Here is a 163,260-nt window from a genome sequence, read left to right on the forward strand (position 1 = left end):
ACATCAGGGGCGATGGTGCTACGGCAAAACGCCCATGCGCACCTTCCTCGACTCGCTGGAACTCGCCAAGGAGAAACTGATCCCGCATTGAGCCGCGCTTCTCGATTCAACAGCCCGACTATCTGTCAGATCGAGTCCCAGCTAATACAATTGAAATCTCCGCAACATTGGTGAGGTGGCGCAGTTCCGGACCTGGCCTCAGGCCGTCGCTAAATCTACGGACTGCTGATTCCTCAATGTCCACCTTGTCGATACCCATATTCGAAAGCGTAGACAACAGGTTCTTTCGCCTCTGCTCCGCCAGCTTGGCTGACACACCTACGCGCGCATTCTGGCGAACATAGCCCAGATACTTCCCTCCACTCGGGAGCCATAGTCTAAGTTGTGCCCGCCAATTTGCCAGACGCATGACCTCACTTGCCGATAGATCAGATCGACCATTTGAAAACACGGGCTCGTAGTCAACATACCCCAAGGTGCACCCCATTGTGGGAAGTGAAAAACAGAACGCAGTCAAAGCCAGGCTTCTTTTCACTATGACCTTCATACCGGCGTCAATCTGCAATCCTTTACCTCACAATTGGCTGGGGCCCTGGGCAACAAGGATGCGGGCAACGGGGATCGAGGGCAAGTTCCGCGATATTTGCATAGCGCCGTAATCCCGATGTCACCGTCTTTTCGGTGGTGAACTTGCCAACGACAACCTTGGCAATATCCACATTGCTTACACCGAGATTGCTCAGCGTGGCGAGAAGACTCCGACGCCGCGCTTCCGCCAAGCTACCTGGCACACCCGCACCCTCATGCTCATTGATTCTGATGTAATACCTTCCGCCGTTCGGGTACACCTCTTTTAACCGAATCTTCCACTCAGCCAGCTTGATGACCTCCTTTGCGGACAACGCTTCCATTCCCGGCTCAAATTCTGCATCGTAGCCTAGGAATGGAGGGGTACAGGCCGACACTTTGATAGAAATCAGCACAGCAACCGTGAATATCAAAACCTTCATCATGGCCTCCATACTGGACCACTATCGAGCCATTTCGGAATGTTCACAACATAACAGGCAATGTTATCTGCCATTTTTATGCAAAACTCATTCTGCTCAGCAGCCCGCTGCTGCGAGATAGATGGATAGTACCAATCATCGCCACTGTCCATCGCAGCAGGAAAATGGGAAACCTCGTGCACCAACGTAACCAATTTTGAGTCTTTAAGACGATGTATTCCGTCATACCTCATATTCTCTTCCTCCATTCGACAGAAGACATCACTAAAAAAAATTGTAAAAGTGCGATCAGGCTTACAAACGGAAGCGACAGAGGGAATCTCCCCATCCTTCGCGCGCGGCACGCACCCAGCCCTGGCGAGCGCTTCCTTTGTTTGGCGCTCATAGTTCCTGTCAGTCAGCCCACGCATGATCTCCAGCATCCGAGCCAACCCATCACGCAACGTCTCGCGCGTATCCTCCCTCGCATTGCCAAACCAGAGCCTGACCTTGTCCTGATCCGCCCGATTCCACCGGTCCAGTTCGACCAGACGGTCAGCCAGCAGCCGCACAGCCTTGTCGCGCAGCCGGTTCATCGTGGCGTAGAACTCCGCGTTGCTCATGTTCTGGCAGATCAGCGTGGGATCGTTTTCAGCCGTTTCCCTGGGCACCCCCGCCACCAGTTTGTTCGATGCCTCCACCGGCGAGGCGGCAGCGCTATCCGCCGGCAAATGCGTGTGACCGCCGTGGTTCACCTGAATGGTGAAGGTGTTCTGCGAGGCAATGACAATCGGCTTGACCGCACATTTGCAGTTGACGCGGGCGCCTTCCACCAGGATCTGCTTGTCCATCAGGCTGAATGCGGGGTAGCAGTCATTGGTGACGGTGCCGCCGCTCTTGCACACCGGGCAGGTGGCAAAATCCCCTTCGACGCCAACCCGCGCGCCGTGGTGCGTCATCTCCCCGGTGCCCATCAGCATGCCGTTGTTACTGGTGCGATCCCCGTCGCGAAGCGCACATCGCAAATTCATCATAAGAAGACCTCTCTCATAGCGTGTTCTTGCTGAAACTCGATAACCGGCCTGAAGCCGGCCGTTCAGGCAACCGCCTTGCGATCCGGCTTGCCGAAGAAGACCTCGATGGGCACGAAGTGCCATTGCGCGGCTTCGGGGTCGTAGAGGGCAACCTGGTTGATCTGCGCGCCCACGCAGACCGTTCCCGGCATGCGCTGTATGGCCAGCGCCACGGCCTGATGCCGTTGCTGTTCCGTCCAGGTTTCCAGCAGGCAATGCGCATCCGCATGCGCGAACAGCCCGGCGTGTTCGCGCAGGCGTTCGTACCTGGCAATGCCTTGCTGGTCGATCTCGAGCTCGATGGCATCGCGCCGCGCTGGGGGGATCTCTTCGGTCTGCACCATGCAAACGCTGGCGAGCGCGCCTTTGCGCCGGACCACGATGCGCCCATCGCTCGCAGCCCAGCCGCAGTGCAGGTTGATATGGAGCTTTCCGCCGCTATCCCGGATCAGCGTCCGGGGATCGAAAGCCGCCGCAGGCACGACGTGATACGGCTTGCCTGGGCTAGACACGAACGCGGCGTTCAGCAGTGCGTCAAAGGGCGAGATATGGACGGCCAGTGCCGAGCCGGCATCGGCGTTGCCCTCCTCCACGAATTCGCAAGAGGCGTTGCACCAGTCCGGCTGGCCCTCGCGTGGCGCGTAGTTGATCAGCACGAACAGCGCTGGCCGGGTGTGCAGAACGTGCCCGCATGGGCGAAAGGGCGTGTTGGGCAGCGCCATAAAAGTGCACCTCCTATAAGTTACATTCGGGGTGCCTCAATCTATACCCAACACGGTGCGATAAAAGATTAGGAAATTTCTGCTTTTGCTTGGGGATTGCGCGAAGGCAGGGGTAAAGACACTGCTGACGCAGCAATATCAGCGGTCCCGATGCTTCAACGCGAACAGCGTCATCCCCCAGAACGGCACCCACCAGATCAGGTCGCTGCACAGCACGAACAAGCCACTGCGCCATGCGAACACGCCGGTCAGCGCGCCATGCAAGAAGCCCAGCGGCCCCAGCGTCTTGCCCACCAGTCCCACCACCACCAGCGGCCAGTAGCGCAGCATGTCCTGCGCCGCGATCCAGTAGCCTAGCGCGTAGACGCCCACCATCATGCCAATGCAGCGGATCATGGCGTCAGGCGTGGCCGGCATGCCCAGCCAGTCGAAGATCTGCGACGGCCACAGGCTCAGCGCAATCGCATAGAGCAGGTTATAGACGGCTGCCAGCCGCAGTACGGCGGGCATCCACGCCGGTACGCGGGGCAGGCTGACGGACGCATGGCGCCCGATGGTTGGATTGGACTTCATGCCACATTCTCCAGGTAAGTCTCGGGTTCAGATTCAGATTCAGGTTCGCGGATGGTCAGCACGCCGTCATAGCGCAGCAGGTAGCCCAGGCGTGGCGCCCATATGCGCACGTCGCAGCGATAGCTATGCGCATCCCGTGCGCGTTCGCTGGCCAGCACGTGCAGCCAAGGCACGGTCAGGCCGAACAGGCTGACGCCGCGGCTGGCCTGCCACAACCGGCCGGTGCCATCGACACGCGTTGCCAGCACGATTGCCAGCGGCCCCATGCGTTCCGTCACCTGCCCGGCCTGCGCGAGCCGCATGCGGCTCGCCACGATGTGCCCGCCGATGCTGCGGTGCCAGCGCTCGCCGGCGGGCTCCGGCGAGATGGTCACAAGGGTCGCCGCCGCCGCCGTGGGCCGGGGCAGCGCCGACAGCCGCATCAGCGCGCGCAGCCAGCGCCGCGCGCTCCAGCGCACTCTCAGCGTGCCGCGCAGGTGCACGCCCTCGGCACGATGCACGCGCTGCAGCACCGGCGGCAGGCTGGCCAGCGCGGCACCCAGCATGGTCCCGTACAGGCTTTGCGGGCCCGCGTGCGTGCCATGCGCGGCTAACGTGTTCATCGACGTGCCCGCCCGTTGCCGAGCAGGTCCTCCAGCGCCAGTTGCAGGGTCGGGAAGCGGAAGGCATAGCCCTCCTGCTGCAGGCGCGCCGGCGCCACGCGCAGCCCGTCGAGCAGCAGCGTGGCCTGCTCGCCCAACGCCAGCCGCATCGGCCATGCGGGCGTGGGCATGAAGGCGGGCCGGCGCAGCAGCGCAGCCGCCGTGCGCACAAACCCGGCCTGGCTCGGGGTATCCGGCGCGACCAGGTTATAGGTGGCGACAGCCGCCGGGGCGGCTTGCGCGGCGTCGGCCCGGCAGAGCCAGGCGATCACACCAAGCACGTCGTGGATATGTACCCAGCTCTGCGCTTGCCGGCCGCTGCCCATCGGGCCGCCAAAGCCGAGCCACACCGGCATCAGCATGGCGGGCAGCGCGCCTTGATGGCCATAGACCACGCCGAGGCGCAGGATGGCTAGCGGGATGCCGAGCGGCGTCACGGCGCGGGCCGCGTCCTCCCACTGCTGGCACAACTGCGAGGCAAAGATGTCCTGCGGCGCGCTGGCCTCCGTACGCTGGCTCAGGTCGTCATCACCCTGGATGCCGTAGAAGCCCACCGCCGAGCCATTGATCATCAGGCGCGGCCGGTACGCTGCGGCGGCCAGCCACGCTGCCAGCGCGCGCGTGGTGCTCACGCGGCTTTCCACCAGGCTGTGTTTGCGTGCGGCGCTCCAGCGCGGGCCGAGGATGGGCGCGCCGGCAAGGTTGATCACCACATCGAAGCGCACGGCCGGATCGATCTCCGCCAGCGAGCCGACGCATGCGGCGCGGCCGTCGAACAGCTGTGAGGCCACGCGTGGGTTGCGCGCCCAGATCGTCACCCGATGGCCATCGGCCAGCAGCGAGCGCACCAGCGCCTGCCCGATAAAGCCGGTGCCGCCGGTCAGCAGGAACGACTGCGCGCGCCGGGAGGGATCGGCGCCGGTGAAATCGAACGACGGCGTAGCACCGGCGCGGGCCGCCAGCGAGCGGCTTGCGAACGCATCGCGCACGCCAGAGGCGGCCACGCCGAGCGCGAACACGCTCAGCACCCAGCTTTGCCAGCCTTGCGGATGGAAGTGCAGGCCCGATGGCAGTTCCCACCAGGCTTGCGAATGCCAGGCCAGCAGGCCAAAGATCACGCCGCCGTTGATGGCCAGCACGGTATGCGTCACCCGCTCGCTCGGCGGCAGGCTGCGGGTCTGGTCTTCCACCACGAAGTCGCGCAGCGTGAGCAGGATCTCGATGGCAACAATGGTCCATAGCGGCACCAGCCAGGTGCCGCCCCAGGCAAACCAGGCCAGGCCGCCAAACAGCACGCCGTACAGCACCGCCCGGATCGCGTGCAGGCGCAGCTCCGGCGCGGCGTTGTGCTGCTGCGGCAAGGCGCAGCGCAGTTCGTGATGCCAGACGGTATCGAAGGCACCCATCAATCCCTGCACGATCAGCAGGTTGAGGATGACGGTGTAGAGCGTGCCGCTGGTGGGGTCCATCTCAAGCATCCTTATTTACATTAATTTCTGTTTTAAGAGAAATATCTGGTCAAAAAAAGCGGCCACCGCAGCGGCCTGCTTTTCATGCCTGTGCTACTTGCCGGCTTCGCGGGCGCGCTGGTCGCCGCGCACCAGCTTCTGGATGCGCGCGCCGAGCTTCATCACCTTGACCAGGGTATCGGGCGACAGGCGCAGCATTTCGTCGCCCCAGCTGCCCAGCGTTTCCATCAGCTGCAAGGTGGCGATGATGCGCTTTTGCACTTCCTTGCTCTCCTTGGCGAACGCGGGATTGTTCACGCATTCGTGCAAGGCATCGATAGTGGGATCGAACTCGCGCTGCTTGCGCTCGCGCACCACGGTGCGGAACAGGTCCCACACATCGGTGATGGTCTCGAAGTGATCGCGCCGGTCGCCCATCATGTGCACGGTGCGGATCAGCTTCCAGTTCTGCAACTCCTTCAGGCTGTTGCTGACGTTGGAGCGTGCGACGTTGAGCGTGTCGGCGATTTCCTCGGCCGGCAGCGGATGCTCGGCAAGGAACAGCAGGGCGTGAATCTGCGCGACGGTGCGATTGACGCCCCACTTAGAGCCCATTTCGCCCCAGTGCAGGACGAAGCGTTGTGCGACTGGTTGAAGTTCCATGCCTGACAGTTTATCTGTTCGGAAATTTCCGTCAAGACAGAAACTCAACTTCCTTGCAGTCAACCTATGGCGGTCAGGTTCAGGCCGGCTGCGCCAGCGTGCTCTCGTTCTCCTTCACGTACATCGAGTTGCGCGGACGCGCGAACACGCGCCGCACCATCGGCTCGAAGAAGGACAGCGGCAGCGTGTCGTAGTCCTGCATGAAGGCCGCGCCGTCGTACTTGGCGCAGAACTCCGCGGTGCGCTCGAACAGCGCGGGCTGGTCGCGGAATTGCTCGCGCAGGTTGCGGTCCAGGCCCAGGTGATGGAAGAAGTAGTAGCCCTGGAACACGCCGTGCTTCTCCACCATCCACAGATTCTCCGGGCTGACGAAGGGCTTGAGGATGGCGGCGGCGATGTCGGGATGGTTGAAGCTGCCGAGCGTGTCGCCGATATCGTGCAGCAGCGCGCATACCACGTACTCCTCGTCGCGCCCGTCGCGGTGGGCCAGCGTGGCGGTCTGCAGGCAGTGGGTCAGGCGGTCGATGGGAAAGCCGCCGCAGTCGCCGTCGAGCAGCCGCAGGTGATCGAGCACGCGGTCGGCCAGCGCCTGCGCGAAGGGCATGAACTCGGCGGATATCGCCGCCCAGTCCTCGCGCGTGCCTTGTTCCATGTGGCTGAAGGTGGCGCGTGCGTGCGTGGTCGTTTCACTCATTGTGGGGTCTCCGTGCAGGGTGATCCTGCTTGTTTTGTTTGTGATGGACAACGATTCAACATCGATTGAAGAACGATTCTGGCACAGGTTTGGCGGCTACACTGTCAAGGACTTAACATTGCCGCCGCATGCCGCGGCGCATCAATCCGCATGCAGATCCGCCCTTACCTGGCCGCCGACGAAGCCGCCATCATCGACCTCTGGCAAGCCAGCGGCCTGACCCGGCCGTGGAACGACCCGAAGAAAGACATTGCCCGCAAGCTGACCGAGCAGCCCGAGTTGTTCCTCGTGGGCGAAGTGGAGGGCCGCCCGGTGGCATCGGCCATGATCGGCTTTGACGGCCATCGCGGCTGGGTCTACTACCTGGCGGTGCACCCGGATCACCAGCGCCGCGCCTACGGCCGCCGCCTGATGGCGCACGCCGAGCAGTTGCTGATCGAGCGAGGCTGCCCCAAGATCAACCTGCTGGTGCGCACTGGCAACAGCAAGGTCATCGACTTCTACCGCGGCCTCGGGTACGCGCAGGACGAGGCGGTCAGCCTGGGCAAGCGGCTGATTCCGGATATCTGAGCGCTGGGCGCGCAGGGAGTTTTGGCCATGTTCCGCATCCTCGGCATCGATCACCTTGTCCTGCGTACCGGCAACGTGACGGCGCTCATGCGCTTCTATGTGGACGTGCTTGGCTGCAGCGTCGAACGTGTGCAGGCGGAATTCGGCCTGATCCAGTTACGCGCGGGCGGCGGGCTGATCGACCTGGTAGCGTTGGACGGCCCGCTGGGCCGTGCCGGCGGTGCCGGGCCGGGCAGGGAAGGCCGCAACCTCGACCACTTCTGCCTGCGCCTCGATCCGTTCGATGCCGATACGATCGGCACCCACTTGCGTGCGCACGGCGTGGAACCCGGTCCCGTGGAGATGCGCTTCGGCGCCGAAGGCAAAGGCCCGTCGATCTACGTGCACGACCCGGACGGCAATATGGTGGAGCTCAAAGGGCCGCCCACGGGTAAGCAATAGCCGCTAGCCCATGTGACGCAAGGTGGGCATTCCGCCTGGATGCCCGCTACAATTCCCGCTCACCCCCTCGCCGCCCAGCGCGCCATCCGCATCCTCACGGCGGCCATCGTGCGGCGGTACATACCGCGTCCAGGCGCGCCATGACACGACAAGACGCCCCACCCGGCCCACGCGCCATCTCGCCACGCCAGCTGGTCTGGACACTTGGCATTACCGAAACGATTTCCTGGGGCACGCTGTATTTCGCCTTCACCGTGTTCATCGGGCCGATGAGCGCGACGCTGGGCTACTCCAAGCCCTTCCTCGCCGGCGGCTATTCGCTCGGGCTGCTGGTCTGGGCGATGTGCTCGTTCGCGGTGGGCCGCCTGCTAGACCGCGTGCCGGCGCGCGCCGTGATGTGCACGGGCTCCGTGCTGGCCGGCACCGGCCTGCTGCTGTGGGCGTGGAGCCCGAACCAGGCGACCTTCCTGCTGATGTGGATACCGATCGGGCTGGCCATGGCGACCACGCTGTACGAGCCCGCCTTCGTCGTGCTGCGCCAGGCCTTTGGCGATGGCTACCAGAAGTCCATCGTCACCGTGACGCTGATGGCGGGCTTTGCCAGCACCATCTTCGTGCCGCTGGCGCAATGGCTGGTGCTGCACCTGGGCTGGCGCGAGACGCTGCTGTGCTTCGCCGGGCTCAACCTCTTCGTCTGCGCGCCCTTGCACGCCCGCCTGCGCTATGCGGCGCATGCCACCTACGCGGCCGCGCCGGCGCCGGCGCCGCTGGCGGATGCCGCGCAACCGGGCATCGCCGGGATCGCACTGCGCCAGCCGGTGTTCTGGGCGGTGGTGCTGGCCTTCACCGCGCTGGCGGTGATTGCCTCGCTGCTGGGCGCCCACCTGATCCCGATGCTGACCGAAAAGGGCTTGCCGCTGGGCGAGCAACTGGTGGTGGCGGCGCTGATCGGGCCGGCGCAGGTGGTCGGCCGCCTGGTGATGATGCGTTTTCCCGTGCGCCACCCGCTGCGGCTGTCGCTGCCGGTCTATCTGGTGATGTGCCTGGGCCTGCTGTGCTTTGCGCTCGGCTATGGCAAATGGCTGATGCTGGCGGCGGTGCTGTACGGCTGCGCCAACGGCATCAATACCATGCTGCGCGCCATGGCCATGCCGGAACTGATCTCGCGCCACCATTACGCCACCCTCAACGGCCTGATGATGACGCCGGTGCTGCTGATGCAGGCCGCCGCACCCTGGCTGGGCGCATTGCTGTGGCGCGCCGCGGGCGGCTACTGGCTGATGCTGTGGGTGATGGTGGTGCTGGCGCTCACGGCGCTGGCGGCTTTCAGCTTTGCCCTGCACCGGCGCGGGCTGCTGCGCACGGCCAGCCACACGGCGGCGGCGTAGCCGGCCACGCTGGCTGGCTACGCCGCCGCCGGTCATGCGCCCGACGCACCGATGTGCGACGATGCTGGGCTCGATTACCCTGCCGCACCCGTCAGGGCACCCCCCGCGCCATCCGGCGCGACCGGCCGTGCCTGCCGCCCATATGCCCGATTCCGCTTCCCCCAACCTGACCCAGCCGCCCTCCCCCTCCTGCGCAGCACCCGCCGCCGCGCCAGTCAGCGCGCGGCGCGTGGAGCATGCCGCGCGCGCCACCATGGCGCTGTTTTTTGTCAACGGCGCCACCTTTGCCACCTGGGGCGTGCACATCCCGACCATCAAGGCGCGCTTCGGCTTGTCGGATGCAGTACTGTCGCTGGCCATGCTGGCCGTGGCCGGGGGCGCCATCGCGGCGATGGGGCCGGTGGGGCGCTGGGTGGGGCGCGTGGGCAGCGCGGCCGCTTGCCGGCGCAGCGGGCTGGTCTACGCCCTGGCTACCGTGGCCATCCTGGCCATGCCGGAGTTTGCGTTGCTGATCCTGGCGCTGATCGCCTTTGGCATGGCCAACGCGGCCTTCGACGTGGGCATGAACGCGCAGGCCGCCACGGTGGAGGCCAGCCGCGCGCGGCCCATCATGTCCGCGCTGCACGGCATGTTCAGCCTGGGCGGCATGGCGGGTGCGGCGGTTGGCGGCGTGCTGCTGGGCCTGGGCGTGCCGCCGCTGGCGCACGCCCTCGGCATGGCGGTGCTGACCGCGGCGGTCACGGCGGGCGTGGCGCCCTGGCTGCTGGACGACCATCCCGTGCCGCCACCTTCCGCGCATCACCGCGCGCATGCGGTGCGCGCGCTCTGGCTGCTGGGCCTGATGGCGTTCCTGGGCCTGGTTGGTGAGGGTGCGATGTATGACTGGTCCAGCGTCTACATGCGCGAGGTGGCGCTGGCGCCGGACGCCTGGATCAGCGCCGGCTATGCCGCTTTCTCCGGTGGCATGGCCTGCGGCCGCTTTGGCGGCGACCGCCTGCGCGCGCGCTGGCCGGACGCGCGCACGCTCGGCGCCAGCGCCTGGGTGGCGTTCGCGGGGATCCTGCTGGCACTGTTGTGGCCCGCGCCGGCGGCGACCCTGGTCGGCTTCGCGCTGATGGGCCTGGGCGCGGCGAACATGGTGCCGATCTTCTTCGTGGCGGCTTCGCGCCTGCCGGGTGTGACGCCGGCCGAAGCCATCTCGCGCGTGGCGCGCTTTGCCTATATCGGCTTGCTGATGGGGCCGGTGATGATTGGCGGCGTGGCCCATGTCACCAGCCTGCAATACGGCCTGGGGGTGGTTGCCCTCACCATGGGCTGGATCGCCATGGCGGGCGCGCGCCTGGCGCGCCCTTACCTCTTGGCCCGCAAGGGCTGATGCCCAGGCTGGCTCAGGCAGCCTCGCTCCATGCCACCGCATGGCGCGTGCCGGCCCCTTCGAACACGAAGGTGTCCATCGCCAGCACGCCATAAGTGACCTCATCGGCCACGCGTGCCACGCCGGCTGGCGCCTGCTTGGCGGGCACGCCTTCGTGCGGGCCCAGCGCAGCGCCCAGCGCCACGAAGAACGGCAGCAAATGCTCGTCGGCGGGATGGGCGCGGCGCGCATACGGCGCCTGCGCGCGATAGTCCGCGATGCGCGTGGTGTCGCCGGTGGCGAGCGCATCGTCCAGCGCCTGGATCATCCAGCCGCGGAATGCCTCCACATAGGGCTCGACGGGCGAGCCGTGCTGCTCGCGCCGGCCCCCGGCACCGAAGACTTCTTGCAGGTTGTGGGTAAAGCTGCCCGAGCCCAGCGCCAGCACGCCCTCGTCGCGCAGCGGTGCCAGCGCCCGGCCGATCTCGATCTGGGCTGCGGGGGGGAGATAGGGGTTCAAGGCCAGCTGCACCACCGGGATGTCAGCATCCGGGAAGAAATGCCGCATCGGCATCCAGGCGCCGTGGTCCAGCGGGCGCTCATCGTCCTGCAGCACTACCGCGGCGCCGGGGACTTGCGCGGCCTCGACCAGCGCCTTGACGCGAGCGGCCAGCGCCGGCGAGCCCGGGGCGTCGTAGCGCAGTTCGTACAGCGCGCGCGGAAAGCCGCCGAAGTCGTGCCAAGCCTCCTGCCGCTCGCGGGTGCCGACCACCAGGGTGCTGTAGATCCAGTGCGCCGAGACGACCAGCACGGCGCGCGGCTTGCGCGCCCTCAGCGCTTGGCCAAGGGCGTCGAAAGCGGCGCCGCTCGGGCCCGGATCAAGGGCGAGCATGGGCGAACCGTGGGAGATGTAGATGGCGGGAAGCATGATGGTGGCCTTCAAATCCTTTTGATAGCGGTGTTCAGTTTGACAAAACTGCCCAGCCCCTGCGCCGCCTATTTGCGGACACCTCCATCAAAAAACTTGAATTCACGCGGCGCCACCGCACTTTCCACCACCGCATGCGCCCCCAGCCCACCCTGCGAGCGTGGGGTGCACCACACAACGCTTTAAAGATTCGGACACGCAGCGGGCAATCGGCTTATGATTCCAGCACGGGGTCCGGCCCAGCTTTGCGCGGCGCAATGCGTCGTCCGCGCGGGCCCTGGCAAACCCCGCATGACTGGATACGACGCGCCCTGAAGCGTGTCAGGTTGGAGAACACCGTGGTCAAGCGCACAGCCCACAGGCCCTTGCTGCCCCATGCAAACTGGTGGCAGCCAGGCGTGTATGCAAGCGGACCGGCTGTGCTCCTATGGATCGCCGCCCGCCTTCCCGCCCCCTTGCTGGTCGATGTATTCAATGCGCCTGGCGCCCCGGCGCTGCTCAACCATGTGGGCGATTCCGTCTTCGTGGCCGGGTGGGTCGGCAGCGCCCTCTGGCTCTGGCTCACGCGCCAGCGCCCGGATACGCCGGAGCCGCAGCAAGAAGCCGGCCCGGGCGAGGCGCCCGACGCCCGCAGCGCGCGCCAGCATCACGCCAGCCAGCCCTGAATCCGGCCGTCGCGCGCCCTGGACGCCGGGCACGCGCATGCTTGCTTCACGTGGAACATTCCACGGGGCGCTGGCCGCACAGCCGGCCATGCGGATCTGACTCCACACGCTGCCATCCTGCTGGCCAATTAAAGAATCGCTTACTATTCTGCCTTTCAGAGTGCATGTCCGGTTTCGGGGCAGGCCTCCCGCCGATTTCTCACCGCATCAAACGCCACATGCAAGCCAACGCTGCAATACCTCAAGTCCACGAAATATCCAAAGCCCAACGACGAAAGGCCATCCTCGCCGCCACCATCGGCAACGGCCTGGAGTGGTTCGACTTCACTGTCTACAGCTTCTTTGCACTGATCATTGCCAAGCTGTTCTTCCCCACCGGCAATGACCTCACGTCTTTCCTGCTGACCGTCGCCACCTTCGGCGTGGGCTTTTTCATGCGCCCGGTCGGCGCCATTGTGCTCGGCGTCTACGCCGACCGCGTCGGCCGCAAGGCTGCGCTGACCCTGACCATCCTGATGATGGCGCTCGGCACCGCCATCATCGGCCTGGCGCCCACCTATTCGTCGATCGGCCTGTGGGCACCGGCGCTGATCGTGGTGGCCCGGCTGATCCAGGGCTTCTCGGCCGGCGGCGAGGTTGGCGGCGCCACCGCCTTCCTGATCGAGCACGCGCCCGACGAGGAGCGCGGCGCCTACGCGAGCTGGCAGCAGGCCAGCCAGGGCATTTCCTTCATGCTGGGCGCTGCCATGGGCGCGCTGGTGATCAACGGCCTGGAGCCGGAGCAGATCGATGCCTGGGGCTGGCGTATCCCGTTCCTGTTCGGCCTGCTGATCGGCCCGGTCGGGATGTATATCCGCTCGCACCTGGAAGAGCCGCCCGCCTTTGAGGCCCGCCGCGCCGAACGCGCTGCCAGCAAGGTCAAGTTCTCGCCGCTCACCCAGGTGCTGCGCGACCATCCGCGCGAAGTGCTGGCCGGCCTGGGCGTGACCATCCTGTGGACGGTCTGCACCTATGTGCTGGTGTTCTACATGCCGTCGTACGCCAAGCAGCAGCTCGGCCTGCCGCTGGGCGCCACCTTCCAGTCGACCGCACTGTGCGGCGCCATCATCCTGGTGCTGTGCCCGCTGATGGGCATGCTGTCCGACCGCGTGGGCCGCAAGCGCATGCTGGGCACCGTGGCGCTGATCATCGGCGTGCTGGCCTATCCGCTGTTCCACTGGCTCAACGTCTCGCCGACCACCCAGACCCTGCTGATGGTCCAGGTGATCCTGGGCATCCTGCTGGCGGCCTTCACCGGCCCGGCACCGGCCGTGCTGGCCGAGCAGTTCCCCACCGAGGTCCGCTCCACCGGCCTGTCGCTTGCCTACAACTTCGCCGTGACCATCTTCGGCGGCTTTGCCCCGCTGATCGTGACCTGGCTGATTGCATCGAGCGGCAGCAAGCTGGCGCCGGCCTACTACGTGATTGCCGCGGCCGCGATCAGCTTTGTCGCGCTGCTGTTCATGCACGACCGTACCGGCAAGCCCCTGCAGTAATACCGCCGGACGTCGCTTTGAAATGAAAAAGGCCAGCCGCAAGGTTGGCCTTTTTCTTTGCGCTCAGTCCGGCGGCGCCTGCGGCGCGCCGAGCACCCGCAGCAGCCGCCAGGCCATCAAGCCCAGCACGCCGACCGCCAGCAGCAGCGCACCCCACAGGATAAAGTGCCGGTTGCGCTGGGTGTCCGAAGGCACGGCCGCCGGCGGCGATGCCGTCATGCCTGCAATCCGGGCGTCGGCGATCACCGGTGCGGGCCCGGCCAGCAACTCGGCCCGCGCGACCGCCCCGGGTTCTTGCGCCGCGCCCGCCGGCTCACCCACCGCCAGCGAGAAGGGCTGCGCGCCGCGCGCGACAAAGGTCACCACGGCGGGGCGCCAGCCAAGCGCCAGCACCGGCATGCCAGCGCCAAGCCCACCGGCGCGGGCATCCACGCTCAGGCGCCACAGGCGATCCGTGTTGCGCCCGATCGCCAGCTGCGCGCTTTCCTGCTCGGTGCCCGCCGCGCCGGAAAGACGGTAGAGCTGTGCGCTGCTGACCATGCGCCAGGCTGCCTGCGCATCGGGCCGCGACCACAGCGTGGCTTGCACCACCGTGTTGGTCTGCGGCAGGCGAATGCGCACGCGCTCGGCCGGAAAGCGTCCGCCGCTGTCGAACAGGTAATCGCCCCCAGGCTGGGCCTGCGTGGCGACGATGCCGTCGCGCCATTGCAGCGCCAGCGGCGAAGGCAGGCTGGCCGCCACGGTCTCCACCTGCACGCGCGCCGGCACGGGCGGCGCGCCCTGCCACTGCAGCCGCAGGTAACGCGCCCGCAGACGCCCCAGCGCAATGCGGTCCTGGCTCAGCGTGCTGCCCTCGCGGCTTAGCCGCAGCAGCTGCGCGCCGCCCGCGGCTTGCCAGTGCTGCAGGTCGTCGCTGCTGGCAACGTCCACCCTGCCCTGGTAATCGCCATCCGGCAGGCCGATCACCACCGCGCCGGCGTCGTCGCGCAACTGGCTCAGGTCCAGCAGCCATGCCCCGGCAGTGCCGGCCGCGGGCGGGGCGGTGGCTGCGCGCAGCGCGCCGTCGGTCCCGATCACCACGCCCAGGGGCGCGGACTGCCGCGACTGCGCGGCCGGCAGCGCAAACCACGGCACATCGTGCAGCGTGCGTACCTCGGCCGCCGGCTCGGGCGGCAGATCCAGCGCGTAAGGCAGCAATTCGCCCGTGCCGTTGCGCACGCGCAGGTCAGCCAGCCCGGGGCGCGTGCTATGGGCGTAGACATCGGCGTCCAGGGTCACGGCGTAGTACGCCGCGTCGCGTTCGGTCGCCAGCGCGAACCGCTCAGCCCGCGCGGGCAGCGGCAGCAATAGCGATGACAGCAGCGATGGCAACAGCGCGGCCATCAGCATCGGTAGCGCCCGCCCGGCCGCGGTTCGGAAAGCCGCCATCACGTCGCCTCCTCTTGCTTTGGCGGCAGGGGCGAGAAGTAGCCGATCAACAGCAGCAGCACGCCCACACCGATAAACGAGATGATCCGCTCGATGCCCTTGACGAAGGACAGGTCGAACAGGAACAGCTTGACCACCGTCACCCCCAGCAGCGCGCCCCCGACAAACCACAGCGCGCGCGAGCCGCGGCGGGTGGCTGCCACCATGGCGATCAGCGCCAGCACGGTCCAGAACATTGACAGCGACGCCTGTACCAGCGTTGAGCCGGCCAGGCCCTCCAGCGTGTAGGGCACGCCGGCCCAGTGGTGCAGGGTGCGCAGGAGCACGGCGTTTAGCCACAGCAACACCGTGGCGATCGCAGCGTACCCGAGCACGCGCGGCCGCGTGGCCAGGCCCGCGGCGGCAAGCCGGTGCTGCCACAGCGCCACCGCCAGCATGGCAAGCAGCTGGGCGACATCGAGCGGGTTGAGCAGCGGCAGGTAGGAAAGCGGCGCGGCGTCGCCGTCGCTGGACACGCTGGCAATGCTCCACAGCCACAGCAACGCCACCAGCGGCAGCGTGCCATACAACAGGTAAGCACGCTGGAAACGCCCCACCGGCCAACGCAGGCGCCAGCCCCAGGCCGAGAGCAGCGCCAGCAGCCCGCCATAGCCATAGGCCCAGGCGCTCCAGCTCCAGGCGCCCTCCGGCACATAGGCACGCAGCCGCCAGTAAGCCTCGGTGGACAGCAGCACGCACACGGTCCAGAACAGCAAGGCATGCATGGGCGCCAGCAAGGCATCGCGTTCATCGTCCTGCTGCCGCCGCAGCAGCAGCCAGGCCGCGCCAAACACGATCAACCAGGCGAGCGCGCCAAAGCCGAGCAAGGGCGACGCCGACGGCACGATGCAGCTAAGCACGGCCAGGACCGCCAGCAGCGGCGCCATGCCCTGCGCCGGCACGCTGGCCAGCGGCCACGCCAGGACGCGCCGCGCCACGTGCGCCAGCCACGCGCTCAGCACCGTGAACAACGCCAGCATGTCGAGCAGCGCGCGCACCTGCCAGCCCCGCACGCCGTGCCAGTGCTGGATTTCGATCACGCCGCCGCCCAGCCACCACAGCAGCCCCCACAACGCCGCCCCCAGGCCGAACGGCGCGCATGGCGCGGACCAGGCACGCGCCTCGGGCCGCCCGTGCAGGCGCCAGCCGCTGAAGACACCGGCCATCGCCAGCAGCAGCGTGCCCACGTAGCGGCTGTTCAGCACCGGCCACGCCAGTTGCGTGGCATCGAACAAGCTGCCCGCGGCAAACGCCGCGCCGGCCGCCAGCTGCAGCAGCAGCCCGCTGGCCAGCGCAAGGCGCCGCTGCTGGCGCACCCCAACCCACACCACGGCAGCGCCTTCCACGGCCCATACGGCGCTTGTGGTGCGCCCGTCGAACGCCAGCGGCACCGCCAGCGACGCAAAGATGACCCCCAGCGCCAGCACGGCTTCAAACAGCAGCCCCAGGCGATCGCGGCGCGCCGCCAGCCAGGCCGCCAGGCCGAGATAGAACGCCGCGAGCGCCACCGCGCTCCATGCCATGGCAAAAGGAGTATTGCGCACCAGCGCGGCCTGCAGCCCCATGGCCAGCAGCGGCGTGCCGAACACCAGCGTGCCGTCCACGTAGTCCTTCAGGCTGAGCTGCCGGCGCAGCGCATAGCGCAGCGCGATGCCCGTATACATCAGGAAAAACAGGATCAGGAACGGCTCCGTGGTGGCGAGCAGCTCGGGCCGGTAGTTCAGCGCGCCCCAGGCCGTGCCGATGCCAAAGGTAAACGCGAAGCCGAGCAGGTTGAGCTGGCGCCAGGCCCGGAACCAGGCAATGGCAAAGATGCCGGCATTGAGCAGCGCGTAGTAGCTGAACAGCATCACATGGCTGCCGCCGCCCGTTGCGATCAGCACCGGGGCAAGGAAGCCGCCGGCGCTGCCGGTGAAGGCCAGCGCCGGGGCGTTCTGCAGCACCGCGAGGCCGCCGGCGAGCGCGCAGATGACCACCATCAGTGGGAACGCGGCCGCGGCCGGCAGCAGGCCGTAGAGCTTGGTGGCGGCGAAGACGGTGAGATACAGCACGCCCACGCCACCGCCCTGCAACACCAGCGCATAGGCGGCGCGCCGCTCGCGCAGGCGCCAGCCCGCCAGCAGCAGCAGCACCGCGCCAGCCGCCACGCCAGCCAGCCGGAACTCGACCGGCAGCATGGCATTGTCGGCGGCGTACTTGAGCAGGAACGCCACGCCGAAGAACAGGATCAGGATGCCCACCCGCACCACGCTGTTGCCGCCAAGCAGCCAGCCGCGCGCGGCGGATATCGCGCGCTCGACGAAATCGGGTTCGCCCGGCCCGAGCGTGGACGAAAGCGGTGGTTCAATGTGGCGCGCGCTTGCAGGTGCGGGAGCAGATGCCAGTGCCGGAGCTGGCGTGGAGATCGGCGCGGGTGCCGCCTCAACCGGGATCGGGATCGCCGCCGGGATGGACGCCACTGGCACCGCGACGCTGGCAGCCGGCTCGAAGAACGGGGATTCGCTGGCTGCCACCGTACCCGGCGCTGCGCCAAGGGCCGATGTGGCCGATGGGGTGCCCGCGCTCTCGCCGCGCAGGCTCGCCAGTTCGCGCTTGAGCGTGGACAGCTCCTGCTCGAGCCGGAGCACGCGGGCTTCGAGCGGAGCCGCCGCCGCGCCCTGCGCTTCGCCCTCACCAGGAGGCCGGGTGGGCCGGTCGCTCACCATCCAGCCAAAACCGAAGCCCAGGACCGCGCCCGTCAGCGCACCGCCAAACCCGGCCGCCACCATGCCGAGCACCAAGCCAATCACCCCGAATATCCAGCGCATCAGATGAGGTTTCGCCTAAGAAGGTTGGGGAAGGCGGCGGCCGTTGGTGCGGATACTGCGTTTGCCGGCACCCATAACCGCCTGCATCATGCGTGCCCAGTGTAACGCCAGGCCGACATTTCCAGGCGATTCCGGGCGATACGCGCCAGCTGGGCGCTTAACCGGGGAGTTATTCTTCTTCGCCCTCTTTATGGATATTGATCACATGCCGCGCCTCGAACCAGAGCGGCATGCCGGGCGCCATTTCCTCTGTGCAATAAGGCTGGTTGTCCAGCTCGCCACGGTAGAGATCGCCCTCGCGCCCGGTCACGATCACCCACATGCGTTCCACATGCTGCTCCTCGCGGTCCTGCTCGTCGGCGGTGACGATGCGAAAGATCAGCTTCACCAGCTGGCCGGCCTGCAAGGCCTGGCGCTCCGCCAGCGCCGGCACCCAGAACGTCTCGGGGTGCGCCTCGCCAATGACCTCGCCGTCGTCGAGCTGCCAGCCGTCTTCTTCGATGGTCGCCAGTCGTTTTTCCATGTCAGTCCTCTTAATCAATTCGTCCTTTACGGGCGGCATCGTAGCAAATACGCCCCGAGGCCGCGTGGGCGCGACATGCCGCGCGAGTCGCTTTAAGATGACAGATCGAAGGAGACCGCACCCATGGCAGCAGATAGCAACGTAACAAAAAAGGTGGCAACGAAGGTGCCGACGAAGGGGCCGAAGAGCGTGGCACCGAAAGCAGCGAAGAAAGCGGCGCTACCGGCAACAAACATCGTGGCGGACACGGAGCGCCAGCGTTGCAGCTGGTGCGGCACGCTGGAAGATTACTGCCACTACCACGACAACGAATGGGGCTTTCCCGTCGACGACGACCGGCGCCTGTTCGAGAAGCTATGCCTGGAAGGTTTCCAGGCCGGCCTGAGCTGGCTCACCATCCTGCGCAAGCGCGAGGCGTTTCGCCGCGCCTTCGCCAACTTCGAGATTGAAAAAGTGGCCCGCTTCGGCGAACGCGATATCCAGCGGCTGCTGGGCGACGCCGGCATCGTGCGGCACCGCGGCAAGATCGAGGCGGCGATCAACAACGCGCAGCGCGCCCTGGAACTGCTGGAGACAGAGCCGTCGCTGGCCGCGTACTTCTGGCGCTTCGAGCCCGATCCGGCCAGCCGCCCCAAGCTGCTGACGCCGGAAGTGCTGCGCACCATGGCCATCTCGCCGGAATCCACCGCGCTGTCCAAGGACCTGAAGAAACGCGGCTGGCGCTTTGTCGGCCCCACCACGATGTACGCGCTGATGCAGGCGATGGGCCTGGTCAACGATCACCGGGAAGGCTGTGCCACGCGAGAGGAGGCCTTGCTCGCAAGGCAAGCGTTCAAGGTGCCGCGAAGGTGAGGTAAACGTCGGGCAGGCGACGGCAGCACGTATACCCACTGGCGAGGAAATTCAGCCAGGTATACGTGAGGAGCGCTGCGACAAATGCAGGCAACGTATACTTCCGGCGCAATGGTTGCCTTATGTCTTTCTTTATTGTTTACGTATACCAATATAGTAGTAGTAGGTAAACGGCCCGTTTTCCCGTGGATAAGCCGGTTTTTCCCTTTCCGCTCAATGACTTGCGAATAGGATAAGCCCTAGGGAATACCCTGATCTCGCGGGATATCTACTGGACGTATACGTGGCGAGAAAAAATCGCCTCGAAGTTGTTCGTATACGCCCCACAACCCACCCCCAGCCCGGGCACAGCTTTCCTGCCTGCTTATCCCCAGGGTTTTGCCAGGTTATCCACAGCCCGGCCGGGGTAGTCGCCTCTCGCTTTCATCGATCGCATGTTGTGTCCTGCCCAACCGCGGCCAGCCTGCGTGTCTGTCGTTCTCCAACAGGTTTACCCGGAAAAGTGGCGACGCCTCCGCTATTGGCGCCGCCAGGCGGGTGGCATGGTCCATGCGGTTAAGGGTTCAGAGCGCGGCGCCGATGCTCGTTTCCTTCCACGTTGCCACCTTTCCGCCTGGAGCCATCGCTCCTTTGGAGAACCGTCATGAAGATCAACCGCCATGAACAACGAGAGAGCCGGCCCTGCTCGCGCATGCAGGCAGCGATGCGAACGCTGCGCCGAGGTGTCCTGTTGATGCGCGTGCTCGCGCTATGCGCGAACAGCATCGCCTATGCCCAGCCCCCCGCACCAGCCCAGTCATTGGTCACGCCCGAGCAGACGTTTGCGCAGGGTTACCTCGAAGCCGTCTCCACCGGCTATGACAACGGCCAGGCGCTGCTGGGATCCGAGGGCATTGCACCCGTGCGGTTGCCGCATTCGCCTAGCCCGCAGATCAGGCCGTCCCCGGCGCCGTCCGCACCGGCACCCGCGGCCGCAAATCCATCGGTGGTCCCGGTTTCGCAAAAGACGCGCCGCGAGTAACCGCAGTGAGCCGTTAGAACGACGTGCGCCCTGTGGGCGCATCAGGGAATGCCGTACCCAAAAACAAAAAACGCACTACGTCGTTAAACGTAGTGCGTTGTCTTGTACTGCGAATCCTGGTGGACCGAAGGAGGATCGAACTCCCGACCTCTGCATTGCGAACGCAGCGCTCTCCCAGCTGAGCTATCGGCCCGTGACGAACGATTGTAGCTCAGTTTTTCGCGGCTGTTCAATCACGTTGCCATGCCTGCGTTGCCGATCATGCCGCGCACCGTGGGCAGGTTCAACGGGCGGGCGGTGACCTCGCCGGAGGCGCGCAGCCACTGGGCCATCAGGTCCCAGATCGGCGGGCTGCCGCTCTGGCGGGCGTCTTCCGAGACGGGTGCCCAGCCGGCTACCTTGTAGGTCTTGGCGGCGTCGATGGGCTGGCCCTTGAGGCGCATCTCGGTGATGCGCTTTCCCATCGACGCGGTGGGGTCGATGGTGTATTGCAGGCCGCCCACGCGCACCATGTCGCCGCCTTGCTGGTAGTAGGGGTCGGGGTTGAACAGGTTGTCGGCCACGTCTTCGAGGATGGTCTTGATGGTCTCGCCGCTCATCGCGGTGACGGTGGTGTGGGGATACGTGATGGCGGTCTGGTCCATCAGGTGTTCCATGGTGATGGCCTGCCCGGGCAGCAGCGTGGTGCCCCAGCGAAAGCCCGGCGAGAAGGCGATCTCGGCGCCCTGCACGTCCATCAGGCCGTCCAGGATCAACTGGTCGAACGTGCCGTTGAAGTTGCCGCGGCGATATAGCAGGCCGCTGTTGCGCGCCAGCACTTCGCCGAGTTGCTTCTCATACGGCGCGCGCACCTTGGCGATGAGCGCGTCCATGGCGGGATCGGCTGCGAGATAGTTGGCGAAGACCGGCAGCAGGCGGTAGCGGAAGCCGCTGACCTTGCCGCCCTTGACGTCGAAGTCGAGCACGCCGAGGAACTTGCCGTTGGAGCCGGCGTTGGTGACCAGCGTGGTGCCCCCGGCGTTGCTGACTGGCACCGGCGCCGGCATGCCGTCGTGCGTGTGGCCGCCGAGGATAGCGTCGAGCCCGCGCACGCGCGAGGCGAGCTTGAGGTCCACGTCCATGCCGTTGTGCGACAGCAGCACGACCACCTGCGCGCCCTTGCCGCGCGCCTGGTCGATGACCTGCTGCAGGTTTTCTTCCTGGATGCCGAAGGTCCAGTCGGGCGTGAAGTAGCGGGGGTTGGCGATCGGCGTGTAGGGGAATGCCTGGCCGATGATGGCCACCGGCACGCCGTTCATCTCGCGGATCACGTAAGGGTCGAAGACGGGATCGCCGAAGTCGTTGGTCTTGATGTTCTGCGCGAGGAAGGCGACCTTGCCCTTGAAGTCGCGCTCGACGATCTCGGTGACGCGCTCGGCGCCGAGCGTCATCTCCCAGTGCGGGGTCATCACGTCCACCCCCAGCGCCAGCGCGGCGTCGACCATGTCTTGCCCGCGCGTCCACAGCGCGGTGGCGGAGCCCTGCCAGGTGTCGCCGCCGTCGAGCAGCAGCGCGCCGGGCCGCCCGGCCTTGAGCTGCTTGACCAGCGTGGCGAGGTGGGCGAAGCCGCCAACCTTGCCGTAGCGGCGCGCGGCTTCGGTGAAATCGAGATAGGTGAAGGCGTGGGCCTGCGCGCTGCCGGGGGCAATGCCGTAGTGGCGCAGGAAGGCCTGCCCGACGAGGTGCGGCGGCTTGCCCGCGTAGTCGCCCACGCCGAGGTTGACGTTGGGCTCGCGGAAATGCAGCGGGCGCAGCTGTGCGTGGCAATCGGTGAAATGCAGCAGGTGCACATTGCCGAAGCGTGGCACGTCATAGAGCTTGCCGGCAGCCTGCGCGGCTTGCGCGTCGGTGGCGGGAAAGGTCATGCCGCCGGCGCCGGCGATAGCCAGCACCTGCAGGAACTCGCGTCGGTTCATTGTCTCGTCCTGTGCATGTCATGCGCCGGTATCTGGCTCTTGCGATCCGGCATCTTGTGGCCGATGCGGCCGATATGGCCAATGCGGCTACTTCTGCGTTGGCGTGGCGTACCTGGCCAGCGCCGCGACTTCCTCTTCCAGCATCTCGCCGACCTCCTTCTGCACGACCTTGCCGTGGGCGTCGATCACGTACAGCTCGGGCAGGCCGCGGCGCTTGCCGAGCGCGGCGCGCAGCGCGGGCGTGTCCATCGCGGCCGGGAAGGTGTAGCCGTGTTTCGCCATGTAGGTAGTGGCGTCGCGAGGGTCCTTGTCGATGCTGACCGCCAGCACCTGCAGCCCGCCGCGCGCGCCGCCGGTGCTCTCAAAGAGCTTTTGCAGGCGCGGGTTCTGCAGTGCGCAGAAGGGGCACCACGATGCCCAGACTTCCACCACCAGCGGCCTGCCGGCCAGGTCGGCGGGCGTCGCGACCCGGCCGTCGAGCAACTGCACCGGCGGCAGGCGCACGGTGTCGCCTACCTCCAGCGCGGCGGCCGCGCCGCTCCAGGCCAGTGCGGCAAGCAGCAGCGCGCGCGCGCGCCGGAGGGAGCCTGCCATGCGGCTGGATGTCATTGCGCAGCCTTACTGGTTGACCGGCGAGGCCGGGTCAAGCAGCAGCGCCATCACGTCGCGGATCTGCTGCTCGGTGAGGATGCCCTTGTGCCCGAAGCGCGGCATGTTGGAGCAGGCCGCGAACGCGCTGGAATCCCAGATCTTGCCCCAGGTGTACTTGAGCACCGCCTCGGAGTCGCCGCGCAGCTTGCCGTACTGGTACAGCGACGGGCCGATATTGCCAAACGAGATCTCGGCCTTGGTCATCTGGTGGCAGGCGTAGCAGTTGGCGCCATTGGGGCTGCCGACTGCGTCGGAGAACTGCATGCCGCGCCCGTTCTGGGCGGTCTTCTCGCCCTCCTTCCAGTCGCCCAGCCATTGCTTGTCGGCGGGGTACTTGATCTGCTTGAACTCGGCGGCCTCGATCTTCTTGGCCACCGCGGCTGGCACCTTGGAGCGGTCGGGGTAGTCGCTGCAAGCCTTCTGCATGGCGTCGCGATCGAGCACGCCTTCGACCGTGGCGGGGCCCTTGGAGGTGAAGGAGCTTTCGATCAGCTTCTTCATGTCGGCGTCGCTGACGGCGGCGACCTTGGCGGTGACGTTCGCAGGCTTTGTGGCCTTGGCCGGCTTGGCGCGGTCCTCCGCGTGAGCCGTGCCACCCATGCAGGCCAGCATGGCGAACGTGGCCAGCATGCTCTGTGCGTATTTATGCGCTTGTTTCATCTCTGCTCTCCCTTGCCTCAGCGCTTCATGGCCGGACCGTCGTACGTGCCGCCGTTTGCGTTCCTGGCGAGGAACAGGCTCAGCGCGGTGATCACGTCGGAGCCATAGGCGGGTTCGGGAAAGCGCTGCTGGCGCAGGCAGTCGTAGAGGCGGTGCTGCATCGAGCGTACCTCGCCCTGCGAGACACGATAGGCGGGCCACGTGGTGTACGCGGCTTGCGCGCCTTGCTTGGTCAGCAGGTTGGGCAGCTCTTGCAGGCGGATGCGCTGGCCGTCCACGGCGTGGCAGGTGGCGCAGGCGAAGTCGTAGGCGCCGCCACGGTAGAAGAACATCTTCTGGCCGAGGGCGTACACGCGCTTTTCTTCGGGATGGTTCAGCTCCACGTTCATCTTGATGCCGCGCGACTCGCCGGCCACGAAGGCCACCAGGCGCTCGATGTCGGAGGGCTTGCCGGTGGAGGCGAAGGGATTCTTCAGGGCCTCTTCCTGGGTCAGGCCCTGCAGCGTCACGCGGCAGTAGGCCAGGCGTTGCTCCAGGTCCATCACGCGCCCGGTGTCCTTGAACAGGCGCGGCAACTCGGCGTAGGCACCCTTGGTCACGCCGGGGCCCTTGCCCAGGTCGCATTGATCGAGCGAGGCGTTCTTGGGGCCGGCGGGTTTTTTCCAGAGTTCTTCGCCGGCGGCTTCCCACAATTCTGCGGGGTTGCCCTCGGCGAGCATCTGCCGGTACTTGGCGATTTCCTCGGCGGTGCTGCCCTGGGCATGCACCGCCGCGGCGGCGAGCGCCACGGTGCCGGCCAGCGCCAGCGCGGCGCCGGTGTGGCGGCGTCTGATCGTTTTCATGGGGCTTCTCCTCGGGGCCTCGGAGCCTGCCGCCGTGTGGCGCCAGGCCGTGCGGGCCCATCTTATGGCTTGTCTTCCCGTTATCGGCGCCCGGTGCGGGCCGGCTCTTGCGCGGGTGCTGCTTACAACCTGTCTGCTTGCAACCTGTATTTACGGCTTGCGTATTTACGGCTTGATATAGGCATAGCCTTCATCGAACTGCAGTTTGGCCACTTCCACCACGCCAGCCTGTACCACCTTGGCTTCCATCAGCAGGCTGGACTCCGGAATCTTGCGCGCCATGAGCGTATTGCGGCAAACGCGGAACTCGACGCCGGAACTGGCCAGCGCGCCGACCGCCGCCTCGAAGGTGTTGCCGCGTGCGTCACGCGCGCCTTCGACGATGAAGTCCACGCCGTAGCCAAACGCCACCACCACGATCTTGGTATCCGGCGCGGCGTTCAGGTGGTTGCGCAGGTTAGCCATGGCGCGCACCGCCTGGTCCGTGCCTTCGGACAACTGGTAGACCACCTTGACGCGCCCGCCCTTGCCGGCAGCCGCCGGCGCCGCTTGCGCCGCCGCCTTGGCGGCCAGGCCGATCGCCGCCAGCGCCGCCGTTGCTCGAATAAATGCTCGCCGCATGATTGCTATCCTTCCGGTCGCGCCCCCGCGCGCACCATGCGCCGGCCCGGGCCCGACATTCGACCTGAACCATAGCAGAGGATGCCGCTGCCCGCTCGGCCAGGCCGGTACTGACCCGTACCCGGTTCGATCAGGAAATGGTCGCTTCGTCGGTCCGCTTGTCACCGCGGTTGTCGACCCAGGTCACCGTGACCTTGTCGCCCTTGGCGCCGCCCTTGAACTTGAAGTTCAGGAAGGGATCCTTGGATACCGCCGGGCCGAACTGGGCCTGGAATACATCCTTGCCTTTGCACTGCGCCGTCACGCTCTGGATATGCCAGGCGGGAATGATCTTGCCGGACGCGTCCTTGCGCTGGCCGGTTTCCATGTCGTGCTTCATCAGGATCTTGACGTCGACCACACCGCCACTCTCGGCGGCACGTACGCGCATCGGGTCTGCCATGTTCTTTCCTCTTTCAGGTAATGGTGGGGCGGGAAATCCGCTTGGGTGGATGGGAGCGTGGCCTCAGCCGCCGCAGCCACCCAGCGTCACCTTGATTTCCTTGGACGCCACATACCATTTGCCGCCGGCCTTGACGGCGGCGTACACCATCGAGGTCTGGCCCATCTTCACCCGCGTGGAGACGAAGGGCTCGGTGCCGGCCGGGATGATGAAATCCGCTGCCAGCGTGTTGGGATTCTTTTCCACCAGGATGGCGATCTGCTCGGTACCAGGGATGTTGCTGGTCACGGCGACCGGCACCACGGCGCCGTTCTCGGCGATGTCGGGGGCGGTAAAGACAATGGCGGTGCTCTTCTCGGTGCCGCTGCCGCCAAATGCCTTGATGACGTCGGCCACGCTCTTGCCGTCGAAGGCGGTCTTGTTCCACTCCGCCGCCTGCGCCTTGCTGATCAGGCCGGTGGCGGCCATCAGTGCGAGCACGGAGGTGACCCGCAATACGTCTCGTCGTTTTGAATGCATTGTTTCCTCTTCTCCTGCGTTTTCCGTTCCGGCTTGGTTTTCTGTTGGCCTGCCGCGCCTTTTTCGCGCCGCAGCGGGCGGTGCATTGCCGCCCTCGCACAGGGGCGCCATCGGCGCCCCTTTGGTCCCGAAGCCGTAACCGGTCCGGGCAGGGCTTGCCCTGGCTGTGCTTACTTGCCCGGGGCGCCTGCCAGCACCCACTCCACGACCGTCTTCAGGTCGGCGTCGCTCAAAGCGGCATTGGCGGGCATCGGCACCGGGCCCCAGACGCCAGCACCACCACTCTTGACCTTCTTGGTCAGCGTTGCCAGCGCGTTCTTGTCGCCCTTGTACTTGGCCGCCACGTCCTTGTAGGCCGGGCCAACCAGCTTCTTGTCGACCTGGTGGCAGCCCATGCAGGCGTTCTTGTTGGCGATTTCCTGGGCCTTGGCGGCATCGACTGCAGCGTTGGCCGAGGCGGCGCAAGCCAGCATCAGCGTTGCGATGACAAACTGCTTCATGGATATGCTCCGAACTTTGAAGAGCCGTGGGGACGGCGAAAAGCCCGCTCGCTGCCAGTGTTGCCTGTCGGCACGGCCGGCGCGGCGGCGCGCTGGCCGCGCCACGGGGCGGCCAGTCCGCTATTTTGCCTCAAGAATCCACCCCACCACGGTGCGCAGGTCGGAATCGGGAATCTGCGCCTGAGGCGGCATCGGCATGCTGCCCCAGGCGCCCTGCCCACCCGCCCGGATCTTGTGGGCGAGCGCGTCCTGCGCATCCTGCCCCTTGTACTTGCGCGCGACCTCGGCAAAGCTCGGGCCGACCAGCTTGCGATCGGTGGCGTGGCAGGCCATGCACTGGTACTGGCTGGCCAGCTTCGCACCTGCCGTCTCGCCGGGTGTGGCCGGGGTGGCCGGGATGGCAGCCGTGGGTGCGCTGGCGCCGCCGCCGGCAGCCCAGCCGCGCGTGGGCCCTACGGTGCGCTGTTGCGCCGCCAGGTCGCCGTGGGCATCGCGGGCATAGGCCGGCATGGTCGACACGATCTTGACCGTGGGCGTGCAATCCTTCATGCACGCCGTATTGCGCGTATCCGCCTGGCCCCGCCCGGGCCACAGGCCGTGCTGCAGGGTCATGCCATTGCGGTTCGGCATTTTTTGCTGCACCTCGGCGATATTGCCATCCGACAGCGTGAAGTCCGCCGGCACGATATCGCCCAGGTTGAGCAGGTAGGCCGTGACTGCGTAGACGTCGTCGGCGGACAGGCTCCGGGGCGCGTTCCACGGCATCGCACGGTGGATGTAGTCCCACAGGGTGCTGACCGTGCTGACCTTCATCAGCGTGGTGCGGTACGGCTGGTTGCCGGTCAGCGAGGCCACCCGGCCACGCTGGATATCCTCGGCGCTGGTGCCGCCGACGATGGGCGAGAACACTTCGTTGGACTCACCGAAGTCGCCATGGCACGAGGCGCATTTGCCGTCCCAGATTTTTTGTCCCTGCGACACCGTGCCGCTGCCCTTGGGCAAGCCCTGGAAGTCGGGGCGCACATCGATATCCCAGGCCTTGACCTCGGCCGGCGTGGCAGTGCGGCCGAGCGCGGCACGCGCGCTGTCAGCCGGGGCGGCGGCCATCGCCACTTGCACGCATAGCGCGGCGGCACAGGCGAATATTGCCGCGCGCCCGGCGTCAGGCAAGTTAGTCAACGTGGACATTGGAGACCTCGCCGCCATCGGCCACCCGCCAGCTCTGGATGGCGTTGTTGTGATAGATCGAGCGCGCACCCCGCACCTCGCGCAGCTGCGCCAGGCGGGGCTGCACGTAGCCGGTCTCGTCGATGGCGCGGCTCTGCAGGATGGCCGGAGAGCCGTCCCACACCCAGTCCAGGTTGAAGCGCGTCAGGCATTTGGACAGCACAGGCGTTTCCAGCCTTGCGGTGCGCCAGTTGCGCCCGCCGTCGACGGACACATCGACGCGTTTCACGCGCCCGCGCCCGGACCACGCCAGCCCGCTGACGTTGTAGAAGCCGCGCCCCACCAGCTGCTGCCCGCCGGAGGGCGTGGTGATGACGGACTTGCACTCCTGGATCGAGGTGTACTGGCGCAGCATGCCGTCGGGCATCATGTCCACGTAGTGCACGGTTTCGTCCTTGGTGTTCCACGGCTGGTCGCCGAGCTCCAGCCGGCGCAGCCATTTGACCCACGACACGCCCTGCACGCCGGGCACCACCAGCCGCAGCGGGTAGCCGTTTTCCGGGCGCAGCATCTCGCCGTTCATGCCCCAGGCGACGATGATCTCGTCGGCCAGCGCCATGGGGATGGTGCGGGTCATGCCTGAACCGTCGCCGCCCTCGGCGAGCAGGTAGTGCCCGCGCTTGAAGTCCGCGCCGGCATCGTCGAGCAGGACCTTGAGCGGCACGCCGGTGAACTCGCAGCACGACAGCATGCCGTGGGTGTATTGCACCGTGGGCACCGCCACGTTGCCCCATTCCATGCCGGTATTGGCCCCGCACTCGATGAAGTGCATGCGCGACACCGCGGGCAGGCGCATCAGGTCGTCCATGGTGTAGACGCGTGGCGCCTTCACCAGGCCGTTGATCATCAGGCGGTGGCGGGCCGGATCGATGTCCTGCCAGCCTTGATGATGCCGCTCGAAGTGCAGGCCGTTGGGCGTGATGATGCCGAAGAAGCCTTGCAGCGGGGCAAAGGATACCGAGGCCGCCGATACCCGCGTCAGGCCTGGCGACTCGCGGCGCACCAGGTTTTTCTCGAACGGTGACGGCTGGCCGTAGGGATGCGCGGCAACCGGCTGGCCGAGCGTGGTGGCCCAGGGTTGCGGGGTGAGGATGGCGTCGTCACCGGCAACGCCATCCGCTGCGCGGGCCCGGCTGGCGACGCCAGCGGCCAGCGCGGCTGCGGCGCCCAGGAAGCTCTTGCGCAGGAAGTCGCGGCGAGGGCTGTCGGACGCGCCTACGCCATGCTGCGTGATGTCCTGCTGCAGCGAGGCGCTGACGAAATGCTCCGGCGCATGCACGATGCGCCCGGGGCGGCTCTGTTCCGGCACTGCGGTCTCCTCCGGCTCGCGCGTGCGGCGCCAGAGGCACCGTCGGCGAACCTGTTGTGGGTCAGCGCCCGCGCAAGCGGACGGCTGCCGTCAAACCTTGGTGCGAGCGTTGCCGCGCTGGCGCCCGGCGCATTGCTCAGCGGCCGCGCCGGCGCGGTGCCGGGGTGGCCTGCGGCATGAAGCGATCGACCATGCTTGCTGGCAAAGCGTTGTCTTCCAGCCGGCTGGCGACCTGCACGCAGACCGTGCGGCACAGCTCGATCACGCTCTCGTCCTCGATGGCGTAGAACACGAGGTTGGCCTCCTTGCGGCGCGACAGCACGCCCGCGCGGTACATCGCGGTGAGATGGCGCGACACATTGGTCTGCGACGATCCCACCGTCTCCACCACGGTGCCCACCGGCTTCTCGCCATCGCACAGGGCATGCAGGATCTTCAGCCTGGTGGGCTCTGCCAGCAGGCTGAAATACCCCGACACTTTCTCGAACACGCGATCCATCTCATCCATGCCGTTCAATATATTCGTATATGCGTAATTGCGCATATAGTGTTTACCCCTTCGCATAGCCGAAGCCGCCGAACGGGCCATAGCCGCGCGCCATGACGAAGGCTGTCTCTCCCTCTCCCCTCAGGGGGAGAGGGTCGGGGAGAGGGGCGGCTTAGCTAGGAACCACTTGAAGCGAGGCCCGTGGTGTTTTCCAGCACGACAGCGTAACCAGCGCCCGCAAGCGGGATAGGGGAGCACGACAACGCAGATCGTGACTGCCGCGGACTGCCTTCAGCCCAGCATGTCGGCCCAGATGGCATCCGCCCACGCCTGCGCATAGGTGCCTTCCAGCGTGTTCGGCGCCGCCGACAGTCCGCCCGACCCGAGCACCGTGACCATGGTCTTCTGCGCGGCATCATAGCGATGCACGCTGGCGACATGGATGGCTTCGCGCTCCGAGGTGAAGCTGTAGCAGGTGTTGTTGTATAGCGGCTCGGGGTTGGGCGCGTGGCCGGCTAGCAGCGACACGATGGCAGCGGCTGCCACCTTGCCATGCTGGTTGGCCATATGGCCCGACTTGGGCATCAGCGGCGCAATCTGGATGGCATCGCCCAGCACGTGGATATTGGGCGCGGCCTTGGATTCGAAGGTGAGGAAATCGACCTCGCACCAGCGGCCGTTGGCGGTGGCCAGCCCGCTTGCAACGGCGATGGCCCCGGCCCGCTGCGGCGGCAGCAGGTTGAGCACGTCGGCGCGCTCGTCGTCCTGCACCTCGAACTTGAGCGTGCGGGTGACAGGGTCCACATCAACGGCGTTGTACTGCGGCCGGTACTCGACCATGCCCTTGTAGCGCGTGGCCCAGACCTGCTTGAACAGCGCTGCCTTGGAGGTGACGTCGGGATTGGCATCAAGGATCAGCACCTTGCTGCGCGGCTTGGCCCGGGTGAAATAGTCCGCGACCAGGCAGGCGCGCTCATAGGGGCCGGGCGGGCAGCGATACGGCGCCAGCGGAATGCTGATGGCGAAGCTGCCGCCGTCGCGCATGGCCTCCAGCTGGCGGCGCAGGCCCACCGTTTGCGGGCCGGCCTTCCAGGCGTGCAGGATCTGGTCGCCGCCGGGCTGGGCGAGGCCCGGGATCTCGCCAGAGAGCACGTCCACGCCGGGTGAAAGCACCAGCTTGTCGTAGGCGAGCGCACCGCCGCCTGCCAGGCGTACCTCGCGGCGCGCGGCGTCGATCGCGCTGACATGATCGCGCACGATCTTGACGCCGTGGCGCTTTGCCAGCGCATCGTAGGACAAGGTGATGTCGTCGATGCGCTTGCTGCCGGCAAGCACCAGGTTGGATAGCGGGCAGGACACAAAGCTGGCGTTGGGCTCGACCAGCGTGACCTCGATGCCCTGCGCGCTCCATTCGCGCAGGTAGCGCGCGGCAGTGGCGCCGCCATAGCCGCCGCCCACCACCACCACTTTTGCCTTGCGGGTCGCGGCCTGCGCGCCGAGCGTGCCGAACATGGCCGTGCCGGCCAGCGCGCCGAGAAACTCACGTCGTTGCATCTGGAAATCTCCTTGCCGGGTTGCAGGGTTAGCGCACGGCGGCGAACCAGCCCGCGATGGCCTCGATCTGCTGGTCGCTGTAGCCCTTGGCGATCTGCTGCATCACGGTGGCTTCGCGCTTGCCTTGCTTGAAGTCCTGCATCTGGCGGACCAGCTCGGACTGGCTGCGCCCGGCGAGTGCCGGCACCACGCTGCCCGCAGGCGCGCGGCCGGCCGGGCCGTGGCAGCCGGCGCAGGCGGCGGCCCAGTTGCGCGCCTGCAGCGCGGTGGCGTCGGGCGCCTGCGCGCGTGCGCAGGCTGGCAGGGCCAGCAGCGTCAGCGCTGTTAACGCTATTAGCGTCGGCAGGGCAGCTGGTGTGGGGGTCTGGTTCATGGTGTTCGCTCCGGGGTCGCGCCGCGAGGGCGTGCCAACCCTAGCACAGCGCAGCGCGCGCATGTGATGCGAAATCCGCAGATCGAACTGCGCCGGCTGCTGTCAGGCGCGGGCTGCGGCCGGCAGCGTCGGCGGGCGCTGCGCGAAAGGCGGGAGCCTGGCGGGCCGCCTTTCGCGCCTGGCCATTCAGGGCAGGTTACGGCCGGGCGGCAACGCCACCGGCGAGGCAACGGGCGATGCCACCGGGCTGGTGGTGGCGCCGGTAGCCGCGTCGGGCGCGGCTTGGGCAGGCGCCGACTGCGCCGGTGCGGGCGTACCCGGTGTGGCGGGCGCTGCGTCTGGCGGTGTGGTCCGCCCGGTGGCGGCAGCGTCGAGCCTGGCCGCCTCGGCTTCGGTCACATAGTCGAATGCCTTGACCACCTTGACCACGCCGCTGGCATTGCGCGCCACATCGGTGGCGCGCTCGCCCTCGGGCGGCGTGACCACGCCGAGCAGGTAGACGACGCCCTTCTCGGTGACGATCTTGATCGAGTTCGAGGGCACGCCATCGGCAGTGACCAGCATGGTCTTGACCTTGCTGGTGATAAAGGTGTCCTGGCTTTGGGTGGCAAACGACGGTGACGAGATGATCTCGAGCTCGTTGACCACCTCGCGCGCATTGGGCAGGCCCTTTACGTATTGCTCGATCTGCTGCTTGACCGTGTTGTCCTTGGCTTCGCCGGTCAGCAGCACCTTGCGGTTGAAGACCGTCACGCTCACGCGGGCCTGGCCGTTGTAGCGCGAGTTCAAGGTGTTTTCGGCTTCGAGCTGCAGGCCGCGGTCGATGGTCTGGGTAGCAGTGGGCCGGCGGTCGGTGGCCATGGTCACGCCGCTGGCCATGCCGGCAGCGATCACCGGAAAGCAGCCAGCGAGCTGCGTGGCCGCGACGGTCAGGGCCGCCATCATGGCGGCGGTGCGGGCCAGGCGTGGCAGGTGCCCGGTCAGACGGGCGGCGCGGGATTCACGCGGGTTGGGCAGAGTCGTCATGCGGTCCTTGCTGAAAGCGGTGAGGCAAAAAAACTGTGTTGGCAAAAGGCGGCAGCGCCGCGCGGCGGGCTTGGGTGGGCGCAGGCCTTACCCCTCGCCGAGCAACGCTTCGTCGATGCCGTCGCACAGGCAATGCAGGGTCAACAGGTGCACTTCCTGGATGCGCGCCGCGCGCTCGCTGGGCACGCACAGGTGGACGTCGAATTCGTCGAGCAGGCCGGCGAGCTCGCCCCCGCCCTGGCCGGTCAGCGCCACCACGCTCATGTCGCGCTGCTTGGCGGCCAGCACCGCGGCGATCACGTTGGCGGCGTTGCCGGAGGCGGACATGGCGAGCAGCACGTCGCCCGGCTGGCCGAGCGCTTCCACCTGCTTGGAGAACACCACGCTGAAATCGTAGTCATTGCCGATGGCGGTGAGGATGGAGCTGTCGGTGGTCAGCGCAATCGCCGCCAGGCCCGGGCGCTCGCGCTCGAAGCGGCCGATCAGGTCGGCTGCGAAATGCTGGGCATCGGCGGCGGAACCGCCGTTGCCGCAGGCCAGGATCTTGTTGCCGCTGGTGAGCGCGCCAACCAGGCGCTCGATCGCCGCGGCGATGTGCGGCGCCATCACTGTGGCGGCCTGGCGCTTGGTCTCCGCGCTGTCGAAGAAATGCTGCTGGATGCTATCGATATGCATGGCTCGATCGGCCTTCTTGTTTTCAAACGCTTTTCAAATACGGCATGCGCCGCAAGATACCGCGCATTATGACGCAGGCGCCTGGGCTGCCTGCCGCTTCATTGCGCCGCGCCAGCATCGAACGCATCGCGGATCCATTCGAGGCGGCCCGGCTCCAGCGCGACCACATCCAGCCGGCAGCGCGGCTCAAAGCCCTGCCCTGCCTGCGCCGCCAGGTAATGCGCCGCCGCCAGCAGGATGCGCCGCTGCTTGGCGGGCGTGACGCTGGCCGCCGCACCGCCATAAGCACGGCTGGCGCGCTGGCGCACCTCGACAAACACCAGCGTGCCGTCGGCCTCGCGCATGATCAGGTCGATCTCGCCGCCTTTGCAGCGATAATTGCGAACCACGAGCGCCAGGCCCTGCCTTTGCAGGTAGTCCAGCGCGCGCGACTCGGCCCGGGCTCCCCGCGCCTGTGTCGGCGACATCGTGGATTTGAATGATGGTTTCAACGGAAGTTCTCAAGCATGACTGACTGGATCTCCCTGGCGGCCGGCCAGTCCTACCCGTCCGGCACCCTGTATGTGGTGGCCACCCCGATCGGCAACCTGGCCGATCTCTCGCTGCGGGCGCTGCATGTGCTCGGCCTGGTCGACGCCGTGGCCTGCGAGGACACCCGCAACACCGGGCAATTGCTCACGCGCGTGGGCCTGCACCGCCCTTTGCTGGCGGTGCACGAGCACAACGAGCGCGAAGCGGCCGAGCGCATCAACGCGCGGCTGGCGGCCGGCGAGCGCATCGCCTATGTGTCCGATGCGGGTACGCCCGGCATCTCGGATCCGGGCGCGCGGCTGGTGGAAGCGGCGCGCGCCGCGGGCCACGCGGTGGTGCCACTGCCCGGCCCGAGCGCGACGGTGGCGGCGTTGTCGGTGGCGGGCGCGATGCTCGACAGCGGTGACGGCCGCTTCACCTTTGCCGGTTTCCTGCCGCCCAAGGCGCGTGCGCGCGCCGACGCCATTGCCGGGCTGGCCACGCTGGACCATGCCTGGGTGGTGTATGAGGCGCCGCACCGCATCGCCGACACGCTGGCGGCGCTGGCCGCCGCGCTGCCGGCCGGCCGGCGGCTGCTGATTGGCCGTGAACTGACCAAGCTGTTCGAGGAAATCAAGGTGCTGCCCGTGAGCGAGGCGCCGGCCTGGCTGGCCGCCGATCCGTCGCGCGCCAAGGGCGAGTTCGTGCTGGTGGTGGAAGGGGCTGCGCCCGCGGCGGCGGATGCCAGCCTGCCCGACGCCCGCGCCCAGCAGGTGCTGGGCTTGCTGCTGGCCGAGTTGCCGGCCAAGCGGGCTGCCAAGCTTACCGCCGCCATTACCGGCGCGCCAACGGATGCGCTGTACCGGCTGGCGCTGGCGCAGCGCGCCGAGGGTGGCGCAGAGGACGAAGCCACGGAGTAAGCCGGAGACAAGCGCCAGGCTGACGCCGTCGGCCTCACGGACCTGGCAGGGCTGCATGGTCCGCGCCCCGGCTCAGCGGCTCTTGCGCTTGGTGGTGGCAGGCTTGCGCGCCTTGCGGGCCGTGCGCGCCGGCTTGGCGGGATTGTCGGCCATCTCGGAAACGGTGGAGGCATCGTCGCCGCCATCGCCCGCATCGTCGTCGCCCGGCGCGATCTGTGGCCCCAGCGCCGCCACCTCGGAGCGCGACAGGCGCCGGATCTCCACCTGGGTCGAGCCGTGGTCCGTGAAGCCGAGGCGCTTGGCGGCGCCGTAGGAGACATCGAGGACGCGGTTGCTGTGATACGGCCCGCGATCGTTGATGCGGACCACCGCGACCTTGCCGTTGCGCAGGTTGCGCACCAGCACCCAGCTGTCGAGCGGCAGCGAGGGATGCGCGGCGGTCATCGCGCGCATGTCGAAGCGCTCGCCATTGGCGGTCTTGCGGCCATGGAAGCCCTTGCCATACCAGGACGCCATGCCACGCTGCTCAAAGGAGCCCAGATCGGGCCGCAAGCCTTCCAGCGAGCCCTGGCCGGCGCCCTCGCCCAGCGCATCGTTGCCGCCGCCCCAGCGGAACAGGCCCCAGCCGTTACCGTTGTCTTTCTGGGCATGATCGGTCGCCTCGCCCCTGGCGGCATCATCGGCCTTGCCATTCTTGCCGCCGTTCTTGTCGCCCTTGGCCGTCTTGCCCGGCTTGGCAGCCTTGGCATTTCCCGGGGTGGCGGCAGTGGGCATGCCCTCCTGCCCTTCATCCGCCGGCGGGATCGCACAGGCGGCCAGCGCCAGCGCGCACGTGGCGTGCAGGCACAGGCGGACGATCCGCCCGGGGCGGGAAAAATAGGGGGGTAACCAAGACATCGCGGGAGTCTAGCATCACGCAGTTACACCTATGGCCTTGATTATGTTACGAATTGTCTGTAACACGCGGCAAAAACCGTACCCGATTCGGCGGCGGTCGGGCGCAATGCCAGTCCTGGCAAGGCTTTCGCGGTGTGATGCCCGCATGGCTTCATGTCCTGGCCATGCTGCCGGGCGCAGCACGTTCCGGTGTGCCCGACGCTACAATGCGAGGACGATTCGAATCGCGGGCCGCTCCGGCGGTTGCGCCCGTTGTGGCGCATCAGGCGCCCGCGGCTTCCGCGGCTTCCGCGATATCCCGCGTTCCCCCTCCTGAATTCCGCTCCATGCAAGTCCTATTGATTCCCGTGACGCCCTTCCAGCAGAACTGCGCGCTGCTGATCGACGAGACCACCGGCCGCGCCGCGGTGACCGATCCCGGCGGCGACCTTGACCGCATCCATGCGGCGGTCAAAGAGCACGGCGTGACGCTGGAGAAGATCTTCCTCACCCACGGCCACGTGGACCATTGCGCGGGCGCCGCGTCGCTCGCGCGCGAGCTTGGGATCCCGATCGAGGGACCGCACGAGGACGAGCGCTTCTGGATCGAGCAACTGCCCGAGCAGACGCGCCGCTTCGGCTTCGGCCACGCCGAGATCTTCGAGCCGCAGCGCTGGCTGGACACGGGCGACACCGTGCAGTTCGGCAGCGAGACGCTGGAGGTCTACCACTGCCCGGGCCACACGCCCGGCCACGTGGTGTTTTTCTCGCGCGCCAACCGGCTTGCCATCGTGGGCGATGTGTTGTTCGCCGGCTCGATTGGCCGCACCGACTTTCCGCGCGGCAACCACGCCGACCTGATCCGCTCGATCCGCACCCATCTGTGGCCGCTGGGCGAGGACGTCACCTTCGTGCCCGGCCATGGGCCCGTCTCCACGTTTGGCGAGGAGCGCAAGAACAACCCGTACGTGGCGGACCACCTGATCGATGTGGCCTAGCGGCCTGGCAGGCACGTGGGCTAGTGGGCTAAACCCGCCGCCGCTCTTCTCGAACCTCATTTCCAAGGCAGGCCATGGCCAAGCGACAGGCACCTGACACCCGTCCCGAAATCTATGTCAGCACCGACGTGGAGGCCGACGGCCCCATCCCCGGGCCGCACTCCATGCTGTCGTTCGCTTCCGCCGCGATGCTGGCGGACAAGACCGTGCTGAGCACTTTCTCGGCCAACCTGGAAACGCTGCCGGGCGCGGCCGGGCACCCGGCGCAGATGCAGTGGTGGCAAACCCAGCCGGAAGCCTGGGCCGCCTGCCGGCAGGATCTGGAACAGCCCGAGCGGGCCTTGGTGCGCTACGTGGAGTGGGTGGAAAGCCTGCCCGGCAAGCCGGTCTTCGTGGCCTTTCCGGCTGGCTTCGACTTCACCTGGATGTTCTGGTACATGATGCGTTTTGCCGGCCGCTCGCCGTTTGGCTGGGCCGCGCTCGACATCAAGACGCTGGGGTTCGCCATGACCGGGCTGCCCTACCGCAAGACCGTCAAGCCGGCGCTGCCGGCCGAGTGGAAGGACCCGCTGCCGCACACCCATGTGGCGCTTGACGATGCGCTGGAGCAAGGTGCGCTGTTCTGCAACATGCTGGCCGAGCTGCGCGCGCGGGAGGCCACGCTGGCCGCCGCGCAAGCTTTGGCCGAAAGCGATGGCGCGCCACCGGCTCCCACGGCCTGAGCAGGCTTGCCTGCGGGTTGCCGCGGGCCATGCGCCGGCCTCGCATCCTGGGCCACGCCAGCTATAGTTAAGACGTATATGGCATCCGAACCCACTTCGTCTCTCAGGGCTGCCGCGGCGCCACGCCATATACGGCTTGCACGGCCTCGCGAGCCACGCCCAGGAGGTGTCGCCCATGCGTTTCCATCCCAACCTGCACTTGCGCCAGATGGCCGGCCGGTTGCACTGGCCGCACGTGACCTCATCCTCGCGCGAGTCCACCCGCCCGCACTCCCTGGAGGACGATGCCGAAGTCGCCAAGGCCACGGTCTACGTGAGCGTGGTGACGCTGGTGATCCTGCTGGTGGTCCTGGCGGCAATCGCTTTCGGCCAGGAGGCCATGCACTGGCTGGGTGTTCAATAGACGACTCGCCTGAAGCAGTTCAGCCTCCCTGACCGGGCCGGCCCCCACCTAGGTGGGGGCCGGTTTTATTTCGGGGCCAAGGTTTGCCGGCGCCGGCTCAGGCCAGCAAGGGGGCGACGTTCTCGGGCGGGCGGCCGATGGCGGCGCGGCGGTTGCGTACCACCAGCGGGCGTTGCAGCAGGATGGGGTGGTCGGCCACTGCGCCCAGCACCTCAGCATCGGTCAGGCCCGGATCGGCCAGGCCCAGCTCCTTGTAGGGCGCTTCGTTGTCGCGCACCATCTCGCGCACTGGCACGCCCAGCATGGTGTGGAGCTGCTTGAGCGTGGACAACGTGGGCGGCGTCTTCAGGTATTCCACGATCTCCACGGGCTCGCCCAGCCGGCCAGCGGCTGCCTCGACCAGCGCGAGTGTTTCGCGCGACTTCGAGCAACGGGGGTTGTGATAGATGGTAATCATGGTGGCACTCCTGGTTCGACCGATGCCCCGGCGCCGGGGCTGAAACCCGCACTATACAAGCGGCGTTGCCCGCCCGCATGCCCCCGAGAGGTGGCATACCGGCTCAGGCCGGGCTTTGCCTTTCCGGCGCCAGCCGCAGCAGGGCCGCCACGGTGGCGCGCAGCCCGGCGCGCAGCGGCTTGTCGTGGCGCAGCACCAGCGCCAGCGTGCGCGCCAGCGGCGGGGCCAGCGGGCGCACGGCGATCCGCGCGCGCGGCTGGCCCGGCGGCAGCGCCATGCCCGGCAGCACCGAATAGCCCAGCCCGGCACCCACCAGCTCCTTGATCGCCTCGACGCTGTCGAGCTCCATCACCGGGCGTGCGCTGATGCCGGCGCGCAGGAACCATTCGTCCACCAGCCGGCGCGTATTGCCGCCGGGCGAGAACAGCACCAGCGGCCGGCCGGCCAGGTCGGCGGGCGCAACGGTAGCGGGCAACGGCTCGTCGTCGGCGGGGCCGATGGCCACGAACGGGTCTTCCAGCACAGGCGTGATATCGAACATCCGGCCAGAGGCCGGCAGCGTCACGAAGGCCAGGTCCAGGGCGTTGTCTTCCACCGCCTTGAGCGCTTCGCCGGTGTTTTCCGTGCTGACCACGATCTCCAGCGCAGGCATGGCGCGGCGCAGATCGCGTAGCACCGCAGGCAACAGGTAGATGCAGGCGGTGGCGCCCGTGCCCAGCCGCACCCGGCCGACCACCCCACCGGCGTGGCGCGCCATGCTGTCGTCGGCGGCGGCCAGCGCACCGGCCACGCCGCGCGCGTGCGCCAGCAAGTCTTCGCCGGCAGGGGTGGGCAGCACGTGGCGCCCTACCCGTTCGAGCAGGCGCAGGCCATAACGCTGCTCCAGCTGGCGCACCTGCAGGCTGACGGCCGGCTGGCTCAAGCCGAGGCGCTCGGCCGCCGCCGAAAAACTGCCAAGATCGCAAACCAGCGAAAAAGCCTGCAGGAAGTCGGGATTGAGATGCCGCATGCCAAAGAATTTCTTATGCGCTGCATAAGTCAGCGAAGCTTCCTTTATAGCATCGGCGCAAGTTAAGGTAGCAGCGTGTCCTGGCCCTTGCCACCGCCGGGCAGCTTGCTGCAATACGGCTTTCATCCACGTATCACCTTTCCTCCGGCATCGACTACGCTCGAACCGGCTCACCTGCCCAGACCGCTCGCCGCGCCAGCATCATGAAAGCCCCTCTCGCCACACTCAGCGCCGCCTCTGCCACGCCGATGGCCGTGGCCAATGCCACCGCCGCCGTCCAGGCCTGCGCCAGCCCGTCGATCCGCGACGCCACCGCTGCCGACATCCCCGCCATCCAGGCCATCTACGGGCACCACGTGCGCCACGGCCGCGCGTCGTTCGAGGAAGTCGAGCCAGGTGTGGACGACATCCGCCTGCGTCACGCCGAGGTGAAGCGCCAGGGCCTGCCCTACCTGGTGGCCGAGCGCGGCGGCGAAGTGCTGGGCTACGCCTACGCCAGCGCCTACCGCACGCGCAGTGCTTACCGCTTTGCCATTGAGGATTCGGTCTATATCGACGAACGCTACCGGGGCCAGGGCCTTGGCCTGGCGCTGCTTGCCGCGCTGGTGTCGCGCTGCGAGAGCGGCCCGTGGCGGCAGATGGTGGCGGTAGTGGCCTGCACCGCCAGCGGCGAAGGCGCTGGCTCGCTGGCCTTGCACGAGCGGGTGGGCTTTCGCACCATCGGCCGGTTGCAGTCCGTCGGGTTCAAGCACGGGCAGTGGATCGATACGGTGCTGATGCAGCGGTCGCTGGGAGATGGGGACGAAACGCCGCCGGTGGAGCGCGCGGCCAGGTCGTAAGACCTGGCCGGCCCCAAGCCGGCAAGCAGCCGATCCACCTGAATTAATTCCAATGAGGAATTTTAAGTGGATCTGGCTAGGTAAATATATTCGTCATGCGCATGATATTGCGATCAAGGCTGACAAGAGGGCCCGGCGAGCGAGCGCCCCCTCTTCTAGTCCCAAAGCTGATATCAGCCCCGGGACCATGACGGATCAACCGATCAGATCCGACAGCGCCAGCGCCACCACCTTGGTGGCACGGTTCAGGTCGTTCAGGCGCAGGTTCTCGTCCGAGTTGTGGCCGCGCGCTTCCATCAGTGTGCGCGGGCCGGCGCCGTACAGCACGGTGGGGATGCCGTACTTGGTGTAGTGGCGGGCATCGGTGTAGAGCGGCACGCCTTGCACCGGGATCTCCACGCCGAACACTTCCTCGGCACGGCCCTTCAGGGCGCCGATCAGCTTTTCCACGCCCGGCAGTTCCGACAGCGGCTCGGCCAGGATGATGCGCTCGACCTTGACCTCGATGCCCGGACGGTCCTTGGCGGCCTTCTCGACCACGGCGCGCAGCTCACCCTCGGCGTCGAAGCCGATTTCCTCGGGGATCATGCGGCGGTCGACGCGGAAGGTCACCAGGTCCGGCACCACGTTGGTGTTGATGCCGCCCTTGATCAGGCCGACGTTCAGCGTGGCGGTATCGATGCCCAGCGTCTTCGACTTGCGCGTGGCCAGCTCGGCACGCAAGCCGTAGATGGCTTGCAGGATGTGGGTGGCGGCTTCGATCGCGTCCACGCCGGTGTGCGGCATGGCGGCGTGGCCTTGCTTGCCCTTGACCGTCACTTCCACGTGCAGGCAACCGTTGTGGGCCGAGGTGATGCCGTAGGAGAAGCCGGCCGAGATGGCGTAGTCCGGCTTGCTCAGGCCCTGGTCGAGCAGGAACTTGGGACCGATGTCGCCGCCGGTTTCCTCGTCGTACGTGAATTGCAGTTCCAGCGTGCCGTTGAGCTTGGCGCCTTGCTTTTCGGCTTCCATCAGCGCCAGCACGGCGTACGTGTAGGTGGCGAAGTCCGACTTGGACACCGCCACGCCACGGCCGTACATGACCGGGCCGTGCTCGCTGTCGGCGATTTCGCCGCCGTACGGGTCCTTGGTCCAGCCCAGGCCCGGAGGCACCACGTCGCCATGGGCGTTCATGGCGATGGTGGGGCCGCCCGTGCCGAAGCACTTGCGCACCAGCAGGTTGGTGGCGCTGATCATGCCAGCGGCCTTGACCAGTTCGTCCGGCACTTTGTGCGCTTCGACCTTGAAGCCCAGGCTTTCGAGCAGCACCTTGGCGCGCGCGCCGTGCGCGTCGCAATCGCCCGGCGGGTTATCCGACGGCACCTTGACCAGTTCGGCGAGGAAGGCTTCCTGCGCGGGACGCTGGGCGTCGATGTAGTTGGTGAGCGTGGTCTGCAGCGGGTTCACGTTGTCTCTTGCGGTCATGTTGATTCTCGAAAAAGTCTTTCAGGATGGCGGATGCGGGCGCTTTACTGCTGCCGCGCGGAATGCTTGTCGAAATGCTCGACGAAATCGCTGAACACGGCAGCCGCGCTGGCGGCGTCCTCCGCGGTCATGATCTCGGTGGGGTGATGGCTGATGCCACCGTTGCCACAGCGCACAAACAGCATCGCGACATCGGCAATCGCCGCGATGGCCATGGCGTCGTGGCCGGCGCCGGAAGGCAGGTGCCGCACCGGCAGCCCCTGGCGGGCGATGGCATCCGCCCATTGCTGCTGCAGCCAGGGCGCGCACGGCACGCTGACGGCCTCGTGGGTCTTGCGGATCTGCACGCGCACATTGCGCCGGGCGCACACGCGCTCGATTTCCGCCAGCACGTCATTCACGGCAGCCTGGCGCACGGCGTCTTCGCCGGCACGGATGTCGATGGAGAAGACCGCGCGGCCCGGCACCACATTGGCGGCGCCGTTAGGCACGTTGAACTGGCCGATCGTGCCGACCAGGCCCGGCAGGCCACTGCAACGGCGCTCGATAAACAGGCCGATCTCGGCGCCAGCCATGGCGGCGTCGCGGCGCATGTCCATTGGCACGGTGCCGGCATGGCCGGCCAGCCCTTCAAGTTCCACGATAAAGCGGGTAGCGCCGGAGATCGCGGTCACGACACCCAGTGACAGCCCTTCGTTGAGCAGCACCGGGCCTTGCTCGATATGGACTTCCACGAACGCCAGCACCTGCTCGCGCGCATGCGCGGCGGCGGGCAGGCCGGCGGGATCGAAACCTGCCGCGCGCATCACTTCGCGCATGGTCTTGCCCGAGTCGTCCACGTTGTCGAGCACATTGGTGTCGAAGGTGCCGGCGATGGCGCGGCTGCCCAGCAGCGTGGCCTTGAAGCGCACGCCCTCTTCCTCGGCAAAGCCGACCACCTCGATGGCGAACGGGAAGCGCTTGCCCTGGCGGTTCCACTGCGCCACACAGGCGACCGGGAGGATCACGCCGAGGTTGCCGTCATAGCGGCCGCCATCGCGCACGGTGTCGAAGTGCGAGCCGGTGAGCAGCGCCGGCGCATCGGGCGCGGTGCCCTCGTAGCGGCCGATCACGTTGCCGGCCGCGTCGCGGCGCACCGTCATGCCGGCAGCCTGCATCCACTCGGTGAGCTGCGCGGCGGCGCCGTGGTGAGCTTCGGTGAGATAGGTGCGGGTGAGCATGCCGGGCTGCTCGGTGTGGACGGCCAGGGTATCGGCCCAGGCCATGATGCGCGCCCCGGTTTCGGTAGCGGGCGTGAGGGTTGCTGCCATGCGTGTCTCCTGCTGGAAGTGCGCGAATGCGGGTGGCGCCGGATCATGCAAGCCCCGCGCCAGCGGTGCCTCGGGTGCCGGGCCGGCGCCGCCGGACCATCCCGGTGCGCCCTGACTCTCGTGCGAGAGCTCTATTTTGTGCGATTCATGGTAGCACAGTGAATTCAAAAATTGCATACAAAAATGATATGCACTATATTGGCTTCCACGTTCCGACAATTCGCTGCGGACAATCCGATCCGGACAGCGAGTTGCGTGGATTACGCTCCAACAAGCGGGCCAATCCACGAAGCGCCGCAGCCCTCACCCGGCCACGCGCCCGGCACGTCAGGCCGGCTGTCCCGCCACGCGGGCAACCGGCAATTCCTGCAGCAATGACAGGATGCGCCAGCCAACGTCTAGGACGCGTCCGCATGGAGACAACGATGCACCCAGCAGTCCAGCAACGGCCGGCTTCCGGCCGCCCGCAAGCCGCCTTTTCCCGCTTCTTCCGATCCCTGTTTGGCCAGGTCCTCGTTGCCCTGGTGCTCGGGACTGCGCTCGGGCTGTTTTTCCCTGAATTTGCCGCCAAGCTCAAGCCGCTCGGCGATGCCTTTATCAAGCTGATCAAGATGCTGATCGGCCCGATCGTGTTCTGCGTGGTGGTGGCGGGCATCTGCGGTGCCGGCGAGCTCAAGAAGGTGGGCCGGGTCGGCATCAAGGCTGTGCTCTACTTTGAGGTGGTCACCACCATCGCGCTGGCGCTGGGCATCGCGCTGGCTTACATCTTCCACCCCGGCACCGGCATGAACGTGAACCCGGCCTCGCTCGACGCCTCGGCCATGTCTGCCTATGTGGACACCGCCGAGAAGGTCAAGAGCGCGGGCATGGTGGACTTCCTGCTCAAGCTGATTCCCAGCACGGTGATGGGCGCGTTCGCCAGCGGCGACGTGCTGCAGGTGCTGCTGGTATCGATCCTGTTCGGTTGCGCGCTGTCGCTGGTGGGTGAGCGCGGCCAGCCGCTGGTGACGATCATCGACACCTTCTCGCACACGCTGTTCAAGATGATGGGCTTCATCATCAAGCTGGCGCCGCTGGGCGTGCTGGGCGCGGTGGCTTTCACCGTGGGCAAGTACGGCATCGGCTCGCTCAAGCAGCTGGGCTACCTGGTGCTGGTGTTCTACGGCGCGGTGGCCTTGTTCGTGATGGTGGTGCTGGGCACGGTGATGCGCCTGTGCGGCTTCTCCGTCTTCAAGCTGATCCGCTACCTGCGCGCCGAGCTGCTGGTGGTGCTGGGCACCGCATCGTCCGACAGCGTGCTGCCGCAGGTGATGAAGAAGCTGGAGTTCCTCGGCATCAAGAAATCGGTGGTGGGCCTGGTGATCCCCACGGGCTACTCCTTCAACCTGGATGCCTTTTCGATCTACCTGACGCTGGCCGCGGTGTTTATCGCCCAGGCTACCAATACGCCGCTGGCGCTGGGCGACCTGCTCGGCATCCTGGCGGTGGCGCTGGTCACCTCCAAGGGCGCGCACGGCATCCCCGGCTCGGCCATCGTGATCCTGGCGGCCACGCTGTCGGCGCACCCGGCCATTCCCGCCATCGGGCTGGTGCTGGTGCTGTCGGTGGACTGGTTCATCGGCATTGCCCGCGCGGTCGGCAACCTGATCGGCAACTGCGTGGCCACCGTCGTGGTCGCCGCCTGGGAAAAGGATATCGACCGGGCTCGCGCCCACGACGTGCTCAACGGCAGGATCGACGCCGGCGACTTCGAAGCGGGCTTTGCCCCGGCGCCGCACGAGGCCGCCCTGGCTACCCCCGGGGCATCCCCGCTGCCCGGCGCGGCCGCGGGGCGCTAGAATCTCGGGATTCCTCCTACCGAGACGCTGCGCAAGTGCGCGACCATGCCTGAGCATATCGACCCTGCCATGACCGCCGAAGCGATCGCCGAAGACATCGTCGCGGCGATTGTCTCGCACCGCCTGCCGCCCGGCACCAAGCTGCGCGAAGAGGCCCTGGCCAGCGTCTACCGCGTCAGCCGCACCAAGGTGCGCGCCGCGCTGCTGATGCTGTCCAAGGACAAGCTCATCCAGATCGTGCCGGACAAGGGCGCCTTCGTGGCCAAGCCCAGTGCCGAGGAGGCACGCGAAGTGTTCGCGGTGCGCCGCATCCTGGAGGCAGCCCTGGCGCGTGAATTCGTGGCGCGCGCCACCGCCGCCGACTACAAGCGCATCGACCGGCACCTCGTCGCCGAAAAGAAGGCGCTGGGCGGCAGCGATGCGCATGTGCGCACCCGCCTGCTCAGCGATTTCCACATCATGCTGGCGGACGTGGTGGGCAATGGTGTGCTGACGGGCATGCTGCAGGAGTTGTCGTTGCGCAGCGCGGTGATCACCATGCTCTACCAATCCCGCCGCGACGCCGCCTGCTCCTCGGATGAGCATCGCGACTTCATCGAGGCCGCCCGCGCCGGCGACACCGAGCGCGCGGTGACCCTGATGGTGGAGCACCTGAACCACGTCGAGGCGGCGCTGCATTTCGAGCAGGTGCCCGCCGCCCGCAGCAAGGACCTGGTGACGGCGCTGCTGGCCTGATCCCGGCAAGCTGCTGCGCGCTTGACCCAGGTCAAGGCGCGCCACGCGCCTTTGCACGATCATCGACCTCGTCATGAAGCTGCGGGGGCGCGCTTCATGACACACTGGCCCGTCCATCGCGGACGGCAGCCCGCACGCCGGCTTGGGTGCGGGCTTTTTCTTTTGCGCGCCGCGCGCGCCGTCATTGCCAGATCCGCGCGTGATCGAATCACGGCTTCGGAGTAGGATGTCGGAGGCCCAAGTCAGAGGCCGCTTAAAAGATCAATGGCAAAAGATAGAAGCCAGGAGACAGACATGACCCGTTCCAGCCGTCCGGTGGCGATGTTCGAGGCATCGCCAGCACCAGCCCGCGCCATCCTGCTCCCCGATTTGCCACCCCTGGCGGCCCCACCGTCCGTGCGCTCGCGCCGCGTGCGCGGCTGATCTTCCCGCCCGCCCCCCCGTGCCGGGCCATCCGCTTTCATCATCCAACCCATCCTGGTGAGGGAAACCCATGTCCAACGCATTCAAAGATGACGTCCTGGCCGGCAAGGTCGTGTTTATCGCCGGCGCCTCGTCCGGCATCAACCTGGGCATCGCCCGGCATTTTGCCAAGGCGGGCGCCAGGCTGGCACTGGTCAGCCGCGACCCCGAGCGCATCGCCGCGGCGGCGGCCAGCATCAACGATGCCGGCGGCAGCGCCATCGGCATGGCAGCCGATGTGCGCGACTACGGCGCGGTGGAGGCGGCGCTCGCGCGCACGCGCGACGAGCTTGGCCCGATCGATATCGTGATCTCGGGCGCGGCCGGCAATTTTGTCGCGCCGGCGCTAGGCATGTCCGCCAACGGCTTCAAGACCGTGGTGGATATCGACCTGATCGGCACCTTCAATGTCTTGCGCGCCTGCTTTGCCTTTCTCAATGCGCCGGGGGCCTCGCTGATCGCCATCACCGCGCCGCAGGCGGTCAACGCAATGATGTTCCAGGCCCACGTATGCGCCGCCAAGGCCGGCATCAACATGCTGGTGAAATGCCTGGCCATGGAATGGGGCCCGGCCGGCGTGCGTGTCAACGCCATCTCGCCGGGCCCCATCGCCGGCACCGAGGGCATGGCGCGGCTCGCGCCCACGCCGGAAATGGAGGCGCGCTTCAAGGCGCGCCTGGCGCTGCGCGACTACGGCGACAAGGACGATATCGCCAATACGGCGCTGTTCCTGTCCACCGACAACGCCCGCTATATCACCGGCACCATCGTCGACTGCGATGGCGGCAGCAAGCTGGGCGACGCGTCGGCCGACGCACTGCATCCGCCCAAGGCGCCCGGCAAGGCGGCCTGAGCCGCGCGGCGCCCCACACACTCAAGCCTTTGTGCATTTGCGCATTCGTGCATCAGAACACCTACGACAAGGAGACACCTATGACTTCACCCGTGCTCTATCACGCCGCCGAGGGCGTAGCCACCATCACCCTGAACCGCCCCGACGTGCTCAATGCGCTCAACAGCGCGCTGATGCTCGAGCTGCGCGCCGCCGTCGAGCGCGCCGCGCAGGACGAGGCCGTGCGCGCGGTGGTGCTGACCGCCAATGGCCGCGGCTTTTGCGCGGGCGCCGACCTGGCCGGGCGTGAGCCCGGGCTGCAGGATTCGGGTACGCTGCTGCGCGAGCGCTACCACCCGATCATCCTGGCGCTGCGCAATATGCCCAAGCCCGTCATCACCTCGGTCAACGGCGTAGCGGCCGGCGCTGGCATGAGCCTGGCGCTGGCCGGCGACGTGGTGCTGGCTGGCCGCTCCGCGTCGTTCCTGCAGGCGTTCTCGAAAATCGGCCTGGTGCCCGATGCGGGAAGCACCTACTTCCTGCCGCGCTACGCGGGCGAGATGCGCGCCCGCGCGCTGGCCATCCTGGCCGAGAAAATCGACGCCGAAGAGGCCCATCGCATCGGCCTGGTGTGGAAGGTGCATGAAGACGAAGCCCTGCCGGCCGAGACCGCCAAGCTGGCCGCCCACCTGGCGCAGATGCCCACCTTTGCCTACGGCCTGATCAAGGAAGCACTGAACGCCAGCCTGGAGAGCGACCTGCCGGCACAGCTCGAACGAGAAGCCACGCTGCAGTCGCGCGCCTCGAAGAGCGAGGACTTCAAGGAAGGCGTGGCGGCGTTCCTGGAAAAGCGCAAGCCTGCATTCAAGGGCCGCTGACCACCGCTGGCTACGCATTGCACCATCAATTCGAAACCAGGAGACGCGCACCATGCTAGGCCTCATGCAAGACCGTCCGTTGCTGATTTCCTCACTGATCGAGTACGCCGCGCAGTACCACCCGTTGCAGGAGATTGTGTCGCGCACGATCGATGGCGGCACGGTGCGTTCGAGCTACGCGGAGGTGCACCGCCGCGCAAAGCGGGTCGCCAGTGCGCTCGTCGGCCCCGGCGGACTTGACATTAAGCAAGGCGACCGCGTCGGCACGCTGGCGTGGAACACGCACCGCCACCTGGAGCTGTACTTTGGCGTGTCGGGCGCGGGCGTGGTGCTGCATACCGTCAATCCCCGCCTGTTCCCCGAGCAGATCGACTACATCATCAATCACGCGGAAGATCGCGTGCTCTTCTTCGACCCGTGCTTCGCGCCGCTGGTGGCGCAACTCGCGCCGCGCCTGTCCAGCGTCACGCACTACGTGGCAATGACCGACCGCGCCGGCACCGACGCGCTCGGCCTCGCCGGCAAGCTGCCCAGCCTGCTGTGCTACGAAGACCTGGTCGAGGCCGGCAGCGAGGACTATGCATGGCCGCAGTTCGACGAGCGCACCGCGTCGTCGCTTTGCTACACATCGGGCACCACCGGCAACCCTAAAGGCGTGCTGTACTCGCATCGCTCCACGGTGCTGCACAGCCTCAAGGCTTGCGCGTCCGACACCTTTGGCGTGAGCGCGGACAGCGCGATCCTGCTGGTCGTGCCGCTGTTCCACGCCAACGCCTGGGGCATGCCCTACGCATGCGCCATGACAGGCGCCAAGATGGTGCTGCCCGCCCAGCACCTGGACGGCGAAAATGTCTACCGCATGCTGCGCGACGAGCGCGTGACCTTTTCCACCGCGGTGCCCACGGTGTGGCTGATGCTGTTCCAGTACCTGGATACACATCCAGAGATCGATCCGCGCTCGCTCGGGCTGAAGCTGGCCGGCGTAGGCGGCTCCGCCGCGCCGGCGGCGATGATCGAGCGCTTCGAGCAGCAGTTCGGCGCGCGCTTCGTCCAGGGCTGGGGCATGACGGAGACCAGCCCGATCGGCGTGATCAGCACGCTCTTGCCCAAGCATCAAGCGCTGGGCACGCAGGAGCAATTGAAGATCAAGCTCAAGCAAGGCCGCGCGCTGTGGGGCGTGGACCTGCGCATCGAGGACGACCAGGGCAACGCGCTGCCGCACGACGGCCAGGCCTTTGGCCGGCTCAAGGTGCGCGGGCCATGGATCGCCTCGGCGTACTTCAAGGCAGAGCACGACGCGCTCGACGCCGACGGCTGGTTCGACACCGGCGACGTTGCCAATATCGATGCCGACGGCTATGTGCAGCTGGTGGATCGCGCCAAGGACGTCATCAAGTCCGGCGGCGAGTGGATTTCTTCCATCGACCTGGAGAATGCCACCATGGGCCATCCCGCCGTGGCCGAAGCCGCCGTCGTGGGCGTGCCACATCCCAAGTGGCAAGAGCGCCCGCTGCTGGTGGTGGTGCGCCGCGCGGGCAAGGACGTGAGCGCCGCCGAACTGCTCGCGTTTCTCGCCGCGCGCGTCGCCAAATGGTGGGTGCCCGACGACGTCGCCTTTGTCGACTCGCTGCCCCACACTGCCACGGGCAAGCTGCTCAAGGTGAAGCTGCGCGAACAATTCAAAGACTATGTCCTGCCCACGGCGCAGGACCCGATTCCAGCAAGGAGCAATGCAAGATGAGCACCAGCAGCGAACGCATCATCCTGAGCATCGAAGATGGCGTGGCCGAGGTCAGGCTCAACCGGCCCGACAAGATGAACGCGCTCGACCCCGCCATGTTCGACGCGCTGATCGAGACCGGCCAGCGTCTCGCGCACGAACCGGACTTGCGCGCCGTTGTGCTGTCGGGCGCAGGCCGCGCATTTTGCGCCGGGCTCGATATGCAGAGCATGGCCGGGCTGGGCGATGGCCAGGGCGACGCCATCGCCGAGGGCCGCCTCGCGGCGCGCAGCCACGGCATCGCCAACCGCCCGCAGTTCGCCTGCATGGTGTGGCGCGAACTGCCGGTGCCGGTGATCGCCGCTGTGCACGGCGTGGCGTTCGGCGGCGGCTTGCAGGTCGCGCTCGGCGCGGACCTGCGCTATGTCACCGCGGACACGCGCATGTCGGTGATGGAGATCAAGTGGGGGCTAGTGCCCGACATGGCCGGCATGCTGCTGATGCGCGGCCTGGTGCGCCCCGACCGCCTGCGCGAGCTGATCTACAGCGGCCGCATCGTCACTGGCGAAGAAGCCTGCGCGCTGGGCCTGGCCACCGCCGTGGTGGACGACCCGCGCGCCGCCGCGCTAGCCACCGCGCGCGACATCGCCAACCGCAGCCCGGACGCAATCCGCGCCGCCAAGCGCTTGATGCAGGTGAGCGAAGACGGCGACGGTGCCGCCATCCTGCTGGCCGAATCGGTCGAGCAGGACCGGCTGATCGGCGGCGCCAACCAGCGCGAAGCAGTGATCGCCAATATGGAAAAGCGGGCAGCGGCGTTCAAGCCGGCGTCGTAGTGTTGCGTGGTGCCGGCTGAGGTGCTTGGCGATCTGCAATTTGCGTCTTGCGTTTTGCGCGCTCAGGCGTGCCGACGCGTTCGCTGGCGCCGCATCCGGCGATAGAGCGCCATGTAGACCGTCAGGTTGAGCGCCAGCACCACGGCGCCAAGCCCCATCTGGATCTCGCGCGTGAGGCCCTCGGGATAGATCAGCGCCAGCACGTAGTGCTGCACAAAATCCCCGCCATAGGCTTGCTGCCCCGCGCGCTGGCGCAGCGCATTCTCCAGCGGCGTGAGCGGGCAGATCCATCCGCTCCACTCCACCACCACGCCCCAGGCCGCTGCCGGCAGATGCAGCCAGGCCATGCGCGGCCAGCGCAGCACCAGCAAACCGCCCAGCATGACGAAGACGATAAAGGCGAGGTGAAAAAGGACGACCGCGTCCGCGAGCCACGCCGCCATCATCGTCCTTGCCGCCCGGTCCAGTAGCCCGGCACCGCGAACGCCGCCTTCAGGTGCTCGATAAAAAAGCGGATCTTTGCCGGCACCGGACGCTGCTGCGGGTACACCGCAAGGATGTCGTAATCCGGCAGCGCGTACTCATCCAGCACCGTGATCAGCTCCCCGCTCTCCAGCTGCGGCAGGATTTCCCAGGTGGAGCGCCAGCCCAGCCCCAGGCTCTCGCCCGTCCAGCGATGCAGCAACTCGCCGTCGTTGCAATCCAGGTTGCCATTGACGCGCACCGTCACCGTCTTGCCGTCCTGCTGGAAATACCAGCCGCGCTGCTGGCCTCCCTGCAGGTTGAACGCCAGGCAGTTGTGCTGCGCCAGGTCGTCCAGTGTCTGCGGCACGCCGTAGCGTGCGAAGTAAGCCGGCGTGCCGCACACCACCCGCTTGTTGGTCGCCAGCTTGATCGCGACAAAGTTTGGATCGATGGCCCCGCCAATGCGGATGCCCACGTCGTAGCCCTCGCGCACGAGGTCCACCACGCGGTCGGTCAGGTTGAAGGAAATCTGCACCTCGGGGTTCGCCGCCAGGAACGCCGGCGCATGCGGCGCCACATGCTTGCGCCCGAACGCCGCCGGGGCCGACACGATCAGGTGGCCGGTCGCCTTGTGCTTGCCCTCGGCGATCAGCATCTCGGCCCGGTCCAGGTCCGCCAGGGCCTTCTTGCACTGCTCCATGAACGCCGCGCCTTGCTCCGTTACCACGATGCGCCGCGTTGAGCGGTGCAGCAGCTTCACGCCGATGCGCGCCTCCAGCGCATTGATGCGGCGCCCGATCATCACCGGCGTCACCCCCTGCGTCAACGCGGCCGCAGCCATGCTGCCGTGTTCGACGACGGCGATAAAGGCTTCGATCTGTTTTAGCTTGTCCATGCTGTGTGTCTCCTGGGCGTCATTGTGGCGCATTTGGATGCGGCGGGCATGTGCTGGGGGCTATGTGGGCTATGGGGGCGATTTGGGTGGGGGTATGAGGTATGAGGTATGAGGTATGAGGCGGGAGGCCCGGACTTGGGCTCCGCCATCGGGCCATTCGTGTCCGATCAGGCACTCGTGCGCTCGGACAGTGCATCACTGCACTCACTTGCCCGCACGCACCGCGGGCCGCCCGCGCGGCATTGTTTGCGCGCAGTGCCGTACCTCCTTGCTGAACTCGGCGCAGGCGTGGGTCATCAGGTCTTCCGAGCGGTAGACGAGGAACACGCGGAACTCGGGTAGCTCGTCGCTGATGGGCAGTCGAATCAATGACGAAGGATCGAGCCGCAGCGGGCCGGTGCCGTCGAAGACGAAGTCAGACCACATGCTGATCAGGTCGGTGCGCGTGGCCAGCTGCAGGCCGAGCAGGTTGGAGGCGCTCTGCACCACGCGCTTGGGCATGTCGAGGCGGTGCAGCCGCATCACGCTGGCGAGCGGGCTGCCAGGGTCGTCGAGCGGGTCGAGGACGAGCCAGTCGGCATCGAGCAGCGGCCGCAGCCGGCGTACCCGCCGCAGCGGGTGGCCAGCGCGCACGGCCAGCGACATCCCGGTGGGAAACAGCGGTTCCCACTGGAAGGTGCCGGTCCCAGGCCCACTGTTGGTGGAGATCAGGCCGAGGTCGAGCCGGCCTTCGCGCAGGCCTTCGAGGATCTGTTGCGGGCGCAGCTCGAAGCCGCGCAGGGCGACGTTGGGAAAGCGCTTGCGGAACGCGGCCATGGCGTCGGGCAGCGGGCCGCTGGAGGCCACCGCGGTGAAGCCGATGTTGAGCTGCGCGTCGGCGTGGCCGCGGATGGCTTCGATGTCTTCCAGCGCATGCCGCAGTTCCTGCTCCACCAGGCTGGCGCGCTTGACCAGCGCCACGCCATAGGCGGTCAGGCTGACGCCGCGCACGGAGCGCGACATCAGGGTGACGCCGAGTTCGCGTTCCAGTTCGGCGATGGCTTTGGACAGCGCCGGCTGCGACACATGGAGGCTGCGCGAGGCTTCGTGGATGCTGCCGTGCTGGGCCACCGCCAGCAGGATGCGTAGTTGCTGCAGCTTCATCTTGGCTTTTCCTCTTTTTATGTTCTTCCAGGCGCCCCGCAACGGTGCGCGCCGCCCCGGAGCCGTGCCCGAGCGCCGTTGGCGGCACTACTGCGCGCACCCGGTGCTGCGCCGCGAATGCCCATGGCACAAGGCTTCTCGGTACTTGTACCGATAGCGGCGCGACGGTGGTTATGACGGCGATGCCATTTGGTTATCAGGATGAAAATATATGATTTTTGGCTTGCCGTGTTTGCCTCAATACTTCATCGCCAGGGAGTCCCCACTTTCCCGCGATGGATGCCCGGCAAGCGCCGGCCTCCATGGCCCCCGCCCCCTCAACCAGTTCGTGGAGATCCGACATGAACGATGCCACCCTGCCCGCGGCGCCCTCGCTGGCCCCTTCCCAGGCCACGCCCGCAAGCCCGGCGCGCCAGAGCCAGTCCCGCCTGATCGCCGCATGCTCGATCGGCAATGCGCTGGAGATGTACGACTTCACTGTCTACAGCTTCTTCGCGCTGCTGATCGGCAAGCTGTTCTTTCCGTCCGACAGCGCATACGGCTCGCTGCTGCTGGCGGTGGCGACCTTCGGCATCGGCTTCGTGATGCGGCCGCTGGGCGGCTTTGTGATCGGCAACTACGCGGACCGCCATGGCCGCAAGGCGGCAATGACGCTGACCATCGGCCTGATGGTGATTGGCACGATGTGCCTGGCCTTCGCCCCGACCTACGCGGTCGCTGGCTTGTTCGGGCCGGTGATGATCGTGGCCGGACGCCTGCTGCAGGGCTTTTCGCTGGGCGGCGAGATTGGCGCCTCCACCGCCATGCTGATGGAGTCCGGCGGCATCAAGGGCCGCGGCTTTCGCGTCAGCTGGCAACTCGGCAGCCAGGGCATTGCGGCGACGCTGGGCGCGCTCACGGCCGCCATTCTTTATGGCGTGCTGCCGCAGGCTTCGCTGGAAAGCTGGGGCTGGCGCGTGCCCTTCGTGCTGGGCCTGCTGATTGCACCTGTGGGGCTGTATATCCGCGCTCGCCTGGACGAGACGCACACGGCCGAGGCGCACGCACCTAGCCCGCTGGGCACGCTGTTCCGCGAGCATGGCGGCACTGTGGTCAAGGGCATCCTGACCATCATCGGCGGCACGGTCGCCACCTATCTGGTGGTGTATTTCATGCCCACCTACATGATCCGCGAACTGCATCTCCCGCCATCGCTGTCGCTGCTGTCGGGCTGCGTGACGGGTGTGGTGTGCCTGGTGATGTCGCTGGTGGCCGGCACGCTGGCCGACCGCTTGCCGCACCGCAAGCCGCTGGTGCTGGGCTCGATGGCCTTTACGCTGGTGTGCCTCTATCCCGCTTTCTGGCTGATGACCCATTACCCGAGCGTGCCGCTGGTGCTGTCGCTGTCCGCGTTGCTGACCGCCAGCGTCTACCTGGGTTCCACGCCGATGCTGCTGATGATGATGGAACTCCTGCCGGCCCATGTCCGCGCCAGCGGCCTGTCGGTGATCTACGCGGTTGGCGTGACGGTGTTCGGCGGTTCCTGCCAGTTCATCGTCACCTGGATGCTGGCCAAGACCGGCAACCCGATGGCGCCCGCCTTCTACATGATGGCCTGCGGCACGGTGACCATCCTCGCGGTGCTGACGATCCGCGAAAACGCCCAAGCGCATTGAGCGCTCTCCTCCTCTACCCGGCCAGGCTGGCCAACTTGCAGCAAAGGATAAACACATGACCCGCGAACCGACCCTGACGCCCTTCCAGCTGCTGCCGCACCTGCTGCCGGCGATCCAGATCGATGCCGAGACCTTTATCGGCATCCGCCGCCAGATCCACGCCCAGCCTGAGCTCGGCTTCGAGGTTGGCGCCACCAGCAAGCTGGTGGCCACCTTGCTGGAGAGCTGGGGCTACGAGGTGCACACGGGCATCGGCAAGAGCGGCGTGGTCGGGCAGCTGAAGCTGGGCAACGGCAAGCGCCGCCTGGGCATTCGCGCCGACATGGATGCGTTGCCGGTCGTCGAGGCCACGGGCCTGCCGTATGCCAGCAAGATCCCGGGCAAGATGCACGCGTGCGGCCACGACGGCCACACCGCCATCTTGCTGGCCGCCGCCAAGGCGCTGGCGGATAGCCGCGATTTCGATGGCACGCTCAACCTGATCTTCCAGCCCGACGAGGAAAACCTCTGCGGCGCGCGCGCGATGATCGAGGATGGCCTGTTCGCGCGTTTCCCGTGCGATGCCGTGTTCGCCTTGCACAATATGCCAGGCGTGCCCGCCGGCACCTTCCGCGTGCTGCCCGGCCCGGTGAGCTTGTCGTCCGACGTGGCCGACGTGACCATCAAGGGCGTGGGCGGGCACGGCGCCATGCCGCACCGCGCGCGCGATCCGATCGCGGCGTCCGCGGCCATCGTCACCGCGCTGCAGACGGTGGTGGCGCGCAATGTGGCGCCGGACGATACGGCCGTGCTGTCGGTGGGCTTTATCCGTGGCGGCGCCACGCACAACGTGATTCCGGAATCAGTCACGCTGGGCCTGAACGTGCGCGCGGCACGCCCGGAGACGCGCGCGCTGGTGGAGCAGCGCATCCGCGAGATCGTCAGCCTGACCGCGCAAGCGCACGGCGTGGAGGCGCACATCGACTATCGCCAGCTGACGCCGCCGATGGTCAACACGCAGGCCGAAACAACGCTGGCGCAGCAGGTCTGCGCCGAACTGGTCGGCACCGACAAAGTCGTGACGCAAGCCCCCAAGGGCCTGAACGGCAGCGAGGACTTCGCGTGGATGCTCAACGAAGTGCCGGGCTGCTACCTGATCCTCGGCAACGGCGAAGGCGAATTCGGCGGCTGCATGGTGCACAACCCGGGCTACGACTTCAACGACCAGGTGCTGCCGCTGGGCGCGGCTTGCTGGGTCCGGCTGGCCCAGACCTACCTGGCGGGTTGAGGCAGCGCAGGCAGCGTGGGCGGACCCGCTGCCGCGTGGTCCGCGTGGCCCACTTGCTCTGCGGCATCCTCCTCTGGCGAGGCCGCGGCTGCATCCCCGGGCGCGCTTGCCTGGAGGACTTCGGGCGGTACCGGCGCCGGAGATGGGACCGCGGATGCGGGCGCTGCAATGGGCACTGCAACGGGTACGGCGGCGGCCATTGCCGATGCCGCCGCGGGCGGCGTTGGCGCCTTTTCCAACTGCGCGCTGATCTGTGCCGCTTCGCCAAGCACGTAGGCAAGCCGGCGCAACGGCCGGCTGACCTGCAATTGCAGGAAGACCGCCAGCGCCGCGCCCGACACGAAGACAAGGCCGTAGAGCGACAGCAGCGGCAGCAGGCTGCCGCCTTTGCGCGGCAGCTCGAACAGGCCCGTGACCAGCACCAGGGCGGCCGGGCTGACCGCGATCAGCAAACCGATCGTCTTCGCCATGCCCTCCCACATCCGTAACTGCACCTCCACCCGACGTGCCCTGGCGCGCAGCGCCTGGGCGGGGACGCGCGCCAGCGAGCGCAGCAGCGCGCTCTCCGCCTCATCGTGCCGGTCGACCTGGTCGGCCAATGCCCCAAGCGGATCGCACAGCTTGCGCGCCAGCGCCGGCAGGTGCGTGAGCAGCAGCGCCGCCAGCCCCGCCACGCTGCCGCCCAGCAGGCTATAGACCAGCCGCGCCAGCCATGGCGCCGGCGTCTGCCTGATTTGGTACCTGGTGTACAGCACGGCGCCGGTCACTAGCAGCGCAGCCACCGAACAAGCCCAGAACAGCACCAGCAGGCCCCTCTGCAGCCGCATCAGGTTCATGGCGGCCGCGGGCGAACCGGCGGTATCGGATGCGGCGGGCGGCTTGCGCTTGAGCGCGTCAAGCAGCTCGCGGGTGGGAGGGAGCCTGGTATGCATGGCGGTCAGGTTGGCAATAGGTGGTTCCTGCGCCGTGCCTTGGCACAGGTACTGGCGCAATACCCGCACATTGTCGCCATTTAGCGGGCCGCAGGGTGTGCGCCGGGACCGACGGGCGGGCTTTTCCCGCAATTTCCTACGTATCGTTGCCGTCACACAACGTAGTTCCATGACACGCGCCAGGCCGTGCCGGGTGACCGCGTTTTCTGCCTCGATCGGCCTCATTCGATATCACGGGTATCGAATCAACTGATCTCCCTTCCCTTTATCCCAACCCGCTTGCGGGAATAGCATGGACTCCAACAGTGATTCGCAGCCATCCATAGCCATTCACAAAACATCGCATCAACGATTGGAGACAGACATGCCGAAGATGAGAGCAGTTGACGCGGCCATCGCCGTGCTGGAAAAAGAAGGTATCACCACCGCGTTCGGCGTGCCCGGCGCCGCCATCAACCCGTTCTACTCGGCCATGCGCCGGGCCGGCACCATCGACCATTTCCTGGCGCGCCACGTGGAAGGCGCCTCGCACATGGCCGAAGGCTACACCCGCGCCGAAGCCGGCAATATCGGTGTGTGCATCGGTACCTCGGGCCCGGCCGGCACCGACATGATCACCGGCCTGTACTCGGCCTGGGCTGACTCCATCCCCATTCTCTGCATCACCGGCCAGGCGCCGCGCGCCCGTTTGTACAAGGAAGACTTCCAGGCCGTCGACATCGAGTCGATCGCCAAGCCGGTGACCAAGTGGGCCGTGACCGTGCGCGAGCCGGCGCTGGTGCCGCAAGTGTTCCAGCAAGCCTTCCACCTGATGCGCTCGGGCCGCCCAGGCCCGGTGCTGATCGACCTGCCGTTCGACGTGCAGGTCGCCGAGATCGAGTTCGATCCGGAAACCTATCAGCCGCTCGCCCCGTACAAGCCGGTTGCCTCGCGAGCGCAGATCGAGAAGGCCATCGCCATGCTCAACGCGGCCGAGCGCCCGCTGATCGTGTGCGGTGGCGGCGTGATCAACGCCGACGCGGCCGAGCTCCTGGTGGAATTCGCCGAGCTGGTCAACGTGCCGGTGGTCCCCACGCTGATGGGCTGGGGCGTGCTGGCCGACGACCACCCGCTGCAAGCCGGCATGGTTGGCCTGCAGACGTCACACCGCTACGGCAACGCCACGATGCTGGCATCGGACTTCGTGCTCGGCATCGGCAATCGCTGGGCCAACCGCCACACCGGTAGCGTCGAGGTCTACACCAAGGGCCGCAAGTTCGTGCACGTGGATATCGAGCCTACCCAGATCGGCCGCGTATTTGGCCCGGACCTTGGCATCGTCTCCGACGCCAAGGCTGCGCTGGAGCAGTTCGTGGAAGTGGCGCGCGAGATGAAGATGGCCGGCCGCCTGCCGTGCCGCAAGAGCTGGGTGGCGGACGTGCAAAAGCGCCGCCGCACCATGCAGCGCAAGAGCGATTTCGACAACGTGCCGGTCAAGCCGCAACGCGTGTACCGCGAGATGAACCAGTACTTCCCGCGCGATGTGCGTTACGTGTCCACCATCGGCCTGTCGCAGATCGCCGCCGCGCAGTTCCTGTCGGTCAACGAGCCGCGCCACTGGATCAACTGCGGCCAGGCCGGCCCGCTGGGCTGGACCATTCCCGCCGCGATCGGCGTGAAGGTGGCCTCGCCGGAATCGGATGTGGTGGCCATCTCGGGCGACTACGACTTCCAGTTCATGATCGAAGAACTGGCCGTGGCCGCGCAGTTCAAGGTGCCCTACATCCACCTGGTGGTGAACAACTCCTACCTCGGCCTGATCCGCCAGGCGCAGCGCAATTTCGAGATGGACTACTGCGTGCAGCTGGCCTTCGACAACGTCAACTCGCCTGAGCTCAACGGCTACGGCGTGGACCACGTGAAGGTGGTGGAAGGCCTGGGCTGCAAGGCGATCCGCGTGTTCAAGCCGGAAGACATCGCGCCGGCCTTTGCCGAAGCGCGCGACCTGATGGCCGAATTCTCGGTGCCCGTGGTGGTGGAAGTGATCCTGGAGCGCGTGACCAATATCGCGATGGGCACCGAGATCGACAACATCAACGAGTTCGAGCCGATCGAAGACATCGAGGAAGCCATCCTCAAGGAAGAAGTGGAAACGGCGTAAGCACGGCAGGCTGACAAGCGCGGGCCACGAGCCCGCGCGCAGCGCTGCATCCCCGCTGTATCCCTTGATGCGCCCCCCAATCACCGCATCCGCGCGAGCGGAATCACAAGACAAGTCATCCGGAGACATCCATGCCAAAACTTGCCGCCAACCTGACCATGCTGTTCAACGAAGTGGCTTTCCTCGACCGCTTTGAAGCCGCCGCGCGCGCGGGCTTCCGCGGCGTGGAGTTCCTCTTCCCCTACGCCTTTCACGCCGACCAGATCGCCGACCGGCTCAACCGCTTCCAGCTCGACCTGGTGCTGCACAACCTGCCGGCGGGCAAGTGGGAAGCGGGCGAGCGCGGCATTGCCTGCCACCCGGACCGCGTGAGCGAGTTCCAGGACGGCGTGGGCGAGGCGATCAAGTACGCCAAGGTGTTGGGCGTGCGCCAGCTGAACTGCCTGGTCGGCATCCAGCCGCAGAACGTCAAGCGCGAGCAGGCGCAGGAAACACTGGTGGAAAACCTGCGCTTCGCGTCGCAGGCGCTCGCCACTCAGCAGATCGACCTGCTGGTCGAGCCGATCAACACCTTCGACATCCCCGGCTTCTTCCTGTCGCGCACGCAGCAGGCGCTGGACCTGATCGCACAGGTCAACGCGCCCAACCTCTACGTGCAGTACGACATCTATCACATGCAGCGCATGGAAGGCGAAATCGCCGCCACGCTGAAGGCCAACCTGCCGAAGATCAAGCACGTGCAGCTGGCCGACAACCCGGGGCGCAATGAGCCGGGCACCGGCGAGCTGAACTACCACTTCCTGTTCAAGTGGCTGGATGAGATCGGCTACGGCGGCTGGGTCGGCTGCGAGTACAAGCCGCGCACGACCACCGTCGAAGGCCTGGGCTGGCGCGCGGAACACGGCGTGCAGTAAGCGGAACAAGCAAATCCACAAACATTCAACCATCCCATCAAGGAGACATCACATGGCAAACCAACGCAACGTCGGATTTATTGGCCTGGGCATCATGGGCGCACCGATGGCGGGCCACCTGCGCGCGGCCGGCCACACGCTGTTCGTGCATGACGTGAACCCCGCGCCGCAAGCACTGGTCGACGCCGGCGTCACGGTCTGCACCAGCGCCGAGGAAGTGGCCAAGCGCGCGGACATCATCGTGATCATGGTGCCGGACACCCCGCACGTGGAAGCCGTGCTGTTCGCCGAGAAGGGCGTGGCCGCCGCGCTCAAGGGCGCCGGCAAGGAAGCCGCGCACGGCAAGATCGTGGTCGATATGAGCTCGATCTCGCCGATCGCCACCAAGGACTTCGCCGCGCGCGTCAACAAGCTCGGCGCGGCCTACCTGGATGCACCGGTGTCCGGCGGCGAAGTGGGCGCGAAGGCCGCATCGCTGACCATCATGGTCGGTGGCCCGCAAGAATCGTTTGGCGAGGTCAAGCCGCTGTTCGACCTGTTGGGCAAGAACGTGACGCTGGTCGGCGGCAACGGCGACGGCCAGACCACCAAGGTGGCCAACCAGATCATCGTGGCGCTGAACATCCAGGCCGTGTCCGAAGCGCTGCTGTTCGCCTCCAAGGCGGGCGCCGATCCGGCGCGCGTGCGCCAGGCGCTGATGGGCGGCTTCGCGGCTTCGCGCATCCTGGAAGTGCATGGCGAGCGCATGGTCAAGCGTACCTTCGATCCGGGCTTCCGCATCGAGCTGCACCAGAAGGACCTGAACCTCGCGCTGCAAGGCGCGAAGGCGCTGGGCGTGGCACTGCCCAACACCGCCACCGCGCAAGAGCTGTTCAACACCTGCGCCGCCAATGGTTGGGCCAAGCAGGACCACTCGGCACTGTGCCGCGCCATCGAGATCATGTCCAACCATGAGATCGCCAAGGGCGGCGCCAAGTAAGCCAGCAGCGCCATCACGGCCTGCCTCGGCAGGCCAGCATCACTCCCGGCCGCTCGCGGCCGGGAACGCAGCACTTCCGGATCCCGTCATGCTCGCCACCGATTCCTACCCTACCCTGCTGGCGCCCCAGCGCCCTGCCGGACTCACCGATCCGCGCGCCCTGCTGCGCGACCTGTTCGATACCGCGGTTGCCGCCGTCAGCGCCAGCCATTGCCTGCCGCCGCAACTGCCCACGCCACCCAAGGGCCGCACGGTGGTGATCGGTGCCGGCAAGGCCGCCGCCGCCATGGCGCAAGCCGTCGAGGCGCACTGGCAAGGCGAGATTTCCGGACTGGTTGTGACGCGCTACGGACATGGCGCGCCGTGCCAGCGTATCGAGGTGGTGGAAGCCGCGCACCCGGTGCCCGACGAAGCCGGCCAGCGCGCCGCGCAGCGCATGGTGGCGCTGGTCAAGGGCCTGACCGCCGACGACCTGGTGCTGTGCCTGATCTCCGGCGGCGGCTCCGCGCTGCTGGCGGCGCCGGCCGACGGCATCACGCTTGCCGACAAGCAAGCCGTGAACCGCGCGCTGCTAAAGAGCGGCGCCAACATCGGCGAGATGAACTGCGTGCGCAAGCACCTGTCGGCGCTCAAGGGCGGCCGGCTGGCATTGCACTGTGCGCCCGCACGCGTCGAGACCCTGTTGATTTCCGATATTCCCGGTGACGATCCCACGCTGATCGCCAGCGGCCCGACCCTGCCCGACGCCACCACCTGCGCCGACGCGCTGGCGGTGATCGCCAAGTACGGCATCGAAGTGCCCGCCAATGTGCGCGCGCACCTGGAGAGCGGCGCGGGCGAAACGCCCAAGCCGGGCGATGCGCGCTTCGACGGCCATCGCAGCGTCACGCTGGCCACCGCGCAGCAATCGCTGGAAGCCGCGGCGGCGCGCTCGCGCGAGCTGGGCATTGAAGCCCACATCCTGTCCGACAGCATCGAGGGCGAATCCCGCGATGTGGCGCTGGTGCATGCCGCCATCGCACGGCAGGTTGCGCAGCATGGCCAGCCGTTCAGGAAGCCCTGCGTGATCCTGTCCGGCGGCGAGACCACGGTGACGGTGCGCGGCAGCGGCCGCGGCGGGCGCAATGCCGAATTCCTGCTGGCGCTCGCGGTCGCACTGGACGGCCTGCCGGGCGTGCATGCCATTGCCTGCGACACCGACGGCATCGATGGTTCCGAAGACAACGCCGGTGCGTTGCTCGCCCCCGATACGCTGACCGGTGCCGAGGCGCGCGGACTGTCCGCGCGCGCGCACCTCGGCAACAACGACGGCTACGGCTTCTTCGCCGGCCTGGACGACCTGATCGTCACCGGCCCGACCCGTACCAACGTGAACGACTTCCGCGCCATCCTGATTGTGTAAGCCCCGAATTTGAACAACGGCGCGCCCATCGCGGCGCGCCGCCCGAGATTGGAAGAGGAGACAAAATGAGACGCCAGCGCAAAGCCAAGATCGTTGCCACGCTCGGACCGGCCAGCACCGACATCGAGGTGATCCGTCAGTTGTTCGAAGCCGGAGCGGATGTCTTCCGCCTGAACTTCAGCCACGGCTCGCACGATGACCACAAGCGCCGCTATGACGCCGTGCGCCAGGTCGAGGCCGAGACCGGCCGCCCCATCGCCGTGCTGGCCGACCTGCAAGGCCCCAAGCTGCGCATCGGCACCTTCGCCGCGGGCAAGGTGGCGGTCAAGGCCGGCGACGCTTTCGTGCTCGACAGCGACCCCAGCCCGGGCGACGCCACCCGCGTGCACCTGCCGCATCCGGAGCTGTTCCGGGTGGCCGCGCCGGGTCAGTCGCTGCTGATCGACGACGGCAAGGTGCAGTTGAAGATCGAGGCGGTGGCCAGCGGCAGCATCGCCACGCGCGTGGTCAACCACGGCACGCTGTCCGACCGCAAGGGCGTGAACGTGCCCGACGCGGTGATCCCGATCCCCGCCCTGACCGAGAAGGACCGCAAGGACCTCGACTTCGCGCTGGCGCTGGGCGCCGACTGGATCGCGCTGTCGTTCGTGCAGCGCCCGGCCGACATCGTGGAAGCGCGCGAGATCATCGGCACCCGTGCCGGCGTGCTGTCCAAGATCGAAAAGCCCGCCGCGCTGCAGCAGCTCGAAGAAATCGTGCGCGTGTCCGATGCGGTGATGGTGGCGCGCGGCGACCTGGGCGTGGAACTGCCGCCGGAGCGTGTGCCGGGTGTGCAGAAGCGCATCTTGCGCATCTGCCGCCAGCACGGCAAACCCATCGTGATCGCCACGCAGATGCTGGAATCGATGATTGATTCGCCGGTGCCCACGCGCGCCGAGGCGTCCGATGTCGCCAGCGCCATCTATGACGGCGCCGATGCTGTGATGCTGTCGGCCGAGTCGGCAAACGGCCGCCACCCGGTGCCGGCGGTGGCCATCATGAACCGCATCATCACCGAGGTGGAGCGCGATCCGCTGTACCGCAACCTGCTGGACGCAGGGCATGAGGCGCCGCTGTCCACCCGCCAGGATGCGATCTGCGCGGCGCTGCGCGAGGTCACGCAGATCATCGGCGCGGTGGCTACCGTCACCTACACCTCGTCGGGCTCCACCGCGCTGCGCGCCGCGCGCGAGCGGCCGTGCGCGCCCATCGTCAGCATCACGCCGAACCTGGAAATCGCACGGCGGCTGGCGATTGCGTGGGGCGTGCATTCCACCGTCAGCCCGGACGTGCAAAGCGTGGACGAGATGGTGAATGCGGCAACCCGCGCGGCGCTGGCGGAGGGCTATGCCGAACCCGGCGACCAGATCACCATCGCGGCAGGCATGCCGTTTGGCCAGGGCGGCACCACCAACCTGCTGCGCGTGGCCGAAATCGGCGGCGCGGAGCCGGGCAAGGCACAAGGGCAAGCCACTGCCAGCACGGCACCGGCGGTTACCGCCTGATACACCGCACGCATGCGTTGGCGGCATTGCCGTTGCTATACTGATCGACACGCTGCGGCTACCTTTTTGCCGCGGCGATCAACCAGTAATGCGGAGCCACCATGCGTCTCGACGACGAAGCCGAAAGCCAGAATGTAGAAGACCGCCGGGGTGAAGGCTCCGGCGGTTTCGGCGGCTTTGGCGCGGGGCCCAAGACGCTCGGCATCGGCACCATCCTGGTGGCGCTGGCGGCGTCTTATTTCTTTGGCATCGACCCGTCCGTGATCATGCAGGGCGCCTCGGTGCTGCAGGGCTCGCAGCAGCAAGCGCCGCAACAGCAGCATGTGCCCAGCCATCCCCCCGCCAAGGACCAGATGACGGTCTTCGTGCGCAAGGTGCTCGGTAACACCGAGCGCACCTGGTCGCATATCTTCGAGACCGATCTCAACCGCCGCTATGCGCCGCCCACGCTGGTGATCTTCTCGGGCGCCACGCCTACCGCCTGCGGCACGGGCCAGTCGGCCATGGGGCCGTTCTATTGCCCGGGCGACCAGAAGGTCTATATCGACCTGGCCTTTTACGATGAATTGCGCCAGCGCTTCGGGGCTGGCGGCGATTTTGCCCAGGCCTACGTGATTGCCCACGAGATTGGCCATCATGTGCAGAACCTGCTCGGCGTGTCGGGCAAGGTAGACGCCGCGCGCCGCCGCATGGGCGAGGCGCAGGCCAACCAGTTGTCGGTGCGCGTGGAACTGCAGGCCGATTGCCTGGCCGGCGTATGGGCCGCCACCGCAGAGCGCATGAACCAGCAGTTGCTGGAGCCCGGCGATATCGAGGAAGGCCTCAAGGCCGCCGCCGCCATCGGCGACGACCGCCTGCAAAAGCAAGCCCAGGGCTATGTCGTGCCGGAGGCGTTCACCCACGGCACCAGCGAGCAGCGCACGCGCTGGCTGCGCCAGGGCCTGACCAGCGGCGACATCCGCAAGTGCGACACCTTCGCGGCCAAGCAACTCTGAGCCACGCCTCCGGATGACCGCGCTGCGCCGGCGCTCCGGGCAGCGCCCCCTCGCTGGTGGGGCACTTATTTGTGCTGAATTCGCCATGTAAACGTTGTTTACAAAGTGAGCGGTGTTTATAATCGCGGCCATGTCCGCCACCCGCCCAACGCAGTCCCGCCTGTCGGCCCCGCCCGTGAATGCACCCGCGAGCGCACCCGCCACGCCGGTTGCCGCACGCGCCGGCGCGCCCGTTGCGCGGGTCAGTGGTGCCGAGCTGCGGCGCGAAAGTGTGCGCGAAGCCTTTTTCAATGCTGCCCGCGCGTTGTTTGCCGAGGCGGGATTCAGCGGCGTCACGTTGCGCCGCATCGGCGAGCGCTGCGGCTATAGCGCGGCCGCCATCTACCGCCATTTCGAAGACAAGACCGCACTGCTGTTCGAGCTGTGCGCGCAGGACTGGGTACGCCTCGCGGCGGCGCTGGCCGACGCGCGTGCCGCCGCGGGCACGCCTGCCCTGGCGTTGCCGGCCGTGCTCGACGCCTATGTGGCGTGGGCCCTGGCCAACCGCCACAGCTATCACCTGATGATGATGATGGGCCTGCCGGCCGACGCCGAGCGTGCGATCGACCTGCGCTGGGGCGAGCGTTTCCCGGAAGACCCGGTGAACGCGGTGCTGTTGGCCTGCGTGCATGACCAGCAAGCTACCGCGCTGATCGATTCCATGTACGACCCCGGCGATGTCACCAACGCGCTGTGGACTGCCGTGCACGGGCTGGCCGCGCTCGAAATCACGTTCGAGCACCTGCCCCACGAGGACTGGCAGCCGCTGGCGCATCGGCAGCAGGTGCTGCTCGCGGCGCTGCTGCGCGGCTTCTCCCGACCGTCCCGCTAGAGCGACGGCCAGACACACTTCCCCCACAGCGTTTGTGCCACGCTGTCCGGCGCGTTTCACCGCTCGCATCTCGCGGTGCCCGCGCGCCGGATCCGTTCCACCGCGCCGGTGCGGCGGCTAGCTGCCGCGCCGGCGCAAAACAATCCAATGTGCCATGGCGTCCTTTTTTCTTCGCCGGCCCGCGTTCGCGTGGGTTATTGCCATCCTCACCATGGTGGCGGGCCTGATCGCCCTCACCCGCATTCCCATCGCCCAGTATCCGGCGGTGGCACCGCCCACCGTGATCGTCTACGCGGACTATGCCGGCGCGTCGGCGCGTACCGTGGAAGATGCGGTGACCGCAGTGCTGGAGCAGCAGATGCACGGCATTCCCGGGCTGCTCTACCTGGATGCCAGCAGCGAGGGCGGCGCCGCCACCATCACGCTGGGCTTCCGCCAGGGCACCGATGCGCAGCTGGCGCAGGTCAACGTGCGCAACCGCGTCATGCAAGCCGAGCCGCTGTTGCCGGAGGCGGTGCGCCGCGGCGGCATCTTCGTGGACCAGGCCGGCAGCAGCCCCTTCATGTATGTCTCGCTGGTGTCGCAGAACAGCCAGCTCGACGAAACCGCGCTCGGCGATTTTGCCGCCGCTTCGGTGCTGCCGATGCTGCGCCGCCTGCCCGGCATCGGCAAGGCGGAACCCTACGGGGCAGAATACGCACTGCGCATCTGGTTCGACCCTGACAAGCTCAACGCCTACGGCCTCACGGCAGCGGACGTCGAGCAGGCCATCAAGGCGCGCAACAGCGACGTCACCCCGGGCCAGCTCGGTGGCGCGCCGGCGGTGCCGGGCCAGCCCTACCAGGCGCTGGTGCGCCCGCCCCGGCCGCTCGCCGAGCCGGAGGCCTTCGGCCAGATCGTGGTGCGCGCCGGCGGCGATGCCTCGCTGGTACGGCTGCGCGACGTGGCGCGGGTGGAGCTGGGCGCCAGCGACTACCGCTACAGCTCGCGCCACGACGGCCAGGTGGCAGCCTCGATCGGCCTCAAGCTGGCAGACGGCGCCAACGTGCTGGCCACCTCGCGCGCGGTGCGCGCCGCGCTCGACGAAGCCGCGCGCGGCTTCCCCGCGGGCATGCGTTACGAGATCTCATCCGACAGCGCGCAGTTCGTCGAACGCTCGATCTGGCGCGTGCTGACCACGCTGGGCGAAGCCACGGCGCTGGTCTTCCTGATCCTCTACCTGTTCCTCGGCAACCTGCGCGCCACGCTGATCCCGGTGATCGTGGTGCCGGTTTCGCTGCTTGGCACGGTCGCCTGCCTGTACGCGTTCGGCCTGTCTCTCAACGTGATCACGCTGTTTGGCGTGGTGCTGGCGATCGGCATCCTGGTCGACGACGCCATCGTGGTGGTGGAGAACGTCGAGCGGATCATGCGCGAAGATGGCGTGGACGCCATGGAGGCGGCGGCCCGCTCGATGCGCGAAGTGTCCGGCGCGCTGGTGGGTGTCACGCTGGTGCTATGCGCGGTGTTCGTACCGATGGCGTTCCTGGGCAGCGCGGTGGGCGTGATCTACCGGCACTTCGCCATCACGCTGGCGATCTCCATCGCCTTCTCGCTGTTCTTCGCGCTTTCGCTCGCGCCGGCGATGTGCGCCAGCCTGCTGCGCCATGCCCCGCACCCGCAGCGCGGCCCGCTGGCCTGGTTCGAGCGCAGCTTCACGGCGCTCACCGCGCGCTATGCCGGCTGGATACTGGCGCTGCAGCGGCGCCGCCTGCGCTGGCTGGGCATCTACCTGGCGCTGGCGGTGGCCGGCGGCGTGCTGATGTGGCAGATCCCCGCCGGCTTCCTGCCGGAGGAAGACACCGGCGAACTGGTGATCGATATGGAACTGCCCGCGGGCGCCACGCAGGAGCAGACGCGCGCCACCGTGGCGGCGCTGGAGGCGTGGCTGAAAGCCGGCAAGTATCCCGTGCGCTCGACCTTCGCCGTGCTGGGCTGGAGCAATTCCGGTAACGGCGAGCAGCGTGCCAGCATGTACCTGGCGCTGCGGGACTGGTCGGAGCGCGGCGCCGACGAACGCGCGGACGCCGTGCTGGCCAGGCTCCAGGCCGGGCTGGAAGCGTGGCCTGGGCGGGGACAGGCGCAGCTGTACGCGTATAACGGCGCGGCCCTGCCCGAGCTGGGCAGCACCGGCGGGCTCGACATGCGGCTGGTGGCGCAGGCCGGCTCCGGGCGCGAAGCGCTGTTTGCCACGCGGGACAAACTGCTTGCTGCCGTCAAGGATGAGCCGTCGCTGGGCGAGGTGCGCGCCACCACCGGCCAGCCGGCGCCGGCGCTGGACCTGCACATCGACTACGAGCGCGCGCGCAGCTTTGGCGTGGAGCCGGAGGCCGTCCACCATGCGCTGTCGGCCACGCTGGGCTCGCGCTATATCGACGAAGTCGCGCGCGAAGGCCGTATCCGCCGGGTGATCCTGCAAGCGGATGCGCCTTACCGCATGGACCCGGCCAAGCTGTCCCGCGTGCATGTGCGCAATGCCAGCGGTGGCATGGTGTCGCTGGGTGCCTTCGCCGAACTGGCCTGGGGCAAGGGCGAAGCGACGCTGGAGCGGTTCAACGGGCTCACCTCGGTGCGCATCAACGCCGAAGTGGCGCCGGGCCACAGCACCGGCACAGCCATGGAACGCCTCACGGCCAGGGTGCGCGAGCTGGGCGGCGCCTACGACGTGCGCTGGACCGGACGCGCCTTCGAGCAGCAGCAAAGCGGCACGCAGGCGCCGTGGCTGTTCGCCTTGTCGATGTTGTTCATCTTCTTGTGCCTGGTGGCGCTCTATGAAAACTGGACCTTGCCGCTGGCAGTGCTGCTGATCGTGCCGGCGGGCCTCGTTGGCGCGCTGGTGGCGATCTGGCTGCGCGGCATGCCGAACGACGTCTACTTCAAGGTGGGCGGCGTGGTGATCATGGGGCTGGCGGCCAAGAACGCCATCCTGGTGGTGGAATACGCCGAGCAGTTGCGCCGCGGCGGCATGGACCTGCGGGAAGCCGCCGGCCAGGCCGCCCGCCAGCGGCTGCGCCCGGTGGTGATGACCTCGCTGGCCTTTATCCTGGGCGTGGTGCCGCTGGCAATCAGCACCGGCCCGGGTGCGGCCGCTCAGCGCGCGGTCGGCACCGGGGTGCTGGGCGGCATGCTGGGAGCCACCGTGATCGGCTCGCTGGCGGTGCCGCTGCTCTATGTCTGGATCGGGCGCAGGCGTGCCGGGCGCGAACGGGAATGACAACGCGCGTGCCGGCCAGTGGCGTTCGGGGTAGTTCGGGGTAGTTCGGGTTAGTCGGGACGGGGATCTTGCGAGGCTGCCCTAGGAAAAACGAAAGGCAGCTGATACGGGGAGCGGCGGGTAAAAATCACCCACCCGGCGGGAGAGAAAGGAGGAGGAGGTCAGCCGGGCAGGTGGGAGATAAAACGGGGAGCAACAGTGATACCGAAGCGGCCACCAGAGTGGTCGTCAGGCACCACGGGGGTCGGCTTCAGACCCGGTAGCCGTACAGCGAGCCGTCGCCGCTGCGCGAGTTGTCCAGCGAGCTGGCTGCGATCTCGCCACGGAAAGCGGCACGGGCACCATCGGTGAACGTGTCGAACTTGCCAGCCTTGGCACCGTCGGTGAACGTGTCGAACTTGCCGGCCTTGGCGCCGTCGGTGAACGTATCGAACTTGCCGGCCTTCGCGCCATCGGTGAACGTATCAAACTTGCCGGCGCGCAACGCGTCGGCGTACACGTCGAACTTGCCGACCTTGCTGTTGGCGGGCGCTGCCAGTGCCGCGGCCGACGAGGCCACCATCAGCACGGCGAGAGCGCTGCCAAGGATGCGTTTGGCATTCATTTGGGACTCCTTCAACTGATTGCGTCGTTCTTGCTTTTAATTTGCTGTACTAGCTGCCCCGGCAAATCTATGTTGCGCTGCAGGCACGGACTGAAGATTAGTGGCTTGGCGGGCAAGGAGAAATACCACTGCGACGAATGGTGCGTTGCGAGTCGTGAAACGCTGGAAAGTCGGATGAACGGCGCGGATTGGCCGCCCAATGGCGTAGCGGGAGGGCTTGCGAGGGGGCGCGGCGGGTGGCCAAAGCGATGCCTGATGGCCCGCCAGCCCAGGCCGGAGGCCGGTCCGCGCGCGAACAGCTTGCTGGCGGGCTAGCGTTTTGCGGGATGGGCGGCGCCGATGCGCGCGCGCCGGGGCGCCACGACCGGCGCCCGGAATCAGCCTTGAATCGGCCTGAAAGTACCCAAAAAGTGCCGGATAAGCTTTTGACCAGGCCTTATACGGTGTACTGGCCGTTGGCCTCAGGCTGGAAAGACAGCTCCACCACGGTAACGCTTTGCTCACGTCCGTCCGGCAGACGGTAGCTCACGGTCTGCCCGGCGCGCGCGCCCAGCAGCACACGGCCGATCGGCGAAAGTACCGACAGGCGGCCTTCCTCGAAATCGGCGGTATCGGGATAGACCAGCGTCCAGCGGCGCGGCGTGGCCTCGCCCTCCAGCGCGCACAGCAGGCTGGAGTTCATGGTGACCACATCCTTGGGAATCGCCTCGGCCGGCACGATGGCCGCGCGCTCGAGGATGCTGTCGAGCATTTCAGCCAGCGGCGCGGCGCCGGCGCGGCCCGCGATGCGCTCCAGACGGGTCACGTCGAGCTCGGTCAGGTAAAGGGTCGGTTGTTGTTTGGACGATGCCGTCATGATGAATCCTCGCTAAGTGGCGATGCGGCGACCCGGAACAGGCTGGAGCGATCCGTCGGGGATCGGCTCCTGGCGTTGCCAGGTCATGAAACAAGGTGGGCCGTTACCGGCGGTCAGTACCGGCGGGAAAACCGCGAACAGGGAGTGACTCGGCCCGGTTCAGCGTCTGCCTGCGTTGGGGGGAACGTCAGGCTGGGAACCGGGCAGGATCAAGCGGTGCGCTGATCCGGCGGCAGGCAATCGCCTGTTTAGCTTGTGCGCGCGGCGCCTGGACTGCGCGCGCGGTCGCGCCAGCCTGCCCGATAGGGGCAAGCTCGACAGCAATCGGCGACAGGCAGCAAGGCGTCATTGGGTGCGGCAGCAATTGGAATGGAAAATCGGGAAAGCGCGCCATGCGGCGAAACTGACGAGAGCAATGGCTCACTCAAAGGCGTCGTCGCGGGCTCGGCCCACCGCTTTTTCACCAGCTTGGTGCGCGGCAGGTAAAGGGATCGTAGCATAGCCGGCACCTTTCAGGCACCGGGGCGCAACCCTTACGCGTGGCTCTCCGGATGCGGATGGCACTCGCAGGCGGCGCCGGCGGCAGCTTGCTGCAGGTTCTGCAGGATACCGCATTCGCTGGCCGGATGGGGCTGGTCGCAAGTATGGCGAAGTTCCCGCAACTGCCCTTCCAGCGCCTCCAGCGCCACGCGCTGGGCGTGGATCTGCTCGATCTGGCGATCCAGCAGGCTGTTGATATCGTCGCAGGCCAGGGTCGGATCGCGCTCGAAGTCACGCAGCCGGCGCACGTCGGACAGGCTCATGCCGAGGGAGCGGCAGTGCCGCACGAAGTTCAGCTGCAGCAGATGGCCGTCGCCGTAGCGGCGATAGCCGTTGTCCTCGCGCTGGGGCGCGTCGAGCAGGCCTTCGCGCTCGTAATAGCGGATGGTTTCCACGTCGCAACTACTGTGTTTTGCAAGCTCACCGATACGCATGCCGACTCCAGGTCACTCCCGACTGCACCAAATACCCTGTAGTAATTACGGGGTTACTTGGCAGTGTAGTCCATCGCGGCAAGCCTTGCCAGCTTCGCGCTCAGCCAGGCGCCGGCCCCCGCGCCTGGTCGCGCAGCATAAGCGTGCGCGGCACGAAGGCCGCGCGCACCACCTCCACCGCCAGCTCTGGCCGGGCGGCGCCGCACATGAACACATCCACGGCGGCAAAGCCGTACTCGGGCCAGGTATGGATGCTGATATGCGACTCCTTGAGCAGCAGCACCCCGGTCACGCCCAGCCCCGGCCCGAAGTGCCGGAAGCGCGCATCGACCACGGTGGCGCCGGCGGCCTGCGCCGCCTGGTAAAGCACGCGCTCGACCAGTGCGGCATCGGCCAGCAGATCGCTCGCCACGCCTTGCAGGTCGGCAAGCAGGTGGTGGCCGAGCACGGCCGGGCAAGGCAGGGCTGGCGCGTTCATGGCCGCCGGCTCATTTGTGGCCGCCGCCGGAGGACCAGCCGCTGGAGCCGGAGGAACCGCCGCTCCAGCCACGCGAGCTCGCGTATCCGGACGAGCCGGAACCGGTGGATTCGCCGATGTTGAAGAAGGTCGTGCCGAACAGCACGATGATGCCGTAGACAAGATAAAGCAGGCGCACGCTGACTCAATCCTTTCCGGCCCAGCGCTGGACCAGCCAGATCGGCACCCAAAGCAGCAGGAAGCCGATGACGATAGTGAACCAGCCCCGATCGGTGACGAGCGCCACCGGGACATTGAGGATGGCGAGGAGGATGGCATAGACCTTGGCGCTCTTGCGGCAAAAGGCGAGGTCGGCGCTATTGCCCGCAGCCGATGCGCGCGCTGCCTGCGGCGCGCGGGCGGCCTCGGCCAGCCCCGGGCTGGACTTGAACCACTGCGCCAGCTGCGCGCGCGCCACGGTGGTGGACAAAGTCCAGACGATCTCCGTGCCGGAGGTCTCGCGCGTGAGCCGGCGCGCCGGCTTGCCGAATTCGGTCAGGCGCGTGGTGTCGCCCACCTTGACGCGCCAGTTGAAGGTGCCGGCTGCGTACAGCACCTCGCTCTCGTAGTCGTAGCCCTGCTGGAACGTCTGGCCCTGATAGCTTGCGGCCGTGCCGGAGATCATGCGCGGCCAGGTATCCAGCACCTCGACCCGGTCCCAGCCGCTGTCCTGCTCCACCAGCCACATCAGGCCACGCTGCTCGTTGAACAGCAGATACTCGACCCAGGTGGAGGCTTCTTCCTCGTCGTTGTCGGTGCACTGCATCAGGCCCAGCACCGTGTACGGTTTGCCGTCGATGTTGCCGATGTCGCCCGGCGCCAGGCTGGTCTTGAGCGCATCGAGCTCACGCTGCTTTTCCAGCACGAGCGCCGTGGAGGTGGAGCAGTCGATCTCGCTGTGGCAACTCGGGCAGACCACGAAGCTGGCCACGCCCGCGCGGTAGGCGATCGGGCCACCGCAGCCGGGACAGGCCAGCGGCATGGCCTTGCCGCGGTAGCGGTCGGCGGTGCCGGCGATCTGGTCGGCCTCGCGCAGCAGCTGGCATTTGAGCTGGTCGAGCGTGACCGCCTGGCCGGTGTAGATGGCGGGCGGATCGCCATCGGCATAGTCGAGCGTGAGGAAACGGCCTTCGTCGCGGAAGTCCGCAACCTGCGCGGTCCAGCCGGCGCCTACCGTGAACGGCAGCTCGCCCTGCCCGCCGGTGCAGCGCGCGCTGCGCACGTCGCTGGCCAGGTAACGATGCTTGTCGAAGTACAGGGGCGTGCCGGGCGTGAGCTGCTCGTAGCGCGGCAGCGCCACGCCGTTGAGCTGCGCGGCGGATTGCTCGGCCGTGACGCGCCGGGTCAGCATATACTGGCCGGACGCATCCGCCAGCCAGCCGTCGCTGCCGTCGTCGAACAGCAGGTACCACTCGTTCCACAGGCCGGAGTCGTAGCGCAGCTGGATGCGGCCGACCAGGGTGAAGCCCTGCCCGTCCCACTGGCCCGAGGTGTGGATCTGCAGCGGCGTGTAGTCCTCGAGCACGGTGGACATCTTGCCGATGTCCTTGACCGTGTCGGCGTCCTTGAGCAGCGTGCTGTGGCAAAACTCGCACACCACCATCACCGCGGCAGACGAGCGGAAGGCCGCCGGCGCGCCGCAGCTTGGACAGTTGATTTCTTGCATGCTTAAGGGATAAGGGCGCGCTCAGCCGATCAGTTTCTTGAGGATCTCAGCCTTGGCCGTGTCGAACTCAGCCTGGGAGATCAGGCTCTTGTCGAGCAGGTCCTTGAGCTTTTGCAGGCGTGCGGCGGGATCGTCGGCAGGCGCGGCCACTGCGGCCGGCGCCGCTGCCGCAGCGGGTGCGGCAGTCTGGACGCCGGCGGCGGCGCCAAGCCCGCCCGCCATCGCCTGGCCCATCACCGCGCCGGCCGCCAGGCTGGCGCCAAGGCCGGCCACGCCGCCCTCGTTCTGTGCGGCCAGCGGGATCGAGGTGGCGACCTGGTACTGCGTGAACTTCGCCATATCGCCCATCATGCCCATGGAGATACGGGTGTCGATGGCCTTTTGCAGTTCTTCCGGCAGCGACACATTGGTCACCGCGAAGTTATCCAGCGCCACGCCATAGCGCTCGAACTCCGGCGCCAGCTTGTCGCGGATGGTCTGCGACATCAGCGCCTGGTTGGCGGCCATGTCCAGGAAGGGCACCGAGGCGCCGCCCAGCGTGGCGGTCATGGTGGCGATCAACAGGTTGCGCAGCTGCTCTTCCACCTCGTCGCGGGTGTACTCGGCGCGCGTGCCGCTGATCTCGGTATAGAACCTGGCGGCGTCGGCCACCTTGTACGAGTACAGGCCGAAGGCGCGCAGCCGCACCATGCCGAAATCGGCGTCGCGGATGGTAATCGGCTGGGCGGTGCCCCACTTGCGGCCGATCTGCAGGCGCGTGCTGAAGAAGTACACATCCGACTTGAAGGGCGACTCGAACAGCTTGTCCCAGTTCTTCAGGTAGGTCAGCACCGGCAGCGTTTGCGTGGTGAGCTTGTGCATGCCGGGCCCGAACACGTCGGCGATCTTGCCTTCGTTGACGAACACCGCCATCTGCGACTCGCGCACGGTCAGGCTGCCACCGTACTGGATTTCCATATCCTCCATCGGATAGCGCCAGGCCAGTACGCCGTCCGTGTCCTCCGTCCACTGGAGGATGTCGATAAACTGCTTCTTGATGAACGATCCGATGCTCATGGCAATCCCCAGGTTCTCAGCGTTGTTCCAGCATGTTCAGGAAGTCAGGACAGGCAGGCGGCATTGATCAAGCCGACCGTCACTGAAATAGCGCCCATCAGGCCGCCCATGCCGATATTGTTCGATTCGATCGCTGCATCCATGTCGGGCAGCGCGCGCGCCAGGCCCGCGTAGGCCAGCGCCTGTACCAGCATCGCCCCCACCGACCACACCAGGAACATCAGGAAGGTGTCGTTGTGCTGGATGCTGGACGACAGCGTAAAGCAAAAACCGATCATCGCCCCCGACAGCGAAAGCGCCGCCGCGAGGTTGCCCTGGCGGATCAGCGCGAACTCGCGAAACGGCGTGATCCTGGTGTAGACTCCGACGAACACCGCCAGCAGGGCAAGGCCGGCCAGCAGGTGCAGCACGTAGGCGTAGATGGCTTGCATCTTGGTTGTTCTCCGGCTGGTTTTACGACGGTGTTCCGGGCTGCCGCAACAGTAAGCGAGCCGTGAATCGTGAAGCCATATTGGCGATATCAGCATTGTTGGCAGTTGGCGCCCAAGTATATCCGTTGTCCATTTCGGTTCATCACAACTTTTTTGCAGTTTGCCAGGCGTGCGCGCATCGCGCGGCGGCTCGCCTGAGCGTCACGCCTGCCCCTCCCGGCTTCCTTCCCGGCTTCCTCTCCGACCCCCGATTCCCTAGCCCCGATGCGCGACCGTACCCTTGTTCTTTCGGTGTTGATCGTGGCGTCCTGCGGGCTCGGCTACGAGCTGATCGCCGGCGCCCTGTCCAGCTACCTGCTGGGCGACTCCATCCTCCAGTTCTCTTCCATCATCGGCTGCTACCTGTTCGCCATGGGCGTGGGCTCCTGGCTGTCGCGCTATGTGAAGGACGAAGACGTGCTGGCGCGCTTCATCGATATCGAGATCCTGATCGGCCTGCTCGGCGGCGTCTCCGCGGCGCTCCTGTTCGTGGTGTTTGCCTGGCTGTCCGCGCCCTTTCGCACCGCGCTCTACGCCATGGTGTTCGTGCTCGGCGTGCTGGTGGGCATGGAGATCCCGCTGGTCATGCGGGTGCTCAACACGCGCCGCACCGCCTTCAGCGAGCTGGTCAGCCGCGTGCTGACGTTCGACTACCTTGGCGCGCTAGCTGTCTCGCTGGTGTTCCCGCTGGTGCTGGCGCCGCGCCTGGGGCTGTCGCGCACCGGCTTTTTGTTCGGCATGCTCAATGCGGGCGTGGCGCTCGTCACCATCCATATCTTCCGTGATGAACTCAAGCCGGTGATGTCGCGCATGCTGCGCGCCTCGCTGGTGCTGGTGCTGCTGGCGGGTGGCTTTTTGGCCTCGGGGCGGCTGACCCACTGGGCCGAGCGCGGCATGTTCGGCGATGAGATCATCCATAGTGAAAGCACGCCGTACCAGCGCCTGGTGATCACGCGCTGGAAGGACGACATGCGCCTCTATATCAACGGCAACCTGCAGTTCTCCTCGCGCGACGAGCACCGCTACCACGAGGCGCTGGTGCATCCCGTACTGCAGGCGCTGCCGTGGGCGCGCCGCGTGCTGGTGATCGGCGGCGGCGACGGGCTGGCCGTGCGCGAGATACTCAAGCACAAGAACATCGAGCACGTGACGCTGGTCGATCTCGACCCCGCCATGACCACGCTGTTCTCGCGCAGCGAGCCGCTGGTGGCGCTGAACCAGGGCTCGCTCAAGGACGCGCGCGTGCAGGTGGTCAACGCGGATGCCGCGCAATGGATGGAGCAGCACAACGAGATGTTCGACGCCATCATCGTCGACCTGCCCGACCCGTCCAACTTCGGCCTGGGCAAGCTGTACTCGGTGCCGATGTACAAGCTGATGTCGCACCACCTCGCGCAGAAGGGCTATGCCGTGGTGCAGTCCACCTCGCCGTACTTTGCGCCGCGCTCGTTCTGGGATATCGACGCCACGCTGCGCGAGGCGGGCCTGCATACCTGGCCCTACCACGCCTATGTGCCATCATTCGGCGAGTGGGGCTTCATCCTTGCGGGCAAGCGCGACGACTACACGCCGCCCACGCGCTACACCGTGCCGCTCAAGTTCCTCGACGCCGACAGCACTGCGCTGATGTTCCGCTTCCCCGCCGACATGGCGCCGCGCCAGGCGCGTGCCAACCGGCTCAACGAGCAGTCGCTGGTGCATGACTTTGAGCAGGACTGGCGCAATGTCATTCGCTGATCCACATCACCCGCAATCGGAGCTGGCATGGACCGCCGCCGCTTCCTGATCGCCGGCGCTGGCGCGGGCGGCCTGGGCTTGCTATCCGGCTGCGATCGCCTGGGCGACGATGCCAGCCGCTTCCTGGCCGGCGTCGGCCTGCGCGAGCCCATGCCCGTGGTGCTGCGCCCCGGCATGGCCGAGGGCCACGCGCTGCGCGATGCCGCCAGCTGGCCGTCGACCGTTTCCGCGCAGGATGAGATCGTGACCGACGTCGCCATCCTCGGCGGTGGCGTGGCCGGGCTCAGCGCCGCGTGGCAGCTGGCGCGCGGCGGCCTGAAGGATTTCCTGCTTGTGGATGGCCCGGAGTTCGGCGGCAACGCGGCAGCCGGAAGTTTTGGCGGCGACCTGGCCTTCCCGCGCGGCGCGCACTATCTGCCGCTGCCCTCGCCCGAATCCACGCACATCCGCGAGATGCTGGCCGACACCGGCGTGATCCAGCGCGACCCGTTCGCCGCGCGGCCCGAGTTCGACGAGCGCGCGCTGGTGCATGCGCCGGACGAGCGCCTGTTCTTCGATGGCAAGTGGCACGACGGTCTGCTGCCTGGTGACGCCGCGCCGGACGAGGAAGCGGCGCAGCACGCGCGCTTTCTCGCGCGCGTCGAGCAGCTCAAGAGCGCGCGCGGCAGCGACGGCCGCAAGGCCTTTGCCATCCCGCTGGCGCTGGCCTCGCAAGACCCGGCCTGGACCCGGCTTGACCAGCAAAGCATGCGGCAGTGGATGCTGGCCGAAGGCTTTACCGCGCCTACCCTGCACACCTATGTGGACTACTGTTGCCGCGACGACTACGGCGCGGGGCACGAGCTGATCTCGGCCTGGGCCGGCCTGTACTACTTCGCCAGCCGCGCGGGCCATGCAAGCGATGCGGCCGACGGCGCCGTGCTGACCTGGCCGGATGGATTGCACGCGCTGGTGACGCGGCTCTCGGCACGGATCGATGCGCACCGCGGCGTCAAACCTGGCGCCCAGCCCTGGCGCCGTCCCGGCATGGCGCTGCAAGTGCAGGAGCAGGGCCGTGGGGTGTCGGTGCTGTGCGCCTGGTGGCCGGATGGCGTTGGCGCCCGGCCGCCGCGCATCTACCGCATCCGCGCGCGCCGCGTGATCTGCGCCATGCCCCTGCATGTGGCCGCCCGCGTGGCGCCGCTGCGCGAGTTCGGCTTCGACCCGGCGCGCCACCTGCCGCCCACTGCGTCCTGGATGGTGTCCAGCTTCCGCCTGCAGGGCTTCCCGCCGGAAGCGCCGGGCGTGCCGCTGGCGTGGGACAACGTGGTGCACGGCGGACGCGGGCTGGGCTATGTGGTGAGTACCCATCAACTGATCCGGCAGGCAAAGCCAGCAGCCACGGTCTTTACCGCGTACTGTCCGCTGGACTTTGCGGCCAGTCCCGGCGCGGCGCCGCGCTCGCTCGCCGACACCCGCCGCTGGCTGGCCGAGGCCGGCGCCGCCGAGCTGATGGACTATGCCACCACCGATCTGCGCACGGTCTACGGGCGCGCCTTCTGGCGCCACGCGGATGCGGTGGAAATCACGGTGCGCGGGCACGCCATGGCCTCGCCGCGCACGGGCTTTCTGGGTAATGCCGGCGCCGCGGCCCTGCGCGCGGCCGATGGCCGCATCCTGTTTGCCCATGCGGACCTGTCCGGCGTGTCGGTGTTCGAGGAGGCGGCGTGGTGGGGTACGCGTGCCGCGCGGAATATCCTGGGCTGAGCGCAGCGGAGTGATGCTTTCGCCATAACATGCCGCGGCGCCGCATCCTGTAGAATTCTTTGCTCGATTTCGTGTCGAACCCCCTGACACGCGATCCCAACCCCAATTTTTGTGCGCGCAATCCGCTTCCTGCTGCTGCTCCTGATGCTTGCCGTCATGCCCTTCCAAAGCTGGGCAGGCGTGCGCACGTGCGCAGTGGGCAACACGGTGCAGGCGGATTCGTGTAGCACCTTGGCACAAGACGCCGCTGTCGCCACGGCTGACGATGCGGGCCATGCTGCCGCCATCGATGCCAGCGGAGCCCCGGGCCCCGCTGACGTTGGCAGTGCCGGCGACGCCAAGGATCCCTCGCAGCCCGGCGCCGACCTTGCCGAATCCCTGTTGCCGGCCTCGCCCCCGCGCTTTACCGCAGGGCTTGCCCGCAGCGCAGCGCCCGCGCACCACGCGGGCGTCATGCCCGACCCCGACCTCCCCCTTCAGCAGCGCCCTCCCAGCGCCTGAGTCTCCCCCGCGCCGCGTGCGCTGGCCTTGCGTGCGCTCGTAGTCAGGTTCCCGGTTTTCCTGTCGTTAGTCTCCTGCACGCGGCGCGCCTGGCTTGGGCGCTGCGCGTGCTTGCGATGCGCGCCCCTGTTTTCACCATGGCATTGATCACTTCCTCACACAAAAAATGAAACGCGTCCTGCTCTTCCTGGCGACCAACCTCGCCGTCATGCTTGTCCTCAGCTTCACCGCCAGCTTGCTCGGCGTGAACCGCTTCCTCACCGGCAACGGCCTCAACCTTGGCATGCTGCTGGCATTCGCTGCGCTGATGGGCTTCGGTGGTTCCTTCATCTCGCTGCTGATGTCCAAGACCATCGCCAAGTGGTCGACCGGCGCGCAAGTCATCACCCAGCCCAGCAACGGCACCGAAGTCTGGCTGGTGCAGACCGTGCTGAAGCTGGCCGACCGCGCCGGCCTGCCGATGCCTGAAGTCGCCATCTATGAAGGCGAAGCCAATGCGTTTGCCACCGGCGCCACCAAGAAAAGCTCGCTGGTCGCCGTTTCCACGGGCTTGCTGCAAACCATGTCGCACGACGAAGTGGAGGCCGTGCTCGCGCACGAAGTCGCCCACATCGCCAATGGCGACATGGTCACGCTCACGCTGATCCAGGGTGTGGTCAACACCTTCGTGATCTTCCTGGCGCGCGTGGTGGGCTACTTCGTGGATTCGATGCTGCGCAAGAACGATGAGGAATCGAGCGGCCCCGGCATCGGCTACATGATCACGGTGGTGGTATGCGAGATCGTGTTCGGCATCCTGGCCAGCATCATCGTGGCCACCTTCTCGCGCCATCGCGAATACCGTGCCGATGCCGGCGCGGCCAAGCTCATGGGCAGCCCCACGCCGATGGTGGCGGCGCTGCGCCGGCTGGGCGGCCTGGACTCCGAAGGCCTGCCGCAGAACATGCAGGCGATGGGCATTGCCGGTGGCAAGTCGTGGCTCTCGCTGTTCTCCAGCCACCCGCCGATCGAGCAGCGCATTGCCGCGTTGCAAGCTAAGGCCTGAGGTCCTTGCCGGGCTCCTCTGGCCTCGCGCGGAACGCTGCCCGATAGCGTTCCGGCGTGGTCTGCACATGCCGCTGGAACGCCTGCCGCATCACGTCGGCGTTGGCAAATCCAGTCGCACGGGCGATGCCATCCAGGCGTCGCCCATCTTCCTCCAGCATCCTGCGCACCGCTTCCACACGTAGCCGTTCCACGTAGCGCGCCGGCGTCTCGCCGACCTGCCGCGCGAACACGCGCGCGAAGTTGCGCGGGCTCATCGCCACGCGCTCGGCCAGCACCTGCACCGACAGGTCGCGCGCCAGGTGCTCCGCCATCCAGGCCTGCAATTCACGCAACTCCGGGCTTTGCGCGCTCTGCGCCTGCAGCAGCGTGGAGAACTGTGCCTGGCTGCCGGGACGGCGCAGGAACAGCACCAGTTCGCGCGCCACGGCCAGCGAGGCGGCATGGCCGAGATCGTCCTCCACCAAGGCCAGCGCCAGGTCCATGCCAGCGGTCACGCCGGCCGAGGTGTACAGATCGCCCGCGCGGATCCAGATCGGGTCCGGGTCCACCTGTACCAGCGGATGGCGCTGCGCCAGCCGCGCGGCGTGCCGCCAGTGCGTGGTGGCGCGATGGCGGTCCAGCAGCCCGGTGCGCGCCAGCACGAACGCGCCGGTGCAGACCGCGCCGAGGCGGCGCACGCGCGGTGCCTGCGTGCGGATCCAGTCAATCAGGCGCGCGTCGTTGGCTGCCGCGGCGTGGCCTGAGCCGCCGGCGATCAGCAAGGTGTCGATCGGCCCGGGCAGCATGTCGCCGATGCGATGATACGGCGCGTCGGCCAGCAGCCGGATCCCGCTTTCAGTGCACACCAGGCCGTCGTCGCGCACGCTGGCAACGCGGATGTCGTAGGCCGGCGAGGCCCGGCCGGGGAGCCGGTTGGCATGGCCGAAGACCGCGCTGGGCCCGGTCACGTCGAGTTCCTGCGCCGGGTCCGGCGCGACGAGCACGACGATGCGCGGCGGATCATTCGGCAAGGGATGGCTGGCAGGCATGGACGGTGACCCAGGGCGAGAGTGTGCGTGCGCGAGTGCGGTTGCCGCCGATCATACCGGCGCCGGCGCTTATCCGGCCAGCACCGCCGCGCGCGGCGTGCCGCGCTGCCAGCCTAGCGTGACCAGCAGCGCCACCGCCAGCGCCGGCAGCACGGCGAGGTTGACGGCCTGCCAGCCATAGCGGTACAGCACCTGCCCGGCCGCGAGCGTGGCCAGCGCGGTCACCGCGGCGGCGGAGAATTCGGCCAGCGCCTGGGTCCGCGCGCGCTCGGCGGGCCGGTAGCTTTCCGCCAGCAGCGTGGTGCCGCCAACAAACATGAAATTCCAGCCAATGCCAAGGCACAACAAGGCGACATAAAAGGCTGGCAACGCCGTCGAGGCCAGGGCCACGAGCGAACCCATTGCAGCGAGCGCGATGCCGCACATCAACATCGGCCCGCGCCCGAAGCGCTGCAGCAGCCAGCCGGAGAAGAAGGACGGCGCGTACATGCCCACCAGGTGCCACTCGATGATCTGCGCGCCCTGCGTGATGGTATGGCTGCATGCCACCGCGGCAATCGGCGTGGCAGTCATCACGAACATCATCACCGCGTTGCCGATGCCGTTGTTGGCAAACGCCGCCAGGAATACCGGCTGGCGCGCGATCTCGGCGAGCGGGCGCGCGGGCAACGCCGCGGCGCCGTGATCGGCCGCTGCCGCGCCTGCCTGCGCCTTTGGCTCGCGGTAGCCAAGCGCCAGCAGCAAGACCGTGGCCATCCCGAACGCCGCGACCACCGCATACGATCCGGCAAAGGGCTGCGCCACCATCAGGTCGCTGCTCCACGCGGCGATGGCGGGCCCGCACACCGCGGCCACCACGCCGCCGGTGAGCACGGTGGAAATGGCGCGCGGCTTATCCACAGGCGCGGCGGCGTCCGCCGCGGCCAGCCGGTAAAAGCGCGCGAACGCCTGGAACACGCCGACCAGCGCCGTGCCCACGCAGAACGCCACGAAGTCATGGTGCGAGATGGCCCACACCGACACCAGCCCGCCCGCGCAGCACGCTAGCCCGCCGAGCGAAAAAGCGATGCGGCGCCCCAGCCGCTCAATCAGGAAGGCGGCCGCGATGGCTGTGAGCGCCGACGCCACCGTGATCAGCGCGAACGGCAGCGTGGCCAGCGCCTTGTCGGGCGCGAGCGTGTAGCCGACCAGCCCGGTCAGGGTCAGGTCGACCGACAGCGCCGAAGTGAACAGGGCCTGGCAGATTGCCAGGACCCGGGCTTGGGACATCGCGGGACGTGCCATTGTGGCGCTCCGGTGAGGAAGAGGCGGGGATGGCACCGAGCGTACGAAAAGCGCGAGCGTGGCGGCTGACAATGATCCGCAGAATCCTGCCAACTCGCTCCTGGCCGGGCTAGTTGAACACGTCCTGGCGGTAACGTCCCTGTGCCACCATGCCCGCCAGCCAGTCGGAGGCCGCGGCCTCGCTCATGCCGCCCTGCTGCGCCGCGATCTCGATCAGCGTGCGCCGCACCGCCGGCGCCATCTGCCGGCCGTCACCGCACACATAGATCGTGGCGCCGTCCTGCAGCATCGCCCAAATGGCCTGGCGATCGCGCCATAGCAGATGCTGCACATAGCGCTGGTCCGCAGCGGCGGTAGTGGAGTAAGCCGCATGCGCCTGCACCACGCCCTCGGCCTGCCAGCGGGCCACATCATCGCGGTACAGCCAGTCGTGCCCGGGATGGCGGCAGCCGTAATAGAACTGGCTGGCGGCTACCGCCTGTCCGGCGGCCTTCTGCGCCGCGCGCTCTTCCAGGAAGCCGCGGAACGGCGCGATGCCCGTGCCTGGCCCGACCAGGATCATCGGCCGCGCCGGATCGGGATCGGGCGCGAAGGCCGGGTTGGGCGTGCGGATCGCGGCCGCCACCACCGCGCCCGGCGCGAGTCCTTGCAGCCAGGTGGATGCCACGCCACGGAACATGCCGCGTCCCGAAAGCGCGGGCGACCACACGGTGCCGACCGTGATCGTCGCCACATCCGGTGAGACCAGGGGCGACGACGCGATGGAATAGAAGCGCGGCCGCATCGGCACCGTGCAAGCCAGCAGGCCCGGCAGCGTGAGCGCGATGGCGGGGTGGCTGACCAGCACATCCACCAGCCCCAGCCGCTGCGAGGCCACGCGCGCCGCGTAGCCCTCTTGCGCGTGGTCCGAGCCGAGCCGCTCCAGCGCCGCGCGCGTGAACGGGCAACGTGTGTATTGCAGCAGCGTGCGCAGCGTCTGGCGCGACACCACATCTTGCAGCTCGATGAAATGCGTCAGCAGTTCGCGCAAGGGCAATGCCTCGTCCAGTGGCAGCCCGCGCGCGGCGCAGCCAGGCGCGGCGGACAGCGTCACCATGGCGTCGGGATCGAGATCGAGCCGCTCGCACAGGTCCCGCACGGTAGCGGGATGGTTCTGTGGATACACCGCAAGATGATCGCCGCTCGCGTAGCTTGCGCCTTCCGGCAGGCGCAGCTGAATGTCGCGCGTGGCGGTGCGCGGCGCTTCCAGCGCGAAGTCCCACAGACCCGCCGGATCGTTCACCAGTTCCGTGTTGGCCAGCACCGTGAAGGCTTGCGTCGACGGCGGCAGCGTGCTGGCACGGATGGTGGCGATATCGCGCAGCCGCACCGCGATCTGGCTGGCGCCCGCCGCATCGGGTGCCGCGCCCTGCTCCACGCGCAGCGCCTGCAGCGATTGCCACAGCGCGGCGAGCCACGACTCGGCAGCCTGGTCGAAGTCGCCATTGCCATCCGCCTCGCCGCGCGCAAGCAAAGGCGCCGCGCCAGCCGCGCTGAAGAAGTCGTGCAGCCGCTTGGGGAATGCCTGGTACGTAGCCCATTGCGAATTGCCGCAGCCTAGCAACGCAAAGCGCAGGCCTTCTGCGCGGTAGCCGCCGGCATCGCCGCTATCGAGCATCGCTTCGAAGCGTCGCGCTGAATCGGGTGCGCGCCCGTTGTAGGTCGCCGCGACGATCACGGCGAGCCCATCGGTGGGCAACGTGCCCACGGCTTCGTCCAGGTCGCGCAGCGTGGCGGCAAAGCCGGCCGCCAGCGCGCCGGCGTGAATCTGCTCGGCCAGCTCGCGCGCGGTGCCCAGGCTGGAGCCGCACAGCACGGCAAGGGGCTGGCCGTTGCCGCGCACCGCCGGGGGTTGCGACTGCACGCTGGCGGCGCCGGCCGCAGCCGAAGCGGCGATGCGCTCATGGGCACGGCGCCGCCGCGCGCGCAGCGTGAACGCATCCGGCTTCAGGGTCAGCGTTTCCTTGATGCGGAACTGGTAGTCGTGCGGATCGCTGAACTGGAAATTGCGCAGCATCAGGGCCAGCGCGAGCTTGGCTTCGGTCAGCGCGAACTGGCGGCCGATGCAGGCGCGCTCGCCATTGCCGAACGGCTTGTAGGCGTGGGGATGGATCCTGGCCTCGTTCTCGGGCAGGAAGCGGTCGATGTCGAAGGTCTCCGGATCGGCCCACACTTTCGGGTCGCGGTGCAGCGCGGTGAGCACCACCGAGATGCGCCGATCCTTGCGGATCAGGTAACGCCCGCCGATCACCGTGTCCTCGAATGGCGCCACCGCAAAGGCGGGCGCCGTGGGCCACAGGCGCAGCGTTTCCTTGAGCACGCGGTCAATCACCTGCAGCTTCGCCAGGTCGGCATAGACCGGCGGCGTGTCGCCCGGCAGCACCGCGTCCACCTCGGCATAGGCTTGCGCCAGCACGCCGGGATGGCGCAGCAGCTCATACAGCGCGAACGTGAGCAGGCCGCTGGTGGTCTCGTGCCCCGCGATCAGGAAGGTGATGACCTGGTTGCGGATGTTCACGTCGTCCAGGCGCTGGTCGGTGTCGGGGTCGCGCGCCTCCAGCATCAGGTTGAGCAGGTCGTGCGCGGGCGGCTGGCCGGCGCTATTGCCGGCCGCGGCGCGGCGCTGCCGCACCACGTCATCCACCAGCTCTCGCATGTACTGGATATCGTCAGCGAACTTGCGGTGCGCCTTGTGCATGAACTTGTCCTGCAGCGCAAAGCGCGTGAGCTTGCCCATGGCCTCCTCGAGCGCGCCGACCATGGCGTCGATAAAGGGATGGAGCTGCTCGCGCGAGAACGAATCGAAGTCATAGCCGAAGCCAGACAGCGCGATGGTGTCCAGCGTGAGCCGGGTCATGTCGTCGGCGATCGGGATGTCGGTGTCGGCGCCCTGGCGGTCCCACTTGTCGACCAACCGGTTGGCCACGCGCAGCATCACGTCGAAGTAGCCCTTCATCGCGCGCTGGCTGAAGGCGGGCATCAGGATGCGGTGAGCACGGCCCCAGTTCTCTTCCTCGGCGTGCGCGGTGAACAGGCCGTCGCCAGCCAGGTCGCGCAGGTAAGACAGCGGCGGCCCGACGATCTTGCGAAAGTGCTGCCCATCCGACAGCTCGCCCACCAGCGCGGCGTCGCTCACGAACGCCACCCGGCGCCCGGCGAAATCCAGTTCGAAAATGCCATCGAAGGCACGGCTGCGCGCCAGCAGGTGCTGCCCGACCTTGCCCGGCGTGACCTGCAACAGGTTGCCGACCAGTGGCCAGCCCGGGTCGCGCGGGATTGGTTCGAGCGAGCGTGCGGGCTGCGCCGCCGGAATGGTTGCTGCGGTTGCCGAGGTTGCGGCCGGAGCGGCGGAGGCAGGAGTGGAGGCGCGCTGCATGTTCAGGTCACCAGATGGTAGTCGGCGGGCGAAACGCCGGGGTTGGGCCAAGGGGCTCAGACGCCGCCCTGTGTCTCTTGTTTGTTTTTCTGTTTTCTGCCGGGTGCATGGCGTACATGGCGTACATGACGTACATGACGTACATGACGTACATGACGTACAAGGCTATCCCTGCAAGTCGACGTAGACAACCGTCTACTTTTGCAGCAAAGTAGACGAATGTAGACCGAGTGTCAATTCCAAACCGGATTCGCTCAAGCCGGCGTATTCAAGCCGGTGTATCCCGGCCTTAACTTTTTTGCCTGACATCATGGAAGACATTGCCGGCGGCAAACGCAAACTGATCGACGCGGCGCTGCGCCTGGCCGCAGCCAGGCGCAGCTTCGCCGGCCTCGGCCTGCGCGAGCTGGCGCGCGAAGCGGGGCTGAACCCCAACACCTTCTATCGCCACTTCCGCGACATGGAAGACCTGGCGCTGACCGCCGTGGCCGAGGTCGGCAACGAACTGCGGCCCATGCTGCGCGCGGTGCGCTGGGCGGTGGCGCAGGACAACCCGGGCGAGGTCGCCACCCGCGCCTGCGACGCCTTCTTCGCCTACGCCGATGCCCACCCCGACGCCTTCTTTGTCGGCGTGTGCGGCAGCACCGGCCCGCAGCCGGCGCTGCGCGAAGCGGTGCGCCAGGTGCTGGCGGATATCGCCGGCGAGATGGCGGAAGACATCGAGAGGCTGGCGCTCTGCCCGGGCCTGTCGCGCCCCATCGTCGACGACCTCTGCGGCTACGTGGTGTCCTACCTGTTTCACCTGTCGACGGACTATCTCGAAGATAACGCCAAGGGACGCCGCCTGCGCATCCAGCAATCCAAGCAGTTGATCAGCTGGCTGCTGCGCGGCGCAGCCGAACAGCAGCGGGCGCAGGATCAGCCGGCGCCCGTACCCGCACCTGCGCGCAAGCGCAAGCCAACGGAACGCCGGCCGCACTGAGCGCGCCGGCCGCTGCGGCTGCGGCTGCGTTTGCAATGCGGGCGGCAAGCGCCCGAACAAGCGGCTGAACGCCTGCCCTGCCGGGTCTCCTCGGTATTTTCCCTGAGCCAGCCGCGCAACGGCGGGAAAGCTGGATGAAGGCTTGCCATGCCTACGATGCAGGGGCTTCTCTCATGGCCGGGACACGCGTCCCGCCCGCGAGCAGCCGGATTCATCGACAAGACTAGCGAGCCCCGAGGAGATCAACTTGAAAGCCAAAACCAAAACCACAGCCCTCGCGCTGGCAATCGGCGCGGCCTTTGCCGGCCACGCCAACGCGCAATCGAACGTGACGCTGTATGGCCTCATCGACACCACCATCAGCACCATCAGCAACGCCGACGCCAAGGGTGACCGCCTCACCGGCTACCACCAGCCGGCGTGGTTCAGCGGCAACCGCTGGGGCCTGACCGGCGCGGAAGACATCGGCTTCGGCACCAAGGTGATCTTCAAGCTGGAGAGCGAATTCCAGAGCTACAACGGCGCGATGGACACCCCCGGCGTGCTGTTCAACCGCGACGCCTGGGTCGGCATCAACAGCGATGTCTTCGGCAAGCTGACCTTTGGCCGCCAGAATGCACTCGGGCGCGACCCGATGGCTTCGGGCCTCTATGGAGACCCCTACGGCCCGGCCGCGATCACGACTGAGGAAGGCGGCTACACCAACAACAACAACTTCAAGCAGCTGGTGTTCTACGCGGGCAGCGCCACCGGCACGCGCATGGACAACGGCGTGGTGTGGAAGAAGCTGTTCGACAACGGCCTGACCGCCGGCGCGGGTTACCAGTTCGGCGAAGTGCCGGGCGCGCCGTCGCGCAACACCACGGAGACGGTCACCCTGGGCTACAACGGCGGGAACTTCCACGTCTCGAGCTTCTTCACGCAGGCCAACGTGAATGGCCAGCGCAACCGAACCTATTCGGCTGGCGGCAACTATGTGTGGGGCATCGTGCGCGCCAGCGCGGGCTATTTCCACTACACCGCGGAGCAGGGCGCGCTGGGCCAGCGCAAGGACGACGCCTACACTGTGTCGCTCAAGATCGACCCGGCAGGCGCCTTCGACTATGAGATCGGCTACCAGATGATGAAGGCCGGCCACGCCGCCCTGAATGCCGACGGCTTCACCATCAATGCTTATGGCAACACCGCTGGCTCCACCGCGACCGACAGCGGCCGCAAGAACACGGTGTACGGCTCGATCTTCTACCACTTCTCGAAGCGCACCGAGGTCTATCTCGCGGCCGACTACATGTTCCTGCAGCACGGCTATCACGCCGCGCAATCGAACGGCTTCGCGCACCAGAGCGAATTCGCGGTGGGCATGCGCACGCGCTTCTGACCCCCGTTGCATCGGCCTGCGCCTGGCGGCGCGGGCCTGGCTCCGAACTTTCCTTGTCCCGGCCACAAGCCGGGTTTTTTTCGCCTGGCGGCATCGTTCCGTGCTTCAGGCGTGCTGCCATCTCCGACTTGTGAGAGATGGGCCGGGGTGAGAGGGAGAGACAGCCGTCGTGATGGCGTGCGGTGTTGGCCGATCCGTCGGCTTCGTTCAATGCCACTGGTCTGCTCCCCTCTCCCACTTGTGGGAGAGGGGCCGGGGGAGAGGGCGGGCGCTCGCAGGAAGTCCGGCGAACCAAGTAAAAAGGCCCACCCCGACGGGGAGTCGGCGTGGGCAAGGGAGATGGCGTCCCGGCGCGTGCGTAGCGCTATTGCGCTGTGCCGCCGCGACGTAAGGTCAGGCCAGGTTACCTGGCTTCCATTTAAGCAGGCGGTTTTCCAGCGTGGTCAGCAAGAAATCCGCGGCAAGCGCTACCACCGCCAGCACGATCATGGCGGCGAACACGCCGCTGGCATTGAAGGCGCCCTGCGCCGTGGCGATCAGCAGGCCGATGCCCTGCTTGGAGCCCAGGAACTCGCCCACCACGGCGCCGACCAGCGCGAAGCCGAAGCTGACGTGCAGGCTGGCCAGGATCCAGCTCAACGCCGACGGCACCACCACGGCGAAGGTCAGCTGCCGTTTGGAAGCGCCGAGGATCTGCGCATTGGCGATCAGGTAGCGGTCGGCTTCGCGCACGCCCTGGAAGGCATTGCCGAACACCACGAAGAACACCATCACCACCGCCAGTGCCACCTTGGAGGCCATGCCCAGGCCCAGCGCGATCACGAAGATCGAGCCCAGCACCACGCGTGGAATGGAGTTGGCAATCTGGATGTAGATGCTGAACACATCGGCCAGCAGCTTGTTGCGCCCGAGCACGATGCCGCAGATCACGCCGGCGACCGAGCCGATCAGGAAGCCCAGCCCGGTCTCTTCCAGCGTGACCGCCACCTGCTCCAGCAGCGGGCCCTGCGAGGTGCCGTTGACGAACCAGTCATAGATCTGCTCCGCAATCAGCGAGGGCATGGAGAAGAAGAACGGGTCGATCCAGTGCAGCCGCCCCGCCAGCTCCCAACCGCCCAGCGCCACCACCAGCAAGGCAATGCGCAGGGTGATGATCAGTTGGCGGCGCCGGCGCATGGCTAGCCTGGCTTCCCGTTCAAAGACGTCGAGTTCGTCGGCAAGGGCCGTGTTTGCTTCCATATTCATTGGTATTGGCATTGGCGTTGGCATTGGCATTGGCTACGGTTGGCGGCGCAGCATCAGTCGATGTGGACTTCTTCGCGCAGATCGGCCCAGATCTCGCGCGACAGTTCGACAAAGTGCTTTTCGTAGCGGATCTCCGAAGTCACGCGCGGGCGTGGCAGGTCGATCTCATAGACACGCTTGAGGGTGGCCGGACGCGCGGTCAGCACGAAGACCCTGTCAGCCATGGCGATGGCTTCTTCCAGGTCGTGCGTGACGAACACCACCGAGCCGGCGTTCTGCGACCAGAGCTGCAGCAGTTCGTCCTGCATCAGCGTGCGGGTCTGCATGTCCAGCGCGCTGAATGGCTCGTCCATCAGCAGGATCTGCGGATTGTTGATGAAGGTCTGCGCCAGCGCCACGCGCTTGCGCATGCCGCCCGACAACTGATGCGGGTAGTGGTTGCTGAACTTGGCCAGGCCGACCTTGCGCACCCATTCCTCGGCCAGGCCATAGGCCTGGTCGCGGCCGGCGCCGCGGAACAGCGGCCCGGCCGCCACGTTGTGCAGCACCGAGCGCCACGGGAAGACCGCATCGGCCTGGAACACGAAGCCGATGCGCGGATCGATGCCGGTCACGCGTTTGCCCATCAGGCGCACCTCGCCGGTGCTCGGCTTGAGCAAGCCGGTGATCAGGCTCAGTGTGGTCGATTTGCCGCATCCCGTCGGCCCGACGATGGCGACGAACTCGCCCTTGCCCACACACATGGAGAAGTCGCGCAACGCCACGGTGGCAGTGCCATCGGGGGCGATGAAGCGGCAGGAGACACGCTCGAATTCGATGGCCGGCGCATCTTGCGGCACGGTATTGGTCATGAGGTTTCCTTGCAGTGCGCGCGCGCCGGCGGCGCGAACCGGTTGTTCGCCTGGCGCCTCACTTGGCGGCGCGGTCGACGAACTCGTTGGTAAAGGTGCGGCCCAGTTCGATGTGCTTGCCCTTGACCGTCGGATCGAACGAGGCGAGCACCTTGAGCACCGTTTCGGGGCCGCCGGCGGGCATTCTGCCGTCGTCGGTGAACATGGGCAGCGAGGCGCCCAGGGCCTTGACGTAGAGCTCGCGGTTATTGCCGTAGTAGTCCTTGGGCATCTTCTGCGCGATCTCCTCAGCGCTGTGGGTCTTGATAAAGCGCATGGTCTTGACGAAGGCGCGCGCCAGCTTCTGCACCTGCTCCTTGTGTCCCTCCACCCAGGTGCGCTGCATATAGAGGCTGGAGGCCGGATAGAGCCCGCCCAGCGCCTGGGTGGTACCCTCGGCCGTGCGCATGTCGACCAGCACCTGCGCCTCACCGGTCTTGAGCAATTGCGAGATGGTGGGCTCGGTGGTCATGCCGGCATCGATGCGGCTCTGGCGGATCGCGGCCATGAAACTGTTATCGGCGCCGACCGGCAGCACCGTGTACTGGCTGGGCGCCACACCCGCCTTGAAGGCCAGGTACTGCGTCAGGAAGTTGGTCGACGAGCCCAGGCCCGTCACACCGAGCGTCTTGCCTTTCACATCGGCCATGCTCTTGATCTGGCCGGCCGCACGCGTGGCCACCATCTCCACCTCGCCCGGCACCTTGCCGAACACCACCACGGCCTCCACTTCCTTGCCCTTGCTCTGCAGATCGATGGTGTGATCGTAGAAGCCCACCACGCCCTGCACCGCGCCGGCCAGCAGTTCGTTTTCGGCGTCGACCCCGGCCGGCTGCGAGAGGATCTCGACATCGAGCCCCTCCTCCTTGAAGTAGCCCAGCTGCTCGGTCAGCCTGGCCGGCAGGTAGATGATCTTGGTCGCGCCGCCCACCATGATCGACAGCTTTGCATCGGCCGCCTGCGCCGTGTGCGCAGCTGCAAGTGCTGCAAGTGCTGCGGAGGCCACGGCAAGCGTGCCCTTCCTGTATGCATTCATCTTTGTCTCCCTTGTTTTGCTGGCGCCAGGTCTTGGTGGCCGGGGCATGATTGGGCTCTGGTTACGGCGTGCCTCCGCGCTCGCCGGGGCCACAGCGCGGGGTTCGAAGCATTCTAGGCAGCGCAAACCTTCACGCAGCTTTCGCCGCATCTCAGGGAATATCCCGATGCGGTGCTGTGTCTGCGGCGTGGCGGGCAGTGGTAAAAGGAGACCCCGGCAACAGTAGGTCCTCACCAGAGCGGTTCATGAAGGTATTGCTGATCGAAGACAACGCTTCGCTCATCCACTGGCTCGCGAGGCTGCTGAAGGAAGAGCGCTTCATGGTCGATACCGCGCTGGACGGCGAGTACGCCGATCAGTTGCTGCAGACGCAGAGCTACGACGTGGTGCTGCTAGACCTGCAGATCCCGCGCCTGGCTGGCAAGAGCGTATTGCGCCGGCTGCGCGCGCGCCGCAACAACGTGCCGGTGCTGGTGGTGACCGCAAGCGCGTCGGTCGACGAAAAAGTGGAGTGCCTGGGCCTGGGCGCCGACGACTACCTCGTCAAGCCGTTCGAAGTGCGGGAGCTGGTCGCGCGCATCAAAGCCCTGGCGCGGCGGCAGACCGGGGAGAAGCAAGCCGAACTGGCTTGCGGCGACCTCACTTACAACACCGACACGCGGCAATTCTATGTCGCGGGCGAGCTGCTTTCGCTGCGGCTGAAGGAGCACACCGCACTGGAAATCCTGATGATGCGGCTCGGCAAGACCGTGTCCAAGGCGAGCCTCATGTCGGGCGTGTATTCGCTCGACGAGGAGGCTAGCGAGGACGCCATCGAGATCTATATCCATCGCATCCGCAAGAAGCTCGAGGGCTGCCAGGCCACCATCATGACGCTGCGCGGCCTGGGCTACCTGCTGCAGCAAAAGCAATGATGCACAGCCTGCGCGTACGGTTGCTGCTATGGCTGCTGGTGCCGCTGGCGGGCTTTGTGGGCATCAGCAGCTATGCCGCCTACCTGAGTGCGGCCGATACCGCAAACCGCGTGCAAGACCGCGCGCTGCAAGCCTCGGCCGACGTCATTGCGGGCCACATCGCGTGGGCGGATGGACGTATCACGGTGCAGGTGCCACCATCGGCGCTGTCCCTGTTCGACTCGCCCTATGGCGACCACGTTTTCTACAACGTGGTCGACGATCACGGCCGGATCCTGGCAGGTAACCCGCGCTTCGAGCAGCCACCGATGGCGGGCGCCGCCAGCCCCGTGTTCTACGCTTCCCGTTTCCAGTCGCAGCCGGTGCGGGTAGTGCAAGCCACCCGCACGATGTTCGATTCCGGCGAGGCCCGCAAGGTCACCGTCACCGTGGGGCAGACACTGAATGGCAATCACGAGCTGGTTCGCAGCCTGCGCATGCCGGCGCTGCTGCGCGAAGTGGTGATGCTGGTGCTGGCCGTGGGACTGGTGATGATCGGGCTCACGGTGGAGCTGAGCCCGCTTCTGCGCGTGAAAGACGAAGTGGCGGGACGCGACCCGATGGATCTGGTACCGGTGAGCGCAATCGACCTGCCGCAGGAGTTGCGGCCCATTGTCGAGGCGATCAACCAGTGCATCCAGCGCCTGAACGAATATGTGCGCCAGCAAAAGCGCTTTATCGCCGATGCCGCGCACCAGATCCGCACGCCGCTCGCGGTGCTGGGGGCGCAGCTGGAGTTTGCCGCGCGGGTGGACGATGAAGCCAGGCTGCGCGAGATCCTCGGCTCGATGGAGACCAGCACACAGGCCATGACCAACCTGGCCAACAAGCTGCTGCTGCTGTCGCAGGCCGAAGCCGCGCGCAGCGCCGGTGCCGCGCAACAAGGCGCGGACCTGGTGCCGCTGGTGACCGCCGTGCTGGAAGACATGGTGGTGCTGGCGCAGCGCAAGGGCATAGACCTGGGCGCCGAGCTGGCGGTCGACAGTGCACGGGTGAGCGTCAACGAGTGGATGATGGCGGCCGTGGTCTCGAACCTGGTCGACAACGCGATCCGCTATACGCCGGCGCAAGGCCAGGTCACCGTGGCCGTGACGCTCGAGGCGAAAAGTGCCGTCCTCGCGGTGAGCGACAACGGCCCCGGCATTCCCGCCGAAGCGCGGCCCAAGATATTCGATCGCTTCTATCGCAACGCGCTGCCGAACCAGGAAGGCAGCGGCCTGGGGCTTGCCATCGTCAAGGAGATCGTGCTGACGGCGCAAGGCCAGGTAAGCCTGAGCCCGGGCATCGGCGGGCGCGGCGTCACGCTGACGGTGCGCCTGCCTCTGGCCACCTGAGTGCCAGCGCCGATGTCAGCTTCGATGCCAGGCGGCGGCGTGAGACAAAAGTGCCAGCGCGGGCGCGCCGCCCTCAGAGGCCGTTTCAAAATGAAGCGAAGCGGTTCTGGCTAGGCGCGCGGCCGCAGACAGTACAAGTGGTACGGCCAAGACCGCGCAACGACGCCAGCATCTTTTTGAAACGGCCTCTTAGTCCACCACCTTGCCGCGCTGCGCCTTGACCTGGCTGCGCTGGCTCTTGCCTTCGAGGCGCCGCATCTTCGAGCCGAAGGTGGGCCGCGTGGGACGGCGCGTGCGCGGCGGCGTAGCCACGCTGCGCACCAGGTCGTGCAGGCGCTGCACGGCCTCCTCCCGATTCATCTCCAGGCTGCGGTGTTGCTGCGCCTTGATCACCACCACGCCATCGCGCGTGATGCGGTGGTCATGCAGCTGCAGCAGCCGCGCCTTGTGCCCTTCTTCCAGCGACGAGGCGCGGACATCGAAACGCAGGTGGACCGCGTTGGACACCTTGTTGATGTTCTGCCCGCCCGCGCCTTGCGCGCGGATCGCGGTGATCTCGTATTCGGTGTGGAGGATGGTGATGTCGGGCTGCATGGCACGCATGATAGCAAGGGCCGATGCGGCCCGCTCCCATGCGCTAGCGAGCCGATGGCAGCTCGCCCCAGGCCACCAGGATTCGCTGGATGCTGCGCGCGTAAGCGTCGCGCTGGCCCGGCGATTCGGAGTGGTAGGCGCCAATGGCGCGCCAGGTGTTGCCATGCCTCACCATCTTTTGCTTTAGCAGCCACGCGGCGACATAGACGTTGACGCACGCGTCGGTCAGCGCGCGGCTCGGCACGCCGTGGCGTGCCAGGTCGTTGAAATGCACCGAGTTGATCTGCAACTGCCCAACGTCGATCGACCCGTTCGCATTGCGGTTCACCGCGGCGGGATCGCCCTTCGACTCGAACCACGCGATGGCACGCAGCACCGAGGGGTTGACGCCTTGGTAGGTGCCCGCCTGCTCGAAGCAATCCTGCGCGCGGGCCGCACCATGAAACAGCAGCAGAGGCAGCGAAATCGCCAGCAAGCTGCCCGCGAGCGTGCCGGCATGCCCGCGGCGCTGGCGCAGGCCGGCTGCCTTCGTATGGGCGTTAGCGGACACGATTGATGCCCTCGCTTGCCAGACGTTGGCGATGGTCTTCAGCCAGCCCGGGCGGCGGCGACTGCTGCAGGGCCAGGTCGAGCTGACGTCCGATCGTGTCCAGGTACGCACGCGAGGTGTCCGAAACCACCAGCCGCACCACCGGCGCGAGGCTCTTGCGTTCCGGCGCGGGCGGCGCTTTGGTCCGGGCCCTGGCGGTGTGGCCCACGCGCGGCGCGCTGAGCTCGTCACTGCCACTCGTGGGCGGCAACATGGCCAGGGTCGGCAGCGGTGGATAGACCTTGTCCGCCGCCGGTGCGGCTGCCGGCAAGGTAGGACGGACATCGGCGCCAGGCGCGGTGGCAAGGGCCGGCATGGCCAGCGCCAGGCAGGCGGCAAACAGGATGAGGCGGTGCATCGGCTGCGGCTCCTTGTTGCGGTGTGATTGCGGTGCTATTGCGGCGTTATTGCGATTGCGCCGTCTTGATGGTGACGCTGTACGGCTGACTCGCGCCGGCCGTCAGGTTCTCGAGGTGAACGGCGGTGGTGCGCTGTGCCGGTACGCCTTTCCAGATCGCCTGGTTGAGGTAGGGCAGGTCCTGGCCGAGCGCGGTGACCACGATGGTCGCCGGCTGCTTCTGCCGGGCCGCCAGCGCGCCGGCCTTGGCAAGCACGGCCGCGAGTTGCGCATCACGCGCGCCAAGCGCATCCGGCGGGATCACGAAGCTCGCAATCGTGCTCTGCGGCGCTGGCGCGTCCGACGTCGCAGAGGCAGGCAGTTGGGCACAGCCCGCCAGCGCCAGCAGCGCCGCCGCCCCGGCCAGCGGCATCGCCAGGCGCTTTGCCCACGCGCCCAGCAGCCGAGAGTGAGCGACGGCCCGGCGCGTCCGTTCGCGGGGCACTTTGTCTGCGATATTGCACATGGAATGGCTTCCCTAGGCGTTTGATGCGGGCCATTTACGCATTGGGCCGATCGGGCGAAAAGGCGCAATTAAGAGGAGAAATTGCTTCTGTTTGCGGATTGACAGTGCCTCCCACCGGGCAGCCGTAGCGCGCGCAAGCGCGGCTACGCGCCGGGCATGGCACTTTTTGGGAAGGCACGTGCTCGACAAGCCGCGCGGCGCAAGACCGGAATGCTCCACGCGCCATACCGCGAGCGCCGCCGGAAATCGCCGGCGGCGGTTCCGCCGCTGCCCAAATCCTGCCGAGGCGCGCGCAGCTGTATCAACGGCACAACGCGCGCAGCGCCATGATTGCGCTCAAGGACCCTGCACCGCGCCCTGGCTTGCCGGCCGCACCAGTAGCAGGCTTGCCACAGCCAGGAGCACGCAACCGACCCCGGCCACCTGGGCCACGCTGACCCGCTCGCCCAGCAACACCGCCGCCAGGACGACCGCCGACACTGGCGCAAGCGCGGTAAACAGCGCTGCCTCGCTGCCGCTCGTGCGCGCCGAACCCGCGTACCACAGCAGGAATCCGCCGACCGTCGGCACGATTGCGTAGTAGATCACCGCAGCCACCGCCTGCGTGGAAAACGCCAAAGTCCACGGCGCCTCGAACACAGCAAACAGCGCGGATGCGACCAGCCCGATGCCGCACATGAGCGCCGATAGCGCGAGTGGCGCAATCGCCTGGTCCAGCCGCCGGTTGAGCAGGATGAACAGCCCCTCGCACACTACGGCTCCCAGGACGAGCGCGTTGCCGAGCAAGGAATGCCCGCTGCCGGCGCCGGAAGGAAAGGCAACCATGACAATCCCTGCCGTGGCCAGCCCGATCGCGAGCATGAGGAAACGATGGGGACGCTCGCCAAGCAGCAGGATCGCGATCACCGCCGACACGATTGGCAGCGTACCAATGATGACGCCCGCATCCGCGGCCGAGGTCAGCCGCAGACCGGAGATCAGGAGCGTCGTATAGCCCACGCTGCCCGCCGCGGCCTGCACCACCAGCGTGATCCGGTCACGCCCGCGTGGCCTTGGCCACGACGCGCCGGTCAGCCGCAACGCGCCCAGCAAGCAAGGCAAGGCCATCGCGAACCGCAGCGCGGTGGCCGTGAACGGCGGCAGGCCGGACGCAATGACTTTGCTTGCAATCACGGTGCTGCCAACCAGCACCATCGCAAGGGTCAGATAGAAATACCCCAGATAGCTTCCCCGCTTGCCCGGCATGCGCAGCCCCCGCCATGGAAAAGCAGCAGGCTAGCCGGGCCGGCGCATCAGGTCTTGAATGAAATTGCAGATCAGCTCACCACGGCCGCATAGGCGCGCGGCGACACGCCGTACTGGCGCACGAACATCCGCGTCATGTGGCTCTGGTCGGCAAAGCCGCTGGCGGCGGCCGCATCGGCCAGGGCCTTGCCCTGCGCAATCAGCGCGCGAGCCAGATGGATGCGTCGCTGCAAGAGGTACGCGTGCGGCGTCAGCCCGGTTGCCTTGGAGAACGCGCGCAGCAGCTGGAACCGGCTCAGCCCGGCAACCTCGGCGAGTTCGGCCAGCGAGACGGCTGCGGCCGGATCATCGTCGATCCGGCTGCGCGCCCGAGCGATCGCCCCCGCCTGTGCCCCCGCCTGCGCGCCTGCGCTACGCGCAAGGCCGGGCTCCGCCACCCGCGCCAGCAGGGCGAGCAGCATCGCCTCGCGCTGCAGATCCGAGCCAGCGCCGCCGCCGGCCGTAATGCGCAGATAGAGCTGCTGGAAGCTCGCCGCCACCGCGGCATCGCTGACGACCGGGCTAGGGAATTCGCACTGCCTCGTCCTGCCTTCGCTCAGGTCCAGGCTGGCCCGCGCGATGCATGCGGGATCGAAGTAAAGCATCCGCCACGACCGCCCGGCGTCGCCGATGGGCATGCCATCGTGCACCTCGCCCGGGTTGACCATGATCATGTCGCCCGGGCCCGCCTCGACCATGCCACGCCCGCTGTGCGACCTGTGCGCGCCCTGCCAGATCATGCCGATGCCAAATTGCTCGTGGGTATGCCGCGCAAAGGTGTGGCGCGTGCTCGCTTCGACCGCCTCCACGCCAGGCATCTCGCAGCGAAGGATCCTGAACTGTCCTGAGCGCATTCCGTGCTCCCTTTTGCGCGACGATATACTCACCCTCCCGCTTTGCGCTACCCCCGGTTCTGACATGGAACACATCCTCTTCCGGTCAGCAGTCTTGGCCGATCTTCCCGCCATCGTGGCATTGCTGGCGGACGATGCGCTTGGCAGCCAGCGAGAGATTGTCAGCACGCCCGTGGACGAACGGTACGTTACCGCCTTCCACGCCATCGCCGCGGACCCGAATCAGCGTCTCGTGGTAGCCGTGGATGGCGACACGGTCATCGGCACGCTGCAACTGTCGTTCATACCCGGCATCGCCCGCGGAGGTGCATGGCGGGGGCAGATCGAAGCGGTTCGCATCGCGGCGCCGTTTCGCAGCGCAGGGTTCGGCCAGCAGATGTTCGAATGGGCGATCGCGAAATGCAGGTCCCGCGGTTGCGCCATCGTGCAACTCACCACCGACAAGGGCCGTCCGGATGCGCACCGGTTCTACGAAAGGCTTGGCTTTGTTGCCAGCCACGAAGGCTACAAGCTGATCCTATAGGCCGGCCAAAGACGGGAGGCAAGGAAACGGGGAAGCTGGGGTGATGCCACTGACAGAAGTGCCCGCGCCAAAGCTAGGTGCAATTTAGCTACAGTGGGCGTTCAAGGTAGTGGAGGGAAGTGCCGCAATCCCTTGTCAGGATTGGTGCGCCCGGCTGGGATCGAACCAGCAACCCCTGCCTTCGGAGGGCAGTACTCTATCCATTGAGCTACGGGCGCACAGGGTATGACGGGGTACAACGCGGGCAGCGCGCGAGTGCCGCTGCCGGAAAGTCGCATAGCATACCGTGTTTGGCGAAAGACGTCCACGCCGGCCTGAAAAGTGCAGCCAGATGACGTCTCTTGCAAGCCGCTTTTGCCTCCATACGGTAGGTCTTTGAGGCTATAATCGCGAGTTATTTGTGTAAAAACGGGGCTGCGCAACGTCCACTTCAGGTCCGGGGATGATGGTGCCGCGCCCTGCTGGCTGGCCCGTTTCGGGGCAGTTGGCACCGGATAATAGTCCGATGCGCGCAATTGGCCAGGGGGAATTGGCCACCGAGCAAGCGGCCACATAAGCAGCCGATCGCGAGCGGCCACAGGTTTCCTGCAAAATTGAGAGTTGAGTATGAGCGACGTCCATCACGCACAAGACGAACACGAGTCTCCCATCAAGACCCCCAAGCAGCTGATCGCTGTGGTGATTGCCGCCTTCCTGGTGCCAATCATCGTGATCATCCTGCTAGTCAACTTTGTCGGACACGGTGCCAAGGAAGGCGCGGGTTCTACCGCTACCGTGGAAGCTGTCAATGACCGCATCAAGCCGGTCGCCTCGCTCGAACTGAAGGACCCGAACGCACCGCGCGTCTACAAGACGGGCGAGCAGGTCTATAAGGAAGTCTGCGCTGCCTGCCACGCCACCGGTGCTGCCGGCGCGCCCAAGTACAGCAACGCTGGTGACTGGGCTGCGCGTATCGGCCAGGGCTTTGACGGCCTGCTGAACTCCGTGCTGCATGGCAAGGGCGCCATGCAAGCCCGCGCCGGCACCACCGCCGACGACTACTCCGATTACGAACTCGGCCGCGCCGTGGTCTACATGGCCGACGCCGGCGGCGCCAAGTTCCCGGAACCGGCTGCGCCCGCCGCCGCTCCGGCTACGGCGGCTGCCTCGGACGCCGCGGCGCCTGCCGCAGCCGCTGCTCCGGCCGCTCCCGCAGCGGCACCTGCAGCCGCCGCACCGGCTGCTGCAGCTGCAGCTGCGCCGGCTTCCGCCGAAGTGGGCAAGAAGGTCTACGAACAAGTCTGCGCCGCCTGCCACGCAGCCGGTGTTGCCGGTGCGCCGAAGTTCGGCGACAAGGCAGCCTGGGCACCGCGCCTGAAGGAAGGCATGGACGCCGTGCACGCCTTCGCCCTGAAGGGCAAGGGCGTGATGCCGCCGAAGGGTGGCTACGCCGGCCCCGACGCCGACGTGATGGCCGCAGTGGACTACATGGCCAACGCTTCGAAGTAAGCGCAAGCAGCTCTCAACAAAAAAGCCCGCGGCATGCCGCGGGCTTTTTGCTTTCCGGTGTGACTCAAACCACGCGCGAGTAGCGCGTTGGCATCGGCAATGGCGTACCTGCATCAGCGCTCCGGATGGCAGCGGGCTCGGTGCGCCGGGCATCCTCGCGCAGGAAGCCGTCGAACACCATGGCAAGGCGGCGCACCAGCAAACGCCCCAGCGGTGTCACCTCGATGCGGCCTGGCTCACAGCGCACCAGCCCGTCTTCGGCCAGCCGCGCCAGCTCCGCCAGCTCGTGCGCGAAGTGCTCGGCAAAATCGATGCGGTGGCGCGCTTCGACCGCCGCCATATCCAACACGCCATTGCACATCAGCGCGCCAATCACATCGCGCCGCAAGTGATCTTCGTCACGCATGGCGAAGCCGCGCATCACCGGCAGCACGCCGGCGTCGAGGCCACTGTAGTAGTCATCCAGCGTGCGGGCGTTCTGCACGTAACGGCCCGCCACTGCCCCGATCGACGAAACGCCGAAGCCGAGCTGGTCATGGCCGGCGTGGGTGGAATAGCCCTGGAAGTTGCGCTGCAGCCGGCCCTCGCGCTGGGCCACGGCGAGCGCGTCGTCCGGCAGCGCGAAGTGGTCCATGCCGATGTAGACATAGCCCGCGGCGGTCAACTGCTCGATCGTGCCAACCAGGATGTCGAGTTTTTCAGCGGCTGCCGGCAGTGCGCGTTCGTCGATGCGCCGCTGCGGCTTGAACACGTGCGGCAGGTGCGCGTAGCTGTACACCGAGAGCCGGTCCGGGCGCATCGCCAGCACCTGCTCCACGGTGGCGGCAAAGCGCGCCGTGGTCTGGTGCGGCAGGCCGTAGATCAGGTCCATGCTGACCGAGCGGAAACCCAGCCGGCGCGCGGCGTCGACGACAGCCTGCGTCTCGGCCAGCGATTGCACGCGGTGGATGGCGCGCTGGACCTCGGCGTCGAAATCCTGCACGCCCAGGCTGATGCGGTTGAAGCCAAGTTCCGCCAGCAGCGCCATCTGTGCGTCGCCGATGCGGCGCGGGTCGATCTCGATCGAGTGCTCGCCCTCGGGCAGCAGGTGGAAGTGCTGGTGCAGCGCGTCCATGACCCGGCGCATCTCGGCGGGATCGAGGAAGGTCGGCGTGCCGCCGCCCCAGTGCGACTGCACTACCTCTCGCCGCGTGCCGAGCTGCTGCGCCACCAGCGCCATCTCGCGCGCCAGGTAGTCCACGTAGCGCGCGCTGCGGCGGTGGTCCTTGGTGATGATCTTGTTGCAGCCGCAGTAGTAGCAGATGTTCTCGCAGAACGGCACGTGCACGTACAGCGAGAGCGGCGCGGCGGCGCTAGCAGCGCAATCGGCCAGCGCCTGCTGGTAGTCCTGCGCGCCGAAGCCGCCGTGGAAGCGGTCCGCCGTCGGGTACGAGGTGTAGCGCGGGCCGTTGATATCCATGCGGCCCGCCAGCGCGCGAAAGTCCGACAAGGCATGCCGGTCCGGCGCTGCCGCGCCCCGTCCCGCCGGCTTGCCGGTGCAGGCGGCGCCGCACTTGCCGGAGCAGGTGCGGGATTGGCTCGAGACGGCAACGGGGACGGGCATTGCGTTGGGAAACGGGGCGGGGGCAGTCGCAGCCATGGGGCGGCCTTTGTCGTGGATTCGATGACCCATCGTAGGGCGCGCCGCCCGCGCCTGCGTTGACCGGGGTCAAGCCGCGGCCCATGACATGCGGCGCGCCACGGCCGGGACATGCCAATGACATGCCCGGCGTCATGCCAGCGTCACCTGGGCCGGATAGGCTGCGCGGCGCTCTCCCCAATCATGCAATTGCTCTGCACCTGGCCTCGCGGATTCCCATGCACGCTTCTTCCCTGATCGCCAACCCCGCACGACCACCGCGCCGCCGGGTCCTGGCCGCGCTTGGCAGCGCCATGCTGGCGCCTGCCTCCTTGCTGGCGCAGGCGCCGCCGCGCCGCCCGCTGGTGATCGGCCACCTTGTGGACCGGGGCGGCGCCCAGGCCGACCTGGCGCGCGACTACCTGGCGGGGGCCAAAGTGATGTTCGATGCGGCCAACGCCGGCGCGCGCGAGCCGCGCGTGGTGCATGTGGTGCGCGAGGTCGACGCCGATCCGCGCGCGGCCACCGCGCAGGCGCTGTCGCTGGTTGACGGGGAGCGGGCTGAATTGCTGTTCGGCCCCAGCGATGCCCTGCTGCCGGTGCTGGCCGCCTCGCCCGAGCTGGCCCGGCGCGGCGTGCAGATCGTGGCGCCGTTGTCAGGCCTGTCGCTCGCGGCGGATCACGTCTGGTACACGCGGGCCGACTACCGCAGCGAGCTGGATGCGGCCATCCGGCAGTTGCGCAGCTATGGCCTCAAGCAACTGGTGCTGGCCGTGGCGCCGGACTTTGCGGCCGGCAGCCTGGCTAACGGCACGCCGTGGCGGCGCCAGGCCGAGCAGGAGCCGGGACTGCAGGCACTCACGCTGGATGCGGGCAAGGGCAGCGACGCCGGCGCAGTGGCGCAACGCATCGCCGCCGCGCGCCCGGCCGCGGTGATCGTGGCGGGCGATACGCTGGCCTATGGCAACCTCGGCCGCGCGCTGGCGGCGCGGGGCTGGTACGGCTTCCTGGTGGGCTTGTCGGCGGTCAATTCGCTGGCGGCACGCGAGATTCTTGGCGTCGGCTACACCGGCGGCATCGTGTTGACGCAGATCGCCCCCGGGCCGCAGGACCTGACCCTGCGCGTGGTCAAGGAGCACGTGGGCCGGATGAAGCAGTTCCTGGACGAGCCCGCCTCGCCGGCCACGCTGGCCGGCTATATCGGCGCGGCCTGGCTGGTGCGCACGGCGCTGGCCGCGCCGCGCGGGGCCAGCCCGGCGGACCTGCGGCGCGCGCTGCAGGCCCGCGTCGACGTGGGCGATTTCGTGCTGGATTTCACGCGCGGCTCGCGCGGCTCGCAGTATGTGCAGCTTGCGGCAATGGGTGGCGGCACGGCACGGTGAGCGGTAGCGTTGGCACCGGGCCGCCCGCGGCTCAGGCGCGCGGCAGCACGATGCGCACCCGCAGGCCGCCTTCCGCCCGGTTGACCAGGCTGAGCTCGCCGCCGTGGCGCGCGACGATATCCGCGGCGATCGACAGGCCCATGCCGACCCCGCCGGTGGCACGGTTGCGCGAGGATTCGAGCCGGTAGAACGGCTCCAGCACGCGTGCCATTTCCTCCGGCGGAATACCGGGGCCGTTGTCGCACACATCGATCACCACCCGCTCGGAGCTGTCCGCCAGTTCAATGCACGCGCTGCCGCCGTAGCGGTGCGCGTTCTCGACCAGGTTGACCACGGCCCGGCGCAGTTCGGCCGGATAGGCCAGCAGCGGCTCGGCGTCGCCTGACAAGGTGACGTCCTGGCCGACTTCCGTGGCATCGTCCACCACGGCCTGCAGCAAGGCATGCACGTCCACCCGCTGGCGCGGCGCGGCCGCGCCGTCGCGCTCGCGCAGGTAATACAGGGTGGCATCGATCAGACCGTTCATCTCCGCCAGGTCCTGGCGCAGGCGATAGCGGACCTGGTTGTCGTCGACGCCTTCGATGCGCAGGCTCATGCGGGTGAGCGGGGTGCGCAGGTCGTGGGACACGGCAGCCAGGAAGCGCGATTGCTGTGCCAGCTGGGTGCGGATGCGCTGCTGCATGTGGTTGAAGGCCTTGGCTGCGGCGCGGGCCTCGGCCGGGCCGCTGTCTTCGTCCAGCGGCGGGGCATGCACGTCCTGGGCCAGCCGGCCGGCGCTGCTGGCCAGGCGCTGGACCGGCCTGGCCAGCAATCGTGCGCCCACCCAGGACGCGGCCACAATGGCGGCGAGCTGGAACAGCTGGCCCAGGCGCGGCGGCCCAAGACCGCGGGTCCGGTGCGGGCGGCGTGGCGGCACTGGGGCCCCGGCTCCGCCTTGGCCGTTGTCCGCGCGCGCCTCGGCATCCGGCGGCGGCGGGAACTCGCCCCGCCGCCTCTCGTCCCCCGGGGGCGGCGGCGGCATCTCGTCGCCGGGGACGAAGGTGAACCCGGTATGCCCCGGGCGCGGGAACACGCTCTCGATGACCGTGACGCCGAGCAGGTGCACGGCCAGCATGATCGCGGCCATCACCAGGAACAGCCGGATGAACATGGAGTCGTGGCGGGCCACCCAGCCCGCGCGCTCAGGCTTCGACGGCACCGGTGAAGGCATAGCCCTCGCCTCGGACGGTACGGATCAGCGTCGGGTCGCGCGGATCGTCGCGCAGCTTCTGGCGCAGGCGCGAAACCAGCAGGTCGATGCTGCGATCGAAGACATCGAGATCGCGGCCGCGCGCCTGGTTGATCAGCAGCTCGCGATCCAGCACGCGGTTCGGGTGCTCGATAAACGCCAGCAGCAGCCGGAATTCCGCATTGGACAACGGCACCACGGTTTCCTCGCCATCCACCAGCTGGCGCAGCGTGGTGTTCAGGCGCCAGCTGCCGAAGCGCAGTTCATGGCCGCCCGCCGCCGCCGGGCGCTTCGCGCCGCCGCCCCGGGCACGGCGCAGCACGGTGTGGATGCGCGCCACCAGCTCGCGCATCTCGAAGGGCTTGGTGACATAGTCGTCGGCGCCCACCTCCAGCCCGACCACGCGGTCGGCCAGCTCGGTGCGCGCAGTGAGCATGATCACCGGCAGGTCGCTGCGCTCGCGGATCTCGCGGCACAGCGTCAGGCCGTTTTCGCCGCGTAAAGAGAGGTCGAGCACCACCAGGTCGTAGTCGCGCGTGGCCATGGCGGCGCGCATGGCGGCGCCGCCCTCGGCGCCGTCGGCTTCGATGCCAAAGGTGGATAGGTACTCGGCCAGCATGGAGCGGATCTGCGGATCGTCGTCGACGATCAGCAAATGAAGGGGCGAGGCGGGAGAATGGTCCATCGGGTTTCGTCGTGCTTTGCAGCGGTGCGCCGGCAGGCCGGTATTGCAGCGGATTGGTGGGGCGGATCAGGGCGGCCCCGGCAAGCCGCCGCCGCCAGGGATTCACTCTACCAGCCCGGCGCTGCGGCCTGATAGGCAGGGTGTGGCCGCTTTGTACCGGGCTTGATACAAAGCGGCCACACCCGGCGGCCCGCTTTGTACGGCATTGCTTCCGCGCGCTGACCAAGCGCTCAAGCAACAGCGGGCGGGCCTTTCTAATATGTCATGTCGTTATCCCGCCGCTTTTTTGCCTGCCAGTTCCCGACCGGCAGGCCACGGCAGCCCGGCGCCCCCGCTATGCTTGAAGCCATCGGCATCACGTCGGCAATCCCGGGCCTCTCCCCGCATGACCTCCATGGAGAATCCTTGTGACCCAGCCCCAAGCCTTGCTGCCCCGCATCCGCGCCATGCTGTCCCTTGCCGTGCTGTGCGGCGCGTGCGCCTTGACGCTGCCGGCGCACGCGCTGCAGACCAGCCCGCTGGCGATTGCCGGCCCCGGCCGGCCAGCGGCGCCCACATCGCTGCGCGAAGCGCTGGCGCTCACGCCTGCCCAGGCCGCCCTGTGGCAAGCCGCCCTGGATGCGGCGCGGGAAGCGCATGCGCTCGCGCTGGAACTGCAGGCGCGCTTTATCCGCGAAGGTGGCGGCCCCGGTCAGCCGGAGGGTCCCGGGTCGTCGCTGCGCGCCCGCGCGGAGCGGGAAGACCGCCTGCACGATGCGCTCGACAAGGATCGCCGCGCTGTGCGCGATCGCTGGATCACATTTGAAGAAAGCCTGGATGCTGGCCAGCGCGAGCGCCTGCGCGACATGCCCGAGGGCCGCTTGGCGGGTCCGCCGTGGGGCACATTCGGCCCCGGCCCCCACCCCTTCCCCGGCGCCATGGCAGGCCCGATGCCCGGCCGCGGACCAGCGCCCATGCCCTGCGCCTTTGGCGCGAACGGCCCATTGCGCGTACCCGGCGCTGCGGGGCCTCACCAGCAAGGAGCGCCAGATGCCCGGTAAGCCCCTCGACCATACAGGCCCGATAGCAGCAAACGGCGGCCGCCGCCGCTTCCTCGGCGGCGTACTGGGAGGATCGCTCGGCGCCGGGTGGATCGGGCTGGCGGGCGACGCCGCCGCGCAGCCTGCCGCCTGCCTGCTCACGCCGGCCCTGACCGAGGGCCCGTTCTATCTCGACCAGGCGCTGGTGCGCAGCGATATCCGCGATGGCCGGCCGGGCCAGTTGCTGCGGCTCAGGCTGCTCGTGGTGGACACCGACCGCGGCTGCACGCCCGTAGCCGGCGCGCTAGCCAGCATCTGGCATTGCGATGCCGGCGGCAGCTACAGCGGCTACGACCAGGGCAGCATCCTGCCGCCGCCTGCGGGCGGCCCAGGCCCGGGGCAAGAACAAGGACCGGGCCCGGACGGCGGCGGCATGCACGCCGTGCCCGCCAGCCCCACCCGCTTCCTGCGCGGCGTGCAGCCCACCGGCGCCGATGGTGCCGCGCAGTTCCTGACGATCTACCCGGGCTGGTACGCGCCGCGCGCGGTGCATATCCACTTGAAGATCCATCTCGGCAAGACCGAGGTACTGACCAGCCAGCTGTTCTTTGACGATGCGCTCAGCCGCGAGGTGCACCTCCAGCATGCCGCGTATCGCGCGCGGGGCGCTTCGCCAGTGCAAAACGCGCAGGACGGCATTGCCGGCACGCGCCCCAACCTGCTGCGGGTACGCCGCCTGCGGAACGCGGCCGGCACATTGGAAGGCGAGTTCACCCTGGGCATCGCGCGCGCCTGACGGCCACGGGATCTGGCGGATTCCCTAAAAAAACGCCCCCGGACCCAAGTGCGGAGGCGCTGAACAGGGAAGAAGTCGGGCGTGCCGCCCGGCCACGCCGCTCCGAAGGGACGGAACGGCGCGGCGCCTGGTCCATACGTCGGGCCAGGCACCGGCGATGTTAGACAGACATCGGGCGAGGGTCATGTCCCGCTTGTAGGCTAATGTATCGACTTTGTACGATTGGCAGCGGGATGGGGCACGGAACGCCCGCCGGCGCCGGTCACGCGGAGGTCTTGCCTGGCGTGCCGGGCGTTCCCAGCAAGGCCTTGAGCCCGGCCAGGCGGTCCTTGGGGCTCATGGCGGGCGTTTCGTCCTTGATCGCGGGGGCCTCTTCGAGCTTCATCTCGCCGATAAAGCGCGACGGCTCGCAAGAGTAGGTATCGCGGGCGCGCTTGCGCTTCTTGCACCAGCTCAGGTGCAGGCTGCGCTGCGCACGCGTGATGCCGACATACATCAGGCGGCGCTCCTCCTCGATCTTCTCGTCGCTCATGTCTTCGTCTTCGCGGCAGTGGGGCAGGATGCCCTCTTCCACCCCGACCAGGAATACGTGCGGGTACTCCAGCCCCTTGGAGGCGTGCAGCGTTGATAGGCGCACCGCGTCGGGATCTTCCTCGCGGCCTTCGAGCATGCTCATCAGCGCCACCGTCTGGGTCAGCTCCAGCAGGTTTTTGCCCTCGTCGCCAAAGCCATCGGCGCTGTCGAAGCCGGTGGCCTCCTCGCCCTCGCCCGTGGCCTCGGGCTTGGTGCCCTTGCGCTTGAGCCAGTCGAGGAACTCCAGCGTGTTGGTCCAGCGCGACTGGGCCTGGCGCTCGTCGAAGGTGTCGTACAGGTAGGCCTCGTAGTGAATGCCTTCCATCATGTCGTCGAGCACCTGGGTGGCGGGATCGCTGGCCGCGCGCCCGGCCAGGCGCACCATGGCCTCGCAGAACACCCGCAGCGGCTCCAGCTGGCGCGGCTGGAGCTTGCCTTCGATGCCGCCCATCATGGCCGCCTCGAACAACGACACCTTGGCCTGGCCGGCGAAAGTGCCAAGCACTTCCAGCGTGGTGTTGCCCACGCCGCGCTTGGGTGTGGTGATGGCGCGGATGAAGGCGGGATCGTCGTCCGGGTTGGCGATCAGGCGCAGGTAGGCGCAGATGTCCTTGATCTCGGCCTTGTCAAAGAAGCTCTGCCCGCCCGAGAGCACATAGGGAATGCGCTCGCGGCGCAGGATCTGCTCGAACAGCCGCGCCTGGTGGTTGCCGCGATACAGGATGGCGTAGTCGCGGAACTGCGCGCGGCGCTCGAACTTGTGGGCCGACAGGCGGAATACGACCGACTCCGCCTCGTGCTCCTCATCGTTCATCGGGTTGACGGCAATGGGGTCGCCCATGCCGTGCTCGCTCCACAGCTTCTTGTCGAACAGCTTGGGATTGTTGGAGATGACCGCGTTGGCGGCCTCCAGGATGCGCACGGTGGAGCGGTAGTTCTGCTCCAGCTTGACTACTTTCAGGTCGGGGAAATCGGTCTGCAGCAGCTTGAGGTTGTCCAGCGTGGCGCCGCGCCAGCCATAGATGGCCTGGTCGTCGTCGCCCACCGCGGTGAAGGCCGGCGCGCGCAGGTGCGAGCCGCCGGCGAGCTGCTTGAGCAGCTGGTACTGGCAGGCGTTGGTGTCCTGGTACTCGTCCACCAGGAAGTAGCGCAGCCGGTTCTGCCAGCGCAGGCGCACCTCTTCGTTGCGCGCGAACAGCTCCGCCGGCAGGCGGATCAGGTCGTCGAAGTCCACTGCCTGGTAGGCATGCAGCGTAGCCACGTAGTTGCGGTAGATCAGCGCCGCCTGGTGATCGTCGGGGTTGTCGGCCTGGGCGATGGCGGTCTCGGGATCGACCATGCCGTTCTTCCACAGCGAGATGGTGCTCTGCACGCTGCGGATCAGCTTCTTGTCGGTGGAGGCGAGCTGCTCCTGCACCATGCCAAAGCAATCGTCCGAGTCCATGATGGAAAAGCGCGGCTTCAGGCCCACATGCTCGGCCTCGGCGCGCAGGATCTGCACGCCCAGCGAGTGGAAGGTGCTCACCGTGATCTGCTTGATGGGGATGCGCTTGCCCTCGCGCGTGGTCTTGCCTTCCATCAGCTTGGCGATCCGCTCCTGCATCTCCTTGGCGGCCTTGTTGGTGAAGGTCACCGCGGCGATGTGCTTGGGCTGGAAGCCCTTGTCCTCGATCAGGTGCGCGATTTTCTGCGTGATCACCCGGGTCTTGCCCGAGCCGGCGCCGGCGAGCACCAGGCAGGGGCCGTCGAGGTAGCGAACGGCTTCGGATTGGGCAGGGTTGAGTCCGTGGGTCATGCGAGGGCTGGTGGTGGTGCTGGGTGGCGGGATGGCCGGCAAGGCGGGCGCGGGCTTTTACGCATGGCAAAGGCAGCACATGCATTGGCGCGGCCAAGGCCACGGGTGAAGCCTGCGGCACAGCAAAAGCCATCGGAGCCGCAGATGTTAACACGCCGGCCATCCGGCCCGCGGCTGCGCCCGGGCTGGCGCGCGAGCGCGTTGACAAGCCCCCGAGGCTGGCTGTAGAGTCGCGCCATCCGACCGGGAGAGCGCGCAGATCTTGCGCCGCCGAAGGGGTATCACCCGAAAACTCTCAGGCACCATGGACTGGTTGGATCGGCTTGCAACATGCACACGATGCACGCCGTACTCTGGAGAGCGGCACCCGCCACTGATCGATTCCGTCGACAGCCTTGGTGAGCGTGCCCACCGAAGGGGCGCGCAAGGTTTGGGTTTCCGGCAATTCAATTGGGATCCCGCCTTGTAATCTCTCAGGTATCGAGGACAGAGGGGTCATCCGCCGCAGCGGATCTGGCAGCGCTATGGCGCGCCGAATCCTGCGGCGGATGGCCCTTTTTCGTTTTCGAACCGAGATTTGCCTTCCCCCGAGGATTCCATGACGCTCCAGGCCACGCCCCTCAACGCTATCCACCGCGCCCTCGGCGCCCGCATGGTCGACTTCGGCGGCTGGGACATGCCGGTCAACTACGGCTCCCAGATCGAGGAACACCATGCCGTGCGCAGCGATGCCGGCATGTTCGACGTCTCCCACATGTGCGTGGTCGATCTCAATGGCGAGCATGTGCGTGCCTTCCTGCGCGGCCTGCTGGCCAACAACGTGGACAAGCTGCAAACGCCGGGCAAGGCGCTGTACTCCTGCATGCTGGATGAGAAGGGTGGTGTCATCGACGACCTGATCGTCTACTTCTTCGCCGAGGACCACTTCCGCCTGGTGGTGAACGCTGGCACCGCCAACAACGATATCGAATGGATCGCCGCACGCAACGCCGCCACCAATAGCGGCGTGCGCATCACGCCGCGCCGCCACGACAATGCGCCCGACGGCGTGGACCCGCTGGCCATCGTTGCGGTGCAGGGCCCGAATGCCCGCGCCAAGGTGTGGAGCGCCTTCCCCTCGACGCAACCCAGCGAAGCCCTGAAGCCGTTCAACGCCATCGTGGTGCAGGATCCCGCCCTTGGCGAAGTCATGGTGGCACGCACCGGCTATACCGGCGAAGACGGGTTCGAGCTGGTGGTGCCAGCCGAGAACGTGGCCGGCCTGTGGGAAAAGCTGATCGCCGAGGGCGTGCGCCCGGCGGGCCTGGGCGCGCGCGACACGCTGCGCCTGGAGGCCGGCATGAACTTGTACGGCCAGGACATGGATATCCACACCTCGCCGCTCAACGCCGGCCTGGCCTGGACCGTGGACCTGCAAAGCGAACGCGACTTCACCGGCAAGGCGGCCCTGGTCGCCGGCGGCAAGACCCAGCAGTTCGTCGGGCTGATCCTGCGCCCGGCCAACGGAAAAGCGGGCGGCGTGCTGCGCGCCCACCAGAAGGTCATCACCCCTGCTGGCGAAGGTGAGATCACCAGTGGCACCTTCAGCCCATCGTTGTCCCAATCCATCGCTTTTGCCCGCCTGCCGCTCGACGTTGCGCTCGGCGCCGAGGTGCAGGTCGAGATCCGCGACCGCAAACTCGCCGCGACTGTGGTTAAACTGCCGTTTGTGCGCAATGGCAAGGCACTCGTGAGCTGAACGCTCGCACCGGTCACAGCGCGCCCGCCGGCGGTTACCCCGTCGAACATCGACATCCCCCGGCGGGCGCTGAATAACAAATTGAATCTGGAGCAATCCCATGAATTTCCCCGCCGACCTGAAATACACCGAGTCCCATGAGTGGGTGCGCGTCGAAGCCGACGGCACGCTGACCATCGGTATCACCGACCACGCGCAGGACGCGCTGGGCGACATCGTCTTCCTGGAACTGCCGGAAGTGGGCAAGTCGGTCGGCGCCGGCGACGCGCTGGCCGTGGTGGAGTCGGTCAAGGCCGCGTCCGATATCTACGCTCCGGTGGCAGGCGAAGTGATCGCCATCAACGACGCCGCCGCCGCCTCGCCGGAAAGCGTCAATGCCGACGCCTTCGACGCCTGGCTGTTCAAGCTCAAGCCGGCCAACAGCGACGACGTGAACGGCCTGATGTCGGCCGACGCCTATAAGGCCAACGTCGGCGCCTGATGCCAGATCGTCATTCCCGCGCCACGGGAATGACGGATAAAGACTGCCGCGACGCGGACCGGGCCGACCACCCGCCGCACCGCTCTCACGAGATTCTTGCCATGAACGCCCCCCTGCCCATGACTGCCGCCCAAGTTGCCCGGCCCACGCTGGCCGAACTGGAGGCGCGCGACGCCTTCGCCTCCCGCCATATCGGCCCCGACGCCGCCGAACAACAGCACATGCTCAAGGTGCTGGGCTATGACAACCGCGCCGCGCTGATCGACGCCGTCATCCCCGCCGCCATCCGCCGCCGCGACGGCATGCCGCTGGGCGAGTTCACCGCGCCGCTGACCGAAGAAGCCGCGCTGGCCAAGCTGCGTGGGCTGGCCAGCAAGAACCGCGTGCTCAAGAGCTTTATCGGCCAGGGCTACTACAACACGCTGACCCCGGGCGTGGTGCTGCGCAATATCTTCGAGAACCCGGCCTGGTACACCGCCTACACGCCCTACCAGCCCGAGATCTCCCAGGGCCGCCTGGAAGCCATGCTGAACTTCCAGCAGATGGTGACCGACCTGACCGGCCTGGACATCGCCAATGCGTCGATGCTGGATGAAGGCACGGCGGCTGCCGAAGCCATGACGCTGCTGCAGCGCGTCAACAAGCACGCCTCCACCACCTTCTATGTCGCGGATGACGTGCTGCCGCAAACGCTGGAAGTGGTACGCACCCGCGCGCTGCCGCTGGGCATCGAAGTCAAGGTCGGCCCCGCTGCCGAAGCGGCCGGCGCCCATGCCTTCGGCGTGCTGCTGCAGTACCCCGGCGTGAACGGCGATGTGGCCGACTACCGCGCCATCGCCGACGCGGTGCACGCCGCCGGTGGCCTGGTGGTGGCTGCCGCCGACCTGCTGGCGCTGACCCTGATCGCCGCGCCCGGAGAGTGGGGCGCCGACGTGGCAGTGGGCAACTCGCAACGCTTTGGCGTGCCGCTCGGCTTCGGCGGCCCGCACGCCGGCTACATGGCGGTCAAGGATGCCTTCAAGCGCTCCATGCCCGGCCGCCTGGTGGGCGTGACCATCGACGCGCAAGGCAACAAGGCATACCGCCTGGCCCTGCAAACGCGCGAGCAGCATATCCGCCGCGAGAAAGCGACGTCGAACATCTGCACGGCACAGGTGCTGCTGGCCGTGATGGCCTCGATGTACGCCGTGTACCACGGCCCGCAAGGCCTCAAGCGCATCGCCCAGCGCGTGCACCGCCTGACGGCCACGCTGGCCGGCGGCCTGGAACAACTGGGCTACGCGCGCACCAACGCCACCTTCTTCGATACGCTGACGCTGGAAACCGGCTTCAACACCGAAGCCCTCCACGCCTCGGCCACCGCGCGCGGCATCAACCTGCGCCACGCCGGCGCCACCCGCATCGGCATCTCGCTGGACGAGACCGCCTCGCGCGAGGACGTCGTCGCCCTGCTGGAAATCTTCGCCCACGGCAAGCCGGTGCCCAGCTTCGATGCACTCGAAGCCGCCGCGCAAGACGTGTTCCCGGCCGGCCTGGCGCGCCAGAGCGCCTACCTGACGCACCCGGTGTTCAACACGCACCACGCCGAGCACGAAATGCTGCGCTACCTGCGCATGCTGGCCGACAAGGACCTGGCGCTGGACCGCACCATGATCCCGCTGGGCTCGTGCACCATGAAGCTCAACGCCACCAGCGAGATGATCCCGGTGACGTGGCCCGAATTCAGCAAGATCCACCCGTTCGCGCCGCTGGACCAGACGGTCGGCTACCGCGAGATGATCGACCAGCTCGAAGCCATGCTGTGCGCCGCCACCGGCTACGCCGCGGTGAGCCTGCAGCCCAATGCCGGCTCGCAAGGCGAGTACGCCGGCCTGCTGATCATCCATGCGTACCACGCCAGCCGTGGCGAAAGCCACCGCGACATCTGCCTGATCCCGTCCTCCGCGCACGGCACCAACCCGGCGTCGGCACAGATGGCCGGCATGAAGGTGGTGGTGGTGGCCTGTGACGAGAACGGCAACGTCGACCTGGAAGACCTGGCGAAGAAGGCCGAGCAGCACAGCAAGAACCTCGCCGCGATCATGATCACCTACCCGTCCACGCACGGCGTATTCGAGCAGGGCGTGCAGCAGATCTGCGACATCGTGCACAAGCATGGTGGCCAGGTCTACGTGGACGGCGCCAACATGAACGCCATGGTCGGCACCGCCGCGCCGGGCCAGTTCGGTGGCGACGTGTCCCACCTGAACCTGCACAAGACCTTCTGCATCCCCCACGGCGGTGGCGGCCCGGGCGTTGGCCCGGTGGCGGTCGGCGCGCATCTGGCTGACTTCCTGCCCAACCAGGACAGCGTGGGCTATCGCCGCGACGACCAGGGCATCGGCGGCGTGTCCGCCGCGCCGTTCGGCTCGGCCAGCATCCTGCCGATCTCGTGGATGTACATCGCCATGATGGGCTCGGCCGGCCTGACCGCCGCCACCGAGAACGCCATCCTGGCCGCCAACTACGTGGCGCGCCGCCTGTCGCCGCACTTCCCCGTGCTTTACGCCGGCCAGCACGGCCTGGTGGCGCACGAGTGCATCCTGGACGTGCGCGCGCTGCAAAAAACCACCGGCATCTCCAACGAGGACGTGGCCAAGCGCCTGATGGACTACGGCTTCCACGCGCCCACCATGAGCTTCCCGGTACCGGGCACGCTGATGATCGAGCCGACCGAGAGCGAGGCCCTGCATGAGCTGGACCGCTTTATCGACGCGATGATCGCCATCCGCGCCGAGATCGCCCGCGTGGAAGACGGCACCTTCGACCGCGAGGACAACCCGCTGAAGAATGCGCCGCACACCGCCGCGGTGATCACCGCCGACGTGTGGGAACACAAGTACACGCGCCAGGAAGCCGCCTACCCGGTGGCCGCGCTGCGCACGCAGAAGTACTGGCCGCCCGTTGGCCGTGCGGACAACGTGTACGGCGACCGCAACCTGTTCTGCGCCTGCGTGCCGATGAGCGAGTACGCGCAAGAGTAAGCTGGCATGAGGCCGGGGCCGCCGCGCGTCGCGGCGGCCCCGGCGCAGCGCCCTCGCGCTATGCTCTGTGTGGATGCGCGGCCACCCGGCCGTGCCCGGAATACGGAGCACGCATGTGGAATCTCAGCGCCCCATGGTGGGAATTCGTCCTGCGCGGACTGATCGTCTACGGCAGCCTGCTGGTGCTGCTGCGGCTGTCCGGCAAGCGCCAGATCGGGCAGCTCACCTCGCTCGACCTGGTGCTGCTGCTGGTGCTGTCCAACGCCGTGCAGAACTCCATGAACGCCGGGGACAACTCCGTCACGGCCGGGTTGATCCTGGCGGTGACGCTGGTCGGCGCCAACCTTGTACTGGCGTGGCTGAGCTGGCGCAGCCGGCGCTTCGAGAACGTCGTCGAGGGGCGCCCGCAGGTATTGATCCACGACGGCATGGTCTTCGGTGACGTGATGAAGCGCGCTTTCGTGACCCGCGACGACCTGCGCAAGGCACTGCGCCATGCGGGGTGCGAGCGCGTTGCCGATGTGCATTTCGCGATCCTCGAGAACGACGGCACCATCAGCGTGCTGGTAAAGAAAGACGCGCCACCCACGCCGCCCAATGCGGCGGGTTCGCTGTGGCGCGCCCCCATCAATCAGGACACGGACGCGCCGGTCTGATCCCGGCGCGAGCCAACCCCAGGAGCCTACCGTGGCTGTCAGCGTCTTCGACCTGTTCAAAGTGGGCATCGGCCCATCAAGCTCGCACACCGTTGGTCCGATGCGCGCCGCGCTGATGTTCGCCCAGGGCCTGGCGCGCGACGGCCTGTTGCCGCAGGTGGCCAGCGTGCGCGTGGAGCTGTACGGCTCGCTCGGCGCCACCGGCCGCGGCCACGGCACCGACAAGGGCGTGATCCTCGGCTTGCTGGGCGAAGCGCCCGACACCATCGACCCGGACACCATCGACTTGCGGCTGGCCGCGCTGCGCGCCAGCCGCACGCTCTCGCTGCTGGGCACGCATCCCGTGCCCTTCGTGGAGAAGGAGCACATCGTCTTCTACCGCCGCGAGGCCATGGCCGAGCATCCCAACGGCATGAAGTTCCACGCCTTCAACGCTGGCGGCGAGCGCATCCGCGAAGGGCGCTACCTGTCGGTGGGCGGCGGCTTCATCATCACGGCCGGCGCGGCCAATACGCATATCCTGGAGGCTGACCAGCAGTTGCCGCATCCGTTTCGCAGCGGGCGCGCGATGCTGGAGATGGCAGCCGCCAGCAAGAAGAGCATTGCGCGGCTGATGATGGAAAACGAATGCGTGTGGCGCAGCGAGGCCGAGGTCAACGCCGGCCTGCTGCAGATCTGGGCCGTGATGCAAGCCTGCGTGGCACGCGGCTGCCGCACCGACGGCGAGCTGCCCGGGCCGTTCAAGGTCAAGCGCCGCGCCCACGACCTGTTCCGCAACCTCACCGAGCACGCCGAGCGCGCGCTGGCCGATCCGCTTTCGGTGATCGACTGGGTCAACCTGTATGCGATCGCCGTCAACGAGGAAAACGCCGCCGGCGGCCGCGTGGTCACCGCGCCCACCAACGGCGCCGCCGGCATCATCCCGGCCGTGCTGCATTACTACGACCGCTTCGTGCCCGGCGCCAACCCGCAAGGCGTGATCGACTTCCTGCTGACAGCCGGCGCCATCGGCATGCTCTACAAGCTCAATGCCTCGATCTCCGGCGCCGAAGTCGGCTGCCAGGGCGAGGTCGGCGTGGCCTGCTCGATGGCCGCCGGCGCCCTGGCCGCCGTGATGGGCGGCACGCCGGAGCAGGTGGAGAACGCGGCCGAGATCGGCATGGAGCACAACCTCGGGCTGACCTGCGACCCGGTCGGCGGGCTGGTGCAGATTCCCTGCATCGAGCGCAACGCCATGGCCTCGGTGAAGGCCGTGAACGCCGCGCGCATGGCGTTGCGCGGCGACGGCATGCACTATGTGTCGCTCGACTCCGTGATCAAGACCATGCGCGAGACCGGCGCCGACATGAAGACCAAGTACAAGGAAACGGCGCGTGGCGGCTTGGCGGTGAATATCGTGGAGTGCTGAGGCCGGCCCGCCAGCGCAAGCGAATGCGCGCTTTCTGCTACGCTTGCCGGGCATTCATCCCAATCCAATCCGATCCAACTGGAGTCCGGCATGGTCAAGATCAGCTTTCTCTATCCGCACAGCAAGGGCGGCAAGTTCGACATGGATTACTACCTGCAGCGCCACATGCCGCGCGCCGTCGCGCTGTTTGGCGCGCACCCAGGCTATCGCGGCGTGGCGGTGGAACGCGGTCTGGGCGCTGGCGCGCCGGGTTCCGATCCGGCCTTCACGGTGATGTGCCATTTCCTGTTCGAGTCCGTGCCTGACTTCGTGGCCGCCGCCAAGGCAGCCGGCAACGAGCTGCAGCTCGATATCCCCAATTACACCGATGCGGTTCCCGTGATGCAGATCAGCGAAGTGCTGATGATCGGCTGATAGCGCCCGCTGGCGGCGCTATCATGTAGCGTTTCCCCACAAGCGGGCATGGCCATGCAGACCTTCCATCAGCTGTTTGACGAAACCTCGTCCACCTACACCTATTTGCTGATCGATGCCGCCACGCGCCAGGCGCTGCTGATCGATCCGGTGGACCACCAGCTGGAACGCGACATGGCGCTGCTGCAGGCCTGCGGCGCCACGCTGGCGTGGGTGGTCGAGACCCATGCCCATGCGGACCACATCACCTCGGCCGGCCATGTTGCACTGCAAACCGGCGCACGTACCGCAGCCCCCTCGGGCTGCGACATCCAACCCGCGCAAAAGCAGCTGATCGACGCAGACACGCTGCAGTTCGGCACGCAGACGCTGCGCGCCATCCATACGCCGGGGCACACCGCCGGCAGCATGAGCTACCTGTGGGAAGAGCCCACGCCCGCCGGCCCGGTGCGCCGCGTCTTCACCGGCGACGCGCTGCTGATCGACGGTTGCGGCCGCACCGACTTCCAGTCCGGCGACGCCGGCACGCTCTACGACAGCCTCACGCAGAAACTCTTCGCCCTGCCCGACGACACCGTGGTCTACCCCGCCCACGACTACAAGGGCCGCACCGCGTCCACCATCGGCTTCGAGCGCGCCAACAACAGCCGCGTGGCCGGGCGCACGCGTACCCAGTTCATCGAGATGATGGGGCAGCTGAACCTGCCCAAGCCGAAGCTGATCGATGTGGCGGTCCCCGCCAACCAGCGGCTCGGGCTGCGGGACGGCGAAAGCGTGCCGCACGGGGCGTGACGCACGCGTGCGAGAAGCGACAGGCAATCGGTAACTGGTCACCGGCAACCGGTATCCGACCTCGGCAGGCAATTTAATGGAGAGAGAAGACATGGCCCAGTACACCGCAGAGATCCTCTGGCAACGTGGCGAGCAGGATTTCCTCGGCAATCGCTATAGCCGCAAGCACCTGCTGCGCTTCGACGGTGGCGTGGAAGTACCCGGATCCTCATCGCCCCATGTCGTGCCCCTGCCCATGTCGGACGCCGCCGCCGTGGATCCCGAAGAAGCCTTCGTTGCCTCGCTCTCCAGTTGCCACATGCTGTGGTTCCTGTCCATCGCCGCCAAGCACAAGTTCTGCGTGGACCGCTACTTCGATGCCGCGGTCGGCACCATGGCGAAGAACGCGGAAGGCCGGATGGCCATGACGGTGGTCACGCTCAGGCCAGAGGCCACTTTCTGCGGCGAGCGCCAGCCGACCCGGGAGGAACTGGCGCACCTGCATCACACGGCGCACGAGGCCTGCTTCATTGCCAACTCGGTGAAGTCGGAGCTGCGCTGCGAGCCGGTGTACGTGGGCGCGCAGGCGTAGTCAGCCAGCCCAGCTGTCGCAGGTCTGCCGCACCGTTTCGCGCAGGCTGCGCGTGGTGCTTTCGATCTGGCGCACGCGCTCCGCATCGCCGTTGCGGCTTTGCGCCAGCGCGCGAATGTTGGCCAGCGCATCTAGCGAGCCCAGCGCTTCGGCATGCGGCACCAGCGCGTCGCAGATCGAGATGATGTGGTCGGCGATCGGCATCCGGGTCAGCTCATTGGGGTGCACGTACTCGCCTTCCAGCCCGAAACGGCAAGCCTGGAATCGGTTGAAGGTGTAGACCAGGTAATCGTCTTCCTGCGGCATGAAGGGGCGCGACAGCAGCAGGTAGCGCGCGAGCGCCTGGATGTAGGCGGCGATATCGCAGGCGCGCCCGACGGTCAGCGGCGTGTCCATCACGCGGACTTCGATGGTGCCGAACTCCGGCTTGGGACGGATATCCCAGTAGAAGTCCTTCATGCTCTCGATCACGCCCGTGTTGCGCATCTTGTTGAAGTACGCGGTGAAGGCGTCCCAGGTGAGCAGATGCGGCGCGCGCCCGCTCATGGGGAAGGCGGCGACGGAATTCAGCCGTGCCGAGGCGAAGCCGGTGTCCACGCCTTGCACATAAGGAGAGGAGGCGGCCAGCGCGATGAAATGCGGCACGTAGCGGCCGATGGCGTGGAGCAGGAACAGCGATTCGTCGGCGCTCGGGCAGCCGATGTGCACGTGCTGGCCGAACACCGTGAATTGCTTGGCCAAATAGCCATAGAGCTCGGAAATGTACTGGTAGCGCGGCGAATCCGAGATGGTGCGGTCGGCCCATTGCTGGAACGGGTGCGTGCCGCCGCCGCAGATGCCGAGGTTGAGCGAGCGCGAGGCGTCGACCATCAGGTCGCGCATGGTGCCCAGCTCGTCCAGCGCCTGTGCATAACTTTTGCAGATGCCGGTGCTGATCTCGATCATCGAGGGGCTGATCTCGGGCTTGATGTCGCCGGCGTGTTGCGCGCCTTTCAGCGCACGCAGCAAATCCGGCGCGAACGGCGCGAGGTCGTAGTCATGCCGGTTGACGAGCTGCAGTTCCAGTTCCACGCCAAACGTCAGCGCCTCGGAATGCTTGAACGGTTCGAGTGACATCAGCGCCCTCCTCCATTGCTTCTGACCTCGCCCGCATAGCGAAGTGCCCAGCCCGCCAGCGTAGGCCCAAGCAACTGCTCGACCGCCAGCGTGCACAGGATGATGGCTGCCAGTGGCTCGCCCGTGGCGGGATACAGCAGCGCGATATCGCTCATCAGCAAGTACGCGAGCCCCGACATGGGTGCCAGCGCAAGCCCGAGGGCCACGCACTGCTTCATGCTCAGGCCCGAGAACGAACCCAGCGAGACGACGCCCACCAGCTTGGCAATGTGACGCAGCAGTACCAATACACAGGCGGCGCCACCACCGATGGCCCAGTCGTGCGCCGTCAGCGGCAGGCCGAGCGAGACCACCATCACGATGATCAGCAAGCTGCCCGCGCTGCCGAAGTGCGCCGGCCATACGCGCGGCTGGCTGTCCTGGTGCTTGAACACCACACCGGCCAGCATCAGCGTGAGCGGCATCGACAGCTTGAGCACACGCGTGAGCGCCAGCGTGAACAGCACCAGCCCCACCAGCACCAGGAAGCTGTAGTGATCGTCCGTTTCCATGCGCGCGTAGATCGCGTGGCCGAGCTTGCCAACGCCCCAGGCCAGCAGGCAGGAACCCACCAGCAGATAGAGCGGATGCAGCAGCGCCGCCCCCAGGTTGCCGTATTCGGAATGCAGCCAGCCGGTGGCGACCTGGACGATGGCGGCGGCGTAGATGCTGTTCAGCGCGGCCATGGCGAGCAGCCGCTCGGTCACCTGCCCTTCGGCGCGCAGCTCGTTCTTGAGCTGCAGCACGATGGTGGGCGAGGTGCTGACGGCAATGCCGCCGGCCAGGATGGCAACCGCCGGGCTCACGCCGATCCATTGCAGCACGGCGGCGACCAGGCCCCAGGTCAGCAGGCTTTCAAAGGCGCTGGTGAAGAGCAGCCAGCGATTGGCCCGCAGCCAGGTGAGCGAGAGCCGGTGCCCGAGCTCGAACAAGGCGAGCGCCAGCGCCATGTCGATCAGGATGCGGGTCTGCGCGATCATGTCCTCGTCCACGATGCCGCGGCCGAGCATGCCAGCCGCGAGGCCCGTGGCGGCGTAACCGACGATACGGGGCAGCCGCAGGTACATGCGGCACACCTCGCCCGCCAGGCCGGCGCCCACCAGCGCCAGCCCGACCCAGAAAAGCCCGCCCGGTGCCAGGGGCAGGCTTGGAAACAATTGGCTCAGTCCATTCATGGGCTATATGGTAACGGAGCCACATGACATTCCATGTCGGAGTTTGTCCGACAGAGGCACGGAATTTGCTGTCAACGTGACGCGTTCACACGTAAAAAAACGCCATCTTACAGGGATGGCGTTTTTTTATCGTGACTGGACCGGTGATGCCGCTGGCCCCCGCTGGCTACACGCCCCAGAACTTCCATCCCGGACGCGTCGCCCGCAGGCCGGTTTCCATGCGGGCATAGAGTGAGCGCGTCTTGCCCTGCGCGGCGCCGCTCACGCGGGCCTTGTCGAAGTAGCCCAGCGCGGTCTCCCGCTGCTCCAGGCCCAGCGCGGCCTCGACGGCGCCGAGGTAGGCCTCGCCATCCCAGCCGTTGCGCGCGGCAAAGGCGGCCTCGAAGTCCGTCAGCGCTTCGGCGTATTGCTTCTCGCCGTTGCGGATCAGCGCGCGCTGCAGGCGCGGGAAGGCCTGGTCCGCCGGATCGCCGGCGGTCAGCGCGATAGCTTGCTCGAACAGCGGCAGCGCGCGCTCCGGCGTACCCAGGCCACGCCAGATCATGCCGAACTGGTTGCACAGCCACGCATCCTCGATGAGCAGCGCGCGGCGCTGCAGGGCCTCGATCTCGGCCTGCGCGTCGGTGCGGTCGTGCTGGTCCATGCTGTCCATGGCATTGCGCAGCAGCCCCGCGAAGTGCGCGCGGGCGTGCGCCAGCGCGTGTGCGGTCTGGCTGCGTTCCTCCACCGGCAAGGCGTCGGCGCGCGCATCCATATGCGCCAGCGCATCACGGGCCGCCGACGTCACTTCCGTGCCACCGATGGCCTTCCAGGTGCTCATCAGCCGGCTGAAGATCCAGCCCACGTTGGCGGGATCGCGCTCCAGCGGATAGCGGTTGAGCACGTCACCCGCGACTTCCACGGCTTTGCCGTGCTGGCCGGCGGCCTCCAGGCATTCGAGCAGGTCGATCCAGTGCTCGATGAATTCGCTGACCGCGATGCCCTTCTCGTGCAGCGCGATGCGCTCCGCGCGGTTGCCCTCGCCTTCCAGCCGGGTGGCCAGGTTGTGGCACAGCAACGAGTAGATATGGGGATCGGCGTCATCGTAGCCGCCCTCGCCGGTGGCGAAGTAGGCTTCGAAGCGCGCCAGGCCCAGGCGATAGGCCTTGATCAGGTGCGGCATCAGCGCCGCCTCGGCGGCCGGCACCGCGTCCATGAACTCAGCCAGCGCCACGCCCGCGTTGTAGTAACCGGTCGCATCCGTCGCGCCCTCGACAAAGGCAAAGCGCAGCCAAGGCTCGGCCTCGCCGGACTGGTGGCGCCATTCGAGCTCGCGCACCTGCGCCTTGGGGTCCGGCGCCTTGCGCTGGTAGGTGGCGAAATCGTCCCAGGCACCATCGAGCTCGCCCGCGCGGTAGCGCAGCGGCGCGCGGATGCGGCGGGCATGCGGGTGGTCCGGCTGGCTGGCCAGCACGATGGCGGCCTGCTCGGCGGCCAGCGCATCGCCCGCGGCTTCGTCGAGCTCCAGCAGGTCGGGGTTGTCCAGGCCGATCCGCGCCAGGCACAGGCGCAGCATCGGCTCAGCCTCGTCGCCGGCGGCATTCACGTGGGCCAGCGCCTGGCCCAGGATGTCTTCGGCGCCAAGATCCGGCGCGCGATAAAGCAGGTCATACCAATAAGCGCCGGCCGCGGCGAAATTGCCCAGCCGGTAATGCACCAGCCCGGCATGCAGGCGGGCGCTCCACTCGCCGGAAGACAAGCCATTGCGCAGCGCGGCCTCTTCCAGCCAGGGCAGCGCCTCCTGCAAGCGCTCCATCCCCATCAGAAGCATGCCGTAGCGGTGCGCGATCACGCCGCGCGAGGACCAGCGGTGCGCCGGGTGCAGCGGCAGCCCGGGCAGCTTGGCCAGCGCCGCATCGAGCACGGCAAAGGCGGCCTGCGCGTCGCCGCGGTCAAAATGCAGGCGTGCCCGCAGGCAGTCGAAATCCACCACTTGAGGCTGCGCCTGCGAAAGCTGGTCGAGAATGACCAGCGCTTCATCGTAGCGCTCTGCGTTGGCTAGCTCGATGGCGTGGTCGTAGCTGACTTCCTGCACGGACACGGACTGCTCCTTCGGGGTGGATGTGCGAGTGCGGGATTATGCGCCATCGTGGCCCCGTCCTGCTCGTGAAAACAGGGGGAGAAATCTGCCGCTAGCGCAGCACTAGACTTCGGCTGGGTCCCCATGTATGCCAGAAACGACAGCGCCACGCTGCAGGCTTGAGAATATCGAAACAGGGCCTAAAATAGGTCTGAATTTAGACCTATCTGGAGCATGTGATGGAAAACATACACAGCCTGCTGACCGTCAGCATCTCGGAATTCAAGCAAAACCCCAGCAAGGTTGTCGAGGAGGCCCATGGCCAGCCTGTGGCTGTTCTGAACCATAACCGGCCCGCGTTCTACACCGTATCTCCGGAATTCATGGCCAAGATGGCCGAGCTGTACGATGAGCGCCAGCTTGAGAGCCTGGTGCAGACGCGACTCAAATCAGTGAGCCGCGCGGTCAAAGTCAACATTGACGACCTGTAAATGCCCCACGAACTACGGTTCGTCCCGGAGGCGCTCGAGAATTGGGCGAAGCTCGATGGTTCGGTCAAAGCCCTTTTCAAGAGCGCACTGAAGCGGCGCCTGGCGACGCCGAGGGTCCCAGGCGCGGAACTCCGGCCACCGCTCATTGATTGCTACAAGATCAAGCTGCGCGGCGTCGGATACCGGCTGGTCTACCTGGTCCGCGACGATGAAAATCCGCCCGATATCGTTGTTCTGGCGGCCGGCCGCCGCGATGGCGGCATCTACGAGGATGCGGCGGCGGCGTGGGAGGGTGGGCAGGACCTCGGCGCCAACGAAGACTGAGGGCAGGTCTCGTCGGCATTTACCTGCCCCTGCGGGTCAAGATAGATCTTGCCGCAGAAAAACGCCCCAGCCGCTGGCTGAGGCGTTTTCCACTCCCCTCGCGGGGCGCCACCAACGCTTTAACCCGACGGGTAGGGCCGCAGGGTGGCGTTGTCGTTCCAGAGCAGAATAGCTTACTTGCCGCCAACCGTCTCCAGCACGGTCCACTTGCCGCCAACCACCTTGTAGACAGTGATGCCGCCGTCCTTCAGGTCGCCGCGCGCGTCGTAGGCCAGGGTCTTGGTGGTCACGCCTTGCATGTTGGTGGCGGCCAGCACCGGCAGGTAGCGCGCCGGATCGGCCGAGCCCGCCTTGATCATGGCGGTCATCAAGGCGGTGGCGCCGTCATAGGCGTACGGCGAGTACGTCTGTACCTTGCCGCCGAAGCGCTTCTCGTACTTCCTCTCGTAGGCGGTGCCACCGGGCATCTGCTCCAGCGGCAGGCCGGCCAGCGATACGACCGTGCCCTCGGCGGCAGGACCGGCCAGCTTGAGGAAGTTGTCGGTCTTCGACATTTCGCCCGACACCACCGGCGACTTCATGCCGAGTTCCTTGACCTGCTTGGCCATCGGCGCGGATTGCGTCTCGGCGCCGCCAAAGAAGATCACGTCCGGGTTGCTGCGCTTGATGTTGGTCAGCACGGCCTTGAAGTCCACCGCCTTGTCGTTGGTGAACTCGCGGCGCACGATCTTGCCGCCAGCGGCCTTGGCGGCCTTCTCGAACTCGTCGGCCAGGCCTTGGCCGTAGGCCGTGCGGTCGTCGACGATGGCGATGTTCTTGGCGCCCAGTTTCTTCACCACGAAGGCACCGATCACCGAGCCCTGCTGGGTGTCGGAGGTCATCATGCGGAAGGTGGTCTTGAAGCCCTGGCGGGTGTACTCAGGCGCCGTTGCCATGGCGATCTGGGGAATGCCAGCGCGGTTGTAGACCATCGACGCCGGGATGCTGGTGCCCGAGTTGAAGTGGCCCAGCATGCCCTGGATGCCGTTGTCGACCAGCTTTTGCGCGACCACCGAGCCGGTCTTGGGGTCGGCCGCGTCGTCTTCAGAGAGCAGTACGAACTTGACGTCCTTGCCGCCGATCTTGGGCTTGGTCGCGTTCATTTCCTCGATGGCGAGGACAACGCCGTTCTGCATGTCCTTGCCGTATTGCGCCTGGCCGCCGGTCATCGGCGCGGCAAAGCCCAGCTTGATTTCCTGCGCCTGGGCGAAGGCGGCCGAGGTGGCGCACAGGCCAGCAACGGACAGGGCGACGGTGAGGGCCGTCTTGTGGAAAGTCGAGTTCATCTGTTCTCCTTGGTAGCTATTCTCTATAGCCTTTGCTGCGTTTTTGGACGCGTCCGGGTGTGGCGCGAAACGCTCCCCGATTTTCAAATACGCGAGGTTTGCGGGATCACCGCTGCCTCGCGTCGCTTCGATCGACGCCCGGCGGTTAGCCGATCGTCATCAAACTCGCATTGCCGCCCGCTGCCGCCGTATTGACGGACAGCGAACGCTCGATCAACAAACGCTCGATGGCGATATTCGGTTCACCCTGTGCCAGGCCTTGCACCGAAATGATCGGGCCGGGGCGCGTGGCCAGCTGTTCGCACACAGCGCGCAGCTGGTCCGAGTCGCCATGGTGAAGAACCGCGTCGAAGCTGGTATCGCTGGCCGACCAGTCGGCCACCAGGCTGACGCGCGATTGTACTGCCTTGGGCAGGCGCGCAAACAGGGCCCGGGCCATGGGGCTTTCAACCCACACGGCCTGGCTGCCGGCCGCCAGTACCGCCGCCAGCTGCGCGGCCAGGTCGGTCTCCTGCTGGGCCAGGCACAGCACGGCGGCGCGCGGCAGCAGCGTGTAGGTGTTGCGCTCGCCGGTGGGACCGGGCAGCGTGACCGACAGGCCGGCCGCTGAGGCCGCGGCAAAGCGCTCGCACGCCGCCGCCAGCCCGGGCAGCGCCGCGCTCTCGCGCTGCGCCCATTCCTTGAGCGTACCCAGTGCCTCGGTCAGCGTGCGGCGCACCGGGCCGGTCTCGTCGGCGCCGCCGAGGGTGTCGGAAGCGCGCACCACGCGGGCCACGGCGTCCTGCGGGCAGACTGACAACAGGCGGTGCAGGTACAGCGGGCCGCCCGCCTTGGGGCCGGTGCCGGACAGGCCTTCGCCGCCGAAGGGCTGCACGCCCACCACCGCGCCCACGATATTGCGGTTGACGTAGAGGTTGCCCACTTCCGCCCGTTCGACGATGTGCTCGATGGTTTCGTCGATGCGGGTGTGAATGCCCATGGTCAGGCCATAGCCGGTGCCGTTGATCTGCGCAAGCAGCGTGTCGAGGCCGGCTCGCGGGTAGCGCACCACATGCAGCACCGGGCCAAAGACTTCGCGCTGCAGCTCTTCGATGCTGTCGAGCTCGATCAGCGTTGGCGACACAAACGTGCCATTGCGGCAGGCCGCGCTGGCCGCGCCGTTCGGGTCGGCCTGGTGGACGCGGCGGCCCTTGGCGCGCATGGCGTCGATATGGCGCACGATGTTGCCGCGCGCCTCTTCGTCGATGACGGGGCCGACGTCGGTGGACAAACGGTCCGGGTTGCCCATGGTGAGCTCATCCATGGCGCCCTTGAGCATTTCCAGCACGCGGTCGGCCACTTCTTCCTGCAGGCACAGCACGCGCAGCGCGGAACAGCGCTGGCCGGCCGAGTCGAAGGCGGAGTTGACCACATCGCCAACCACCTGCTCGGCCAGCGCGGAGGAGTCCACGATCATCGCGTTCTGGCCGCCGGTCTCGGCGATCAGCGGCACCGGGCGGCCAGCCGCGTCCAGCCGGCCGGCCACGCTGCGTTGCAGCAGGCGCGCCACTTCCGTGGAGCCGGTGAACATCACGCCCTTGACGCGAGCGTCGCCTACCAACGCGGCGCCCACGGTTTCGCCGCGGCCCGGCAACAACTGCACGGCGCCAGCCGGCACGCCTGCCTCGCGCAGCAAGCGCACGGCCTGGGCGGCAATCAGCGGGGTCTGCTCGGCGGGCTTGGCCAGCACGGTGTTGCCGGCAGCCAGCGCGGCCGCGACCTGGCCGGTGAAGATGGCCAGCGGGAAATTCCACGGGCTGATGCAGACCACCGGCCCGAGCGGGCGGTGGGTATCGCTGGAGAAGGTCTCACGCACTTGCGCGGCGTAATAGCGCAGGAAGTCCACGGCCTCGCGCACTTCGGCGATGGCATTGGAGAAGGTCTTGCCGGCCTCGCGCACGATGATGCCCATCAGGGACTGCATCTGCGCTTCCATCAGTTCCGCGGCGCGCTCCAGCGCGGCGGCACGCACATCGGCCGGGGTCGCCTGCCAGATCGGCGCGGCGTTCACTGCGGCCTGCAGCGCGGCTTCCACCTCGGCCATGCTGGCTTCGGTGACATGGCCGACCACGTCGCGCAGGTCGGACGGGTTGCGCACGGGTGCCGGCTGATTGGCGTGCTCGCCGGCGGCGGTTTCCGTGCCCAGCAGCGGCACGGCGCTGACCGCCTCGCTCGTGCCGGCCAGTAGCGCGGACGACAGCGAGGCCAGGCGATGCTCGTTGGAGAGGTCGATGCCGGCAGAATTGGCGCGCGACTCGCCATACAGCGTGCGTGGCTGCGGAATGCGCGGATGCGGCAGGCCAAGCGCGCCCTCATCGGCGTGCATCTGCTCGACCACGGCCACCGGGTCGGCCACCAGTTCGTCCAGCGAGATGGTGTCGTCGGCGATGCGGTTCACGAAGGACGTGTTGGCGCCGTTTTCCAGCAGGCGGCGCACCAGGTAGGCCAGCAGCGTCTCATGCGTGCCGACCGGCGCGTAGATCCGGCACGGGCGGTTGAACTTGCCATCAGCCAGCGGGCCGACCACCTGGTCGTACAGCGGCTCGCCCATGCCGTGCAGGCACTGGAACTCGTACTGGCCAGGGTAGTAGTTGTGGCCGGCGATCTGATAGATGGCCGCCAGCGTGTGGGCGTTGTGGGTAGCGAACTGCGGGTAGATCACGTCCGGCACCGACAGCAGCTTGCGCGCGCAGGCCACGTAGGACACGTCGGTATAGACCTTGCGCGTGTAGACCGGATAGCCCTCCAGCCCGTCCACCTGGGCGCGCTTGATCTCGCTGTCCCAGTACGCGCCCTTGACCAGGCGGATCATCAGGCGGTGGCGGCTGCGGCGGGCCAGGTCGATCAGGTAGTCGATCACGAACGGGCAGCGCTTCTGGTAGCCCTGCACCACGAAGCCGATGCCGTTCCAGCCGGCCAGCTCGGGCTCGAAGCACAGGCGCTCCAGCAGGTCGAGCGAGATTTCCAGGCGGTCGGCTTCCTCGGCGTCGATATTGATGCCAATGTCGTACTGGCGGGCCAGCAAGGTCAGCGACTTGAGGCGGCCGTACAGCTCGCTGATGACGCGCTCATGCTGCGCGCGGCTATAGCGCGGATGCAGCGCCGAGAGCTTGATCGAGATGCCGGGGCCTTCATAGATGCCGCGCCCGCGCGAAGCCTGGCCGATGGCGTTGATGGCCTGCTCGTAGGAGGCCAGGTAGCGTTGCGCGTCGGCCTCGGTCATGGCCGCTTCGCCCAGCATGTCGTAGGAGTAGCGGAAGCCCTCGGCCTCGTACTTGCGCGCGTTGGCCAGCGCCTCGGAAATGGTCTCGCCGGTGACGAACTGCTCGCCCATCAGGCGCATCGCCATGTCCACGCCCTTGCGGATCAGCGGCTCGCCGCCCTTGCCGATGATGCGGGTCAGCGCCTTGGACAGGCCGGCTTCGGTATGCGTGGCCACCAGCTTGCCCGTGAACAACAGGCCCCAGGTGGCGGCATTGACGAACACCGACGGGCTCTGTCCCAGGTGCGACTGCCAGTTGGCGCCGCTGATCTTGTCGCGGATAAGCGCGTCGCGGGTAGCCTTGTCGGGAATGCGCAGCAGCGCCTCGGCCAGGCACATCAGCGCCACGCCTTCCTGCGAGGACAACGAGAACTCCTGGATCAGGCCCTGCACCAGCCCTTCGCGGCCGGTGCCGACCTTGCGCTCGCGCAACCGCGTGGCCAGGGTCCGGGCCATGGCGAGAGCGGCTTCGGCCTGCTGATGTGGCAGGCGAGCCTGCTCAAGCAGCACCGGCACGCACTCGGACTCCGGGCGGCGATAGCCTGCGGTGATGGCCGCACGCAGCACCGATTGCGGCTGCACGCTCTGCGCAAACTCGAGGAAAGGCTGTATCGCGCCGTCACCAGCCGCGCCGTCAAAGGCGTCGGCACCGTCCGCCGCACCCTCGCTCCCCGTACCGGCGGCGCTGGTTTCATGCGGGATGTGGCCCCGTTCGACCTGCTCCAGATACGTGAAGATCGCCTGCTTGATCAGCCAGTGCGGCGTGCGGTCGATCGACTGCGCAACGCGCTTGAGGCGCTCGCGGGAGGCGTCGTCGAGTTTGACGCCGAGGGTGGTGGTGGCCATGCGCTTGATTCTCCGTAAGACGCGGACACCGGCTTCCTGACTGCGGGGAAACCGGCAGATTGGCGCGATCATACTCCCGGGCAAACCAAAGGTGCAACTAGGCACAACCACTCAGATACATCAGGAAAAGTGGTTGCACCGTACCTTGTGCTACGCTGCCCCTGGCGCAACCGGACCCCACTCAGGTTCCACTCAGATACGCAGAGGATCGATCTCCAACTGCCAGCGCACGCCCTTGGCATCGCCCAGCGCCTCGCCAAAAGTTTGCACCCACTCGCTGATAAATCTTTGCAGTGCAACGCGCGAGGTACTTTCCACCAACATTTGCGCGCGCTCCCGGTTAGCCACCCGCACCATCGACATCGGCACCGGGTCATGGAGTTGCACCTCCGGCGCCATCCGGCACGCATCGGCCCGATGCCGCGCGCTCTGGAGGAAGGCGAGCGCACGCTCCAGTTCGGCATGATCGGCCGTGACAAGCACCTGGTAGGCAAACGGGGGCAACCCGGCCTGGCGGCGCTCGCGCAACTGGGTAGCCGCGAATCCATCATAGTCATGGCGTACCAATGCCTGCAATGCCGATGCATCGGGATAGCGGGTCTGGATCAGCACCTCGCCCGCCAGCCCTGCCCGCCCGGCCCGTCCGGCCACCTGCATCAGGGAGGCAAACAAATGCTCGGCCGCGCGAAAATCGTGGCTGAACATGGCGGCGTCCGGATGGACGATGCCGACCAGGGTCACGCGCTGGAAGTCGTGCCCCTTGGCCACCATCTGCGTGCCGACCAGGATGTCGACCTCGCCCGCGTGGACCTCATCGAACATGGCCTGCGCGCTGCCCTTGCGGCGCGTGGAGTCGGCATCGATGCGGGCGATGCGCGCTTGCGGGAAGCGTGCCGCCAAGGCCTCCTCGATACGCTGGGTGCCTCGGCCAAGAGGTGCAACGTCAACATTTCCACAATCCGGACAATGGTGTGGCACCGGGGATTCCAGCCCGCAATGGTGGCAGCGCAGGCGGCGCTCCGGCCGGTGCAGCACCATATAGGCCGAGCAGCGCGGGCATCCGGAGAGCCAGCCGCAGCTATCGCAGGCCAGCACCGGGGCGTAGCCGCGCCGGTTCAGGAACAGCAGGCTCTGCTCGCCACGCTGCAGACGGGCCTCGATGGCGTTGAGCAACGGCACCGACAGCCCTTCGTAGAGGGCACGCTGGCGCTGGCGTTCCTGGTTGATGTCGATCAGCCGCACCGTGGGCAGCGTGGCATCGGTCTGGGCCCGCTCACGCAGCACCAGCTTGCGGTAGGTGCCCTGCTCCGCACGCCACCAGGACTCCATGGACGGCGTGGCGGAGCCCAGCACCACGGCCGCGCCGAGCTGCTTGGCCCGCCATACGGCCAGGTCGCGCGCGGAGTAACGCAGGCCTTCCTGCTGCTTGTAGGACGTGTCGTGTTCCTCGTCGACCACGATCAGCGCCAGGTGTGGCAGCGAAGCCAGCACCGCCAGCCGCGTGCCCAGCACGATGCGGGCCTCGCCGCGGTGCGCGGCCAGCCATTGCAGCGTGCGCTCCTGGTCGGCCAGGCCGCTATGCAGCACCGCCAGCGGCTGATGAGGAAAGCGCGAGGCAATGCGGCCCTGCAACTGGGGCGTGAGGTTGATTTCAGGCACCAGCATCAGCACCTGCGCCTGCGCATCGCGCGCCAGCACCTCGGCCATGGCGTGCAGGTAGACTTCGGTCTTGCCGCTGCCGGTGACGCCGTGGAGCAGGAACGGCGCGAATCCCTTGGCCTGCCCAATGGCTTCCACGGCCACACGCTGCTCTTCGTGCAGCGGCGGCGCGGTGGACGGCTCGGCAGCCGAGGGCGCGCCCAGCAAGGGCTGGTCAGCCCGCTCGGAAATCACCCAGCCGGCCTCGGCCCACTGCGCCAGGCGCGAGGGCGCCGCGCTGCATAGCACGCGCGCCTCGGCGGCGGATACCACCCGCCCGTCCCCGGCGGCTGCCACCAGTGCCTGAGCCAGCGCCAGCACGGTGCGGGCGCGCGGCGGCACCGCCGCCAACAGCGCCTCGCCCTGCCCCGGGGCCACGCGGTAGTGTTCGCTGCGGGCACGCAGTGCCAGCCGCGCCCAGCCGTCGGCCTCGCGCAGGGCCGGAGGCAGCGCGGGCAGCATGACTTCGCCAAGGCAGCGGTGGTAATAGCGTGCGGCAAAGCCCGCCAGCGCAATCCAGTGGGCGCCAAGCGGCGGCAGCCAGTCCAGGCGCTGTGCGACAGAACGCAGCTTGTCCGCGGGTACATCGGAGTGCGCGCAACGCGATACCGCCACGCCGACCAGCGTACGGCGGCCGAACGGCACCGTGACCAGTTCGCCGGGCTGGACTTCCGGGCCAGCAAGGTAATCGAAGACATCGTCAGCCGGCGTATCAAGTGCCACCCGCACGACGGCAAGCGGTGCGCCGTCGGTGGCATCCGCGGCCGGCCCGGCTTGCTCGGGAATCGCCGGTGACGTCACATCGTGCCTCCCGGGCCGATCGCCCAGCGCAGCGGTGGGTACGGTCCAGATTGGGGCGCGCAAGCCCAATGCATGTGCAAACCGAGGCTGAGCCGTTTTCCAGACAAAATCAGTGTGCGGTGCAACATTAACTTAAAGTAACGCTTCAAATGTGCCCCTAAGTCGATGATAGATGGCTGGTTTTCCCGGCCCCGGGCAGCGCCTGTGGATAACTTTGTTGAAAACTCGTCCGGAGTTCCCGGCAAGCCCCGTAAAACAAGGCTCCCACGGGCATTCCAGCCTGTGCGTGGCCAGATGCAATGCCTTGTAAATCAAGGACTTGGCGACATCCCTCAGATGAGTTAGGGACTAACCCGCTCTTGCACTGCGGAAAACCCATTGATGTGCATAAGTCAAGCCTTGACAAGCGCGAACCGGCACCGAAAGGGCGAAATATTGCAAAATAGTTTACTTGACAGCGCTTCGGGCAAGCCTCCCCCGGCACCCGCCCGTCCGGGTGCGGCGCGCGAGGCCAGCTCGCTGCGCCGCACAGGCGGTACCCCCGGGTGGGAGGGAAGACGTGCACCAGCTGTCACCTTGCCGCGGTGCGCAGCTGCCGGCTGTAGCGATGCACCTCGTCCACCAGCACCGTCACATTCTCGGGCGGGGTGAACTGGGAGATGCCGTGGCCAAGGTTGAAGACGTGTCCGTCGCTGCCGCCGCCGGCGGCATAGCTGTCGAGCACGCCACGCACCTGCTCGCGAATCGCGGCTTCCGGCGCAAACAGCACATTGGGGTCGATATTGCCCTGCAGTGCCACCTTGCCGCCGGTGCGGCGGCGCGCCTGCGTCAAGTTGACCGTCCAGTCCAGACCGAGCGCATCGGCACCGATCTCGGTGAGCGCCTCCAGCCACAATCCGCCGCCCTTGGTAAACACGATGGCCGGCACCTGCTCGCCATTGTGCTCGCGCTTCAGTCCGGCCAGCACCTTGCGCATATAGGCCAGGGAGAACGTCTGGTACATGCCGTCGGCCAGCGTGCCGCCCCAGGTGTCGAACAGCATCACGGCTTGTGCACCTGCCTCGATCTGCGCATTCAGGTAGGCCGACACGGCTAGCGCGTTGATCTCCAGGATGCGGTGCATCAGGTCGGGGCGGCTGTACATCATGGCCTTGACCGTGCGGAAATCGGAGGAGCCCGCACCCTCGACCATGTAGCAGGCGAGCGTCCAGGGGCTGCCCGAGAAGCCGATCAGCGGCACGCGCTGGCGGCCGTCCTGCACCAGCGCCCGGCGGATCTCGCTGACCGCGTCGAACACGTAGGACAGCGAGGCCATGTCCGGCACCGCCAGTTTCTTGACGTCGCCTTCGGTGCGCAACGGGTGGGCAAAGCGCGGACCCTCGCCTTGCGCAAACGACAGCCCGAGGCCCATGGCATCGGGCACGGTCAGGATGTCGGAGAAGAGAATGGCCGCGTCGAGCGGATAGCGCTCGAGGGGCTGCAGGGTAACTTCCGTGGCGTAGGCCGGGTTCTTGGCCAGGCCGAGGAAGCTGCCGGCGCGAGCGCGCGTGGCGTTGTATTCGGGCAGGTAGCGCCCCGCCTGACGCATCAGCCACAGCGGGGTGTACTCGGTCGGTTGCCGGCGCAGCGCGCGCAGGAAGGTATCGTTCTGCAATGCGGTCATGGTCATCCTCGTAAGACCGCCATTTTACGGGATGGCCGGCCGCTGCCGGCAGCTTAGATATCCTCCGCCAGTTCCTTGAAGGCTTGCGCGGCGCGGCGCATCCATTCGCGCGCGCGCGGGGCATCGGGCTGCAGGCGGGCAAAGCCGTGCGTCATCCCGCTTGCCTCCAGCGTGATCACCGGCGCGCCGTAGCGCACCAGGTAGTCAGCGTAGGCCAGGCCGTCGTCGCGCAGCACGTCGTGGGCGGCAACCATCACCACGCTGGCCGGGGGCAGGTGCTGTGGCGCGGCGCCCATCAGGTGGATGCGCGTGTCTTCGATGGCGGCGCCGGCGGCAAGGCGCTCGGCGCCGATGAATTCCGTCCAGAACCAGGCCATTTCGTCGCGAGTGAGGCCGGGACCATCCGCGAAGGCGCGATAGCTTTCGCTGGCCAGCACCGGCGCGGCCACGGGATAGATCAGCAGCTGGGCGTTGACCAGGCCGGGGCGCCCGTGCGCATTGGCCCAGCGCGCGGCCTGCGCGGCCAGGTGCCCGCCCGCGCTGTCGCCCGCCACTGCCAGGAAGCCCGTGTCCAGGCGCAAGCGGGCGCGTTGCTCGGCGAACCACAGCACCGCCTGCAGCGCGTCGTCGCACGGCGCGGGGAACGGATGCTCCGGTGCCAGCCGGTAGTCCACGCTGGCCACCGCGCAGCCGGTGTCGGCGGCAAGCAGCGCTGCCACGCTGTGATGCGTGTCATGCGATCCCACCACCCAGCCGCCGCCATGGAAATAGACGATCAGGCGCGGCGCGGCCACGCCCTCCGGGCGGAACAATCGCGCCGCCAGCGTGCGGCCGGGTAGCACCAGCTCCATGTCGGTGGACTTGATGCCCCCCGGGTCGGGCACGACCGAGGTCGCCGCGATCTCGGCGAAGCGCGCGCGGCGGCCGGCGGCACCGGCCGGCTCGGGCTGCCCGGCGTAGCGTTCGGAGAGCCGGCGGTAGTAATCGAGAAGCTGGGGATCGATGGCCATGGCTGCTTGGGACTAAATTGAGAGCGGGATTGAAGGCGGGATTCGGAGCTAGCGTGACTAGTTTAGCGGGATCAGGCGGCCTGGCGCATCAGCTCGATCTTGCTGCAGCGGTCCTGCACCGCCAGCAACCCGGCGGCGGTGGCCCGGGCAAACGCCGCATCATTGACGATGCCGAGTTGCAGCCAGACGCCGCGGGCGCCGATCGCGATGGCATCCTCGACCACCGGCGGCACATCGGCGGCGCGGCGGAAGATATCGACCCATTCAATGTGCTGCCCGGACTTGGCCAAGGCCGCAGCGGCATCGGCCAGGCTGGCGTAGCAGGTCTCGCCCAGGATGCGCTCGCCCGCATGGCGCGGATTGACGGGGACAATGCGATAGCCGTGGCGCTGCAGGTAGGCGGCTACTTCATGGCTGGGCCGGTCCGGGTGTCCGGACAGGCCGGCCACGGCTATCGTCTTCATCGCCAGCATGCCGCGAATGGCTGTCTGCATCTCGCTCACGTCGATTCCTTCTCAAAGGGTTCCGGGGACTTGTCGCGGCCGGTACCGGGCGGGCGGGCACAACTGCCCAGCCGCGCGAACGGCACCGCTACCTGGTAAGCGCCCTGCGCAAATGGGCCGACCGCGTAGGGGGCATAGTGCAACACCACGCCACCGCGGTACAGGGTAAACGGGACGCGCGATTCCTGCAGCGCCTGTGCGTCGAGCACGCCACGTGCGGGCTCGGCTGCGCCCTGCCGCTTCAGTGCGGCTTGTAGCTCGTCATTGAGTTTTTGCAGGCAAGCCTCGCCCGGCTGCAAGAGTTCAGCTAGCCCGACCCGGCGATAGACCGGCTGGGCAGTTGGCGCGGACGCCACTGCACCCGCCGGGCCGTGACGCCGCCACGTGCCACTCACGAAGTCGAGGCTGCCATGTGCGCCACCGCTGTAGCGCCAGGTGGTGCGCAGCAGGCTGACGTTGCCGGCATCCAGCCGCATCACCTCGATCGCGCTGCGGCACTCCTGTTCACCCTGGCCGCAGGCGCTGGCACGCAGTGACGTAATGAGGGTATCCACGCTCGGGCGGCCGGTTTCGGGATAGCGCTCGGTAAGACGTGCGCCAGCCACATTCACGGTGCGCTCGCGATAGATTGCCTTGCGCGTGAGCGTCAATGCCTGGCGGTGGGTACCGTCGGTATTCATCCATTCCCCACTGACACTCAACCCATCGGAGGAGACGGTGCCCTCAAAACGTGCACCATCGCGGGCTTCAGGAAACTCAACAGGCGCCTGGCCAGTGGCGCGCTCGCGCACGCTCAGCCGTCCGTCGGATGTCAATTGGCCATCAAGTTGACGCGGCGCGGAGGCAAGCATTGAATCGTAACGGGCCGTGCCGTCGATCCCGCTAGTGCCCGCGCGCGGAAATATCGTCAGCGATACCTGTATGTGGCCGTCGAGCTCGCCTTGCCAGAGCGTACCAGCGGGGGCTTGCGGCTCTGCCGCGCCAGCCTGGCCAGCCGCCATGAAAGACGTCGCCAGCAACGCCGCCAGCCTATGCTGGACAAGGCCTCTCGCGATATCCGCGGGCGCCAGGGCAAAGCTGTAAAAGGAGGGAAAGGGGAAGGAAAGCGGCATGGCAGTGGATGGCCGGACCGCGAGGCGGATGGCAGGATCAGCGAAAGCTATCGGACCCGCGCCGCGTGGTGATGTTCCCGCCGCCTGACGACAAGTGCGGGGAAACGTGGCGTAACATGCCTGTTTAGACGCTTATTTAGTTACCGCGCTTTCAACTTCTTGCAAACCGATACATTTTGTTACTGCCATCCCCAAAAGTTTCCCCCACAATGCTTCAACACAATCAGTTTTTGTGAAAGGCGTTCCCTCCCCCAAAAGAAAGGGAGGGCGTCATGGAAGAAAGCCTAAGGAAGCATTCCCACCCAGATTGACCGGATCACAGGCGATGCCTGTGATCGGTGTACCAGGTTGAGATGATGTTGGCGCTTGCCGGTTCCGGCTGGTTGGATCGTCTGAATGCGATCAATACCGCCTGACCGAGTGCTGGACCACCAAGAATGTGGTTAGCGCCTGTTGGTTGACCTGGACCTTACCCGTTCCTTCGAATTGACCCCTCGAAGGGATTTTCCCGTCCGCGCGGTGCCTCCCCGGCCCGCGCGCTTTTTTTTGTCCTGAGCCGACAGAATAGTCGTTGGCATAAAAAAAAGGCAGCCTCGCAGCTGCCTTTTTTTTCGCCGCCGCCAAAAAAACAACAGCTGCGGCGGCCCTGCTTTTCTTACCGTTTCCGGCGCAGGCGCGCGATGGCAGCCAGCTGTGCTGCTGCCACGGCAAGCTCGCTCTGGGCACGTGCCAGGTCGAGATCGCTGCTCTGGTTCTGCATCAGCTCCTCGGCGGCGCGCTTGGCTTCCTGCGCCTTGGCTTCGTCGAGATCGCTGCCGCGGATAGCGGTGTCTGCCAGCACGGTGACGTGCTTGGGCTGGACTTCGAGAATCCCGCCGGCCACGAACACGAACTCTTCGCTGCCGTCTTCCTTCTCGATGCGCACCGCGCCCGGCTGGATACGCGTAATCAGCGGCGTATGGCCCGGCAGGATACCCAACTCGCCCGACTCGCCCGGCAGTGCCACGAACTTCGCCTGACCGGAGAAGATCGACGATTCGGCGCTGACGACGTCTACAAGAATGGTTGCCATGTGAATTCCTTTAGTCCCTGAAAGCTTCGGCTTCCCGTTGCCAGGAAGCAGGTATTCCGCTGCCAGGCTAAGGGTGGCCGCCCCGGACGTTGCTGTCCGTGGCGGCCCCCACTATGGCGCTGGCAGCGAAAGACGCCGCTTACTGGAGCTTCTTGGCCTTCTCGAAGGCTTCGTCGATCGAGCCGACCATGTAGAACGCTTGCTCCGGCAGGTGATCGCACTCGCCGTCCACCAGCATCTTGAAGCCGCGGATGGTTTCCTTCAGCGTGACGTACTTGCCCGGCGAACCCGTGAACACTTCCGCAACGTGGAAGGGCTGCGACAGGAAACGCTGGATCTTACGAGCGCGCGACACCGACTGCTTGTCTTCCGGCGACAGTTCGTCCATGCCCAGAATCGCGATAATGTCGCGCAGTTCCTTGTAGCGTTGCAGCGTTTGCTGCACGCGACGGGCCACGTCATAGTGCTCTTGACCCACGACTTGCGGGTCCAGCTGACGCGAGGTCGAGTCGAGCGGATCGACTGCCGGGTAGATACCCAGCGCGGCGATATCACGCGACAGCACGACGGTCGAGTCCAAGTGCAGGAAGGTGGTAGCAGGCGACGGGTCGGTCAAGTCATCCGCAGGCACGTACACGGCCTGGATCGACGTGATCGAGCCAGTCTTGGTCGAGGTGATGCGCTCTTGCAGCTTGCCCATTTCCTCGGCCAGCGTCGGCTGGTAGCCCACTGCGGAGGGCATACGGCCCAGCAGTGCGGACACTTCGGTACCGGCCAGCGTGTAGCGGTAGATGTTGTCGACGAAGAACAGGATGTCACGGCCTTCGTCGCGGAACTTCTCGGCCATGGTCAGGCCGGACAGTGCCACGCGCAGACGGTTGCCCGGCGGCTCGTTCATCTGGCCGAACACCATGGCCACCTTGTCGAGAACGTTCGAGTCCTTCATTTCGTGGTAGAAGTCGTTCCCTTCACGGGTACGCTCGCCCACGCCGGCGAACACCGACAAACCGCTGTGCTGCTTGGCGATGTTGTTGATGAGCTCCATCATGTTCACGGTCTTGCCGACGCCGGCGCCACCGAACAGACCCACCTTGCCGCCCTTTGCGAACGGGCACACCAGGTCGATCACCTTGATGCCGGTTTCGAGCAGGTCAACCGAAGGCGACAGTTCGTCGAACTTCGGGGCCTTCTGGTGGATCGAGCGCAGCTCGTCCGAAGCGATCGGGCCGGCTTCGTCGATGGGACGACCCAGCACGTCCATGATGCGGCCCAGCGTGCCGTGGCCGACGGGCACCGAGATCGGGGCGCCAGTGCCCTTCACTGCCATGCCGCGGCGCAGGCCGTCCGACGAGCCGAGGGCAATGGTACGCACCACGCCGTCACCCAGCTGTTGCTGCACTTCGAAGGTCAGGCCCTTCTCGGCGAACGAGGCTTCGTTGCTGTCTTCCAGCACGAGCGCTTCGTAGACCTTAGGCAGCGCGTCGCGGGGGAACTCGATGTCCACCACGGCGCCAATACACTGCACAATATTTCCGATACTCATTTCGTATCTCCGATAGCTTGAATACTTGACGCCTTAGACGGCTGCGGCACCGCTGACGATTTCCGACAGTTCCTTGGTAATCGCTGCCTGACGGGTCTTGTTGTAGACCAGTTGCAGTTCGCCGATCACGTTCTTGGCATTGTCGGATGCCGCCTTCATGGCCACCATGCGCGCCGATTGCTCGGACGCCATGTTTTCGGCCACGGCCTGGTACACCAGCGCTTCGACGTAGCGGACCAACAGTTCTTCCACTACGGTCTGTGCGTCGGGCTCGTAGATGTAATCCCACGAGTAGGCGCGCTTTTCATCTTCGGTCTGGGCAAACTTGTCGGCGGGGAGCGGCAGCAGCTGCTCCACCATCGGCTCCTGCTTCATCGTATTGATGAACTTGGTGTAAGCCAGGTACACAGCATCGACTTCACCATTGGTGAAGGCGTCGAGCTGGACCTTAATGGCACCGATCAGTTTTTCCAGATGCGGGGTGTCACCGAGGTGCACCACGTGCGAGAGCACCTTGGCGCCGATGCGGCCCATGAACTGCAAGCCCTTGGAACCAATGGCGGTGCTCTGCACCTCCACGCCGCGGCTTTGCAGCTCACGCAGCTCATTGGTTACCGCACGCAGCACGTTCGTGTTCATGCCGCCGCACAGCCCCTTGTCCGTCGTTACCACGATCATGCCGGCGCGCTTGATGTCGCGTGCCACCATGAAGGGGTGCTTGAACTCGGGGTTGGCCGCAGCCAGGTGCGCCGCGATATTGCGCACTTTCTCAGCATAGGGACGGGCGTTGCGCATCCGTTCCTGCGCCTTGCGCATCTTGGACGCGGCGACCATCTCCATCGCCTTGGTGATCTTGCGCGTGTTTTGCACGCTCTTGATCTTGGTTCGAATTTCTTTCGTTCCGGCCATATCTTCCTCTCCATTCGTGCCGCACCGGCACCGTCATGGCAACGGCGCCGGCGCAGTTTCGTGGAATTGCGCGGTTAGAACGCGGCGGACTTCTTGAAATCCTCGATCGCGGCACGCAGGGTGGCTTCGTCTTCCTTCGACAGATCCTTGGAATCTTCGATGCGGTTGACGAGGTCGGCGTACTTGGTCTTCAGATGGTCGTGCAGGCCCTTCTCGAACGGGAGAATGTCCTTCACTTCCACGTTGTCGAGGAAGCCGTTGTTGGCTGCGTACAGCGACGCGGCCAGCTGCCACACCTGCAGCGGCAGGTATTGAGCCTGCTTGAGCAGTTCCGTCACGCGGCGGCCGCGCTCCAGCTGCTTGCGGGTGGCATCGTCCAGGTCGGAAGCGAACTGCGCGAACGCAGCCAGTTCACGGTACTGGGCCAGGTCGGTACGGATACCGCCGGACAGCTTCTTGACGACCTTGGTCTGGGCGGCACCACCAACGCGCGACACCGAGATACCGGCGTTGATTGCGGGGCGCACACCTGCGTTGAACAGGTCGGTTTCCAGGAAGATCTGGCCGTCGGTGATCGAGATCACGTTGGTCGGCACGAAAGCGGACACGTCGCCAGCTTGCGTTTCGATCACGGGCAGCGCGGTCAGCGAGCCGGTCTTGCCGGTCACTGCGCCCTTGGTGAACTTCTCGACGTAATCGGCGTTCACGCGGGCTGCGCGCTCGAGCAGACGCGAGTGCAGGTAGAACACGTCGCCGGGGTAAGCTTCGCGGCCCGGCGGGCGGCGCAGCAGCAGCGACACCTGGCGGTAGGCCCAGGCTTGCTTGGTCAGGTCGTCATAAACGATCAGCGCGTCTTCACCGCGGTCGCGGAAGTACTCGCCCATCGTGCAACCAGCGTAGGCAGCCAGGTACTGCATGGCGGCGGAGTCCGAAGCCGTAGCAGCAACGACGATGGTGTATTCCATCGCGCCCAGTTCTTCGAGCTTGCGCACCACGTTGTTCACGGTCGAAGCCTTCTGACCGATTGCCACGTAGACGCAGAAAACGCCCTTGCCCTTCTGGTTGATGATCGCGTCGACAGCAACGGCGGTCTTGCCGGTCTGGCGGTCGCCAATGATCAGCTCGCGCTGGCCACGGCCGATCGGCACCATCGCGTCGATCGACTTCAGGCCGGTCTGCACCGGCTGGCTGACCGACTGACGTGCGATCACGCCAGGGGCAACCTTTTCGATCACGTCGGTTTCTTTGGCATTGATCGGGCCCTTGCCATCGATCGGCTGACCCAGCGTGTTGACCACGCGGCCCAGCAGTTCCTTGCCAACCGGCACTTCCAGAATGCGGCCGGTGCACTTGACCGGGTCGCCTTCGGAAATGTGTTCGTAGTCGCCCAGCACCACGGCGCCGACAGAGTCGCGCTCGAGGTTCAGTGCCAGACCGAACGTGTTACCGGGAAATTCCAGCATCTCGCCCTGCATCACGCCAGACAGGCCGTGCACGCGGCAGATACCATCGGTCACGGAAATCACCGTGCCGGTGTTGCGCACTTCAGCGTCGGCGCCAAGACCCGAGATGCGGGACTTGATCAGCTCGCTGATTTCTGAGGGGTTCAGTTGCATCACAATGCTCCTAATTCTTCAATCCGTCGGCTGGTGCGCTTCTCGCGCATCATGCGGTCAGCGCCACTTGCATTGCTGCCAGGCGCGCACGCACGGAGGTGTCGAGCACTTCGTCGCCGACCTTGACGCGCACGCCGCCAATCAGCGACGGGTCCACCGCAACCGAGGGCTGCAGCTTGCGGCCGAACTTGCGTTCGAGCGCGGCGACGAGGTCGGTCAGGCTTGCGCCCTCAAGGGGGAAGGCACTCGTGATCTCGACATCAGCCGACCCTTCACGGTCGTTCTTGAGCGCATGGAACTGCTCGGCGATTTCCGGCAATACCGACAGGCGGTGGTTATCCACCAGCAGGCTGACGAAGCGCTTGGCTTCGTCGTTGACCGGAGACTTCAGGGCCGACAGGAACAGTGCGCTCAGCTTGTCGCCGTGCACGTTCGGATCGCCAGCCACCGCCTTCATGTCGGGATTGGCGGCAACTTGCCCCATTTCCGACACCAGCTCGGACCATGCATCCAGATTGCCGCTCGATTCGGTCGCGACGCGGAACAGCGCCTCGGCGTAGGGACGGGCAATGGTTGCGGTTTCAGCCATGATTAGAGCTCAGCCTTGAGTTGATTGAGCAGATCCGCGTGGACCTGCGCGTTCACTTCGCGCTTGAGGATCTGCTCGGCACCCTTGACGGCCAGCACGGCGACCTGGTCGCGCAATTGCTCGCGCGCGCGGGTAACTTGCTGTTCGGCTTCGGCCTTGGCCTGGGCAATGATGCGTGCGGCTTCTGCCTGGGCGTTTTGCTTGATCTCGTCAGCGGTCAGCTGAGCGCGCTTCTCGGCGTCAGCGACGCGTTGAGCGCCTTCGGTGCGGGCTTCGGCCAGGGCCTGGTCCACACGCTTGTTGGCGAGTTCGAGCTCAGCCTTGCCTTTTTCGGCGGCGGCGAGGCCATCGGCGATCTTCTTTGCGCGTTCGTCGAGCGCCTTCACCAGCGGCGGCCAAATGAATTTGGCAACTACCCACCACAGGATGAAGAACACGACCATCTGCGCAAAAAACGTTGCGTTCAGATTCATGGTGTGTTCCTTTCGGTAATCAAACTACAGATAAATGCGCAAGGGCGGCCAGGCTAAGTGGCCCGCGCCGCCCGTCAGCATCATGCAGACCGAAAAGAATTACTTGATGACAGCCAGCAGCGGGTTGGCGAATGCGAACAGCATTGCAACGCCCACGCCGATCAGGAATGCCGCGTCGATCAGGCCAGCCAGCAGGAACATCTTGGTTTGCAGCGGGTTCATCAGTTCAGGCTGACGTGCGCACGCTTCGATGTACTTGCCACCCATCAGGGCGATACCCAGGCAGGCGCCGATTGCGCCCAGACCGATGATGATGCCGATACCGATGGCGGTCAGACCCTGGATGTTGGCGAGATATGCTTGCATGACTACTCCTTTAATTGAGAAGAGACTTAGAACCAAAAAACCGAAAAACCGAAAAACTTAAATCAGTGGTGATCGTGTGCCTGGCCGATGTACACCAGCGTCAGCATCATGAAAATGAAGGCCTGGAGCAGAACGATCAGGATGTGGAAGATCGCCCATACCGTACCGGCCAGCACATGACCGACGAAGCCCAGCGCGGAGAGGTCCGCACCGAACGTCCAGATGGAACCCAGCAGGGCGATCAGCAGGAACACCAGTTCGCCGGCGTACATGTTGCCGAACAACCGCATGCCCAGCGAAACCGCCTTGGCCAGGAATTCAATCAGGTTCAGGATCAGGTTGAACGGGGCCAGGTACCACTTGGCGCCAAACGGGGCCGACAGCAGTTCATGGGCGAAGCCGCCCACGCCCTTGATCTTGAAGCTGTAATAGATCATCAGCACCAGCACTGCGCACGACATGCCCAGCGTACCGTTCAGGTCGGCCGTGGCGACCGCGCGGTGGTGCGGCAGATGGATGTGGAAAATGCCCAGCAGGCCGTTCAGGCCGGTAACCCAGTCGACCGGGATCAAGTCGACGGCATTCATTACCGTGATCCAGCAGAACACCATCAGTGCCAGCGGAGCGATGAAGGAACGGTCGCCATGGATGATGCCCTTGGCCTGGTCGTCGACCATCTCGACGATCATTTCCACGAAAGCCTGGAAGCGGCCCGGCACGCCGGCGGTCGCGCGGCGCGCGGCGGCGTACAGGAAAATCACGGCGATGGCGCCGCACAGCACCGACCAGAACACGGTGTCGTAGTTGAGGACGCTGAAGTCAACGACGGCGGCTTGCTTGCCGCCAACCGTGTTGAGGTTCTGCAAGTGTTCGGCGATATAGCCGGAGGGGGTGAGGGCCTGTTCGGCGCCTTGAGCAGCTGACATGTCGAAACGAACCGTAATATTGCGAAACCAGTTGCCGGCATTTTGCCGGTACGCTTCTTGCACCGCCTTCAGCACACTTTGCTGGTCACCGCGGGCAAGCTCGTTTGAACCTTATCCACGCCGCGCTTCACTGTTGTGACGCGCCACGCAAAAACATCTTGATATTCTGTTTTCGTGCCCCACTTCGACGAGAAGCACACTTATCCGACCTGCCGCGCCTGGCCGGCCAACCCTGGGGCACAACCTCAGCGAATCGCCAGCGCGACCCAGTAAGTCTTGAGCACAAGCAGGAACGTGACCAGCATCGGTACCCAGCGCAACTCGCTGTACAGCACCACTACCAGGACAAACAACCCGGCGGTGGCAAACACCTTGATCGCCTCGCCGACCACCAGTCCGCTGATCGAGGGACGTTCGCGCGCCATCCAGAGTCGCAGCGCGAAGAAACCACTGGGCACGAAACACACCGTGCCACCGAATAGTGCCGACCAACCCGCCGCGCCGGCGTTGCCGCCAGCAAAAAGTCGCCAGGCAATGGCCGACAACAAAGTAACCGCAACCTGCGCCAGCACGACCCTGCCGGGCGTCATGCGCGAAGGGCGCAGCGCGCGCTCGCCGAACAGCGTTTCCGCCTCGACGCGCGACAGCGGATCGACCGCCTCTTCTTCGCGATCTGCCTCATCTTCCCAGGCATCACGCGTCTGCCAGTCGGTTTTCCGACCAGCATCCTGACGATCTGAAACCACCTGCTATTGCCTTTGCTCGTTGCTGCTTGTTGTTTAATCCGCTCCGGAACTTTTCTGGACCGGCCGGAATTCAAACCGCACGATTTTACGAGGAATGCACCATGCGAGTCAATCTGCTTACAGACGCCTTGCAACAGTCCGCATTTCACTTGCAATCGCCACGAACCCATAGTGCGTGCGCGGCCGACGCCCAACAATAACGCGCCAGGTAATTGAGCTGCCCAAGGCTGGCGGCGCACCATGGTCGTTTATCGGCCTTGCACAGACCTTACACAGGCGTGCGCGCGCCGAGCCAGAACCGGCCGGCATCCAATTGCACCAAGCCGCTGCACAGCCGCACCGACCGTTAATCGCGCACTATTTTTGGGAAATCCCACTCAGGCGGGTGACTGGCTTTCGCCGGGCTCGCGCAGGCGTGTCAGCACACCGTCGAGCGCATCATTGCTGGTGAAGTGAATGGTGAGCTGGCCTTTGCCCCGCACGCCCAGCTTGATCTGTACCGGCAGGCCAAGCACGTCGGATAGTTCTTCCTCAAGGCGGGCCACGTCGCGCGCCGGCGCGCCATTGTTCGGCTTCTGCAACCTGAGGTCAAAGGGCTTGAGGGTGGAGGCTACCAGCTTTTCGGTCTCGCGCACCGATAAACGTTTGTTAACGATCTGATTGGCGAGCGTGATCTGGTTGGCGCCGTCGGCGGAGAGCAGCGCACGGGCGTGGCCCATGTCGAGGTCGCCCGCCATCAGCATGGTCTGCACCGGCTGGGCCAGGTTCAGCAGACGCAGCAGATTGGACACCGCGCTGCGCGAGCGCCCTACCGATTCCGCTGCCTGCTCGTGGGTGAAATTGAATTCGCGCACCAGGCGCATGATGCCCTGCGCTTCTTCCAGCGGGTTGAGGTCTTCACGCTGGATATTCTCGATGAGCGCCATCGCAGCCGCGGCTTCGTCGGCCACGTCCTTGACCAGCACCGGCACCTCTTCAAGCCCGGCGATCCTGGAGGCGCGGAAGCGGCGCTCACCGGCAATGATCTCGTAGCGACCCGGCTCTGCAACGCGGCGCACCAGGATCGGCTGCATCAGGCCTTGGGCACGGATGCTCGCGGCCAGCTCCTGCAGCGCGCCTTCGTCCATGCGCGTGCGCGGCTGGTACTTGCCGGGCTGGAGCTGGTCCAGGCGGAGCACGGAGGGAGCGCCCTCCTGCTTCACGGCATCGACGATCTCGGCTGGCCCACCCAGCAGGGCTTCCAGTCCGCGGCCCAGGCCCTTCTTCTTCGCGGTGCTCATCTCGGTATCCTGTATTCGGTGACTCTCAACCCGGTGACTCTCAGCCCGGCGTTCAGTCGAGTTGCTTGACGCGCGCGATCATCTCGGCGCCGAAATCGAGGTAGGCCTTGGCCCCCTTGGACGACGGATCGAACGCCACGCCGGGCACGCCATAGGATGGTGCTTCCGCCAGCCGCACATTGCGCGGGATGACGGTCTTGAACACCTTGTCGCCAAAATGCGACTCAAGCTGGGCCGACACCTGTTGCTGTAAGGTGACACGTGGATCAAACATCACACGAAGCAAGCCAATCACCTTCAGGTCGCGATTGAGGTTGGCGTGCACCTGCTTGATGGTATTGACGAGATCGGACAGCCCTTCCAGCGCGAAGTACTCGCACTGCATCGGCACGATCACGCCGTTGGCCGCGCACAGCCCGTTGAGGGTCAGCAGCGACAGCGACGGCGGGCAGTCGATCAACACGAAATCATATTCGGCATCGACCTCGGCAATGGCGTTCTTGAGACGTTTCTCGCGCTGGTCCAGTTCGACCAGTTCCACTTCCGCGCCGGCCAGTTCGCGGTTGGCGGGCAGCACGTCGTACTTGCCGGATTCGGAATGCTGACGCGCCTGGCTCACCGTCGACAAGCCAACCAGCACCTGGTAGACGCTGTGCTCAAGCGACTGCTTGTCGATGCCGGAACCCATCGAGGCATTACCCTGGGGATCCAGGTCGATCAGCAACACACGCTGGTCCTGTGCCGCCAAGCCGGCGGCAAGGTTCACCGTGGTGGTGGTCTTGCCGACGCCGCCCTTCTGGTTTGCGATCACGAATACCTTGGCCATATGTTCCTGCTGCTCCTGCTTGATTTCTACCTGCCGGGGGTGGGCGCCGGCGACAACCACCGGCCGGGTCAGCGGCGCGACAGCACCACCAGGTGACGTTCTGCGTCCAGTTCCGGTACGGTCAGGCGTGGTATTGCCTCGACCTGCCACTCGGCCATCAGGCCGGCCGCTTCCATGCGATCGAGTTCGGGTTGAGGATAAACGCCCTTCATGGCAATCAGCTTGCCGCCCGGCGCCAGCAGGTGGCCGGCGAGCGATGCGAAATCGCTCAGCTCGGCAAACGCACGAGACGTGATGACTGCATACCCCTTGCCGTCTTCCAGCTTTTCGACCGGGCCCCAATGGGCAGCGGCGTTGGACAGGCCGAGCTGTGCCCGGCATTGCGTCAGGAAGGCGGTTTTCTTTTGCACGATGTCGACCATCAGCACCGACAGGTCGGGACACGTGATGGCCAGCGGCAGACCAGGCATGCCGCCGCCCGAACCCACGTCCAGCACCCGGCCACGCGCGCCCTCCTCCACCGCCGCGGCGCGAGCCGCTTGCGCCAGCGCCGGCACGGCGGCCAGCGAGTCGAGCATGTGGTGGGTCAACATCTCGTCGGGATGACGGATGGCGGTCAGGTTATAGATGGCGTTCCATTTGCGCAGCAGTGCCAGGTAGGCAAACAACTGATCGATCTGGCTCGCGGAGAGCGCCAGGCCGATGGCGGACAAGCCGGCCTCCAGGCGGCGGCGCTGGTCGGCATCATCCACGGCCGCGTAACGTTGGTTCCTCACTCAGGCGGCCTCTTGGCTGGAGTCGGACTTGGTACGCCCCATGCCCTTCTTTTTCAGGTGGACCAGCAGCAGCGAAATCGCAGCCGGCGTCACGCCAGAAATACGCGATGCCTGGCCGAGGGTTTCGGGCCGGTGCTGATTCAGCTTCTGGCCAACCTCGATGCCAAGGCCGCGCACTTCCGTGTAGTCGAAATCTTCAGGCAGGCGGGTGGATTCGTTGGCTTCGAGCTTGTCCACCTCCGCGGCTTGCCGGGCGATGTAGCCGTGATACTTGATGCCGATCTCGATCTGCTCGCGAATCTGCGCGACCAGCAGCGGGTCAGCATCGAGTGCCTGGGCAGGTGCGAACTTGCCTTCCTGCAACGCCATCAGCGCTTCGTACGTGACAGCGGGACGGCGCAGCAGATCGGCGAGGTTGTACTCGCGCTCGATCGCCTTGCCGAGCAGCGGCACGGCATCGGCTTCCGGCAGGATGCTCGGATTCACCCAGGTACCCTTCAGCCGCTCTGTTTCACGTGAAACAGCATCGCGTTTCCGGTTAAATGCATCCCAGCGCACATCATCGACCACACCCAGCTCCCGGCCAGCCTCGGTCAGTCGCATATCGGCATTATCTTCCCGCAGGCTCAAACGGAACTCGGCGCGGCTGGTGAACATTCGGTACGGTTCCGAGACCCCACGGGTGATCAGATCGTCGACCAGAACCCCAAGATAGGCTTGGTCCCGCCGGGGAGTCCAGGCATCGCGCTCCCGTACGAAGCAGCCGGCATTGATCCCGGCCAGCAGGCCCTGGGCGGCGGCTTCTTCGTAGCCGGTGGTGCCGTTGATCTGCCCGGCAAAGAACAAGCCGCTGATGGCCTTGGATTCCAGCGAGGCCTTGAGGGCGCGCGGATCGAAGTAATCGTACTCGATGGCGTAGCCGGGGCGCAGGATGTGCGCGTTCTCCATGCCGCGGATCGAGTGCACCAGGGCAAGTTGCACGTCGAACGGCAGGCTGGTGGAGATACCGTTGGGGTAGAACTCGTTGGTCGTCAGCCCTTCCGGTTCCAGGAAGATCTGGTGGCTGTCCTTGCTGGCAAAGCGGTGGATCTTGTCCTCGATGCTGGGACAGTACCGCGGCCCTACCCCTTCGATCACGCCGGTGTACATCGGCGAGCGATCCAGGCCGCCACGGATGATGTCGTGGGTCCGGCTGTTGGTATGCGTGATCCAGCACGGCAGTTGCTGCGGGTGCTGCTCGGCCCGACCCAGGAAGGAGAACACCGGCACCGGATCGAGATCGCCGGGTTGCTCGTCCATCACGGAGAAATCGATGGTGCGTCCATCGATACGCGGCGGCGTACCGGTCTTCAGGCGGCCCTGCGGCAGCTTGAGCTCTTTCAGGCGCGCGGAAAGCGAGACCGAGGCCGGGTCGCCCGCGCGACCGCCTGTGTAGTTATCCAGCCCCACGTGAATCTTCCCATCGAGGAAGGTACCGGCGGTCAGCACCACGGCGCGTGCGCGGAAGGTGATGCCGACCTGCGTGACGGCGCCGACAACACGATCACCCTCCACCACCAGGTCATCCACGGCCTGCTGGAACAGCATCAGGTTGGGCTGATTCTCCAGCCGCGCGCGAATCGCCTTGCGATACAGCACACGGTCCGCCTGAGCGCGCGTGGCACGTACGGCCGGACCCTTGCTGGAATTCAGGATGCGGAATTGGATGCCCGACTCATCCGTGGCTGCCGCCATGGCGCCGCCCATTGCATCCACCTCCTTGACGAGATGGCCCTTGCCAATGCCGCCGATGGACGGATTGCAGCTCATCTGACCAAGGGTCTCGATGTTGTGGCTCAGCAGCAGCGTCTGGCAACCCATACGCGCCGCGGCGAGTGCAGCTTCCGTGCCGGCGTGGCCACCACCGACAACAATGACATCGAATTCTTTTGGGTAAAGCATGGAGGCACCTCCTCCGGGAGGCTAGCGGGAAAAAATCGGGATGCCGAATTATAACGGCAATCTCCATGGCGTCCCTGCGCCGCAGCATGTTTCACGTGAAACATGCGCCATGAAGAACTTGGGTGTGTTCCACGTGAAACAGAAAAGCCGGGCGCAATAGCCCGGCTTTCTTGTGTGCACGGCGGAAGGCCGAGGCACTTACGGTCCGCGTTGCTCGCTCAAATAAGCGCCGATGCGCTCGACAAGTCGACCAAGATTTGTCCGGAGTTCGTCAAAGCCACCGTTTCGCTCACGCGTCACTTCATCCATGTACAGCGGCCGGCGAATCTCGATCTGCAAGCTGTTACGCCGTTCGGCCGGGCGGCCGATCTGTGCGATCAGTTGCACGCCTTTATACGGATCATTGCGAGCCACGGTATATCCCAGCGCGCGCAGTTCCGCCGCCACCAGCCCGACAAAACCAGCCTCGCAGGTGGCGCCATCGCGGTCGCCCAGCACGAAATCCGCCAGCGGGTGCTGACTCTGAATCTTGAGGCGCTCGTACGCGTTGTTCGGCATCGAGTGCAGGTTCAGATGCCAGACCGACCCGAAGCGCCGATAGGTGTCCTCCACCGCTTCCGACAGCGCCTGATGGTAGGGGCGATAGTAGCGGTCGATCCGGTCGCGTACCTCTTGCAGCGAGAGCTTGCGGTCGTAAATCGGGGTGGCCGCATCGATGTTGCGCCAGATCAGCCCGTAGCCGAGGCGAGTCTTCTCGCCTGGCGCCAGCGGCTCGGGCCACGTGCCGTCCAGCAAGTCGGGGTCCAGATCATCGAGCGTGCGATTAGGATCGATGTAGACCCGCGGAAAATTAGCCGCGATCAGCGTGCCGCCGACGCGCGGCACCGCTTCCCAGAGCGCGTCGATGTGCGTGTCCTCACCGGCGCGCAGCCGCTGCGTGGGGATGGCCGCCCGGAAGTCTTGCGGGTAGTGGGTGCCACTATGCGGCGAGTCGCACACCAGCGGCAGCGTCTGCGCCGAAGGCGCGAAGCGGACGAAGGGCTCGAAGTTGTCGCTCATCGCCGTCAGTCCAGTTTGATACTGGCGGCCTTGGCCACGCGTGCATAACGCGCCATCGCCTGCTGGATTTGCACCTTGAAGCCGTCCGGCGTGGTCGGCACCAGCGTGCCGCCGGACTCCTCCACCTTGCGCTTGAACTCGGGATTCAGCATCGCCTTGTGGATGGCGTCGTTGAGCTTGGCGATGATGGCCGGCGGCGTGCCGGCAGGCGCGACGATGCCGAACCAGCCGCCATCGCCCATCTCCTTATAGCCCAGCTCCGCATAGGTCGGGACGTTGGGCAGCTGCGGCGAACGGGCAGAACCGAGCACGGCCAGCGCTCGCAGCCGGCCCGATTTCACGTGGGGCAACGTGGACGAAAGGTTGTCGGTAATAGCGTTGACCTGCCCTGCCACCGCATCGTTGAGCGCCAGGCCGGCACCCTTGTACGGCACGTGCAGCATGTCGATCTTGGCCAGCATCATGAAGTTCTCGATGTTCACATGGCCCAGCGAGCCGGCGCCGGGAGAGGCGAAGCTGTACTTGCCGGGGTTGGCACGGACAAGCGCGACGAACTCCTGCATGGTCTTGGCCGGCACGCTGGGGTGCACGGCGAATACGCTCGGGATGGCTACCACATTGGTGACTGGCGCAAAATCCTTGATCGGATCGTAGTTCAGCTTGGGATAGACAGCCGGGTTCGAGCCGTGCGTGCTGACCGTCGCCATGCCGATGGTGTAGCCGTCCGGCGCCGCGCGGGCAACCTGCTCCATGCCCAGCGAGCCACCGGCACCACCCTTGTTCTCCACCACGATGGATTGGCCCAGCTCGCGCCCGCCGAACTCCGCCACCAGGCGTGCCGACAGGTCGGTCGAGCCGCCCGCAGCAAAGGGCACGATCAGGCGAATCGGCTTGTTCGGATAGTTGGCCTGCGCTTGCGCGCCACCGGCTGCGGTCAGGCTGGCGCATGCCGCCAGGCAAGACAGGACAAAATACCGGCGCGGCAGTTGGGCTCGGATCATGCGGACTTCTCCTTGGATTTCTATGAGTTGGCTCGCCAAGTGTCGGGAGTTTACCGAGTCCGCACAAACGACTATATTGCACGGTTGCATTACCAAAGATCATTCTCGGCACACCCGCCCCCACCGCATGCGGCTACGCTCGCCCTCGATGTCCGAACTCCATGCCTTTGCCGCCGCCGCGCGGCTAGGCAGCTTCACGCGCGCGGCCGAAGACCTGTGCGTGACCCAGGGCGCGATCAGCCGTGCGATTGCCCGGCTGGAATCCCACTTCGGCCAACCCCTGCTCCAGCGCAATGCGCATCGACTGACGCTAACCGATGCCGGCAAGCAGTTGCTGGAGGCCGTCGCCGGCCCGTTGGCCGCCATTGAGAACGCCAGCGCCGCCCTCCTCGCCCGTGACCGCCAGCACCACCTGACGCTGTCGGCCGTGCCCACGCTGGCCAGCGTATGGCTGGTGCCCAGGCTGCCGGATTTCCACCGCCGCTACCCTGATGTCCGCCTGGACTTCGTGCCCTACCGGCGCGATGAGGACTTCTCAGGCCCCGCGCCCGATGCCGCCATCCTGCCAGGCACGCCGGATCGCTGGCCAGGCCTGCAATTCGACTACGTGATCGGCAGAGAGATGGTGCCCATCTGCCACCCTGACCGCGCTCGCGCCCGCCATAAGGCCGGCCGCTGGTCCGAGCCCGCCGAACTCCTCGATGAGCCCTTGCTCTATCACACCACCGCACCGGCAAACTGGCAGCACTGGCTGTGCGCCGCCGGCGTACCCAGTGCTGCGCCAATGCTCTCGAAAGGCTTCGACCAGGTCTCGATCCTGGTGCAAGCGGTCAAGGCGGATATGGGCGTGGCGGTCTTGCAGCGCTGCCTGGTACGGGATGAGATCGCTGCGGGGCGCGTGGTGGCGCCGTTCGATTTGCCGATCCGGCTGACGCGCGGCTACTTCCTGTGCGCACCGCGGGAGCGGCGGGACCATCCGGCGTTTGCGCAGTTTCGCGCATGGTTGCTAGATGTGGCGGCACAGGATCCGGATGTGCTTCAGCTCAATGAAGAAAATTCACCGGAAAGATAGAGAGTGGCCTCATATGCCAGATTATATCCACCAGGCACATATATTTCCCCTCCAGCAACCGACACATCAGCGCAAAGAATATAGAGATCAAATTTCTCTATAAATCCATTCATGTCGCAAATTTAAAGCGTACCCACTGCTGCGCTATCCATCTGACAACGTCGCCAACAAATCGGTCATATCCATAAATGCACAGTAAGAATAATAATGGCTATCGATGCCAACCATTATTATTCTTGAGAATTCTCAAAGCAAGAAACGCTAAGCCGCCTTCTTCGCCAAGCCCAGATACGTCTCGATCACCTTCGGGTTAGCCGCCAGTTCGGCAGCCGGTCCCTCCATCGCCATATCCCCCGTCTCGATCACGTACCCGTAGTCCGCCACCTGCAGCGCCGCCCGCGCGTTCTGCTCGATCAGCAACGTCGCCACCCCCGTCTTGCGCAGGTCATTGATGATGTGAAAGATCTCCTTGACGATCAGCGGCGCCAGCCCCAGGCTCGGCTCGTCCAGCATCAGCAGTTGCGGCTTGGCCATCAGCGCGCGGCCCACTGCCAGCATCTGCCGCTCGCCCCCCGACAGCGTGCCGGCGTCCTGCTTCGCCCGCTCCTTCAGGCGCGGGAACAGGCCGTAGACCACTTCCATCTGGTCCAGGAAGTTCTTCTCACCCGCACGCTTGCGGCGATAGGCGCCCAGCACCAGGTTGTCCGCCACGCTCATCGAGCCAAACAGTTCGCGCTTCTCCGGCACCAGGCACATGCCGCGCGCCACACGCCCTTCCACTGGCAGGCCGGCGAGGTCGTGGCCGAGGTAGGTCACCGCGCCGGTGGACGAGCCGCTCACCGGCAGCGCGCCCATGATGGCGTTGAGCATGGTGGACTTGCCCGCGCCATTGGGGCCGATCACCGTGACGATCTTTCCCGCTTCCACTTTCAGGTTGGCGCCATGCACGGCTTCGACCTTGCCGTAGCGCACGTGCAGGTCCTTCACTTCCAGGATCAGGCTCATTGTCGTTTCCTTACTCCACGCCACCGAGATAGGCTTCGAGCACCGCCGGGTCTTTCTGCACGTCCTCGGGCACCCCTTCCGCAATGCGCGTACCGAACTCCATCACCACCAGACGGTCCGTCAGGTTCATCACGAAGTCCATGTCGTGCTCGACCAGCAGCACGCTCATGCCCTCGCCCTTGAGCTTCTTCAGCAGCTCGGCCAGCGCCTGCTTCTCCTTGTAGCGCAGCCCCGCCGCGGGCTCATCCAACAACAGCAGTGCGGGATCGCAGCACAGCGCGCGCGCGATCTCCAGGATGCGTTGCTGGCCCAGCGCGAGGCTGCCGGCTTCCATGTACATGCAGTCGGCCAGGCCCACGCGCTCGAGCTGGCGCGCGGCTTCGTGCAGCAGCTTGGCCTCCTCGTTCTTGTTCATGCGCAGGATCGCTGCCGTCACGCCGCCTTGCGGCGCAAAGTCGCCGCGCAGGTGTGCACCGATGGCCACGTTCTCCAGCACGGTCATGGTGGGCAGCAGATGCACGTGCTGGAAGGTGCGGCCGATGCCGCGCTTGACGATCTCGCGCGAGGGTAGCCCGGAGATCTGCTCGCCGCGATACAGCACCCCGCCGCGCGTGGCCGGCAGCACGCCGGTGACGAGGTTGAAGGTGGTGGACTTGCCCGCGCCGTTGGGGCCGATCAGCCCGATGATCTCGCCCGCGCGGACCTGGAAGCTCACGTCGTTGACCGCCACCAGCCCGCCGAACTCCTTGCGCGCGGCTTTGACATCGAGGATCAGTTCGCCGGCCTGCGGCTTGGCGCGCAATGGCAGCGCGGGCGCTTGCGCCGGCGCCAGCACCGGCGGCCCGCTGGGGAACAGCTTCTTGATGAATGGCCAGATGCCATCGCGCGCGTATTGCAGCAGCAGCACCATCAGCACGCCGAACACGATGGTTTCGAAGTTGCCGTTGGCGCCCAGCAGCTTGGGCAGCACGCCTTGCAGCACGTCCTTCAGGATGGTGAGGATGCCGGCGCCGAGCACCGCGCCCCACACGTGGCCTACGCCGCCCACCACCGCCATGAACAGGTACTCGATGCCGTAGTTCAGCCCGAACGGCGTGGGGTTCACCGCGCGCTGCAGATGCGCGTAGAGAAAGCCGGAGATGCAGGCCAGCATCGCCGCCACCACAAAGATCACCACCTTCATCCATGCGGTGTTCACGCCCATCGCCTCGGCCATGGTGCCGCCGCCCTTCAACGCGCGGATGGCGCGGCCAGGGCGCGAGTTGAGCAGGTTCTGCATGGCGATCACCGACACCAGCACCACGGCCCAGATCAAGTAGAACATCGAGCGCCCGGAGGCCAGCTCGATGCCGAGCACATGCAGCACGGGAATGCCGTTGAGGCCGTCGTACTTGCCGAGGAATTCCAGGTTGCCGAACAGGAAAAACAGCGACAGGCCCCAGGCGATGGTGGCGAGCGGCAGGTAGTGGCCCGACATGCGCATGGTGATCAGGCCGATCACATAGGCCGAGGCCATCGTGATCGCCAGCCCGACCAGCAGGCCGAGCCAGGGCGACAGCCCGAACTGCGTGGTGAGGTAGGCGGTGCTGTAGGCACCCAGCCCGACGAAAGCGGCCTGGCCGAAGGAGGTCATGCCGCCCACGCCGGTGAGCAGGACCAGGCCAATGGCGACGATGCTGTACAGGCCGATGTAGTTGCCCAGCGTGATCCAGAATTCAGGCGTGGGCAGCACGGGCAACAGCGCCAGCACTACCGCGAAGGCCAGCAGGAAGATTCGGTTTTTGAGGTTGGTGTTCATGGCGTGCCCCTTATTCCTCGTCTTCCACATGCTTGCTGGTGAGCGAGCGCCACAGCAGCACGGGCAGGATCAGGGTGAACACGATGACCTCCTTGAACGCACTGGCCCAGAAGGACGAATACGATTCGAGCAGCCCCACCAGGATGGCACCGGCGGCCGCCACCGGGTAGCTCACCAGACCGCCCACGATCGCACCGACGAAGCCCTTCAGGCCGATCAGGAAGCCGGACTCGTAGTACACCGTGGTCAGCGGCGCAATCAGGATCCCGCACAGCGCGCCCATTGCCGCTGCCAGCGTGAACGACAGGCGCCCGGCCTGCGTCGTGCCAATGCCGACCAGCCGCGCGCCCAGGCGATTGACCGCCGTGGCACGCAGCGCCTTGCCGGCGATGGTGCGTTCGAAGTAGAAATACAGCCCCGCGATCATCAGTGCCGATACGCCGACCACCCAAAGGCTCTGCCCGGAGATCGTCAGGCTGCCCACTTCAAAGCGCGCCTCGGAGAAAGGCGCGGTGCGCGAACCCTCGGCGCCGAACATCACCAGCCCCAGCCCCACCAGTGCAAAGTGCACGCCCACCGAGACAATCAGCAGCACCAGCGTGCTGGCTTCGGCCAGCGGCTGGTAGGCAAGGCGGTACAGCATGGGCCCGAGCGGAATCACGATCAGCAGCGTCAGCGCGATCTGCGCCAGCATGGGCATCGACTGCCCGTCGAAGTTCTGCGCCAGCAGATGCACGGCCAGCGGGAAGACGAGGTATTTGCCGGCCAGCACCGCGATCCGCCTGGGCGCGGTCCGGCGCAGTTCGGCGCTGCGCAGGATGGTGACCGTCTCATAGAGAAAGGTGAGCACGCCCATGACCAGCAGCAGCCAGCTGCTTTGCGGCGCATGGCCGGACTGGATCGCCGCCAGGGTCAGCGCGCCATAGGCGACGAACTCCCCTTGCGGAATGAAGATGACGCGGGTCACCGAGAACACCAGCACCAGGGCCAGCGCGAGCAGCGCATAGATGGCGCCCGAGGTGATGCCGTCCTGCGCCAGGATGGCGGCGATCGAGAGGTCCATTGTCTCCCCGTATTGTTGGTGAGTCCGGCCGGCGGAGGGAAGCCGGCTGGCTTGTGAAATTACGAGTTACGAAATATGAAACAACTTACGCATAGCGGAAATCCCGACGAACCCTTAGATTCCGCAGTGCCGCATCTGTAATCTGGCACGGCAGGCGGGAAGCTATGCATATGCCGGGTGCAGCATATCTGCGGCGCACCATGGCCGTCATCCCGTTCCGCTTGTCTTGGCAAATTCTTGGCAAACGCCAAATTCATTAACACGTTAAAGATCTCGCATGGCGGATGCGGTGTCAAGTGCGGGATTGCCTGTAGTCGCGCAATGGCGTGGGCCGGCATGAGCCGGCACCAACAAAAAGGGCGCATGGCTGGCCATGCGCCCTTTTTGCATCAAATGCAGCCAGTCTTCGCCGCTTACTTGGTCTGCAGCTTCCACTTCCCGTCGACGATCTCCACCATCACGCGCGCGCGCTGGTCCAGGCCAAGGTGGTCGGTCGGCGTCATGTTCATGATGCCGTGGGAGATCGGCAGCTCCTTGGTCTGCTCCATGGCATCGCGCAGCGCCTTGCGGAACTCCTTGGTGCCCGGCTGCCCCTTCTTCAGCGCCTCGGGGATGGCTCGCTGCAGCAGCAGGCCGGCATCCCAGGCGTGGCCGCCGAAGGTCGAGACCTGGCCGCCAAATGCCTTCTCGTAAGCCGTCTTGTAGGTGATGGCGGGCTTCTTCACCGGGTTGGTGTCCGGCAGCTGCTCGGCTACCAGCAGCGGGCCGGCCGGCAGGAAGGTGCCTTCGCAATCCTTACCGCACACGCGCAGGAAGTCGGCGTTGGCCACACCGTGGGTCTGGTAGATCTTGCCCTTCCAGCCACGCTCCTTGAGCGCCTTGGCGGGCAGCGCGGCGGGCGTGCCCGAGCCTGCGATCAGCACGGCGTCAGGGTTGCTGCCCATCATCTTGAGCACCTGGCCGGTGACCGAGGTATCGGTGCGCGCAAAGCGTTCGTTGGCCACCACCTTGATCTTGCGCATCTCGCCGACCTTGGCGAACTCTTGCGCCCAGCTATCGCCATAGGCGTCCGCGAAGCCGATGAAGGCAACCGTCTTCACGTTGTGGTTTGTCATGTGCTCGGCAATGGCGGTGGCCATGTGCGAGTCGTTCTGCGGCGTCTTGAAGACCCAGGCGCGCTTGGCATCCATCGGCTCGATGATGCGAGCCGAGGCGGCCAGCGTGATCATCGGCGTTTCGTTCTCGGCGACGACATCCACCATGGCCAGCGAGTTGGGCGTCACGGTAGAGCCGACAATCACGTCGACCTTGTCTTCGCTGATCAGCTTGCGCGTATTCTTGACCGCCGTGGTGGTGTCCGACGCATCGTCGAGCACGATGTACTCGATCTTCTTGCCAGCGATCTCCTTGGGCAGCAGCGAGATGGTGTTCTTCTCGGGAATGCCCAGCGAGGCGGCGGGCCCGGTGGCCGATAGCGTTACCCCGACTTTGACCTGTGCGCTGGCGGTGCCGGCGCACAGGCTGGCGGCGGCGAGAGCCAGCAGGCTGGCGCGCTTGAATGTCATCGTGTCTCCTTCCATTGCGGCAAACGGAAGAGGCATCCGTGCCGCCTCGCGGCTAGTCGGATGCCTCAATCTGGTCTTCTGTTCTTCTGGTCTGTCTTGTCCTGGTGGATCTTATTGTGCCGGTGCCCCTTCGGTGCATTTCAGGCCCGTATCCAGGCGCAACGCCGGCGCCTGCCTGCTACCCCGGGGCGATGGGCGAATCCGCATCCGCCCTGCTCCAATCTCCCGTCCTGCGCGTGATCCCCGGCGGCGCTCGGCAGGGCTCGCCAGGCAATGCCATGGTGCGCCACGCCGGCCGCTCATTCACCGACCGCCCGGTCGGGAATGCGTAGCGAGTCTAGCAACAGGCATATCGCCGGGCTAGCGGGATTAACCCGCATCGCAGCATGCAAGCGACACGGCCGCGAACCGACGCTCAGCGGCCGAACGCATCCCAGGCGGTTTTCACGATCAGCGCTGCCACCACCACGATGAACACGCGCCGCACAAAGGCGCTGCCATGCTTGAGCGCGAGGCGGCTGCCAATCTGGCTGCCGCCCACGTTAGCCACCGCCATGACCAGCCCGAGCTGCCACCAGACGTGCCCCTTCGCCGCCAGCAACAGCAAGGCCGCCAGGTTGGTGGCGAGGTTGACCACCTTGGTCGATGCCGAGGCGTGCAAGAAATCGTAGCCGAACACGCGCACGAACACGATCATCAGGAAGCTGCCGGTGCCCGGCCCGAACACGCCGTCGTAGAAGCCGATCACGGCCCCCGCCAGCAAAGCCGCTGCGCGCTCCTTGCCGCCAGAGAGCGACGGTGCGTGCTCGGAGCCCAGGCTCTTCTTGGCCACCGTATAGACCAGCAGGGCCACCAGGATAAAGGGCAGCGACTTGCGCAGCGGCTCCGCGGGAATCAGCGTGAGCGCGTAGGCGCCCGCCATCGAAAAGGCGAAGGCCGACAGCATCGTCGGCAAGGTTGCGCCCCAGTAGATGCGCACGCTGCGGCCATAGCGCAACGCCGCATTGGTGGTACCGGCCAGCGAGGCCACCTTGCTGGTGCCGAGCAGCGTGGCCGGCGCCATGTTGGGATAGGCCGAAAACAGCGCGGGGATCTGCACCAGGCCACCGCCGCCGGCAACAGCATCGATCAGGCCGGCAAGAAAAGCGGCAACAGCAAGAAACGCGAATTCCATGGACGCGGGGAAACGAAGAAAGAGAAAACGGAGGGAACGAGGGAAGGAGGCGAACCAAGCGCGGCAGGCGCGCTGGAAGCGTCAGCCCAGCATCTTGGCGGCTGGTGACAAATTGAGATGCCACAGGCCGCTGGCGTGCGGCGCAAAACCGGCCGGTGCGGCCTGCGCCGCCGTCAGCAGCGCCGGCGCCAGCAACAGATGGCGCACGCCATGCGCGCTGCACCAGTCGGCCAGCAGGCCGCAGCAATCCAGCAGCAAGGCGGCGACGCCCCTGTCCGCCGGCACGTCACCAGCCCACCATTCGGTGGCAAGCGCCGTGAGGCCGGCAAGTTCGAGATGCGGTATCAGCGTAACGGGCAGGCAACCGAGCAGATCCTGGCCGACACTGGCCTGCGCCACCACACAGGCCCCGCGCTCAGGCCGGGCAAGCAGGCCCTCCAGCAGCGCCTGGCGCGCGCGCGCCGCCGCAACGGGCAATGCATGCCGTGATTGCAGCCAGGCGCCCAGATTTTGCGCATCGCCAGTACCGGCCAGGCGTATCGAGGCCGGAGGCACGGCGGATTCAGGCGAGGAAGGAATTAGAGAAGGGGAATCTGACGGCATGGCGGGCCCGATGACAAGGCCGCATTGTCGCATGCGCAATCGGTGGCTTTGACGATGATTCCGCATGGCGAAAACATCACGCACCAGGAACGGGCATACCACCCGGAAATTAAAAAAGGCGTTGCCGAGGATCACCCAGCAACGCCCTTATCTTATATTGACACTGCAGCCTAGTGACTGCGCGCCTGTCGTCTCCTCGCTTCCGCCTCCATTTAACCTGCGAAAACCGTATATGGAATGTAACGAAGCGGTGCGTTTCGAGCAAGCTAGAAGAAACCCTAGCCCCAAAATCGGGCATGTCGCCCCACGATCACTCCCGGGCCTTCCCGAAGCGGGCAAGAAGCTCGCCCATAATGCCGCGGCGGAACGTCAATACGCAGATCACGAAGATCACGCCGGTCACCATTGTGACGGATTCGCCAAGTGAGTTGAACCACTCGATGCCCGTCGTCGAGGCCAGGAAGGTGCCGATGTCGCCAAGCTTGTTTTCCAGCGCCACCACCACGAAAGCCCCGACCAGCGGTCCTGAAAGCGTGCCCAGGCCCCCAACCAGCGTCATCAGGATCACCGAGCCCGACATGGACCAGTGCACATCGGTCAGCGTGGCAAAGCCCAGCACCAGCGCCTTGATCGACCCGGCCAGCCCGGAAAGCGCCGCAGACAGCACAAACACCATCAGCTTGAAGCGGTCCGTATCGTAGCCCAGCGAGATGGTGCGCGGCTCGTTTTCCTTGATCGCCTTGAGGATCTGGCCGAACGGCGAATGCACGGTCCGCACGATCAGCGCGAAGGCCGCCACGATGATCGCCAGCGCCACGTAATACAGCGTCAGATCGTTGGCCAGCGACAACACACCGAACAGCTTGCCGCGCGGAATGCCCTGCAAGCCGTCCTCGCCTCCGGTGTACGGCACCTGCAGGCAGAAAAAGAACAGCATCTGCGCCAGCGCCAGCGTGATCATCGAGAAATAGATGCCTTGCCGGCGAATCGCGATGTACCCGACCACGTAGCCGATCAAGGCGCCCGCCAGCGTGCCCAGCACCAGCCCGACCTCAGGCGTGACGCCCCACACCTTCATTGCATGGCCGGCCGTATAGGCCGCGCCGCCAAAGAAGGCCGCATGGCCGAACGACAGCAGCCCGGTGTAGCCGATCAGCAAGTTGAAGGCGCACGCGAACAGCGCGAAGCACAGCACCTTGAGCACGAACACCGGATACGCTCCGGCCATCGGCGCCAGGATCAGCGCTGCCAGCAACAATCCGTACAACAGTTTCTTCTGCACGCCCCGCCCCTGTCTTGTCTGCCCCGCAGCCACTGCCGCGCCGGTTGGTTGGTTCATCACTTCTCCCTCCCGAACAGTCCGGCCGGGCGCAGCATCAGCACGATCACCATGATGAAGAACACGACCGTGGAGGAGGCCTCGGGGTAGAACACCTTGGTCAGGCCCTCGATCACGCCCAGGCCGAGGCCGGTCAGGATCGAGCCCATGATCGAGCCCATTCCGCCGATCACCACCACCGCGAACACGATGATGATCAGGTTCTGCCCCATCAGCGGCGAGATCTGGATCACCGGTGCCGCGAGCACGCCGGCAAACGCCGCCAGCGCCACGCCGAACCCGTAGGTCAGCGTCACCATCAGCGGCACGTTGACGCCAAAGGCTTCAACCAGCTTGGGGTTCTCGGTGCCAGCGCGCAAATAAGCGCCCAGCTTGGTCTTCTCGATCAGGTACCAGGTGGAGAAGCACACCACCAGCGAGGCTGCCACCACCCAGGCCCGGTAGTTCGGCAGGATCATGAAACCCAGATCCGTGGCGCCGCTCAGCGCCTCGGGCGCCGAGTACGGCAGCCCCGACACCCCATAGATCGAGCGGAAGATGCCTTCGATCACCAGCGTGATGCCGAGCGTCAGCAGCAGGCCGTAGATATGGTCGAGCTTGTAGATCCAGCGCAGCATGGTGCGCTCGATCACGATGCCGATCAGCGCCACCGCGAGCGGCGACAGTACCAGCATCACCCAGTAGTTGAGCCCGGCGTACTCCATGCCCATCCAGGCCAGGACCGCGCCGAGCATGAACAGCGCCCCGTGGGCAAAATTGATGACGTTGAGCAGCCCGAAGATGACCGCAAGGCCAAGGCTCAACATCGCATAGAAGGCACCGTTGACCAGTCCCAGCAGTAACTGGGACAGCATGGCGGGCAGAGGAATACCGAAGATGTCCATCGCAGGCGTTACCGTTTGCGCACCAGCCGGGATTCGTCGTTCCCCGCCAGGCAGGCGCTGTCAAAATGAAGCGAAGAAAGACACTGGCCCCCGCTCCCGAACCCGGTCAACATGCAACGGTCCCGGGCGGGGGCGCCATACCTCAATCAACTCTACGCAACTCAACTCAGTTCAAACGCTTACTTCTTCATCAGCGCGCACTTCGATTCCGCCACCGTGGTGAAAGCCTGCTCACCCGGGATCGTGGCCACCACCTTCAGGTAGTCCCACGGCTTCTTCGATTCGGCCGGCGACTTCACCTGCATCAGGTACATGTCGTGGATGCCTCGGCCATCCTGGCGGATGTAGCCCTTGGTGTAGAAGTCGTTGATCTTCATCTTCTTGAGCTCGGCCATGACCTTGTCCGGATCATCCGTCTTGGCTGCCTCGACCGCCTTCAGGTACGTATGCGCGGCGGAGTAGTCGGCGGCCTGCAAGCTGCTCGGCATCTTCTTCATCTTGGTGAAGAAGCGCGCGGCGAACTTGCGCGTATCGTCGTTCATGTCCCAGTACCAGCTGTCGGTCATCAGCAGGCCTTCGGTGTTCTTCAGGCCCAGGCTGTGGATGTCGTTGATGAACATCAGCAGGCCGGCGATCTTCATCGTCTTGGTGATGCCGAATTCCTTGGCCGCCTTGATCGAGTTGATGGTGTCGCCGCCGGCATTGGCCAGGCCCAGGATCTGCGCCTTGGACGATTGCGCCTGCAGCAGGAACGACGAGAAATCCGATGCCGACAGCGGATGGCGCACCGAGCCCACCACCGTGCCGCCGTTGGCCTTCACCACGGCCGCGGTATCGTTTTCCAGCGAGTGGCCGAAGGCATAGTCGGCGGTCAGGAAGAACCACGACTTGCCACCCTGCTTGACCACTGCGCTGCCGGTACCCTTGGCGAGCGCCACCGTGTCATACGCATAGTGCACGGTGTACGGCGAGCACTCTTCGTTGGTAAGGCGCGCCGAGCCGGCACCGATATTGAAGTAGACCTTCTTCTTCTCCGAGGCCACCTTGTTCATGGCCAGGCCGGTGGCGGAATTGGTGCCGCCGATCAGCACGTCCAGGCCCTGCTGGTCCATCCACTCGCGCGCCTTCGAGGCGGCGATGTCGGCCTTGTTCTGGTGATCGGCCGAGACCAGCTCGATCGGCTTGCCCAGCACCTTGCCACCGTTGTCCTCGATTGCCATCTTGATGGCTTCGAGGCCGCCCGGGCCGTCGATGTCGGCGTACAAGCCCGACATGTCGGTGATGTAGCCGATCTTGACGGTATCGCCCGAGACCTGCGCCGATGCCGAACCCATTGCCACGCCCGTTACGATAGCCGCCAGAGCGACCGCCAGCCGAGTCATCTTCATTGCCTGTCTCCTTAGTTTCGGCGGCACCTGACGCCACCCGTTCCTGCCCTAAAACAATGCCTGCGATTCATGACAGCGCCGCGCGCCGATTCGAATCAGACCCCAAGCAACTCGTTCAGCACCGGCATCTTGGCCTGCAGCTCCGCAGCCGCGAAGCGCTCGACGATCGTGCCGTGTTCCATCACATAAAAACGGTCGGCCAGCGGCGCGGCAAAGCGGAAGTTCTGCTCCACCATCACCACCGTGTAGCCCTTTTTCTTGAGCATCAGGATCATGCGCGCCAGCGCTTGCACGATCACGGGCGCAAGGCCCTCCGAGATCTCGTCGAGCAGCAGCAGGTTCTGGCCGGTCAGGCCCATGATGGCGCGCAACGTGGTGGTGCGCCCGGCGCCGTTGCGGCCCAGCAGCGTCACCACCTCGCCGGCATTCACGGTCAGGTCCACGCCATGCAGGATGTGCGATTCGCCATACCAGGCGTGCAGATCCTTGATTTCTAGTGCGGGCGTTGTGCTCATCCTGGCTCCTCAGTGCGCGCCCTGCAGTTCAGCCTCGACGGTGCCCATATAGGCCTCCATCACGCGCGGGTCTTTCGATACCTCGGCGTACGGCCCCTCGGCCAGGATTGCGCCGCGCTGCAATACCGTGATCTTGTCGGCAATCGACGAGACCACGTTCATGTTGTGCTCCACCATCAGGATGGTGCGCCCCACCGCCACCTTGCGGATCAGCTCGGTCACGCGCGCCACGTCTTCGTGGCCCATGCCCTGGGTCGGCTCGTCCAGCAGCATCATCTCCGGCTCCATCGCCAGCGTGGTGGCGATCTCGAGCGCGCGCTTGCGGCCGTACGGCAGGTTGACCGTCACCGTCTGCGCCACATCGGTCAGCCCAACCTGCTCCAGCAGTTCCATGCCGCGCGCGTTCAGCGCGTCGAGCGTGGTTTCGCTGCGCCAGAAATGATAGGAGGTGCCAAGTTGCCGCTGCAGCCCGATGCGCACGTTCTCCAGCACCGTCAGGTGCGGGAACACGGCGGAGATCTGGAACGACCGGATCACCCCGCGCCGGGCGATCTGCGCCGGCTTCTCGCGGGTGATGTCGATGCCGTTGAACAGGATCGTGCCCGTGGTCGGCTCGAGGAACTTGGTCAGCAGGTTGAAGCAGGTGGTCTTGCCGGCGCCGTTGGGGCCGATCAAGGCATGGATGGAGCCGCGCCGCACCTTGAGGTTGACGTCGC

General features: G+C 66.5%; 151 protein-coding genes, 2 tRNA genes and 2 riboswitches. Of the genes, 54 read left to right on the top strand and 99 right to left on the bottom strand.

Annotated elements, in window-relative coordinates; all coding sequences use genetic code 11:
• Positions 1–569 precede the first annotated feature (569 nt).
• The 8 genes from AC1DQR_RS18940 to AC1DQR_RS18975 form a co-directional block, all read right to left on the bottom strand.
• Positions 570–1,013 (bottom strand): hypothetical protein, encoded by a 444-nt coding sequence (locus AC1DQR_RS18940; RefSeq protein ID WP_477133544.1) that lies wholly within the window; start codon positions 1,011–1,013, stop codon positions 570–572.
• Positions 1,010–2,023: a M35 family metalloendopeptidase gene (locus AC1DQR_RS18945; RefSeq protein ID WP_416049883.1), complete on the bottom strand. Its 1,014-nt coding sequence runs from the start codon at positions 2,021–2,023 to the stop codon at positions 1,010–1,012. Before AC1DQR_RS18945 ends, AC1DQR_RS18940 begins: the two co-directional genes overlap by 4 nt.
• A gap of 62 nt (positions 2,024–2,085) precedes the next feature.
• Positions 2,086–2,784 (bottom strand): hypothetical protein, encoded by a 699-nt coding sequence (locus AC1DQR_RS18950; protein WP_416049884.1) that lies wholly within the window; start codon positions 2,782–2,784, stop codon positions 2,086–2,088.
• A 138-nt stretch (positions 2,785–2,922) separates the two neighbouring features.
• Positions 2,923–3,357, bottom strand: coding sequence for a hypothetical protein (locus AC1DQR_RS18955; protein ID WP_416049885.1), 435 nt, complete (start codon positions 3,355–3,357; stop codon positions 2,923–2,925).
• Entirely contained in the window at positions 3,354–3,959 is a 606-nt protein-coding gene (locus AC1DQR_RS18960; RefSeq protein ID WP_477133545.1) for a DUF4166 domain-containing protein, read from the bottom strand. The genes AC1DQR_RS18955 and AC1DQR_RS18960 overlap by 4 nt, the downstream gene beginning before the upstream one ends.
• The gene (locus tag AC1DQR_RS18965; RefSeq protein ID WP_416049887.1) at positions 3,956–5,467 is read right to left on the bottom strand and encodes a TIGR01777 family oxidoreductase; all 1,512 of its coding nucleotides are present in this window, start codon (positions 5,465–5,467) and stop codon (positions 3,956–3,958) included. Before AC1DQR_RS18965 ends, AC1DQR_RS18960 begins: the two co-directional genes overlap by 4 nt.
• 93 nt (positions 5,468–5,560) lie before the next feature.
• Entirely contained in the window at positions 5,561–6,109 is a 549-nt protein-coding gene (locus AC1DQR_RS18970; RefSeq protein WP_150991189.1) for a GbsR/MarR family transcriptional regulator, read from the bottom strand.
• A gap of 79 nt (positions 6,110–6,188) precedes the next feature.
• Positions 6,189–6,803 (bottom strand): HD domain-containing protein, encoded by a 615-nt coding sequence (locus AC1DQR_RS18975; protein WP_043350459.1) that lies wholly within the window; start codon positions 6,801–6,803, stop codon positions 6,189–6,191.
• A 150-nt stretch (positions 6,804–6,953) separates the two neighbouring features.
• On the opposite strand from AC1DQR_RS18975, the gene AC1DQR_RS18980 reads away from it, so the two are divergent.
• From AC1DQR_RS18980 to AC1DQR_RS18995, 4 genes are all read left to right on the top strand, one after another.
• Positions 6,954–7,373: a GNAT family acetyltransferase gene (locus AC1DQR_RS18980; RefSeq protein WP_416049889.1), complete on the top strand. Its 420-nt coding sequence runs from the start codon at positions 6,954–6,956 to the stop codon at positions 7,371–7,373.
• Positions 7,374–7,400: 27 nt separating this feature from the next.
• Complete coding sequence (locus tag AC1DQR_RS18985) at positions 7,401–7,814, top strand: VOC family protein (protein ID WP_416049890.1); 414 nt, start codon at positions 7,401–7,403, stop codon at positions 7,812–7,814.
• 35 nt (positions 7,815–7,849) lie between these two features.
• Entirely contained in the window at positions 7,850–9,202 is a 1,353-nt protein-coding gene (locus AC1DQR_RS18990; protein WP_416050400.1) for an MFS transporter, read from the top strand.
• Between the two features lie 253 nt (positions 9,203–9,455).
• A complete protein-coding gene (locus AC1DQR_RS18995) occupies positions 9,456–10,577 on the top strand; it encodes an MFS transporter (RefSeq protein ID WP_416050401.1) in 1,122 nt (373 codons plus the stop codon).
• Positions 10,578–10,590: 13 nt separating this feature from the next.
• On the opposite strand, the gene AC1DQR_RS19000 is transcribed toward AC1DQR_RS18995, so the two are convergent.
• Positions 10,591–11,484 (bottom strand): DODA-type extradiol aromatic ring-opening family dioxygenase, encoded by an 894-nt coding sequence (locus AC1DQR_RS19000; protein WP_477133546.1) that lies wholly within the window; start codon positions 11,482–11,484, stop codon positions 10,591–10,593.
• 419 nt (positions 11,485–11,903) lie between these two features.
• On the opposite strand from AC1DQR_RS19000, the gene AC1DQR_RS19005 reads away from it, so the two are divergent.
• The gene (locus tag AC1DQR_RS19005; protein ID WP_416049892.1) at positions 11,904–12,149 is read left to right on the top strand and encodes a hypothetical protein; all 246 of its coding nucleotides are present in this window, start codon (positions 11,904–11,906) and stop codon (positions 12,147–12,149) included.
• 218 nt (positions 12,150–12,367) lie between these two features.
• On the top strand, positions 12,368–13,684 hold the full coding sequence (locus tag AC1DQR_RS19010) for an MFS transporter (protein ID WP_416049893.1): 1,317 nt from the start codon (positions 12,368–12,370) through the stop codon (positions 13,682–13,684).
• A 63-nt stretch (positions 13,685–13,747) separates the two neighbouring features.
• Here AC1DQR_RS19010 and AC1DQR_RS19015 read toward each other — a convergent pair whose 3' ends face one another.
• The 3 genes from AC1DQR_RS19015 to AC1DQR_RS19025 all read right to left on the bottom strand — a co-directional run bounded on the left by AC1DQR_RS19015 (position 13,748) and on the right by AC1DQR_RS19025 (position 18,481).
• Entirely contained in the window at positions 13,748–15,112 is a 1,365-nt protein-coding gene (locus AC1DQR_RS19015) for a DUF3999 domain-containing protein (RefSeq protein ID WP_477133547.1), read from the bottom strand.
• Entirely contained in the window at positions 15,112–17,958 is a 2,847-nt protein-coding gene (locus AC1DQR_RS19020) for a DUF2339 domain-containing protein (protein WP_477133548.1), read from the bottom strand. The genes AC1DQR_RS19015 and AC1DQR_RS19020 overlap by 1 nt, the downstream gene beginning before the upstream one ends.
• Before the next feature lie 169 nt (positions 17,959–18,127).
• Positions 18,128–18,481 carry a DUF2314 domain-containing protein gene (locus tag AC1DQR_RS19025; protein WP_416049895.1) on the bottom strand — a complete coding sequence of 118 codons (354 nt, stop codon included), beginning with the start codon at positions 18,479–18,481 and terminating at the stop codon, positions 18,128–18,130.
• A 123-nt stretch (positions 18,482–18,604) separates the two neighbouring features.
• On the opposite strand from AC1DQR_RS19025, the gene AC1DQR_RS19030 reads away from it, so the two are divergent.
• Together AC1DQR_RS19030 and AC1DQR_RS19035 are read left to right on the top strand one after the other, a co-directional pair.
• Positions 18,605–19,333, top strand: a complete 729-nt coding sequence (locus tag AC1DQR_RS19030; RefSeq protein ID WP_416049896.1) for a DNA-3-methyladenine glycosylase I — start codon at positions 18,605–18,607, stop codon at positions 19,331–19,333.
• A 643-nt stretch (positions 19,334–19,976) separates the two neighbouring features.
• Positions 19,977–20,354, top strand: a complete 378-nt coding sequence (locus AC1DQR_RS19035) for a hypothetical protein (protein WP_477133549.1) — start codon at positions 19,977–19,979, stop codon at positions 20,352–20,354.
• A gap of 117 nt (positions 20,355–20,471) precedes the next feature.
• Here AC1DQR_RS19035 and AC1DQR_RS19040 read toward each other — a convergent pair.
• The 17 genes from AC1DQR_RS19040 to AC1DQR_RS19120 form a co-directional block, all read right to left on the bottom strand.
• A tRNA-Ala gene (locus AC1DQR_RS19040) sits at positions 20,472–20,547 on the bottom strand.
• A gap of 40 nt (positions 20,548–20,587) precedes the next feature.
• Complete coding sequence (gene soxB, locus AC1DQR_RS19045) at positions 20,588–22,309, bottom strand: thiosulfohydrolase SoxB (protein WP_477133550.1); 1,722 nt, start codon at positions 22,307–22,309, stop codon at positions 20,588–20,590.
• Between the two features lie 87 nt (positions 22,310–22,396).
• Positions 22,397–22,903 (bottom strand): TlpA family protein disulfide reductase, encoded by a 507-nt coding sequence (locus tag AC1DQR_RS19050; protein WP_416049898.1) that lies wholly within the window; start codon positions 22,901–22,903, stop codon positions 22,397–22,399.
• A 24-nt stretch (positions 22,904–22,927) separates the two neighbouring features.
• Positions 22,928–23,620 (bottom strand): sulfur oxidation c-type cytochrome SoxX, encoded by a 693-nt coding sequence (gene soxX / locus AC1DQR_RS19055; RefSeq protein ID WP_477133551.1) that lies wholly within the window; start codon positions 23,618–23,620, stop codon positions 22,928–22,930.
• A 17-nt stretch (positions 23,621–23,637) separates the two neighbouring features.
• Positions 23,638–24,462 carry a sulfur oxidation c-type cytochrome SoxA gene (soxA, locus tag AC1DQR_RS19060; protein ID WP_416049900.1) on the bottom strand — a complete coding sequence of 275 codons (825 nt, stop codon included), beginning with the start codon at positions 24,460–24,462 and terminating at the stop codon, positions 23,638–23,640.
• 165 nt (positions 24,463–24,627) lie between these two features.
• Positions 24,628–25,083 carry a DsrE family protein gene (locus AC1DQR_RS19065; protein ID WP_174425843.1) on the bottom strand — a complete coding sequence of 152 codons (456 nt, stop codon included), beginning with the start codon at positions 25,081–25,083 and terminating at the stop codon, positions 24,628–24,630.
• A 130-nt stretch (positions 25,084–25,213) separates the two neighbouring features.
• A complete protein-coding gene (soxZ, locus tag AC1DQR_RS19070) occupies positions 25,214–25,525 on the bottom strand; it encodes a thiosulfate oxidation carrier complex protein SoxZ (RefSeq protein ID WP_150991211.1) in 312 nt (103 codons plus the stop codon).
• Positions 25,526–25,588: 63 nt separating this feature from the next.
• Positions 25,589–26,044, bottom strand: a complete 456-nt coding sequence (soxY, locus tag AC1DQR_RS19075) for a thiosulfate oxidation carrier protein SoxY (protein WP_043350495.1) — start codon at positions 26,042–26,044, stop codon at positions 25,589–25,591.
• A 170-nt stretch (positions 26,045–26,214) separates the two neighbouring features.
• Complete coding sequence (locus tag AC1DQR_RS19080) at positions 26,215–26,544, bottom strand: c-type cytochrome (protein WP_477133552.1); 330 nt, start codon at positions 26,542–26,544, stop codon at positions 26,215–26,217.
• A gap of 120 nt (positions 26,545–26,664) precedes the next feature.
• Complete coding sequence (locus AC1DQR_RS19085; RefSeq protein WP_416049901.1) at positions 26,665–27,732, bottom strand: c-type cytochrome; 1,068 nt, start codon at positions 27,730–27,732, stop codon at positions 26,665–26,667.
• Positions 27,716–29,080: a sulfite dehydrogenase gene (soxC, locus tag AC1DQR_RS19090; RefSeq protein ID WP_416049902.1), complete on the bottom strand. Its 1,365-nt coding sequence runs from the start codon at positions 29,078–29,080 to the stop codon at positions 27,716–27,718. The genes AC1DQR_RS19085 and soxC overlap by 17 nt, the downstream gene beginning before the upstream one ends.
• A 136-nt stretch (positions 29,081–29,216) precedes the next feature.
• On the bottom strand, positions 29,217–29,624 hold the full coding sequence (locus tag AC1DQR_RS19095; protein WP_416049903.1) for an ArsR/SmtB family transcription factor: 408 nt from the start codon (positions 29,622–29,624) through the stop codon (positions 29,217–29,219).
• A gap of 234 nt (positions 29,625–29,858) precedes the next feature.
• On the bottom strand, positions 29,859–31,121 hold the full coding sequence (locus tag AC1DQR_RS19100; RefSeq protein ID WP_416049904.1) for an FCSD flavin-binding domain-containing protein: 1,263 nt from the start codon (positions 31,119–31,121) through the stop codon (positions 29,859–29,861).
• A gap of 28 nt (positions 31,122–31,149) precedes the next feature.
• Positions 31,150–31,494, bottom strand: coding sequence for a c-type cytochrome (locus tag AC1DQR_RS19105; protein WP_416049905.1), 345 nt, complete (start codon positions 31,492–31,494; stop codon positions 31,150–31,152).
• Between the two features lie 186 nt (positions 31,495–31,680).
• Positions 31,681–32,520, bottom strand: coding sequence for a BON domain-containing protein (locus tag AC1DQR_RS19110; protein WP_416049906.1), 840 nt, complete (start codon positions 32,518–32,520; stop codon positions 31,681–31,683).
• 87 nt (positions 32,521–32,607) lie between these two features.
• Entirely contained in the window at positions 32,608–33,195 is a 588-nt protein-coding gene (locus AC1DQR_RS19115) for a phosphoheptose isomerase (protein ID WP_043350515.1), read from the bottom strand.
• Between the two features lie 98 nt (positions 33,196–33,293).
• Positions 33,294–33,662, bottom strand: a complete 369-nt coding sequence (locus tag AC1DQR_RS19120; protein ID WP_150993570.1) for a YraN family protein — start codon at positions 33,660–33,662, stop codon at positions 33,294–33,296.
• 39 nt (positions 33,663–33,701) lie between these two features.
• Between AC1DQR_RS19120 and rsmI the strand changes: the two genes are divergently transcribed.
• Entirely contained in the window at positions 33,702–34,625 is a 924-nt protein-coding gene (gene rsmI / locus AC1DQR_RS19125) for a 16S rRNA (cytidine(1402)-2'-O)-methyltransferase (protein WP_416049907.1), read from the top strand.
• Positions 34,626–34,697: 72 nt separating this feature from the next.
• Here the strand turns inward: rsmI and AC1DQR_RS19130 are convergent, their stop codons facing one another.
• Positions 34,698–35,522, bottom strand: a complete 825-nt coding sequence (locus AC1DQR_RS19130; RefSeq protein WP_416049908.1) for a septal ring lytic transglycosylase RlpA family protein — start codon at positions 35,520–35,522, stop codon at positions 34,698–34,700.
• Between the two features lie 326 nt (positions 35,523–35,848).
• Between AC1DQR_RS19130 and AC1DQR_RS19135 the strand changes: the two genes are divergently transcribed.
• The 3 genes from AC1DQR_RS19135 to AC1DQR_RS19145 all read left to right on the top strand — a co-directional run bounded on the left by AC1DQR_RS19135 (position 35,849) and on the right by AC1DQR_RS19145 (position 37,624).
• A complete protein-coding gene (locus AC1DQR_RS19135; RefSeq protein ID WP_477133553.1) occupies positions 35,849–36,499 on the top strand; it encodes an MBL fold metallo-hydrolase in 651 nt (216 codons plus the stop codon).
• A gap of 74 nt (positions 36,500–36,573) precedes the next feature.
• Positions 36,574–37,221, top strand: a complete 648-nt coding sequence (locus AC1DQR_RS19140) for a 3'-5' exonuclease family protein (RefSeq protein ID WP_416049910.1) — start codon at positions 36,574–36,576, stop codon at positions 37,219–37,221.
• Between the two features lie 175 nt (positions 37,222–37,396).
• Positions 37,397–37,624, top strand: coding sequence for a hypothetical protein (locus tag AC1DQR_RS19145; RefSeq protein WP_416049911.1), 228 nt, complete (start codon positions 37,397–37,399; stop codon positions 37,622–37,624).
• A 97-nt stretch (positions 37,625–37,721) separates the two neighbouring features.
• On the opposite strand, the gene arsC is transcribed toward AC1DQR_RS19145, so the two are convergent.
• On the bottom strand, positions 37,722–38,081 hold the full coding sequence (gene arsC, locus AC1DQR_RS19150) for an arsenate reductase (glutaredoxin) (protein ID WP_150993568.1): 360 nt from the start codon (positions 38,079–38,081) through the stop codon (positions 37,722–37,724).
• A 103-nt stretch (positions 38,082–38,184) separates the two neighbouring features.
• Complete coding sequence (locus tag AC1DQR_RS19155; protein ID WP_416049912.1) at positions 38,185–39,090, bottom strand: LysR family transcriptional regulator; 906 nt, start codon at positions 39,088–39,090, stop codon at positions 38,185–38,187.
• A 248-nt stretch (positions 39,091–39,338) separates the two neighbouring features.
• Between AC1DQR_RS19155 and AC1DQR_RS19160 the strand changes: the two genes are divergently transcribed.
• Positions 39,339–39,929, top strand: coding sequence for a GNAT family N-acetyltransferase (locus tag AC1DQR_RS19160; protein WP_416050402.1), 591 nt, complete (start codon positions 39,339–39,341; stop codon positions 39,927–39,929).
• A 195-nt stretch (positions 39,930–40,124) separates the two neighbouring features.
• Here AC1DQR_RS19160 and AC1DQR_RS19165 read toward each other — a convergent pair whose 3' ends face one another.
• Positions 40,125–41,393, bottom strand: coding sequence for a M20/M25/M40 family metallo-hydrolase (locus AC1DQR_RS19165; protein ID WP_477133554.1), 1,269 nt, complete (start codon positions 41,391–41,393; stop codon positions 40,125–40,127).
• 44 nt (positions 41,394–41,437) lie between these two features.
• A complete protein-coding gene (locus tag AC1DQR_RS19170) occupies positions 41,438–42,703 on the bottom strand; it encodes an allantoate amidohydrolase (protein ID WP_477133555.1) in 1,266 nt (421 codons plus the stop codon).
• A 425-nt stretch (positions 42,704–43,128) separates the two neighbouring features.
• On the opposite strand from AC1DQR_RS19170, the gene AC1DQR_RS19175 reads away from it, so the two are divergent.
• The 7 genes from AC1DQR_RS19175 (at position 43,129) to AC1DQR_RS19205 (ending at position 50,004) form a co-directional block, all read left to right on the top strand.
• Positions 43,129–44,541 (top strand): C4-dicarboxylate transporter DctA, encoded by a 1,413-nt coding sequence (locus AC1DQR_RS19175; protein ID WP_416049914.1) that lies wholly within the window; start codon positions 43,129–43,131, stop codon positions 44,539–44,541.
• Positions 44,542–44,586: 45 nt separating this feature from the next.
• Positions 44,587–45,276, top strand: a complete 690-nt coding sequence (locus AC1DQR_RS19180) for a GntR family transcriptional regulator (protein WP_043350559.1) — start codon at positions 44,587–44,589, stop codon at positions 45,274–45,276.
• Between the two features lie 294 nt (positions 45,277–45,570).
• Positions 45,571–45,699 (top strand): hypothetical protein, encoded by a 129-nt coding sequence (locus AC1DQR_RS19185; RefSeq protein WP_477133556.1) that lies wholly within the window; start codon positions 45,571–45,573, stop codon positions 45,697–45,699.
• A 70-nt stretch (positions 45,700–45,769) separates the two neighbouring features.
• Positions 45,770–46,591 (top strand): SDR family oxidoreductase, encoded by an 822-nt coding sequence (locus AC1DQR_RS19190; protein WP_416049915.1) that lies wholly within the window; start codon positions 45,770–45,772, stop codon positions 46,589–46,591.
• Positions 46,592–46,671: 80 nt separating this feature from the next.
• A complete protein-coding gene (locus AC1DQR_RS19195) occupies positions 46,672–47,448 on the top strand; it encodes an enoyl-CoA hydratase-related protein (RefSeq protein WP_174425825.1) in 777 nt (258 codons plus the stop codon).
• A gap of 52 nt (positions 47,449–47,500) precedes the next feature.
• Positions 47,501–49,189 carry a long-chain-fatty-acid--CoA ligase gene (locus tag AC1DQR_RS19200; protein ID WP_477133557.1) on the top strand — a complete coding sequence of 563 codons (1,689 nt, stop codon included), beginning with the start codon at positions 47,501–47,503 and terminating at the stop codon, positions 49,187–49,189.
• Positions 49,186–50,004, top strand: a complete 819-nt coding sequence (locus AC1DQR_RS19205; RefSeq protein WP_477133558.1) for a crotonase/enoyl-CoA hydratase family protein — start codon at positions 49,186–49,188, stop codon at positions 50,002–50,004. The genes AC1DQR_RS19200 and AC1DQR_RS19205 overlap by 4 nt, the downstream gene beginning before the upstream one ends.
• Before the next feature lie 62 nt (positions 50,005–50,066).
• Here AC1DQR_RS19205 and AC1DQR_RS19210 read toward each other — a convergent pair whose 3' ends face one another.
• The 3 genes from AC1DQR_RS19210 to AC1DQR_RS19220 form a co-directional block, all read right to left on the bottom strand.
• Positions 50,067–50,450, bottom strand: a complete 384-nt coding sequence (locus AC1DQR_RS19210) for a DUF2784 domain-containing protein (RefSeq protein ID WP_477133559.1) — start codon at positions 50,448–50,450, stop codon at positions 50,067–50,069.
• A complete protein-coding gene (locus tag AC1DQR_RS19215; protein WP_416049919.1) occupies positions 50,447–51,364 on the bottom strand; it encodes a LysR family transcriptional regulator in 918 nt (305 codons plus the stop codon). The genes AC1DQR_RS19210 and AC1DQR_RS19215 overlap by 4 nt, the downstream gene beginning before the upstream one ends.
• Before the next feature lie 204 nt (positions 51,365–51,568).
• On the bottom strand, positions 51,569–52,507 hold the full coding sequence (locus AC1DQR_RS19220) for a LysR family transcriptional regulator (protein WP_477133560.1): 939 nt from the start codon (positions 52,505–52,507) through the stop codon (positions 51,569–51,571).
• A gap of 341 nt (positions 52,508–52,848) precedes the next feature.
• Here AC1DQR_RS19220 and AC1DQR_RS19225 point away from each other — a divergent pair, with 341 nt between their 5' ends.
• Together AC1DQR_RS19225 and AC1DQR_RS19230 are read left to right on the top strand one after the other, a co-directional pair.
• The gene (locus tag AC1DQR_RS19225; protein ID WP_416049921.1) at positions 52,849–54,162 is read left to right on the top strand and encodes an MFS transporter; all 1,314 of its coding nucleotides are present in this window, start codon (positions 52,849–52,851) and stop codon (positions 54,160–54,162) included.
• A gap of 55 nt (positions 54,163–54,217) precedes the next feature.
• Complete coding sequence (locus AC1DQR_RS19230) at positions 54,218–55,429, top strand: M20 aminoacylase family protein (RefSeq protein WP_416049922.1); 1,212 nt, start codon at positions 54,218–54,220, stop codon at positions 55,427–55,429.
• Here AC1DQR_RS19230 and AC1DQR_RS19235 read toward each other — a convergent pair.
• On the bottom strand, positions 55,414–56,430 hold the full coding sequence (locus tag AC1DQR_RS19235; protein ID WP_477133561.1) for a hypothetical protein: 1,017 nt from the start codon (positions 56,428–56,430) through the stop codon (positions 55,414–55,416). The genes AC1DQR_RS19230 and AC1DQR_RS19235 overlap by 16 nt on opposite strands.
• Before the next feature lie 295 nt (positions 56,431–56,725).
• Between AC1DQR_RS19235 and gcl the strand changes: the two genes are divergently transcribed.
• The 8 genes from gcl (at position 56,726) to AC1DQR_RS19275 (ending at position 68,459) form a co-directional block, all read left to right on the top strand.
• Positions 56,726–58,501: a glyoxylate carboligase gene (gcl, locus tag AC1DQR_RS19240; protein WP_043350593.1), complete on the top strand. Its 1,776-nt coding sequence runs from the start codon at positions 56,726–56,728 to the stop codon at positions 58,499–58,501.
• Positions 58,502–58,632: 131 nt separating this feature from the next.
• The gene (hyi, locus tag AC1DQR_RS19245; protein WP_416049924.1) at positions 58,633–59,415 is read left to right on the top strand and encodes a hydroxypyruvate isomerase; all 783 of its coding nucleotides are present in this window, start codon (positions 58,633–58,635) and stop codon (positions 59,413–59,415) included.
• Positions 59,318–60,394, top strand: coding sequence for a 2-hydroxy-3-oxopropionate reductase (glxR, locus tag AC1DQR_RS19250; RefSeq protein ID WP_477133562.1), 1,077 nt, complete (start codon positions 59,318–59,320; stop codon positions 60,392–60,394). Before hyi ends, glxR begins: the two co-directional genes overlap by 98 nt.
• Before the next feature lie 88 nt (positions 60,395–60,482).
• On the top strand, positions 60,483–61,796 hold the full coding sequence (locus tag AC1DQR_RS19255) for a glycerate kinase type-2 family protein (RefSeq protein WP_477133563.1): 1,314 nt from the start codon (positions 60,483–60,485) through the stop codon (positions 61,794–61,796).
• A 65-nt stretch (positions 61,797–61,861) separates the two neighbouring features.
• The gene (gene pyk / locus AC1DQR_RS19260) at positions 61,862–63,340 is read left to right on the top strand and encodes a pyruvate kinase (protein WP_416049927.1); all 1,479 of its coding nucleotides are present in this window, start codon (positions 61,862–61,864) and stop codon (positions 63,338–63,340) included.
• A 101-nt stretch (positions 63,341–63,441) separates the two neighbouring features.
• A complete protein-coding gene (gene ypfJ, locus AC1DQR_RS19265; RefSeq protein ID WP_174425813.1) occupies positions 63,442–64,335 on the top strand; it encodes a KPN_02809 family neutral zinc metallopeptidase in 894 nt (297 codons plus the stop codon).
• A gap of 130 nt (positions 64,336–64,465) precedes the next feature.
• Positions 64,466–65,206 carry a TetR/AcrR family transcriptional regulator gene (locus AC1DQR_RS19270; RefSeq protein WP_416049928.1) on the top strand — a complete coding sequence of 247 codons (741 nt, stop codon included), beginning with the start codon at positions 64,466–64,468 and terminating at the stop codon, positions 65,204–65,206.
• Positions 65,207–65,360: 154 nt separating this feature from the next.
• A complete protein-coding gene (locus tag AC1DQR_RS19275; protein WP_477133564.1) occupies positions 65,361–68,459 on the top strand; it encodes a multidrug efflux RND transporter permease subunit in 3,099 nt (1,032 codons plus the stop codon).
• A gap of 250 nt (positions 68,460–68,709) precedes the next feature.
• Here the strand turns inward: AC1DQR_RS19275 and AC1DQR_RS19280 are convergent, their stop codons facing one another.
• The 8 genes from AC1DQR_RS19280 to AC1DQR_RS19315 all read right to left on the bottom strand — a co-directional run bounded on the left by AC1DQR_RS19280 (position 68,710) and on the right by AC1DQR_RS19315 (position 74,563).
• Positions 68,710–69,063, bottom strand: a complete 354-nt coding sequence (locus AC1DQR_RS19280) for a hypothetical protein (protein ID WP_416049930.1) — start codon at positions 69,061–69,063, stop codon at positions 68,710–68,712.
• Positions 69,064–69,499: 436 nt separating this feature from the next.
• Positions 69,500–69,919 carry a nucleoside diphosphate kinase regulator gene (gene rnk, locus AC1DQR_RS19285; protein ID WP_043350617.1) on the bottom strand — a complete coding sequence of 140 codons (420 nt, stop codon included), beginning with the start codon at positions 69,917–69,919 and terminating at the stop codon, positions 69,500–69,502.
• A gap of 533 nt (positions 69,920–70,452) precedes the next feature.
• Complete coding sequence (locus AC1DQR_RS19290) at positions 70,453–70,893, bottom strand: Cd(II)/Pb(II)-responsive transcriptional regulator (RefSeq protein ID WP_477133565.1); 441 nt, start codon at positions 70,891–70,893, stop codon at positions 70,453–70,455.
• 100 nt (positions 70,894–70,993) lie between these two features.
• A complete protein-coding gene (speD, locus tag AC1DQR_RS19295; protein ID WP_416049931.1) occupies positions 70,994–71,371 on the bottom strand; it encodes an adenosylmethionine decarboxylase in 378 nt (125 codons plus the stop codon).
• Positions 71,372–71,381: 10 nt separating this feature from the next.
• The gene (locus tag AC1DQR_RS19300; RefSeq protein WP_158001334.1) at positions 71,382–71,549 is read right to left on the bottom strand and encodes a hypothetical protein; all 168 of its coding nucleotides are present in this window, start codon (positions 71,547–71,549) and stop codon (positions 71,382–71,384) included.
• 6 nt (positions 71,550–71,555) lie between these two features.
• A complete protein-coding gene (locus AC1DQR_RS19305; protein WP_416049932.1) occupies positions 71,556–73,076 on the bottom strand; it encodes a DUF4178 domain-containing protein in 1,521 nt (506 codons plus the stop codon).
• A 21-nt stretch (positions 73,077–73,097) separates the two neighbouring features.
• On the bottom strand, positions 73,098–74,132 hold the full coding sequence (locus AC1DQR_RS19310) for an SPFH domain-containing protein (RefSeq protein WP_416049933.1): 1,035 nt from the start codon (positions 74,130–74,132) through the stop codon (positions 73,098–73,100).
• A 44-nt stretch (positions 74,133–74,176) separates the two neighbouring features.
• On the bottom strand, positions 74,177–74,563 hold the full coding sequence (locus tag AC1DQR_RS19315) for a DUF350 domain-containing protein (RefSeq protein WP_043350632.1): 387 nt from the start codon (positions 74,561–74,563) through the stop codon (positions 74,177–74,179).
• A 207-nt stretch (positions 74,564–74,770) separates the two neighbouring features.
• Between AC1DQR_RS19315 and AC1DQR_RS19320 the strand changes: the two genes are divergently transcribed.
• The 4 genes from AC1DQR_RS19320 to htpX all read left to right on the top strand — a co-directional run bounded on the left by AC1DQR_RS19320 (position 74,771) and on the right by htpX (position 79,631).
• Entirely contained in the window at positions 74,771–76,339 is a 1,569-nt protein-coding gene (locus AC1DQR_RS19320; protein WP_416050403.1) for a polyamine aminopropyltransferase, read from the top strand.
• Positions 76,340–76,366: 27 nt separating this feature from the next.
• Positions 76,367–78,085, top strand: coding sequence for an NAD(P)-binding protein (locus tag AC1DQR_RS19325; RefSeq protein ID WP_477133566.1), 1,719 nt, complete (start codon positions 76,367–76,369; stop codon positions 78,083–78,085).
• A gap of 111 nt (positions 78,086–78,196) precedes the next feature.
• Positions 78,197–78,586: a hypothetical protein gene (locus tag AC1DQR_RS19330; protein ID WP_416049935.1), complete on the top strand. Its 390-nt coding sequence runs from the start codon at positions 78,197–78,199 to the stop codon at positions 78,584–78,586.
• Between the two features lie 166 nt (positions 78,587–78,752).
• Entirely contained in the window at positions 78,753–79,631 is an 879-nt protein-coding gene (htpX, locus tag AC1DQR_RS19335) for a protease HtpX (protein WP_416049936.1), read from the top strand.
• Here htpX and AC1DQR_RS19340 read toward each other — a convergent pair.
• From AC1DQR_RS19340 to AC1DQR_RS19350, 3 genes are all read right to left on the bottom strand, one after another.
• Positions 79,621–80,661 (bottom strand): GlxA family transcriptional regulator, encoded by a 1,041-nt coding sequence (locus AC1DQR_RS19340; RefSeq protein WP_416049937.1) that lies wholly within the window; start codon positions 80,659–80,661, stop codon positions 79,621–79,623. The genes htpX and AC1DQR_RS19340 overlap by 11 nt on opposite strands.
• 69 nt (positions 80,662–80,730) lie before the next feature.
• Positions 80,731–81,945, bottom strand: a complete 1,215-nt coding sequence (locus AC1DQR_RS19345) for an MFS transporter (RefSeq protein WP_477133567.1) — start codon at positions 81,943–81,945, stop codon at positions 80,731–80,733.
• 109 nt (positions 81,946–82,054) lie between these two features.
• A complete protein-coding gene (locus AC1DQR_RS19350) occupies positions 82,055–85,360 on the bottom strand; it encodes a bifunctional cytochrome P450/NADPH--P450 reductase (RefSeq protein WP_477133568.1) in 3,306 nt (1,101 codons plus the stop codon).
• 310 nt (positions 85,361–85,670) lie between these two features.
• On the opposite strand from AC1DQR_RS19350, the gene AC1DQR_RS19355 reads away from it, so the two are divergent.
• The gene (locus tag AC1DQR_RS19355; RefSeq protein ID WP_253929147.1) at positions 85,671–86,342 is read left to right on the top strand and encodes a TetR family transcriptional regulator; all 672 of its coding nucleotides are present in this window, start codon (positions 85,671–85,673) and stop codon (positions 86,340–86,342) included.
• Positions 86,343–86,589: 247 nt separating this feature from the next.
• Positions 86,590–87,720: a porin gene (locus AC1DQR_RS19360; protein ID WP_416049940.1), complete on the top strand. Its 1,131-nt coding sequence runs from the start codon at positions 86,590–86,592 to the stop codon at positions 87,718–87,720.
• Positions 87,721–88,113: 393 nt separating this feature from the next.
• Here AC1DQR_RS19360 and AC1DQR_RS19365 read toward each other — a convergent pair whose 3' ends face one another.
• From AC1DQR_RS19365 to AC1DQR_RS19375, 3 genes are read right to left on the bottom strand one after another with little or no spacing between them, the layout of a single operon-like run.
• Positions 88,114–88,977 carry an ABC transporter permease gene (locus AC1DQR_RS19365; protein ID WP_174425798.1) on the bottom strand — a complete coding sequence of 288 codons (864 nt, stop codon included), beginning with the start codon at positions 88,975–88,977 and terminating at the stop codon, positions 88,114–88,116.
• A gap of 41 nt (positions 88,978–89,018) precedes the next feature.
• A complete protein-coding gene (locus AC1DQR_RS19370) occupies positions 89,019–89,816 on the bottom strand; it encodes an ABC transporter ATP-binding protein (protein ID WP_183034058.1) in 798 nt (265 codons plus the stop codon).
• 58 nt (positions 89,817–89,874) lie between these two features.
• A complete protein-coding gene (locus AC1DQR_RS19375) occupies positions 89,875–90,891 on the bottom strand; it encodes an ABC transporter substrate-binding protein (protein WP_416049941.1) in 1,017 nt (338 codons plus the stop codon).
• Between the two features lie 245 nt (positions 90,892–91,136).
• Here AC1DQR_RS19375 and AC1DQR_RS19380 point away from each other — a divergent pair, with 245 nt between their 5' ends.
• Both AC1DQR_RS19380 and AC1DQR_RS19385 read left to right on the top strand, forming a co-directional pair.
• Positions 91,137–91,805, top strand: coding sequence for a response regulator (locus AC1DQR_RS19380; protein ID WP_183034060.1), 669 nt, complete (start codon positions 91,137–91,139; stop codon positions 91,803–91,805).
• Positions 91,802–93,178: a sensor histidine kinase N-terminal domain-containing protein gene (locus AC1DQR_RS19385; protein ID WP_477133569.1), complete on the top strand. Its 1,377-nt coding sequence runs from the start codon at positions 91,802–91,804 to the stop codon at positions 93,176–93,178. Before AC1DQR_RS19380 ends, AC1DQR_RS19385 begins: the two co-directional genes overlap by 4 nt.
• A gap of 189 nt (positions 93,179–93,367) precedes the next feature.
• Here the strand turns inward: AC1DQR_RS19385 and arfB are convergent, their stop codons facing one another.
• From arfB to AC1DQR_RS19415, 6 genes are all read right to left on the bottom strand, one after another.
• Entirely contained in the window at positions 93,368–93,772 is a 405-nt protein-coding gene (gene arfB, locus AC1DQR_RS19390) for an alternative ribosome rescue aminoacyl-tRNA hydrolase ArfB (protein WP_150992873.1), read from the bottom strand.
• A 43-nt stretch (positions 93,773–93,815) separates the two neighbouring features.
• Positions 93,816–94,247 (bottom strand): lytic transglycosylase domain-containing protein, encoded by a 432-nt coding sequence (locus tag AC1DQR_RS19395; RefSeq protein WP_416050404.1) that lies wholly within the window; start codon positions 94,245–94,247, stop codon positions 93,816–93,818.
• Positions 94,248–94,311: 64 nt separating this feature from the next.
• Entirely contained in the window at positions 94,312–94,719 is a 408-nt protein-coding gene (locus AC1DQR_RS19400) for a hypothetical protein (RefSeq protein WP_477133570.1), read from the bottom strand.
• A gap of 46 nt (positions 94,720–94,765) precedes the next feature.
• The gene (locus AC1DQR_RS19405) at positions 94,766–95,131 is read right to left on the bottom strand and encodes a hypothetical protein (RefSeq protein ID WP_416050405.1); all 366 of its coding nucleotides are present in this window, start codon (positions 95,129–95,131) and stop codon (positions 94,766–94,768) included.
• Positions 95,132–95,560: 429 nt separating this feature from the next.
• Positions 95,561–96,469 (bottom strand): DMT family transporter, encoded by a 909-nt coding sequence (locus AC1DQR_RS19410; protein ID WP_416049944.1) that lies wholly within the window; start codon positions 96,467–96,469, stop codon positions 95,561–95,563.
• 71 nt (positions 96,470–96,540) lie between these two features.
• Entirely contained in the window at positions 96,541–97,362 is an 822-nt protein-coding gene (locus AC1DQR_RS19415; protein ID WP_416049945.1) for an AraC family transcriptional regulator, read from the bottom strand.
• Between the two features lie 64 nt (positions 97,363–97,426).
• Between AC1DQR_RS19415 and AC1DQR_RS19420 the strand changes: the two genes are divergently transcribed.
• Complete coding sequence (locus AC1DQR_RS19420) at positions 97,427–97,885, top strand: GNAT family N-acetyltransferase (protein WP_416049946.1); 459 nt, start codon at positions 97,427–97,429, stop codon at positions 97,883–97,885.
• A gap of 142 nt (positions 97,886–98,027) precedes the next feature.
• Here AC1DQR_RS19420 and AC1DQR_RS19425 read toward each other — a convergent pair.
• Positions 98,028–98,103 (bottom strand) — tRNA-Arg (locus AC1DQR_RS19425).
• A 388-nt stretch (positions 98,104–98,491) separates the two neighbouring features.
• On the opposite strand from AC1DQR_RS19425, the gene AC1DQR_RS19430 reads away from it, so the two are divergent.
• Positions 98,492–99,373 carry a c-type cytochrome gene (locus AC1DQR_RS19430; protein WP_416049947.1) on the top strand — a complete coding sequence of 294 codons (882 nt, stop codon included), beginning with the start codon at positions 98,492–98,494 and terminating at the stop codon, positions 99,371–99,373.
• 64 nt (positions 99,374–99,437) lie between these two features.
• Here AC1DQR_RS19430 and hemN read toward each other — a convergent pair whose 3' ends face one another.
• The gene (gene hemN, locus AC1DQR_RS19435; RefSeq protein ID WP_416050406.1) at positions 99,438–100,832 is read right to left on the bottom strand and encodes an oxygen-independent coproporphyrinogen III oxidase; all 1,395 of its coding nucleotides are present in this window, start codon (positions 100,830–100,832) and stop codon (positions 99,438–99,440) included.
• Positions 100,833–101,230: 398 nt separating this feature from the next.
• On the opposite strand from hemN, the gene AC1DQR_RS19440 reads away from it, so the two are divergent.
• Positions 101,231–102,373 carry an ABC transporter substrate-binding protein gene (locus AC1DQR_RS19440; protein ID WP_416049948.1) on the top strand — a complete coding sequence of 381 codons (1,143 nt, stop codon included), beginning with the start codon at positions 101,231–101,233 and terminating at the stop codon, positions 102,371–102,373.
• Positions 102,374–102,404: 31 nt separating this feature from the next.
• Here the strand turns inward: AC1DQR_RS19440 and AC1DQR_RS19445 are convergent, their stop codons facing one another.
• Both AC1DQR_RS19445 and AC1DQR_RS19450 read right to left on the bottom strand, forming a co-directional pair.
• A complete protein-coding gene (locus AC1DQR_RS19445; RefSeq protein WP_477133571.1) occupies positions 102,405–103,583 on the bottom strand; it encodes an ATP-binding protein in 1,179 nt (392 codons plus the stop codon).
• Positions 103,555–104,286, bottom strand: coding sequence for a response regulator (locus tag AC1DQR_RS19450; protein ID WP_477133572.1), 732 nt, complete (start codon positions 104,284–104,286; stop codon positions 103,555–103,557). Before AC1DQR_RS19450 ends, AC1DQR_RS19445 begins: the two co-directional genes overlap by 29 nt.
• A gap of 407 nt (positions 104,287–104,693) precedes the next feature.
• Between AC1DQR_RS19450 and AC1DQR_RS19455 the strand changes: the two genes are divergently transcribed.
• Both AC1DQR_RS19455 and AC1DQR_RS19460 read left to right on the top strand, forming a co-directional pair.
• Positions 104,694–105,326 (top strand): hypothetical protein, encoded by a 633-nt coding sequence (locus AC1DQR_RS19455; RefSeq protein ID WP_477133573.1) that lies wholly within the window; start codon positions 104,694–104,696, stop codon positions 105,324–105,326.
• On the top strand, positions 105,316–106,101 hold the full coding sequence (locus AC1DQR_RS19460; RefSeq protein ID WP_416049952.1) for a peptidase associated/transthyretin-like domain-containing protein: 786 nt from the start codon (positions 105,316–105,318) through the stop codon (positions 106,099–106,101). Before AC1DQR_RS19455 ends, AC1DQR_RS19460 begins: the two co-directional genes overlap by 11 nt.
• 262 nt (positions 106,102–106,363) lie before the next feature.
• Here the strand turns inward: AC1DQR_RS19460 and AC1DQR_RS19465 are convergent, their stop codons facing one another.
• Complete coding sequence (locus AC1DQR_RS19465; RefSeq protein ID WP_477133574.1) at positions 106,364–108,469, bottom strand: UvrD-helicase domain-containing protein; 2,106 nt, start codon at positions 108,467–108,469, stop codon at positions 106,364–106,366.
• Between the two features lie 234 nt (positions 108,470–108,703).
• Positions 108,704–108,791, top strand: a riboswitch (glycine riboswitch).
• A gap of 21 nt (positions 108,792–108,812) precedes the next feature.
• Positions 108,813–108,969: riboswitch (glycine riboswitch) on the top strand.
• Between the two features lie 98 nt (positions 108,970–109,067).
• Here AC1DQR_RS19465 and gcvT point away from each other — a divergent pair.
• From gcvT to AC1DQR_RS19505, 8 genes are all read left to right on the top strand, one after another.
• Positions 109,068–110,207: a glycine cleavage system aminomethyltransferase GcvT gene (gene gcvT / locus AC1DQR_RS19470; protein ID WP_477133575.1), complete on the top strand. Its 1,140-nt coding sequence runs from the start codon at positions 109,068–109,070 to the stop codon at positions 110,205–110,207.
• Between the two features lie 100 nt (positions 110,208–110,307).
• Positions 110,308–110,688 (top strand): glycine cleavage system protein GcvH, encoded by a 381-nt coding sequence (gene gcvH, locus AC1DQR_RS19475; protein ID WP_150987481.1) that lies wholly within the window; start codon positions 110,308–110,310, stop codon positions 110,686–110,688.
• 101 nt (positions 110,689–110,789) lie between these two features.
• Positions 110,790–113,711, top strand: coding sequence for an aminomethyl-transferring glycine dehydrogenase (gcvP, locus tag AC1DQR_RS19480; RefSeq protein WP_477133576.1), 2,922 nt, complete (start codon positions 110,790–110,792; stop codon positions 113,709–113,711).
• Between the two features lie 113 nt (positions 113,712–113,824).
• Positions 113,825–114,367, top strand: coding sequence for a DUF421 domain-containing protein (locus AC1DQR_RS19485; protein WP_150987485.1), 543 nt, complete (start codon positions 113,825–113,827; stop codon positions 114,365–114,367).
• Positions 114,368–114,398: 31 nt separating this feature from the next.
• Positions 114,399–115,775, top strand: coding sequence for an L-serine ammonia-lyase (locus AC1DQR_RS19490; protein ID WP_174426848.1), 1,377 nt, complete (start codon positions 114,399–114,401; stop codon positions 115,773–115,775).
• A 90-nt stretch (positions 115,776–115,865) separates the two neighbouring features.
• Positions 115,866–116,189, top strand: coding sequence for an EthD family reductase (locus tag AC1DQR_RS19495; protein ID WP_477133577.1), 324 nt, complete (start codon positions 115,866–115,868; stop codon positions 116,187–116,189).
• Positions 116,190–116,243: 54 nt separating this feature from the next.
• Positions 116,244–116,981 (top strand): MBL fold metallo-hydrolase, encoded by a 738-nt coding sequence (locus AC1DQR_RS19500; protein WP_043352461.1) that lies wholly within the window; start codon positions 116,244–116,246, stop codon positions 116,979–116,981.
• Between the two features lie 91 nt (positions 116,982–117,072).
• Positions 117,073–117,552, top strand: coding sequence for an OsmC family protein (locus AC1DQR_RS19505; protein ID WP_416049957.1), 480 nt, complete (start codon positions 117,073–117,075; stop codon positions 117,550–117,552).
• On the opposite strand, the gene AC1DQR_RS19510 is transcribed toward AC1DQR_RS19505, so the two are convergent.
• From AC1DQR_RS19510 to AC1DQR_RS19520, 3 genes are all read right to left on the bottom strand, one after another.
• On the bottom strand, positions 117,553–118,668 hold the full coding sequence (locus AC1DQR_RS19510; protein WP_174426844.1) for a YbdK family carboxylate-amine ligase: 1,116 nt from the start codon (positions 118,666–118,668) through the stop codon (positions 117,553–117,555).
• A complete protein-coding gene (locus AC1DQR_RS19515) occupies positions 118,668–119,882 on the bottom strand; it encodes a cation:proton antiporter (protein ID WP_477133578.1) in 1,215 nt (404 codons plus the stop codon). The genes AC1DQR_RS19510 and AC1DQR_RS19515 overlap by 1 nt, the downstream gene beginning before the upstream one ends.
• Before the next feature lie 166 nt (positions 119,883–120,048).
• Positions 120,049–121,962: a tetratricopeptide repeat protein gene (locus AC1DQR_RS19520; protein ID WP_416049959.1), complete on the bottom strand. Its 1,914-nt coding sequence runs from the start codon at positions 121,960–121,962 to the stop codon at positions 120,049–120,051.
• A 218-nt stretch (positions 121,963–122,180) separates the two neighbouring features.
• On the opposite strand from AC1DQR_RS19520, the gene AC1DQR_RS19525 reads away from it, so the two are divergent.
• Positions 122,181–122,432 (top strand): type II toxin-antitoxin system Phd/YefM family antitoxin, encoded by a 252-nt coding sequence (locus AC1DQR_RS19525; RefSeq protein ID WP_174426841.1) that lies wholly within the window; start codon positions 122,181–122,183, stop codon positions 122,430–122,432.
• On the top strand, positions 122,433–122,756 hold the full coding sequence (locus AC1DQR_RS19530) for a type II toxin-antitoxin system RelE family toxin (RefSeq protein ID WP_174426840.1): 324 nt from the start codon (positions 122,433–122,435) through the stop codon (positions 122,754–122,756).
• A 173-nt stretch (positions 122,757–122,929) separates the two neighbouring features.
• Here AC1DQR_RS19530 and AC1DQR_RS19535 read toward each other — a convergent pair whose 3' ends face one another.
• The 22 genes from AC1DQR_RS19535 to AC1DQR_RS19640 all read right to left on the bottom strand — a co-directional run bounded on the left by AC1DQR_RS19535 (position 122,930) and on the right by AC1DQR_RS19640 (position 150,138).
• Complete coding sequence (locus AC1DQR_RS19535; protein ID WP_416049960.1) at positions 122,930–124,081, bottom strand: branched-chain amino acid ABC transporter substrate-binding protein; 1,152 nt, start codon at positions 124,079–124,081, stop codon at positions 122,930–122,932.
• A 145-nt stretch (positions 124,082–124,226) separates the two neighbouring features.
• Positions 124,227–128,228 (bottom strand): trifunctional transcriptional regulator/proline dehydrogenase/L-glutamate gamma-semialdehyde dehydrogenase, encoded by a 4,002-nt coding sequence (putA, locus tag AC1DQR_RS19540; protein ID WP_416049961.1) that lies wholly within the window; start codon positions 128,226–128,228, stop codon positions 124,227–124,229.
• Positions 128,229–128,420: 192 nt separating this feature from the next.
• Positions 128,421–130,727 carry a primosomal protein N' gene (locus tag AC1DQR_RS19545; RefSeq protein WP_416049962.1) on the bottom strand — a complete coding sequence of 769 codons (2,307 nt, stop codon included), beginning with the start codon at positions 130,725–130,727 and terminating at the stop codon, positions 128,421–128,423.
• A gap of 571 nt (positions 130,728–131,298) precedes the next feature.
• Complete coding sequence (gene hemE / locus AC1DQR_RS19550) at positions 131,299–132,396, bottom strand: uroporphyrinogen decarboxylase (RefSeq protein ID WP_416049963.1); 1,098 nt, start codon at positions 132,394–132,396, stop codon at positions 131,299–131,301.
• A gap of 47 nt (positions 132,397–132,443) precedes the next feature.
• Positions 132,444–133,400 carry an alpha/beta hydrolase gene (locus tag AC1DQR_RS19555; RefSeq protein ID WP_416049964.1) on the bottom strand — a complete coding sequence of 319 codons (957 nt, stop codon included), beginning with the start codon at positions 133,398–133,400 and terminating at the stop codon, positions 132,444–132,446.
• 71 nt (positions 133,401–133,471) lie between these two features.
• Positions 133,472–133,894 carry a CoA-binding protein gene (locus AC1DQR_RS19560; RefSeq protein ID WP_416050407.1) on the bottom strand — a complete coding sequence of 141 codons (423 nt, stop codon included), beginning with the start codon at positions 133,892–133,894 and terminating at the stop codon, positions 133,472–133,474.
• Positions 133,895–133,899: 5 nt separating this feature from the next.
• The gene (locus tag AC1DQR_RS19565) at positions 133,900–134,904 is read right to left on the bottom strand and encodes an RsiV family protein (protein WP_477133579.1); all 1,005 of its coding nucleotides are present in this window, start codon (positions 134,902–134,904) and stop codon (positions 133,900–133,902) included.
• Between the two features lie 766 nt (positions 134,905–135,670).
• On the bottom strand, positions 135,671–136,087 hold the full coding sequence (locus AC1DQR_RS19570; protein WP_043350759.1) for a F0F1 ATP synthase subunit epsilon: 417 nt from the start codon (positions 136,085–136,087) through the stop codon (positions 135,671–135,673).
• A 139-nt stretch (positions 136,088–136,226) separates the two neighbouring features.
• Entirely contained in the window at positions 136,227–137,630 is a 1,404-nt protein-coding gene (gene atpD, locus AC1DQR_RS19575; RefSeq protein WP_150987508.1) for a F0F1 ATP synthase subunit beta, read from the bottom strand.
• 33 nt (positions 137,631–137,663) lie between these two features.
• A complete protein-coding gene (atpG, locus tag AC1DQR_RS19580) occupies positions 137,664–138,539 on the bottom strand; it encodes a F0F1 ATP synthase subunit gamma (protein ID WP_416049966.1) in 876 nt (291 codons plus the stop codon).
• 74 nt (positions 138,540–138,613) lie between these two features.
• Complete coding sequence (gene atpA / locus AC1DQR_RS19585) at positions 138,614–140,155, bottom strand: F0F1 ATP synthase subunit alpha (protein ID WP_150987510.1); 1,542 nt, start codon at positions 140,153–140,155, stop codon at positions 138,614–138,616.
• A 49-nt stretch (positions 140,156–140,204) separates the two neighbouring features.
• Positions 140,205–140,744, bottom strand: a complete 540-nt coding sequence (locus tag AC1DQR_RS19590; RefSeq protein ID WP_006157248.1) for a F0F1 ATP synthase subunit delta — start codon at positions 140,742–140,744, stop codon at positions 140,205–140,207.
• Between the two features lie 2 nt (positions 140,745–140,746).
• The gene (locus AC1DQR_RS19595) at positions 140,747–141,217 is read right to left on the bottom strand and encodes a F0F1 ATP synthase subunit B (RefSeq protein ID WP_043350775.1); all 471 of its coding nucleotides are present in this window, start codon (positions 141,215–141,217) and stop codon (positions 140,747–140,749) included.
• Between the two features lie 99 nt (positions 141,218–141,316).
• Entirely contained in the window at positions 141,317–141,583 is a 267-nt protein-coding gene (gene atpE, locus AC1DQR_RS19600) for a F0F1 ATP synthase subunit C (RefSeq protein ID WP_006157246.1), read from the bottom strand.
• Between the two features lie 62 nt (positions 141,584–141,645).
• Complete coding sequence (atpB, locus tag AC1DQR_RS19605; protein ID WP_416049967.1) at positions 141,646–142,509, bottom strand: F0F1 ATP synthase subunit A; 864 nt, start codon at positions 142,507–142,509, stop codon at positions 141,646–141,648.
• Positions 142,510–142,754: 245 nt separating this feature from the next.
• Positions 142,755–143,255 (bottom strand): ATP synthase subunit I, encoded by a 501-nt coding sequence (locus tag AC1DQR_RS19610; protein WP_416049968.1) that lies wholly within the window; start codon positions 143,253–143,255, stop codon positions 142,755–142,757.
• 377 nt (positions 143,256–143,632) lie between these two features.
• A complete protein-coding gene (locus AC1DQR_RS19615; protein ID WP_416049969.1) occupies positions 143,633–144,535 on the bottom strand; it encodes a ParB/RepB/Spo0J family partition protein in 903 nt (300 codons plus the stop codon).
• Positions 144,536–144,587: 52 nt separating this feature from the next.
• Positions 144,588–145,361 (bottom strand): ParA family protein, encoded by a 774-nt coding sequence (locus tag AC1DQR_RS19620; protein WP_150987514.1) that lies wholly within the window; start codon positions 145,359–145,361, stop codon positions 144,588–144,590.
• Positions 145,362–145,429: 68 nt separating this feature from the next.
• Positions 145,430–146,137, bottom strand: coding sequence for a 16S rRNA (guanine(527)-N(7))-methyltransferase RsmG (gene rsmG / locus AC1DQR_RS19625; protein ID WP_253929173.1), 708 nt, complete (start codon positions 146,135–146,137; stop codon positions 145,430–145,432).
• The gene (gene mnmG, locus AC1DQR_RS19630; protein WP_416049971.1) at positions 146,138–148,078 is read right to left on the bottom strand and encodes a tRNA uridine-5-carboxymethylaminomethyl(34) synthesis enzyme MnmG; all 1,941 of its coding nucleotides are present in this window, start codon (positions 148,076–148,078) and stop codon (positions 146,138–146,140) included.
• Between the two features lie 198 nt (positions 148,079–148,276).
• Positions 148,277–149,137: an N-formylglutamate amidohydrolase gene (locus AC1DQR_RS19635; protein WP_416049972.1), complete on the bottom strand. Its 861-nt coding sequence runs from the start codon at positions 149,135–149,137 to the stop codon at positions 148,277–148,279.
• Between the two features lie 5 nt (positions 149,138–149,142).
• On the bottom strand, positions 149,143–150,138 hold the full coding sequence (locus AC1DQR_RS19640; RefSeq protein WP_416049973.1) for a tripartite tricarboxylate transporter substrate binding protein BugE: 996 nt from the start codon (positions 150,136–150,138) through the stop codon (positions 149,143–149,145).
• Positions 150,139–150,265: 127 nt separating this feature from the next.
• Here AC1DQR_RS19640 and AC1DQR_RS19645 point away from each other — a divergent pair, with 127 nt between their 5' ends.
• The gene (locus AC1DQR_RS19645; RefSeq protein ID WP_416049974.1) at positions 150,266–151,210 is read left to right on the top strand and encodes a LysR substrate-binding domain-containing protein; all 945 of its coding nucleotides are present in this window, start codon (positions 150,266–150,268) and stop codon (positions 151,208–151,210) included.
• Positions 151,211–151,471: 261 nt separating this feature from the next.
• Here the strand turns inward: AC1DQR_RS19645 and AC1DQR_RS19650 are convergent, their stop codons facing one another.
• From AC1DQR_RS19650 to AC1DQR_RS19700, 11 genes are all read right to left on the bottom strand, one after another.
• Positions 151,472–152,215 carry an ABC transporter ATP-binding protein gene (locus AC1DQR_RS19650; RefSeq protein ID WP_174426825.1) on the bottom strand — a complete coding sequence of 248 codons (744 nt, stop codon included), beginning with the start codon at positions 152,213–152,215 and terminating at the stop codon, positions 151,472–151,474.
• Between the two features lie 10 nt (positions 152,216–152,225).
• Entirely contained in the window at positions 152,226–154,013 is a 1,788-nt protein-coding gene (locus AC1DQR_RS19655) for a branched-chain amino acid ABC transporter ATP-binding protein/permease (RefSeq protein WP_416049975.1), read from the bottom strand.
• 10 nt (positions 154,014–154,023) lie between these two features.
• Positions 154,024–155,076 (bottom strand): branched-chain amino acid ABC transporter permease, encoded by a 1,053-nt coding sequence (locus AC1DQR_RS19660; RefSeq protein ID WP_150987529.1) that lies wholly within the window; start codon positions 155,074–155,076, stop codon positions 154,024–154,026.
• 413 nt (positions 155,077–155,489) lie between these two features.
• Positions 155,490–156,641, bottom strand: a complete 1,152-nt coding sequence (locus AC1DQR_RS19665; RefSeq protein ID WP_183034091.1) for an ABC transporter substrate-binding protein — start codon at positions 156,639–156,641, stop codon at positions 155,490–155,492.
• Between the two features lie 415 nt (positions 156,642–157,056).
• Positions 157,057–157,815 carry a TSUP family transporter gene (locus tag AC1DQR_RS19670; RefSeq protein ID WP_416049977.1) on the bottom strand — a complete coding sequence of 253 codons (759 nt, stop codon included), beginning with the start codon at positions 157,813–157,815 and terminating at the stop codon, positions 157,057–157,059.
• A gap of 81 nt (positions 157,816–157,896) precedes the next feature.
• A complete protein-coding gene (locus tag AC1DQR_RS19675; protein ID WP_477133580.1) occupies positions 157,897–158,370 on the bottom strand; it encodes a hypothetical protein in 474 nt (157 codons plus the stop codon).
• Between the two features lie 358 nt (positions 158,371–158,728).
• Entirely contained in the window at positions 158,729–159,757 is a 1,029-nt protein-coding gene (locus tag AC1DQR_RS19680) for a branched-chain amino acid ABC transporter permease (protein WP_174426821.1), read from the bottom strand.
• The gene (locus tag AC1DQR_RS19685; protein WP_043350832.1) at positions 159,757–160,641 is read right to left on the bottom strand and encodes a branched-chain amino acid ABC transporter permease; all 885 of its coding nucleotides are present in this window, start codon (positions 160,639–160,641) and stop codon (positions 159,757–159,759) included. The genes AC1DQR_RS19680 and AC1DQR_RS19685 overlap by 1 nt, the downstream gene beginning before the upstream one ends.
• A gap of 179 nt (positions 160,642–160,820) precedes the next feature.
• Positions 160,821–162,029: an ABC transporter substrate-binding protein gene (locus tag AC1DQR_RS19690; protein WP_416049979.1), complete on the bottom strand. Its 1,209-nt coding sequence runs from the start codon at positions 162,027–162,029 to the stop codon at positions 160,821–160,823.
• A 95-nt stretch (positions 162,030–162,124) separates the two neighbouring features.
• Positions 162,125–162,544, bottom strand: a complete 420-nt coding sequence (locus tag AC1DQR_RS19695) for an ATP-binding cassette domain-containing protein (protein WP_477133581.1) — start codon at positions 162,542–162,544, stop codon at positions 162,125–162,127.
• A gap of 9 nt (positions 162,545–162,553) precedes the next feature.
• A partial coding sequence (locus AC1DQR_RS19700) for an ABC transporter ATP-binding protein (RefSeq protein ID WP_477133582.1) occupies positions 162,554–163,260 on the bottom strand: 707 nt, incomplete at its 5' end.

The sequence above is a fragment of the Cupriavidus sp. 05L411 genome (assembly GCF_056398045.1).

Coding starts and splice junctions, on each gene's coding strand:
- AC1DQR_RS18940 (WP_477133544.1), bottom strand. CDS start 1,013: ATGATGAAGGTTTTGATATTCACGGTTGCTGTGCTGATTTCTATCAAA.
- AC1DQR_RS18945 (WP_416049883.1), bottom strand. CDS start 2,023: ATGATGAATTTGCGATGTGCGCTTCGCGACGGGGATCGCACCAGTAAC.
- AC1DQR_RS18950 (WP_416049884.1), bottom strand. CDS start 2,784: ATGGCGCTGCCCAACACGCCCTTTCGCCCATGCGGGCACGTTCTGCAC.
- AC1DQR_RS18955 (WP_416049885.1), bottom strand. CDS start 3,357: ATGAAGTCCAATCCAACCATCGGGCGCCATGCGTCCGTCAGCCTGCCC.
- AC1DQR_RS18960 (WP_477133545.1), bottom strand. CDS start 3,959: ATGAACACGTTAGCCGCGCATGGCACGCACGCGGGCCCGCAAAGCCTG.
- AC1DQR_RS18965 (WP_416049887.1), bottom strand. CDS start 5,467: ATGGACCCCACCAGCGGCACGCTCTACACCGTCATCCTCAACCTGCTG.
- AC1DQR_RS18970 (WP_150991189.1), bottom strand. CDS start 6,109: ATGGAACTTCAACCAGTCGCACAACGCTTCGTCCTGCACTGGGGCGAA.
- AC1DQR_RS18975 (WP_043350459.1), bottom strand. CDS start 6,803: ATGAGTGAAACGACCACGCACGCACGCGCCACCTTCAGCCACATGGAA.
- AC1DQR_RS18980 (WP_416049889.1), top strand. CDS start 6,954: ATGCAGATCCGCCCTTACCTGGCCGCCGACGAAGCCGCCATCATCGAC.
- AC1DQR_RS18985 (WP_416049890.1), top strand. CDS start 7,401: ATGTTCCGCATCCTCGGCATCGATCACCTTGTCCTGCGTACCGGCAAC.
- AC1DQR_RS18995 (WP_416050401.1), top strand. CDS start 9,456: ATGGCGCTGTTTTTTGTCAACGGCGCCACCTTTGCCACCTGGGGCGTG.
- AC1DQR_RS19000 (WP_477133546.1), bottom strand. CDS start 11,484: ATGCTTCCCGCCATCTACATCTCCCACGGTTCGCCCATGCTCGCCCTT.
- AC1DQR_RS19010 (WP_416049893.1), top strand. CDS start 12,368: ATGCAAGCCAACGCTGCAATACCTCAAGTCCACGAAATATCCAAAGCC.
- AC1DQR_RS19015 (WP_477133547.1), bottom strand. CDS start 15,112: ATGGCGGCTTTCCGAACCGCGGCCGGGCGGGCGCTACCGATGCTGATG.
- AC1DQR_RS19020 (WP_477133548.1), bottom strand. CDS start 17,958: ATGCGCTGGATATTCGGGGTGATTGGCTTGGTGCTCGGCATGGTGGCG.
- AC1DQR_RS19025 (WP_416049895.1), bottom strand. CDS start 18,481: ATGGAAAAACGACTGGCGACCATCGAAGAAGACGGCTGGCAGCTCGAC.
- AC1DQR_RS19030 (WP_416049896.1), top strand. CDS start 18,605: ATGGCAGCAGATAGCAACGTAACAAAAAAGGTGGCAACGAAGGTGCCG.
- AC1DQR_RS19035 (WP_477133549.1), top strand. CDS start 19,977: ATGAAGATCAACCGCCATGAACAACGAGAGAGCCGGCCCTGCTCGCGC.
- soxB (WP_477133550.1), bottom strand. CDS start 22,309: ATGAACCGACGCGAGTTCCTGCAGGTGCTGGCTATCGCCGGCGCCGGC.
- AC1DQR_RS19050 (WP_416049898.1), bottom strand. CDS start 22,903: ATGGCAGGCTCCCTCCGGCGCGCGCGCGCGCTGCTGCTTGCCGCACTG.
- soxX (WP_477133551.1), bottom strand. CDS start 23,620: ATGAAACAAGCGCATAAATACGCACAGAGCATGCTGGCCACGTTCGCC.
- soxA (WP_416049900.1), bottom strand. CDS start 24,462: ATGAAAACGATCAGACGCCGCCACACCGGCGCCGCGCTGGCGCTGGCC.
- AC1DQR_RS19065 (WP_174425843.1), bottom strand. CDS start 25,083: ATGCGGCGAGCATTTATTCGAGCAACGGCGGCGCTGGCGGCGATCGGC.
- soxZ (WP_150991211.1), bottom strand. CDS start 25,525: ATGGCAGACCCGATGCGCGTACGTGCCGCCGAGAGTGGCGGTGTGGTC.
- soxY (WP_043350495.1), bottom strand. CDS start 26,044: ATGCATTCAAAACGACGAGACGTATTGCGGGTCACCTCCGTGCTCGCA.
- AC1DQR_RS19080 (WP_477133552.1), bottom strand. CDS start 26,544: ATGAAGCAGTTTGTCATCGCAACGCTGATGCTGGCTTGCGCCGCCTCG.
- AC1DQR_RS19085 (WP_416049901.1), bottom strand. CDS start 27,732: ATGTCCACGTTGACTAACTTGCCTGACGCCGGGCGCGCGGCAATATTC.
- AC1DQR_RS19095 (WP_416049903.1), bottom strand. CDS start 29,624: ATGCGCAATTACGCATATACGAATATATTGAACGGCATGGATGAGATG.
- AC1DQR_RS19100 (WP_416049904.1), bottom strand. CDS start 31,121: ATGCAACGACGTGAGTTTCTCGGCGCGCTGGCCGGCACGGCCATGTTC.
- AC1DQR_RS19105 (WP_416049905.1), bottom strand. CDS start 31,494: ATGAACCAGACCCCCACACCAGCTGCCCTGCCGACGCTAATAGCGTTA.
- AC1DQR_RS19110 (WP_416049906.1), bottom strand. CDS start 32,520: ATGACGACTCTGCCCAACCCGCGTGAATCCCGCGCCGCCCGTCTGACC.
- AC1DQR_RS19115 (WP_043350515.1), bottom strand. CDS start 33,195: ATGCATATCGATAGCATCCAGCAGCATTTCTTCGACAGCGCGGAGACC.
- AC1DQR_RS19120 (WP_150993570.1), bottom strand. CDS start 33,662: ATGTCGCCGACACAGGCGCGGGGAGCCCGGGCCGAGTCGCGCGCGCTG.
- rsmI (WP_416049907.1), top strand. CDS start 33,702: ATGACTGACTGGATCTCCCTGGCGGCCGGCCAGTCCTACCCGTCCGGC.
- AC1DQR_RS19130 (WP_416049908.1), bottom strand. CDS start 35,522: ATGTCTTGGTTACCCCCCTATTTTTCCCGCCCCGGGCGGATCGTCCGC.
- AC1DQR_RS19135 (WP_477133553.1), top strand. CDS start 35,849: ATGCAAGTCCTATTGATTCCCGTGACGCCCTTCCAGCAGAACTGCGCG.
- AC1DQR_RS19140 (WP_416049910.1), top strand. CDS start 36,574: ATGGCCAAGCGACAGGCACCTGACACCCGTCCCGAAATCTATGTCAGC.
- AC1DQR_RS19145 (WP_416049911.1), top strand. CDS start 37,397: ATGCGTTTCCATCCCAACCTGCACTTGCGCCAGATGGCCGGCCGGTTG.
- arsC (WP_150993568.1), bottom strand. CDS start 38,081: ATGATTACCATCTATCACAACCCCCGTTGCTCGAAGTCGCGCGAAACA.
- AC1DQR_RS19155 (WP_416049912.1), bottom strand. CDS start 39,090: ATGCGGCATCTCAATCCCGACTTCCTGCAGGCTTTTTCGCTGGTTTGC.
- AC1DQR_RS19160 (WP_416050402.1), top strand. CDS start 39,339: ATGGCCGTGGCCAATGCCACCGCCGCCGTCCAGGCCTGCGCCAGCCCG.
- AC1DQR_RS19165 (WP_477133554.1), bottom strand. CDS start 41,393: ATGACCGCAAGAGACAACGTGAACCCGCTGCAGACCACGCTCACCAAC.
- AC1DQR_RS19170 (WP_477133555.1), bottom strand. CDS start 42,703: ATGGCAGCAACCCTCACGCCCGCTACCGAAACCGGGGCGCGCATCATG.
- AC1DQR_RS19175 (WP_416049914.1), top strand. CDS start 43,129: ATGCACCCAGCAGTCCAGCAACGGCCGGCTTCCGGCCGCCCGCAAGCC.
- AC1DQR_RS19180 (WP_043350559.1), top strand. CDS start 44,587: ATGCCTGAGCATATCGACCCTGCCATGACCGCCGAAGCGATCGCCGAA.
- AC1DQR_RS19185 (WP_477133556.1), top strand. CDS start 45,571: ATGACCCGTTCCAGCCGTCCGGTGGCGATGTTCGAGGCATCGCCAGCA.
- AC1DQR_RS19190 (WP_416049915.1), top strand. CDS start 45,770: ATGTCCAACGCATTCAAAGATGACGTCCTGGCCGGCAAGGTCGTGTTT.
- AC1DQR_RS19195 (WP_174425825.1), top strand. CDS start 46,672: ATGACTTCACCCGTGCTCTATCACGCCGCCGAGGGCGTAGCCACCATC.
- AC1DQR_RS19200 (WP_477133557.1), top strand. CDS start 47,501: ATGCTAGGCCTCATGCAAGACCGTCCGTTGCTGATTTCCTCACTGATC.
- AC1DQR_RS19205 (WP_477133558.1), top strand. CDS start 49,186: ATGAGCACCAGCAGCGAACGCATCATCCTGAGCATCGAAGATGGCGTG.
- AC1DQR_RS19210 (WP_477133559.1), bottom strand. CDS start 50,450: ATGATGGCGGCGTGGCTCGCGGACGCGGTCGTCCTTTTTCACCTCGCC.
- AC1DQR_RS19215 (WP_416049919.1), bottom strand. CDS start 51,364: ATGGACAAGCTAAAACAGATCGAAGCCTTTATCGCCGTCGTCGAACAC.
- AC1DQR_RS19220 (WP_477133560.1), bottom strand. CDS start 52,507: ATGAAGCTGCAGCAACTACGCATCCTGCTGGCGGTGGCCCAGCACGGC.
- AC1DQR_RS19225 (WP_416049921.1), top strand. CDS start 52,849: ATGAACGATGCCACCCTGCCCGCGGCGCCCTCGCTGGCCCCTTCCCAG.
- AC1DQR_RS19230 (WP_416049922.1), top strand. CDS start 54,218: ATGACCCGCGAACCGACCCTGACGCCCTTCCAGCTGCTGCCGCACCTG.
- gcl (WP_043350593.1), top strand. CDS start 56,726: ATGCCGAAGATGAGAGCAGTTGACGCGGCCATCGCCGTGCTGGAAAAA.
- hyi (WP_416049924.1), top strand. CDS start 58,633: ATGCCAAAACTTGCCGCCAACCTGACCATGCTGTTCAACGAAGTGGCT.
- glxR (WP_477133562.1), top strand. CDS start 59,318: ATGAGATCGGCTACGGCGGCTGGGTCGGCTGCGAGTACAAGCCGCGCA.
- AC1DQR_RS19255 (WP_477133563.1), top strand. CDS start 60,483: ATGCTCGCCACCGATTCCTACCCTACCCTGCTGGCGCCCCAGCGCCCT.
- pyk (WP_416049927.1), top strand. CDS start 61,862: ATGAGACGCCAGCGCAAAGCCAAGATCGTTGCCACGCTCGGACCGGCC.
- ypfJ (WP_174425813.1), top strand. CDS start 63,442: ATGCGTCTCGACGACGAAGCCGAAAGCCAGAATGTAGAAGACCGCCGG.
- AC1DQR_RS19270 (WP_416049928.1), top strand. CDS start 64,466: ATGTCCGCCACCCGCCCAACGCAGTCCCGCCTGTCGGCCCCGCCCGTG.
- AC1DQR_RS19275 (WP_477133564.1), top strand. CDS start 65,361: ATGGCGTCCTTTTTTCTTCGCCGGCCCGCGTTCGCGTGGGTTATTGCC.
- AC1DQR_RS19280 (WP_416049930.1), bottom strand. CDS start 69,063: ATGAATGCCAAACGCATCCTTGGCAGCGCTCTCGCCGTGCTGATGGTG.
- rnk (WP_043350617.1), bottom strand. CDS start 69,919: ATGACGGCATCGTCCAAACAACAACCGACCCTTTACCTGACCGAGCTC.
- AC1DQR_RS19290 (WP_477133565.1), bottom strand. CDS start 70,893: ATGCGTATCGGTGAGCTTGCAAAACACAGTAGTTGCGACGTGGAAACC.
- speD (WP_416049931.1), bottom strand. CDS start 71,371: ATGAACGCGCCAGCCCTGCCTTGCCCGGCCGTGCTCGGCCACCACCTG.
- AC1DQR_RS19305 (WP_416049932.1), bottom strand. CDS start 73,076: ATGCAAGAAATCAACTGTCCAAGCTGCGGCGCGCCGGCGGCCTTCCGC.
- AC1DQR_RS19310 (WP_416049933.1), bottom strand. CDS start 74,132: ATGAGCATCGGATCGTTCATCAAGAAGCAGTTTATCGACATCCTCCAG.
- AC1DQR_RS19315 (WP_043350632.1), bottom strand. CDS start 74,563: ATGCAAGCCATCTACGCCTACGTGCTGCACCTGCTGGCCGGCCTTGCC.
- AC1DQR_RS19325 (WP_477133566.1), top strand. CDS start 76,367: ATGGACCGCCGCCGCTTCCTGATCGCCGGCGCTGGCGCGGGCGGCCTG.
- htpX (WP_416049936.1), top strand. CDS start 78,753: ATGAAACGCGTCCTGCTCTTCCTGGCGACCAACCTCGCCGTCATGCTT.
- AC1DQR_RS19340 (WP_416049937.1), bottom strand. CDS start 80,661: ATGCCTGCCAGCCATCCCTTGCCGAATGATCCGCCGCGCATCGTCGTG.
- AC1DQR_RS19345 (WP_477133567.1), bottom strand. CDS start 81,945: ATGGCACGTCCCGCGATGTCCCAAGCCCGGGTCCTGGCAATCTGCCAG.
- AC1DQR_RS19350 (WP_477133568.1), bottom strand. CDS start 85,360: ATGCAGCGCGCCTCCACTCCTGCCTCCGCCGCTCCGGCCGCAACCTCG.
- AC1DQR_RS19355 (WP_253929147.1), top strand. CDS start 85,671: ATGGAAGACATTGCCGGCGGCAAACGCAAACTGATCGACGCGGCGCTG.
- AC1DQR_RS19365 (WP_174425798.1), bottom strand. CDS start 88,977: ATGCCAATACCAATGAATATGGAAGCAAACACGGCCCTTGCCGACGAA.
- AC1DQR_RS19370 (WP_183034058.1), bottom strand. CDS start 89,816: ATGACCAATACCGTGCCGCAAGATGCGCCGGCCATCGAATTCGAGCGT.
- AC1DQR_RS19375 (WP_416049941.1), bottom strand. CDS start 90,891: ATGAATGCATACAGGAAGGGCACGCTTGCCGTGGCCTCCGCAGCACTT.
- AC1DQR_RS19380 (WP_183034060.1), top strand. CDS start 91,137: ATGAAGGTATTGCTGATCGAAGACAACGCTTCGCTCATCCACTGGCTC.
- AC1DQR_RS19385 (WP_477133569.1), top strand. CDS start 91,802: ATGATGCACAGCCTGCGCGTACGGTTGCTGCTATGGCTGCTGGTGCCG.
- arfB (WP_150992873.1), bottom strand. CDS start 93,772: ATGCAGCCCGACATCACCATCCTCCACACCGAATACGAGATCACCGCG.
- AC1DQR_RS19400 (WP_477133570.1), bottom strand. CDS start 94,719: ATGCACCGCCTCATCCTGTTTGCCGCCTGCCTGGCGCTGGCCATGCCG.
- AC1DQR_RS19405 (WP_416050405.1), bottom strand. CDS start 95,131: ATGCCGCTGGCCGGGGCGGCGGCGCTGCTGGCGCTGGCGGGCTGTGCC.
- AC1DQR_RS19410 (WP_416049944.1), bottom strand. CDS start 96,469: ATGCCGGGCAAGCGGGGAAGCTATCTGGGGTATTTCTATCTGACCCTT.
- AC1DQR_RS19415 (WP_416049945.1), bottom strand. CDS start 97,362: ATGCGCTCAGGACAGTTCAGGATCCTTCGCTGCGAGATGCCTGGCGTG.
- AC1DQR_RS19420 (WP_416049946.1), top strand. CDS start 97,427: ATGGAACACATCCTCTTCCGGTCAGCAGTCTTGGCCGATCTTCCCGCC.
- AC1DQR_RS19430 (WP_416049947.1), top strand. CDS start 98,492: ATGAGCGACGTCCATCACGCACAAGACGAACACGAGTCTCCCATCAAG.
- hemN (WP_416050406.1), bottom strand. CDS start 100,832: ATGGATATCAACGGCCCGCGCTACACCTCGTACCCGACGGCGGACCGC.
- AC1DQR_RS19440 (WP_416049948.1), top strand. CDS start 101,231: ATGCACGCTTCTTCCCTGATCGCCAACCCCGCACGACCACCGCGCCGC.
- AC1DQR_RS19445 (WP_477133571.1), bottom strand. CDS start 103,583: ATGCCTTCACCGGTGCCGTCGAAGCCTGAGCGCGCGGGCTGGGTGGCC.
- AC1DQR_RS19450 (WP_477133572.1), bottom strand. CDS start 104,286: ATGGACCATTCTCCCGCCTCGCCCCTTCATTTGCTGATCGTCGACGAC.
- AC1DQR_RS19460 (WP_416049952.1), top strand. CDS start 105,316: ATGCCCGGTAAGCCCCTCGACCATACAGGCCCGATAGCAGCAAACGGC.
- AC1DQR_RS19465 (WP_477133574.1), bottom strand. CDS start 108,469: ATGACCCACGGACTCAACCCTGCCCAATCCGAAGCCGTTCGCTACCTC.
- gcvT (WP_477133575.1), top strand. CDS start 109,068: ATGACGCTCCAGGCCACGCCCCTCAACGCTATCCACCGCGCCCTCGGC.
- gcvH (WP_150987481.1), top strand. CDS start 110,308: ATGAATTTCCCCGCCGACCTGAAATACACCGAGTCCCATGAGTGGGTG.
- gcvP (WP_477133576.1), top strand. CDS start 110,790: ATGAACGCCCCCCTGCCCATGACTGCCGCCCAAGTTGCCCGGCCCACG.
- AC1DQR_RS19485 (WP_150987485.1), top strand. CDS start 113,825: ATGTGGAATCTCAGCGCCCCATGGTGGGAATTCGTCCTGCGCGGACTG.
- AC1DQR_RS19495 (WP_477133577.1), top strand. CDS start 115,866: ATGGTCAAGATCAGCTTTCTCTATCCGCACAGCAAGGGCGGCAAGTTC.
- AC1DQR_RS19500 (WP_043352461.1), top strand. CDS start 116,244: ATGCAGACCTTCCATCAGCTGTTTGACGAAACCTCGTCCACCTACACC.
- AC1DQR_RS19505 (WP_416049957.1), top strand. CDS start 117,073: ATGGCCCAGTACACCGCAGAGATCCTCTGGCAACGTGGCGAGCAGGAT.
- AC1DQR_RS19510 (WP_174426844.1), bottom strand. CDS start 118,668: ATGTCACTCGAACCGTTCAAGCATTCCGAGGCGCTGACGTTTGGCGTG.
- AC1DQR_RS19515 (WP_477133578.1), bottom strand. CDS start 119,882: ATGAATGGACTGAGCCAATTGTTTCCAAGCCTGCCCCTGGCACCGGGC.
- AC1DQR_RS19525 (WP_174426841.1), top strand. CDS start 122,181: ATGGAAAACATACACAGCCTGCTGACCGTCAGCATCTCGGAATTCAAG.
- AC1DQR_RS19530 (WP_174426840.1), top strand. CDS start 122,433: ATGCCCCACGAACTACGGTTCGTCCCGGAGGCGCTCGAGAATTGGGCG.
- AC1DQR_RS19535 (WP_416049960.1), bottom strand. CDS start 124,081: ATGAACTCGACTTTCCACAAGACGGCCCTCACCGTCGCCCTGTCCGTT.
- putA (WP_416049961.1), bottom strand. CDS start 128,228: ATGGCCACCACCACCCTCGGCGTCAAACTCGACGACGCCTCCCGCGAG.
- hemE (WP_416049963.1), bottom strand. CDS start 132,396: ATGACCATGACCGCATTGCAGAACGATACCTTCCTGCGCGCGCTGCGC.
- AC1DQR_RS19555 (WP_416049964.1), bottom strand. CDS start 133,400: ATGGCCATCGATCCCCAGCTTCTCGATTACTACCGCCGGCTCTCCGAA.
- AC1DQR_RS19560 (WP_416050407.1), bottom strand. CDS start 133,894: ATGCAGACAGCCATTCGCGGCATGCTGGCGATGAAGACGATAGCCGTG.
- AC1DQR_RS19565 (WP_477133579.1), bottom strand. CDS start 134,904: ATGGCGGCTGGCCAGGCTGGCGCGGCAGAGCCGCAAGCCCCCGCTGGT.
- AC1DQR_RS19570 (WP_043350759.1), bottom strand. CDS start 136,087: ATGGCAACCATTCTTGTAGACGTCGTCAGCGCCGAATCGTCGATCTTC.
- atpD (WP_150987508.1), bottom strand. CDS start 137,630: ATGAGTATCGGAAATATTGTGCAGTGTATTGGCGCCGTGGTGGACATC.
- atpG (WP_416049966.1), bottom strand. CDS start 138,539: ATGGCCGGAACGAAAGAAATTCGAACCAAGATCAAGAGCGTGCAAAAC.
- atpA (WP_150987510.1), bottom strand. CDS start 140,155: ATGCAACTGAACCCCTCAGAAATCAGCGAGCTGATCAAGTCCCGCATC.
- AC1DQR_RS19590 (WP_006157248.1), bottom strand. CDS start 140,744: ATGGCTGAAACCGCAACCATTGCCCGTCCCTACGCCGAGGCGCTGTTC.
- AC1DQR_RS19595 (WP_043350775.1), bottom strand. CDS start 141,217: ATGAATCTGAACGCAACGTTTTTTGCGCAGATGGTCGTGTTCTTCATC.
- atpE (WP_006157246.1), bottom strand. CDS start 141,583: ATGCAAGCATATCTCGCCAACATCCAGGGTCTGACCGCCATCGGTATC.
- atpB (WP_416049967.1), bottom strand. CDS start 142,509: ATGTCAGCTGCTCAAGGCGCCGAACAGGCCCTCACCCCCTCCGGCTAT.
- AC1DQR_RS19615 (WP_416049969.1), bottom strand. CDS start 144,535: ATGAGCACCGCGAAGAAGAAGGGCCTGGGCCGCGGACTGGAAGCCCTG.
- AC1DQR_RS19620 (WP_150987514.1), bottom strand. CDS start 145,361: ATGGCCAAGGTATTCGTGATCGCAAACCAGAAGGGCGGCGTCGGCAAG.
- mnmG (WP_416049971.1), bottom strand. CDS start 148,078: ATGCTTTACCCAAAAGAATTCGATGTCATTGTTGTCGGTGGTGGCCAC.
- AC1DQR_RS19635 (WP_416049972.1), bottom strand. CDS start 149,137: ATGAGCGACAACTTCGAGCCCTTCGTCCGCTTCGCGCCTTCGGCGCAG.
- AC1DQR_RS19640 (WP_416049973.1), bottom strand. CDS start 150,138: ATGATCCGAGCCCAACTGCCGCGCCGGTATTTTGTCCTGTCTTGCCTG.
- AC1DQR_RS19645 (WP_416049974.1), top strand. CDS start 150,266: ATGCGGCTACGCTCGCCCTCGATGTCCGAACTCCATGCCTTTGCCGCC.
- AC1DQR_RS19650 (WP_174426825.1), bottom strand. CDS start 152,215: ATGAGCCTGATCCTGGAAGTGAAGGACCTGCACGTGCGCTACGGCAAG.
- AC1DQR_RS19655 (WP_416049975.1), bottom strand. CDS start 154,013: ATGAACACCAACCTCAAAAACCGAATCTTCCTGCTGGCCTTCGCGGTA.
- AC1DQR_RS19660 (WP_150987529.1), bottom strand. CDS start 155,076: ATGGACCTCTCGATCGCCGCCATCCTGGCGCAGGACGGCATCACCTCG.
- AC1DQR_RS19665 (WP_183034091.1), bottom strand. CDS start 156,641: ATGACATTCAAGCGCGCCAGCCTGCTGGCTCTCGCCGCCGCCAGCCTG.
- AC1DQR_RS19670 (WP_416049977.1), bottom strand. CDS start 157,815: ATGGAATTCGCGTTTCTTGCTGTTGCCGCTTTTCTTGCCGGCCTGATC.
- AC1DQR_RS19680 (WP_174426821.1), bottom strand. CDS start 159,757: ATGAACCAACCAACCGGCGCGGCAGTGGCTGCGGGGCAGACAAGACAG.
- AC1DQR_RS19685 (WP_043350832.1), bottom strand. CDS start 160,641: ATGGACATCTTCGGTATTCCTCTGCCCGCCATGCTGTCCCAGTTACTG.
- AC1DQR_RS19690 (WP_416049979.1), bottom strand. CDS start 162,029: ATGAAGATGACTCGGCTGGCGGTCGCTCTGGCGGCTATCGTAACGGGC.
- AC1DQR_RS19695 (WP_477133581.1), bottom strand. CDS start 162,544: ATGAGCACAACGCCCGCACTAGAAATCAAGGATCTGCACGCCTGGTAT.